Below are 167,502 nucleotides of genomic sequence, written 5' to 3'. Positions count from 1 at the left end.
GCGTGAGCTGACCGATTACAGCCAGCTGATGCCCTGGCATTACAAGGCCGCCAACGAGGCCCCGTCGCAAGGCAAGGCGGCCTGACCTCGCGCCCACCGCAGGGCCTCGCGTTCGAGGCGCACGCCGGTCGCGCTCATCTCCATCCCATTTTGTCCCCCGCAGGCAGGCCGACACGCCGTCCGGTCCGCAGGAACAGCGCCGCCATCGCCCCGTATGAGGGCTGGGGGGCGGCATCCGCACGGCGACAGCCAGCGACACCGGTCTCGAACCGACCGTAGCCGGTTCTCGCCCCCCAACTCCATCACATCCTGAGCGCCGCAGACGGTCCGGCATGCCGTCAGGTCCGCAGGAGCATCATTGCCATCGCCCCTTATGAGAGCTGGGCGCGGTATCCGCGACCCGCGGCAGCGGTCCCGAACCAAGCGTTCAGCCGGTCCGCGCCCACCTACACCACCGTTCCGATCATCGCTCGATTCGACCCCGGGCGCGGAATTGCGCCAAGAATCTTTCCCCTCAGGGGCCGAAAATCGGGGTTTATCGGGCCGATGCACCGCTTACCTTCATCTGGCTCGGGGATGCGAAGTTTCGATCCACGCCCCCGCGAAGGGGGCGACGGGCGGGGCTGGTCACAGCGAGCCGAGGATGAAGGTTTCGATCCACGCCCCCGCGAAGGGGGCGACCCCACCGTGAGGCTGCACATCTGGTCTTCCAGCACCGGGTTTCGATCCACGCCCCCGCGAAGGGGGCGACGGCCACGATCTGCGCAATCGGCGACGGGCCGACCTGTTTCGATCCACGCCCCCGCGAAGGGGGCGACCCAAGTCCGGCGGGGAGTGGGCGACGGCATCGCTGTTTCGATCCACGCCCCCGCGAAGGGGGCGACGTGCGCAGTCGTGACTTGCCAGACAGTTCGGCCTTGTTTCGATCCACGCCCCCGCGAAGGGGGCGACTTGCCGTCAAAGCGCAATTTGCGTGACACTCAACAAGTTTCGATCCACGCCCCCGCGAAGGGGGCGACACTATCGCCGCGTGATCCCATTCGATGCTTTCGGGTTTCGATCCACGCCCCCGCGAAGGGGGCGACGCCCGCCCGGCCCGGTCTATTCGCGGCGTGTTCAGCGTTTCGATCCACGCCCCCGCGAAGGGGGCGACTCCGCGCAGGGCATTGGCCGCGCAATGGCGCACGGCGTTTCGATCCACGCCCCCGCGAAGGGGGCGACGCAACTTGCGCCCAAGACGGGCAAGGGTGTCCGGTTTCGATCCACGCCCCCGCGAAGGGGGCGACTTGGCGTCGTCCACGCTCAGCGAAGTCTTGAAAGCGTTTCGATCCACGCCCCCGCGAAGGGGGCGACCATCGTCTATGTCTCGGCGTCGATGGGCGTCCTGATGTTTCGATCCACGCCCCCGCGAAGGGGGCGACTGCACAGCGTCTCCAGATGCCCGCCCCGCGCACATGTTTCGATCCACGCCCCCGCGAAGGGGGCGACGGTCGCTCTGCATGTAGCTGCGGACTAGCGCCGTGTTTCGATCCACGCCCCCGCGAAGGGGGCGACGTCACGCTCGACCTGCGCCTCGGTCAGGGCTGCGGTTTCGATCCACGCCCCCGCGAAGGGGGCGACTCCGCGCAGTTTAATTTTCACTTCACCCCCGCAGTTTCGATCCACGCCCCCGCGAAGGGGGCGACTCCTCGACGGTGACGCGCTCGGCGGTCAGGTGGCCGTTTCGATCCACGCCCCCGCGAAGGGGGCGACCATGCCTGCCCCACCGTGCCACACCCCCACCGCGGTTTCGATCCACGCCCCCGCGAAGGGGGCGACGAGTGTCGGAGGCAGGTGGCCACGACGCGGAAGCATGTTTCGATCCACGCCCCCGCGAAGGGGGCGACGACACGCCGCCGCAGAATCAGACGTTAACCATCCGTTTCGATCCACGCCCCCGCGAAGGGGGCGACCTCGGCATAGGCTGGCAGCGGGCAGGTCCACGGCACGTTTCGATCCACGCCCCCGCGAAGGGGGCGACCGTTTGTCTGATCTGCCCATTCCCCCCACTGCTTGTTTCGATCCACGCCCCCGCGAAGGGGGCGACCACTTCAAGCAGTGGGGTGAGTGGGGGCCGCTGGACACCACAGTTTCGATCCACGCCCCCGCGAAGGGGGCGACCCCTCGGTCAGCGATGCAGTCAGCGGCACCGCCCAGTTTCGATCCACGCCCCCGCGAAGGGGGCGACCATATCTGCATTCTTACTTTTCAACGCCTTAGCGGTTTCGATCCACGCCCCCGCGAAGGGGGCGACCGCCACCATTGAGGGTCCGGTGGCGAAGAAGAAGTTTCGATCCACGCCCCCGCGAAGGGGGCGACGGCCCGGCCGGAAAACCCCGAAACCGGCCGGGCCGTTTCGATCCACGCCCCCGCGAAGGGGGCGACCTCTATCCGTTGCTTGGCGCGCAGCCGGTCGAGTTTCGATCCACGCCCCCGCGAAGGGGGCGACAGTCCGGGCACGAATGGGTTGGGCATGTCGTAGCCGTTTCGATCCACGCCCCCGCGAAGGGGGCGACTGTTCCTGTTTGACGAGTTGACCCACTTTTCGGAGTTTCGATCCACGCCCCCGCGAAGGGGGCGACCTCTCCGAGACGGTCAACGCCCTCTCGGAACAACTGTTTCGATCCACGCCCCCGCGAAGGGGGCGACCGTGGCGGTTCGACGGTTCGAACCCGGTCGCGCAGGTTTCGATCCACGCCCCCGCGAAGGGGGCGACCTTCTTCGCCAAGGAGGATCGCGTCATGGTCGAGTTTCGATCCACGCCCCCGCGAAGGGGGCGACATCGTGATCGGGTTCAGGCGTTCCGTTTTGGCGGGTTTCGATCCACGCCCCCGCGAAGGGGGCGACCCGGTGGCAGCGGTCAAATTTATCGCGTCTGATGGTTTCGATCCACGCCCCCGCGAAGGGGGCGACGCCGAGACTTGGGACGCTCTGGGCTTGCAGGGGCAGGTTTCGATCCACGCCCCCGCGAAGGGGGCGACCGTTAACCATGAATTGCGCTTGCACCAATTAAACGTTTCGATCCACGCCCCCGCGAAGGGGGCGACCGGCCTTATGCCAGGCGTAGAGGATTGCCATGGTGGTTTCGATCCACGCCCCCGCGAAGGGGGCGACAATAAGGCGGTCCGGGTCAACGTGACCCGCCGCGTGTTTCGATCCACGCCCCCGCGAAGGGGGCGACGAATTGTAGCGATGGGCGCTACTTTGCTGACATGGTTTCGATCCACGCCCCCGCGAAGGGGGCGACTCCTGCAGAAAATCTACGCCCCCGGCACCGTGAAGTTTCGATCCACGCCCCCGCGAAGGGGGCGACAACGCGATCCTCGGCGGCATCCCGAAGGCGGTCTGTTTCGATCCACGCCCCCGCGAAGGGGGCGACAGCGGGCTGACAGCGCCGAACGTCTGACCGCCCATGTTTCGATCCACGCCCCCGCGAAGGGGGCGACTTGATGGCCTCGTCAAAGGCTTGGATAGACGCGATGTTTCGATCCACGCCCCCGCGAAGGGGGCGACAAGGCGGCGACGGTCTGACCGGCGCGGTAGTGCGAGTTTCGATCCACGCCCCCGCGAAGGGGGCGACCAGCCGCAAGGAGGATGGCACCTACGGGGTGACCGTTTCGATCCACGCCCCCGCGAAGGGGGCGACGCGCTGTCGGGCACGGCGCTGAACGCGTTCGAGCTGTTTCGATCCACGCCCCCGCGAAGGGGGCGACGCCGCGTCACCCCGAAACGTCTGCCTGACCTTTCGTTTCGATCCACGCCCCCGCGAAGGGGGCGACAGCGGGCGGCGCGGGCCGAACATGCCAAGCGGCAGTTTCGATCCACGCCCCCGCGAAGGGGGCGACGTGACGCTGCGCTCAACCCCGCCGGGGCCGGATCGGTTTCGATCCACGCCCCCGCGAAGGGGGCGACCGGATGGCTCGGCGTCGGGTTCGACCTCGTGCTGATGTTTCGATCCACGCCCCCGCGAAGGGGGCGACTCTGTATGGTTGAGCGCGCGTTCAACGGGCGCTGGTTTCGATCCACGCCCCCGCGAAGGGGGCGACAGCGTGCGGAAACGGCATCCTGCATCGCTCCGGTGTTTCGATCCACGCCCCCGCGAAGGGGGCGACGATAGGACGCGCATACGATGGCTGCACCAGCTCTTGTTTCGATCCACGCCCCCGCGAAGGGGGCGACGTGGGCGAGGTGGCGCGGTTGAGTTCCACCGTCCGTTTCGATCCACGCCCCCGCGAAGGGGGCGACTTCAACCCGTGGGATCGGCGCAGCTGCACCTACAAGTTTCGATCCACGCCCCCGCGAAGGGGGCGACCGGCCCAGACGGCGCCGGATTTGCGCCAGCGGATCGTTTCGATCCACGCCCCCGCGAAGGGGGCGACGACGCCGCGGCATCCGAGCTTGAGGTCGCCAAGATCGTTTCGATCCACGCCCCCGCGAAGGGGGCGACTGCAGCAGGTCGCGCGCATCGAAAGCCGCATGGCGTTTCGATCCACGCCCCCGCGAAGGGGGCGACCGATCAGTTTGAAAAGCGCCTTTGCGCCACCGAGGTTTCGATCCACGCCCCCGCGAAGGGGGCGACGTGTTCGCTGCGGTCACCGTGGCGCGGGCGGCAGGTTTCGATCCACGCCCCCGCGAAGGGGGCGACTATTTGCGGGCGTGGCGCGCTACGAAGTGCTGCACGTTTCGATCCACGCCCCCGCGAAGGGGGCGACGGCGGCGCGATCTTCTTCGCTGTCGAAGAACTGGTTTCGATCCACGCCCCCGCGAAGGGGGCGACGCCAAGAGCTGCACAAGCTGATCGATCCGATCTGGTTTCGATCCACGCCCCCGCGAAGGGGGCGACCAGCTACAAGCAGCTGCGCCGCGGCGAGATTGCGGTTTCGATCCACGCCCCCGCGAAGGGGGCGACGGGCCTGTACGCCGGGCCCCACCCCATGAGCCAGAGTTTCGATCCACGCCCCCGCGAAGGGGGCGACGGTCATGTTTACACCCAGTAAAGGTGCGATGCAACAGTTTCGATCCACGCCCCCGCGAAGGGGGCGACCGCAAGCCAGGCGTCGTCGAGGTGATCGGCGACATGTTTCGATCCACGCCCCCGCGAAGGGGGCGACGGCTGACGGATCACTTCATCGCCCTCAGCTCATAGTTTCGATCCACGCCCCCGCGAAGGGGGCGACTTGTAGACGTGGGCTGGCAGGTCGCGTTTCATCTGGTGTTTCGATCCACGCCCCCGCGAAGGGGGCGACGCGCACCGTGGCCGACATGTGGCGCGAGCTGGGCGTTTCGATCCACGCCCCCGCGAAGGGGGCGACTGGCAGCGCGGCGGGGCGAGCCTGCCAGACGACGAGTTTCGATCCACGCCCCCGCGAAGGGGGCGACAAGCCGCCGACGCCATCGAGGCGCTGGCCGCCGAGTTTCGATCCACGCCCCCGCGAAGGGGGCGACCGGCCGTCGATGGCTATCTCGATCGCGGCCTATATGTTTCGATCCACGCCCCCGCGAAGGGGGCGACGGGCGGCGGCGGCATCGCAGGCATCCGGCGCCGTTCGTTTCGATCCACGCCCCCGCGAAGGGGGCGACGGCGATCATCTCGACCGCGCCAGATCCCCAGATGTTTCGATCCACGCCCCCGCGAAGGGGGCGACGCTGTCGAGGGAGACACCATCGACGGCGAAAGCGAGGTTTCGATCCACGCCCCCGCGAAGGGGGCGACGCTGCGGCAAGGCGGGTGGCTATGGCTACCACAAGGTTTCGATCCACGCCCCCGCGAAGGGGGCGACATCTGGTGCTTGACGAGGTGCGGCGCGTCCAAACGGTTTCGATCCACGCCCCCGCGAAGGGGGCGACGAAGGCGAGGTGCAACGCCATGTCCAGCGCAAGGTTTCGATCCACGCCCCCGCGAAGGGGGCGACTCTCATTCGATAACCATTTGCGCAGATTGAGTAAATCCGACTCACCTTGCGAAAGACTCGTGAAAACCCGGCGTTCCCGCCTTGCCGACGCCTGAGGTCACATTTCTCTTAACGTTTTCAAAGAGCACCCAAGTTGCGAACCGCGCAGGAAACCGCTTCACGCTTGTGGTTCGCAGATCAGAGTACGAGCGGGCCGTTGAGATCCAGCGCGGGTTTTGCACCGACATGCTCGACTTTGCGTTCCCAGTTCGCACCGAGGTAGTAGAACCTCAGACTGTCGAACTCCGGCCGAATGATCCCCTCCAGCCGCGCCTTGAGTTTCACCCATTGGCCCGGATCGACCTCGATCTCGAACACCGAGAACTGCACCCGCTGGCCGAAATCCTCGCAGGCCTTCGCCACGCGGCGCAACCGTTTCTTGCCGCCCTCTTCGAGCGTGTTGACGTCATAGGTGACCAGAACCAGCATCTCAACTCCAGAACCAGGGCGGATAGGCGTCGATGTCGCCACGCAGATGGCGGGCCAGCATCTGCGCCTGCAGGAAGGGCACAAGGCCGAAGGGGGCCTTTTCCTGCAAGAAGGGATGCAGCCGCTCCTCGCGTTTGCGTTCCTGCCACGCGGTCAGAACGGTACGCCGCGCCTCATCGGTCAAGAGCACCGCGCCGCCCTCCATCTGCCGGAAATCCCCCGCACGTAACTGACGGCGATTGACCAGCGACAGCGCCAGCCGGTCGGCCAAGGGGGCGCGCAATTCCTCCATCAGATCAAGGGCAAGGCTGGGCCGGCCGGGACGGTCGCGGTGCAGGAACCCCACCGCCGGATCCAGCCCCACCGCCTCGCAGGCCGAGCGACAGTCATGCGTCAGCAGCGTATAAAGGAACGACAACAGCGCGTTCATCGGATCGAGCGGCGGGCGGCGGGAGCGGAGGGTCCAGCGCAGTTCTGCATCGGGCGACCGGATCAGATGATCGAAGACCGCGAAGTAAAGATTGGCCGCCTCGCCCTCGAAGCCGCGCATTTCCTCGACCGTGCTGTCGGCCAACTGCACCCGGCGCAGGATCTGCGCGAGGCGCTCGCAGGTGGCCTCAAGCGCCGCGCGCGCGGAGAACGCCATCTCCTCGCCGTAGTCGCGCAGGGCACGGCGCAGCACGGCGCGCTGGTTCGACACCTTGCCCAGCACGAAGGATCGGACGATCTCTTCGGGCGCGTCGGCGCGGTGGTATTGCTCGCGCCGAAGCAGCACATTGCCCGAGACCGGGCCTTCGACACGGGCCTGAAACCGGCCGTTGCGGCCCATCAGCGCGAGGGCGATGCCGCGTTCCGCGCAAGCAGCAATCAGTGCGGGCGTCAACAGGACCGGGCCGAACACCACGACCGAGGCGAGCATGTGCAACGGCACCCGAGTCTTGTCGGCGCCCTCGATCTCGGCCACGAGGGTCTCGCCCTCCAGCCGCAGCGCCGCGCCTTCGGTGGTAACGTAAACGGTGTTCAGAAGCTTCTTCATCGCGCCTCCAGCAACCGGGCAAGGGTCTGATCGCGCCAGCGTTTGACCGGGCGGGCGACGGTGTCGGGGCGGCAGAGGTCGAGCAAAGAACAGGCCCGGCAACGGCTGCGATGCGGCGTTGGCGGCGGGGTGGCACCCCTGGCGAAGACGGCGGCAAGATCGGCCACCGTGGCCTCGGTCAGGGCGCGCAGATCAGCATCGAAGGGCACGGTGACGCGGCGTTTCGTCTGCGCATAGGAAAGCGCGCCTTCGGGAACCGACTGGCCGGTCATCTCCTCGAGGCAGAGCGCCTGCGCGCAAAGCTGAGCCTCGTCGGCGCGGTGCAGCTTCGGCTTGCCGCGCTTGTATTCGACCGGAAACGGGCGCTCGCCGCCCTCAGGCAGGGGCTGGAACTCGACCAGATCGGCCACGCCCGAAAGGCCAAGCCGGACAGAGCCGAGCGGCAGCGACAGCACCCGCCGCCCTCCCCTGCCCTTTCGGCTGCCGCCCTTGTCGGCCACGGCATGAAGCACATCCCCTTGCGCGGTAAAGATATTCTCGTCCCAAAGCCGCTCGAGATGGATCAGCGCCGCCTGCCGCAGACAGTAAACCGCATGCTGCACCGCCGAGAGCGGGATCGTCTCAAAATCCATGATGCCTTCGATCCGCTAACCAGAATGAGGCCAGTCTAACAGACCGACCTCACTGGCTAAAGCCAAGATCAATCACAAGCAGAGTTTCTATCCACGTCTCGCTCGGGAGACGACAACGTCCGCGACACGGGTCGCGGACGCAAGGCTTCAGGGGGAAACGGAGGCGGCAAAACCTCCGAAGCCATCAAGTCCGATCATAGACCGGAGCGCCCGGAGCGATCCGCTTGACGGCGTCGATCCCATTCTGCGCGCCCTGCTTGGAGGCATACATTTCGGAGTGGCAAAGGACTTCAGCATTGCCGGCCTTGAGATGCCACCAGTAACCCCTTCCAACAGTGTAGAAAATCTCAAACATGTCGTTTTCCTTTCCGGGCAACTGCCCTGTTGTGAAAAGAGACAGGCTTGGATATGGTTGATGTGCTAGATCGCAAGCCAAGCCTGTCTTGCTTGCAGGGGCCGGGTGCATTCGCGTGCCCGGCCTTTTCTGTTTCGCAGATCAACCATGAGGCGAGAGCGTCATTGTGTCAACGGAAATTTTATGAGTTATCTGGCTAAGCCAGATAACTCACATGCAGAGAAGTTGACACATCCGCTTACACCATCCGAGAGCAGCGGCAGCGCCCCCGCCGAGAGCGGGATCGTCTCCCCCTCGGCGGGCAGCGCGGGCATCAGAGCAACTCGCGGATCTCGACGCCCGCGGGCAGGCCGTCGCGGTCGATCTCGACGCGGTAGTCGGCAAACTTCCGCGCGGGCGCGAGGTTGCCAAGGCCGCGGTCATCCAGATCGCGGAATTCGCCATCGACGGCGCGGCCGATGCGGACCCGGTCAAAGAGCACATGAGCAGGCGCATTGCCCAGCGCATTTTCATGCGCAAAGACGATCAGCTTGCGCGTCGTCATCTCGCCACGCGCCGCCGAGCGGTCATGCTCGAACATGTTCGCCAGCGCCTCGAAGAGCAGATCGAGATCGGCCTCGGAAAAGCCGGTGCGCTCGGCGAATTTCGCCGAGATGAAGCCATGCGCGACGTAAAGCCCGTAGGGCACGATATGCTTGCGGCCCATGGTGCGGTTGTCGGTGCGGGCCTCGCCCTCCTCGCCCTCGGCGCGTTTCTTCTGTTCCGCCTCGTTGGTGGCGGCCATGCGGGTGATCGAGATTTCGACCGGCAGGATCGGCTCGACCGAGCGGGCGAAGGTCATCTGCACCGGCCCTTTGACCTGACCGCAGTTGATGCCGGTCGACATCACCGCGCCAAAGGTCCGCACATCGAAGAAATTCGCGCACATCCAGTCGCGCAGCGCGCGGGCTTCGTCGTCACCTTTCGGGTTGAGCTTCTTGGCCTCTTTCGCCTCCTTGAGGGCCTTGGCGTCATCGGCCCGTTTGGCGACATAGGCTTCGCGGTGCTTCTCGTTCAGGATCGCGCCTTCCTGCACATAGATGTGGTGACCGGCTTCACCGGTGCGAGCCAGCTCGACATAGTTGCGCAACTTGCGCTTGAGGCTGACGTCGGACACCAGACCATGGTTCGTTTCGGGGTCAAGCCGCGGCAGGTTGCCCGCATCCGGGTCGCCGTTCGGGTTGCCGTTCGTGACATCGAAGATCAGCACGAAATCGTGGCGGCGGGAAAGCGGGATCATTGGTCGGCCTCCGTGATGGGCGTATCGTCATGCTTGCGGAAGAAATCACTGCGCTGGTGGTAATAGCCGATGCCGAACAGCGCCTGTTCTGCACTGGCCAAGCTGGCGGGGATCGGGTCATTGCCCGGCTCCATCAGATCGGTGATCGAGGTGAGCAGTTTTTCCAGATTCACCGCCCGGCCGGGGCTGAGCTTGCGCAGTTTGGCGAAATGGTTCTGCGCCCCTGCATCGAGCGTGCGGAACACCTTTTGCGGCGCAGCCGAGGCGGCGCCATAGAACTTGTCCTTGATGGTGGCATTGACATTGCCGCCCAGCGCCGCGCGCTGCACCTCTTCATAGACGGCGAAGAGCCGCCCGAGGATGTAACCTTTGTTGGTATTTCCGGGATCAAGCGCCACGGGAACCTCCTTGGCGAAATTGCGGATCAGAACGGATTTGAGCATGGCGGCGCGCAGGGCGTTGATCTCGCCATCGGCCCGGATGCGCATGAGCGTGGTCGAGAGCAGCGTCAGCGGATAGGCGGTGCCGGTCAGGATCGCGCGCATCCACTCGCCCGCGATCAGGGGGGGCACGTTCTCGCGCTTGCCCTGCGCGGCCAGCTCGACCAGATAGCGCCAGAGCGGCGGCCAGCCGTCGCGCGGCGGCGGATCAAGGCGCATGTCCTCAACGAAACGCTGGTAATGCCGCGTCAGCGTGCCAAAGCTGCTTTCCCACCAGAACCGCACCGAAAGCCGCGCCGCATTGGGGGCAAGACCAAGCACGCAGAAGGTCACGCCCTGATCGAGCTGCGGCGCAACCTCGGAGAGCGGCTCGCCGCGCCGGATCCGCTCCAGCTGCGCACCGATGCGGTCAGTGTTGATCTTTTCCGATGCGCTGGCATCGAAAAATTCGCCAAAGAATGCTTCGGCCAAGGCGGCGGCCTCGGCCTCGGCGGCATCGGCCCAGAACACCGTCGAAGCATCGCCGATCTGGATCCGGTGGCCGCTGTCCTTGTCCAGAAAGCGGTTGAGCGCCGTGGTATAGGCGAAGGCTGCGGCCTCTGACACCGGGGCATTGTCGCCCTGTTCGTGGCCGTAAGATTCATAGGCATCCGAGTTGAAGGTCACGATTGCCGCCCCGGCAACCTGCGCCCCCCAGACGCCCTTGATCGGCGGGTGGGTCCGCGCAATCGCCGAACGTCTGCCCGAGACGAGGCAGACCGCCTCAGCCGCGGCCTTGCCCTCGACGGCAGTCCAACGCTCGCGCTCGCTCAGCCAGACCGACCGCAAGGCGGGCGCATCGTGCAAGCAGTGATCGCGATAGCTACCCGCCATCGCAAAGACGATCCCCGCAGTAGGCAGTATTTCCAGATCGAAATGCTGCGACAGGGCTTCAGGGGACCAACTCCGAAGAAAGGCGCAGAAGCTTTGCACCTCGGCATCCTCCACGGCCTCAAGAAACTCCAGATGCTTGTCGCGGAAAGCCTCGAAGCGCTTGTCCTCGGGGTCGGTCAGCGTTCCGGCCCCAAGCGCGTAGTTGACATTGTCCCACAGGAAATTCGGGCGCGGCGTCACACCGGCACGCTTGGGACAGGCCGGGACAGCCATCTGGCGCGGGCTGCGCTTCTTGTCCGTATCGCGCAGGTCGACCACCTCGGCCACGGCGCCATCCGGGGTCAAGACGACGCAATAGCCGATGTTCTGCACCGCAAAACCATAGGGCGGCTTCCACGGCAGCCGGTCATAGGCCCGCACCAGCGAGGCAAGCATACTCATCGCAGCACCTCCGCCGATCCGGGCGCGGGCACCGCCATCACGCCATCGACCAGCCGGGCGCGAAAGAACATCGAGGGGCGGCCCGGCGCCGTGTGGTCGATGTCCCACAGCATCAGGCCCAGATCGCGCGGGGTGCCAAAGCCCAGATCCGCCGTCTCGGCCTGCGAGGCGCGCGGTGGCAAGGCCGCACCCGGGGCGATCAGCGCGAAATGCGCGGCAAACTCGCGGGTGCCAAGGCAGGGCTGGTGAAAGCACTGCCCCCGTTCGGCGCGGCGGTTGAAGATATCAAGGTGCTTGCCCTCGCTGTCCTCGGCCCCGGCTTTCGCGGTCAGGGTGAAATGCGCCTCGATCACATAGGCGGGCGCCACCAGCACGGTCGAGGCGCGTTGCTGGCGGTCCTCGTCGGCCAGAAGCTGCACCCCGCCCAGATCGCCCCGGTTCATCGCCTGCTTGATCGTGCCCGCAGGCGCCTTGTGCCCGACCTCGTTGCGGCGGATCTGCTGAAAGCGGATCGGCTCCAGCACATGAATCCGGTCGATCACCCAGGAAATCGCGGGCTTCCAATGGATCGCCTCAAGGATCCCACGCGCGGCAGAGGGCGTCATCACGTCATAGGTGACGCGCTCCACCTTGAGTTCGGGGCGGGTGAAAAGCCCATTGCGCCCCCAGACGTGCAAACGAATTCCATATGCCATAGGTCACCTCGAATTCGGGCCAGCTTATCCCTTGAGTTGAGTCGTGCAAGGGGAAGAATTCTCGGCCGCATCTCGGAAAACTGGACGGCGGTTATAACCGATGGTCGGATCGTTCGCCCGCAACTCCACAATCAGCCGCCTCTCCAGCGCCAGCACCTCAGCCTTGCTTGCCGTATTGGACTCCCACAGTATCTCGCGTGTCACGGTAATCCTCTGACGCGCCTCCCGAGTTGGAAAATCCTGCGAGATCAGGTGATCATCGGGGCTTCCAAAGTAGCTGATTGAATCCGTCAAATCGCTGCCAACATAGATTTTTCCGTTCGGCCATGTGACCTTGTAGATAACAGAATAGCCTGAGCGGCGGGCAGGAGAGAGCATCACACCACCGCCTGATCCGCGCTCAGATAGTCGGCCTGTTCCCACCAAAGCCCGGTCTCGTCGCGGTAAAGCTCGGGATCGCTCAGCACGAAAAACGCATCGCCGCGCAGGTCCGGGGCGATGAAGTCCCCCTTGCCGTTCGCCCGCAGCGTCTCGCGCGCCAGATGCGGGATCTGCACCGTGAAGGGTTGCAGCGCACGGGCGATCTTGCCGGACTTTTCCCAGGCGTCGGAAAGCTTCCGCACCCAGTCCTGCGCCTCCACGTCGCGGGCGATGATCACCGGCACCATCGGGCTTTCGATCATCCGGTAGCTCTCGGCCGCCGTGCGAAAGGCGAAATTCGTGGAAGGATAGCTGAAGTCAAATTTCTTCGTCAGTTGGTGTTCATCGAGTCTTTCAGGGCCCGCCCGCCAATAGACCTCCTCGAACCAGTCGCGGATCGCCTCGGGCGCCAGCAGGGTGTCAAAACCGCGCTCTCGGGCCACTTTGTGCATCGCCTTGGCCAGTTGCGCGACATCGGCAGGCGGCGGGTTCTCGGGCGCGGCGAAGACCGTCAGGACCGAGGCTTCGAGAGGCCTTTTCCCCTCGCGGTTCACCCTTCCTGCCGCCTGAATGACGGAATCGAGCCCCGCCTCGGCCCGCCAGCCACAGGGAAAATCAAGGTCCACCCCCGCCTCGATCAGGCTGGTGGCGATCAGCCGACAGGGCTGACCGTCCTTCAGACGCGTCTTGATCCCCTCGATGATCGCGCGCCGATGCGCAGGATACTGCCGCGTTGTCAGATGGATGAGCCCCTCCAGCCCCGCCGCCTTTGCCGCCTCGAACAGCGCCAGCGCATGTTTGCGGCTGTTGACGATGACGAAGCCCTGCCGCGTTGCTGTCAGCGCCGCCACCAGCGCGGCATCGTCCATCGTGCCGCCCTGCCCGATCCGGGCGCGTTCCAGCCGCCGCGCCAAGGCGTCAGGATCGGGCGCCAGTTCGCGCCCCGAAAGCGGCAGCCCGCCCGAGGGCAATTGCCCGCTGTCAAAGGCCGGTTGCGTCGCGGTGCAAAGCACGATCGTACAGCCATAGTGTGCGCAAAGCGTGTCGATCATCGCCAGTGTCGGCGCGAGAAGCCTGCGCGGCAGGCATTGCGCCTCGTCCAGCACGATCACCGATCCGGCGATGTTGTGCAGCTTGCGCACCCGCGACGGCCGCGCCGCGAACAGGCTTTCGAAGAGCTGCACATTCGTCGTGACGATGACCGGCGCCGCCCAGTCCTCCATCGCCTGCCGGATCTTGTCGCGGCTAAGCTCTTTCATACCCTCGATCTCGATGGCGCTGTGGTGTTCCAGCATGTTCTCGTGCCCCAGAACGTCGCCAAAGACTTTCGCCGTCTGGTCGATGATCGAGGTGTAGGGGATGGCATAGAGGATCCGCCGATGCCCGTGCCGCGCCGCGTGATCGAGCGCAAAGCCAAGCGAGGCAAGGGTTTTCCCGCCCCCCGTCGGCACCGAGAGGGTGAAGAGACCAGGGGGCATGTCGGCCTTGGCCCGGACATGGCAAAGGATGTCCGCGCGCAGCCGATTGAGGTCGGTCGTGGCCTCGAACTGCGCCATATGCGCCGCAAACCGCCGTTGCAAATCGGGCAAAAGATCTTGCAATGCGGGCCAGTCCCGGTCGCGGGCGCGCCCCTCCAGCGCGTCGTAAAACGCCTCGGTGTCGCGGTAATCGGCATCGACAAGGCAGGAAAACACCATCCGCACCGCGACCGAAAGATCGAACCCGGCCGTGTCCTTGCGCATATGGGCGCGAAATTCGGCGGAAACGGCGCTGAAATCAACGGGCAGATGCGATTTCCATTCCGGGTCGAGCGTCGCCCCGGGGGTGGCGATCCGGCTTTTCAGATCGCGGTTGTCCTTGCCGTTGTCCATGTCGGGCAGGCCCGCGTGATGACCAAGGATCGCCTGCGCCAGCCCCTCGGCCACCGGCTGCGGGCACCCGGAGTTCGGGGCGAGCAGCACCCTGCCCCCGGCGGTCGAGTGATCGACAACCGGGCCATTTTCACCGCGCAAAACCCGGTCAAAAGCCGGATCATATTTTCCCAGATCATGCAGCCGCCCGGCCAAAGCCGCCGCCGTGCCAAGGCCGAGCCTCTCCCCCCGCGCCCGCGCCAAACGTTCCACCGCCTCAAGATGGTCGGGCAGGCTCTGCCAGTCGGATCGGTCGTCCTTCGTTCCGGAATGCGCATAGTGGGTCATTGGAAATCTCGATTCAACCAAAAGGCGTTCCCCATCCCACCACCATCACACACTTCCGGCAAGCCCGCATCGACCCCACCAGAGATTTGGGTCGGCATCGGCTTCATGGGGCGATTGAGGAGGACCGCGCACGGACCGAAGCCGCGATCCCATCGGCGGTGACGCGCTGAACGCGCTGGAAATGATCGCGCGAGATGGTCCCCGGAATGTGCAGTCGATCCGAAGCCTCGTCTGGGTTCCGGCTCGGCGCATTTCACCCCGTCGCCCCTTGAGCGGTGCCGAGACGGGCGCAAGAAACGACAGGTCCGTGCCGATCGGCCCATCCAGAGGAAGCAACCGTGCATCATCGCGTGACAGCACGAAATCCGGAACGCTTTCCAGAGCAATCGGTGCGGACGAACTCTTGGGAATGACGGCATTGGCGCAAAGGTTCGCCAGCGCATGGATGTCGTCAAACAGACGCGCGGAAACGTCCTCGCCATCGATTTTGTCGGTCGTAGATCGCAAGGGCGTGCAGACGGGCTCCCGCGCTTTCAACCACCATCGTCTCGGCTCCGATAGAAAAACTCAAACAGACCGACGAAGATTCCCGGTCATTTTGAGAAAGTCAGGCGTTCGATTTTCCGCGATTGTGGAAAACCTCGAAATCCGGCGTGACCGATCGCACGCGGAATGACACCGACGAAACTCCTCGCAAAGCTTCGCTGCGTCGAACGTCAAGGGAATGAGTTGGTTTGCGGGCCATGTCGAACAGTCAAATAAATCAGGAAAACCCAATTCAGGAAAATGGGTCCGGGCCAGCAGCATGCTGGTCGCGGCACTTCCGGCTAGTCTGGGATTGCGAGAAGGGGTCTCGGGGGTATCCCCTGAGCAAACGGGTATTTTGAAATCCGCGCCAGCGGATTGCAAAATATCTACTGAGTAAACTCCATGAAAACTTCACGGAGCCGTGAATGAAAAGGATGCGGCGATTTTCGGGGCAGGTTGGACAATGTCCTTGCAGCAGATTTCCCGAGGAAATCATGTCCGTCCAGCCAAAATTTGAAAATGTATTTCCTGTTTCAGGAAAAGGGTTCCCTGTCGTCCTGCGGTTCAAAGGGATGCATCCGAGGAACATCTGCGCTTTGTCATGCACGATCATCGACGTGGCGGAGATCTGTCACACGTCGATCCAACGGCGACCCATTTCAATACCAGCTGCTTTGCCTCGGCGCTGGAGGGTTCGCGATCGAGGAAATCCGGATCAAGGACACGCCGATCACTGCATTTTCCGAGGTGGAGACCGAAATCATTCCGCCCGGCGGAACTGTCACCCTGTTCCCCACAGCCGTCGTGGCGTCCGATGAGGTCTCCGGGCAGGAACTGGGGGGGGGGGGCCAAGTCCGGGACCTACGTCAAACCCGGGACGACGATCACGGTCACAGAAACAGCGCATGGCCGCGCGACGGGGCAGCCAGTCCTGCTCTTGTTCCCTTATCCGCGCCCGCTGCTGGGATGCGCTTGGCGACACCGGCGGGCCCCGGAGGGGATCACCGTGACTGCGCCTGAGGGGGTCGGATCCGGAACCGTGACGGGATCATGGACCGAGTATGACGGCGAGCACACCTACTCTCAAAGTTTCACGGGAACTTGGGTCTGGTCCGTCACGTCGGCCACCTCAGGTTCCGCCTCGGGCAGCCTGACGCTCAAGTCTGTCCTCGGGGGCGGAGCTGTCGGATTTGTTGCTGCACCAGCAGATACGATCACAACCGTCATTGGCGTGGATTTGGTGTTGCCTTACGGTCTGTTCGCGGGCGGCAGTGGCTCGCTGGCGGCGAAATCGCTGTCGGTGACATTCGAGGCCAGACAGATCGATGATCTGGGCCAGCCGATCGGCGAATGGAATGTGCTCGGAACCAGATCGATCACCGACCGCACGAATACCTCGATCCGACGGTCTTACCGGTTCTCTGTTGTGCCTGGCCGGTATGCCGTTCGCGCGTATCGCAACGATGCCAAATCGACCAGCTCCGCTGACGGGCACGTCGTGCTCTTTGCTGGGCTACGTGCGTACCTGCGCAAGCCGCAGAACTTCGGCCCGGTTACCCTGATCGCCGTGCGGATGCGGGCGACGAACAACCTGTCGATGCAGGCGTCACGGCAGATTGCGGTTCTGGCGACGCGCAAGCTGCCGGTCTGGACTGGGGCAGGATGGACGGATCCCGTCGCGACCCGCTCGATCGCCTGGGCCATCGCCGATGCCGCCCGCAACTCCGACTACGGACCCGGCATGGCCGATGCCGAAATTGATCTGGACGCGCTGCTGGATCTCGCCGCGCTGTGGGATGCGCGTGGCGATCGCTTCGATGCGCGCTTTGACCAGCCGGGGACCTGGTGGGACCAGATCCAGAAGATCGCCCGGGCGGGCCGCGCGGCCTGTTTCGTCCAGGGCGGCGTCCTGCGCACCGTGCGCGATGGTCTGGCCTCGGTGCCGACGCTGCATTTTTCGGAGCGCAACATCCAGAGCGGATCTTTTTCGGTCGATTATCTGATGCCGACCGCGGACACCGCGGACACCATCCTGGTGAGCTATTTCGATGCGGTGTCGTGGTCTGAGCAGACGGTGCGCTGCCGCATCCCGGGCAGCCGGGCGCCGAAGGCGGCAAAGGCGCAACTCTTTGGCGTCACTGGCCGCGATCAGGCCGTGCGGGATGGCACTTATCTGGCAGCCGCGAACCAGCGCCGCCGACGCATCGTGCGCTTCGATACCGAGATGGAAGGGCGCATGCCGATGATCGGCGAGCTGATCTCGGTTCAGCATTCGATGCCCGCCTGGGGGGCGCAGGCCGAAGCTCTGGCATGGGATGGGCCGACCCGGCGGTTGACGCTTTCGGAGCCGATGACCTTCGAGGCATCAGGTGTGCATTACCTCGGCCTTCGCCGCCCGGACGGCTCTCTGTGCGGCCCCATCGCTGTCACGGCTGGAGCGGACGCCTATCATCTGATCTTGGCGACGGCGCCCGACTTCGCCCTTGCGACCGGGGCGGACATGGAACGAACGCATGTCTCTTTCGGGGTGGGCACGACCTGGGCGGCGCTGGCGAAGGTCGCCGACGTTTCGGCAAAATCGCTCACGCAATACACCATTCAAGCGGTCATTGAAGACCCGTCTGTACACACCGCCGAGGATGGGGTTGTCGCGCCGCCGGTCGTCTGGTCACAGCTGCCCGCACGGGCGACGCGGCCGGTAGTGCGCGGCCTCATCGGGCGCCGCTCGGCGGACAGCGCGACGAAAGCCGTCTTCGCGTGGCAGCCCGCCCCGGGCGCAGACAGCTACCAGCTCGAGATGGCTGAAGGCGATGACCCGAGCGACAGCGACGTCACCTGGACGCGGGTTGGAGATACGACCTCTGCCGCCTATGCCTGCGACATCCTCTATCCCAACCGCACCATGATCCGCGTTCGTGCCGTCGGGCTGACGGCGGGTCCGTGGGTCGCGACCACTCTCGGCACGCTGATCCCCGATTTCTGGATTGCCGATACCGCGCCCTTCTGGCTGGGCGATTCCACCCCGTTCTGGAGTACCTGACATGGCGACACCCTTGCCGACGACCGCAACTCTGACCACGCCCCCATCGAGCCACGCCGCGATGCGGGAGAATTTCGCCAACCTGCGGGCATTCCTCGCAGGGCTGCTTGGCGCCGATGGCCTGACCTCGACCGCGCTGGCGACGCTTGGCGCGCTGATGGCTGCCCATGTCGCCTGCGCTGCCGCCACGACCGTGGCCGTTGATGACCGCGGCAAGCTCATCGCCTGCAGCGGCACCTGGGCACTGACGCTCCCCAGCGCGGTGAGTGCGGCGGCCGGATGGTGCATCGTCGTGCGCAACTCCGGGACTGGCGCGATCACGGTGACGCCGGTGGCCCCGACCCTGATCGACGGTGCCGCAACGCTGCAGATCGCCGCTGGCCGCACTGTCATCGTGGTCTGCACCGGCACCGATTTTTTCTCGTTGCCGTTCTTCCCCCGGACGATCGCGGCCAAAAGGATCCTGGGCAACAGCACCGCCGCTGCTGGCGCGCCTCAGGAGCTGACGGCCACCCAATTGACGGCGATGCTCGGTGCTTTCAGCGATACCGCTGCAGGTGTGGTGCCCGCGACAGGAGGAGCCGCAGCCGCGTTCTTGCGGGGCGACGGGACGTGGACCACCGAAAATCTGATGCTGCTCGACGCCACCCAGACCGTTGCTGGCATCAAGCGGTTCAGTGGGTCGGGCGCGTTCGTGCTCTCGGGCCGCGCGGCCGACCCGACCACGCCCGAGGCGGGGCAGATCTGGCACGATGCGGCCACGGGCCACATCAAGGCGTTCGTCGGCAACGAGAGCCGGGTGCTGGATGGACAATCCGCGATTCCGATGCTCGTCCCGGTCTCCGGAGAATATGCGATGACGACTGTCGGGTGCGGCGGTGGCGCGCTGGGAGCGGCCGCCGGTTACGCCAACCGGATGGACCTGTTCCCCTATGTTCCGCGGGCGGACATGGCCGTCGCTGCGCTCGCCGTCAATTGCACTGCTGCCATGGGCGGAGCTTTGGGGAAATTCGTCATCTATGCGTCCGACGCTGCGGGGCGCCCCGCAGCGCTGCTGATCGAAACCGCGACCGTCGATCTGTCTGCAACGGGCGTCAAAGAAGCTGCTCATGGCGGTATGAGCTGCGAGCAGGACGCACCTACTGGATCGGTTTCCGCTACTCCGGCACAGCGTCGATTTCGACGTGGCCAATCACGGCGACACCCGACATCAACGGCGGTGCTCCTTCGACCAGCGCGCGGAAGACACTGCAGCGCCTCCGCACCTTCGCCACTGCCGCAGCAGCCAACTGGGGGTGGAGCGCGACCGAGATCACCGCCGCGGCGGCGCCCGCAATCTGGCTCAAGCTTTGAACAAGGAGACGCAGCAATGGCGACGGAACTAGACTTCGACACCGTGGATCTGAACAGCCCCGCGCTCTCGGCCTTTTCCGTCACGCCTTCCGACACGGTGGATCTGGCGGCCCCCGTGCGGGCGGTGACGATCGGCACGGCGGCGGGGGTGGTGAAATACACCCATGCGCGCACGGGGGCGGTTTGCACCACCGGGCCGCTGCCGGTGGGCACGCATTCGATCTGGGCGCGCCGGATCTGGGCCACGGGGACCACGGCAACCGGCCTGACGGGGTGGGAATGATGCTTGGCCTTGGTCTTGGAGGACTCGGCCTGGGAGTGATGGGCGTGGCGATGAGTGTGACTTCGGCACCGGCGTTCGCCCCTCATGCATTGAATGAAAGCGTGGTGAACGTTTCGGCGTCGATGGGGTCGGCTATCAACACCGAACTGCCAAAATTGATCACCTACCACGGAGGGACACCGAGCTACAAATTTGAGTTCATCGGAGCATCCGGTCTCGAACAGTTCTGGGAACTGCCGCAGGAAAGCGGCATCGACGCCCGCGCCGAACTGGCCCTCGGCAATACCAAAATCTTCGTCATGTCCGACATGTCTGGCGGCATCGGAGATCAGACCGTGATCAGCTACGGCGTCAAGTGGCTGGACCTCGCAAACCAATATGGCGCCGACCCGTATTTCTACAAAATCTGGAATAGCTCGATGCCCGGCAGCGCTGGGGCATCTTGGGCGGCCTGGTATCAGGAGAGCTTGTATCGGAGGCGGCTCTGGAATTGGGTGGTCAATGACATCAACGCGGGGCGCCGCCCTGGCACGCGGCCCATGAAAGTGATCCCGTTCAACGACGTGCACATCCGCGTCTACGAGGAAATTCTCAACGGAACTGCGCCCGCAGAACTGCTGACCGCCGCGGCCGCGAATGGCGCGATGATGCTCTTTCATGGGGCCGCGGGTACCTACACGGACGGTCACCCGTCAGAGGTCGGGCGCTTTGTGATTGCGACGACGGCTTTCTGCACCATCTACCAACGGCAATCGACAATGCCGTTCGCCTCGATGTTCACGGCTCCGGCAAAATCGATCACCGAAGCGACGGCCACATGGCTCCGCAACATCATCTGGGAAATCGTGCAGGCCGAGCCCTTGAATGGTTTCGGCGGCGACGGCTGGACGGCCCCAGAATATGGCGTGCGCGCCGATGCACTGGACAGCATCACCGTCTACAAAGCGCCCGCGGGAGCAACGTCTTTTGATCTGCGTAATCAGGCCGGGGTGGTGACAAACGTCGCCGCCGCGACGTTGCCGCAGACGATCCCGCTCGCTCTAGGCGGGCATGACAACGCAATCGAAATTAAAGCAAACAACTCCGCGAACTGGGCGACGCCGATAAATGTGCTGACGCAGGGCACGAGCCCCGTGCAGATCGTGGCGATGGACTGGTATGACACAGCCGGGGTGTCAACCGGCCTCACTGTTACGATGCCAACGGGCCTGCAAGACGGTGATATCGTCGCTTTTATCGGCGTTGTGCAAAACAACCTCGACGGCATTTGGGCAAACCCAGGAGACGCCACCAAGCCCGCCTACTACGCGCTCGTGCCGAACCGGATTATCTCCAAGATCGCTGCTACTGATAGCGCGCGCCGGGTCTCGATGAACTGCTCGTGGGGGGTCTACAACAGCGCGACGTGGCCGGCGAGTTTCGACAAAATGGGCCTCATCGCCTATTGCAGCTTCTGCGTGTTGGTCCTCCGCGGGGCATCGTCTTTCGCACTCGGGGCGACAGGGCAACGGTCTGTGGCTTCCCCGGGCCCAACCACGGTTACGAACATTTTCGACTATCCGGCGCTCACCGTTGCTGAGGGCTCTCTGCTCATCGACATGGCAACAGGGCGGCACGGCACTGGCGCGGTGATGGGTATGGGCAACCCGCAGTCCATGCTGACACTGCTTCAGCACGTCAACCCGACACGGCTGGACGAGACCGTGCTCAAGAAGTGGCGCTACAACACGCACATCCACACGACGACAATGCGCGTCGCGAAGACGACGAATATCCTCGCGGAGACGCGGGAGTTTCCCGGCTATAGCTATATTCAGACTGGCGTATTCCGTTTCGTGGCCGCGCCGTAAGGGGGAAATCATGCCGACACTTCCAAGCAACCAGTTCTACTGGCGCCCCAAGTGGTCTGATGACGCCGCATGGCCGTAACCATGACGACCATCGCCTCGATCCGCGCGAAACTGGACCGGCAGCGACAGCAAGTCCATCCGCTCGGCGCGCTGAGAGGGAGTGATGGGGATCGCTAAAACCCCATTAGACAACCCTTAACGATTTTCATCTGCTGCAAATATCTGTGGCACACACTGCAAAATTTCGTGGCGCGCTACACGCGCTACAGCGCAACTTTGCACTCAACGCTCCCGAATGCCTCCGAAGTGCAAAGTTCAGGCTGCTTCGCGTCCTCTCCAATGCGCCGTAAAATGCCGTAAAATCTGTGCTTTAGGCTGTTTTTCGGCAACGTGAGCCAAGGCGCCTGCGATCACTGTTTGGACGATTATCTGCGCCCTTGTCGCAACTCGTCATGCCGTCGAAGTGCAAAGTTCGAGCGATGCCAGACGCTTCGGCCGCCATCTAACACATTGTAATTGCGCGCGTTATCGCCTGTTACCGGCTATTCCCAGCTGTTCCCGGTTTTTGTCCGATGTACCGGGTGTTTTTGTCGGGTGACACAAAATTTCGTGGCGCGCTACACCCCACAGGTACGCCCGCGACGATTCGACGTTCAAACCAAGTCGTATCTGCAGATCACCTGTGTGGGGAACATGTGTGGAAGACATGTGTGGGAATCCCAAGACAGTCTGACCTATGCTTTTGATTTTTAAGGATTATATTATACCAGCAGGAAGTGGCGGAAGCGGTGGGATTCGAACCCACGGAGGGGTCTCCCCCTCGCTGGTTTTCAAGACCAGAGCCTTAAACCACTCGGCCACACTTCCGTTCCCCCTGCCCTAACCGCTCTCACGCGATTCTGAAAGCATCCGGGCGTCGGAATCCGCAGCCGCCCCCCGCGCCCGCTTTTCTTGCCGCGCCGAACCCGCTACAGTCGGCCCGACAGGCCGGAGCGGCGCGGGCTGCGCCCTCGGTCCAGAACGGTCCCGACAAGGGACTGCAGCAGAAACAGCCGGGTCCGGCGGGGCTGATCCCCGGCGTTTCGGAACGATTGAGCAGGGGCAGACGGGCATGAACGGATCAATGCGGTGGATCTTGGCGCTGAGCACGGCGCTGACGGTTGGGGGATGCCAGATGACGGGCAATGGCGCCGATCCGACCGACGCCCCGAAAGAGGGCGCGACGGCCCCTGCCTCGACCTCGGCCCGGATCGTCGAACGCGATGTCGAAGCCCCCGAAGTCTTTTCCGCAAATGACGAGGGCCTGTGGGACGGGCGCCCCTCGCTCGGCGGCGTCTGGGTCGCGCATCCGACCGTCAAGGACCCCGAACGCGTGATCATCCGCAACCCGGCCAATGGCAAGTTCGTCATCGGCGCGCTGTTCCGGCGCGAACGCGAAAACCCGGGCCCGAAGCTGCAGGTGTCTTCGGATGCCGCGGCGGCGCTCGACATGCTCGCCGGGGCGCCGACGAAGCTGTCGGTCGTGGCCCTGCGCCGCGAGGAACAGCCCGACCCGGATGCCGCCCCGGCCCCGGGGGCCAAGGGCGCCCTGCCCCCGGCCGAGGATATCGCCGCGACGCCGCTTGCAGCCCCGCCGGGCAAACCCGGAAAACCGGGCGAGAAACCTGCGCCGGGCAAGCCCGGGGCGCCGCCGCCGAAAGGCGGAAAGCCCGCGGCCGATATTGCCGCCACCGCCGGAGCCGCGATTGCCGCGGCCGATGCGAAGCCCGGCCAACCGCCGAAACCGCCCGCAGGCGCGGCCGCGAAACCTGCGGCCGGGGCCAAGGGCTTCGTGCAGATCGGCATCTTCTCGCAGGAAGCCAATGCCAAGCGCGCCGTTGACCAGCTGAAAAAAGCGGGCGTTCCCAGCACGATCCGCACCGAAAGCGCCAAGGGCAAGACCTTCTGGCGCGTCGTGGCGGGGCCGGCAGGCTCGGCTGGCGACAAGACCGCGCTGCTCGCCAAGATCAAGGGCCTCGGCTATCCCGACGCCTATGCCGTTTCGAGATGAGGACCACCGCGCCGATGCCGTTTTTTCGCCTGATCGCGCTTTGCGCCCTTGCCGTGCTGACCGCCCTGCCCGCGCAGGCCTTCGACACCCGCGCCCGCGCGGCCTGGGTCTATGATCTGTCGACGCAGACGGTGCTTCTGGAAAAGGACGCCGACATCTCGATCCCGCCCGCCTCGATGTCGAAGCTGATGACGCTGAACATGCTGTTCGAGGCGCTGTCGGAAAGCCGCGTCACGATGGACACGACCTTTGCCGTCTCGACCAAGGCCAAGCAGATGGGCGGCTCGACGATGTTCCTCAACGAGATGGACCGACCCTCGGTCCATGATCTGATGCAGGGGATCGCGATCAACTCGGGCAACGATGCCTGTGTCGTCGTCGCCGAGGGGCTGGCGGGCTCGGAAGAGGCCTTTGCCACCGCGATGACCGAGCGCGCGAAGATGATTGGCATGACGAAATCGACCTTTGCCAATGCCTCGGGCTGGCCGCATCCGAACCAGCGCATGTCGATGCATGACCTCGGCATTCTGGCGGTGCGGCTGATCACGCAATTCCCGCAATATTACCCGCTCTTCTCGGAGACGCAGTTCAACTACAAGAACCGCGCCCCGGCGAATTCGCACAACCGCAACCCGCTTCTGAAGATCGCCGCCGCCGATTGGCACGCCGACGGGCTGAAGACCGGCCATACCGAAGAGGCGGGCTACGGCCTTGTCGGCTCTGCGGTGATGGGCGATCGGCGCATCGTCTTCGTGATCTCGGGGCTGGCCTCCGAGGCGGACCGCGCGTCGGAGGCGGAAGCGGTGGCGAACTGGGCGTTTCGGCAATTCGTGATGAAGACCGTGGCGCCGAAGGGCACCCGGCTGGCCGAGGCGCCGGTCTGGCTCGGTTCGGAAGCGACCGTGGGGCTGGTGCCCGCGACGGATGTTTCGATGCTGATCCCGGCGGGCGCGGCCGAGGGCGTGAAGGCCGAGGCGGTCTTTTCCGGCCCGATCACCGCGCCGGTGAAGGCCGGGGCCGAGCTTGGTCGGCTGGAAATCACCGTGCCGGGGCTTGGCCTGCGCACCGTGCCGCTGCTGGCCGAAACCGACGTGGCCGCGGGCGGGTTTATGGTCCGCTTCACCTCGGCGGCCGGGCGGCTGATGGCGCAAGCGCGCCAGATGGTTGCCAGCTGAGCCGATGTTCATCACTTTCGAGGGCATCGACGGCTCGGGCAAATCCACGCAGGCCCGGCTTCTGGCCGAGGCGCTGACCGGACTTGGACGCGATGTGCTTCGCACCCGCGAGCCGGGCGGCAGCCCGGGGGCCGAGGAAATCCGCGCGCTGGTGCTGCAGGGCGATCCCGACCGCTGGTCGGCGAAGACCGAGATCCTGCTTTTTACCGCCGCGCGGCGCGACCATCTGGAACGCACGATCGAACCCGCGCTGGCGGCGGGCAAGGTCGTGGTCTGCGACCGCTTTGCCGACAGCACGCGGATGTATCAGGGCCTGTCGCGCGGCGATCTGCGGGCGTTGGTCGATGATCTGCACCGGCTGATGATCGGGCGCGAGCCGGACCTGACCTTTCTGATCGACATCGACCCCGCCGTGGGGCTGTCCCGCGCCAAGGGGCGACAGGGCCACGAGGAACGTTTCGAGGATATGGGGCTCGCCATGCAGGCCCGGATGCGCGACGGCTTCCTGACCCTCGCGCAGGAATTCTCCAACCGCTTCAAGGTGATCGAGGGCGATCGTGCGCCAGAGGCCGTCGCGGCCGAGGTGCTGGCGCTGACCCTTGCCGCGCTGCAGGCCCGCGCATGAGCCGCGACGAGCTTCCCGATCCAACGCAGATCGAGGGTGCGCCCCACCCGCGCCAGACCCTGCATCTTTACGGTCAGGACAAGGCCGAGGCGGATTTCCTGACCGCCTTCAACTCACATCGGCTGCATCACGCCTGGATGCTGACCGGCCCGCGCGGCGTCGGCAAGGCGACGCTCGCCTGGCGCATCGCGCGGTTTCTGCTGACGCAACCGCTGGAAGAGGGCGGCGGGCTCTTCGGTGCCCCCGAGCCGCCGCGCCACCTTGACGCCGACCCCGAGCATCCGGTCAGCCGTCGTCTGCTGGCCGGGGCCGAGCCGCGGCTGTTCCATCTCAAGCGCGGCCCGAACGACAAGGAAACCGCCCTTTCGGAAGACATCCGCGTGGTCGAGGTGCGCAAGCTGACCTCGTTCCTGCACCTTTCGGCGGCCGATGGCGGGCGGCGCGTGGTCATCGTCGATGCCGCCGATGAACTGGCGACCGCCGGGGCGAATGCGCTTTTGAAGCTGCTCGAAGAGCCGCCGCCCTTGGTCACCTTCCTGCTCGTCACGCACCAGCCCGCGCGGCTTTTGCCGACGATCCGCTCGCGCTGTCGCGAATTGCGGCTGGCGGCGCTGGCCCCCGAAGATCTGGCGCAGGCGCTTCAAGGCGCGGGCGCCGAGACCGAGGATACGCTGGCCCTCTCGGCCCTTGCCGGTGGTTCGGTCGGCGAGGCGATCCGGCTGATCAATCTCGACGGGCTCGACGCCTACCGGGCGCTGGTCGGGCTTCTGTCGGGCCTGCCCCGGATCGACCGGCAAAAGGCCTGGGCGCTGGCCGAGGGCATGACCGGCAAGGGCAACGAGGCGCGGTTTGATCTGATGCTCGGCCTGATGGACCTGTTTCTGGCCCGTCTGGCCCGCGCCGGTCTGACCGGCCCACCGCAACCCGAGGCCGCCCCGGGCGAGGCCGCTCTGCTGACCCGGCTCTGCCCCGATGGCGCGGCGGCGCAGAAATGGGCCGGGCTGCATCAGGATCTGGGCGCGCGGGCGCGGCATGGCAAGGCGGTCAACCTTGACCCGGCGACGCTGGTCATGGATATGGTTCTGGCAATCAACGCCGCGCCCTAGGCGCAGGAGAGTCCCTTGGCCGAGCCCCTTCCGCTTCTTGTCGACAGCCATTGTCACCTCGATTTCCCCGATTTCGCGGAAGAACTGCCCGAGGTCGTCGCCCGTGCCCGCGCGGCCGGGGTGACGCGGATGGTGACGATCTGCACCCGCCTGCGCAGCGTGCCGCAGGTGCGGGCGATCGCGGAAGCATACGAGGGCGTCTTCTGGGCCGCGGGAACCCATCCGATGAGCGCCGCCGAGGAACCGATGGCGACGGTCGAGGAACTGGTCGCCCTTGCCGCGCATCCGAAATTTGTCGGCATCGGCGAAACCGGGCTGGATTACCACTACACCGCGGAAAGCGCTGAAATTCAAAAGGTTTCCCTGCGCCTGCACATCGAGGCCGCGCAGGAAACCGGGCTGCCGCTGATCATCCACTCCCGCGCCGCCGATGACGACATGGCCGCGATCCTGACCGAGGGGATGGCCCGCAAACCCTTTGGCTGCGTCATGCATTGCTTCTCCTCGGGGCCGGAACTGGCGCGGGTGACGCTCGAACTCGGCTGCTATCTGTCGATGTCGGGCGTCGCCACCTTCCCGAAATCGCAAGAGATCCGCGACATCTTCAAGACCGCGCCGCTCGACCGGATCTTGCTGGAAACCGACGCGCCCTATCTGGCCCCGCCGCCCTTCCGCGGGCGCAGGAACGAGCCCGCCTATACCGCCCATACCGCGAAGATCGGCGCCGAGGTCTTCGGCCTGTCGCTCCCCGATTTCGCCGCCGCGACCAGCGCCAATTTCGACCGTCTTTTCGCAAAGGCCTGCCATGGCTGACCGGCTGCGCTTCACCATCCTTGGCTGCGGTTCCTCGGGCGGCGTGCCGCGCATCGGCGGTCATTGGGGCGAATGCGATCCGGCGAACCCGAAGAACCGCCGCACCCGCTGCTCGATGCTGATCGAGCGGATCGGCGCGGAGGGCATTACCCGCGTGCTGATCGATACCTCGCCTGACCTGCGCGAGCAGCTTTTGCGCGCCGAGGTGGCGACGCTCGATGCCGTGGCCTTCACCCATCCGCATGCCGATCACATGCACGGGCTCGATGACATCCGGCAGATCACTTTCAACATGCATGCGCGGCTGCCGGTCTGGGCCGATCCCCCCACGACCGAGGCGCTGCTTCTGCGTTTTGACTATGCCTTCGTGCAGCCCGCGGGCAGCGACTACCCGCCGATCTGCGATCTGAACCGGATCGAGGGCCCCTTCACCATCACCGGCGCCGGCGGGCCGGTGACGCTGGTCCCGTTCCGGGTCGAGCACGGCAACATCCCGGCGCTTGGCTTCCGCATCGGCGGGCTCGCCTATCTGCCCGATGTCTCGGCCATTCCCGAGCTGGTCTGGCCCGTGCTCGAAGGGCTCGACATCTGGGTGCTCGACGCGCTGCGGCGCAAACCGCATCCGAGCCACGCGCATCTGGCACTCTCGCTCGAATGGATCGCGCGGGCGGCGCCGCGCGAAGCCGTGCTGACGAACATGCATATCGACCTCGACCATTCGGATCTGGAGCGCGAGACCCCGGCCCATGTCCGCGCCGCCTATGACGGGATGGTGCTGGAACTTTCCGTCTGATGTCGGCGCTGATCGACGTCATCCTGCCGGTTTTTCTGGTGATCGGCTTTGGCTATCTGGTGGCGTGGAAAGGTCTTTTCAGCGCCCCCGCGGTCGAGGGGCTGATGCGCTTTGCGCAGAATTTCGCCGTGCCGGTGCTGCTGGCACGCTCGATCGCGAAGCTGGACCTGTCGGCCAGCTACGATCCCGGCCCGATGCTGTCCTTCTATGCCGGGGCGCTCGCCTGCTTTGCGATCGGCAGCCTTGCGGCGCGGATCTGGCTGAAGCGGACCGGCCCCGATGCGGTGGCGATCGGCTTTGCGGCGATGTTCTCGAACTCGCTGCTCCTTGGCGTGCCGATCACCGAGCGCGCCTATGGCCCGGACGCGCTGGCGGGCAACTTTGCAATCATCTCGTTTCACTCGCCCTTCTTCTACACGGTGGGCATCGTGGCGATGGAATGGGTGCGAAGCCACGGCACCGGTGCCGGGCTCTCGCGCGTCGGGCTGAACGCACTTGTCGGCATCCTGCGCACGCCGCTCGTCATCGGCATCCTGTGCGGTTTCGCCCTGCAGGCGTTTTCGGCGCTGACCGGTCAAGCCGTGCCCGGACCGCTGATGGCGGCGATGGACATGATCGCGCAGGCGGCGCTCCCCGCGGCGCTTTTCGGTCTGGGCGGGGTGCTGCTGCGCTACCGCCCCGAGGGCGACGGCCGCGCGATCGCGATGGTGACCGCGCTTTCGCTGATCGTGCACCCGGGCATCGCCTACAGCCTCGCGCATTTCGTCTTTCACACGCCAGTGGCCGGGCTACGCTCGGCGGTGCTGACGGCGGCGATGGCGCCCGGCGTCAACGCCTATCTGTTCGCGAACCTCTACGGAACGGCGCAGCGCGTGGCGGCGTCCAGCGTGCTGATCGCCACGGGCCTCTCGATCCTGTCGATCTGGGTCTGGCTCGCGATCCTGCCGTAAGCAAGAGGGGGGCGCTGCCCCCCGTCCCTGCGGGACTCCCCCCGAGATATTTTTGGCAAGATAAATCCCTGAAACCGGGGCAGTTTTATCTTGCCCGAAATATCCCGGGGGTGAATTTTGCAAAGAAAAAGAGGGGGCAGAGCCCCCTCTCTCCGGTTCCGAATGTCGCCCCGTCTCAGGTCGGGCTCATGCCACGCAGACGTTCCGAGCGGCGGCGCAGAAGCTCCACCACCGTCAGGAGCGCGACCGAGATGATCACGAGCAGCGTCGCCACGGCCAGGATCGCCGGGCTGATCTGCTCGCGGATGCCGTTCCACATCTGCCGCGGAATGGTCTGCTGGTCGTTCGCCGCGATGAAGAGCACGGCCACCACCTCGTCGAACGAGGTGGTGAAGGCGAAAAGCCCGCCCGACACCACGCCCGGCATGATCAGCGGCATCTGCACCCGGAAGAAGGCGGTGCGGGGATTGGCACCCAGCGAGGCGGCAGCGCGCACCAGCGATTGGTCGAAGCCCGAAAGCGTCGCCGTCACGGTGATGATCACGAAGGGAATGCCGAGCGCCGCATGGGCAAGGATGATCCCGGCATAGGTACCCGCAAGGCGTCCGAAGCCGATCCCGTCCTCGGTCAGCATCGGCATCCACTTCATCGAGTAGAAGAAGAACATGCCGGTGGCCGAGATGATGATCGGCACGATCATCGGCGAGATCAGCACCGCCATGATCGGCTTGCGCCAAGGCATCTCGGGGCGGGTCAGACCCAGCGCCGCGATGGTGCCAAGCCCGGCCGAGATCAGCGTGGCAAAGACGCCGATGATCACCGAATGCTTCGTCACCTGCACCCAGGTCGCATTCTGCCAGAAGTCCCACCAGAAGGCCGCATCCCGCGGCGCATCCGGGTTCTGCATCCCGAAGGTGATCAGGCTGTCATACCAGCGCAGCGAATAGCCGCTGGGATCGAGCGTCATCATCTTCTCGGTGAAGGTGAAATAGGGCTCTGCGTTGAAGCTGAGCGGGATCACGATGATCACCGGCGCGATCAGGAACAGGAAGATCAGCGCACAGATACCAAGGTAGGTATAGTGCCACAGCTTTTCGAGCGGGGTTGCGTAGACGGGAAGTGCCATGGGTTCGTCCTCTCAGCCCAGCTTCATCTTGTCGATGCCGACGAGGCGGTCGTAGATCCAGAAGAAGATCAGCACGACGGCGAGCAGTTGCGCGGCCAAGGCGGCGGCAAGCGACCAGTTGAGCGATTTCTGCATGTGGAAGGCGATCAGGTTGGAGATCATCTGCCCATCGGCGCCGCCCACGAGGGCCGGGGTGATGTAGTAGCCCATCGCCAGAATGAAGACCAGAAGCCCCCCTGCCCCGACACCCGGCAGCGTTTGCGGCACATAGACCCGGCGGAAAGCCGTCCACGAGGTCGCCCCGAGCGAGCGCGCGGCGCGGACATAGCTCGGCGGGATCGTCTTCATCACCGAATAGAGCGGCAGGATGGTGAAGGGCAGCAGGATATGGGTCATCGCGATGATCGTGCCCATCTGGTTGTAGATCATCTGCACGCGGCCATCGTCGCCGATGATGCCAAGCCAGACCATCAGATCGTTCAGCACGCCCTGTTGCTGCAGCAAAACCATCCAGGCGGTGGTGCGCACCAGAAGCGAGGTCCAGAACGGCAAGAGCACGAAGATCATCAAAAGCATCGCCTTGCGCATCGGCAGCGTCGCCAGAAGATGCGCGATCGGGAAGCCGATCAGCAGGCAGATCGCGGTGATTTCCAAAGATAGCACCAGCGTGCGCAGCATCAGCTTCTTGTAGACCGCCTGCCCCTCGCCCACCGAGACGATCTTGCCGTCCTCATTGCGCTTGAGGTCATTCGCAGCCAGATAGAAGTCCATGGTGAAGGGCGACGAGGCCGAGCGCATCGCGCGCCAGACATTGGGATCGCCCCATTTCTTGTCGAGCTTCAGGAAGGCGTCCATATAGGGCGGCTGCATCTTCTCGGCGCCGCGGGCAGCGGCGGTGAAGAGCGAGCGCGTCCCCGAGATGTCGTAGTTGATCCGCGTGCCCGCTTCGCCCGCGGTCTTGTCCTTCTTCATCGCCACCAGATCGTCGCGCAGCGCCACATAGGCGCTTTCGTCGATCGCAGAGCCTGCGGGATGCGCGTCAAACCAGGCGGCAAGCGCCGGGGCGTGGGACGAAAAGCCATCGTTGTAGATCGACTTGCCCAGCATCTGCCCGATCGGGATGATGAAGCTGATCAGGATGAACAGAAAGAGCGGTGCAACAAGCAGGAAGGCACGGCGGCGGCGGACAGCCAGCGAGGCGGCAAGGGCCTCTTTCAGCGGGCGGCCATCATTCGTGGTGATCGGCCCGGTGGCAAGGTCGGTGGTTGCGTCGGTCATTCGGTTCCCCGGACATGTGAGGAAGTGCCGCCGCAGGGGATGCGGCGGAGAGGCGGTCGGGCGGGGTTTCCCCCGCCCGTCGAAACTCGGGCGATCAGCCAGCCAGCCAGGCGTTGAACTTTTCGTTCAGCTCGGTGTCATGGTCGGCCCAGAAGGTCGGGTCGGTCCAGATCGGCGACTTCATGTTGTCCGGGTTGGTCGGCATGTAGGGCGCCATTTCGGTCTTGCCGTCCTGGTAAAGGCCGACAAGGGCGTTCGACGACTTGCGGGCCGGACCGTAGGAGATCCACTTGGCCTGATCGGCGAGACGCTGGGTGTCGGTCGAGAAGGCCAGGAATTTCTTCGCATCTTCCTTGTGCGGCGCATCTTTCGGGATCACCCACAGGTCATAGTCCATGTAGGAGCCGTCCCAGACGGTGCCGAAGGGCTTGCCTTCCCCGACTTCGGCGGCGAAGAAACGGCCGTTGTAGCCGTTCGTCATCACGACTTCGCCGTCGGCGAGCAGTTGCGGCGGTTGCGCGCCAGCTTCCCACCAGACGATGTCCGACTTGATGGTGTCGAGTTTCTTCAGGGCGCGGTCAACGCCTTCCGGGGTGCCGAGCACTTCATAGATCTGGTCGGCCGGAACGCCGTCCGCGTAAAGCGCCAGTTCCAGCGTGCGCTTGGCGGCTTTCAGCAGGCCGCGCTTGCCCGGGTATTTCTTGGTGTCGAAGAAATCGGCCACCGTGGTGGGCGGGGTGTCGCCAACCTTGGTCTTGTCATAGGCGATGACGGTCGCCCAGACGATGTTCGCAACGGCGCAATCCTGGATCGCGCCCGGCACGAAGTCTTCGGTGGCCGGGGTGCCATCGGGCGCGGCGGGCAGCGTCGCCGGATCGATCGGCTCGAGCAGGCCTTCGTCGCACATCTTGATCGCGTCGGAGAGTTCGACGTCGGCAAGGTCGATCGAGACGTTGCCGGCTTCGGACTGGGCTTTCACCGGAGCGGCCGGGTTGTCGGCGTCGATCGAGTTGATCTTGATGCCGGTCTGAGCGGTGAAGGGCTTGTGATAGGCCTCGACCTGCGAAACCGTGTAGGCGCCGCCCCACGAGACGACGTTGAGTTCCTGGGCCTGAGCGGCGGCAGAAACGCCAACCAGCGCCGTGGTGACGATCAGAAGTTTCTTCATGAGGTTACTCCCTTGTTGATTTGGCTGTTGGATGCCCGCCTGCGGATGTGCCCCCGCTTTGCGGATGATGCGGCGGCGACGCCGCATCTTGTCTTGGTTGGGCCGCATGGCGGCCGGATCTCATCCCTCGGTCCCGATCGTTCCGATCTTACATCGGATCGAGCGCCCGCGCGTCGGCCGGATGCCAGCCGATCTTCACGTGCTGGCCCGGGTGCAGCTTGGTCTGGCCGATCGTGTTGCGCGACTTCATCACGAAATCCGTGCTGCCTGCAACCTTCATGCGCGTGCGGAAGATATCGCCCATGTAGATCACTTCGAGCACTTCGGCGTCGATCATGTGGGCGCCCGGCGGCATCATCTCGGGTTTGAATTCCACCCGCTCGGGGCGGATCGAGACCAGCGTCTCCTGCCCCTTGTGGCGGATGTTCACCGGCGTCGCGTCGATGATCTCGCCCGTGGCCAGACGGACAAGGCATTTCTCGCCGTCCAGTTCTTCGACAATGCCCGGCAACTTGTTGTTCTCGCCGATGAATTGGGCGACGAAGCTGTTCTTCGGACGCTCGTAAAGTTCATCCGGCGGCGCCAGCTGCTGGATCCGGCCATCGTTGAACACGGCGACGCGGTCCGACATCGTCAGCGCTTCGCCCTGATCGTGGGTCACATAGACCACGGTCAGCCCAAGGCTGTCGTGCAGGTGCTTGATCTCGAACTGCATGTGTTCGCGCAGCTGCTTGTCGAGCGCGCCGAGCGGTTCGTCCATCAGAACGAGCGCCGGATCGAAGACCAGCGCCCGGGCGAGCGCCACGCGCTGTTGCTGACCGCCCGACATCTGCGCCGGACGGCGGTGGGCGAATTTGCCCATCTGCACCATGTCGAGCGCGCGCATCACCTTGGCTTCGCGTTCGGACTTGCCCATGCCGCGCACTTCAAGCGGGAAGGACAGGTTCTCGGCCACGGTCATGTGCGGGAACAGCGCGTAGTTCTGGAACACCATCCCGATGCCGCGCTTGTGCGGCGGCAATTCGTTAATGTTCGTCCCGTCCAGCAGGATGCGCCCGTTCGTTGCCGTTTCGAAGCCCGCAAGCATCATCAGGCAGGTGGTCTTGCCCGAGCCCGAGGGGCCGAGCATGGTCAGGAATTCGCCCTTCGCAATCGACAGGTTCAGATCTTTGACGACGAGAGTCTCGCCGTCATAGCTTTTCTGCACATGGTCGAAGACGACGAATCCTTCGTCGGTCGTTGTCGCAGTCAATGCGGGCTCCCCGTGGTTTTTTCTGGTTCGTTAGCTCCCGTGACGCAGACTAAAACAGCGCGGCCCAAGGATTTCAACCGAGATTTCCCAATCCCGTGAAAGCGGTGTGCGGCCTCGCCGCTTCGGTCATAAAACCGTCAGAATGCGTCAAATCGCAGGTGATGTGCGACCAGTTCGCACATGCAGCGCGATCAATTTGGCAGCGCCGCAAAAACCGTCCCACCGGGGGGCCATAGGCCTTTTGGACAGGTGCCCCCGCCCAGACCACCCCGGCCAGTGCCGGAATCGCCCGAATCAGTGTCGCTTTTGCCGCCAGATCCAGTGCAGCGATTCCCATGGGGCCAGGCCAGAAACTCTCGACCCAGAGGCCTTCGACCTGGATCAGCGCATGGCGGGGCAGCAGCAGATGGAGGTAAAGCACCCCCGCCGGATGGCGCGTGACGCCATTGAGCACCCGCGCGCCACCCCATCCCGTCGCGGCCAGATGCCCGGCGCGCGCCAGAACGCCGCCCGGAACCGCGATGCCATGCTGCGGCGACAGCCGCACCGGCGCGGCATTGCCCAACCGCCCCGCCTTGATCTCGACCGGGCGCAGCTTCGAATCGGCGGCCAGCTCCGGCCCGGTCACCCGGCGCGTGCCGATCCAGAGCACCGGCATGGGCGGCCCCTCGCGCACCGTGACCAGATCGCCCGGGCGCAGATCCTCGACCGGGACCGGGCCGCGCGGCGTGGCGATGCGGCTGCCCGCGACAAGACAGGGCACGCCCATCGCATGCAGCATGCCGGGGCTTTGCACCGTCGCAGGCGCAATGCCCAGAAGCGTCACCGCCGTGCCATCCGGGAAGGTCAGCAAGGCATTGCCAAGCCCGTCGTCGGTCACCGACACGTCCCAGACGTTGATCGGATTGCTGGAACCGTCATGCAGCCCCGCGACATTGAGCTGATCGGTCGTCAGCGCCCCGTTCGGCGAGACGTCGAAATCGGTGATGAAGTCATGGCCCGCGCCATCGGCCATGATGATCGTGTCGAGGCCAAGCCCGGTGGTGATGCGGTCATCCCCCGTCCCGCCGGTGATGCGGTCGCCCCCTGCCCCCTCCGCGATCGTGTCATTGCCCGCGCCACCATCGACCGTATCGGCGCCAGCGTCGGTCGAGCCGGTGATCAGATCGGCGCCATCGCCCCCCGCGATCCAGTTCGCGCCCGCTCCGGCCACGATCGTGTCGTCGCCCGCGCCGCCCCAGATCGAGTCGTTGCCCGCCCCGGCATCGATGGAATCGTTCGCAGCGCCCGCATCGATGAAATCATCGCCATTTCCGGCCGCGATCGTGTCGTTGCCGTCGCCCGCCTGCACCGTATCGGCGCCGTCGCCCGCTGTCAGACTGTCGGCATAGGCCGAGCCGAGGATCGTATCATTGCCCGCCCCGGCATCCAGCGTCACCCCGGTCAGCGCCACGGTGGCGTTGAAACTGTCGGCGTAATCGGAGCCGGTAAACTGCTCGATTTCCCAGAAATTGTGGGTGGCGGTGTCGCCCGCATAAGTGATCGTGCCATATTCCCAGCCCGACCATGTCACCTGCGCCGCGGCGCCATAAAGCTGCACGCGATCGGTGTCGGTGCCGCCTTCGCCGCCAAAGATCGATCCGGCCCCGGCACCGTAGTAGTAAAGGAAGGTGTCGGCATCATCGCCGCCCAGCAGCTGGTCCGACCCTGAGCCCCCCGAGATCGTGTCGTTGCCCGCCGCCCCCAAGAGCGTGTCGTTGCCGCCCTCGCCATAGATCAGGTCGTTGCCCGCGTCACCCCAGACCGAGTCGTTGTCCGCCCCCGCCCAGATCGTGTCATCGCCGGTGCCGCCATCGACCGTGTCGGCCCCCGCCCCCGCATCGATGCTGTCGTTGCCCGCCTCGCCATGCAGCTGGTCGTCGCCGCTGCCGCCCAGGATGGTGTCGGAACCCCCCCCGGTGAAGACGGTGTCATTGCCTGCACCGGCATCAACGTAATTCGTGTAGGTCTCGGCCCGGACGCCCGCCAGATCGTCGATCAGGTCGTTGCCGTCGCCCCCCGTCGCACTGTCGTTGCCGAGACCGGTGTAGATCGTGTCATCGCCGGTGCCGCCGCCGATCGTGTCATTGCCGCTGCCCCCCACAAGGCTGTCGTTGCCCGCGGCGCCATCCATCCACAGGCCCGAGCCATCGGCCGCCGCGTTGACCGTGTCGGCCTGCGCCGAGCCCTGAAACCCTTCGATATTGTCGAAGGTGATGGAGTCCGTGCCCTGCGTGGCGGTGCCGTCTTCCCAACCGGTATAGGTGACCGAGACCCCGGCCCCGACGAAATAGGTGAAGTCGAGCACATCAAGATCAATGCCGCCCGCCGTGGTGGTCGCGCCGCCGAAGACCGTGTCCGAGCCCCAGCCCGCCTCGAAATAGATGTGATCGCCATCGGCATCGCCATAGATCAGATCGTTGCCAGCATTGCCCGCCAGATGATCGGCGCCATCGCCGCCATAGATCGTGTCATTGCCGGCATCGCCGAGGATGATGTCGAGGCCCGCCCCGCCATCGATGCTGTCGTCACCATTGCCGCCGCCGATCGAATCGATGCCATTGCCGCCGAGGATGGTGTCATTGCCATCCTCGCCATAGATCGTGTCGTTGTCGTCGCCGCCCTCGACATGGTCGTTGCCCGCCCCGGCATAGATCGTGTCGTTGCCCGCGTCGCCATAGATCGTGTCGTTGTACACATAACCCGTCGAGCCGGTGTAATCGTCGATGTAATCGTCGCCGGTGCCGCCATGAACCGAATCGCCACCGGTGCCAAACTGGATCGAATCGTTGCCGGTGCCACCATCGATCGTGTCGGAGCCTGCACCGGTGTTGATCGTGTCATTGCCCGCCCCCGCCGCGATGCTGTCGTTGTAATCGCCCCCAAGGATCGTGTTGACCAGATCGGGGTCGAAGCTCATCGAGGTGAGCGTACTGTAAAGCGGGCCCGTCGATTCGTCCGGGGTGGCGCTGACCTGATAGGTGACGCCCGGCGTCAGTGCGCTTGTCGCCACCTCGCCGATGATCGTGCCGCCGATTTCCAGCGTATACATGTGCACGGTCGTGCCCGAAGGATCGGTGAAGGTCGAAGACCATTCGGCATAGACCTGCCCCGAATACAGCAGCGTGCCCGAGGCGTCATAGACATCGACATGCTGGTTCGAATCATTGCCGATCTCGTCGGCCATGAAGTTGCTGTCGCCCGACAGGTTCGCATCGTCGTCGGTGAAGACAAAGGTCCGCCGCGAGGTCGAATAGTCCCATGCCGGGTCAAGCTTGAAATGCGACCCGACAGAGAGCGTAGAGCCCCCGCCCTCGACCTGGATTTGTGATCCGTAAAAGCCCTGGACGGTCCAGGTGGTCATGTTCAGCTTGCCTCATCCCGCCCCGCTGTTGCCGCGGAGTTCCCCAAGGTGAGACTGACGTAAATTCCTCAACGCAGCCTTAACGCTTCTGAAAGAAGTAACCAGCATTTGCCGCACTCGGGCCGGGCCGAAAAAACGACGAAGCCCGGAGCTTGCGCTCCGGGCTTGCGGCCTTCAGGCCAGTGGTGCGGTTGAAAAGACTCGAACTTTCACGGGAGTTACCCCACAGCGACCTCAACGCTGCGCGTCTACCAATTCCGCCACAACCGCATGTTCTGGCTTGGTGAGGGGCGATTTAGCCGAGCCCGCGGGGAATGAAAAGCCCCATTTTGCAGGTTTCGAAAAAAGTCTTTCATCGCGGCACGAAAAAGGGGCGCAAGAGCGCCCCTTCCCGTCGTCTTTTCCGGGGCTTGGCCGGTCACGGCGCCGCGGTGGCGGTGCCCTTCGAGGGCAGCATCGAGGCCCCGCTCGAAACCAGCGAGGCCGCCGCCCCGGCAAAGCCCGCAAGCCCGCCGATCGAGGCCGATTTGGTCGAAACCGTCGCGCTCGGCGCCACCGGCGCGGGCGCAGTTTCAGCCACCACCGGCACCGGCAGCATCGGCAGCGCGTCGGCCCGGCCGTTGATCGCCAGCGCGGCTTTCTTGATCAGCGCGGCGCGGTCGGTCTGCTCGGGCAGGAACACCGGGGTCTGGCCGACGCTGAGCGCATTCAGGCCGACGTCATACCAGTCGAGCGCCAGCGCGGGATGTGCCTCAAGCCCGACGCCCGAGGCCAGATGGTGCCCGATCATCTCGGCATAGACCATGTTGCCGGTGCCGGTCAGCACCAGCGCCGAGGCCAGCGCCATTTCGGCATCATCGGTTTCATAGCCGACGCCAAGGCAGACCTTGGAGGTCGCGGCCAGCTGCGCTTCGGGCATGCCCGAGGTCTTCAGCCAGCCCTGGATCGAGGCGACCATGTCATCGCGCGGCGTCGTGGCGATCTTGGCGACCTGATCCTTGAGCGCGGCCGAGAAGCCCTTGCACTGTTCGGTGATCTGCGCCGGGGTGAAGCCCGGAATCTGCGCGGCCAGCGCCGCGCCATCGGCCTTGGCGGCCGCCGAGACGGCGCAGAACTGCTCGCCCAGCGCCTGCGCCGGATCGCTCATCGCGGCCACGGTCTGCGGCGTGCCATTCGCCCCGGATTTCGCGCCGACGGCGCTGCAATAGCTCGCCATCGTCAGTTTCGGCGGCGTCATCGCAGCGGCGAAATTCGGCATCACCGCCATCGGCGCAGGCGCCGCGGGCTGGGCCACCGTCACCGGCGCGGGCAAGGTGGGCATCATCGGCGCGGGCGCGACCGGCGCAGGCTGCGCCGCCATCGTCGTCGGCGCCCCGCCCGGTTTCACCTCGCAGGCGCCATGCGTGCAGGAGAACATCGCAGGCGTCGCCCCGGCAACCTGGAAGTCGTTGCGCTGATAGCCCTGCGGCGTCGAGGCAAAGATCTCGACCGTGCAGGCCGGACCATTGCACCAGAAGCCGGAGCCCGACACCGAGGTGTCGAGCATGTAATCGGTGCGCCCGTCATTGTTCAGATCGGTCATCGTCACGAAGCCCGCGCGCTGCATCAGCAGCATCGGATCGACGTTGGCGTTGCGGGCGATCTCGTAAACCGCCGAAGAGACATCGGGCGGCAGCCCGCCGATCGAGCCACCCGGCATCATCGCGGGCGCGGCCCCGGCGGTGGCGGTGCCCAGCGTCTGGTCGCGCTGCGCCAGCAGCACACCGCGGATGCCCTGCGGGCTGGAGGCGATGATCTGTTGCACCTGCGGCCCGCCGATCATTGCGCGATTGTAGCCGGTGACGAGGATCTGCCGCTCCATCTCGGCCAGCTGGCCGGTGGCGGGGAAGCCCAGAAGCGCCTGATATTGCGAGATCGCCGCGCGCGACTTCGGCCCGAGCGAGCCATCCGGCGTGCCGACCGGATAGCCGAAATAATTCAACGCCGTCTGCACTTCGCGATTCTGTTCGCGCTGCGCGCTCGAGACGCCGGATTTCGGTGCAACATAGCGATGGGTCGGTGCCCGGCGGTGGTTCTGATCGTTGGCAATCGCGGCCCCCAGCAGGCCGCCGACGATCAGCCCCCCGATCACGTCGCCGCCGTTGGCCAGAACGGGGTTGCCCGTACCGAGCCCGACTGCGCACATGACGAGCCCGGTGATGAGTTGACGACCTTTCATGACTTCCTCCAATTCGGGGCTTGGTGCCCCATGCGGCCCAATCCCGATGAGCCGAGATAAAACTGTCGTGAGTTTTCGCCCGAATCATCCTTGAGGCAAGGAATTTATTACTTTAGTTCGACACGACACCGGAGACCGACATGCCCGAATGGATCACCTCGGACACGCTTGTGCCCTATCCCGATGCCTTGGCCTTCATGGAGGCGCGGGTGGCCGCGATCTCGGCGGGCACGGCCGACGAGGCGATCTGGCTTCTGGAACATCCGCCGCTTTACACCGCAGGCACCTCGGCGCGGGCCGCCGACCTGACCGACCCGGATCGTTTCCCGGTCTTCGAGGCCGGTCGCGGCGGGCAATACACCTATCATGGCCCGGGTCAGCGCGTCGTCTATGTGATGCTGGATCTGAACAAGCGCGGCCGCGACGTGCGCTGTTTCGTGCAGGCGCTGGAAAACTGGGTGATCGGCGCGCTGGCCGAATTCAACGTGAAAGGCGAGATTCGCGACGGCCGCGTCGGCGTCTGGGTGACACGGCCCGACAAGCCGCCCATGGCGGATGGCACGATGCGCGAGGACAAGATCGCCGCGATCGGGGTGAAGCTGCGCCGCTGGGTCAGCTTTCACGGCATCTCGATCAATGTCGATCCCGACCTGAGCCATTTCTCCGGCATCGTGCCCTGTGGCATCCGCGAGCATGGCGTGACCTCGCTGGTCGATCTGGGCTTGCCGGTCACCATGGCCGATCTCGACCTGGCGTTGAAACACCGTTTCGAGACGGATTTTTCGCCGCAGTGCGGGCGCTGAAATCCCGACAAAAGAATGCATTAGCTTCATCTGGCATTCACTTTGCGCACGGAATCTTGCCCGGCACATCGTCGAATTGGAACAAAGTGATATGCGCGACCTTTTGCCTTGTGGTAAAGCGTCGGATGGGTAAGGAATCTGCCCCTTGGCCCCGGCGAGAGACCGGGCAAGCAAACAGACCAAGGATACAGCGATGAAGATCAGCCTCACTGCCGCCACTGTCGCCGCGCTCGTGCTCGCCGCCCCCGCTTTCGCGGGTGACCCGGCCGCCGGCGAAAAAGAATTCAACAAGTGCAAGACCTGCCACTCGATCACCGCTCCCGATGGGACCGCGATCGTGAAAGGCGCGAAAACCGGTCCGAACCTCTACGGCGTCGTCGGCCGCACCGCTGGCACCTACCCCGAGTTCAAATACAAGGACTCGATCGTCGCGCTCGGCGCCACCGGCTTCGCCTGGACCGAAGAAGACATCGCGACCTACGTGAAAGATCCGACCGCCTTCCTGAAGGAAAAGCTGGACGACAAGAAAGCCAAGTCGCAAATGGCGTTCAAACTCGCCAAGGGCGGCGAAGACGTTGCGGCCTACCTCGCTTCGGTCGTGAAATAAGATCCGGCTTCTGCTGGTTCCGGGCCCGGTCGGTTCTCCGACCGGGCCTTTTCATTTGGCACGACGCGCGCGCCGGGCTAGGCTGACCGACCCCCCGGAGGCCCCGATGCAGCTGCGTTATGTGATCCTCTACGTTCCCGACGTCCCCGCCACGATGGACTTCTACGCCCGCGCCTTCGGGCTGGAGCGCGCCGTCCTGCACGAAAGCGGCAGCTTTGGCGAAATGGTCACCGGAGCGACGAAGCTCTGTTTCAGCGCGATTGCGCTGATGGAGGCGATCGGCAAGCAGGTGGCAAAGACGCCGCCCGCCCTGCCCTCGTTCGAGCTGGCCTTCGAAACCGAGGACGTGGCCGCGGCGCTCGCCCGCGCCCTTGCGGCCGGGGCAACGCTGGTTCAGGGCGTCGAAGAAATGGACTGGGGCCAGACCACCGCTTACGTCCGCGCGCCAGAGGGCACGCTGGTCGAGATCTGCACCCCCGTCACCGGCTGAGCCCGGCAGCCCGGTCAGCTTGGCCCCAAATATCCCGCGCGGACCGAGGGCTGCGCCCCGCCGCCCGGCTGAGCCATGCCAAAGTATTGATTTTCAACAACATCTTATTCCTCCCCGCAGGCCTTGACCAAAACCGCCCCTCCCCGTAGGTTCGGCCGAATTTTGCCCCGGAGAGTCGCGCCATGCCCATGAGCCCCCAGTCGTCGGAAAAACCCACCGCGCTCATCGCCACCGCAGACGGACAACTCTTCTACGGCCGCGGCTTCGGGGCCACCGGCGAAACCGTCGCCGAGCTTGTCTTCAACACCGCGATGACCGGCTATCAGGAAATCATGACCGACCCGAGCTACGCCGGTCAGGTCGTCACCTTCACCTTCCCCCATGTCGGCAACGTCGGCGTCACCCCCGAGGATGACGAGACCGGCGATCCCGTCGCCGCGGGTCTGGTGGTGAAATGGGACCCGACCGAGCCCTCGAACTGGCGGTCGGTGGAAAATCTGGTCGGTTGGCTGGAGAAACGCGGCCGGATCGGCGTCGGCGGCATCGACACCCGTCGCCTGACCCGCGCGATCCGGCAACAGGGCGCGCCGCATGTGGCGATCGCCCACAACCCCGATGGTGTCTTCGACATCGAAGCGCTGGTGAAAAAGGCGCGCGACTGGAAGGGCCTCGTCGGCCTTGATCTCGCGAAAGACGTCACCTGCGCGCAAAGCTACACCTGGGACGAGCAACGCTGGTCCTGGCCCGAAGGCTACACCCGCCGCGAGGGTCCGGGCTTCAAGGTCGTCGCCATCGATTACGGTGCCAAGCGCAACATCCTGCGCTGCCTCGCCTCGGCGGGCTGCGACGTGACGGTTCTGCCCGCCACCGCCACCGCCGAAGAGGTGCTGGCGCTGAACCCCGAAGGCGTGTTCCTGTCGAACGGTCCGGGGGATCCGGCCGCGACGGGCGCCTATGCGGTGCCGATGATCCAGGGCGTGCTGAAGACCGACCTGCCGCTGTTCGGGATCTGCCTGGGTCACCAGATGCTGGCGCTGGCGCTTGGCGCGAAGACGATCAAGATGAACCACGGCCACCACGGCGCGAACCATCCGGTCAAGGACATGACCACCGGCAAGGTCGAGATCACCTCGATGAACCACGGCTTCGCCGTCGATGCGCAGACCCTGCCCGCAGGCGTGCAAGAGACGCATGTCAGCCTGTTCGACGGCTCGAACTGCGGCATCGCGGTCGAGAATCGCCCCGTGTTTTCGGTGCAATACCACCCCGAAGCCAGCCCCGGCCCGCAGGACAGCCTTTACCTTTTCGAGCGGTTTGCCGCCGCCATGGCCGCGCGTCGCGCGGCCTGATCGAAGTTATCCACAGATGTTCTCCACCTGTTCCAGCCGCCCCTTGGGCGGCCGAAAAAATGACTCGCGGAATCCGCATTCCGGAAAGCTTTGTTTAACCTCACATTAACTACGAAGGCGAAATTGTGGCCCCAGCAAATCTGCGCGGGGGCGAGATGCAACAGTCTGCTCAACTCAAGATGACATCCGTAGAGGTTGTGGAACGGCCAGCGGTCGTCGCAACGATTTCGCCCGCCCCGGTGGCGGCACAGGCCGCCGCGATCCTCGCGAAACCTGCGCTCGACAAACCTCCGTTCAAACGCCCGGCCCGGTCCGTGACGGCCGATCCGCAGCGCAGTGTTCGCCCCGGGCGGGACCGCGTGCCGCTTGGTCAGATCCTGCTCGAGATGGGCGCGGTGCAACCGGGCGACATGCTCAAGGCGCTTGCACTGCGCCAGCGCCAGGACGTGCGGCTCGGCGATATCCTTCTGACGCATGGCTGGGTGAGCGAGACCGATCTGATGGCGGCGCTGGCAAAGCAGTCGCAGGCGGCGGTGATCGATCTTGTGGCCGAGCCGCCGGACCCCCGGCTGATTGACACGCTCGGCCCCGAACTTTGCCTCAAGGAAGCGATGGTGCCCTGGCGGCGCATCGGCGGCATCACCCTGATCGCCACTGCCCGGCCCGAACAATTCACCCGTCTGAACGCGCAACTGCCGCCCGAGTTCGGCCCCTACCGGATGGCTCTGGCGCCAGAGCGCGACGTGCATGCGGCCCTGCTCGCGCGGCGCCAGACCGCCCTGATCCGCCGTGCCGAAATCAAGGTCGATCCCGCGGAGTCCTGCCGAACCCACAACGAACGGCTTGCCTCACGCCTTGTTCTGGCCACCACCGCGCTTGCCGTCGTCGGGTTGGTTGTCGCCCCCGAAGTCGTCTTCGCGCTGCTCTTTCTCTGGGCGATGGTGACGCTTTACGCCACGATGGGGCTCAAGCTGATCGCCTGGATCGCCGAGATCCGCGGCCGGGGGCAGGACCATCAGGCCGCGATCAAGGCGGCCACGACCCCGCATCCGCAGCATCGGCTGCCGCTGATCTCGATCATGGTGCCCCTGCACAAGGAGCGCGACATCGCCCCGCGGCTCGTCGCGCGCCTGTCCCGGCTGAACTGGCCGCGTGAATTGCTCGATATCCTGCTGGTGGTCGAGGAGACCGACCGCACCACCCGCGAGGCATTGCACGGCGCCGACTTGCCGCGCTGGATCCGCGTCGTGACCGTTCCTGCCGGGCCGATCCAGACGAAACCGCGGGCGCTGAACTATGCGCTGAACTTCTGCCGCGGCTCGGTGATCGGGGTCTATGACGCCGAGGACATGCCCGAGCCCGACCAACTGCACATCGTCGCCCGCCGCTTCGCCGACGCGGGCCCCGAGGTCGCCTGCCTTCAGGGCATTCTCGATTACTACAATCCGCGCACGAATTGGCTCGCGCGCTGCTTCACCATCGAATATGCGGCCTGGTTTCGCGCCATGCTGCCCGGTCTGGCCCGGCTCGGCCTTGTCGTCCCGCTGGGTGGAACCACGCTCTTTTTCCGCCGCGGCCCGCTCGAGGAGCTGGGCGGCTGGGATGCGCATAACGTGACCGAAGATGCCGATCTGGGCATTCGTCTGGCGCGCTATGGCTACCGCACCGAGCTGATCCCCGCCGTCACGCATGAGGAAGCAAATTGCCGCCCCCTGCCCTGGATCAAGCAGCGCTCGCGCTGGCTCAAGGGCTATGCGATGACCTGGGCCGTGCACATGCGCAACCCGGCGCAGCTTTGGCACGATCTTGGCCCGAAGCGCTTCTTCGGCCTGCAGATCCTGATCCTGGGGGCGCTGTCGCAATACCTCCTCGCGCCGCTCTTGTGGTCGTGCTGGCTGATCCTGTTCGGGGTCTGGCATCCGATCGAAGCGATCCTGTCGCGCGGAATGGAGACCTGGCTTCTGTTCACCTTCGTGCTGACCGAACTGATCAACATCACCGTCGGCGCCTGGGCCGTGCGCGGCAAGGACCACCGCCACCTGATCCCCTGGGTGCCGACGCTGAACTTCTACTTTCCGCTGGGGGCGCTCGCGGGCTGGAAGGCGATCTACGAGGTGATCAGCCGCCCGTTCTACTGGGACAAGACCGTGCATGGCGTCTTCGACGCCGAGCATCACATCTCGGCACCGGCGCTGCGCTCGGATCTTGTTGCCGAAATCGTCGCCGCCATGCCCGGCGTCGAAGTCGCTGAGCGCACGCCGCTCGCGCCGCTGATCGATTGAGAAAGACCGTCCTGCGCCCCCACGGAGCGGCAAGGATCAGGGATGCTCGGTCCGCGCCTCGGCATCCAGCTTCAGCCGGGTCTCGAAGGCCTGCGAAATGTGATGACGCAGCGCCGAGGCGGCCGCCTCGGCATCGCCCGCGCCGATCGCATCGACGATCGCCTGATGCTCGTCGAGCGCCATCGACCCCCGGCCCTCGGCCGCAAGCGAGGTCGTCGCCAGAAGCGCCATCGAGCGGTGCACAAGGTCGAGCTGCTGCACCAGATACCGGTTGTGCGAGGCCAGATGCAGCTGCCGGTGAAAGCGCTTGTTCGCCCGCGACAGCGCAATCGGATCATCCTGTTGCGCCCGGTCGCTGTCGATCATGTCCTGCAACACCCGGATTTCCTCGGGTGCGGCATGTTTCGCCGCCAGCCGCGCCGCCAGCGCCTCGAGTTCGGCGCGCACGACATAAAGCTCGGCCAGCTGGTTGTGATCGAGCGAGGCCACGATCAGCGAACGCCCGTCGCGCGCCAGCATCGCCTGGGTCTCGAGCCGCTGCATCGCCTCGCGCACCGGCGTGCGCGACACGCCGAAACGCTCCGCCAGCTCGGATTCCACAAGCCGATCGCCCGGCCGGTAAAGCCCGGCATCGATCGCCTCGAGAATGAGCGTATAGGCGTCCTTCTGCATCGAACTTCCGACCTTTCCCGTCACCTTCCCATTGTATGCCGCAGTATGCGGAATCGGGATATCGGGCACATTAGGCGCAGGTGTGCGCCGTGACAAGCCGCCACAGTTGCAAATCCGACGCCTTGCACTACCTCACCGACCTCTCTAGCCTGAGCCCATGCCCGCTTCCGCCTTTTCCCACGTCTGTCACTGGGTCTTCGACCTCGACCACACGCTCTATCCGCCCTCGGCGCGGCTCTTCGATCAGATCGAAGTGCGGATGACGGCCTATGTGATGCGCGCGCTCGACATCGGGCGGGACGAGGCCGATCACCTGCGCGATCACTACTGGCGCAGCCACGGCACGACGCTTGCCGGGCTGATGCAGGTGCATGGCGTCGATCCGACGCCCTATCTGGAAGACGTGCATGACATCGACTTTTCGGTGCTGACGCCCGATCCCGCGCTGCGCGCCGCCATCGCCGATCTGCCCGGCCACAAGATCGTCTTCACCAACGGCTCCGCCCCCTATGCGGAAAAGGTGCTGGCAGCCCGCGGGCTTAGCGGGCTTTTCGACGGCATCTTCGGGGTCGAGCACGCGGACTATCACCCCAAACCCGCTGCCCGCGCCTTTGCCACGATCTTCGGCCTTGCGGGCGTCGATCCCATCCGCGCCGCGATGTTCGAGGATGACCCGCGCAATCTGGCCGTACCCCATGCGCTTGGCATGCGCACCGTGCATGTGGCGCCCCAGCCCGAGCACGCGCCCCATATCCAGCATCACACAAACGACCTGCCGCGCTTCCTGCGCAGCCTGCGCGCGGCCCGGCATCGCTAGGCCAACCTGTCCCGCTTCCGAAACAGACGGGGTTAAAATAATTCTAACCTTTTATGGCGCGACAACTTGACGCGAATCTCTGCCTCGGCATACAAGCGTATGCAGAATTGGCCATCTTGGGAGATGGCTCTGGGAGACAGCAGAATGACCATGACCACTGCCGCCGGCGCTTTCTCGGGTTCCGATCACGGGCACACCGAGAAAAAGGATTACACCCTCGCCATGTATCTGATCGCGGCGGTGGTGATCGGGATCATCGCCTTCGCGGTGGCCACGATGGGTCTGGGCGGGCTGATCCTTTTCGGCGTCGGCGCGACCTGGTTCATGCTGGCGCTTCTCGTCGTGATGACCGCGGGTGGCTGAGCCCCTCCAACTCGCACCGCACCAAGGCCCGGGTCGCAGCCCGGGCCTTTTTGTCTCAGCGACCTTTTGCTGGCTCGTTTTTTGCTTGCATTGAGCAGATTTTCCCGGGGTTCGACTCGCAACCGCCCTTCCCCGGCGAAAGGAACCTTCATGACCACGACGCAATCGTCCAACGACAGCAATACCGCCCTCACCCTCTATCTGATCGCCTTCGCGATCTTTGCGGTGATCGTCGCCTCCTACATGATCGCGGGCCTCGGCGGCCTGATCACCTGCTTTGTCGGCCTGACCGCCGTCGTGATGGTGATGATGGCGGTCACCGCGCGGAACTGACGACCGACCCGGGGCCGGGTTTCCCGCGGCCCCGGCATGCCCCCCCCCGCCGCTGCGGCGAAATGCGATCTGGCCGATCCGGCCCGCGCCATGGCCTTCTTCCCCCGACATTCCGTCACAGCTGAGCAATCGGAAGGGATCGACCATGAGCACTGCGAACCCGACGTCCAATGTGGGGGCGACGCTTCTTATGTTTCTCATTGCGGCGCTGTTCATCGGCGGCGCGGCTGCGGGCTTCGTGCTTGGCGGCCTTGGCGGCGTGATCCTCTGGTTCGTCGTGATGACCTTCCTGATGCTCGGGATGCTCGTCGTCATCTCGATGGCCTGACGGATTTGGCTGCGGACGGTTGAAACCGGCCCCGGTTGTGCCATCTTGAGGGCAGACCTCAGGGGAGTGAGCCATGACCGAGACCGCCGCACCGCGTCTTTCGACCGATATCCTGATTTCCGGCGGCGGCGTCGCAGGCCTTGTCGCCGCGGCGGCCTTTGGCTCGGCCGGGTTCACGACGATCTGCGTCGACCCCGAGCCGCCGGTGACCGCCGAAAGCGACGCGCGCGCCGACATGCGCACGACCGCTTTCCTGCATCCCTCGCGCGCGGTGCTGGAACGCGCCGGGCTCTGGGCACGGCTTGCCCCGCATGCGGCGGCGCTGCAGGTGATGCGGATCATCGACGCCGGCGGCGCCCGCCCCGAAGCACGGATCGTGCGCGATTTCGATGCGGCCGATATCTCCGACGAACCCTTCGGCTGGAACTTCCCGAACTGGCTGTTGCGCCGCGAGATGGTCGCCCGTCTGGCCGAGATCCCGCTTGTCGATTTCCGCCCCGGCGTGGCAACGGTCGGACTTCTGACCCGCGAAAGCGGCGCCGAGGTGCGGCTGTCGGACGGCACGCTGGTGACCGCGAAGCTGGTGATCGGCGCCGACGGACGCAATTCCTTTGTCCGCGAGGCCTCGGGGATCGGCACGAAAACAACGCATTACGGGCAAAAGGCGCTTGTGTGCGCCGTCACCCACCCCTCGCCGCACGGCAATGTCTCGACCGAGGTGCACCGCTCGGGCGGCCCCTTCACGCTCGTCCCCCTGCCCGATCGCGACGGCAAGCCGTCGTCGGCGATCGTCTGGATGGAGCGCGGCCCGGAGGCCGAGCGTCTGGCGGCGCTTGAGCCCGCGGATTTCGAGCGCGAGATGACCGAACGCTCGACCGGGCTGCTGGGTCCGCTGACGCTCGTCACCCGACGCGCGCTCTGGCCGATGATCACCCAGATCGCCTGCACGTTCACCGGCGAACGCGTCGCGCTGATCGCCGAGGCCGCGCATGTGATCCCGCCGATCGGCGCGCAGGGGCTGAACATGAGCCTTGCCGATCTGCGTTGCCTGCTCGATCTGGCGGAAAAGGACCCGGCGCATCTGGGCAGTCCGGCAATGCTGACCGCTTACAACCGCCGCCGCTGGCCCGAGGTGAAGGCGCGCGAGGTCGGCATCGATCTTCTGAACCGCGCCTCGATGGTGGAACCGCGGCCGCTGCGCGATCTGCGCGCCGCGGCGCTCGGCGCGCTTTACGCGCTCAAACCGGTGCGCAAGACGCTGATGCGGGCGGGATTGGGGATGCGCTGAGGCGGTTGCGGGCCTGCGGCCCGCCCCGGACAGGGGGGCGCTGCCCCCCTCTTGGCCTTCGGCCAATTCACCCCCCGAGATATTTGGCGCAAGGTGAAAGAATGGACTTTCATCTTGCCTTAAATATCTCGGGGGTGAGGCGAAGCCGAGGGGGCAGAGCCCCCTTTCTCAGACGCTGACAACCGCGCGCAAGGCGTCACGGGAAAGGCTGTCCTTCGTGCCCTCCATCGCGACCGCCCCACGCTTGAGGACGTAAAAGCGATCGCCCAGGTCATGCGCGAAGTCGAAATACTGCTCGACCAAAATGATCGCCATCCCCTTGGTATCGCGCAGATATTTGATCACCCGGCCGATCTGCTGGATGATGTTGGGCTGAATGCCCTCGGTCGGCTCATCAAGCAGCAGCAGCTTTGGCTTCATCAGCATCGCCCGCGCGATGGCGAGTTGCTGTTGCTGCCCGCCCGACAGATCGCCACCGCGGCGATTGAGGAACTCTTTCAGGATCGGAAACAACTCGTAGATTTCATCGGGGATGAACCGCTCGGCCCGCGGCAGCACGGCAAAAGCGGTTTCCATGTTTTCCCGCACCGTCAGCAGCGGAAAGATCATCCGCCCTTGCGGCACATAAGCGAGCCCCCGCCGCGCCATCGCCTGCGGCGCGACGCGGCCGACCGCTTCCCCATCGAGCACCAGCCCCCCGCCCGAGCGCGGATGCGTGCCCGCAATCGCCTTCAAAAGCGAGGTCTTGCCAACCCCGTTCGTGCCCATGATGCAGGTGACCTCGCCCGCGCGGGCCGCGATATCGACGCCATGCAGGATCTGCGAGCCGCCGTAATGCAGCGTAAGTGCCTCTGTTTTCAGCATGTTCAGCGCCCCAGATAAACTTCGATGACCTGCTGGTTCGCCGTCACATGATCGAGCGAGCCTTCGGCCAGAACCGAGCCCTCGTGCAGCACGGTGACCTTGCAATTCAGCCTGCGCACGAACTCCATGTCATGCTCGACCACCACCACGGCATGGGTCTTCGCCAGCTCGACCAGCAGCGCGGTTGTCTGTTCGCGTTCGGCCAAGGTCATCCCCGCCGCCGGTTCGTCGACCAAGAGCAGCCGCGGCTCCTGTGCCAAGAGCATGCCGATTTCCAGCCATTGTTTCTGCCCGTGCGACAATTCTCCGGATTTGCGCGCAAGCGCTTCCCCCAGACCCACCTGCACCGCCAGCGCCTCGACCCTTGCGTGATCGGCGGCTTTCGGCTTCCAGACCAGAACCCGCCACGGGCTGCGATGCGCCTTCAGCGCCATCATCAGGTTTTCCGCCACGGTCTGATCCTCGAAGACCGTCGGGCGCTGGAACTTGCGACCCACCCCCTGCCGGGCGATCTGCGCCTCGTCGAGCTTCAGCAGGTCGATCGAGCGCTCGCCCCAAAGCACGCGGCCCTCGTCGGGCCGGGTCTTGCCGGTGACGATATCCATGAAGGTGGTTTTCCCCGCCCCGTTCGGGCCGATCACCGCGCGCAGCTCGGCCGGGCCGATGGAGAAGCTGAGGTTGTTGATCGCCCTGAACCCGTCGAAGGAGACGGAAATCCCCGAGACTTCAAGCAGTTCAGTCATTGCCGGGCCTCCTGTTCCATCAAGGCGCCGTCATCGGGGCCAAGGGGGGCACCGCGCCGCTGCGGCGGGCGCAGACCGGCCAGAAGATCGACGAGCCCGGACAGCCCCTTCGGCGCGAAAAGCGTGACCGAGACGAAGGAGAGCCCCAGAAGCACCTGCCACCAATCCACCCATTTCACCGTATAGATCGCGAGGTTCAGATCGGGCGCCCGTCCGCCGGTGAACCAGGTCGAGACCATCGAGACGAAAGCCGCGCCGATCACCGCGCCCCACAGCCGCCCCCTGCCCCCGATCGCCACCCAGACGGCGAGGTAGATCGAGGCGATGGGCGCAATCTCGGCCGGGTTGATGATCCCCGCCTGCGGGTAGTAAAGCGCCCCGGCGATGGCGGCGATCAGCGCGGTCAGGGTGAAGACGAAAAGCTTGTAGCCCTCGACCGGGTAGCCCAGAAACCGCACCCGGGCCTCGTCATCGCGGATCGCGCGCATCACCGAACCGAACTTGCCCGAGACGGTGAAAGCGCAGGCGAGATAGCCAAGGCCGAGCGCCAGCGCCGAGGCCCAGAGGAACCAGACCGAGAGCCGATCCTGCCCCGCCCAGTCAAGGCCGGGGATGTTCTGCAGCCCCGAAAGCCCGTTGTTGCCCCGCAAGCCGCTGTCGTTCTGGTAGAGATAAAGCGCCAGCGCCAGGGTCATCGCCTGCGTCAGGATCGAGAGATAAACCCCAGTCACGCGCGAGCGGAAGGCGAGCCAGCCAAAGCCGAGCGCCAGCAGACCGGGAACCAGCACGACAAGCGCCAGTTGCGCCGGAAGCGAGCCCGCGAAGGCCCAGATCGCGGGCATCTGCGACGTGCCGACCACGCCGAAGATCTGCGTTGCGATGGCGTCGTTCAGCTCCTGCGGCGTCATCGGCAGACCCGTGGCCGAGGCCAGCACGATCTCGCGGGTGCGTGCCACCATCAGCCACATGCCGATCATGTAGCCGCCCAGCCCGAAGAAGGCGAAATGGCCAAGGCTGAGAATGCCCATGTAGCCCCAGACCAGATCCATCGCCAGGGCGATCAGGCACAGACACAGCGTCTTGCCGAGCGTCTTCACCATCGAGGTCGAAATCACCTCGACCCCATAGGCGTTCGAGAGCAGCGTGACCGTCAGGGTAAAGAGCGCCAGAAGGCCAAGGAAAATCAGAACCGAAGGGTTCTTCGTCAGAAAACCGTGGGTCATGGCTCAATCTCCTGCGGCCCGGCCCTTCAGGGCGATGATGCCGCGCGGGCGGAACTGGATGAAGATGATGATGAAGAGGATCATGTAGGTCTGCGCCGCGAGCGTATTCGAGGGGTTGAGCGCCTCGATCCCCTTTTGCAGACCGCCGACGAGCGAGGCGCCCGCCAGCGTGCCCCAGATATTGCCGACGCCTCCGACGACCACGGTCATGAAGCTTTGCACGATGTAGTCGGCGCCCAGTTCGGACGTCACCTTGGCGAAGAGCCCGATGGCGACACCCGCGATCCCGGCGATGCCGGAGCCAAGCCCGAAGGTCAGCATGTTGATGCGGTCGGGGTTGATCCCCATCGAGGCCGCCATCGACGGGTTTTGCGTCACCGCGCGGACCTCGAGGCCCAGGCGGGTGCGCTTCATCACGACAAGGAACAGGCCAAGGAAGGTCAGCGCCAGTGCGAAGATCGCGATGCGGATGTAGCTGATCGAGACGATGTCGTTCAGCACCCAGGCGCCATCGAGCCATTCGGGCGCGGTCAGCGGCCGGGCCTGTGTGCCGAAGATGTTCTTGAAGAGCTGCTGCAGCGCGATCGAGATCCCGAAGGTGGCGAGCAGGGTTTCAAGCGGGCGGCGGGCCAGATGGCGGATCACCAGCCGCTCCATCGCCACCCCGGCGGCGAAGGTGACGGCAAAGGCGAGCGGCAGCGCGACGAGGATCGAGATCGTGTAATCCGAGATGAATTGCTGCACCACATAGCCGGTATAGGCGCCCATGGTGATGAACTCGCCATGCGCCATGTTGATCACCCGCATCACCCCGAAGGTGATCGCAAGGCCGATAGCGGCGAGGAAATAGATCGAGGCGAGCGAGAGCGCATCAAGCGTCAGGTCCGCCCCCTGCATCGCCGAGACCTTGAGCGACACCGCATCAAGCGCGGCTTTCGCGGCATCGGTCACGGTCGGGTCCGGCTCGGCATAGATGTCGGCGAAGCGGGTCTGCGCGACGGCGGCGCTGACCTCGGCATCGGTGGCCCCGGCAGGCACCTTGCCCGCCGCTTCCAGCGCCGCATAGGCAGCCTCGCGCTTGCCCGGATCAGCAAGCTCCGTCACAGGCACGCCGCCCACAGCGTTGTTTTCGATATGGGATTCGAGTGCGGCCCGCAGATCGGCCGAGGAGAGCCGTTTCGGCGCCAGCCCCTCGGTGACGAGCAGATCATAAGCCTCGGCCTCGGAGAAGCCGGGCTTGCCGGGGGTAAGGGTCAGCGCCACGTTTCCGCTCGGCGCCTCGTTGAAAACCTTGCGCGAGGTGGCGAGGATCGGGTTGAGCGCCGCGCGGAAATCCAGCCCCAGATCGGCGCCGAAGCCCTCGATCGCGGCCACGCGGGCTTCGGGCGTGGCGCCAAAGCGGATCGTCAGCAACCCCAGCAACCGCTCCTTCTGCGCCTTGATCGCCGGGTCGGCCTCGGTCTCGATCGAGGCCGCCAAAGGCGCCAGATGCTCGGCGGCACCGTCGCGGGCCAGTGCCGTCAGCGCGGCCAGCCGGGTCTTCGGATCGGGATCGGACAGCTGGAACTGAATGAGCGCCGAGGCGATCAGCCCCCGGACCCCGGCATTGGGCTTGATCTCGGCAATCTCCGCCTTCGCGGCCGTGCCCAGATCGGCGCCGGTCGCCGGATCGGCAAGCGCGTAGCCGTCCGCGGATTTCGTCACGCGAAAGATCGCGCCATCGGATTTGCGCGCGCCCAGTTTCTTGTCGGCCCAGGCCTGCAGGAAGTCGGGCGCGCCCGCCCCCGCCTGCCCCAGCGCCGCGATCACCGGGGCGATGGTCTGGCGCGACGGCTTGGCGATGGCACCCGCATTTTGCGCGATGACGGCGGCAAGGCCGGTCTGGACGGTGGCAACGGGAACGGGCGGGGCCGCGTCTTGGGCGGCCGCGGGCAAGGCGAGCGCAAGGCTCGTTGCGAAGGCCAGAAGAAGGCTGCGCATGAAAAAATCCGGGGTGCGGGAGGGGGCTTGTCGCCCCCTCGGTTTGCGTTTGAAATCAGATCAGTAGTTCGATTTCAGCTGCACGCAGGTCTTGGTTTCGGTGTTGTACATGCCGCATTTCAGATCTTTCCAATCCGAGGTCAGCACGGCGGATTCCGGCAGGAAGTCGGTCCAGGCATCGCCCGGCACCGGGTCGGTCTGGCTGATGATGTCGAACTGGCCGTCTTCCTTGATCTCGCCGATCAGCACCGGCTTCGTCAGATGGTGGTTCGGCAGCATCTCGGCCATCGAGCCGGTCAGGTTCGGGAATTTCTGCCCGATCATCGCCTCGGCGACCTTGTCGACCTCGGTCGTGCCCGCCGCCGTCACCGCGTTCACCCACATATTGAAACCGATATAGGTGGCCTCCATCGGGTCATTCGTGGTGCGCTTGTCATTGCCGATGAAGCTGTGCCAGGCCTCGATGAAGGCCTTGTTTTCCGGCGTATCGGCGCTTTCGAAGTAGTTCCAGGCGGCCAGCTGGCCGACGAGGTTCTTGAGATCCCCGGCACCAAGGCCCGAAAGCTCTTCCTCACCAACCGAGAAGGCGACAACCGGGATGTCATCCGCGGTGATGCCCGAGGCCGCCAGTTCCTTGTAGAAGCCGATGTTCGCATCGCCGTTGATCGTCGAAATCACGCCGACCTTCTTGCCATCCGCGCCAAGCGCCTTGACGTCGGCGACGATCTTCGACCAGTCCGACTGACCGAAGGGGGTGTAGTTGACGAAGATATCCTCGGCCGGGATGCCCTTCGACTTGAGATAGGCTTCCAGAATGTTGTTCGTGGTGCGCGGATAGACGTAGTCGGTGCCCAGAAGCGCGAATTTCTGCACCCCAAGCTCTTTCAGGAAATAGTCGGTCGCCGGGATCGCCTGCTGGTTCGGCGCCGCCCCGGTATAAAAGACGTTCTTCGAGCTTTCCTCGCCCTCGTATTGCACCGGATAGAACAGAAGGCCGTTCAGCTCCTCGATCACCGGCAGCACCGATTTGCGCGAGACCGAGGTCCAGCAGCCGAACATCACATCGACCTTGTCGACGGTCAGCAACTCGCGCGCCTTTTCGGCAAAGAGCGGCCAGTCCGAGGCCGGATCGACCACGACGGCTTCCAGCTGCTTGCCCAGCACGCCGCCCTTTTTATTCTGCGCCTCGATCAGCATCAGGACCGTGTCCTTCAGCGTCGTTTCCGAAATCGCCATCGTGCCAGAGAGCGAATGCAGCACGCCCACCTTGATGGTGTCGCCCGCCGCAAAGGCGATGCGCCCCGTCATCGACATGGCACCGGCCGCCGCAGCGGTCATCAGCAGATTGCGCCGAGTAATCATGAGTTCCCCTGTTCCTGTTCACGCAGCCCGGGAAGGTGGGCACGAGGTTGCTTTGTGGCGGGGCACGGCCCGCGAAACGAGCAAAACCGGGGCGCCGCAGTGCGGCAAGGACGCGCCTAGCAGGAAAAGGGCCAAGGCATAGAATTGTGCATCCGACAGGCAAACGCCCGGCCTTTGCGCAAGAACCGGGCGTTTTGGAAACGGGTTTGGCGCGAATCTTGCATGTCAGGCCGGATCGGCCGCTTGCTCAAGACCGCCTTCCCGGATCAGAAAAGCGACGATTTTATCGATACCCACCCCATGCCGCAGCCGCGCCATCACATAGGGACGGGCGCCGCGGGCGCGTTTCGTGTCTTCCTCGAGCAGCACCGGATCAACCCCCACATGCGGCGCAAGGTCGGTCTTGTTCACGACAAGCAGATCCGATCGCGTCACCCCCGGCCCCCGCTTGCGCGGAATGTCCTGCCCGGCGGCGGTGTCGATGACATAGATCGTCAGATCGGCCAGCTCCGGGCTGAACGTGGCGGCAAGGTTGTCGCCCCCCGACTCGATCAGGATCAGATCCAGATCGGGATGCAGCCGGCTCAGATCGGCAATGGCGGCAAGGTTGATCGAGGCATCCTCGCGGATCGCCGTATGCGGGCAACCCCCGGTCTCGACGCCGCGGATGCGGTCGACAGGCAGCACCTGCGCACGCATCAGCGCCTCGGCATCCTCGCGGGTGTAGATGTCATTCGTCACCACCGCCATCGAGAGCCGAGGCGCCAGCGCACGACAGAGCTGTTCGGTCAGCGTCGTCTTGCCCGCGCCGACCGGGCCGCCGATGCCGACGCGCAAAGGTCCGTGTGTCATGTCTTGAAGATCCTCACATCAAGCGTTTCATGGGCGGCCGACTGGATCTCGGCGCGAAAGGCGGATTGCGCCAGATCGGCGGTCGTGGCCGTCGCGGCGCGGGTGGCAAGCGCGGCGATCGTCGGGTGCAGGGCGGCCAGAACCCGCTGCCCTGCCGCCTGCCCAAGGGGGATGAACCGCACCCCGGCCGAGACAAGACTGGATGCGAAGGCATGTTGGAAAAGTGCAATAACCTGCTCGCAGGATATCGATAATTCCTTGGCTTGTTCAGCAATTGCCAAAGGCAGTGGCATCGCATTTGTGCAAGTGCCGGTCATCTCCGCCCGCGCCTTGGCAAAGGCGGCCCCCTGCTCCTCGGTCTCCTTCAGGCGCTCAGCCGTGCCCGCAAGCGCGCGCGCAAGATCGGCAAGCGCGCCCAGATCCTCGCCCCGCAAACCGCAGGCCAGCAGCACCGCATCGTTCCATCCGGCTCCGTGTTCCAGGATGTCCTGAAGCCACTCGCGCAGCTCCGGCTCCGAGCGCACATCGCCCGCCGCGACCGCCTGTTCCAATCCGTGCGAATAGGCGTAAGCCCCGGTCGGAAAGGCCGGAGAGAGCCACTGCACGAGGCTGAGCAGATCGTGCTCAGGCGTGGGCATGGAAGTGGCCGTGGTCATGTCCCATGGTCCGGCCGGTGCCATAAGCGCCGCTTTCGGGGCGGAAGGGCTCCATCCGCTTGTCCACCCGCGCCCCAAGGCCGCGCAGCATCGCCTCGAGCACATGATCATCGCGGATCACCAGCCGGTCGGTCTCGATCTGGCAGGGCGTGTGCCGGTTGCCGATGTGCCAGGCAAGCCGGGTCAGATCGCCCGTCACCACCAGCACGGGTTCAAGCCCGCAGCGCACCTCGATCAGCCGCCCGTCCTCCAGCGCGAAGGCCTCGCCGCCGCGCAGATTCGTCACCTCGGCCAGATCGACCAGAAACTCGGCACCCGAGGCCGCCACCAGCCGCTTGCGACGCAAGAACCGTGCCTCATAATCAAGCGCCACATGATCGGCGGCCGCACTCCAGCTGCCCGCAGGCACGATACGACTGGCCCGATTCAACAGCGACATGTTTTTTCCTCCGCCATTTAGAGCTTTGTTAAGAGTGACTTGGCAGCATAAGCGCACGTAACCCAGAACGGGAGCTAGGAATGCAGCTCAAACCCCCTGCCGACGAACTGGCCGAAATCCGCGCCGAAATCGCCCGATTGCGCGCCCGCGAAGGCGAGCTGCGCGCGTTGCTTTTGCACGATGCGGCGATGCCAAAAATCGGTCGTTTTCACAAGGTCGATCTGGTCACGAACCGACAGCGAGTCTTCGACCCCCGGCTCCTGCCCGAGGAGATCCGCCTCGATCCGGCCTACACCCGCGAAAAGGTGACCCGCGTGCTGCGCGCCACCCGCAAGGGTCCGACCACGCAGGCAGAGACGGTTGAACTGCCCGCGCTCGCCCCGCGCATTGCGTTGCGCGCGAGGCTTTTTGCCGGTCAACACCCGCATTGAGGCCTCAGAACAGAAAGTAACGCTGGGCAAGCGGCAGGCTCTCTGCCGGCTCGCAGGTCAGCACCTCGCCATCGGCCCGCACCTCGTAGGTTTCAGGATCCACCTCGATCTGCGGCGTCGCGGTGTTCAGTCGCATCGAGGCCTTCCCGATGGTGCGGGTGCCCTTGACCGCCAGCACCTGCTTCGACAGGCCCAGCTTCTCGGCCACACCTTCCGCCTCGGCCGCCGCCGAGACAAAGGTGACGGCCGCATTCGACAAGGCCTTGCCAAAAGCGCCAAACATCGGTCGGGTGTAAAAGGGCTGCGCCGGGATCGAGCCGTTCGGATCGCCCATCTGCGCCGCAACGATCATCCCGCCCATCAGCACCATCTCGGGCTTGGCACCAAAGAAAGCCGGATGCCAGAGCACCAGATCGGCACGCTTGCCAACCTCGACAGAGCCGACATGCTCCGCCAGACCATGCGTTATCGCCGGGTTGATCGTGTATTTCGCGATGTAGCGGCGGACCCGGAAATTGTCGTTCGCGCCTGTCTCTTCGGCCAGCCGCCCGCGCTGTTTTCTCATCTTGTCAGCGGTTTGCCAGCAGCGAATGATCACCTCGCCCACCCGCCCCATCGCCTGACTGTCGGACGAAATCACTGCCATCGCGCCCATGTCATGCAAGATATCCTCGGCGGCGATCGTCTCCTTGCGAATGCGACTTTCGGCAAAGGCCACATCCTCCGGCACCTTGTTGTCGAGGTGGTGACAGACCATCAGCATGTCGAGATGTTCCTCGACCGTGTTCTTGGTATAGGGCCGGGTCGGGTTCGTCGACGATGGGATAACATTCTGGGAAGAAACGACTTTCAGGATATCGGGCGCATGGCCTCCGCCCGCGCCCTCGGTGTGGAAGGCATGGATGGTGCGGCCCTTGAAGGCCGCCAGCGTGTTCTCGACAAAGCCCGATTCATTCAGCGTGTCGGTGTGGATCATCACCTGCACGTCCATGTCCTCGGCCACCGACAGACAACAATCGATCGCAGCCGGGGTCGTGCCCCAATCCTCATGCAATTTCAAGGCACAAGCGCCCGCTTTGACCTGTTCGACCAGCCCCTCGGGCAGGCTCGCGTTGCCCTTGCCCGCAAGGGCGAGGTTCATCGGGAAGGCCTCGAAGCTTTGCAGCATCCGCGAAATATGCCACGGCCCCGGCGTGCAGGTGGTGGCGAGCGTCCCATGCGCCGGGCCGGTACCGCCGCCGAGCATCGTGGTGATGCCCGAAGCCAGCGCATCCTCGATCTGCTGCGGGCAAATGAAGTGAATATGCGTGTCGATCCCGCCGGCAGTCAGGATTTTCCCCTCGCCAGCAATGATTTCCGTGCCGGGGCCGATGACCAGCGTCACCCCCGGCTGCGTGTCAGGGTTGCCCGCCTTGCCGATCCCCGCGATGCAGCCCTCGCGCAACCCGACATCGGCCTTGTAGATCCCGGTATGATCGACGATCAGCGCATTGGTGATGACGGTGTCCATGGCGCCCCCCGCGCGCGGGATCTGGCTTTGCCCCATGCCGTCGCGGATCACCTTGCCACCGCCGAATTTCACTTCTTCTCCATACGTTGTCAGGTCTTTCTCAACCTCGATGATCAGGTCGGTGTCGGCCAGACGCAGCTTGTCGCCGGTGGTCGGACCAAACATGTCGGCATAGGTCGCGCGGGAAATGAGACGCGGCATCAGAGTTCCCCCATCACTGTGGCATTGAACCCGAAGACACGGCGGGCCCCGGCAAACGGCACGAGACTCACTTCACGGGTCTGGCCCGGCTCGAAGCGCACGGCCGTTCCCGCTGCGATATCAAGACGATAGCCCCGCGCGGCGTTGCGATCAAAGGACAGATCCGGGTTCGTTTCGGCGAAATGGTAATGTGAGCCCACTTGCACCGGGCGATCTCCCGTATTGGCCACCATCAGCGTGATCGCGGTTGCCCCCGCGTTCAGTTCGATGTCCCCATCGGCGGGGAAGATTTCTCCGGGTATCATGGGCTTACCTCAACGGATCGGGTGATGGACGGTGACAAGTTTGGTGCCGTCGGGAAAGGTCGCCTCGACCTGGATCGAGTGGATCATCTCGGCGATCCCCTCCATGCACTGCTCGCGCGCGATGACATGGGCGCCCGCCTCCATGAGGTCAGCGACCGTGCGGCCCTCGCGCGCGCCTTCAACGACGAAATCTGAAATGATCGCAATGGCTTCCGGGTGGTTGAGCTTCACCCCCCGCTCCAGCCGGTTCCGCGCCACCATGGCGGCAAGGCTGACGAGCAGCTTTTCCTTTTCACGCGGGCTCAGGTTCATCTTGTCCCCTCAGGTTTGCCAGACGCGCGGCGGGGGACTGCCCCGCCGCAATGCGCCCATCAGTTGCAGGATCTGTTTGCGCAGCGGCCAACCATCCTCGGCCAGCAATCGCACCACGCATTTGCCGTCAAAGCCCGAAGCGGCGGCCTCGACACCGGGCACCGTCAAGGCTGCACGCGCTTGACCGACCGCGTCTTCCGCCCCCTGCGCACACAGAACAAGCGTCGCGAATGCGCGCGCAGAGCCAAGCAGCGCCGCACGCGGGCCCTTGGCTTGAATGTTCGAATTATGCAGCAGAGGTTCCAGAAATATTGTTTTTCCGGCCCTCGAAACGCAGCGAATGTCGCAAAAGTGCAAGTCTTGCACTGTCTCGCCCATCGCGGCACGACCCAGAACCACCGCCTCGAGCAGCAGGCACCCGGCATCAGGGGCCAGATCCACCGTGGTCTCGCGATGCAGCCGCGCCCGATCAAACAGGATCGTTTCCTGCGGCAGCCAGTCGAGCCACCCCCCCTGCCCGACCCGATGCGCGACCGTCACCCGCGCGGCGTCGCCCTCGGCCCGGTAGGCGCGCTCGGCCGCCTGCGTCGTCGCCACGACCTTGGCACCTCCGTCCAGATCAAGCCCGTAGCGCAGCGTATCCCCCGCCGTCAGACCGCCCGAGGTGTTCAGAAACACCACCTCCGGCACGCCACGCACATGGGGCAACAGGGCCTTCGCCGAGCCGCGTTGCGCGAGGGTTTTGAGACGTGCGCCGTCGAAGGCCACGGCGGCATGGCCGTGGCTGCGCTGAAAACGAGGCGGATGCGCAGAGTCGAACATGGCGACAGCAAACGCCCGGCGCGGGCGCGCGTCCATGTCAGGCACGGCAGAGGATCACAGCAAGAATGCGGCCAGACCTGAAGTGCACAAAATGACGCCGCATTGCTCACGCATTAATCGGTCCAAAAACTAGCCGAGCGGCCCCGGACGGCGCTCCTCTGACAGCATCACATTCGCCTCGATCTGCCCGACCCCGGGCAGGGTCATGATCCGGCGCCGCAGCACGCGCTCGAAATCGGCAATGTCGCGGGCGCCGACGCGCAGCCGATAGTCGAAGCGGCCAAGAACGTGCTGCACCACCTGCACCTCGGGGATCGCCTGCACGGCGCGCTCGAAATCTTCAAACGAAATCCGCCCCTTGGTCGCAAGTTTGATGCCCAGAAAGACGGTAACGCCAAAGCCGAGCGCCTGCCGATCCAGCACAAGGCGGCGCCCCGCGATCACCCCGGCCTCTTCGAGCCGCCTAACTCGTCGCCAGGCCGCAGGCTGCGAGAGCCCGAACCGACGGCCAAGCTCCCCTGCCCCCAGCGTCGCATCGTCAGAAAGCGCCCGCAGGATCGCGCGGTCGATGTCATCGAGCGCGATCACAGCGGCAACTCCGCCGTGTCCTTCAGCGTCGAAATCAGCATCAGCGCATCGGTGTCGGCGATATGCGGCAGCGCCAAGATGCGTTCGCGGTAAATCTCCTGATAATGCGCCATGTCGCGGGCAATCACGTTCAACCGCACATCGACCTGACCGAGAAAGGTCTGAATTTCCGTGACTTCCGGCACCTTGCGCGCGGCATGAAGAAATTCGTCAAAGAACCCGGGCTGGGTCTTGTCCAGCGTGAAGCGCACCGAGACCTCGATCTCCCAGCCGAGTTTGCGCCAGTCGATCACCGCCTCCTCGGCGCGGATGATGCCGCCCTCGCGCAGCCGCTCGATCCGCCGCCACAGGCTGGCGGAGGTCACCCCGGCACGCTCGGCCAATTCGGCGCGGGGCAGCCCCGGGTCGGCCTGCATCTGCCGCAGGATGCGTCGGTCGATATCGTCCACCTGCATGATTTTCTCGCCTATTGCCATTATGACGAATGATCTTTATTCATCTGATGCATATTCGATGAAGTTTGAATGCGCAATCGCCGCAAACCGCCTATTCTGCCTTCATCAAAAATGGAGGAACGCCATGCGCGTGTTTTATGATCGCGATTGCGATGTGAACCTGATCAAGGACAAAAAGGTCGCCATTCTGGGCTACGGCTCGCAAGGTCACGCCCACGCGCTGAACCTGCGCGACTCGGGCGCCAAGAACGTCGTCGTCGCGCTGCGCGAGGGTTCGCCCTCGGCGAAGAAAGCCGAAGGCGAAGGCCTGAAGGTGATGGGGATCGCCGAAGCCGCTGCCTGGTGCGACGTGATCATGTTCACCATGCCCGACGAACTTCAGGCCGAGACCTACAAGAAATACGTCCATGACAACCTGCGCGAAGGCGCGGCGATCGCTTTCGCCCACGGTCTGAACGTGCATTTCGGCCTGATCGAGCCGAAGCCGGGCATCGACGTGATCATGATGGCGCCGAAAGGCCCGGGCCACACCGTGCGCGGCGAATACACCAAGGGCGGCGGCGTGCCCTGCCTGTTCGCGGTGCACAATGACGCGACCGGCAAGGCGCAGGACATCGCGCTGTCCTATTGCTCGGCCATTGGTGGCGGCCGCTCGGGCATCATCGAGACGAACTTCCGTCAGGAATGCGAAACCGACCTGTTCGGCGAACAAGCCGTGCTCTGCGGCGGTCTGGTCGAGCTGATCCGCATGGGCTTCGAGACCCTCGTGGAAGCCGGTTACGAGCCGGAAATGGCCTATTTCGAGTGCCTGCACGAAGTGAAGCTGATCGTGGACCTGATCTACGAAGGCGGCATCGCGAACATGAACTACTCGATCTCGAACACCGCCGAATATGGCGAATATGTCTCGGGCCCGCGCATCCTGCCCTACGACGAGACCAAGGCCCGCATGAAAGCCGTGCTGACCGACATCCAGACCGGCAAATTCGTGCGCGATTTCATGCAGGAAAACGCCGTCGGCCAGCCGTTCTTCAAGGCCACCCGTCGCATCAACGACGAGCATCAGATCGAGCAAGTCGGCGCGAAACTGCGCGCGATGATGCCGTGGATCGCCAAGGGCAAGATGGTCGATCGTTCGCGCAACTGATCCGCGCGACAGGACTTCCGGGGGGCGCCTTGCGGGGCGCCCCTTTTTCGTTCAGGGTCGGCGCAAAGGAGAGACCGATGAGCGAATTGAACGAAAAGCAGCTTGAGGCGTTGGCGGTCGAGCGCGCCAAGATCTTCACCCCCGGCTGGTTTGCTGATCTTTTCGGCGCAAGGCTCGGATTTGGCGACACATTCTGGCTTGGACTGTTTGGCGTGATGCTCTTCGTCGTGCCCGCCGTGGTGCTGATTGCCGGGATGCTTTACGCCGAGGCGCCCGGGGCGATGATGCCCTTCCTGCGCGTCGTCGCCGGGCTTTATGCGCTCTGGACGCTCGGCGTGCTGCGGGCGCTCCTGCGCCTTGGCGTGCGCGGCGGCTATCCGATCGCCGGAGTGATCGTGACGGCGGGGATCGCCGTTTACGGGCTTTACGCCGCCGTCACGCTGTAACCCTCAGGCGGTGGCCTGCTCGACCGCCGCCACGATCCCCTCGACCGTTTCAGCCAGAAGAGCAGCATCTTCGCATTCGGCCATCACCCGGATGAGCGGTTCGGTACCCGATTTCCGGATCAGGATCCGGCCCTGACCGGCGATCTTGTCCTCCGCAGCGGCTATCACTTTTCGAACGTTTTCGTTCTCAAGCGGTAACTGCCCAGCCTTGAACTTTACGTTTTTCAACATCTGCGGCACGGTTTCGAATTGCCGGGTCAGTTCCGAGGCGCGTTGTCCGGTCTCGGCCATCGCGGCCAGAAATTGCAGCCCCGCCATCAGACCGTCGCCCGTCGTTGCGTAATCGGTCATCACGATATGGCCCGATTGCTCGCCGCCAAGGTTGAAACCGCCCGCGCGCATCCGCTCGACCACATAGCGATCGCCGACCGCCGTGCGTTCAAGCCCGACCCCGCGCCCGGTGAGAAAGCGTTCCAGACCAAGGTTCGACATCACCGTGGCAACGAGGGCGCCACCGCGCAAAAGCCCGGCCTCGGCCCAGCGCGAGGCAAAAAGCGCCATGATCTGATCGCCATCGGCCACCATGCCGTGCTCGTCGAGGATCATCACCCGGTCGGCATCGCCGTCGAGCGCAATCCCCAGATCCGCCCCATGCGTCACCACCGCCTCGGCCGCGGTCTGGGTGTAGGTCGAACCGCATTTCTCGTTGATGTTCAGGCCGTTCGGCTTCGTGCCAACCTCGATCACCTCGCAGCCCAGTTCCCACAACACCTGCGGCGCGGCCTTGTAGGCGGCGCCATTCGCGCAATCGACGACGACCTTCAGCCCCGAAAGAAGGTCGCGCGCCGGAAAGGTGGTCTTGGCATATTCGACATAGCGGCCGAGCCAGTCGTCGATCCGCTTCGCGCGCCCGATGTTCTGCGGCTGCGCCAGACGGACTTCCCCCGCAACGAGCGCCTCGATCTCCATCTCGGCCTCGTCCGAAAGCTTGAAGCCATCTGGACCGAAAAACTTGATTCCATTGTCTTTTGCAGGGTTATGGCTGGCCGAGATCATGATCCCCAGATCCGCCCGCATCGAACGGGTCAAATAGCCGACCGCAGGCGTCGGCACCGGACCAAGCAAAAGCACGTTCATCCCGGTCGACGTGAGGCCGGCGGTCAGCGCGTTTTCGAGCATGTAGCCCGACAGCCGCGTGTCCTTGCCGATCACCACGCGATGCCCGTTGCGCCCGTCGCGACGGAAATACCGACCCGCCGCCGCGCCCAGTTTCAGCGCCATTTCCGCCGTCATCGGCCAGGTATTGGCCTCGCCCCGAACCCCGTCGGTGCCGAACAGTTTCCGCGTCATGGCGCATAACCCCTTGTGATAGCGTCAAAAAGCCGGATGCCTTGGGCGATCTCGGCAACGTCGTGAACCCGGTGCATCTGCACCCCCTGCGCAAGCCCCGCCAGCGTCACGGCCAGCGTTCCGGGGGCGCGCGCATCGGCCTGATCGACCCCGGCGATGGTGCCGATGAAGCGCTTGCGCGAGACCCCGAGCAAGATCGGGCAGCCCAAGCCATGAAACAGCGACAGCCCCCGCAGCAGCGTCAGGTTATGCGCGACCGTCTTGCCAAAGCCGATGCCGGGATCAAGCAGCACGCGGGACCGGTCGATCCCCGCCGCTTCGGCGGCCAGCACCCGCGCCTCCAGATGCTCGTAAACATCCAGCAGCACATCGTCATAGCGCGGCTCGGCCTGCATCGTCGCGGGTGTGCCCTGGGCATGCATCAAGCACAGAGCGGCGTCCGATCCCGCCACCGTCGCCGCCATCGCCCCGTCAAAGAGCATCGCCGAAACGTCGTTCACCAGCCCCGCCCCCGCCGCCACCGCAGCCTCGGCCACCGCGGCCTTGCGGGTGTCGATCGAGATCGGCGGCGCGAAGCCCTGCGCACGCAAGGCGGCGATCACCGGGGCGGTGCGGGAAATCTCCTCCGCGACGGGCACTTCCGCCGCGCCGGGACGGGTCGACTCGCCGCCGATGTCGAGAATGTCGGCCCCGGCCGCGGCAAGCGCCAGCGCTTGCGCCAGCGCCGCATCGGGCGCGTCGAACCGGCCACCATCGGAAAAGCTGTCGGGCGTCACGTTCAGAATGCCCATGACCGAGGGCCGGTCAAAGGCGATCCCCGCCAGCGGCGCCCGCGGGGCGGTGAGCCGCGTCAACACCTCGGCCGGCAGGTCAGCGGCAGCGACAAGCCCTTGCGAGCCGGCGCGCGTCAAAACTTCGGCATGGGTGAACCAGCACCAGCCTCCGGCCAGCGGCAGGGCCGTGGCGGGCCGGACGACATCGGTCTGGGCGATGGGACGAAACCAGGTTTTCATGCGTCTCTCTTCGCCAAAGAGCCGCCGCTTGGCAAGGTGAAGCGGCGCTCAAGGCGCGATCGAAACCACCGGCACGCGACTTCCCGCCGGGGCTGAAACATCGCCGTGAAGCTCGAGCCGGGTCGCGGCCATCTGCTCGGCCAGCCACAGGATCAGCGTGCCGGTGTCGCGCACGGCGCCCTTCGGGCCGTCGACGGCATCCAGAACGATCTTTGAGGGCGCCCAGACCAGCATCTGACCGCGCCGCATCGCCCAGTCGATCTCGGTCCGCGTCGCCACCACGACGCAGCGCGGATCGCGCGCGGCCAGCACCCAGGCGTTCTGCTCGATCGCCAGCAGATCGATGCGCCGCTGCGTCGGCCGGTGGCCCGTCTCGGGCGGGGTCGCGGCAGGCATGCCCACGGCCAGAATCACCGGCACACCCGAGGCCGCCAGCCGGTCGAGCCGTTCGGCCAGATCCGGCGCCGCGATCACATCATTCGACAGATAGGCCACGACGGGGTGCAGCGTCGCATCCTCGTCGAGCGCCTTCACCGGCACCGAGGCCCGCGAGCGCACGATCTCGACGCCAAGCGCCCCCGGACCACGGTCGAGCTTCTCGATGCGCACGAAAACCCGCATCGCGCGGGGCTGCGCCAGGATCCGCTCGGCCACCCGCTCGGCAAGCGTTTCAAGCAGATTGAGCCGCTCGGCAGCCAGTTCCGCCGCAATCGCCTCGGTGATGCGGTCATAGGACAGGATGCGATCCACATCGTCTTCGAGCGGCCCCGTCTCGGGCGTCACCTCGACCACGACGTTGAAATTCAGCCGCTGGCCATGGCCGCGCTCTTGCTGGAAGGCGCCGATATCGGCCAGCACCACGTGGTCGCGCAGGCTGATCCGGTCGCGCGGATCGGCGGGCGCCGAGGCGAGCGCGCGCTCTTCGGGATGGGCGAAAGCAAGAGACGTGTCGGAGTGCATGAAGGCCACCTTTCGCCCCCAGATATAGAAACGGGGCGAACCGAAGCCCACCCCGAAACGTCATTCGCGACGGCGGTTGCGACCTACTGGAGCGCCGCTGTCTGCAAGGCGCGGCGATAGAAGGTATGCGCGCCGATCTGCGCCGTGCGCTCGAAGCTGCGCGTCCAGGTCGGACGCACGCCGCGTGTGTGGAAGAAGGTCGCCCCGGCGGTCAGATGCCGCGGCGCGCCATCGATCATCGCGCGGGCGATCTTGGCGGCCTGATCCCAGGCCTCTCGGTCGCTGGCCAGATCGGAACGGCCATCACAGGTCCAGCTGAAGGCACAGCCGCCGTGACCGCCCTGCCCGACCACGCCGCAGATCGTCTTCGGAAACCGCGGATCTTCGAGCCGGTTCAGCACCACCTCGGCCACCGCGACCTGCCCCTGCACGCTTTCGCCGCGGGCTTCGTGATAGATTGTCTGCGCAAGGCATTGAAATTGCGCATCTCCGCGGGCGCGGGGCTGCGCGGCAAGCCAAGCCTCGCTGATTTCGGCGGGCGTCTCGACGGCCTTTTCGCGGCTCCAGGGCCAACTCCGCTTCTCGGGAGCGGCAGTGATGGCGGCTACCCTGTCGGGGGGAACCGAACTCAATCCCACCCGTTCCTGGAACAGAAGCTGCACGAGCCCCTGTTCGGCAACCGCCGTCGGATCGTTCGACTGGCTTACCGTCGTTTCGGCACGCGAGCCTCCGGCGAGGGCCAGGAGGATCATCGCTCCCCCAGTCCAGCTTTTCAGCGCTGACATGATCTTCTTTCGATAAGGACAATCGCCCCGGCCCAAGGACCGCGACGGCATGGGCATAGCCCAGCAAAGATGAAGATGTCCACCAAGCGAAAGCGCGCGGTCACATTCCACCGCAAAAGCGGCGGAAATCCGCGCAAACGAAGGGCCCGACTCACCCCTCGGGTTACTGAATGCGACTAAAGGTAACGCAAGAAAAACACCAGAGGTTTTGTTCCGTTAACCTCGTTTTCACGCAACATTTTGCGTCAAAACCGATTCCTGGGGGCCAGAAGCGCGAAATGTGCGCCTGCAAGCCGGGCAACCGGCACCCGGAAGGGTGAACAGGACACGTAGTCGAATCCGGCGGCCCGACAGAAGGCGATTGATTCGGGGTTACCGCCGTGTTCACCACAGACCGAGATGGTCACATCCCGCCGCGCCGCCTTGCCGCGCGAGGCGCCCATGAGCAACAATTCCCCCACCCCTTCGACATCGAGGATGTGGAACGGATCCTCGGCATAGACGTGCTGGTTGACGTAAGCCGACATGAACCGGCCAGCATCGTCGCGCGAGAGGCCATAGGTCATCTGCGTCAGGTCGTTCGTCCCGAAGGACAGGAAATTCGCATGTTGCGCGATCTCGCCCGCCCGCAGCGCGGCGCGCGGCGTTTCCACCATCACCCCCAGACGATAGGCGAAATCCGCCTTCATCTCGGTGCGCACGGCGCTGGCCACGGCATCGATCCGGGTCTTGACGATCTCGACCTCGCGCGCGGCAGAGACGAGCGGGATCATCACCTCGGGCACCACCGGGGCGCCGCGGCGGCTGGCCTCGACGGTCGCCTCGAAGATCGCGCGGGCCTGCATGTCGTAGATTTCGGGCACGGTCACGCCCAGACGCACGCCGCGCATCCCCAGCATCGGGTTGAATTCCGACAAAGCCTCGACGCGCCGGGTCACTTCGGAGAGCGGCCGGTCGAGCGCCTCGGCCAGCTCGCGCAGCCCCTCGCGGTCATGCGGCAGGAATTCGTGCAGCGGCGGGTCAAACAGCCGGATGCAGACGGGCTGCCCCGCCATGATGTCGAAAAGCGCAATGAAGTCCGCGCGTTGCATCGGCAACAAACGATCAAGCGCCACCCGCCGATCATTCGGTGTATCGGCAAAGATCATCTCGCGCATCACCGTCAGGCGGTCTTCATCAAAGAACATATGCTCGGTCCGGCACAGCCCGATGCCATCGGCGTCGAACATCCGCGCGGTGCGGGCATCGTCGGGCGTGTCGGCATTGGCGCGAATGCCGATGTCGCAGACCGTCTCGGCCCAGCGCAAGAGCGTACGGAACCCGTCATCGAGCGCCGGTTCCAGCATCTCGGCCGCGCCCGCCAGCACTTCGCCATTGCTGCCGTCCACCGTGATCAGCTCGCCTTCAAGGAAGGTGCGACCATCGGGGCCGCGCAAGCTGCGGTCACGGGCGTTGATCTGCACCTCGGTGCAGCCGACGATGCAGGGCAGACCCAGACCGCGGGCGATCACCGCGGCGTGCGAGGTCATGCCGCCGCGTTCGGTCAGCACAGCAACGGCCGCATGCATCCCCCGGATATCCTCGGGGCCGGTTTCGCGCCGCACGAGGATACAGGGCTCGCCACGGGCGGCGCTGGCCTGCGCGGCGGTGGCGGTGAAGACGATCCGGCCCACGGCGGCGCCGGGGCTGGCCGCGATGCCACGGGCAAAGCGGTCACGCGGCGCGCGCGGATCCACTTGATAATGCAGCAGTTCCGTCAGCGCCCGGGGTTCGACACGCAAGAGCGCATCCTCGCGGGTGATGATCCCGTCCTCGGCCAAAGCCACCGCGATCTTCACCGTCGCCCGGGCAGACCGCGCGACGCGCACCGCGTCGATCACCGAAATCCGACCGCCCTCGACGGCGAATTCCAGCTGCATTTCCTCGCGCAGCCGCGCCCGGCAGGCGCTGCCATAGCCGCGCAGCACCGCAAACAGCTCGGGCGCCAGTTCTTCCAGCGACAGCCCGCGCGGATCGCGGGTCAGAAACAGCGTGTCATCGGAAATCGAGCGCCCCTGCGACTGGCCGCGAAACCGGCCCATGATCCGCGGCGCGCCGGTGACGCTGTCGACGAATTGCATCGTGCCCGAGCCGGAAATCCCCGGCCCGATCCCCAAGGCCATGCGCTGCACCAGAAGGCCGAGCACCGCATCGGGCGGCGCCCCCTTGGCCTGGCGAAGCAGCCGCGCCGTCGTGCCCTCCCAGGCCCGCGACATCGAGCGCAGCACCTCGGCCAGTTGCCGGGCGGGGTCTTGCGGGAAAGGCTCGTCGGTTTCGGCATGATAGGCCGAAAGCGCGGCCGCCAGCGCGCCTTCGCCGGGGCCCGCGTGGAACATGTCGGGGTCAAGCCGCGCGACATGGGTGGCGTAGCTTTGCACGAAGCGCAGGTAAAGAGCATCGGCGGCCTCGCGCCCGTGGCTGTCGGAAATCCGCGCATGCATCGCGTCGTTCATGCCGACATTCAACACCGTCCCCGGCCCGCCCCATTCGGGGTTTTCCGGGCTGGAGCGGACGGAAACAAGGAAATCACTGCCGAAAACCGCCGCGATGCGGGCGGTGTCGGGCAACTGTCCGGCGGCGATGGCGCGGACCGTTTCGACCGGCAGCGCAACCGTCGTCGGCACCGGCAGATCGAGCCGGATCAACCGTTGCAGACACTTCGCCCGCCAGCCGTGCCGGGTGGCTTGCACCGGCGCAGCGGGGGAGAGTTCCACGAACTCGGTGAAGTCGGCGATTTTCTGCATTGCGGCGAGCCCCTGACGGCTTGCAGGATAGGCCGAATTGTGACAGGCGCAAGAGTGACCTTGGGGCGCGACTGTCAGACCTTCGTGTTGTGTCCCGCCGAAGGAGCCTCCGGCGGAGGTATTTTTGGCAAGATGAAGCTCAGCCTTCGAGTTTCGTCAGATCGGCGACGCTTTGGCAGATCTGCCGGATGCGCGACAGCAGGTTGAGCCGGTTGCGCCGCACGATCGGGTTTTCGGCATTGATCTGCACCGCGGTGAAGAAGGCGTCGATGGGGGCACGCAGTTTCGCCATTTCGGCCATCGCCGTGGCGAAATCTTCGGCCTGCATCGCCGGGGCAAGCGCGGCTTCGGCGGCATCGAGCGCGGCGAAGAGGGTTTTCTCTTCCTCGGCTTCGGCGAATTTCACATCGGCGCCGAAGCTGTATTCGACGCCATCCTTCGCCTCGGCTTGCGTCAGGATGTTGTTCGCCCGCTTGAAGCCCAGGATCAGGTTCGGGCCATCCTCGGTCTTGAGGAAGGCACTCAGCGCCTCGGCCCGTTTCACGACAAGCGTCAGGTCGTCATTGCCGGGCATGGCGAGAACGGCGTCGATGACGTCGTGACGGATGCCCTCGTCCTTCAGGAAGACCTTGAGACGGTCATGGAAGAAGGAGAGGAGGTCAGAGGCAATCTGACCCACACTCGCGATCGGTTGAACGTTCGCCAAGTTGAGGTCGATATCCACCTCACGGGCTAAATCGCCATGTTCGGCCTTGATCGCAAACACTTCCTTGTCGAGCACAGGAACATACTTGTCTTCGTCATTGGGGTTCGCGCAATAGCCGCTCATCCAAAACGAAGACTGGTCTTCTTTATAAACTCGATAGCCGAGCATGAAAGGAACCTGATAGTGCGCCCAAAGCGCCGCAAGAGTTCCATTTCTCGCCAAGTCCGCCAGCCCCACCCGCAGCCCATTCCCCAGCACCAGCCGGATCACACCCAACGCGGCACGGCGGAGCGCAAAGGGGTCTTTCGAGCCCGTGGGTTTCTCGTCGATGGCCCAGAAGCCGGTCAGCGTGTCGATCTTGTCGGCGAGGGCCACCGCGACCGTCACCGGCTCCGAGGGCACGGCATCGGACGGACCCAGCGGCGAGTAATGGCCCTTGCAGGCCGTCGCCACCGCCTCGGGCAGGCCCGCGGCTTTCGCGTAATAGCTGCCCATCAGACCCTGAAGCTCCGGGAATTCCCCGACCATCGCCGAGCGCAGGTCGGATTTCACCACCCGCGCGGCCTCGGCCGCGAGGTCCGGTTGCGCGCCCACAAGCGGCGCAATCTCGCGCGCCAAGGCTTCGATCCGCGCGATCCGGGCGGCCTGCGAGCCCAGCTTGTTGTGGAAGGTCACGTTCGCAAGCCCCGCGCCCATGCCTTCGAGCCCCTCGGTCTTCACCACCCGCAGGTCGTGTTCCCAGAAGAACCGCGCATCGGAAAGCCGCGCCGACAGCACCTTCAGGTTGCCCTTGAGGATCGTCGCGCCATGATCCGCGGTCTCGCGGTTGGCGACGGTCACAAAGCCCTCGATCCGGCCGGTTTTCGGGTTCTTCACCGAGAAGAACTTCTGATGTTCCCGCATCGAGGTTTGAAGCACCTCGGGCGGCAGATGCAGGAAGTCTTCCGCAATCGCCCCCATCAGCGCGACCGGGAATTCGACAAGCCCCGCAACCTCGGTCAAAAGACCTTTGTCTTCAACGAGATCCAGCCCCTGCGCGAAGGCAAGCTGGGTCGCATCGTGCCAGATCATCGCCTCGCGTTCGGCGCTGTCCAGCACCACCTTGGCCGCTTTCAGCTTCGCGGCGTAATCGTCAAAGCCGGTGACGGCGAAACGATCCGGCGCCATGAAGCGATGCCCGGCGGTGGTGTTGCCCGATTGGATGCCATCCACATCCAGATCAACGACCGAAGCCCCGGTGTCGTCCGACAGAAGGCACAGGATCGAATGCAGCGGGCGCACCCATTTCAGCGTGCCATTGCCCCAGCGCATCGACTTCGGCCAAGGGAAAGTGCGGATCGTCTTTTCCAGCACCTCGGCCACGATCGCGGGCGCGGCACGGCCGGGCTTTTCGATCACCGCGAAATAGACCTGCCCCTTCTTGTCGTCGCGCTTTTCCAGCTGATCGAGCGTCAGCCCGGTCGAGCGCAGGAAGCCCTGCACCGCGGCCTCGGGCGCGGTCGTCGCCGGGCCCTTGCGTTCTTCGCGCAGGGTCGGGCTTTCGGTCGAGAGCCCGTCGAGCGCCAGCACCAGACGGCGCGGCGTCGAGAAGGCCTGCGCATGGCCATAGGTCAGACCGGCCTCGACCAGACCATCGGTCACCATCTTGCGCAGCGTCTCGCGGGCCATCGCCTGCATGCGCGCCGGGATTTCTTCCGAGAAAAGTTCGATCAGCAGTTCGGGCATGTCAGTTTTTCCCCGCAAGGTCATTCGGTTGCTGCCAGACATAGGCCCGGCCATCGGGATAGACGGCGACGACACGATCGACGCCGGGGGCGATATTGCGCGCGCCAAGGAAGGCGATCGCGGTGGCCGAGGCCAGATCGGCCCCGATCTGCGCGGCGTCAAAACAGGGCGGCGCCTGCGGCACGGGCCGGGGCTCGGCCGCATCATAGACGGCGAAGGTCTCGGTCAGGAGCGCAAGCGACAGCGGCGTGTGAAAACAGCCCAGCGACCCCTCGCCCGCCTGCCACGCGTCGGTCAGGATCGGCTCGGGCTGGCCGGTTTCGATCGCCGTCAGCGCCACCTCGGTCGGCGCCGAGGCGACGGCACCGGACACGAGCGCCAGCGTGGCCGCGACAGGCAGAAGCGGTGTCACGCCTGCGCCTCCGGCGTCCAGCCCCCCGCCGTGGTGGTGACGAAGGCATCTGCGCATTTCTTCGCCAGCGCGCGGACGCGGCCGATATAGGCCTGCCGTTCGGTGACCGAAATCACGCCGCGCGCATCGAGCAGGTTGAAGAGATGCGAAGCCTTGATGCACTGGTCATAGGCCGGATGGGCCATGACGATGCGCTTGCCGGAATTCGGATCCTCGGCCGGGAAGGACAGGAGCCGCTCGCATTCCGCCTCGGCATCGAGGAAGTGCTGCAGCAGCACCTCGGTATTCGCGCCGTCGAAGTTGTGGCGGGAATATTCTTCCTCGGTCTGCCGGAAGATATCGCCATATTTCAACGGGATCGGCGAGGAAGGATCGTTGAAGGGCATGTCCATGACGTGATCGATGCCAAGGACATACATCGCCAGACGTTCGAGACCATAGGTCAGCTCGCCCGAGACCGGGCGGCAGTCATGCCCGCCGACCTGCTGGAAATAGGTGAACTGGCTGACTTCCATGCCGTCGCACCAGACCTCCCAGCCCAGACCCCAAGCGCCGAGCGTCGGGCTTTCCCAGTCATCCTCGACGAAGCGGATGTCATGCAGGCCCAGATCGATCCCGATCGCCTCGAGCGAACCGAGGTAAAGCGCCTGCAGATCGGGCGGGCTCGGTTTGATCAGCACCTGATATTGATAATAGTGCTGCAGCCGGTTCGGGTTCTCGCCGTAGCGGCCATCGGTCGGCCGACGCGAGGGCTGCACATAGGCCGCGGCCCAGGGCTGGCTGCCAAGGCTGCGCAGCGTGGTCGCCGGGTGGAAGGTGCCCGCCCCCACTTCCATGTCATAGGGCTGGAGCACCGCGCAGCCCTTCGAGGACCAATAGGTCATCAGCCGCAGGATGATCTCCTGAAACGAGCGGGGCGCAGCAGGTTTTTCCATAGTCACCGACCTTGAGAGGGAAACGCCCTCTCTCTAGGCAAGGGGCGGCACAGGGTCAACCGGGCCCGGCACCGGATGCGGCCTCGGGCTGTGGAAAATGCGGCGATTTGGGGGGTGACGCGGGCGCGCATCCTGTTAATTTGCCGCGAACGCAAGACGGAATGGATGCAGGGGGCATTATGGGGTCGGGTATACGGCGGTCGCTGGCGGCGAACGTGCTGAGGGCGGGCGCGCTGGGTCTGACGTTGACGGTCTGGGCGACGACCGCGATGGCCGAGACCTCCTGGGTGCAGATCGAGGCGCTTCCGACCCGCGATCAGGCCGAACAGCGGCTGCGAGAGCTGTCGACCACCTTCCCCGATGCGGCCGGTTTTGCGATGCAGGGCGGCTGGTATGGTCTGGCGCTTGGCCCCTATGACACGCCCGAAGTCGCCGCCGAGGCGCTGCGCCAGCTGCGCAACGCGGGCTCGATTCCGGCCGACAGCTATGTGTCGGACGGGGCGCGCCATCAAAGCCAGTTCTGGCCGGTGGGCACGACGACGGCGCAGCCTGCCCCGGCCGTGACCGTTCCGGCCGCGCCTGCAGCGCCCGCCCCGGTCGCCGAGCCTGCGCCCCCCCCGGCCGAAACGCTCGAAGACGCGCGCCGCGCCGAAGAGGCGATGGGCCGCGAGGGACGGATGCAGATCCAGGAAGCGCTCGAATGGGTCGGCGTCTATTCCGGCGGCGTCGATGGCGCTTTCGGCAAGGGCACCCGCGCCTCGATCGCGGCCTGGCAGGACAGCCATGGGTACGAGCCGACCGGCGTGCTGAAATCGACGGAACTGAAGAGCCTTCTCGACACCGTGGCGGGCGAGAAATCCGCCCTTGGCATCACGTCAGTCGAGGAAACCAAGGCGGGCATCGGCATCGACCTGCCGCTCGGGCTGATCGAATTCGACCATTACGACCCGCCCTTCGTGCATTACCGCGCCAAGGGGAATTCCGGGGTCAAGGTGCTGCTGATCTCGGAACCGGGCGATCAGAACACGCTTTACGGGCTTTACGATGCGATGGCCTCGCTCGAGATCGTGCCGACGACCGGCCCGCGCGAGCGCGGCAAGGCCGGGTTCTCGCTGGTGGGCGAGAATGCGCAGATCCATTCGGTGACCGAGGTCACGCTCTCGAAAGGGCTGATCAAGGGCTTCACGCTGGTCTATCCGGCAGCGGATGCGCCGCGGATGGCGCGGGTGCTGGCGGCTATGAAGGCGAGCTTCAAGCCCTTGGGCGACACCGCTTTGGACCCGACGCTGGGTCAGCCGATGGCGGTGGGCCGAAGCGATCTGATTGCCGGGCTTGACGTGCGCCACCCGGAATTTGCCCGCTCGGGGCTGTTCCTTGACGCGAAAGGCGCGGTGCTGACCGCGGCCGGGGGGCTGGAGCGCTGTGGCAAGGTCACGATCGAGGATGTTGCGGCCAAGATCGCCTTCACCGATCCGCGCCTTGGCGTGGCGGTGCTGCTGCCGCAAGACCCGATTGCCCCGCCCGCCGTCGCTCGGTTCGAGACCGTCGCGGCGGGTCCCGGCGCGCCTCTGGCGGTCGCGGGCTTCTCCTATCCCGAGGCGATGTCGGCCCCGGTGGTCAGCTTCGGCACGCTCTCGGATCTGACCGGGTTGGCGGGCGAGCCCGACCGCGCGCGGCTGGCGGTGCACACCCTGCCCGGCGATGTCGGCGGGCCGGTGCTCGATGGTGCGGGGGCGGTTCTGGGCGTCGTGCTGCCGCGCGGCGGGGCGGATACGAAGCTGCTGCCGCCCGACATGACGGTCGCGGTGCAGACCGCGGCGCTGGTGCCGGTGCTGGCCGAGAAGGGCTTTGCGCCGCTTGCGGCCGATGCCGAAGGAACGCTGGCGGCCGAAGATATCTCGGCTTTGGCGCAGGGGATCACCACGCAGATCGCCTGCTGGAAATAGCGCCGCGACCGAAGCGGCAAACGGAAGATCGGAAACGACAGAGGCTTTGCAAACCCCGCGAAATTGGCCAGTTAATTTGCCCGATTTCGCAATTTTGCCTTGCGCCGCGTTGCGGCGCCGTTAGGTTTCGCCGTGACCGCCCGCACTGCGGGGTGCGTTTTCGGGGAGACCTCACATGTTCGAAAAGATTCTGGTCGCGAACCGCGGCGAGATTGCCATCCGCGTGCTGCGCGCGGCCAACGAACTCGGCAAGAAGACGGTCGCCGTCTATGCCGAAGAAGACAAGCTCAGCCTGCACCGTTTCAAATCCGACGAGGCCTACCGCATCGGCGCGGGGCTCTCGCCCGTCGGCGCCTATCTGTCGATCGACGAGATCATCCGCGTGGCCAAGGAGTCGGGCGCCGACGCGATCCATCCGGGCTATGGCCTCCTGTCGGAAAACCCCGAATTCGTCGAAGCCTGTGACAAGGCGGGCATCACCTTCATCGGCCCGAAAGCGGCGACGATGCGCGCGCTTGGCGACAAGGCCTCGGCGCGCAAGGTCGCGATGGCGGCGGGCGTGCCGGTCATTCCGGCGACCGAGGTGCTGGGCGATGATTTCGACGCGATCAAGCGCGAAGCCGCCGAGATCGGCTATCCCCTGATGCTGAAAGCCAGCTGGGGCGGCGGCGGGCGCGGCATGCGTCCGATCCTTGGGCCTGACGAGCTTGTCGAAAAGGTCCGCGAGGGCCGCCGCGAGGCCGAAGCCGCCTTCGGCAATGGCGAGGGCTATCTGGAAAAGATGATCCTGCGCGCCCGGCACGTCGAAGTGCAGTTGCTTGGCGACAGCCACGGCGGGCTTTACCACCTCTATGAGCGCGACTGCACCGTGCAGCGCCGCAACCAGAAGGTCGTCGAACGCGCGCCCGCCCCCTATCTGTCCGAAGAGCAACGCGCCGAGGTCTGCGCGCTGGCGCTGAAGATCGGCAATGCGGTCGGCTATCAGAACGCCGGCACCGTCGAATTCCTGATGGATATGGACAGCCAGAAGTTCTACTTCATCGAGGTGAACCCGCGCGTCCAGGTCGAGCATACCGTGACCGAGCAGGTCACCGGCATCGACATCGTGCAAAGCCAGATCCGCATCGCCGAAGGCGAGACGCTGGCCGAGGCGACCGGGGTGAAATCGCAGGCCGATGTCAAGCTGATGGGCCATGCGCTGCAATGCCGGGTCACCACCGAAGATCCCCAGAACAACTTCATCCCCGACTACGGCCGCCTGACCGCCTACCGCTCGGCCACCGGCATGGGCATTCGTCTGGATGGCGGCACGGCCTATGCGGGCGGCGTGATAACCCGCTATTATGACTCTCTGCTCGTCAAGGTCACCGCCTGGGCACAGACCCCCGATCAGGCGATCAAGCGGATGGACCGCGCTTTGCGCGAATTCCGCATCCGCGGCGTCTCGACGAACATCGACTTCGTCATCAACCTGCTCAAGCATCCGACCTTCCTCGACATGAGCTACACGACGAAGTTCATCGACACGACGCCGGATCTGTTCGCCTTCAAGAAGCGCCGCGACCGGGCGACAAAGATCCTGACCTATATCGCCGATATCTCGGTGAACGGTCACCCCGAGACCGCGGGCCGTCCGAAACCCCATGCCGAGGCGAAGCCGCCGCGCCTGCCCGCCCTGCGCGGCGCGGTCGTGCCCGGCACCCGCGACATGCTCGACGCGCAAGGCCCGAAAGCCGTGGCCGAGTGGATGAAGGATCAGAAAAAGCTCCTGATCACCGACACGACAATGCGCGACGGCCATCAAAGCTTGCTCGCCACCCGGATGCGCTCGATCGACATGATCAAGGCGGCGCCGGTCTATGCCTCGAACCTGTCCGGCCTTTTCTCGGTCGAATGCTGGGGCGGCGCGACCTTCGACGTCGCCTATCGCTTCTTGCAGGAATGCCCGTGGCAGCGGCTGCGCGACATCCGCACCCGGATGCCCAACATCCTGACACAGATGCTGTTGCGCGCCTCGAACGGGGTCGGCTACACGAATTACCCCGACAATGTGGTGCAGTTCTTCGTGCGTCAGGCCGCGACCTCGGGCGTGGACGTCTTCCGCGTCTTCGACAGCCTGAACTGGGTCGAGAACATGCGCGTCGCGATGGATGCGGTCGTTGAAGCCAACAAGATCTGCGAAGGCACGATCTGCTACACCGGCGACATCCTGAACCCCGACAGGGCGAAATACGACCTGAAATACTATGTCGGCATGGCGAAGGAGCTGGAGGCCGCGGGCGCCCATGTGCTGGGCCTCAAGGACATGGCGGGCTTGCTGAAACCCGCCGCCGCCCGCGCTCTGGTGACGGCACTGAAGCAAGAGGTCGGCCTGCCGATCCACTTCCACACCCATGACACCAGCGGCATCGCAGGCGCCACCGTTCTGGCCGCGGCCGATGCCGGGGTGGATGCGATCGACGCGGCGATGGATGCCTTCTCGGGCGGCACCTCGCAGCCCTGCCTTGGCTCGATCGTCGAGGCGATGGCCCATACCGAGCGCGACACCGGGCTTGATATCGCAGCCATCCGCGAGATGTCGAACTACTGGGAAGGCGTGCGCCACCAATATGCGGCGTTCGAAAGCGGTCTCGAAGCCCCGGCGTCCGAAGTCTATCTGCACGAAATGCCCGGCGGCCAGTTCACCAACCTCAAGGCGCAGGCGCGCTCGCTTGGCCTTGAAGAACGCTGGCACGAGGTCGCGCAGGCCTATGCCGATGCGAACCAGATCTTCGGCGATATCGTCAAGGTCACGCCGTCCTCGAAAGTCGTGGGCGACATGGCGCTGATGATGGTGGCGCAGAACCTGACCAAGGACGACGTGCTGAACCCCGCCAAGGACATGGCCTTCCCCGATTCGGTGGTGGACATGCTGAAGGGCAACCTTGGCCAACCGCCCGGTGGCTGGCCCGAGGCGATCGTGGCGAAGGTGCTGAAGGGCGAGACTGCCTCGACCGAACGTCCGGGCAAGCATCTGCCCCCGGTCGATCTTGAAGCCGTGCGGGCGAAGCTTTCGGCCGAGATGGAGGGCCGCTCCGTCGATGACGAGGATCTGGCGGGGTACCTGATGTATCCCAAGGTCTTCCTCGACTATATGGGCCGCCATCGCACCTACGGCCCGGTCCGCACGCTGCCGACGCCGGTCTTCTTCTACGGCATGGCCCCGGGCTCGGAAATCTCGGCCGAGATCGACCCCGGCAAGACGCTGGAAATCCGGCTGCAGACCGTGGGCGAGACCGACGAGACGGGCGACGCCAAGGTCTTCTTTGAACTGAACGGCCAGCCGCGCGCGGTGCGGGTGCCGAACCGTCAGGTCAAGGCCGCGACGAAGGCGAAGCCCAAGGCCGATCCGGCGAATGCGGGCCATATCGGCGCGCCGATGCCGGGCTCGATCGCGGCGGTGGCGGTGACGGTCGGCCAGAAGGTCCGTCCGGGCGATCTGATGCTGACGATCGAGGCGATGAAGATGGAAACCGGCCTGCATGCCGACCGCGAAGCGACGGTGAAGGCGCTGCATGTGGCTCCGGGCGCGCAGATCGACGCGAAAGATCTGCTGATCGAGCTGGAATGATCTGGAGGGGGGGCTTGCCCCCCTTCCGCCCTTGCTGGGGAACGTCCAGAAACACCTGGGAGAAACGATACTTCGGAGGCGCAATGTCGAGCTGGAACGGCGCGCCGATCACGACATCTTCGAAGACCCAACAAGCGCCATCCGGATTGGTTTCCGACATTGCGGGTTGTCCGACCATGAGCCCACCCTTGATCCAGCTCTCCTTCAGCCCTTTGCGCAAGCCGGGCGTGATCCGGTCGCACCGGAAGACCTGCACTCTGTCGATCACAAGCAGATAGGAGCCTTTCGGCGCAGCGGAAAGCCCCCCGTCGGCGCGCTCGTCATGGTAAAGCGCATAGTGCCCGAAGGTCATTCTCTGGGTAAAAACATAGCTCTCGCCCGGATTGAATTGCAGCGCAGGATCAAGTGGGCGGTCCGCGAACCGGGCTGCAAGCTGATGCTCCAAGGGGGACCGCCGCTCGCGGAGCACCATCTCGACGACCGCGGCAGAGGACGCGAAATCCCGCGGCCCCTCGTCACCGGAGATGACGTGATGTTCACCGTCGTTGGTCACCGGACGCATCATGTCGATGATGCCGGGGGAGATGCAGATCTGCTCCGCTGTCGGATTGCGGATCGTCAGCGTCATCTCGATTGTGGAGGAGCCGATCTGACGCGCTGTCGCGCCGCCGATGGAATCCGCAGCCCTGAGGGTCACATTGGCTCGCTCGGCCATCGCCATCGACGCGGCAAGGCTACAGCCGGACAGAACGGCGGCAGGCGCAAACAGGGCATGGCAATCTCTCGGCGAAAAGGATGCGAAATCATCGCACCGGCGCGGCAAGCCGAGACCCTGATCGCGGACTGCGGCACAGGGGCTCTGCGCGCGGCCTTGGCGGCACGGTCACACCAACGCCGCGATGCCCTTTACCTTGCCTCAAATATCCCGGGGGGAGTCCCGCAGGGACGGGGGGCAGCGCCCCCCTCCCCCGGCCGGACCGAAACCGGGGGCCCATGGCCCCCGGCTCCGGTTCGGCAGTCCCGGGTCAGAGTTTCGACAGGAAATCATCGACTTCCTTCTGCGCCGCCTCCTTCGTGCGGCCGTATTTCTGCTGCACGAGCCCTTCCAGACGCTCGCGCTCGCCCGCGACCTGTTCGACCTCGTCATCGGTCAGATCGCCCCATTTGGCACGCACCGCACCCTTGATCTCTTTCCACTTGCCTTCGATGATGTCCGTATTCATGGCAGACTCCTCCTGGTTCGACGCGCGCGGCCCTTTCGCCGCACCCGACTTTCCAACGTCGCAAGGGCGCTTTCGGTTCCGGCATCAGTTTTTCGTCCGCCCGTGCATTTTCCTCTTGCAGCCCCCGGCGCGATTTCATAAATCCCCCCTCACCGAAAGGCAGCGCGGGCGTAGCTCAGGGGTAGAGCATAACCTTGCCAAGGTTAGGGTCGTGAGTTCGAATCTCATCGCCCGCTCCAATCGGAACCGGTCGCAAGACCACACTCCAGGTCGCAAGACCGAAGACCATCGGCCGCAAGGCCATCGCCAAGGATGCGGGCGTAGCTCAGGGGTAGAGCATAACCTTGCCAAGGTTAGGGTCGTGAGTTCGAATCTCATCGCCCGCTCCAGACGAAAAACCCTCCCCTCGGGGAGGGTTTCGTCTTTTCCGCTTCCTGCTTAACATCCGCGCCCGCCCGCCCTATAAGGCCCTGAAACCAGCAGGAGCAGCCGATGCGGACAGCCACGATCACGCGCAAGACCGCCGAGACCGACATCTCGGTGACGGTGAACCTTGACGGCACCGGGGTGTATCAAAATCACACCGGCGTGGGCTTCTTCGATCACATGCTCGACCAGTTGTCGCGGCATTCGCTGATCGACCTGACGATCTCGGCGACGGGCGATCTGCATATCGACGATCACCACACGGTCGAGGATACGGGCATTGCGCTTGGCCAAGCGCTGACCGCGGCGCTTGGCGACAAGCGCGGCATCCGCCGCTACGGGCACTTCGTTCTGGCGATGGACGATGCGCAGGTGGCCTGCGCGCTCGATCTGTCGGCGCGGCCGTTCCTTGTTTGGAACTGCGATCTGCCGACGCAGAAGATCGGCACCTTCGACACGGAACTGGTGCGCGAGTTCTTTCAGGCGCTGTCGACGCATGGCGGGATCACGCTGCATGTCGACCGCGTGCATGGGGTGAACAGCCACCACATCGCAGAGGCCGCCTTCAAGGCCGTTGCCCGCGCGCTGCGCATGGCCGTCGAAACCGATCCGCGCATGGGCACCGCCCTGCCCTCGACGAAAGGGGCGCTTTGATGAGCCTGACGGTTCTGGTCGATTACGACAGCGGCAACCTGCATTCCGCGCAGAAGGCCTTCGAACGGATGGCGCGCGAGGCGGGCCATGGCACGGTTGTCGTCACCTCGGAACCCGATGTGGTGGCGCGCGCCGACCGGATCGTGCTGCCGGGCGACGGGGCGTTTCCGTCCTGCCGCGCGGCGCTCATTCGCCACACCGGGCTTTTCGAGGCGGTGGACGAGGCGGTGACCCGCCGCGCCGTGCCCTTCATGGGGATCTGCATCGGCATGCAGATGCTGGCGACGCGCGGGCTGGAATTCGAGCCCACACCCGGGTTCGGCTGGATCGGCGGCGAGGTGGTGCGGATCGCGCCGACCGATGCCACGCTGAAGGTGCCGCATATGGGCTGGAACGATCTGGTGCTGGATCACGCCCATCCGGTGCTCGACGGCATCGCGACCGGCGATCACGCCTATTTCGTGCATTCCTATCATTTCGTCGTGGAAAACCCCGCGCACCGGCTGGCGCATGCGGATTACGCGGGCGCGATCACCGCGATCGTCGGGCGCGACAACATCGTGGGCACGCAGTTCCACCCGGAAAAATCGCAGCGCACCGGGCTGCGCATCATCTCGAATTTTCTGAGCTGGAAGCCGTGAGAGATTTCGCCTCGGCTTTGGCCGAGGCGACCCGGGCGGGGGCTCCGCCCCCGCACCCCCGGCGTATTTGATCCAAGAAAAAGCCGAGCGGCGGGCCTTGGGGTTATTTCGCCTCGAAGGCGCAGCCGGCCGGAAAGCCGAGTTTGCCAAGCACGATGGCGGCGGGGCAGAAGCCGGTGAAGGCCGACTGAATCAGGTTCACGCCGATGAAAACGGTGAACCACAGGAAATAGACCGACACGGTCCAGGTCAGCACGACGCTGAGCAGAACCATGATCCCGGCAAAGACAAGAACGGCACGGTCGAGGGTCATCGGGGAACTCCGGTTGCGGTGGATTTCCCCACAGATAGCATCGCCACGCATCAAATTCAAGTTCTCGAATATTTCAGCGCTTGACCTTGCCGCGCGGCGGCGCAACTGAAGGGCAAAGGGAGAGCGCCATGGCCAGCACCAGCTTCATCGTCGAGGGGATGCATTGCGGCGCCTGCACCGGCCGGGTCGAGCGTGCGTTGCTGGCCGAGGCGGGCGTCACCGCGGCGGCGGCCAATCTGATGGCCCGCGCGGTCCGGGTCGACTTCGAGGCCCCGGCGCGGGCGGACAGTCTCGCCGAGGCGCTGGCGCGGGCGGGCTATCCGATTGCGAGTGCCGAGACCTGTCTGGGCTTCGAGGCGTCGGCGGATGCCGAGACCGTCGCAGCGGCCCTGCAGGCGACGCCCGGCGTGCTCTCGGTCGAAATCGCCCCCGAGAGCATGGCCCGCGTCAGCTATGCGCAAGGCACGGTGGCGCCGTCGGAACTGGTGCGAATCCTCGGCGGCCTTGGGGTGCAAGCCCGGGTGATCAGCGCGACGGCCGCGCCGAAGCCGGTGGCCGAACGGCAGGCGGCCGAGGCCGCGCGGCTGAAGCGTCAGGTCCTCGTCTCGGCCCTGCTCACCGCCCCGGTGTTCTTTCTGGCGATGGGGCCGCATCTTTATCCGCCGCTGCACCACATCCTGGCCATGCGCGTTGGCGAAGACGTCACGCGGGCGGTGCAATTCGTCTTCACCACGCTCGTGCTGGCCTTCCCGGGCCGGGTCTTCCTGCGCCTTGGCCTGCCCGCACTGGTCCGCCTTGCGCCCGAGATGAACTCGCTCGTCGCCCTTGGCGCCTTGGCCGCCTGGGGCTATTCGGCGCTGGTCGTGCTCGCCCCGCAGATCCTGCCCCCCGGCACGGACGAGGTCTATTTCGAAGCGGCGGCGGTGATCGTGACGCTGATCCTGCTCGGCCGCTGGCTCGAAGCGCGGGCGAAGGGACAGGCGGGCGAGGCGATCTCGCGCCTTGTCGCGCTGCGGCCCGCCACGGCGCGGGTGCAGCGGCCGGGCGGCGTGGTCGAGCTGGCGGTCGAGGAACTCGCCCCCGGCGATCTGGTCGAACTGACCCCGGGCGGGCGCGTTGCCGTGGATGGGATCGTCACCGAAGGCCATGGTTTCGTGGACGAAAGCATGCTGACCGGCGAGCCCGTGCCGGTCGAGAAAACCCCGGGCCAGCCGGTCACCGGGGGCACGGTGAACGGCACCTCGGCGCTGGTTTACCGCGTCACGGCGACCGGGGCGGATACGGTGCTCTCGCGCATCATCGCGCTGGTCGAGGCGGCGCAGGGGCAGAAACTGCCGGTGCAGGCGCTCGTCGATCGCGTCACCCGGGTCTTCGTGCCGGTGGTGATGGCGCTTTCCACCCTGACCTTTGCGCTGTGGTTCGCGCTGGGACAGGGGTTGGCACCGTCGCTCGTCGCCGCGATTTCGGTGATGATCATCGCTTGCCCCTGCGCGATGGGGCTGGCGACGCCGGTCTCGATCCTTGTGGGCACCGGGCGCGGGGCCGAGCTTGGCCTGCTCTTCCGGCGCGGCGATGCGCTGCAACGCCTGGCCGAGGTGAAGACACTCGCCTTCGACAAGACCGGCACGCTGACCGAGGGGCGCCCGGCGCTAACCGATCTGTTCCTTGTCCCGGGTCCCACCGAGGCCGACCTCTTGCGCCTTGCCGCCGGGGCCGAGGCGCGGTCCGAACACCCCCTTGCCCGCGCCGTCGTGCAAGCGGCCGAGGCGCAGGGCTTGCCGCCCGCCCGCGCCCGCAAGGTGGTGGCAACGCCCGGCCGTGGGCTTTCGGCCGAGGTCGAGGGACGCCAGATCCTTTTGGGCAATGCCGCGGCGCTCGCCGAGGCCGGTATCAACCCCGCCCCGCTCGCCGCTCAGGCCGAGGCCTTTGCGCAAGACGGCAAGACCCCGGTTCTGGTCGCGCTTGATGGCACCCCGGTTGCGGTTCTGGCGCTGGCCGATCCGCCGAAACCCCATGCCGCCGAGGCCGTTGCCGCCTTGGAGCGTGAAGGCATCGCCGTCGCGATGATCTCGGGCGATGTCGCCGCCACGGCCGAGGCGGTCGGTCGGCAACTGGGCATCTCGCGCGTCATCGCAGGCGTGCTGCCCGCGGGCAAGGTCGCGGCGCTGAGCGCGATGAAGAACACCGGCGCCGTGGCCTTCGTCGGCGATGGCATCAACGACGCCCCTGCCCTTGCGGCGGCCGATGTCGGGTTGGCGCTCGGCTCCGGCACCGATGTCGCGATCGAGGCGGCCGATGTGGTGATCGTCGGCGCCGATCCGCGCGGCGCGGCACGCGCGGTTCAGCTTTCCCGCGCGGTGATGCGCAACATTCGGCAGAACCTGTTCTGGGCTTTTGCCTACAACACGGCACTGATCCCGGTCGCGATGGGCGTGCTTGTGCCCTTCGGCGGACCCGGCCTTTCGCCCATGCTCGCCGCCGCCGCAATGTCGCTTTCTTCGGTCTTCGTCGTCACCAACGCACTCAGGTTGCGCCGCGCCGCAGCCTGAGCATCGGCAAGGCTCCGCCCATTGTCGCCGCGGCGTGGAAAATTCCTTTGCCGCAGGGATCACGCCCCGGTATCAGGGCTGAAATGAATCCGTGAGCGACTGGAGGCCACATGCTGTCCCGCCGATCCCTGCTTCTGAGCCTGGGTGCCACTTTGGCGCTGTCTGCCTGCGGTGCAGGCCGTCAATCCTCGAAGAACCCGCCCGAAGGGCTTCTGAAACCGGGCGAAAGCCCCGAGATGCGGGCGAAGATCAACCATTGGGCTGATCACTACGAGGTGCCGCGCAGCCTTGTGCACCGCATCGTTCAGCGCGAAAGCGGCTACAATCCGCGGGCGCGCAACCGCAGCTATTACGGTCTGATGCAGATCGATCCGCGCACCGCAAGCACGATGGGCTTTGCGGGCGCCCCCTCGGATCTGCTCGATGCGGATACGAACCTGAAATACGGCGTGAAATATCTGCGCGGCGCCTGGATGTGCGCCGATGGCAGCGAAAGCCGCGCGGTGTCGTGGTATTCGAAGGGCTATTACTACGAAGCCAAGCGCCGCGGCATTCTGGACGAAGCTGGCCTGACCGCCTGATCTTCGATCCTCAGATTGAAAAACCTCGCCGCTGATCCCGGCGGGGTTTTCCTTTCATTCAAGCGCCCGCAGCACGCGCGCGGGGCGCAGGGACAGCGGGCGAAGCGCGAAAAGCGTGCCTGCCGCCAGAACCGCCGCCATGCCGCCCGCAACGATCAGCGCGGCCGAGAGCGGGTCGAAGCGGAAGCTGGCCTCCATCACGAAGCGCAGCACCGCCCAACCGGCAAGCGCCCCCACGCCCACCGCAATCGCACCCGAGGCCGCGCCCAGAAGCGCCGCCCGCAGCGCGAAGGAGCGCAGGATCATCCCCCGCGTGGCGCCAAGGGTTTTCAGAAGCGCCGCCTCGCGCGCGCGGGCTTCTTCGCCCGCGGCGGCCGCGCCCAGAAGCACGGTGAAGCCCGTCACCAGCGTGACCGAGGCCGCCAGCGCCACCGCCTGCGCGATCGAGGCCAGCGCATCGCTCACCCGCCCCATCGCCTCGCGCACGGGAACGGCGGTCACGGTCGGGAAATCATGCGCCAGCGCGCGCAGGATCGGCGCCTCGTCGGTTGGCGGCGCGTAGATCGTCGCCAGTTCGGTATGGGGTGCCCCCGCCAGCGCATTGGGCGAAAAGGTCAGCACGAAGCCGATCCCCATCGTCGAGAAATCCACATCGCGGAACGAGGCGATGTCCGCTTCGATATCGCGGCCAAGGATGTTGACGGTGAGCTTGTCGCCAAGCTTCAGCCCCAGTTCCGCCCCCTCCTTGGCAGAAACCGAGACCAACGGCGGCCCGGCATAATCCTTTGGCCACCACTGCCCGGCGGTCAGCTTTTCGCGCGGGCTCTCGGCAAAGGTGACGCCGCGATCGCCGCGCACGACCCAATGATCGCCCGCGACCTTGCGCGCGTCTTGCCCGTTGATCTTCGTCAGGACGCCGCGCAGCATCGGCACGGTATCGACGCGGGAAACGCCCGCAAAATCGTGCATCCGGGCGACCAGCGCGTCGCGTTCGGGCGGGGGAATGTCCATCAGGAAGAAGGCCGGGGCCAGCTTCGGCAGGTCTTTCGCAATCGCCCCGCGCAGCCCGCTTTCGACCTGACCGACAGCCGCCAGCACCGAAAGCCCAAGCCCCAGCGCCAGAATGACTGCCGTCGCCTCGGAGCGCGCGGCGCCGATCGCGGCCAGCGCCGCATGCAGCGCCGGGAACCGGGCCGTGCGCGGCCCGATGCGGCACGCAAGACGCCGGATGCCCGCCGCCGCCAAGGCAAGCAGGACGAGCGCCCCCACCACACCGCCCAAAGTGCCAAGCGTCAGCGCGGGCAGACCCGAAAAGGCCACCGCCGCGCCCAGAAGCGCCGCCGTCAGCCCACCGATCACCGCGAGCATCCGCCAGCCGGGCAGACCGCGGCGCGGCCCCTGCGCCTCGCGGTACAGGGTGGCAGCGCGCAACTCGGACAGCTGCGCGAGCGGCCAAAGCGCGAAGATCGCGGCCGTCAGCGCGCCGTAAACGGCAGCCTCGATCAGCGGGCGAGCAGAGAGGGTGACCTCGACCGGCACCGGCATCGCGGCGGCAATCGGGCCTTGCGCGGCCAGAACCAGCGCCGAGGCGAGGAGAAGCCCCGCCGTAACGCCCAGCGTCGTCAGCGCCGCGAGCTGGATCAGGAACGCGCCGCGGATCGTCGCTCCCGAGGCGCCAAGCGCGCGCAGCGTCGCGATCGTCGCGGCCTTGCGCGCGATCCAGGCCTGCACCGTCGCAAAAATGCCGACGCCCCCCACCGCGAGCCCCGCGAGCCCCACCAGCACCAGGAAAGATCCGAGCTGATCGGTGAACCGCTCGATCGAGGGCGAGGCCTTGCGTTCATCCTTCCAGCGCATCCCCGCGCCCTCGAACCGCTGCAATGCCGCGGATTTGAGCACGGGCAGGGTTTGCCCCTCGGGCAGGGTCAGGCGGTATCGCGTTTCGTAAAGCGAACCGGGGTCAAGAAGCGGCGTGCGCTCGAGCGCCGAAAGTGCCACGATCGAGCGCGCACCGAAAGCCATGCCCGCGCTGCCCGCGTCAGGCTCGCTCACAAGCCGCGCCATCAGCACGAAGTCCTGCCCGCCGAGCCGGAACCGGTCGCCCGGTTTCAAGGCCAGTCGGTCAGCCAACACCGGGTCAAGGAACGCGCCCGGCAGCCCGCCCTGCCCCGCCAGCGCCTGCACGCCCACCGGCGGATCGAGCGTGACCTGCCCGACCAAAGGCCAATTCGCATCAACCCCCTTCAATTGCGTCAGCGCGGTCTCGGTGCCATCGCCCGTGCTCGCCATCGAGCGCAGCTCGACCACCTCCGAGAGCTTGGCCGCCCGCGCGACGATCCAGTCACGCTCGGGCGCGGTGGCGCGACGATAGGTGAACTCGAGCTGCGCCTGCCCGCCCAGAAGCACCGCGCCCTGATCGGACAGGCCCTGCCGGATCGCCTCGCGCACCAGACCGACGGCGGCAATGGCCGCGACACCGAGCATCAGGCATAGAAGAAAGATCCGAAACCCCTTGATCCCGCTACGCAATTCCGCCCGGGCGATGGAGAGCGCGAGCCTCATGCGAGCCGCCCGTCCGCGAGCCGCACCAGCCGCGCACAGCGCGCCGCCAGATCGGGGGCATGGGTCACCAGCACCAGCGTCGCCCCGGTCTCGGCCTGCAGGTTGAACAGAAGCTCGATGATCGCCGCCCCATTCGCAGCATCCAGATTGCCCGTCGGCTCATCGGCCAGCAGGATCGCCGGACGCGGGGCCACGGCGCGGGCCAGCGCCACGCGCTGCTGCTCGCCGCCCGACATTTCCGACGGATAATGGCCGCGCCGATGGCCGAGACCGACACGGGCCAGTTCCGCCTCGGCGCGCGGGATCGCGTCTTTCACGCCCGCGATCTGCAAGGGCAGTGCGACGTTTTCAAGCGCGGTCATCGTCGGCACGAGGTGGAAAGACTGGAACACGATCCCCATATTGCCCCTGCGGAAGCGGGCCAGATCATCCTCGCCCATCGCGGTCAGATCGCGGCCAAGCGCCATGACCTTGCCCCCGGAGGCGCGTTCGAGCCCGCCCATCAGCATCAGGAGCGACGACTTGCCGGACCCCGACGGCCCCACGAGCCCCACGCTTTCCCCGCGCGCGATGTCGAGCGTGATCGAATGCAGGATCTCGACGGGACCGGCATTTCCGGCCAGGGTCAGTCGCGCGTCGGAAAGGGAGAGAACGATGTCGGTCATGCGGGCCTGTTTTCAAAAGCGTTCAAGCGGATATGGGGTGCGGGGGCGCCTGGGCAAGGCGGGGCTTGCCGGGATTTTCGCGCTTGTGATCGGCGGTTCGGCCTCGGCCGAGCCGGTGACGCTGCTCGCCGTGGGCGACAGTCTGACCCAGGGTTACGGGCTCGAGCAGGGTCAGGGGCTGGTGCCGCAGCTTGAAACCTGGCTCAAGGCGCGGGGCGCCGAGGTGACGGTGATCAATGCCGGGGTGTCGGGCGACACCACCTCGGGCGGGCGGGCGCGGCTGGGCTGGTCGCTGACGCCCGAGGTCGATGCGGTGATGATCGCGCTTGGCGGCAATGACATGCTGCGCGGTCAGCCGCCGGCGCAGGCGCGGGACAATCTCGACGCGATGCTCGCCGAGGTGAAAGCGCGGGGGCTACCGGTGGCTTTGGTCGGGCTGAAGGCACCGGGCAATTACGGGCCGGACTGGCAGGCGGGCTATGAGGCGATCTGGCCCGAGCTTGGGGCGAAATATGGCGCGGTCGTCGTGCCCGATCTGCTCGCGCCCATCGCCGCGAAGACGCCCGAGGAACGCGCGGCGCAAGGGTTGATGCAGGGCGACAACATCCACCCCTCGGCCAAAGGGGTGGGGCTGGTCGTGGGCGCCTTGGGGCCGAAGGTTCTGGAGTTGCTTGACCGGGTGAAACCTGCGCCCTGAGCCTTCGGCGGCAAGGGCGTATTTGCGCCAAGAAGAAATCAGCGGCGGCGGTCGAGGGCGATCAGGAGCGTCGCGCCGATGAGCGAGAGTGCGGCGCCGAGGAAGGCGGCAAGACCGTAGCCGCCGATTGCGGTGCCAAGGGCGAAGCAGGCGGCGGAAAAGGCGTCTCCGGCGAGTTTTTGCAGCGCCATGAGCGAGGCGCCCGCGCCCGGGCGCTCGGCCATCAGCTCTTGCAGATAGGCCATCGGCTGGGTCAGCACGATGGCGCCGCCGATCGCGCCGGAAAGGGTCAGGGCCCAGACGGCGGGGGTCTCGGCCAGAAGCGGGATGCCCGCAAGGTGGATCGCGTAGAGAAGCGTGCCCAGTGCGATCAGCCATGTCTGGCGGATCTTGCCGATGACGAAGGGCAGCGCCAGCATGAAGGGCACTTCGAGCCCCGCCATGATGCCTGCATAAAGCGCCGTGTCGGAGGCGCCGCGAAAGGGGATCGCGGCGAAGACCAGACCGACGACGACCATGTAAAGCATCACCGCGCCGTTGATCGTGCCAAGCGCCAGCACGCGGATCAGCACCTGCGGATGGGCGATTTCGGAGAGAGCCTCGCGGAACGACAGGCCCGAAGGCACGTCTTCCCAATGGGTTGCGCCATCGCGAGGCCAGAGCCGGAGGGTGAGCGCCAGCATCAGAACTGCGAGCACGAGGCAGACCGGATAGACCGCAGTGAGCGGCGTCGCGCCCTGAAACACCACCGACCAGATCGGCAGCACGATGACCCAGGGCAGCGCGAAAAGCGCGCGCAGGGTGGAGAGGACGGCGGGGCGGTCGGCCTCGGGCTGCATCGAGGCGGCAAGGCGGGCCAGCGCGAAGATCTGTCCGAAGATCGCCCCCGAGATCGGCAGCAACAGCGCATGGGCCAGCACGAAGACAGGCGTCGCCGGGGCGAACGCCATCAGCGCGGTGCCGACCGTGAGCGCGGTCACCGTGGCAAGGGCAATGACGCGGCGGTTGGCGCGTTGATCGGCAAGGATGCCAAACCCGACCGAAGTGGCGACGGCGACGAGCGAGGCCGCGATCAGCAAGCCCGAGAAGGCCCGGTCCGAGAGGCCGAAGACCTTGACGGCGAGCGAAGACACATAGGGCGCGATCGTCGCCGCATGGGCGCCGAAAAGAACAAGCAGGCAGGCGGCCAGCATCAGCGTGCGGTCGCGCAGGATCGGGCGGAAAGGGGCGGCAAGGGACATGGCCGCCTGATGCGCCCGGCAGACGCGATTCTCAAGCCCTTACGGCAGCACCTTGCCGGGGTTCAGGATGCCCTTGGGGTCCAGCGCCGCCTTGATCGCGGCCATCATCGCCAGCGCCACCGGGTCCTTGTGCGCGGCCATCGTCGCGCGTTTCGAAATGCCGACGCCATGCTCGGCTGAGAAACTGCCGCCCAAATTGACCGCCTCGGCACTCACCTTCGCGCGGATCGCCTGCGCCAAGTCGGGGTCCGAGCGCGAGGGATAGGCCGTGTAATGGATGTTGCCGTCGCCCAGATGCGCGATCACCAGCTCCTCGGCGCCGGGGTCCAGCGCGGCCAGCGCGGGCGTCATCCGGGCAAGGAAGGTCTCAAGACGGTCGAGCGGCAGGGCAATATCGCAATCGACGATATCGGGCGTGGTGAAGGTGATCTCGGCCGCCGATTCGCGCATCTCCCACAGCTTGCGGCGCTGCGCGGCGGATTGGGCGATCACCGCCTCGGTCACATGATTGGCGTCCATCGCGCCCGCGAGCAGTTCTTCGAGCGCCCCGATCGGATCGGCGCCGGGCACGGTCGTGCCGGTCTCGATCAGCACATTGACCGGGCGGGGGGCATAGGGGCAGGCGAGCGCCGGTTTCAGCCGCGCAAGCCGCGCCATGTAACGGTCGGGCATGAATTCGAAGGCCTCGACCGCGCCGCCGGTGCCCGCCTGCACGGTGTTGAGAAGCTTCAGCGCCTCGGAAAGGCTGTCGAGCCCGACCAGCGCCGTCGCATGAGCCGTGGCCGCGGGCACCAGTTTCAGAACGGCGGCGGTGATGATGCCCAAGGTCCCCTCGGCCCCGATCATCAGATCGCGCAGGTCGTAGCCGGTGTTGTCCTTGTGCAGCCCGGTCAGGCCGTTCCAGATCCGGCCGTCGGCCAGCACCACCTCAAGCCCAAGACACAAAGCCCGGGCCGAGCCGTAGCGCAGCACATTCGAGCCGCCTGCATTGGTCGAAAGAAAGCCCCCCACCATCGCCGAGCCCTTGGCGCCAAAGGTCAGCGGAAAGGCCAGCCCTTGCAGCGCGGCCAGCGTGTGCAGGGTTTCGAGCACCACCCCGGCTTCCACCACCACCGTGCGCGCAGCGGGATTGAGATCGCGAATCCGGGTCATCCGCGCCAAGGACAGCATCAGCGCGCCCTGCGCGCAGGTGCCGCCGTTCAGCCCGGTGTTGCCGCCAAGGGGCACGACCGGCGTGCCGGTTTCCTGCGCGAGCCGCAGCACCGCCGCCACCTCCTCGGTCGTGCCGGGGCGGACCACAGCCATCGGCTCCCAGGCATAATGCCCGGTCCAGTCGCGGCCATGCGCCAAAGCATCTGCCCCGCGCAGAACCTGCGCAGGGCCAAGAATTTCACTCAGACGGTCAAGAAGATCCATCGGATCCCCCGGCTCAGGCCGCGCTTTTGCGTATTTGCACCAAGAAGAAACGCGATGGGTTTCTTCTTGGCCCAAAATACGCCCTTTGCGCGGGCGCGACAGGCTCAGCGCCAGCAGAAGAAATCCGCAGGAGCCTTGGCCAGCAGTTGCTTGGCCAGTTCCGCGCCAAGCGCCACGCCATCAACGGCGGCGCCGCGGATCTCGCCCGAGATCATTTCCGAGCCATCGGGACGCAGGATCTCGCCGCGCAGCCAGATCTGATCGCCCTCGAGCACCGAAAGACCGGCGATCGGGGTTTCGCACGACCCGTCGAGCGTCAGAAGGAAGCTGCGTTCGCAGGCGAGACGCAGCCCCGAGGGCGCGTGGTGGATCGCGTCGAGCAGCATCTTCGCGCGGGTGTCGGCCTCGCGGCGTTCGATCCCGATGCAGCCCTGCGCCACGGCGGGCAGCATGTCATCGGGCTCGATCGCCGATTTCGCGACCTCGGACATGCCCAGACGGTTCAGACCGGCGAGCGCGAGGAAGGTGGCATCGGCCACGCCTTCACCGAGTTTCTTCATACGCGTCTGCACGTTGCCGCGGAATTCGACCATTTTCAGGTCAGGGCGACGGGCGGCAAGTTGCGCGCGACGGCGCAAGCTGGAGGTGCCCACCACCGCGCCCTCGGGCAGCTCGGCGAGCGAGTTGTATTTCATCGAAACGAAGGCGTCGCGGGTGTCTTCCCGCGGCAGGTAGCAGTCGAGGATCAGCCCCTCGGGCTGAAGCGTCGGCATGTCCTTCATCGAATGCACGGCGATGTCGATCGAACCGGCCAGCATCGCCTCTTCGATTTCCTTGGTGAAAAGGCCTTTGCCCCCCACCTCTTTCAAAGGCTTGTCGGCGGCGATCAGCGCCGCATTGTCGCCCGAGGTCTTGATCACGACGATCTCGAAGGCATCTTCGGGCAGATCGAACGCGGCCATGAGCCGCGAGCGGGTCTCAAAGGCTTGCGCGAGCGCCAGAGGGCTGCCGCGGGTGCCGATCTTCAGCGGGGCGTTGGGCGAGGGCATCTGTTCCATGCGATTGGCATAACCGCGTCAGATTGCCCGCGCAAGCTTTACAAGTGTCAACAACGCTTGACATTCAGCCGCAGGGGACGCTGTTAAGGGATCAAGAAGGAGGCCCTCCAATGACCGACAAGACGATCCTGCGCGCCCTCAAGGGTGAAACTCTTCCCACGCCGCCGGTGTGGCTGATGCGGCAGGCGGGCCGCTACCTGCCGGAATACCGCGCGACCCGCGCGCAGGCGGGCGATTTCCTGAGCCTGTGCTATACGCCGGACCTTGCGGCCGAAGTGACGCTGCAGCCGATCCGCCGCTATGGCTTTGACGCCGCGATCCTGTTTGCCGACATCCTGCTGCTGCCGCAGGCGCTTGGCCTCGATCTGTGGTTCGAAACCGGGGAAGGCCCCCGGATGTCGACCGTGACGAGCATGGATGGCGTCAAGGGCCTGAAGGGCAAGGACGATATCCACGACAAGCTGGCCCCGGTCTACGAGACCTGCAAGATCCTGTCGCGCGAGCTGCCGAAGGAAACCACCTTCATCGGCTTTGCGGGTATGCCCTGGACCGTGGCCACCTACATGATCGCGGGCCGCGGCTCGAAGGATCAGGCCGCCGCGCACAAGTTCAAGGACACCGACCGCGCGGCGTTTTCGGCGCTGATCGACGCGGTGACCGTGGCGACGATCGAATACCTGTCGAAACAGGTCGAAGCGGGCTGCGAAGTGATCAAGCTGTTCGACTCGTGGGCCGGTTCGCTCAAGGGGCAGGATTTCGAGGATTTCGCGGTTGAACCCGCCCGGATCATCACCGCCGAGATGAAGCGCCGCTTCCCCGGCCTGCCGGTCATCGCCTTCCCGCGCGAGGCGGGCAATGGCTACATCGGCTTTGCCGACAAGACCGGCGCGGATTGCGTCGCCATCGACAACTCGGTCTCGCCCGACTGGGCGGCGGCGAATGTGCAGAAGGGCAAGACCTGCGTGCAGGGCAACCTTGACCCGTCCTACATGGTGACCGGCGGCCAAGCCCTTGTCGAAGCGACGCAAAAGGTCGTCGCCGCGTTCAAGAACGGGCCGCATATCTTCAACCTCGGCCATGGCATCACGCCCGAGGCCGATCCGGAAAACGTCACCTTGCTGATGGAAACCATCCGCAAGGGCTGATCCGGTCAGAACGACCGAAAAAGGGGGCCGCGAGGCCCCCTTTTGCTTGTCCGGAGATCTGATCTCAGAAGCTGCGCGGCTTCTTCGGACCGGGCTTGCCCGCAGGCTTCGCACCGGGTTTGCCAAAGCTTTTCGCACCGTATTTCGGCGCCGGTTTGCCCTCTTTCGCGGCGGCGCCATGGCCACCTTCGCGCGCCCAGGGGGCGGCCTTGCGGGGTTTCGGCGCCGCGGCGGCGGCGTCCCCGGCAGGTTTGCGCGCCGGATGGGCCGGACGCTCGGCGCGCTCGGCGCGCTCGGCCTTTTCGAAGCGCGGCGCGCGCTCGGTGCGCTCAGCGCCCTCTTCACGCGGCGGACCCTTGCGATGCGGCTTCGGCGCCGGCTTGTCGCCATAGCTGCCGCGCGGCGCATAGGGTTTCTTTTCGTAGGGCTTGCGATCGCCATCCTTCGACCAGCGCGCGGGACGCGGCGCCGGACGGTCGAGCCCCTCGGGCATGCCCGGCAGATTCTGGACCGTGCACTTGCCTTCCATCACCCGATCGGCGCCCAGACCCGCCTCGAAGCGGTCGGCCATCGATTCATGGATCTGCACGAAGGTCTCTTCCTGCATCACCCGGATCATCCCGATGTCACGCCGGGTCAGATCGCCCGCGCGGCACAGCATCGGCAACAGCCATTTCGGATCGACCCATTGGTCGTGCCCCATCGAGAGCCGATACCAGCGCGCGGCCCCGAACTCCTCGCGCGCGCGGGGTTTCGGCCCCTCGCCCACGCTGACCGGGATCACATCCTCGGGCGCGGTGCGGGCGGCGCGGAAATGGCGCAGCACGGCGGCGGCGAGTTGCTTCGGCTCGTGGGTTTCCAGAAGTCGGGCGATGGCGTCGAATTCCTCGGCGGTCGCGGGCTCGGTCAGCGCCGGTTCGGTCAGAAGACGTTCCTGATCGCGGGCCAGAATATCCTCGGGCGTCGGCGCCCCTTCCCAGGTCACGGCCACCTGCGCCTCGCGCAGCAGACGCTCGGCCTTGGCGCGGACATTCAGCGGCACGACGATCGCCGAAAGCCCCTTGCGCCCGGCCCGGCCGGTGCGGCCCGAGCGGTGCAGCAGCCCCTCGCGGTTCATCGGCAGATCGGCGTGAATCACCAATTCCAGCCCCGGCAGGTCGATGCCGCGCGCGGCCACATCGGTCGCGATGCAGACCCGCGCCCGGCCATCGCGCATCATCTGCAGCGCGCGCGAGCGTTCGTCCTGCGTCAGTTCCCCCGACAGCGCCACGACCGAGAAGCCCCGGTTCAGCAGCTTGCCGGTCAGGTGCGTCACCGCCGCCCGGGTCGAGCAGAACACGATGGCGCGTTCGGCCTCATGCAGACGCAGCAGGTTGACGATGGCGTTTTCGCGGTCGGACCGGTCCACCAGCACGCCGCGGTATTCGATATCGGCATGGCTTTCGCGCGCCGACACGGTGGAGATCCGCTCCGCATCGCGCTGGAAGGTCTGCGCCAGCCGCTCGATCTCGCGCGGCACGGTCGCCGAGAACATCAGCGTGCGACGGGTTTCGGGTGCGGATTCCAGAATGAATTCCAGATCCTCGCGGAAGCCCATGTCGAGCATCTCGTCGGCTTCATCGAGCACGACCGCCGACAGCGCCGACAGATCGAGCGCGCCGCGACGGATGTGATCGCAGATCCGCCCCGGCGTGCCGACAACGATATGCGCGCCGCGTTCCAGCGCCCGACGCTCGGCCCGCGCATCCATGCCGCCGACGGCGCCGGTGATCACCGCCCCCGCCTTTTCGTAAAGCCAGCTCAGCTCGCGGCTCACCTGCACGGCAAGCTCGCGCGTCGGCGCCACGACCAGCGCCCGCGGCAGATCGGGGAAAGGCGAAATGCCGTTCGCGCCCAGAAGTTCTGCCGAGATCGCCAGACCGAAGGCCACGGTCTTGCCCGAGCCCGTCTGCGCCGACACCAGCAGGTCCCGCCCGGCCAGCTCGGGGCGCGTCACCGCGTCCTGAACGGGCGTCAGGGCTTCATAGCCCCGCGCGGCAAGGGCCTCGGCAAGTGCCGTGGGAAGATGGGGGAACTCGGTCATGGGGGGGCTTTCGCTGGGAAGAAAGCGCAGCCCATACGCCCAATCCCCTTAAAAGGAAAGCCCCGTTCTGGGGTCATGACAAATATCCACCCCATTTTGCCTTGCCACAAATATCTCGGGGGGCGGCGCAGCCGGGGGGCAGAGCCCCCCTGCCCCGGTTGCGTTTTCGCCCCGGCGGCGCAAGAATGCCCGAAAGCGGAGGGTTCCATGCGCAAGCTGATCGTATTCGGTGTTCTGGCTCTGGCCGCCTGCGGCACGCCGCAGGAGCAATGCATCAACCGTGAAACCCGCGAGATCCGCCACCTGCAACGGTTGCTCGAAGAGGTTCAGGGGAATCTTGACCGCGGCTATGCCTATGAAGAATACGAAGTGCCGATGACGCGGTGGGAGCAATGCGGCTCGGACGTGATCACCCGCCCGAACGGCACGGTGATCCAGAAGCCGCGCATGTGCCTTGAGGATTACACCGTCACCCGCACCCGCGAAGTGCCGATCGATCCGCAATCGGAACGCCGCAAGCGCGACGGGCTGCGGGCGAAGATCAAATCTCTGACCCCCGCCGCCAATGCCGCGATCCGCGCCTGCAAGGCGGCCTATCCCGAAGAATAGGCCTCAGCGCCGCGTGCGCACCACCCGACGCCCGGCGGGCTCGGGCGCGGCTTTCGCGGGCTTCGTCGCATGGGCAATCGGACGCTCGGCCCGGAAGATGCGGAAGGCGCCATCGCGGCCGGTGGGCGGGGTGATTTCCTCGACCTCGTGGAAGCACTCGCGCAGCACCGCCTCATAGGGCAGATGCCGGTTCGCCACCATCCAGAGCGTCCCCGACAGCGACAAAAGCCCCGCAGCCGCGCGGATGAAGGCGATGCCAAGCGCCGGATCGGCGTTCCGCGTGGTGTGGAAAGGCGGGTTCATCACCGCGGCCAAAGGTCGATTTTCGAACTTCACCTTCGTCGCATCGGCCCAAAGGAAGCGGGCACGCGGGTCGGAAATGTTCATTTTCGAACATTCGAGCGCAGAATGCTCGGCCTCGACCAGATCGACCTGCTCGACCCCCTTGCGCGCCAGAACCTGCGCCGCAAGCCAGCCCCAGCCCGCGCCCAGATCGACCACCCGTGCGGGCAGGGTCTCGGGCAGACAGGCGGCCAAAAGCGCCGAACCGCGATCGATGCCATCGGCCGAGAACACGCCCGGCGCCGTGGTGAAGCCGGGGGCGGGCTGTTGCGGTTTCGCGGCCCAGGCGTCCAGCGCCCCGGGTGCCGCGGCAAAGCCGAAGATCTTGCCATGCGCCTTGGCGATCGGGTCCGAGATCGGCACCAGCGCGCGCAGATCCTTCAGCAGGGAATCGATGCCATCGGTCTTCAGCCCGTCGACCCAGATCGGCCCGCCGGGCACGACCCGCGCCGAGGCCTCGGCCAGAAGCGCCCGCGCCTCGGCCTTGGCGCGCGGCACGAAGACCACGGCAGCGGCAAAACTGCCCTCGGCCGCGGGCGCGACGGCGTAGCCGCGCGCCGCCAGCGCCTCGTAATCGGGCCGGAAGCCCTGCACCAGCTGCAGCCGGGCTTTCGGCAGATCGCTCAGATCGGTGTCGGCGGTGGGGCGATAAACGACGATCCGCCCGTCGGACGGCAGCGCATCGGGCGCGTCAAGCGCCAGCGTAAGACGAGGATGGCTCATCAGATCGGAGGGGCGCGCCCCTCACTCCTTTTCCATGGTGCATTGCAGCGGATGCTGGTGACGGCGCGAAAAATCCATCACCTGCGAGACTTTGGTCTCGGCCACCTCGAAGGAATAGACGCCGACGACGGCGAGCCCCTTCTTGTGCACGGTCAACATGATCTCGAACGCCTGCGCATGGTTCATGCCGAAGAAGCGCTCGAGGATATGCACGACGAATTCCATCGGCGTGTAATCGTCGTTCAACAGCAGGACCTTGTACATCGGCGGCCGGGCCGTCTTCGGCGCGGTCTTGACGGCGATGCCGGCTTCGCCCTCGCCATCACCCTCGCCGTCTCCGGCGCGGTGGGCGCTGAGGTAAAGGGGGTGAAGCACGGGCAGTCCTCCGGTCTCGAATCGACATCAAGCGTCCATGATCGCAGGGAATCGTGAACGCAAGGATCAATATAGGAACATTGCGCGCCAAGAAAAGCCAGTGCGGATGCTCTTGCCAATCGGTCGCCCCCGCGGCAGGTTGCCCCCGAGGAGAGACCCGATGACGCTGACCACGATCGGCTTCGATGCCGATGACACGCTCTGGCACAACGAGCGGTTCTTTCGCATGACCCAGGCGCGGTTCCACGACCTGCTCGCCGCTCATGCCGAGACCGCGCATCTGGAGGAGCGGCTACTGGCCGCCGAACGTCGCAACGTCGGCAGTTATGGCTTTGGCGTCAAGGGCTTCACCCTCTCGATGATCGAAACCGCAATCGAGGTTTCCGAGGGCCGCGTGCCCGCCTCGGTGATCGGCGAGATCCTCGCCGCCGGGCGCGAGATGCTGGCGCATCCGATCGAGATCCTGCCCCATGCCCGCGAGGCGGTCGAGGCGCTGGCGGGCCGCTATCGGCTGGTGCTGGTGACCAAGGGCGATCTGCTCGATCAGGAACGCAAGCTGGCGCAATCGGGGCTTGGCGATCTTTTCGACGCGATCGAGATCGTGTCGGACAAGCGCGCCGAGACCTATCGCACGGTCTTTGCCCGCCACGGCAGCGGCGCCGATCAGGCGCTGATGGTCGGAAATTCGCTGAAATCCGACGTGCTGCCGATGCTCGAGGCCGGGGGCTGGGGCGTGCATGTGCCGCATGAGATGACCTGGGCGCTTGAACAGGCCACCGCCCCACTGGGCCATCCGCGCTTCGCCGAATTGCCCGATCTGGCACAACTCGCAGAACTGGTGGCGCGGATCGATCCATCCTCCTTTGGTTGAAATTCGCCTCGCAACCACAAGCCGTGGCAAGGCACCCCAGGCGCAACACAACATCTTGATGCGGAATCGCTTCCCGTGGCACGAAGGCCGCAGTAAAAGCCTTTGAATCTTCGCGGTTTTCACCGTCGCAGAGGCGTGCTAGTCTTGTGCCAAGCCCCTGAACACAACGGGGCAAATAGAGGCAGTGTAAGGGCAGTGATCGTGACCAGGCTGACGCACTGGGGCCGCTCGGGGCTTTTGGCGATATTCGTGATGCTTATGCCGGTGGCGCTTTGGGCGGCACCGTTTGCGGCATATGTGATGGATGCCCGCACCGGAGAGGTTCTTTACGAAAAGAACGCGGATACGCGACTGCACCCGGCTTCGCTGACGAAGATGATGACGCTCTACATCACCTTCCAGGCGATCGAGTCGGGTGAAGTCAGCCTTGATACGATGGTGACGGTTTCGGCCAATGCCGCCGGCCAGCCGCCGTCGCGTCTGGGTCTGCGCACGGGGCAGAAGATCGCCCTGCGCTATCTGATCCGCGCCGCCGCGATCAAATCGGCCAACGACGCCGCCGCCGCCATCGGCGATTTCCTCGGCGGCGACGAGGCGCATTTCGCGGCGCGGATGAACCGCACCGCCAAGGCGCTTGGCATGAAAAACACCACCTTCAAGAACGCCAACGGCCTGACCCGCGCGGGGCACATGTCGACCGCGCATGACATGTCGCTGCTTGGCCGCCATCTGCTTTACGATTTCCCGCAATATTACAGCCTGTTCTCGCGCCGGACGGCGGATGCGGGGATCGCCCATGTGGCGAACACCAACCGCCGCTTCCTCGACGCCTACGAGGGCGCCGACGGCATCAAGACCGGCTACACCGTGCCCGCAGGCTTCAACCTTGTCGCCTCGGCGCAGCGGGGCAACAAGCGCATCATCGCCACGGTTTTCGGCGGCACCTCGCCCGCCGCGCGCAACTCGAAGATCGCGGAACTGCTTGATCTTGGGTTCGAGCGTGTGCCCGAAAACGTGAACGGCAAGAAACCGACGCCACCGCAATTGCTGGCGAATGCCGACGGCGATCTTGCGGGGCCGCAGGTCGATGCCGCACCGGATGCAAACGAAGATGACGATGAAGCCGCGGTGAAAGCCGCGACGGCCGCCGCCGCCGCTGCCGCGGTTTCGGGCCGCGCCGCCGCCCCCGATCTGATCGCCGATGCTTCGGAGGCCGGGCTCAAGCGCAGCCCGCGCCCGATGGCCCGTCCCGCGGCCGCCGCCCCTGCCCCGGAGCCGGAGCCCGCCCCGGTGCAAGTGGCCGAAGCCGAACCGGCGCGCAAACCCGCCGAAAAGCCCGCGACCGATGCCGCAGCGGATCTCGTGCAGGTCGCCGCGCCGCAGCCCGAAACGCTGGCGATGATGGAGCCCGCGCCGGTCGACGAAACCGTCGAAGCGCAGGGCGACACCGATCCCTCGGGCCCGGTCTTCATCCAGACCGCGACCGCGCAGCCGGAAACGCTGGCGATGGGCACCGCGGCCCCCGCGCCGCGCAATGACACGATGATCCTTGCCGCGCTGACGCCCCCCGCCCCGATGCCGGAAGGCAAGCGCGAGGTGGTTGCCCGCGCGTCGTCGTCGGGCGGGCGCAATTGGGGCATCAGCCTTGGCAAGTATCCGTCGCAATATGCCGCCGAACAGGCGCTGCTGAAGACCGCGCTGATGGAAAGCACCGCGCTGGCCGAGGGCCTGCGCAAGGTCGCGACCCGCAAGGCCGGGTATGACGCGCTCTTCGTCGGCCTGACCCGCGGCGATGCCGATCTGGCCTGCGCCCGTCTCGCCGCCCGCTCGGTCGATTGCTCGGTAATCGGGCAGTAAGCCCGACCCAGCCCGGGGCAAGGGCGTATTTGGACCAAGAAAAAGCCCGGACCCCTCGCAAGGTCCGGGCTTTTTCTTGGTCCAAATACGCCCCTTTGCGCGGCGTCAGCGTTTCGGACGGTCGTCGTATTTGCCCGACAGGATCCGCTCGGCATCGCCCTTCGGATCGTCATACTGACGCTCTTTCAGCGCCCAGAGGAAAGCGACAAGGCCGAAGCCGCCCAGAAAGAGCGAGATCGGGATCAGATAGCTCAGGATCGACATGGTGGCCCTCGCGCAGGGGGGGGATGCGCCTATTTCAGGCGCATCGAGTTCAGCGAGACTGTAATCGAAGAGGTGGACATCGCCAAGGCCGCTGCGAGGGGCGTCGCAAGGCCGACAAGCGCCAGAGGCACCGCGACGACGTTGTAGCCCGCCGAGATCGCGAAATTCTCCTTGATGCGGCGCCGCGCCTGCCCCGCGATGCGCAGGGCATCGCCCACCGGCGCCAGATCGGCGCCCAAGAGCACGATATCCGAGGCCGTGCGCGCCGCATCGAGCGCCGAGGCGGGCGAGATCGAGACATGCGCCGCGGCAAGCGCCGCCGTGTCGTTGAGCCCGTCACCCACCATCAGCACGCGCTTGCCCTGCCCCATCAGATCGGCGATCAGCGCCGCCTTTTCGGCGGGCAGCGCCCCCGAATACCATTCGGTGATGCCGAGCTTGCCCGCCAGCGCCGAAACCGCGGTCTCGACATCGCCCGACACCATCAGCACCCGCTTGCCCTGTGCGGTGAGCAGCGCCACCGCCTCGGCCGCGCCGGTGCGCAGATGGTCGGAGAAGCGGAAGGTGACCGGCGGCGCCTCGCCCAGACGCAGATGCGTGGCGGTCGCGGCGCAGGGCTCGGCTCCCACCCAGTCGGCACGCCCCAGACGCAGGGAAAGACGGCCCAGACGCCCCTCGATGCCGAAGCCGGGCACCTCGCGCAGATCGTCAAGCGTGACGGGCCGGATCTCGCGTGCCTCGGCCGCGGCAAGGATCGCCTTGGCGAGCGGATGCGACGAGGCGACGGCCAGCGCCGCCGCGACGGAGAGGGTTTCCTCGTCGATCGTGTCGCTCTCTTCCAGCACCGGCGTGCCCATGGTCAGCGTGCCGGTCTTGTCGAACACCACCGTGTCGACCTCGGCCAGACGTTCGAGCGCGGTGCCGTCCTTGATCAGCAGGCCCTTGCGGAAGAGCTTTCCGCTCGCCGCGGTGATCACGGCGGGAACCGCGAGACCCAGCGCGCAGGGGCAGGTGATGATCAGCACGGCGGCCGAGATATTGACGGCAAAGCGCACATCGCCGCCCGTGGCATACATCCAGTAGCCAAAGGCGGAAAACGACAGCGCATGCACCATCGGCGAGTAAAACCGCGCGGCGCGTTCGGCCAAGGTCGTGTAGCGGGTCTTGGCGCTTTCGGCCATCGCCACCAGATCGGCCATGCGGTGCAGCGAACTGTCCTTGCCCGCCGCGGTGACGCGCAGCGTGAGCGGCCCGGTCAGGTTCACCTCGCCCGCCGACAGCATCGTGCCGGGGCCGACATAGACCGGCAGGGTTTCCCCGGTCAAAAGCGAGCGGTCGGTTTCCGACGTGCCCTCCGTCACCTCGCCATCGGCCGGGATGCGGCCGCCCGGGCGCACCCGGATCAGATCGCCCGGTTTCAGATCGGCCACCGCCACGATCATCTCGACGCCATCGCGCAGAAGGTTCGCGCGCGGCACTTCGAGCGCGGCCAGTTCCTCGGCAGCCGAGCGGGCAACGGCGCGGGTGCGGTAATCAAGGTAGCGGCCGACCAGCAGGAAGAAGGACAGCATCACGGCGGCGTCGAAATAGGCGTGATGGCCGTGGTGCATCGTTTCGAAGATCGAGATCGACGAGGCCAGAATCAACGCCAGCGAGATCGGCACATCCATGTTGACGCGGCCATGTTTCAGCCCGCCCCAGGCGGAGCTGAAGAAGGGTTGGCCGACAAAGACCACGGTCGGCAGCGCGATGGCGGCGGAAATCCAGTGGAACATGTCGCGCGTCGCGGCCTCGGCCCCCGACCAGACCGCGATCGACAGGAGCATGATGTTCATCATCGCGAAACCGGCAACGCCGATCCGCATCAGAAGGTCCCGGCCGCGCTTGTCGGTCTCGGTCGCCGAGAGCATGCCGGGGTCAAGCTCGTAGGCCTCGTAGCCGATCTTGCCCAAGGCTTCGACCAGCGCATCGGCGGCGACATTGGCCTCGGCATCGATCGAAACGCGCTTCAGCGTCAGGTTGACCCGCGCCGAGCGGACGCCCGGATAAGCCTCCATCTCGCGTTCCACATCGGTGATGCAGACCGCGCAATGGGCGGTGGGCAGCGACAGCATGATCCGCGCCCCCTTGATATCGCCCGATTTCGCCAGCTCTTCCGCCGAGGGGGCGGCGAGGCAGGCCGGGCAGGCCGAAGCCTGAAGGTGATCTTCGGCGGCCTCCGCAGAGGAGGCCACCGACGCGAGAGGGGCAGCAGTCATCAGGCTCAGCCTTCGATGAGGAAGTCGAGGCGCTGCTGGAACAGCACCCCGTCAGCAGATTTGGCAGAGAGGTGGATCAGCCAGGCCCCGGGGGCAAGGCTGAGGGCCGCGGTATAGACGCCGTTGGTCAGCGTCATCACCGGCGTCTTGTCCTCGGCGGCCATGGTGGTGCGGCCGACCAGAACCTCGAGCTGGCCGAGGGGGGCGGGTTGGCCCGCCCGGTCACGGATGTCGAGCGTCAGCACGCCATTGGCGTAGGACGGTTTCACCGTCCAGCCCAGCCGTTCCTGCGCGGCGCGATCGGCGTCGAAGGTCTGCGAGGCGACATAGGAATTCGCCACCTCGAGCCCGGGGAAGGTCTTCACCGCCTGCACCGCCATCGTCACGTTGACGGCGATGATCAGCCCGAAGAAGGCCACGAACATCAGCAAGACCTTGCGCCCGGTCAGCGGTTTCGCCATCTCAGTTCCCCTTGCCGTTGAAGACGGTGTCGGCCGAGTCGCGAACCGGCTCCTCGACGCCCACTTGTTCGACCCAGATCTTGATATCCGACCGCTTCGCATCGGCGAAGTTCGAACCGGGCGCCGCTTCCAGATAGAGACGCTGGTTGTAAAGCTGGTCAGCCGGGACAGTGACGGTGTCGCCCTCCTGCCCTTCCAGCGTCAGTTTCAGCGCCTTGGCCTGGGCTTCATCCTCGGAGCTGACCGAGATCCGGAAGCTTTCCTCGGAGCCGTGCTTGTTGCGGATGCGCAGGGTGTAGATATTGCGGATCGTGCCGTCGGATTGCGTCACGAACAACGGATCGCGGTTCGGCGTGACGTTGAAGTCCAAGGGCGAGCGCAGGAACAGCGCGACGACCAGCGCGACGCCGAAGCCCGCCCAGAGGGTGAAATACAGGAGCGTGCGCGGACGCAGCACGTGTTTCCAGATATTCGTGACCTTGTTGCCGGCGCGCTCGTTCGCCTCGTCCTTCAGCGCCATGTAGCCCACAAGGCCGCGCGGCTTGCCGATCTTGTCCATCATCTCGTTGCAGGCGTCGATGCAAAGACCGCAGGTGATGCATTCGAGCTGCTGGCCGTTGCGGATGTCGATGCCCATCGGGCAGACGTTGACGCAGGCCATGCAGTCGATGCAGTCGCCCTGCCCCTCGGCCAGCTTCTCGTTCTTCTGCAGCTTGCCGCGCGGCTCGCCACGCCATTCGCGGTAGGCGATGGTGATCGTGTCCTCGTCCATCATCGCGGCCTGAATGCGCGGCCACGGGCAGGCGTAGATGCACATCTGTTCGCGGGCGAAGCCGCCAAAGGCAAAGGTCGTCGCGGTGGCAATGGCGATGGTGGTATAGGCGATCGGCGAAGCGTCTCCGGTGAGGAGATCAGAAAGCAGCGTCGGCGCATCGGTGAAATAGAACACCCATGCCCCCCCGGTGGCGAGACCGATGAACAGCCAGAGCCCCCATTTGATCAGCCGCTTGCGGATCTTCTCGGCATTCCACGCCTGACGGTGCAGGCGGATGCGGTTGTTGCGGTCGCCCTCGACCCAGCGCTCGACCAGGATGTACAGGTCGGTCCAGACCGTCTGCGGGCAGGCATAGCCGCACCAGATCCGGCCCAGCGCCGAGGTGAAAAGGAAAAGACCAAGCCCCGCCATGATCAGAAGGCCCGCGACGAAGTAGAATTCGTGCGGCCAGATCTCGAGCCCGAAAAAGAAGAAGCGCCGGTTCGCCAGATCGAGCAGAACCGCCTGATCGGGCAAGGCTGCGCCCCGGTCCCAACGGATCCAGGGCGTGATGTAGTAGATGCCGAGCATGATCGCCATCAGCACCCATTTGAGCGAACGGAACTTGCCGGAAATGCGTCTGGGGAAAATCGGCTCGCGCGCGAAATAAAGCGGCGCGTCGTTGGGACTTGGTTCGTTGGCGCTCACGGGTAACTCCGTTGGCTGGGCTCTGTCCTGACGGGATTGAACAGGAACGGGCCGGGTTTGCAACTGCACCTTAAAGCTATATTGCCGATGCAGCTTTTTGGACGTGCTTTCCCCCGGAAACGGGCATTTCGACCATTGTGTCCCCTTGATCGGAGGAGCCAAGGGGCAGATATGTTGAAACGCACCGACGCCCCAGGAAACGCGCGAACAGGACGGGGCGTCGGTGCTACCCGGGGGGTCAGGCACCCCCCCGGGATCAGGTTTCCAGCTTATTGACCGCCACCAAGGCTGTGGACGTAGGAGGCCACGGCCCGGATCTGCGCTTCGCTCAGACGCGGTTTCGCACCCGGCTCGGCCCAGCTCCACGACGGCATGACACCGCCACGTCCATGCTGGATCGTGGTGGTGATCGTCGCCGCATCGCCGCCATAGAGCCAGATCCCGTCGGTCAGGTTCGGCGCGCCGGTTTCCACGTTGCCCTTGGCGTCTTCGCCATGGCAGACGACGCAGTTGTCGGCAAAGAGCTGCTGACCGGCGGTCGCCTTGGCTTCGTCGGCAGTCTGCCCCGAGATCTTCAGGACATATTGCACCACATCGTCGATCTGCGCCGGTTCGAGCAGCTGGTCGTCAAGATGCGCGGGCATGTTGGCGACCGGCAGCGTGTCCGGATCCTTCGGATCGCGGATGCCGTGCAGCACGTCGTTGTAGATCGTCTCGAGCGAGCCGCCATGCAGCCAGTCGCCGTCGAGCAGGCTCGGGAAGCCCTTGTTGCCGCCCGCGCCCGCCCCGTGGCACTGCGCGCACCAGGTCCGGAACACCGCCGCGCCCGCGTTGCGGGTATAGGTCACGAGTTCCGGATCATTGGCGATCGCATTGAGGTCGGTCGCAACCAGCTTGTCCTCGATCGGCTTGTTCATTTCGGCGAACTTGGCGATCTCCTTGTCGACATCGGCACGGGTCGAAGACCCGAGCACGCCCGGCGTCGCCCCCGATGCGAAGATCGGCCAGGCCGGCATCGCGATCGAATAGGCCACACCCCAGACGATGGTGGCGTAGAAGGTCCACAGCCACCAGCGCGGCAGCGGTGTATTCAGTTCTTCGATGCCGTCCCACTGGTGTCCAGTGGTCTGCACCTCTTTCTTGGTCGTCGGTTTTTTGCTCATCTCCACGCCTCCTTACCGCGTGGCGCCGTCGTCGTAGCCGAGGCTCTCGCCTCAGCCGCGATCGGCGGGTTTGTCTTCATGCCGGAAAGGGATGTTCGCGATATCGTCGTGAACCTTGGTGGAACCGGGCCGGAAAGCCCAGATCACGGCCCCGATGAAGGTGAGCAAGAGCGCAAGCGCTGCCCAGCTGTCGGCGAATTCACGCAAGATATGATAGTCCATCCCCAGCTCCTTTAGCGACTTGCCACGGGTTGGAAGGTCGAGAAGTCGACCATCGTACCGAGCACCTGCAGATAGGCGATCAGCGCATCCATCTCCGTCAGGCCGGGTTTGCCATCGAAGTTGCGGATGTTGACCTTCTCGCCGTAGTTCGCCACCAGCGTGGTGCTGTCAGCGTCCGGATCCGCCTGACCGACGAAGTCGGCCTTGGCGGCGGCGATCATTTCAGGTGTGTAGGGCACACCCACGAGGGCGTCCGTGGACAGACGGTCCTCGATATAGGTGTTATCCAGCGGCACGTTGGCCAGATAGCTGTAGCTCGGCATCACCGATTCCGGCACCACCGACTGCGGGTTCGACAGGTGCTCGACATGCCAGGCATCCGAGTAACGGCCGCCCACGCGGGCGAGGTCGGGCCCCGTCCGTTTCGAGCCCCACTGGAACGGGTGGTCGTACATCGACTCCGCCGCCAGCGAGTAGTGACCGTAACGCTCCACCTCGTCGCGCATCGGGCGGATCATCTGCGAGTGGCAGACATAGCAGCCCTCGCGGATGTAGATGTCCCGACCCGTGAGTTCGAGGGGGGTGTAGGGACGCATCCCGTCCACCTTCTCGATGGTGTTCTCGAGGTAGAACAGCGGCGCGATTTCCACGATGCCACCGATGGTGACGACGAGGAAGGCGAAGATCAGGAGCAGCGTCGCGTTCTTTTCCAGAACGTGGTGTTTGTCCATGATTGACATGTGCGTTGCTCCTTATTCCGCCGGAACCGCAACGGCGATCTCGGCCGTCTTCGGTTGTTTCGCGACCGTGGCCCAGAGGTTGTAGGCCATGATCAGACCGCCGGTCAGATAGAGGACGCCGCCGGTGCCGCGCACCACGTACATCGGGAACTTCGCAGCCACGGTGTCGGCGAAGGCGTTCACGAGGAAGCCCTGCGCGTCGACTTCACGCCACATCAGGCCTTCCATGATGCCGGTGACCCACATCGACGAGGCGTAGAGCACGATGCCGATCGTGGCGAGCCAGAAGTGCCAGCTGACGAGTTTGAGCGAGTAGAGACCCGAACGGCCCCACAGGCGCGGCGTCAGGAAGTAGAGCATGCCGAAGGTGATCATGCCGTTCCAGCCGAGCGCACCGGAGTGCACGTGACCGATGGTCCAGTCCGTGTAGTGCGAGAGCGAGTTCACCGCCTTGATCGACATCATCGGGCCTTCGAAGGTCGACATGCCGTAAAAGCCGATCGAGACCACCATCATCCGGATGACCGGATCGGTGCGCAGCTTGTCCCAGGCGCCCGAGAGCGTCATCAGACCGTTGATCATGCCACCCCAGGACGGCATCCACAGGATCACCGACATCACCATGCCGAGCGTCGAAGCCCAATCCGGCAGGGCGGTGTAGTGCAGATGGTGCGGACCGGCCCAGATGTAGAGGAAGATCAGCGCCCAGAAGTGGACGATCGAGAGCTTGTAGGAATAGACGGGACGTTCGGCTTGTTTCGGCACGAAGTAGTACATCATGCCCAGGAAGCCCGCGGTGAGGAAGAAGCCCACGGCGTTGTGGCCGTACCACCATTGCGTCATCGCATCCTGCACGCCGGCCATCAGCTGCACCGATTTGGTGCCGAAGATCGAAACCGGAATGGCCAGGTTGTTGACGATGTGCAGCATGGCGATCGTCACGATGAACGACAGGTAGAACCAGTTCGCCACGTAGATGTGGGGTTCCTTGCGCTTGAAGATCGTGCCGAGGAAGGCGATCAGATAGGCCACCCAGACGACCGCGACGAGGATGTCGAGGTGCCAGTTCAGCTCGGCATATTCCTTGCCCTGCGAGCCGCCGAGCAGATAGGACGAGGCCGCCGTCACGATGATCAGCTGCCAGCCCCAGAACACGAACCAGCCCAGCGCGGTGCCACCGAAGAGACGAGCTGCCGAGGTGCGTTGCACAACGTAGAAAGCCGAAGCGATCAGGGCGTTGCCGCCGAAAGCGAAGATCACGGCCGAGGTGTGCAGCGGACGCATGCGCCCGAAGTTGAACATCCCGTTACCGAGTTCGATGTTCAGTTGCGGGAAGGCCAGCTGGAAGGCAATGATGACGGCCACGAGAAAGCCGACAATGCCCCAGAAGGTGGTTGCGATCACGCCGGCGCGGATCACGCCGTCGAAATATTCGTCTTTGGAGGGCTTGGGGTCCCCCATGGTGCGCAGCACCCAGATGAACGCGATCACGGCCGCAAGTGCGACCTCGACCATGTTCACCATGTATGCCAGATCTCGCGCCTGACTGGCGGCGTAAGCGGCCAAAGCCGCTACGACGCCAAGCGCGATCAGCTTGACGTAATCCCACATGTTTTTTGCGTCCCTTCGCGTTTTTTCAATCCCGTCCCGACGATTCGGCCGGAGCGGGAAGTCTCTCTCTTGTGCTTTGTGACCGCAGGATATGACACCCGCTTTGACCTTGATCAAACTCTTGACAAGAGGGTGCGGCGGTTCGTCGCACGGTGGCACAGTGTCCACTTGAAACCTTGATCCGCGTCAAGGCGTAACCCTCTTGAAACCGTTAATTTAAGGGCAGAATCGGCACGCGGAGGGGTCTCATGGCCTATAAAACAGTTTTGACGATTGTGACGGATGTCTCACAGGCCCGACTTCAGCTTGAGTCGGCAGTGGCAGTTGCCCGCGCCGAAGATGCCCATCTGGAAGTGCTCTGCATGGGCGTCGACCGGACCCAGACGGGCTATTATTACGCGGGGGCCACGGCCTTCGTGCAACAGGAGGTTCTCGACCGGGCGCAAGACGAAGCACGCGAGTTGGAACGGTCCATGCGCGAGCGTCTCGCCTCCGAACAGATCCGCTGGAGCAGCGAAGCCGTGGTGGCCCAGATCGGCGCGATCGCGACGGTCGTGGGGCTGCGCGCCCGCTTTGCCGACCTTGTCGTGATGGGGCATCCCTATGGCAAGGGGCGTGGTCAGGAACTCGAAGCGGCGGTCGAAGCCGCGCTGTTCGAGGGGCAGTCGCCCGTGATGATCATGCCCGATGCGCCCGTGCCCTCGCTCGCGCCGCGGCGCGTGGTGGTGGCGTGGAACCAGTCGAACGAGGCGATGAATGCGATCCGCAAGGCGCTGCCGCTTCTGAAGGCGGCGTCGCTCGTGGACATTACGGTGATCGATCCGCCCGCACACGGACCCGAACGGTCCGATCCGGGCGGGCAGCTGAGCCAATGGTTGGCGCGGCATGGCGTGAAGGTCGAAGTGTCGGTTCTGGCCAAGACGCTGCCGCGGATCTCGGATGTGATCAACCGCCATGTCCGCGACACGTCGTCGGAAATGGTGGTGATGGGCGCCTATGGTCACTCGCGCTTCCGCGAGGCGATCCTGGGCGGGGCGACGCGCAACATGCTCGAGATGGCCGAAGTGCCCGTGCTGATGGCGCATTGAGACAAGAGACGACGAGACTACCACTCCGGCAACAAGAAACGGCGCCCCGCGGGGCGCCGTTCCACGTTCGGGCAAAGGCTCAGTCGACCTTGGTCCAGGTCTGCGACTTGCAGATCAGCCCACCGACGACGCAGCCCGAGAGCTTCATCGACCCGCCCGAAAGCGCGATCTTGCCGATGTAGATCTTGTCGTTCGACGGCCGCCAGACCTTGCCCGCATAGGCCCCCTCCCCCGCAGGCACCATGTCGATCACGATCTCCTTGCCGACATTGGGCGAGTCGTAAGGCCCGCTGTCCTTGAACGACTGCACGATCGTGCCGCAGAAGGCCGGACCGCAGGGCGCGATCTTCACATGCGCATAGGCGCCGTCATCGGGCTGCGTCTGCCACAGCCCCTCGATCGGATCCGCCGCAGCCATGCCCGCCACAAGGCTCAGGCAAGCCGCCATCAGGGTCGTCTTCATCGGTGTCTCCTCCCGGTTTCCCTGCGCGTCATTGCGCCACGGGCGCCGATTCCCGGCAAGCCCGACGTGGCGTCGCACACAGTCTTGGCAAGCGCCCCCCCCGCGTGGCAAGAGGCGGGCAGCGACAAGGAGCCAGCCCATGATCCTCTACCCGGCAATCGACCTCAAGGACGGCAACTGCGTGCGGCTTCTGCACGGCGAGATGGACAAGGCCACGGTCTTCGGCACCGATCCCGCGGCGCAGGCCGCGAAATTCGAGGCCGCGGGCTGCGAATGGGTCCATCTGGTGGACCTCAACGGCGCCTTTGCGGGCGAGCCGGTGAACGGCGCCGCGGTCGAGGCGATCCTCGCCCGCATCACCGTGCCCGCACAGCTGGGCGGCGGCATCCGCGACATGGCCACGATCGAGCGCTGGCTCTCGAAGGGCCTCGCGCGCGTCATCCTCGGCACCGTGGCGGTGGAAAACCCCGACCTCGTGCGCGCGGCCGCGAAGGCCTTCCCCGGTCAGGTGGCCGTGGGCATCGACGCCCGGAACGGCAAGGTTGCGACCAAGGGCTGGGCGACCGAGACCGATGTGATGGTCACCGATCTGGCGAAAAGCTTCGAGGACGCGGGCGTGGCCGCGATCATCTACACCGACATCATGCGCGACGGCGCGATGACCGGCCCGAACATCGAGGCGACCGAGGCCCTCGCGCGGGCGGTCTCGATCCCGGTGATCGCCTCGGGCGGTGTGTCCTCGCTGCCCGACCTGATCGCGCTGCGCGACACCGGCGTGATCGCCGGGGCGATCTCGGGCCGCGCGATCTATGACGGCGCGCTCGATCTGACGGCGGCGCTTGCGGCGCTGAAGGCGTAAGGGGGCGCTGCCCCCGTCCCTGCGGGACTCCCCCGGGATATTTGCGGCAAGATAAAAGCCGATCCCCTTTATCTTGCGACAAATATCCCGGGGTGCGGGGCAGAGCCCCGCTGCGCGCTTTCCAAGCCGCGCCGCGCCCGCTAGAAAGGCGCCAAAGGAGTGCCCCATGCTCAAGACGCGCATCATTCCCTGCCTCGACGTGGCCGACGGTCGCGTGGTGAAAGGCGTGAACTTCGTCAACCTGATCGACGCGGGCGACCCGGTCGAGGCCGCCAAGGCCTATGACGCGGCGGGCGCGGACGAGCTGTGCTTTCTCGACATCCACGCCACACATGAAAACCGCGGCACGATGTTCGATCTGGTCACCCGCACCGCCGAGCAATGTTTCATGCCGCTGACCGTGGGCGGCGGGGTGCGCACCCACAATGACGTGCGCGCGCTGCTGCTCGCGGGCGCCGACAAGGTCAGCTTCAACTCGGCCGCCGTCGCGAACCCGGATGTTGTGGCGGAAGCCGCGGATCGCTTCGGCAGCCAGTGCATCGTCGTCGCCATCGACGCGAAGACGGTCGAACCGGGCCGCTGGGAGATCTTCACCCATGGCGGACGCAAGTCCACCGGCATCGACGCGGTCGAATTCGCCCGCACCGTCGAGGCGAAAGGCGCGGGGGAAATCCTGCTCACCTCGATGGACCGCGACGGCACGAAAGCCGGGTTCAACCTGCCGCTGACCCGTGCCATTGCCGATGCGGTGAAGATCCCGGTGATCGCCTCGGGCGGCGTCGGCACGCTTGATCACCTTGTCGAGGGCGTGACCGAGGGCCATGCCTCGGCCGTGCTTGCCGCCTCGATCTTCCACTTCGGCACCTACACGATCGGCGAGGCCAAGGCCCATATGGCCGCCGCCGGCATCCCGATGAGGCTTGCATGACCGCCCTTTCCCGCCTTGCCGCCACCGTCGAAGCTCGCAAGGGCGCGGACCCCGACAGCTCCTGGACCGCGAAGCTCTTCGCCAAGGGCCCGGAAAAATGCGCCGAGAAATTCGGCGAGGAAGCGGTCGAAGCGATCATCGCCGCGGTGAAGAACGACCGCGAAAACCTCGTCTATGAAGCCGCCGACGTGCTTTACCACCTGACCGTGATGCTCGCCGCCCGCGATGTGAGCATGGACGAGGTGCTGGCGGAACTCGACCGCCGCGCGGGCACGTCGGGCATTGCCGAAAAGGCATCGCGCGGCTGAAAGGTCGCGGCCAAGCCCCTTGCCGAATCCCCCGCCCCGCCCGCAGGCTGATCGCAAGGGGGAAGGAAAATGAGTGCAACACCCAAGGGTTACTGGGTCGGCCATGTGACGGTGGACGATCCGCAGGCCTATCAGGCCTATCGCGAAGCGAATGCCGTAGCCTTCGCGAAATACGGGGCGCGCTTCCTTGTCCGCGGCGGCGAGATGGAAGTGGTGGAGGGCGATCTGCGGCACCGCACCATCGTCATCGAATTTCCAAGCCTTGCCATCGCCCGCGCCTGCTATCTGAGCCCGGAATACCAGCACGCCATGGCGCTGCGCACCCCGGTCTCGGACGCGGACATCTGTATCGTCGAGGGCTGGATCGGTTAGCCGATCTGCCCGCGGACCCCGCCGGTCTGGGCGCGATCCAGCAGCAGGTGATCGAGGATCACGCAGGCCATCATCGCCTCGGCCACCGGCACGGCGCGGATACCGACGCAGGGATCGTGGCGGCCCTTCGTGACCACCTCGACCGCTTCGCCCGCGGTGTTGATCGAGCGGCGCGACGTCAGGATCGAAGAGGTCGGCTTGACCGACATCCGCACCACGATCGGTTGCCCGGTGGTGATGCCGCCCAGAATACCGCCCGCGTGGTTCGACAGATATTCCGGCCCATTCGGCCCCATCACGATCTCGTCGGCATTCTCGGTGCCCAGAAGCGCCGCCGCCGCCATGCCTTCGCCGATCTCGACGCCCTTGACGGCGTTGATCGTCATCATCGCGGCCGCCAGATCGCTGTCCATCTTCGCATAAATCGGCGCACCAAGGCCCACGGGGCAGCCCGTTGCCACCACCTCGACCGCCGCCCCGACCGAGTTCTGATCCTTGCGGATCGCGGCCAGATAGTCGGTCCATTCCTCGACGGCCGAAGCATCGGGCAGGAAGAACGGGTTGCGCAGGATCTCTGCGGCATCGAAATGCGCCCGGTTCAGATGCTTTTCGCCCATCTGCACCATGTAGCCGGTGATCGTCAGGCCCGGCACCAGCGCCTTCAGCACCGCCTGCGCGACACCGCCCGCCGCCACCCGCGCCGCGGTTTCCCGCGCCGAGGAGCGCCCGCCGCCGCGGTGATCGCGGATGCCGTATTTCTGATGATAGGTGATGTCGGCATGGCCCGGGCGGAACTGCCGCGAAATCTCGCCGTAATCCTTGCTGCGCTGATCGGTGTTCTCGATCATCAGCTGGATCGGCGTGCCGGTCGTGCGCCCCTCGAAGGTGCCCGAGAGGATCCGCACCCGGTCGGGCTCCTGCCGCTGCGTCGTCATCGCCGACTGGCCCGGACGACGGCGGTCCAGAAAGACCTGAATGAACTCCTCCGAAATCTCGATGCCGGGCGGGCAGCCATCGACCGTGGCGCCCAGCGCCGGCCCGTGGCTTTCGCCCCAGGTGGTGACGCGGAAGATGTGACCGAAGCTGTTGAACGACATGGGCGCCTCCGTTTGCATCTGCCTTAAGCCAAGGCCGCGCGGCGATAAAGCGGGAATTGACCGCAAGCGCGGTCGCCCGTTTGCCGCTGCGACAGCGCAAATACCGGATTTATCCCCGGAAATCGTCCGCGTTTACGACTTATCCACGATAATCTGCTTTACACAAAGGCCAGCAGGCCCCACGATATCTAGTAGAGACGGCTGGGATAACTGCCGCTCATAGTAGCCCTTGCGAATCCTTGCGGGGCTTTGAACGGGGCATACAGGCGAGCAGGGGGACGCATGGCACTGAGCGAAGATTTCCTCGACGGTTCCGATCTTCACCCGATCGACGTGGTCGAGAACGTGGCCCTCGCTTACGAATGGGAATTTGACCGCGTCGCGCATGATCAGATCGCGATGACGGTGGAGGGGCAGTGGCGGTCCTATGCGATCACGCTGGCCTGGTCGGATGGCGAAGAGACGCTGCGGCTGATCTCGACCTTCGAGATCGACCCGCCGAAAGAGCGCGAAGCCGCGCTGTTCGAACTGCTGAATGCGATCAACGATCAGTGCTGGACCGGGGCCTTCACCTATTGGTGCGAGCAACGGCTGATGGTCTGGCGCTATGGGCTGGTGCTGGCGGGCGGCCAGTTCGCCGCGCATGAGCAGATCGACCGGATGATCCGGTCGGCGCTGACGGTGTCGGAACGTTTCTACCCGGCGATGCAGCTGGCGACATGGGGCAATGAAACCCCGGAAGCGGCGATGAAAGTCGCCATTGCCGAGGCTTACGGGCGCGCCTAATCTCCCGTCCAAAAGGGAGATGCGAATGGATTTCACCGACATCGAGGCGCGGGGGCTGGTGCTTCTGGGCTGTGGCAAGATGGGCTCGGCACTCTTGTCGGGCTGGCTGCGGCAGGGGTTGAAGCCCGCCGCCGTGCATGTGGTCGAACCGTTTCCGAGCGATTGGCTGAAAGCCTCGGGCGTGGCGCTGAATGGTGCCCTGCCCGCGGCGCCTGCGGTGGTTCTGGTGGCCGTGAAGCCGCAGATGATGGCCGAGGCCCTACCCGGTCTGCAGGCGATGGGAGGCGGCAAGACGCTTTTCGTCACCGTCGCCGCGGGTACGACGCTTTCGAAATATGCTGCGATTCTGGGGACTTCCACCCCGGTCGTGCGGGCGATGCCGAACACGCCCGCCGCCATTGGCCGCGGCATCACCGCGATCTGCGGCAATGGGGTGGCGACGCAAGCGCATCTGGACCTTGCCGAGGGGCTGCTTTCGGCCGTGGGTCAGGTCGTGCGGCTTGAGGGTGAGCATCAGATGGATGCGGTCACCGCCCTTTCCGGCTCCGGCCCGGCCTATGTCTTTCATCTGATCGAGACGCTGGCGGCGGCGGGCGAGGCCGAGGGGCTTCCCGCCGATCTGGCGATGAAGCTGGCCAAGGCAACCGTCGGCGGCGCCGGGCAACTGGCCGAAGACGCTGCGGAAAGCCCTGCGCAATTGCGCATCAATGTCACCTCGCCGGGCGGCACGACGGCAGCGGCGCTCGCGCATCTGATGGAGCCTGAGACCGGCTTTCCGGGGCTTTTGAAGCGCGCGGTCAAGGCCGCGGCCGACCGCGGGCGGGAACTGGGCAAATGAGCGAGATCACTTACGACGACTTCGCCAAGGTCGACATCCGCGTTGGCCGCGTCATCGACGTGCAGCCCTTCCCCGAGGCGCGCAAGCCCGCCTTCAAGGTCTGGGTCGATTACGGCCCCGAGATCGGCGTGAAGAAATCCTCGGTGCAGATCACCGTCCACTACACCCCGGAAACGCTGCTCGGCCGTCAGGTTCTGGGCGTCGTGAACTTCCCGCCGCGCCAGATCGGGCCGTTCCGCTCCGAAGCTCTGGTGCTGGGCCTGCCCGATGAAACCGGCGCCGTGGTGCTGATCGGCCCGGGCCATGACGTACCGCTGGGCGGAAAGCTCTTTTGATGCGGGTTCTGGTGACGCGGGCGCTGACGCGGCGGGTCGAGACGATCCTGCGTGAGGAGTTCGATGCCGAGTTCCGCACCCACGACGCGCCGATGGCGCTGTCCGAGGCGCAGGACGCCCTTGCCACTTATGACGCGATCCTGCCGACGCTCGGCGATGCGCTGCGGGCCGAGGCCTTCAGCGGCCCCATCCGCGCGAAATTGCTCGCGAATTTCGGTGTTGGCGTGAACCATATCGACGTCGCGGCCGCGAAGGCCGCGGGGCTTGCCGTCACCAACACGCCGGGCGCCGTCACCGATGCGACGGCCGATATTGCAATGACGCTGCTGCTGATGTCAGCCCGCCGCGCCTCGGAAGGCGAGCGGATGCTGCGCCGCGGCGATTGGACTGGTTGGGCACCAACGCAGATGCTGGGGGCGCATGTCACCGGCAAGCGGCTGGGGGTCATCGGCATGGGCCGGATCGGGCAAGCGGTGGCGAAACGCGCCCATTACGGCTTCGGGATGCAGGTCATCTATGCCTCGCGCAGCCCGAAAACCCTGGATTTCCCGGCCCGGCCCGCGGCACTGCGCGATCTGCTCGCCTCGGTCGATTTCGTCGTTCTGGCGGTGCCCGCAACGCCCGAGACGCGGCACATGATCGGCGCGGCGGAACTGGCGCTGATGGCGCCACATGCCCATCTGATCAATGTCGCGCGCGGCGATGTGGTGGACGAGGCCGCGCTGATCGAGGCCCTGACCGCGGGTCGCATCGGTGGCGCCGGGCTTGATGTCTATGAACGCGAGCCAAGCGTCCCCCCTGCCCTGATCGCGCTTGAAAATGTCACGCTCCTGCCGCATCTGGGCACCGCGACCGAGGAGGTCCGCGACGCGATGGGGATGATGGCGGTCGCCAATCTGCGTGCTTTCCGTGACGGCATCCCGCTGCCAAACCCCGTTTGAAGGCTTGACGACGGCGCCGCGCAGTCGGAATTTGACCCCGACCCTGGGGGAGCTTTCATGTATCAGCCAGCCATCACCGCAACCGGCGTCTTCGTGCCGCCCGATGCGATTTCGAACGACGACCTTGTGGCCGCCTTCAACGCCTTCGCCGATCGGTTCAACGCCGAGCATGCCGACCGGATCGCCGAAGGCGAGTTGAGCCCGATCGAGCATTCCTCCTCCGAGTTCATCCTCAAGGCCTCGGGGATCGAGAACCGCTATGTGATGGATCGCAAAGGCGTTCTCGACCCCGACCGGATGTATCCGGCGCTGCGGCAGCGCTCGGATGACGAGCCCGGGATCATGGCGGAAATGGCCGTCGATGCCTGCCAAAAGGCGCTGGCGAAAGCCGGGCGCACGGGGGCGGAGGTCGATCTGGTGATCTGTGCGGCCTCCAACATGGAGCGCGCCTATCCGGCTGTTGCCATCGAGATCCAGAAGCTTCTGGGCGCGACCGGCTTCGCCTTCGACATGAACGTCGCCTGTTCTTCGGCCACCTTCGGGATTCAGGCCGCCGCCGATATGATCCGCGCGGGCTCGGTGCGCCGGGCGCTGGTGGTGAACCCCGAGATCACCTCGGGGCATCTCGAGTGGCGCGACCGCGATTGCCATTTCATCTTCGGCGATGTGGCGACGGCGGTGCTGATCGAACGGCAGGAAGATGCGCGCCACGGATTTGCAATCCGCTCCGTGAAATGCGCGACCGAGTTTTCCAACAACATCCGCAACAACAACGGGTTTCTGCGCCGGACCCGGCCTGATGGGCTGAGCGATCGGCGCGACATGCAGTTCATGCAGGAGGGCCGCAAGGTCTTCAAGGAAGTGCTGCCGCTGGTGTCGGCGCATATCCTGCATCATCTGGAAACCGAGGGCGTGGCGGCCAGCGATCTGAAACGGCTCTGGCTGCATCAGGCGAACAAGACGATGAACGATTTCATCGGCCGCAAGGTGCTGGGGCGCGACCCCTTGCCCGGGGAACAGCCGAACATCCTGCAAGAGTTTGCGAATACATCCTCGGCCGGGTCGATCATCGCCTTTGACCGGTTCTCGGACGACATGGCCCCGGGCGAGCGGGGGCTGATCTGCTCCTTCGGCGCGGGCTATTCGGTCGGCTCGGTGATCGTCGAGCGGTTCTGAAACGGCGTCGTCGGGCGGATCAGGACAGGCACGACCTTTCCTTTTCCGCCCGAACCGGCCGTTTTACTCTGCCGCCCAAGCCTCCACCGGCGGGCAGGTGCAGACCAGATTGCGGTCGCCATAGACGTTGTCGACGCGCCCCACCGGCGGCCAGTATTTGTCAACCCGGAAGGCGCCCGGCGGGAAGCAGCCCTGCTCGCGGCTGTATTTCCGGTCCCACTCGGCCACCAGATCCTCGACCGTATGCGGGGCGTGATGCAGCGGGCTGTCCTCTGCCGAAATCCGGCCCTCGGCCACGTCGCGGACCTCTTCGCGAATGGCCAGCATCGCGGTGATGAAGCGGTCGATCTCGGCCTTGGTCTCGCTTTCCGTGGGCTCGACCATCAGAGTGCCCGCCACCGGCCAGGACATCGTTGGCGCATGGAACCCGTTGTCGATCAACCGCTTGGCGATATCATCGACACTGACGCCGACCTCGGCAAAGGGCCGGGTGTCCAGAATGCATTCATGCGCCACCCGCCCCCGGTTACCCATGAACAGGATCGGATATTCGGATTTCAGCCGCGCCGCGATGTAGTTGGCATTGAGGATCGCCACCCGCGTCGCCTGCGCCAGCCCCTCGCCCCCCATCATCAGGCAATAGGCCCAGGAAATCAGCAGGATCGACGCCGAGCCATAGGGCGCGGCCGAGACCGCCCCCTCGCGTCCGTCGGTCTCGACATGGCCCGGCAGATAGGGCGCCAGATGCGCCTTGACGCCGATCGGCCCCATGCCGGGGCCGCCACCGCCATGCGGAATGGCAAAGGTCTTGTGCAGGTTGAGGTGGCTCACGTCCGAGCCGCATTCACCCGGCTTCACCAGCCCGACCAGCGCGTTCATATTCGCGCCGTCCATGTAGACCTGCCCGCCATGGCGATGGGTGATCGCGCAGATCTCCTTCACCGTCTCTTCGAACACGCCGTGGGTCGAGGGATAGGTGATCATGCAGGCCGCGAGCCGATCGCCCGCCGCGGCCGCCTTGTCTGCGAAATCTTCCAGATCCACATCGCCATTCGGCGCGGATTTGACCACGACCACCTTCATCCCCGCCATCGCCGCCGAGGCCGGGTTGGTGCCATGCGCCGAGACCGGGATCAGACAGATATCGCGCTCCCCCTGCCCCCGCGCGCGGTGATAGGCGGCGATCGTCATCAGCCCGGCATATTCGCCCTGCGCCCCGGAATTGGGCTGCATCGAAAACGCATCATAGCCGGTGATTTCGCACAGCTTCGCCGTCAGATCCTCGATCATCTCGGCATAGCCGCCCGCCTGATCGGCGGGAACGAAGGGGTGCAGCGAGTTGTAGCGATGCCAGGTCAGCGGCGCCATTTCCGCCGCGGCATTCAGCTTCATCGTGCACGACCCCAAGGGGATCATCGCCCGATCCAGCGCCAGATCGCGGTCAGACAGGCGACGCATGTAGCGCATCATCTCCGACTCGGCGCGGTTCATGTGAAAGACCGGATGCGTCAGATAGTCGGTTTCGCGCGCCATTTCCGCCGGGAACCCAAGGGCGTCGCCCATCGGCGGCACGGATTTGATGCCGAAACTGTCGAGCAGACGCACCAGCACATCCTCGTCCGTCAGTTCGTCAATCGAGATGCCGACACGCCCTTCGCCCACCTTGCGCAGGTTGATGCCATGCTGGCGCGCGGCGGCCATGATGCCCTGCTGCCCCACGCCCACCCGCACGGTGATCGTGTCGAAAAACGCCTGCGGCGCCACATCGGCCCCGGCGGCGACCAGCGCATCGCGCACGCGGACCGCATTCAGATGCACCCGCTCGGCAATCGCGCGCAGCCCCTTCGGCCCGTGGAAGACGGCATAGAAACTGGCGATCACCGCCAAAAGCGCCTGCGCCGTGCAGACGTTCGACGTGGCCTTTTCGCGGCGGATATGCTGTTCGCGCGTTTGCAGCGACAGCCGGTAGGCCTTGTTGCCCCGCGCATCGATCGAGACACCGACGATCCGCCCCGGCATCGTGCGCTTGAGACTGTCGCGGCAGGACATGAAGGCGGCATGCGGGCCACCAAAGCCCATCGGCACGCCAAAGCGCTGCGCCGAGCCGACCGCAATATCGGCCCCCATCGCGCCCGGTTCCTTCAGCAGACACAGCGCCAGCAGATCCGTCGCCACCACCGCAATCGCCCCCGCCGCATGCAGCATCGCGATGTAATCGGTGAAGTCGCGGACATGGCCATAGGTGCCCGGATACTGGAAAATCGCCCCGAAAACCGCATCGGGCACCAGCTCGTCGGGCTGGCCCTTGACGATCTCGATGCCGAACGGCGCGGCCCGGGTTTCGAGCACCGCCACCGTCTGCGGATGCAGGTTCAGGTCCACAAAGAACGCCCGCGCCTTCGACTTGGCCGAGCGTTCCGCCATCATCATCGCCTCGGCCGCTGCGGTGGCCTCATCCAGAAGCGAGGCATTCGCCACCGGCAGTCCGGTCAGATCGGCGACCATGGTCTGATAGTTCAGCAGCGCTTCCAAGCGGCCCTGCGCGATTTCCGGCTGATAGGGGGTGTAGGCGGTATACCAGGCCGGGTTTTCCAGCACGTTGCGCTGGATCGCGGGCGGCGTCGCGGTGCCGTAATAGCCCTGCCCGATCAGCGAGGTCATCACCGCATTCTTCTTTTGCACCTCGCGCAGCTTGTCGTGCAGCTCGTGCTCGGTCATCGGCGGCCAGCTGAGCGGCTTGGCCTGCCGGATCGCCTGCGGCACCGTCTCGTCGATCAGCGCGTCGAGGCTGGGCACCCCCACCACCTTGAGCATCTCCGCCATCTCGGACGGGCTCGGCCCGATGTGGCGGCGGTTGGCGAAATCGTAAGGGTCGTAATCGGTGGGGGTGAAGCTCATGATCTTGCTCGATTTATCCGATGAAATCCTCGTAGGCGCCTTCCGACATGTAGTCGTCGACCGCCGCCAGGTTCGCCACCTTCATCTTGAAGAACCAGGCCTGCATCGGCTTTTCATTCACCAGCGCCGGGGTCTCCGGCAGGGCCTCGTTCACTTCGACAATCTCGCCCGCGAGCGGCGCCAGAATGTCGGAGGCGGCCTTGACCGATTCGATCACCGAGACCTCGTCGCCCTTTTCGACCTTGCGGCCGACCTCGGGCAGTTCGACAAAGACGACATCGCCCAGCTGTTCGCTGGCATGTTCGGTGATGCCGACAACGACAAGGTCGCCCTCGACGCGCAGCCATTCGTGTTCGGGGGTGTAACGGATCGGCATCGTTGGCTCCTATCGTTTGTAGCTGGTGGGGTGGAAAGGCAGGTCGGTAATGCGGGCGGGCAGCCGCTTGCCGCGGACCTCGCCGTAGACGGTGGCACCGGGGGCGAGGGTCGCGGGCAGATAGGCCATCGCCATCGGGCCGTCGATCGAGGGGCCAAAGCCACCCGAGGTGACCCGGCCAATCGGGCTGCCGCCCGTCGCTTCGGCATAAATTTCAACACCTTCGCGCATCGGCGCCCGGCCCTCGGGGCGCAGGCCGATGCGTTTGCGGGCGGGGCCTTCGGTCAGCTCGCGCAGGATGCGCGCGGCGCCCGGAAAACCGCCTTCGCGGCCGCCACCGCTGCGGCGGGCCTTCTGGATCGCCCAGGCCAGCCCCGCCTCGACCGGCGTGGTTTCGGTGTCGATGTCATGGCCGTAAAGCGGCATCCCGGCCTCGAGCCGCAGGCTGTCGCGCGCGCCAAGACCGATCGGCGCCACCTCGGGCATCGCCAGAAGCGCGCGGGCGAACCCCTCGATCACGCCTTCGGGCACCGAGATTTCAAAGCCATCCTCGCCGGTATAGCCAGAGCGCGAGACCCAGAGATCGGCCCCCTCCCACAGGAAGGTCGCGGTGTCCATGAACCGCATCGCGGTGACACCGGGCAGAAGCCGCGCCAAAGCCGCCTCGGCCTGCGGCCCCTGCAGCGCCAGAAGCCCGCGGCACGCGACCACGGTCACCCCCGGCACATGCGCGCGCAAATGCGCGATGTCGGCCTCGGCGCAGGCGGCATTGACGACCAGAAACAGATGATCGCCGCGGTTCGCCACCATCAGATCGTCCAGGATGCCCCCCGCGTCATTGGTGAACATCGCATAACGCTGCCGGTTCAGCCCGAGCCCGGCGATATCGACCGGCACCAGCGCCTCAAGCGCCGCAATCGCGGCCACCGGCAGGATCACCTGCCCCATGTGGCTGACGTCAAACAGCCCCGCCGCGGCGCGGGTGTGCAGATGCTCCTTGAGCACCCCCATCGGATATTGCACGGGCATATCCCAGCCCGCAAAGGGGACCATCTTCGCCCCCAATTCCACATGCAGATTGCAAAGCGCCGTGCGCTTCAAGCCCGTATCCCCGGCCATCGCATCCCCCAAGCCGGAAACCCGGCACCGAATCCCTGGGCTTTCGCCCGCTCGATGCCCCCCCTGTCCCTGCCTGTCGGCGCCTGAGATCGTTATCCCTTCGGCGGACCCGTTTCGGGGTCACTCTCCAGAGTTCTTTGTCAGAACGGTCCTTTTGCCTGAGAGTTTACCGGGGCGGTTGCTCCTTCGGCCCTGACCTTGCGGCCAGTGTCTCCCGATCCTGACACCCCTGATCTAGCCCGTCCTGCGACAGTCTGGCAAGAGGGAAAAACAAATCCGACGCTTTCGCGCGAAAATCCGACACCCTCACACCCGGGCAACAAAAAAGGGCCGGAAAACCGGCCCCTCGTTTATCTTGCCACAAATATCTCGGGGGTCTGGGGGCAGCGCCCCCAGCGCTCAGCCCTTGGCGCGGACCTTCTGCATCAGCGGCATCAGATCGGCCATCTCCGGCCCATGCGCCTGACCGGTCAAGGCCTTGCGCAGCGGCATGAAGAGCCCCTTGCCCTTGCGGCCGGTGGCGTCCTTCACCGCGGCGGTCCAGGTGGACCAGGTATCCTTGGCAAAAGGCATGTCGGGCAGAAGCGCCAGCGCGACGGCGATGAACTCGGCATCTTCCGGGTCGATCACCGCCTCGGCGCCCTCGATCACCAACTCGGCCCAATGCGCCAGATCCGAGAGCTTGTCGATGTTCTTCGAGGCCACCGCCCAGAAATCGCGTGCCAGATGCGGCGGGATGCCCAGATGACGGATCTCGTCCTCCACCTTTTCGAACGGCAGATGCTGGTTGCGCGCGCGGGTCAACGGGATCAGATCTTCGGGGTCGAATTTCGTCGGCGCCGCGCCGAACTGGCTCAGATCGAAGCCCTCGGCGATCTCGTCGAGGCTCATCCGCAACTCGACCGGCTGGCTCGAGCCAAGCCGCGCCATCAGGCTCAGCAGCGCCTCCGGGGCGATGCCATTCGCCCGCAGATCGCGGATCGACAGCGTACCCAGACGCTTCGACAGCTCCTCGCCCTTCGCGCCGGTCAGCAGCGAATGGTGCGCGAAGCTCGGCGGCGTGCCCCCCAGCGCTTCCATGATCTGGATCTGCGTCGCGGTGTTCGTGACGTGGTCGGCGCCGCGCACGATGTGCGTCACGCCCATCTGGATGTCGTCCACCGACGAGGCAAAGGTGTACAGCACCTGCCCATCGGCCTTGATCAGCACCGGGTCCGAGACCGAAGCCGCGTCGATCGAAATGTCGCCAATGATGCCATCGTGCCATTCGATCCGGGTCTGGTTCAGCAGGAAGCGCCAGTAGCCGTCGCGGCCTTCCTCGCGGAAGCGCTCCTTGTCGGCGGCGGTCAGCTTCAGCGCCGCGCGGTCATAGACCGGGGGCTTGTGCATGTTCAGCAATTTCTTGCGCTTCAGGTCCAGTTCGGTCGGGCTTTCGAAGCATTCGTAGAACCGCCCCACCCCGCGCAGGCTCTCCGCCGCGGCCTCATAGCGGTCGAAACGCAGCGACTGGCGTTCCTCGCGGTCCCAGGTCAGGCCGAGCCATTCCAGATCCGCCTTCAGCGCATCCACATATTCCTGCTTCGAGCGTTCCTGATCGGTATCGTCGATGCGCAGAATGAAGGTGCCGCCAGCCTTGCGGGCGACGAGGTAGTTCATCAGCGCGGTGCGCAGGTTGCCGACATGGATGTAGCCGGTCGGCGAGGGGGCGAAGCGGGTAACGACGGTCATCGGGCTCTCCTGTAGGTCTTCTGCTCTTTCACAGGCGGGAGCTTTTGTCCATATCTGGCAGGGCAAACCCTGCGCCGACAGGGATGAAGGAGCCGTGACCATGACCCTCTGGAAAGGCCGCGAGGCGCCGAGCCTTGCCGAAATCGAAGCGATGGCCGAGGCCGCCCGCGCTGCCCTGCCGGTGCAATTCCGCGGCCCGGCGGCCGAGGTGGTGCTGCGGGTCGAGGATTTCGCCCCCGATGCGGTGCTTGACGAGATGGAGATCGAGGATCCGTTCGAGCTGACCGGGCTTTACGAGGGCGTGCCGCTGACGCAGAAATCGGTCTTCGACCCGTCCGGGCCCGATGTGATCTGGCTCTTCCGCCGCGCGATCCTGGACGAATGGGTCGGTCGCGGGGATGTGGCGCTCGATGCGCTTGTCGCGCATGTCTTCGTGCACGAACTTGCGCATCATTTCGGCTGGTCCGACGACGACATCGCCAGCATCGACCGCTGGTGGGAGTGACCCCCGCGACAGAAAAGCGAACCCGGCCCGGAGAGACGAACCGGGCTATCCGCGAAGCGACAAATCATCCGGGGCGGGGTACCCACCCCGGGAGTGCTTGCGACCTGCTCAGGCGGCGTCGGTGATATCCATGCGCACCAGAGTCTGGTTGAGCAGGATATAGGCGATTTCGCCGAAGGTGACCGGACCGGTAAAGCCGCCAGTGCGCTGGCCTTCCAGCTCGCCATAAAGGTAGTTCAGGATGCAGTTGCAGGAATATTGCCCCGCGCCCGCATCGCCTGCGCCCTGCGCGAAGGCCTGCGAATAGGAGCCCAGCGCATTCGCCATGCGATACTCCACCCCGGCCACGACCGGCGCGTAGAACTTCACCTCGCCCGCCGCGACATCGACCGACTGGATCGAGACGTTGACCAGCGCGCCCGCGTAGTTCGCAACCAGCGGCAGACGGGTGTCGATGCCGTTTTCGGTGATGTAGCTGGCCAGATCGACCTCGGCGCCGTTCACCGTCGCAGTCTTCGCCGTGAAGCCGCCGTCGTGGAAGGTGAAGGTCAGCTTCGCGTCATCGCCCTGCGCGAAGATGTTGAGGATGTCGAGATCGATCGACACGCCCTCGGGCAGCGCGACATGCAGCAGAACCGCGCCCTCGTCATGACCCTTGCCGGTGGCGCCGTCGTAGACCTTCGGGGATTTCTTGCCGATGTCATCGAGATGCACGCCGGTGATCCAGCCCGCGAGCGGCTGATCGAAAAGGCCCGGATAGGTCTGCCCGTCGACCGCGAATTGCGAATGCGCGACCGAAAAGGCCGGGATCATGATCATGGTGATGCCGCCGGACTTGTAGCCTTCGGCGATGCGGGGCAGTTCGTCCACCCACAGATGGCGCGGGCTGGCGCCCGTGGCCTTCGAGATGGTGGTGCAAAAGAGCCGGTCGCGCACGACGGCCCCGCCGGTTTCGGTGACGAAATAGACGGTGGTGCCGCCGATCCACGACCCGCGCGGCAGTTGCGCCAAAAGCGTTTCGTCACCGGCGATGACCATCACGTCACCCGCTTCGATCCGTTTGGCCGCTTCCGCGACCGTGAGCATTTCGTTCTTCATCGGTCGTCTCCGTTCAGAATTTGGCAGCGTCAGCAAGGGCGAAGGGATTCTTCGACACGAAGTCCCGCAACTCCCCGATCTTGCCGGTCAGCGCCGCCGGCGCCTCCGCAACTTCGCGGCGCAGCCGCGAGATCAGGATGCGTGTCGCAAGCGAAGCCGCCGACAGATCGGAATTGCTGGTGAGCACCCGCTTCCAGCGAGGGTCGGATAGATCCGGAATCATGATTCTCCTCCTCAGGATTTCGCAGAGATCACACCAGCAATGCGTTAAAGTCCGGTTTCCACCCTTCCACCCTGCTCACGAACCTGCGATGTTAGCGCCGAAGACCCAGAACCGGCCGCAATCTGGCCGCAGGAAAGGCCCGGAATGACTGCCATTTTGACCGTCACCCTGAACCCCACCGTCGATCTGTCGATCCATGCCGATCAGGTCGCGCCCGAGCGCAAGTTGCGCTGCTCGCGCCCCGAGACCGATCCGGGCGGCGGCGGGCTGAACGTCAGCCGCGCGATCTCGGCCTTGGGCGGGCATTCCACCGCCTTCGTGGCGCTTGGCGGGCCGACCGGCGACAAGGTCATGCATCTTCTGGCCGAACAGGGGATCGGCCTTGCCCCCTTCCCCGCGCCGGGCGAGACGCGGCAAAGCCTGACCGTCACCGATGCGGCGACGGGCGAGCAATACCGCTTCGTCATGCCCGGGCCGACCTGGTCGACGAGCGACGTGACGAAGGTGCTGGACCGGATCGCGAAAGCGGCGCCGGAAAACGGCATCGTCGTGCTTTCGGGCAGTCAGCCGCCGGGCGTGCCCGATGATTTCCCGGCACGACTGGCGACGAAGATCTCGCGCACGCGGGCGCGGTTCTTTCTGGACACCTCGGGCAAGGCGCTGCACCAACTGCTGACCGCGGGGGCGAAGCCGGTCGACGTGCTGCGCATGGATGACCTCGAGGCCGAGGATCTGGCAGGCCGCGCCCTGCCCACCCGCGTCGACAGCGCCGATTTTGCGCAGGAATTGGTGAAACGCGGCATCGCGCGGGCGGTCGTCGTGGCCCGCGGTGCCGATGGCAACGTGCTCGCAACCGAGAGCGAACGCTGGGTGGCGCAGGCCATTCCCGACAAGGTGGTGTCGAAAGTCGGCGCGGGCGACAGTTTCGTGGCCGCTTTCACGCTGAGCCTTGGTCGCGGGCTTACCCTGCCCGAGGCGCTGCGCTGGGGCGCGGCGGCGGCGGCGGCGGCCGTGATGACGCCCGCCACCGACCTTTGCACGCGCGCCGATGTGAAACGGCTGCTGCGCGCGTCGAGCCTCGAAAAGATCTGAAACGGGGGGGCACGGCCCCCCTTTCCAACCTAGGCCCTGCGCCGCAAGACGAGCGACAGCGCAAAGATCGCCGCCGCCACCGCCACGATCGACGGGCCTGCGGGCGTGTCCCAGGTGAGCGAGGCCTGCAACCCGCCCAGCACCGCCAAGGCGCCGATCGCGGTGGCGCCGAGCGCCATCGTCTCGGGGCCGCGGGCCAGTTGCCGGGCCGCCGCGGCAGGCACGATCAGCAGCGCCGCGATCAGCAGCGCGCCGACGATCTTGATCGCCACCGCCACCGTCAGCGCCAGCGAGACCGTCAGCACCAGCCGCTCGGCCCGCGGGTTCAGACCCGAGGCCTGCGCCAGTTCCTCGTTCACCGTGGCGGTCAAAAGCCCCTGCCAGCGCCAGATCAGAACCGCGGCGACCAGCCCCGCGCCGCCCCAGATCACGGCAAGATCGGCCCGGCTGACCGCCAGAATGTCGCCAAAGAGAAAGGCCGAGAGATCGACCCTGAGCCCCGAAAAGAACGAGGCCGCGACGAGCCCGAAGGCGAGCGCCGAATGGGCGAGCACACCCAGAACCGTATCCATCGCATGGCCACGGCCCGAAAGGCTCGCCACCGTCAGCGCCATGGCGAGCGCCACCGTGAGCGTGCCAAGATAGACCGAGACGCCAAAGCCATAGGCGAGCGCGACGCCAAGGATCGCCGCATGCGCCGTCGCATCGCCGAAATAGGCCATGCGCCGCCAGATCACGAAAGACCCCAGGGGGCCGGTGGCCAGCGTCAGCCCCACCCCCGCAAGCGCCGCGCGGATCAGGAAATCGTCAAGCATCGTGGCGGCACTCCGGTCCATGCACATGCGCGTGCGTGCCATGCGGATGTGCCCTGTGCGGCGCGGCGGGATCGTGGCCGTGGCCCTCGTCGCCTTCGTGGTCATGGTCGTGGACATGGCGGTAAAGCGCAAAGGCCCCGCCGGTGCCCAGCCCGAAAAGCGCGCGATATTCCGGCGCGGCGGACACCACCTTGGGCGTGCCCTCGCAGCAGACATGGCCATTGAGGCAGACCACCCGATCCGAGGCCGCCATCACCACATGCAGATCGTGGCTGACCATCAGCACCGCGGCGCCGGTCTCGGCCCGGACCTCGTCGATCAGTCGGTAAAAGGCGGCGGTGCCGGGTTGATCCAGCCCCTGCGTCGGCTCGTCAAGGATCAGCACCTGCGGAGCGCCCAAGAGCGCGCGGGCCAGCAGAACGCGCTGGAACTGCCCGCCCGACAGCCTAGCGAGCGGGCGCGGCCCAAGCCCCGGCACGCCGACCCGGGCCAGCGCCGCCTCGGCCTGCGCATCGCTGACGCGCTTGGGTAGCGACAGGAACCGGCGCACACTCATCGGCAGACCTGCATCGATGTGAAGCTTCTGCGGCACGTAGCCGATGCGCAGCCCGGGCGCGCGGGTCACAGTGCCCGTCGCGGCGGGCTCGAGCCCGATCAGCGCGCGGATCAGCGTCGATTTCCCCGAACCATTCGGCCCGACAACAGTGACGATCTCGCCCGGGGCAAGGGTGAAATCCACCCCCGCCAGCACCACCGCTTCGCCATGGCGCACCGAAAGATTTTCAGCCCTAATCAGCATGTTCAGGCCCGACCTTCAGAACGCGCATGGCAGGCGGGGCACAGGCCCACCGCCTCGAAGCTGGCGCGTTCGATGGCAAAGCCAAGCGCCCCCGCGACCTCGTCCAGGGCCACCCGCACCGGCGCGGCCGCCGCCTCTGCCACGGCATCGCAGTCACGGCAGATCAGGAAGACCGGCGCATGGACCTCGCCCGGATGCATGCAGGCGGCAAAGGCATTCAGCCCCTGCACCCGATGCGCCAGACCCGCCTCGACCAGAAATTCCAGCGCGCGATAGGCCACGGGCGGCTGATTGCCAAAGCCCTCGGCCGCAAGGCGATCGAGCACCTCATAGGCCCCCATCGCCCGATGCGCCTCGAGCAGGATCTGCAGCACCCGCTTGCGCACCGGGGTGAAGCGCAGCCCGCGCCGCACCGTCTCCGCCTCGGCCCGCGCCAGCGTATCGCCCGCACAATGCGCATGGTCATGATGCGCAAAGGCGCAGCCCGGATCTTTTTCGCCACTCATGTTACTCTATCACATTTCGCTTGACTTGTTATCTCATAACATAGAGAACCGCCTCCCGACCCGCAAGCCTTGCCGAGGACATGATGAAGACACCCGCGAACCGATCCGCTCTGGCCGCCCTGCTGCTGCTGCTCCCCCTGCCCGCCCTGGCCGAGGTGCCGACGGTGGTGACCGACATTCCGCCAGTGCAATCGCTCGCGGCAATGGTGATGGGCGATCTGGGCGCCCCCTCGGTCCTGCTCGAACAGGGCGGGAATGCGCATTCCTATCAGCTCAAGCCCAGTCAGGCGGCGGCGCTGCAGGACGCCGATCTGGTGCTTTGGGTCGGCCCCGAGATGACGCCCTGGCTTGATCGCGCGATCGACGGGCTGCAGGGGCGCGGCACGGCGGTGACGCTGCTCGATGCGCCCGGCACCTGGGTGCAGGACTTTGGCGGCAGACCGCATGTCGGCGGGCATGACCATGAGCACGAGGACCATGACGCGGCCGAAGGCGACGAGCATCACCACGAGGGCCTCGACCCGCACGCCTGGCTCGCGCCGGTGAATGCCGAGACCTGGCTGACGCTGATCGGCTCGGAACTGGCGCGGCGCGACCCGGAACATGCCGCCACCTATATCGCCAACGCAGCGCAGGCGCGGATGCGGATCGCGATGCTCGATGCGAAGCTGATGGCGGATCTGGCGCCGCTGAAGGGCCGCCCCTTCGTCACCTTCCACGACGCCTATGGCTATTTCACCGCCCATTACGGGCTGAGCGCGGCCGGTGCCGTGTCGATGGGCGATGCCGCCGATCCGGGCGCGGCGCATCTGGCCGAGCTGCGGGGCGGGCTGGCCGCGCAATCCATCGTCTGCGCCTTCCCCGAGGCGAACCACGATCCGAAGCAGATCGACATCCTGCTTGAAGGGACCGGGGTGAAACGCGGCGCGCCGCTCGACCCCGAGGGGTCGAGCCTGACCTACGGGCCTGCGCTTTATGAAGACGTGCTGGCGGGCCTTGCCCGCGCGATGCACGACTGTCTGGCGCCGTAATCCCTTGTTCTTTTGGGCCTTCCGTGCTGGAGTATCGCCACGCGGGAGGCCCCATGACATCGACGATCCGCCGCTTCGGCACCACTTCCCTTGGCCAGACGGTCGAGGTGATCACGCTCCGCGCGGGCGAAGTCACCGCGCGTGTTCTGACCCTTGGCGCGACCTTGCAGGATCTGCGGCTGGCCGGCACGCCCTGGCCGCTGGTGCTGGGCTCGGACCTGCTCGGCGCTTACGAACAGCGCCTGCATTGGTGCGGCGCGGTGGTCGGGCCGGTGGCGAACAGGCTCTTCCGCGCGCAGGTGACGCTTGAGGGCCAGCTGTGGCAGGCAGAGCCGAATGACGGCGCGAACCTGCTGCATTCGGGCGCCGAGGGGATCTCGCAGCAGGTCTGGACGATCGAAGACGCCTCCGAAGCGGCGGTGGTGCTGCGCCTCGCTCTGCCGCATGGCGCGGCGGCGCTGCCCGGCAATCGGGTGATCCGCGCCCGGTTTGCGCTACGCCCGCCGGCGACGCTCGAGATCACGCTTTCGGCCGAAAGTGATGCGCTGACGCTGATGAACCTCGCCCATCACCCCTATTGGAATCTGGATGGCACGGCAACGACGGCGGGGCACCGGTTGTCGGTCGCGGCCGATCATGTCCTGCCGACCGATGCCGAGAACCTGCCGCTGCCGCCGGTGCCGGTCGAGGACCTTGACCTTGATCTGCGCCGCCCCCGCGCGCTGCCCGATCTGCCGCCCGTCGATCACAACTTCTGCCTGAGCGGCACCGGGATGCGCCCGGCGGCGCGGCTGAGTGGCGCGAAAGGCGTGACGCTCGATCTGCACACCGACGCGCCGGGACTGCAGGTCTATGATGGGCGGGCGCTCAACTCCGGCCCCTTCCCCGGGCTGATGGGAGCGCCTTATGCCGCCCATGCGGGCGTGGCGCTCGAGCCGCAGCTTTGGCCCGATGCGCCGCGGCACGATGATTTCCCGTCGATCCTGCTTGCACCCGCAACCCCTTGGCGCCAACGTAATCTTGTGCATCTGACGCGCGCGCCAGCTGAGTGAACGAGGCCCCATGACCGCACCCGCCCCTTCGGAGCTGACGCAGCTCTTTGCCGATCTGGCCACCGCCTTCGGCCTGAGCCGCGCCGCCGGGCAATGCCTGGCCGTGATCTGGCGCGCGACCGACACCCCCTCGGCCGAGGATCTGGCGACGGGGCTGGGCCTCTCGCGCTCGAATGTCTCGGTGGCGCTGAAGGAATTGCGGCAGGCGGGGCTGGTGCAGGTCAGCCGCAAACCCGGGCTGCGGCGCGATTTCTTCGTGGCAGATCCGAACCCCTGGGCGCTGTTGCGCGCGGGTCTCGCGGAACGGCACCGGCGCGAGATCGCGCCCCTCGTCGATCGGATGACGACGCTCGCCAATGCCGAGGACGACGCGCGGATGCAGGATCTGGCCGAGATGGCCGGGGCGGCCTCGCAGTGGTTTTCCAAGCTGATGCGCCGCGATCCGGCCGAGCTGATGCAGCTGATGGGCGCCGACCGGATCGAGAAGAAGGCGAAGAAAAAGCACAACCGCGAGAAGTGAGCCCCCTCAGCGCCGCTCGCGCAGCCGCTCGGCGCGGTCGGCAAAAGGGATCGGCGGCTCGGCCGGGCTGCGCTCCGGCCCCGGCAGACCGACCAGCAATTCGTCGATGAACAGCGACAGCAGCTGCGAGCGTCCCATCACCTCTGCCTTGCGATAGATCGCGGCCGTCTGCGCCTTCACCGTGCCTTCCGAAGTCTTGCGCAACCCGGCAATCTCGCACGTGGTGAAGCCCTTTATCACGAACAGCGCCACGTCGCGCTCGGCCGCGGTCAGGCCCCATTCGGTGAAACGCTCCTGCAGAAGCGCGCCGAAATCGCCCGCGACGCGGCGCAGCCGATCCTCCGCCAGATGCCGCGAACGCACCGCATCGGCCAGAAGCCAGGCCGCGAGGCCAAGCCCGCCCAGAAGCCCGCAGGCCGCGCCCAGTTCAAGCATTTCGCGCGCCGACCAGCTGATCGGGGTCGCGCGGAAATCAAAGAGCGACGACAGCATGTCGGTCAGAAAGACCGCGGCACAGACGAGCTGGAACAGAAACAGGGCCAAGGTCCAGACCCAGCGCAGCCGGACCCGCGCAGGCGGCCGGGCTCGGTCGAAATTCGCGCCGGGAGCGCCGCGCAGAGGGGGGATCACTCGCTTCCTCCCGGAGAGGCCGTTGCATCGCCCACGCCGACGCCCCCCACCGCGCCGGAAGAGATCCCGGCACCGACCGCGCTTGCCGTCCCGACATCGGTCGCGCCCGTCAGGCCACTGCCCGCCGTCGTGCTCCCGAGGGCCGTGGAGCGGTCCGACCCGGCGTAGCGGTTGTCGCTGTCATGTGCATCCGTGTAGTCGCGCAAGATCTCGCCCGTCTTCGGGTTCAGAACGATTTCCCGATGCACTGCGGGGGCTTGCGCCTCGATCTTCACGCGCCCAAGAAAGGTGCGACTGACGTTGATCTGCTTGAAGCCCTGCGCACGCAACTGCGCCACGACATCATCGGCCTCGACGGCCAGCGCGGGCAACGGCTTCAGCACCGGCAGCGGCGCCAGCAAGGCCGCGATCAGCATGAGGGATCGGACGTGTCCCATGGGTTCCTCCCGCCCCGATCGGGGCTCGGTCGACAGGGAGCCCGGACGGCCCCCTGTCCAGTTTGACAGGATCAATCGCAATTGCCACGATCGAAGAACGATTTGCAGCCGTCGCGGCCCCAGTCAGCGCCAGACCCGTTGGGATTGGCATGGGCTTCGACACCCGAGGTCGCCCCGGAGGTTGCATCCGTCGCGCTCATGTCCGTCGTGCTCATGTCCGTCGTGGTCATGTCGATTTGCCCCCCGCCGGTCATCGTCTGGATATCGCCCAGATCCGGATCGAAGACACCGCCCGGCATCGGATCGCCAGTGACGACATCGGGCGGGGTGGGATCATCGACGATCGGGCCATCGTTCGGGAAGTCGATCGGATCATCGATCGTGATGACACCGTCGTCGGGATAAGAGCCATCATCGGGGGGCGTATTGCCATCGTCGGTCGCGCCGCCATCGTCGGACGGGCCGCCATCGTCCGTCGCGCCGTCATCGGTGGAGCCGCCGTCGTCCGTCGGGCCGCCATCGTCGCCCGGGCCGTCATCGGTCGAGCCATCATCGCCAGTGCCACCGTCGTCCATACCACCGTCGGAGCCATCATCCGAGCCACCGTCGGAGCCGTCATCCGAACCACCGTCGGACCCGTCATCCGAGCCACCGTCGGACCCGTCATCCGAACCACCGTCGGAGCCGTCGTCCGAACCACCGTCGGAGCCGTCATCCGAGCCACCCTCGGAGCCGTCATCCGAACCACCGTCGGAGCCGTCGTCCGAACCACCGTCGGAGCCGTCATCCGAGCCACCCTCGGAGCCGTCATCCGAGCCACCCTCGGACCCGTCGCCCAAACCGTCAGAGCCGTCGCCGGACGCATCTCCGGCATCGGCAAGAAGCAACAGCCCTCCCCCGGCCTGCGCGAGCGTCGCACGGGCGGGTTCGGACCAGTTCGGCACGTCAAGCGCACGGGCCTCGGCCCGCGCCCCGAGCGCAACCAGCGCAAGGCCGATCGCAACGCTCGTCAGGTAGTCTCTGCGCATGAAACTCTCCGCTTCCTATGATTGGTTTACGCCCGAACTCCGACACATGCCGCCGGGCATGGTGCAGTGGGACCCAACCAAAGCAGGATAGCCATTTGCCTGCGGTTTAGCCCCCTAAACTTCGTGCGAAGCGGGGGCATAAACCGGAGTTTAGGCGGTCTCCCCGGGGATTCCGCGAAAGTGTGCCCCCAAGAGCGGGCAGATCGGCTCAGCGCCCGCCCTGCGCGACGCGCTTGGGGTTTTGCGCTTCGAGTGCGCGGATCTCGGTAAACCGGCTTGTCGGCTCGTCCATCAGATCCTCGATGAAGATCGACACCAGCTGGCTGCGCGTCGACACCCCGGCCTTGCGGTAGATCGAGGCCGTCTGCGCCTTCACCGTGCCTTCGGAGGTCGAGCGCAACCCGGCGATCTCGGCCAGCGTCAGCCCCTTGATCGCGAAAAGCGCCACCTCGCGCTCGGCCGCGGTCAGGCGCCATTCGGCAAAGCGCTCGGCCAGAAGCTCGGCAAAGGCGGTCGAAGCCCGACGCAGCTTCTCGGTCGCCACATGCGCTTCGTGGCGGGCCGACAAAAGTGCCTGCGCGCCGAAGCCAAGGCCCAGTACCAGCCCGAGCGCGGCAGAGATTTCGAGCGCCTCGCGCAGCTTCCAGTTGATCGGCGTGACTTCGATGCCCAGCACCGAAAACACGATGTCGGAGACGAAGAAGAGCGCCGCCACCGCCTGCACGAGGAAGAGCGGAACCAGCGCGACGCGCAGCGTCAGCCAACGCGGGCGAAACAGTCGGGAGGCGGATTGCGGCAGGTTCGGCGTGTCGGTCGGATCGGTCAGGGCCATGCGCGTCAATTCCCACCCGGCGCGGAATGCCCGGGGCCATCGCCGGGACCACCCGGACCTCCGGGGCCACCGCCCCGTCCACCGGGGCCATCGGGATGATCATGCCCAGCCGGGCCACCGGGATGATCGTGTCCTGCGGGTCCGCCCGGAGGCGGGGCACGATCCTGCCCGCCCGGAAAGCCCGGCCCCGGCCCGGCGGGGGGCGGCGGGTGATCGGGCGGGTTCGGCATGTCTGCGGGCGGGGTCGGATCGGTGAAATCGCGCAACACCTCGCCGTTGCGGGGGTCGATCACCACTTCGCGCGCGCCGGGCATGCCCTCGCCGACGATCCGGACCCGGTTCAGCCAGGTGGTCGAGACTTCGATCGAACTGTAGCCCTCGGCCTGCATCTGCGACACGATTTCGTCCTGCGTCTCGGCAAGGCTGGCCGAAGCGGAACAGACGACAGCCCCAAGCGCGAGCGGTGCAACACGGACAAGGCGGGGGAACGGGGATCGCATGATCTGTCTCCGGAAAAGGCGCCCCCGACCTTCCACACGCGGTCAGGGGCGCACACAGTACCGCCGTGACGCAGGCGCGCCGTCGGCGAAGCAGTACAACGGTCCGACAAGCTCGACAACGGGACAGATCGCATCGTGAGTGGCGGCTCGGTCCGGGCCCGTTTTCGACATCAGTCCAATGTGGCCATCCGGGCAGGGCGAGACGCCCGACACCGGAAGGCCTGCCACGCCTGGGGGACGTGACAAGAGCGATTTCGCGCCGAAAAGCCGGAAAAACAATTGAGCGAAAGACATAAACCGGGACGTTTGTGGACGAATTTTCGCGCCTAAACTTTGGTGTATGCGGGATTTAGGCCGCATTTCGCCCGAAATGCGAAGGCGGCACCGTGACCGGCGCCGCCCTGTTTTCGTCTTGCGTCACGACGCGCCGTTGCGGCGTCAGACCTTCATCGTCACGCCCAGGTGCTTGGCCACGGTGAAGATGTCCTTGTCGCCCCGGCCCGAGAGGTTGACCACGATGATGTGGTCCTTGGGAAGCGTCGGCGCGATCTTCATCACATGGGCGAGCGCATGGCTGCTTTCCAAGGCCGGAATGATGCCTTCGGTCCGGCAGCAGAACTGGAAGGCGTCGAGCGCCTCCATGTCGGTGATCGACACATATTCCGCGCGCTTGATGTCGTGCAGCCAGCTGTGCTCCGGCCCGATGCCCGGATAATCGAGCCCGGCCGAGATCGAGTGACCTTCGAGGATCTGCCCGTCTTCGTCCTGCAGCAGATAGGTCCGGTTGCCATGCAGCACGCCGGGACGCCCGCCAGTGAGCGAAGCGCAATGCTGCATCCGGTCGTCAACGCCAAGGCCCCCGGCCTCGACCCCGATGATGCGGACGGAGGGGTCGTCGAGGAACGGATGGAAGAGCCCCATCGCATTCGAGCCGCCGCCCACGGCCGCGATGATCGTGTCGGGCAGACGGCCCTCGCCTTCCTGCTCTTCCAGCTGCCAGCGGGTTTCCTTGCCGATGATCGACTGGAAATCGCGCACCATCGCCGGATAGGGCGCAGGCCCAGCGACGGTGCCGATGCAATAGAACGTGTCGCGGACATTGGTCACCCAGTCGCGCAGCGCGTCGTTCATCGCGTCCTTCAGCGTGCCCCTACCGCTCGTCACCGGCACCACTTCGGCGCCGAGCAACTTCATCCGGAACACGTTCGGCGCCTGCCGTTCAACGTCGGTGGCGCCCATGTAAACAATGCATTGCAGCCCGAACTTCGCGCAGACCGTGGCCGTGGCGACGCCGTGCTGACCCGCGCCCGTCTCGGCGATGATCCGGGTCTTGCCCATGCGCCGCGCCAGCAGGATCTGCCCCAGCACGTTGTTGATCTTGTGCGCACCGGTGTGGTTCAGCTCTTCGCGCTTGAGATAGACCTTCGCGCCCCCCAGCTCCTCGGTCATCCGCGGCGCGAAATACAGAGGCGAGGGACGGCCGACATAATGCTTCCAGAGCGCGTCCATCTCGGCCCAGAAACTCGGGTCGGTCTTGGCATGCTCATACTGCGCCTCGAGCTCGAGGATCAGCGGCATCAGCGTCTCGGACACGAAGCGCCCGCCGTGAATGCCGAACCGGCCGTTGTCATCCGGGGCCGTCATGAAACTGTTGAGCCGATCGTCCGCCATCGCCATCCCTTTTGTCCGTCGCGCGCCACCAGCAGATAGCGCGCCCCCCCCTCGGGGTAAAGTTCCTGTTTTTTCTTGGCACAAATACGCTCGGGGTGTGGGGGTGAAACCCCCACCCTACCCCTGCGCCGCCGCGACAAAGGCGGCAATCCGGGCCGCGTCCTTGACACCGGGCGCCGATTCCACCCCCGAGGACACATCGACCTGACGCGCCCCGGTCAGCCGCACCGCCTCGGCCACGTTTTCGGGCGTCAGCCCCCCGGCCAGCATCCAGGGCCGGCGCCATGGACGCCCGGCAATCAGCCGCCAGTCGAAGGCAAGCCCATTGCCACCCGGCAGCGCCGCGCCCTTCGGCGCCTTCGCATCGACCAGGATCTGATCCGCCACGGCTTCATAGTCCGCAATCGCCGCCAGATCCGCGGCCTCGGCCACGCCCACGGCCTTCATCACCGGCAGGCCGAAGCGGGCCTTCACCTCGGCCACGCGGTCCGGGCTTTCGCGCCCATGGAGTTGCAGCAGATCGAGCGGCACGGCGTCAGTGATCGCCTGCAGGGTCGCATCGTCGGCATCGACGACCAGCGCCACCTTGGCCAGGCCGACCGGCGCCAGCAGCGCCAATTCGCGGGCCTGAGCGATGTCCAGATGCCGGGGCGAGCGCGGAAAAAAGACAAGGCCGATGTAGCCCGCCCCCGCTTGCGCGGCAGCCTCCACATCGGCCGGGGTCTTCAGCCCGCAGATCTTGCAGCGCACCCCGCCGGGGCGGCCGCGATTGACGGCGACAGTGACCACGACGCCCTCAGGCGCGGGGCTTGTCGAGCAGCGCCAGGACCTCGTCCTTCGGGCCCTGCGTCTTTTCCTTCAGACGCCCCAGCTCGCGCTCCAGCGTCGCGGCCTGCTTGGTCGCCTTGCGGGCGGTCTTGCGGAAACGATGCTCGCGCAGATATTCCCACACGAAGCCCACCGCGAGCCCCAGCACCATGCCGCCGAAGAAGACGAAGAACAGCGGCACCTTCACGGCCAGATTGAAGCCGACGAAGGCCTCGACCTCGGCGGTGAGCAGGCTCAGCGTCACGACCTCGCGGTTGGACATCGCCAGCGTCACCAGAACGATGATCAGGCAGAGCAGGAACAGGTAGCGGATCGCGCGGAACATTGGGTCTTACTCCTCTACCCCGTTCAGCCGGTCACGCAGAAGCTTGCCGGTCTTGAAAAAGGGCACGTGTTTTTCATCCACCGCGACCGAAGTGCCGGTACGCGGGTTGCGCCCGGTTCTAGCGTCCCGTTTCTTCACCGAAAAGGCGCCAAAGCCGCGCAGCTCGACCCGATCACCGCGGGCCATCGCCTCGATGATCTCGTCGAAGATCGTGTTCACGATCTTCTCCACGTCGCGCTGAAACAGATGCGGATTCTCTTCGGCGATCTTGGCGATCAATTCAGAGCGGATCATGCGTCATCTCCCCCGTCATCCGGCTCGACCCGGACTGGTTCTTGCACCGACTATAGGGGCAAATCGCCACGACACAAACAGCAATGGCTTGGAAAGGCGGGAAATTATCGCGTGCCGTCGCGGTTTCGGGGCGGTTCTGCGGCGCTCGGACGCAGTCCCCCATCGGCTTACCCTGCGGAAAGACCCTTGCCCGCCCTGAAAACACCTCTGCGGCGAATCGCAAAACCGAAAAGGCCCCGCAAACGCGGGGCCTTTCGCATCCCTTGCGGGAGGAATTATTCGCGGCCCTTGAGGGCGGCGCCGAGGATATCGCCGAGCGACGCGCCCGAGTCGGACGAACCGTATTGTTCCACGGCTTCTTTCTCTTCGGCGATTTCGCGCGCCTTGATCGACACGCCCAGCTTGCGGGTCTTGCTGTCGATGTTGACGACGCGGACGTCGACGTGATCGCCAACCTGGAAGCGCTCGGGGCGCTGGTCGGCGCGGTCACGGGCCAGATCCGAACGGCGGATGAAGGACTTCATGCCATTGTATTCGACCTCGATGCCGCCGTCTTCGATCGCGGTGACGTTCACGGTGATGACCGAGCCACGTTTCACGCCATCAACCGCATCCGAGAAGGTGTCGGCATCGAGCGCCTTGATCGAGAGCGAGATGCGTTCCTTGTCGGTGTCGACTTCGGTGACCGCAGCGCGCACGACGTCGCCCTTGCGGTATTCCTGGATCGCTTCTTCGCCGCGCTTGTCCCACGACAGGTCGGACAGGTGCACCATGCCGTCGATGTCGTTTTCGAGGCCGATGAACAGACCGAATTCGGTGATGTTCTTGACTTCACCCTCGATCACGCTGCCGACCGGATGGGCATCCGCAAAGGCTTCCCACGGGTTGCGCAGGCACTGCTTGAGGCCGAGCGACACGCGGCGTTTCGCGGTGTCGATCTCGAGCACCATGACGTCGACTTCTTGCGAGGTCGAAACGATCTTGCCGGGGTGCACGTTCTTCTTGGTCCAGGACATTTCCGAGACGTGAACCAGACCCTCGACACCGGCTTCCAGCTCCACGAAGGCGCCGTAATCGGTGATGTTGGTGACGCGGCCCTTGTGCACCGACCCGAGCGAGAACTTGGTCTCGACCGAATCCCACGGGTCGTTCAGCAGTTGTTTCATGCCGAGCGAGATGCGGTGGGTGTCCTTGTTGATCTTGACGACCTGGACCTTGACGGTCTCGCCGATCGTGAGGATCTCCGACGGGTGGTTGACGCGGCGCCAGGCCATGTCGGTGACATGGAGCAGGCCGTCCACGCCGCCGAGGTCGACGAAGGCACCGTATTCGGTGATGTTCTTCACGACGCCGTCGACGATCTGACCTTCGGTCAGGTTGCCGATCACTTCGGCGCGCTGTTCGGCACGCGATTCTTCAAGGATGGCACGACGCGACACGACGATGTTGCCACGACGACGGTCCATCTTGAGGATCTGGAACGGCTGCTTGAGACCCATGAGCGGGCCAGCGTCGCGGACCGGACGGACGTCGACTTGCGAGCCCGGCAGGAAGGCCACGGCGCCGCCGAGGTCGACGGTGAAGCCGCCCTTGACGCGACCGAAGATGGCGCCATCGACGCGCTCTTCCGAGGCATAGGCTTTTTCGAGACGATCCCAGGCTTCTTCGCGACGGGCTTTCTCACGCGAGATGACGGCTTCGCCACGGGCGTTTTCGACGCGATCGAGGTAAACTTCGACCTCGTCGCCAACGGCGATCGAGGGAGCTTCACCGGGATTCGCGAATTCTTTCAGATCAACGCGGCCTTCCATCTTGTAGCCGACGTCGATGATGGCCTGGCCCGCCTCGATGGCGATGACCTTGCCCTTGACGACAGACCCTTCCTGGGGGGTGTCGATCTCGAAGCTTTCCTTCAGAAGGGCTTCGAATTCTTCCATGCTAGCTTTGGCGCACATGCGGTCTAGTTTCCTTTATGTGGGTTTTCTGGCCATGCGGTTGGCTCCGCCGGTCTTTCGTTGCGTATGTCGAAAGGGGCAGACCTGCGTCTGCCCCCTCTGGACGTGGCCCCTATAGGCGGGAATCGCCTGTGGGGCAAGGCTTTTCGGCCAAAGACCTCAGTCGATGCGGGTCACCAGCTCCGAAAGCGGCTTGCGCACCTTCTTCATGCCGGCGAGCCAGTCGCCCTCGTTGGCGCGGTAGCCCAGCGGCATCAGCGTGACCGAACGCAGGCCCTTGGCGCGCAGGCCGAGGATTTCGTCGACTTGCGCCGGATCGAAGCCTTCCATCGGGGTGGCGTCGACTTCCAGCTCGGCGGCCTGGGCCAGCGCGATGCCAAACGCGATATAGGCCTGGTGCGCGGCGTGGGCGGCGTTCACCTCCTCGCTGCGGGCGAGGTAGTTGGCTTTCAGATTGTCATAATAGGCGGCGAGCATTTCGCGCGGAATGCCGCGTTCCTTGACGTGCAGATCCACCACGGCGTCGATGCGCTCGGCGGTGTAATTGTCCCAGGCGGCAAAGACGATCAGATGCGAGCCGTCGGTGATCTGGGTCTGGCCCCAGGCGGCGGCCGAGATCTTGGCGCGCAGGTCCTTGTTGGTGATGACCAGAATCTCGAAGGGCTGCAGCCCCGAGGAGGTCGGCGCCATCTGCGCCGCGGTCACGATCTTTTCGACCTTGTCTTCGGACACGGTCTTGGCCGGGTCCATCTTCTTCGTCGCATAGCGCCAGTTCAGCGTATCGAGCAGCATCGGAGGTATCCTTTCGCGGTTGAGCGTATGGCCTCAAAATATGCGCACAGCCGATCGACGCAACGAAAGCTTCTGCGCGCGGATGCGCAGGTCTTCCCGCATCACTGCGCAGTCTTGTCGCAGGTCTGCTGCACCTCGGGCATGGCCTCGACCTCGATCCAGCCGCCTTGCGCGTAGCTCCAGATAAAGCTGCGCCGCCCCTCACAGGCGATGCCATGCGGCAGGGTTCCGGGGTGGTGCCCCAGCCACAGACGCAGGTTGCGCACCAGATCCGGTGCTTCGATCACCAGAAGACCCTGCGCCTCGCCGCGCTCGATCGCGGCGGCGCGGGTGACCGTCCCCTGCTCGGAAAGCGCGATCGGCAGCAGGATCATGCCCAGGACCACGCGGGTCGCAAAGGTCCGGGGGCGCGGCGCGAGGGCCAGACCCGCCGCGCCGATCAGCGCCGCAAGCAAGACCCAAAGCCGCCCGGCCACAGACTGCCAAAGCAGCGCCGGACCGATGACCGGCACGGAAAGGGCTGCAAATCCGAAGGCATAGCCCGGCTTCATGCCGACCTGCGCCCAGGCGATCATCGCCACCGCCGCCGCCAGCCCCGCCGACCAGAGCAGATAGCCTAGCAGTCTGCCGCCCCACAGCGCCCGACGATACCGCAGCGCAAGCCCCCAGAACCCCAGATCAAGGAGCAGCACCAGACCGGCGAGCAGCGCATAGGAAAGAGGAAAGATCATCGGCTCAGGCTAACCCCGCCCCTGCCGCCCGTCCAGCCCGGCTCAGCGCAGCCGCGCCGCCACCTCGGCACAGGCCGCGGCCACGGCTGCTTCGACGCTCAGCGTCGAGGTGTCGATCACCACCGCATCGGCCGCGGGTTTCAGCGGCGCATCGGCCCGGTTCATGTCGCGCTCGTCGCGCTCCTTCACCTCGGCCAGCACCTGCGCCGCGTCGCCGCCGACCTCGAGCCAGCGCCGATGCGCCCGCACCTCGGGGCTCGCGGTGACGAAAAGCTTCACCTCGGCCGCCGGGCAAATGACCGTTCCGATGTCGCGGCCATCCAGCACCGCGCCGCCCTCGCGCCGGGCAAATTCGCGCTGAAACTCCAGCAGAGCCTGCCGGACCTCGGGGATCACCGCGACTTTCGAGGCCGCCTGCCCCGCTTCGAGCGTGCGCAGATCGTCCCGCGCCAGATCCTCGGGCGAGAGGCTCCGCGCGGCCGCAACCGGATCGCCGCCCTTCACGCCGACGGCCCGGTAAAGCGCCCCGGTATCGAGATGCGCAAAGCCGAACCGCGCGGCCACGGCGCGGGAAATCGTGCCCTTGCCAGCGGCAGCAGGCCCATCGATTGCCACGGTGAACATCATCTTGCACCTCGCGCGGGGGGTCAGCGTTGCAGTTGCGTATTTGGACCAAGAAAAAACGGCGGGCTTTTTCTTGGCTTAAATACGCTCTTTCGTCCTCAGTCCCGGGTGATGGTGGCGCCAAGCTGGCGCATCAGATCTTCGAAAACCGGGAAAGAGGTGGCGATGGGCGAGCCGTCATCGACCGAGATCGGCTGTTGCGACACGAGGCCAAGGATCAGGAAGCTCATCGCGATGCGGTGGTCGATATGGGTGGCGACGGTGGCGCCGCCCGGCACCCCATCGGCGCCAAGCCCGTGCACGATCAGCGTGTCGTCATCTTCCTCGACGCGGACGCCGCAGGCTTCAAGGCCGCGCGCCATCGCGGCGATGCGGTCGCTTTCCTTGACGCGAAGCTCGTGCACGCCGCGCATCACGGTGGTGCCGGTGGCGCAGGCGGCCAAAGCGGCCAGCACCGGATATTCGTCGATCTGGGACGCCGCGCGTTCGGGCGGAACCTCGATGCCGGTCAGGGCCGAATGACGCACGCGCAGATCGGCGACGGGTTCGCCGCCCTCTTCGCGTTCGTTCAGGAATTCGATATCCGCGCCCATTTCGCGGAGCGTCAGGAACAGCCCGTTGCGGGTCGGGTTCTGGCTGACACCGGGCACAAGGATGTCCGAGCCCGGCACCAGCAGCGCCGCACAGACCGGAAAAGCCGCCGAGGACGGATCGCGCGGCACCGCCACCTTTTGCGCCTTCAGTTCCGGCTGGCCCGTCAGGGTGATCCGGTTACCCTCGGGCGTGGCTTCCACCGTCACTTCGGCGCCAAAGCCGCGCAGCATCCGCTCAGTATGATCCCGGGTGGGCGTCTTCTCGATCACCACGGTCTGGCCCGGCGCGTTGAGGCCCGCCAGCAGCACCGCCGATTTCACCTGCGCCGAGGCCATTGGCGTCGTGTAGGTCACCGGCACCGGCTCGGCCGCGCCGATCACCGTCATCGGCAGCCGCCCCCCGGCCCGGCCATAGGAGCGCGCCCCGAAAAGGGACAGCGGATCGGTCACCCGCCCCATCGGCCGCTTGCGCAGCGAGGCATCGCCGGTGAAGGTCGCGGTGATCGGGCTCGTCGCCATGCAGCCCATGATCAGCCGCACGCCGGTGCCCGAGTTGCCGCAATCGATCACATCGGCGGGTTCGGCGAAACCGCCGACGCCGACGCCCTCGACCGTCCATTCGCCCTCGTCGGTGCGGGTCACGGTCGCGCCAAAGGCCCGCATCGCCTTGGCGGTATCGAGCACGTCCTGCCCCTCGAGCAGCCCCGAGATCTGGGTTTGGCCCACCGACAGCGCGCCAAGGATCAGCGCGCGATGCGAGATCGACTTGTCGCCCGGCACCTCGGCCCGGCCCGAAAGCGGGCCGCCCTTGCGCGACGTCATGCGGATGGGGGAACCGTGACCGGACATGATAGCCTCCCTGAATGTCAGCGCCCTGTTAGCGCACCGCGGCCAAAGCGAAAAGCCCCGCGTTTCTTCTTGGCACAAATACGCCCTTGTGCCTTCAGGGTTTGCGGAAGGTGGCGTAATCGGGCACCCGCCCCTCGCGAAGGGCCTTTTGCTCGTAACGCGTCGACAGCCAGTCGTCCCAAGGCGTGCCGCTGTGCGAGAGCAGGGTGAAGCCCGCTTTCGGCGCCTCGATCAGCGCCTGCTCCATGTAATTCGGAATGTCGGTGGCGACGCGGAATTCGGCGCCCGGCGACAGGATGCGGTGCAGCGCCTGCAGATAGCCCGGCGTGACGAAGCGGCGACGATGATGGCGGCGCTTGTGCCAGGGGTCGGGGTAATTCAGGAAGGCCTTGGCGATGCAGCCGTCGGGCAGCACCTCCATCACCTCGCGCACATCGCCGGGCCAGATCGCGACATTCGAAACGCCCGCGGTGCGGATCTTGCCCAGCAGCATCGCGACGCCATTGATGAAGGGCTCGCAGCCAAGGATATTCACCCCCGGATTGCGGGCGGCCATATGCACCATATGCTCGCCACCACCAAAGCCGACCTCGAGCCACAGGGGCGCGTCATTGCCGAAGATCGTGCCGGGATCGATGATCTCGCGGCCCGGGTTTTCCTCTTTCGAGATGCCACCCGGCGTGAGTGAGCCCAGATCCTCGCTGATATAGGTCTTTTGCGAGGCCCGCATCGTCTTGCCCGAGCGGCGGCCATAGAAATTGCGCCACTCCGGTTGCGGGGCGGGCACGGTGGTCTCGGGGGTGTCGGGGCTCTCGGTCATGGGGCCGCGGATTAGGGCGCAAAGGGGCCCCCGGTCAAGGGGGGATGGGCTGCGATGATGTCGCCAAGGCGACCCGCCGGGGCTCTGACCGAGCCCCCTCCCTGCCTTGTGCTTTTCCTTGGCAAAATACGCCGGGGGGTGCGGGGGGCGGAGCCCCCCGCGGGTCGCCTCGGGCTTGCCCGAGGCGAAATACCCTGCAACGCATTGAAAAAGGGGGCCCGAAGGCCCCCTTCCCCGTGATCTTTCGAAACCGGTTCAGACCGCTTTCTTGATCGCTTCGACCAGATCGGTACGCTCCCACGAGAAGCCGCCATCGGCTTCCGGGGCGCGGCCGAAATGGCCATAGGCCGAGGTGCGCGCATAGATCGGGCGGTTCAGATCCAGCTGCGTGCGGATGCCGCGCGGCGTCAGATCCATGCATTCGGCCACGATGCGTTCGATTTCCGCATCCGGAACCTCGCCCGTGCCATAGGTGTCAGCATAGATCGACAGCGGTTTCGCCACGCCGATCGCATAGGACACCTGGATGAGGCAGCGCTTCGCGAGACCCGCAGCCACCACGTTCTTCGCCAGATAGCGCGCGGCATAAGCGGCCGAGCGGTCCACCTTGGTCGGGTCCTTGCCCGAGAACGCCCCGCCGCCGTGCGGCGCCGCGCCACCATAGGTGTCGACGATGATCTTGCGGCCGGTCAGACCCGCGTCCCCATCCGGGCCGCCAATGACGAACGTCCCCGTCGGGTTCACCCACCATTCGGTCTTTTCGTCGATCCAGCCCGCCGGCAGCACCGCGCGGATATGCGGTTCGACGATCGCGCGGATGTCATCCGAGGTCTGGCTTTCATACTTGTGCTGCGTCGAAAGCACGATCGAGGTGACGCCGACCGGCTTGCCATCCTCATAGCGCACCGAAAGCTGCGATTTCGCATCCGGGCCGAGCGTCGGCTCGGCGCCCGATTTGCGCACCTCGGCCAGACGGCGCAGGATCGCATGGGCATATTGGATCGGCGCGGGCATGAGTTCCGGCGTCTCGTCGGTCGCATAACCGAACATGATCCCCTGATCGCCAGCCCCGTCCTTGTCGACGCCTTGCGAGATATGCGCCGATTGCGGGTGCAGGTAGTTGGCGAAGTTCAGCGTCGCCCAGTGGAAGGCGTCCTGCTCGTAGCCGATATCCTTGACGCAATCGCGGACGATCCCGTCGATACGGCCCATGAACTCGGCCAGTTTGGCTTTGTCGGAAAGACCCACTTCCCCGCCGACGACCACTTGGTTCGTGGTGGCAAAGGTCTCGCAGGCGACGCGGGCATTCGGCTCTTCGGCAAGGAAGGCATCCAGAACGGCATCGGAGATGCGGTCGCAGACCTTGTCGGGGTGACCCTCCGAGACGGACTCGGAAGTGAAGACATAGTTAGAACGTGACATGGGGAAGTGCTCCATTGATGTGTTCCCACCCCGCCAGGAAGCCGTTGGAGTGGTGAGCGGACGCTAGCCCCCGATTCTATGGCGGTCAACGCGCGATTTGCGCCCAAGCCCCCAAACGAGGGCAACTGCGGCGATAAGACCTGCCAGAAGCGGTCCATCGCCCATGCGGGCGTAAAGCGGCGCGGCAAGCGATCCGGGAAGTCGCACGTCGATCACGCCCTGCTGGCCCATACCAAGACTTTCAAGCACTTGCCCATGCGCATCGACGAGCGCCGAAATCCCGGTATTGGCAGACCGGGCGAGCGGCAGGCCGAATTCGATGGCGCGGAACCGCGCCTGCACCAGATGCTGCACCGGGCCCGACATCTCGCCGAACCAGGCATCGTTGGTGATCTGCAGCAGCCAGTCGGGGCGACGATCGGCGTGCATGTCCTGCGGGAAAACCGCCTCGTAGCAAATGAGCGGCTGCACGAGACCCGCCGTGCCGAGATCCAGAAGCTTGCGCGTCTCGCCCGCGGAATAGCCATTGCCCTCGCGCGCGGCAAAGGCGGTGATGCCGAACCGCGCCAGCGCATCGCCAAAGGGGATGTATTCGCCAAAGGGCACCAGATGAACCTTGTCATAGACCGGGCCGATCTTGCCCCCGGCCCCGATCATCGCCAGCGAATTGAAATAGCGCGGGCCGTCCTCGCGCTGGATGCCGACGGCGACCGGCACGTCATGGGCCGCCTCGGCGATCATCGTCAGACCATCGCCGGGGCGGTCGAGCAGGAACGGCACCGCGGTTTCGGGCCAGAGGATCAGATCGGGCGCGGGCTTGCCCGGCGCAGGCGGCTGGGCGGTCAGATCGAGGTGGCGGAAGAAGAATTCCTCGGCATATTCGGGGCGCCATTTCAGATCCTGCGGTGCGTTCGGTTGCACGATACGCAGATTGACCGGCGTGGCCCGCGGCGGGACCGGCTCGGCCAGCCGCAGCGCGCCGCCGACCCAAAGGCTCGCGACGATCGCGACGGAAACGCCCGCCGCAGGCAGGCGCCATTTCGCCCGCGGCATCAGCCAGGGCAGCACGGCGAGAAACAGCGTCAGCGCACTCAGCCCCATCGCGCCGACGAAAGCCGCGCCCTGCGCCAGCGGCGTGTCGATCCAGATATGACCGAACAGAACCCAGGGCAGCCCGGTGAAGATGTAGCTGCGCAGAAGATCGGCGCCGAAAAGCCCCACCGCCACGCCCGCCGCGCGCGAGATCACGGCCCCGCCCAGACGCGCGCCAAGGCTCATGCCCAAGGCCCAGAAAAGCCCCATGCCCAAAGCCATGAAAACAAGCGCGAAAGGCGCCATCCAGCCGTAGACCTCGGGCTCGACAAAGAAGGGCTCGACGATCCAGAACATCGCAAGCGCCGCATAGCCGGTGCCCGCCGCCAGACCGACGCGGAAAGGCGAGGTCGCTTGACCCAGCACGATCAGAAGCGAGAGCGCGACCAGCGCCAACCACCACAGCCCGAACGGCGCCTGTCCCAGCGCCACCCCCACCCCCAGAAGCGCGGCCAGACCCCAGACAAGGAATTTGACCGCAGGATTGTAAAGCGGGGGCACGCGCATGAAGTTTCCGTTCTGTTTATTCGGCGGCGACGCCCGGCAGCCGCACCCGCAGCCGCTTGACCCGGCGCGGATCGGCATCGACGACCTCGAATTCGACGCCGTTTTCCGCCACGATCACCTCGCCCCGGGTGGGCACGCGGTCGATCTGCATGAAGACCAGACCGCCCAAAGTGTCAATCTCGGCGCCTTCCTCGGCATCGGCCAGTTTCACGCCGATCTCGGCCTCGAAATCGGTCAGCGGCGTGCGGGCCTGCACCAGCCATTGGCCGGGCTTTTCAAGCTTCCAGAGGCCGTCTTCTTCCTCGTCATGCTCGTCCTCGATCTCGCCGATCACCTGTTCGATCAGGTCTTCGAGCGTCACAAGGCCATCAACCCCGCCATATTCGTCGATCACCAGCGCCATATGGATGCGCTGCACCTGCATCTTCTGCAACAGCACGCCGATCGGCATCGAGGGCGGCACATAAAGCAGCGGGCGCAACAGTTTGCGCAGCGAGAACCGGCCCGCGGCAGAGCCGAACCCATGCGCCAGCGCCAGATCCTTGAGCAGGACCAGCCCCATCGGGCTGTCGAGCGTGTCCTTGAACACCGGCAGGCGGGAATAGCCCTGGGTGCGGAAGACCTCGACCAGCTCATCGCGGGTGGTGGTGACCGGAACGGCGACGATCTCGGCCTTCGGCACGGCGACATCGCCCACCCGCATCTTGCGCAGGTTGCCCAGCCCCGGCAGGCCCGCGGGGGCTGCGGCAGCGCCGGCGGATTGCGCCTCGGCGGGATCGGCCTCGCCCGGAGAAGCGCCGAGCGCGCCAAAAATGCGCCCGAAAAAGCCTCTAGGCTGAGGTTCGTTGCTACTCTCGCCGGCTTCGGGGTCCGAAGCGGGCGCGGCGGCGGCGGAATTGCTTCCGTCTGCGACTTGTCCCATCTGTCCTTTCCAAATGTACCCGTGCGGGGCTAGACCTCGTAGGGATTTGCGATCCCCAGAGCGGCCAAGATACGCACTTCAATGCTTTCCATCAACTGCGCGTCAGCGTCGCGCACATGGTCATAGCCCAGAAGATGCAAAACGCCATGTATCACCAGATGTGTGACATGATCGTGAATCGATTTGCCTGCGGTTTCAGCTTCGCGCGCACAGGTCTGGAAGGAAATCGCGATATCGCCGAGGGAATCGCGCTCGCCCGGCACGAAGGGCTCGGGGAAATAGGGTTCCTCGCCGTCGTCCTCGGCGGCCAGATCCTGCGCGGGCCAGCTGAGCACATTCGTCGGCGTGGGCTTGCCGCGGAAATCGGCGTTCAGTTCGGCGATGCGGGCATCGTCACAGCCCATCAGACTGATTTCCCAGTCTTTCGCCTCCATCTCCTGATCGGCGAGCACAGCCCGCGCCGCGCGTTCCGAAAGCCCGGCAAGGTCGATCCCCTGCCAGGCCGCTTCCTCGATCAGACAATCAACCAGCGGTTCCTTCATCCGCCCGTTCATAAGCCCCAATGATCCGCGCCACAAGCGGGTGACGCACCACATCCTCGGCGGTGAAATAGTTGAAGGAAATCCCCTTCACCCCGGCGAGGATGCGTTCCGCATCGGCCAGACCCGAGGCGGTGCCGCGCGGCAGGTCGACCTGCGTGCGATCGCCGGTGATGACCATCCGGCTCCCCTGCCCCAGACGCGTCAGGAACATCTTCATCTGCATCGTCGTGGCGTTCTGCGCCTCGTCCAGCACGACGAAGGCATTCGAGAGCGTCCGCCCGCGCATGAAGGCCAGGGGCGCGATCTCGATGCGCTTTTCCTCCATCAGCTTCGCCATCTGCTTGGCGGGCAGGAAATCGTTCAGTGCGTCGTACAGCGGCTGCATGTAGGGATCGACCTTGTCCTTCATGTCGCCGGGCAGAAAGCCCAGACGCTCGCCCGCCTCGACGGCCGGACGGCTCAGGATGATCTTGTCGACCAGCCCGCCGATCAGCATCGTCACGCCGACCGCGACCGCGAGATAGGTTTTCCCCGTGCCCGCCGGACCGATGCCGAAGGCCATCTCGTTTTCAAACAGCGCGCGCACATAGGCCTTTTGCGCATCCGTCCGCGGCTCGACCTGCTTCTTGCGGGTGCGGATTTCGTACTTGCCTGCCGCGAACATCTCCAGCTGTTCATCGACCGAGACCCCGTCGTGGCCCAGATCCGACATCCGGATCGCCGCGTCGATCTCGCCCGCGTCGATCGCCTTTCCCGCCTCGAGCCGCGCATAAAGCGCGTTCAGAACCGAGGCCGCCTGCCCCTGCGCCTCGGCCGTGCCCACCACCGCCAGCTGATTGCCGCGGCGGAGGATATGGACCGACAGCTTGTGCTCGATCTGGGCGAGGTTACGGTCGAATTCTCCGCAAAGATCGATCAGCAACCGGTTGTCGGGATACTCGAGAAGCGTCTCGTAAGCGTCCTGAGTGCGGGGCGGGGGTGTGATCGCGCTGAAGCCCAATAACGTCTCCCTTGGCTGGCGTGGTAAAGATATGGTGCACCCCACCCCCGGGCGACGCAAGCGCTGGTTTGCGCGAAACCACTGGTGCGCGAAAAAATTCATCTCAGCGACATGAAAGCGGCCGCGCAAGGCGTTGCGCGGCCGGATTGCCCGAATTTTGGGCGAATGCTGATTTCCCGATCAGAGGTAGTCAGGAACCGGCGAGCCTTCCTTGAACGGCCCGACGACGGTGTTCGGCGGCGCAGCGCCCGAGCAGATCGGCTTGCCGTAATCATCGACGCGCTCGGACATGTAGCCCTCGACGCCGTCATCGATGATCCAGTGATCGCAGCCCTCGGGGTCGACCCAGACACCGGCCTTGAGCGTGCTCAGATGGTGGGCGTTGATGCCGCGGTCGATCGACTTGTCGGGACCATAGCTATTGTCGCAGCCCGCCATCGCCAGCGCGGCCGCACCCAGAAGCAGGAGTTTCGTTGCGTTCATCGTCTCGCCCCTCACTTCACACAGATCACTTCGACGCGGCGGTTCTGCGCCATGCCCGCGGCGGTGGCGTTCGTCGCTTTCGGCATCCGCTCGCCATACCAGTTCACCGCCAGCACCGGCGCGCCGACCTGTTGCGCCACCCCGGCGACGGCCTCGGCGCGGCCTTTCGACAGGCGCATGTTGTATTCGTCCGAGGCGCGGCTGTCAGTGTGGCCGGTGATGATGAAGCTGCGCGCTTGCGCGGATTGGAAGAACTGCTGCAGATACCCGCGGCCCGAGGCGGTCAGTTTCGCGCTGTCGGTGGCAAAAAGCGTGTCGGTCTGCAGCACGCCACAGACGTTGCGGTGGCACACCGGGCGACCGTCGCGGGTCTTGCGCGCGTCCATGTAGCCCTCGGTGCCGTCATCCATCGCCCAGTGTTCGCAGCCATCCGGGTCAATCCAGATCGCCGGAATATAGGTTTCGGCCTTTTGCTGTGCGGCAACCGGGCCCATCGAAGCTGCCAGCGCAAGGGCCGCAGCCCCAAGGCCCGCCGCAACCGGTTTCAATCCTCGGGTCAATCTTGTCATCCCCACACAAGCCTCCTCGAATGGAACAACCCCGGCAAAACCGGCGTGTTAACGAATTTGGCTCACAGTAACAAAACCTTGAGACAAGGAAAGGGCTTTCGCCCCGTTATTGTGGCAGAAAAGGGAACAAACCGGTTGATAATTCGCAAGAATTGCTCCGCCCCGGTGTCATTTCCCCGAGGCCCGGAACAATCGGAAGGCGTTTTGGCCCTACCCCAACGGGTCAGAGCAATTCGCCCGCCAGCGAGTTCGGCGCCGAGGCGGTGATTCTCACCTGCGCAAGCGTACCCGGCCCGATCCCCTCGCCCTTCACGTGCACGGCATGCAAGTGATCGGACTTGCCGACCCATTGCCCGGGCAGACGGCCGGGTTTCTCGAACAGCACGCCGACGGTGCGACCGACCATCGAGAGCTGGGTGGCCTTCTGCTGCGCGGTGATCAGCGCCTGCAATTCCTGCAGCCGGGCATCGGCCACTTCGGACGCGACGCCCTCGCGACCGGCCGCAGGCGTGCCCGGACGCGGCGAATATTTGAACGAAAACGCCGCGCCAAAGCCCACGGCCCGGATCAGATCGAGGCTCGCCTGATGATCGGCATCGGTTTCACCGGGGAAACCGACGATGAAATCCGAAGAAATCAGGATGTCGGGCCGCGCGGCGCGGATGCGCTCGATCAGCCGCAGATAGTCCTCGGCGGTATGCTTGCGGTTCATCGCCTTCAGCACCGGATCGGCGCCCGATTGCACCGGCAGATGCAGATAGGGCATCAGCTTCGGCTCTTCGCCATGCGCGGCAATCAGGTCGTCGGCCATGTCGTTGGGGTGGCTCGTGGTGTAGCGGATGCGCTCGAGCCCGTCGATCCGGGCGAGGTCGCGCACCAGACGGCCAAGGCCCCAAGTGCCGCCCTGCCCGTCCCCGTGGTAGGCGTTCACATTCTGCCCGAGCAGCGTGATCTCCTTCACGCCTTTCGCAACCAGCTTTTCGGCTTCCGTCAGGATGCGCGCGACGGGGCGCGAGATTTCGGCGCCGCGCGTATAAGGCACGACGCAGAAGGCACAGAACTTGTCGCAGCCCTCCTGCACGGTCAGAAAGGCCGTGGGTCGCGCCTGCACCGGGCGCTCGGGCAGCTTGTCGAACTTGTCCTCGGCGGGGAATTCGGTATCGACCGGACGCTCGCCGCGCGCCACCGCCGCCACCATCTCGGGCAGGCGGTGGTAATTCTGCGAGCCGACGACCAGATCGACGAGCGGCATCCGCCGCATGATTTCCTCGCCCTCGGCCTGCGCGACGCAGCCCGCGACGCCAATGGTCAGACCGGGCTTCGCCTCCTTGAGGGGGCGCAGACGGCCAAGGTCGGAGTAGACCTTTTCGGCAGCCTTTTCGCGGATGTGGCAGGTGTTGAGCAGCACCATGTCCGCCTCGGCCGGATCATCGGTCAGGGTATAGCCCTGCACGCCCATCGCCTCGGCCATGCGCTCGCTGTCATAGACGTTCATCTGACAGCCATAGGTCTTGATATGCAGCTTTTTCGGCGCGTCGGACATGGGGGCCTCCCGGGGTTGGCGCCCGATACCGCAAACGCGCTGCGCAAGCAACCGCGCGAGAGGCTTGCATTCCCCAGCCCCTTCCGCGACGTTGCGCAAAAAGGGGCAGACAGGCATGGATTACGCTTCCCAGACCGCGTTCCTGAGCGTCGCGAAAAAGGTGCTGGCCAAGGCGCCGGTGGCGGTGATCCTGGTCGAGGATCTGACCGAGGTCGACAGTACGATCCGCCATCACCTGAAGCTCGGCTTTCGCACCGTTCTGGTCTGCGCCCCCCCGACGCTTGCGCTGCCCGAGGATCTTGCAGCGCAGATCCACCGCATTCCCTGGATCTCGAGCGGGCCCGAGGCCTTCCTTGAGGCCATGAACCCGCTGATCGCCGCCGCGCCCGCCGGGACCTGGATGTATTACGGTTTCAACGCGGAATATCTCTTCTATCCCTTCTGCGAGAGCCGCTCGGTGCGCGAGTTGCTGGCCTTCCACAGCGAAGAACGCCGCTTCGGGATGCTGAGCTACGTGATCGACCTTTACGCCGCAGATCTGGACAAGAACCCCGACGGTGTGAACCTCGCCGAGGCGATGCTTGACCGCGCGGGCTATTACGCGCTTGGTCGGCCCGATCCCGCGAACCGCAACCACCCGCGCGATCGGCAGCTGGATTTCTTCGGCGGGCTGCGCTGGCGCTTTGACGAGCACATCCCGGCGGCGCGGCGCAAGATCGACCGGATCGCCCTTTTTCGCACCGCGCCGGGTCTGGTGCTGCGGGCCGATCACACGCTCTCGGATGAGGAGCTGAACACCTATGCCTGTCCGTGGCACCACAATCTGACCGCGGCGATCGCCTCGTTCCGCGTCGCCAAGGCGCTCAAGCGCAACCCCGGCTCGACCTATGACATCTCGACCTTCCGCTGGCACAATTCGGTGCCCTTCGACTGGTCAAGCCGCCAGCTGCTGGATCTGGGCCTGATGGAACCGGGGCAGTGGTTCTGAAACGCCGCGCAGGGTGTGTATGGTTTGCCACTCAAACTTGCCGCAATGACAACGAAACGCCGCAAAATTGACACTTGCAGCTTCCGCAATGGCGATTCGGGACTTCCTCGAGCGGCATCCCCCGGTTTTGAAGCGGTTTTGGCAAGATTGCCCCCCTAATCCTCAGGGATTGAGGACCCGGCGGTTTCAGGGCAAAGCAAGGAAGCCAGAATTGCCAGCCGGATCATGACCTCAGCGCTTCCCCGCCTCACACTCAGGTTCGACCCCGCGCCCGGCGAAGCGCCGGCCTCATATCTGTCGCGCCTCGCCATGCGGAATGGCGCCAACCTGGAGAGCTTTGCCGTCCTGATCGGGATCGACCTTTCCGATCTGATCGACGGCGCGCCCCACGCGATCGAGGGGCTTGCGCAGATCGCGGACACGGATCCTCGCCCCCTCCGATCTGCCAGTTTTTCGCGCGTGAGCACCCGCAGCTTCGAGCGCAACGGCAATGTCTTTCCGCGCCAAGCCGTGCGCAGCCCCACCACGCGGATCTGCCCCGATTGCCTGCGTGAAGATGCCCGAGGTTCTGGCCTGCCGCATCAGATCGGCATGGCCTTTCGCTCGAATTGGCAGGTTCCCTTCCTCCGAGCCTGCCCCCGCCACAACCGCGCTCTTGTCGAGGTCTGGACCGACAGCGACCGGACCAAGCGCCACGATTTCGCAACGCGGATCGGCCTCTTCATGCCGCAGGTGATAACCGGCGCCCTGGACACGCCCTCCCTGCCAGTCTCGCCGTTCGAACAATGGCTCGTGCGGCGCCTTGATGGAGAAACCACCGGACTCTGGCTAGACAGGTTCGAGCTGACCGCCGCCGCGACCTTCACCGAGCTTCTCGGGCGCTCCCTTCTGCTGGAGAAATTCCCACGCTCGCTGAAGCTCAGTCCGGTGCGATGGCGCATGGCGGCCGATGTCGGCTTTTTCTCGGCCTCTCAGGGCGAGGCGCAGATCCGCGAGGCGCTCCTCCATCTTCAGGCACGCGACGGGTCGCCGAACGATGGCCTGCATGCGCGCCTCGGCCCCCTTTACGACCGTTTTTCGCGTGATCTCGAGGGCCCGGAATTCACCCCGTTTCGCACCCTCCTGCGCGAGCACATTCTTGCGACATGGCCGCTCGCCCCCGACGACGACGTGCTGGGCCACCGGGTCGAGAAGCGCCGCCTCCATTCCATCCGCTCGCTGTCGAACGCGACGGGCATGGGCACGGACCGTCTGCGCAAGGCCCTCGTCGATGCCGGACTGGTTCCTGAAACTTCGGCAAGGCGCGCAGCGTGGGACCTGTTCGACGCCGATGCCGCAGAGGCGCTGGTGCGCCCGATGCTCGAAGGCCTTGGCTGGACCGATGTGATCGAGCGCTTCAACTTCCCGCGCGACCAGCTTGAGATCATGGTCAAGGCGGGGTTCATCTGTCCGCTTCCGACCGGCGCGGACACCTATCCAAGCTTTCATCCCGCCGAAATCCAGAGCTTCCTTGATCGCCTCTTGCTCGGGGGTGTGGCGACATCTCAGGCCATGCACGACTTTCACGACATCCCCTCGGCCTGCCGTCGGCTCGTCTGTTCCGCAAGGGAAATCGTGGGGCTGATCTTCGACGGGAAGCTGAAAAAGATCAGTCGGCACACCGGACGCGAGGGCTATCTCGCGGTGCTCGTCAATGTCCGGGAAATTCGCCCGCTCCTGCTGCGAGCCAAGGCGACGGGTCTTACCGTGGAGCAGGCGGCGGAGCGCTTGGGCGTAACCCAGGTTCAGATGCGCGCGATGATCCGAGATGGCGTGATGAAGGCAGACTTCGCCCCGAACCCAGTGACCGCAAAGCCGCAATACTATGTGACCGAGGCGCATATAAGCGATTTTCGCACGGAGTTCATGACCTGCAAGGAACTCGCCGACTGGCTTCGCCTCGATCGGGACGCGACCAGGAAACAGCTGAAAGAGGTTGGAGTTCATCCGATCGGTCCGCCGGAGAAGCCCTACGGGTTCACCTACCGTCGATTGCGGATCCACGAGCGCTTCGTTCAAGCCCTGCAGCGCGGTGCGGGTCAGGCTGTCATCGACATGGACGCAGGCTCCTGAAGCATGCGTCAACTTTGTCATCCACCCTCGGGGAAGCGCGTGCGATCAGTGATCTGCTTGCCAAGATGCGCTGTCGCCTGCGGTCGGTCATGGCTCACGCGAGCATGACGCGCGGCGCCTTCGAAGAGGGCGGAAAGCGGACGGTGGCCGCGCCGTGCGGTTCCGCGATCGCGTCCCGAAAGCAGTCATTCGATGGAGGGGGTGGGCCTGCCGTCGAACGTTCTCCAGCCTGGCTCAGCCTTCGAATTCGGGATAAGGTCCGTTCAAAAAAAGAAAATCACGCAGCGCCTCGACGTACGCAAACAGCGCTTCGTCGTTTTCGAATTCGATGTCCGTTCTGCGCGCGTAATCGTCAGCGGTCAGAGACCGGTTTTCCAAGACATAATCGAAATTCCAACGCAGGTGCTCAGACCATTCGCTCGACCACCCGAGTTCTTCTTTCAATTTGTCCGGGCCATACACGTTCGCCCCGCAATAGAGGAACATGTCATCCAGCCAAGCCTGGGTCCGCAGGTCGAGAGATTTCATTGTCGCGCTTCCATCGGATACATCGTGACCAGCACAGGCTCGTCGCCAATCCCGGCCAATGCCGCCAAAAAAGTCATTCCGGAAATGGTCCGCGTTGGAAAAGAAAGTCGAACATCGCCCGAAGGTAGCCGTACATCTCTTCGTCATTGTCAAAATGGAACCCGATATCCTTTTCGTATTCGTCGGCAGTCAACGGCCTGTACCGCAAGACCGCCTCGAAGCGTTCCCGGAATCGGCGCGAGTCATCAGGGTCAATCTCAAGACCCGCCTTCAAGGCGTCGGGATCGTAGGTCTCCGGCCCACAAAGCAGGAACATAGTCCTTTTCCAACTGTCTAGGCTGACCATTTTCTACCTCGTGATCGGGTACATGGTGACGAGCGCAGGTTCACTGCCCTGCACATGGCGGAATACAGCCAGCAGGTTGCCACGATCGAAATCTGCGCTGATGGCGCCTCCGCCGGCAGTCCTGACTCCCTCTACGAGGCGCAGGTAGTCCGGGCCAAGCGCGTCCTCCAAAGGAAGAACGACGAGGAAGCTGCCGCGCTGATATGCCGGTTCGAATTGCGCAGCGTCTCGAGCCGCGCGATATTCGGGCGTTCGCCGCACGAAGCGCTCGGCGGCAACGAATGCCTCAGGCGACGTGATACGGCTGGCAATCGGTGGCGCGCGGTGCGGTCTCCCGGTCACGCCGTCTCTCGAAGTCCCGGTCATCGGATCTATGCCGAGCAACACGCGGTCGATCAGCATCTGTCGAGTGACCGCGCCTTCGTGACGCTGCGGGCCGTGTCCCTGCGTTGCCAACTCGGCAAATCTGCGCGCGACGAAGCTGTCGACCGTGGCGCTCCGCATGGCGATCATGCCGTCGATGCGCAGGGCAGCCGAGCGCAAGCCGACGATTGCTGCCCGCGGCGAGAGCCGTGCTACCCCTACCCCAAGCCGTGCGAGCGTCGTCGTAAGGGCCACGCCCCCGAGCGTTGTCGCTGCGTCCAGATAGGCGACGTCGCGATAGGCCTTGAGCAATGCGTCTTCCGAGGCGAGCCCGAGACGGAATTCGAGGTCGAGCAGACGCAGGTCCGCGTGTCTGGCGTCGAAATAGTCGACGAAGGCTTCGCTCAGTTGGCGGACGGTCTCGGCGTCGAGATCGGCGAGCGCTCGAATGGCGCTGGCCAGGCTTTCGCGCATGGCGAGGCGCTCGGCCTCCTCCTCAGGCGTGATCACACCGAACAGGCGCCGGTAACCAAGCCACGAAAAGCGGAACAGATTGTAGACCGAAATCGCACCGCCTGCTGCTGCATCTGCCGCTGCGTCGGTGAGCCCGTCGGCTTGCGCCTGGGCTATCCTCTCGCTGAGGTCTGGAGATGTCGGGAAATCTGTGAGCAGGATCGTTCCGTCGACGATCGCCGGTTCGGCGACGCATCGGCAGTTGTAGCCGTGACCGGGCGGACCATCGGGGAATTCGTCTTGCCAGGAATAGACCCTGTCATCGCGTTCGGCGTGCGCCGCGCGGACCTTCTCATCGTCCTGCGTCCGCCAGACAAAATGGGTCACGCCCAACCGTCGCTGGCGCCATTCGTTGATCTGGGTCAGAAATCGACGCGCGAGCCAATCGGAAAGTGTCGAAACATCGGCGTCAGCAACGCTCGGGTCAGTGGTTGCCATGATCGCTGAAGCCTGTTCCGAAAAGTCAGCCCGCTCGCGGGAAATCTCGGTCTCTACGTCTTCGACAGTCGGATCAGCGACGATGCCTGCACGCGCGAACGCTCCCGTCAAGGCGGACCAATTCTCTGCCGCAAGCTCGCGCAGCCGCTGTTCAAATGCATCCGTAACGGTACTGTCCAGTCGCGCGTGCTTTAGCTCCATCGCAAGTTCAATCGCACGAAGGCCGAGGACAATGGTCGCGTGGCCGCCGTGTCGTACGAACTGGTTGAAGCTGACAAATGAACTCATGGTTCCCCCTGCAGATGTCGGGGAACCTACCTCACTTTGGGCCTAGAAGCGTTAACGAACCGTTCGGTCCCAGAGAAGGTTGGATTTGGGTGGCGTTCGGTCGTGCTTGGCGGAGTGAGGTGCCCCTAGTTTATTGACACTGACCTGCCCCCAGCGATAGCCGGCTCGGGATTTTTCTGCACCACACCATAAACGGCCGCTTCGGGGCAACCGCACCGCCGCATGAAGCCCGTTTCGACCGACCGCAATGGGCCGAACTCGTCACTCGGACCGATCTCGCAAGGTCTCGGGAGTGAATACGCCCAAAATTTACAATTGGATACCTAGTATTTCTTCGAAGTTGCGCCCCATCCGCTGCTCCGCCAGAAGCACCACCATCGCCGCAGCACGCGCGTCTTCCGCGGCGTCGTGATGCGCGAAGTCGAGTCCGAGACGGTCCTTCAGATGCGCGAGGCCATGCCCCCCGTCGCCGCGGAATTCGGGCGAAGCGCAACGGGCGATCTTGACACTGTCTTGCCACAGCCATGAGGGAGCCCGCAGTCCTGCGAGTGCGAAGGCTCCCGCAATCGCGCGCGGATCGAAACCGCTGTGCTGAAAGATCACGTGACGGTTCAGCAGCGGCTCAAGCACTGCGATGACATCGAGAAACCTCGGCGCACCGCACACTTCTACCGGCCCGATCCCGTGCAGGCGCGTGTTGAAAGGGGAAAAGGGAACTTCCGGATCGATATAACTCGACCAGCTGTCGATCAGTCCGTCGTGGCGCACACAGGCAAGGCCGATCTGACAGATGCTCGCGCAATCTCCGTTTGCGGTTTCGACATCCAGCGCGAGAAAACGATACTCAGCGCCCGGAAGCGGCGGAATTTCGCGCGATGTCGCACGGGCAGGCGCGGCCTTGGCGTGAGATGTGGCGCAGCCCTCAAGCAACCGGGCACATATCCCGGGCAAAACCCCTGCCTCCAACCGTGAGCTGCATGCGTCTGCGCGCAGCAGACCATCACCGAGATAGGGGTGATACGGTTCGAATATGAGGTTGGGCGAAGCCGCGAACAAATCCACCTCCGCCCCCTCGGCCCACTGCGCGAGCGTCTTTTCAAGGGGCTGTGCATCGGTGCCGGAAGCGAGCTCAAGAAACCCGTCATGGCGATCAACCTGATACCCGACGCCTTGCAAAGCCAGCGCAAGCGTCGCGGTCTTCACGGTGCCGCACCCCGTCGCAAGAAACCAGTTTCCCGGCCCGATATTCACGATGGCGGATTGCGCAAAGCCGGCGGCATGGTAATGGCAGCGCGCCTCGGCGAGGAGGTCAACCGCGGTCCGATCCATGTAGACCGGGGTCTGATTACCCGCATAGATATCGCGCATCTTTTCGATCACCCGGTCGTGGATCAGCCCGGGCTCGCCCCCGAACCGGGGCGGCACTCCCCCCTTCGCGGGCTCGACCATGATGACCTTCGCGTCGGTGTCGATTTCTCGAACACTCCAGCGACGTCCCGAGAAGATCAGCATCATTCCGGGGGCAAGGATATTGTCGAGCGGGATTGTTCCGAGGTCGCGGCCCGCCGAAATCAGCCGGTATTCCTCGGGCGTCGGGAAAACGGCATAGAACCCATAGTGCTCGACCAGTTTTTCACCGCGCAGGCCGAGCAACAGGAGCCCGTTGGCGGCCTGTTCGATCAGCCCGGCCTCGGCGCGTCCGATCGCCCGCAATACGTCCGTGAAGAGCAGCGGAGAGACCTGACGGAAAGGACCTTCCCTGCACAGCAGCCGATACAGCTGTGAAGCCGAAGCGCCGCCCTGGCCCGCAATCACCGAGAGAACCTGATGCACAAGCGTCGATAGATGCAGCTGATCAGCGCGCGGAGGCTCGCACCAACCCTCAAGCAAAAGCTCGATCATCGCCACCGCTCGCACAAGGCCGAGACGAAGCCTGTCGACAAGCCCGCTTTGCGGCGTCAACCGCGTCTCGACAGAATACTGCCGCAAGATCGCTGGTTGGCCCGCGCGGCGACCCGAACGGCCAAGCCGCTGGCGCAAGGCGGCCACGCTGAACGGCGCGCCGATCTGCGCCACGCAGGTGACATCCCCGATGTCGATGCCCAGTTCGAGCGTCGATGTGCAGATCGCGGTTGTAGGTTGGGTCCGGTCCTTCAGCCGCTTTTCGACGAAATCGCGATGTTCGCGCGACAAGGAGGCATGGTGAGGATAGAATTCCTGCGGCAGGCGGGCCTCTTCGCAGCGCGCACGCAGCCGGTCGGCATAGATTTCAACGGACTGCCGCGCCCCGGCAAAGACCAGATTGTCACTTCCGCGCAGATGATCGAAGAGATGCGCGGCAATCGCATCGGTGGCCGAGGGGCCGCTTTCGTTATCCTCACCCGAGAGGTAACCGCGCAGTTGCAAGCGCAACTCTGCCTCGCCCCCCGACGCCTCGATCAGCGCGACCGTTTCGGGGGCGTCGGGGCGCAGATAGCGCCGTGCAAGGCCCATGTCGCCCAGCGTCGCCGAAAGGCCGATCCGCCGCAAGGAATGGCCCGTGGCCTGTTCCAGCCGGGTGAGAAGCGAGCGCACCTGCACGCCGCGCTCGCTGTCGAGGATGGAATGGAGTTCATCAAGCACCACGCTGCGCGTCGCGCCGAACAGGCGCGGGATTTCAAGCCCGCGCCGCACGAACAGCGCCTCGAGCGATTCCGGCGTGATCAAAAGGATGCCGCGCGGGGCCTTGAGGGCGCGCGCTTTCACCGAGGCCGCGACATCGCCATGCCACGGCACAACGGGCAAGCCGCTCTCGGCACAGATATCCTCAAGCCGTCGCGCCTGATCGGTGATCAAGGCCTTGAGCGGACCGATATAAAGCAGATCAAAGCCAGGCTCGGCGGCGGGTTCCTCCAGCACCTGCGAAATCAGCGGCAGGAAGGCCGCCTCGGTCTTGCCCCCTGCCGTGGCGGCGGCGAGGATCAAATCGCCTTGCCCGTCGCAAATCGCGCAAATCGCGCGGCTCTGAATGTCGCGCAACTCGCGCCACCCCTGCGCGCGGATCCATTTCTGAACCGGGCGGGCGAGTTTCTCGAAAGCGCCGCTCACGCCCTTCCCCTACAGCCGGAAACTGACAAGCTCGTCGTCACCTTGCGGCGGCGTTGCCCCGATCGTTTCGTCGACATCGCTCATGTCATCGCCCTGATCGGGGCGCACCTCGATGCCGGTGATCAGATCGGACCAGGCGACGCCGGGATTTTGTTGCAGCACGGCCAGAAGGTTGACGAAGGCGGTGACCGTGTTGCGCGGGGTGCGGAAATAAGCCTCGCCGATGCGTTCCGAACAATGCGCCATGAAGGCTTCAAGCGCGGCATCGGGAACCATGTCGTCTTCGTGCTGCATGACCGCGCGGATGTTGTGCAAGAGCACGAACAGATCCTCGGGCGTCAGGCTGGCAAGCCGCATCACTGGCCCGGACAGATCAACCAGCCCGTCGCGCGCGAAGCTGTTTTCCGCAAGCCGCGATTGCAGCGCCTCGTAGCTGTAAAGACCGCGCCGGGTGTTCATCAGGAATTCCGGTGTGCCCCCCATCAGGAACCCCAGATTTTCGGCGCTGCCTTGCAGCACATCATTGAGAATGCGCAGAATCTGCTCGTAATTCGCGTTACGGGCCTGCGCCGAGGTCAACTTGAACAAGTTCACCATCTCGTCGAGCCCGACGAGCAGCCCCTTGTAGCCCGCAGCGCGCACGAAGGCCGACATCAGCTTGAGATGATCATAAACGCTCGCATCGTCGACGATCGTGCGCACGCCGAGCGCCTTGCGCGCATCGGTGCGGGTGGAGAATTCTGCGCGGAGCCAACGCAGCGCCGCTGATTTCAACTCTTCATCGCCCGCCTCGTGCCCTTCCCAGTAGCGGCGGATAACCTCGGCAAAATCGAAACCGCCGGTCAACTCCTCGAAATGCGCCAGTCGCGAACGGATCACCATGGACGTCGGCGTATCGGTCTGTTCCGCCTCGCGTTGCGCTTGCGAGACGAAGCGTTCGACGACACTGGCCAGCGCCCCGCCATCCGACTTAGTGCGGGTCGAAAGATTGCGCGCCATCTCGGCGTAGAGCCCTCGGGCCTGCCCACCGGAGGCATGCAGACGTCGATCCGGGGCCAGATCGGCATACATCACCACGAGTCCCTTTTCCAACGCCACCAGCCGGATCAGGTTCATGAAGAACGTCTTGCCCGACCCGTATTCGCCGATCACGAAGCGGATTGCTGCACCGCCATCGGCGATGCGTTCGATATCCCGAACCAGTTCCTCGATTTCGCGCACACGGCCAACCTGAAGGTGCCGAAGCCCCTGCTTTGGGACGACACCAGCGCGCAGCGCCTGCACGATCGCATCCCGCTCACGGGGTTTAAGCGTCGACATTCTCTTCCTCCTTGGCAAATTGCCCCCGCACCGCAGCGGCAATCTGCGGCGACACGTCATATCCGTCGTAAGCGTCCAGAAGCGCCTCGCCGTGCGTCTCGAAAGCCCATTCGTTGATCGCCTCCAGCGCACCGGCGGGCATCAGCCCGTGCCGTTTGCAGGCGGCATCGAACGCCTCTTCGGTCAAATGGGTGCAGTTGATAATTTCGAGCACCAGCGCGGAAGCGGCCGGGTCCAGCCCCTTGATGACCGGATCTTTGCCGCCGGAAGCGGCAGACTCGGGCTGCGATGCCTCCTCCTGCTCCTCGCCAGGCGCGCCGAAAATCTCGCCCAAGACCGAGGAAACGCGGGCCGTATCCGAGCGGATCACCGCGATAAGCGCCGGATCGAGCGCGCGCCGGGGTGCCGATGCCTGATCCGGGATCGGCTCGCCCGGGGCTCCGGCGCTGGAGGGCCTGACCCGAACCGGGACATCATCGCCAGCATGGATATCGGAGTAGACAAGCCCCGGATCGAGGCCAAGCGTACGATAGAGCTTCTCGATCTGCGCGACTTCCTCTGGCTGAATCAAGCCATCGGCGTGGGCGGCGGCCACCAGCGCGGCACGCAGGGCGCTTTGCATGTCGGGGCCGGCCTCCTTGAGCTTGCGGCGCAAAAGCGCGATGTCGGGCGGCACGGCAAGGTGCCATTCCATGTTGGCTTTCAGCTGTAACCGCTCAGGTTCAGAGATTTGGTCTGCCCGCGCGATCCGCGCCAGAAGCGCCTGCCGCTCCGGTTCGGACACCACACCATCGGCCAGCGCGACCACGGCGCCAAGCGCCAGTTCGAGCAGCGCCAGCCGGTAGGCCGCAGACACATCCTCCAGATTCTCGACCGGTGCCTCGAGCGCAAAAATCACCAGCGGCTCGTCGATTTTCGGGGCGCGCAAGGCAAAGCGCGGATCGGGCGCAAGCCCGAAGCCGATGCGGGCCAGCGTGTCGGCAGCACCCGTCAGCTGAGCCTTGGTAAGTTTATCGGGCCGCTTGTCCTCGAGCCTGGCGATCATCTCCACTGCTGGAACAATCCCTCCCGCGGCCACGCGCTCCGATGCCCAGGCCCTCAGCGCTTCCAGCTGCTTCGAGGGGAACAGTTCACGCAATTCAGGTGGCAGCAAGGCATGGGCCTCAAGACTCCCACGACCTTCCGGGTTGCGCCCAAGATAGCGGCTGAACCTTTCAAGCGCTTCCGTAACCTCATCGGCGATTTCCTGGGCGATCTCGACTGGCTTCCGGACGCCCGAAATATCGGGCAAAGGCTTGCCGTCGAGCCTGGGCGATAGATCGGCATGAAACTCCTGCGACGCGGCCTGATACCGGGCGTCGAGGGTCTTGCGGGGCTTGGTGACCTTCAGGCCCTCGGGAAATCGCTCTTCGAAACGCAGCCGAAAAAGCGCGCGAAATTCCTCGGCGCAGCGTTTCGATGCGGTTCGCATCGGATGCTCGGGATGGCAGATCAGCCAGCTGAGCGTCCAATCCCAGCCAAGCGGTTCCCCCTGCGCAATTTTTGTTCCGATCGCGGCCTTCACGCCGAAAGGCAGTTCCCAGCCTTGAAAATCGAACACAGGCTCCGACGCGGCGGGATCACGAACCGCGATCTGCGCGATCTGAATGAACTCGCCCAAATAGAACTGGGCTGAACCGTCTCGCGCATAAATCGCGGCGAGGCGCCGAACCTCCTCGAGAATTTCAATCTTTTCCTCTTCGGGCGCCTGATCGATGAAGAAACGACGTTCCAGTCCGTAGAAATACAGGAACATGTAGCCCGGGTTATAGCTGGCATCCTGACGCCCATCCGCGAGCCAGTCGAGATAGGTGGCTCGACAAATCGGCGAGATCTCCGAATAGCTCGGCCAGTAGGGAATTGGGCGGCTTTCCTTGTCAGCTCCAACAGTGGCAACCGGAAGCGCAGGGTCAATGAACGGACGGCTCTTGGTGTAATATCCGTCACCGCCGAGGCGCAGCGGAGTGCCAAAATAGATCATTCCGCCGATGCTTCGTCCGGCCAGATCGACTTGTTCACCGCGTGGTACCCATCCCTGTCGCGCCTCCGCCGAGCGTGTGCAATTTTCCTGCGCGTCAACATGCTCATCTCCCCGAGGCTTCAACCGCTCCAGATTCCGCTCAACCTGAGCCTGCCTGAGCTCTTCGATCCTCTTGAGACGCGCACGGCGGGCTTCGGAGATTGGTTCGTCCTCGAAAATGGCAGGGCCTGCAGCGGCAACCGGTCGCGAACCCGTTTCGTCCGCACGCGCGCAACTGTCCTGCGCGGTCCAGCGGTCATCACCCCGCAAGTTTGGATATCCCAGATTTCGTTGTTTCTGTGCCTGTCGGAGCTCTTCGATCCGCTTGAGGCGCGCACGGCGAGCCTCGGAGATTGGCGCGTCTATCAAGGTCGTGGGTCCAATGACTTCGCCCGCGTTCGAAGCCTGATCGGTCTCGCGCCTCGCCTCCAGTTCCGCCTGACCTTGCATTTTCGGCGCCGTTGCGCCGACCACATGCCATTCGGAACGCGCATATGGTGCGCCCTCGCCATCTCGCTCGACTCGGCCCACCTGCATTTCGTCCCATTGAGGCTCCGCGGCCTGTGGCGAAGAATTTGCGAATCTTGTGACCGGAATCGGCGGCAGGATCCTAGGTCCAACCTGGGAGTTTTCCGCCAGAGGCTGGTATTGAGCGGCTTGCAAGTGTTCCCTCATGCGCCGCCGTTTGCGGCGCCGTCTCTCTTGCGCCGAAACCAGAAGCACTGGGGCTCCGAAGGCCAGCGCCATCTGCGCGCCGACGGGCCAATCTTGCAGCGCCAGCACGACCACGAACATGCAAACCACAAAATACAGTGCGAAAAAGAAGATGACCCGAAGGACAGTGACAAGGGCGGCGAGCATTGCGGATCTCAAATGTCTGCGGTGGATATCGCATCAGTCTGAGCGATCGCTGAAATTTAAGCAACAAGCCTAAGCGATCCGACAACACGGATTGGCTTCGAAACAGATCCGGGGAACCGTTTGGAGAACGTCGGGTCCACCTCCATCTTCTCGGTGATCGGCTCTCATCTACCAGCACGAAAATGCTCGAATCGTCGTCCGCCTGCTTGCTGTTCTTCAGCGCCGCATCGAACTTGTTGATGATCGTGGTGACCAGCCGCGCCTTGTTCCGAACGAGTTCCAACAGTGAGAGCCGCTCGTCGCCCGGATCGGCTTGAGGTCGCAGGATTTGAAAGTATCCTTGATCTGGTTGTCGAGATCATCGCGGTCCGTCACGATGAGGATCCGCGGGTTGCGGCTGTCGGGGCTGCGGGCATGGCAACCGCCACGGTGCAGCATGGTGTTCTCGCCGTCCGTCTTTTCGGTGATTATCAGACCTTGCGTTGTGAAAACACCTTCTCTCACCTCGCCCGATGCTGAACATGGCGGCGGGAGGCGGCGTTGTCACCTGTTTCGGCGCCGGGCGGGGGCGCCGCCGGGCAGGTTCCCGGCCAGAAGCCACTCACGACGGCTCTTTTCGCATCGCGGATGTCCCGGGCATGAATCGCGCCGCCACATTTTCGCATTGCCGGGATCGGAGCGGGGAAGGCGGTGCCCGGCATTGGACGCTGCCACCCCACAGCGAGATAAACGCCACGCAGTTCAGTTTTTCGC

The 167,502-nt window shown here is 65.4% G+C and carries 149 protein-coding genes, 4 tRNA genes, 1 CRISPR repeat array and 2 riboswitches; of the genes, 53 read left to right on the top strand and 100 right to left on the bottom strand.

Features of this window, described 5'->3' with window-relative positions:
- Positions 1-583: 583 nt before the first annotated feature.
- Positions 584-5,951: a CRISPR direct-repeat array (repeat unit 32 nt; unit sequence GTTTCGATCCACGCCCCCGCGAAGGGGGCGAC).
- Between the two features lie 177 nt (positions 5,952-6,128).
- From cas2 to C8J30_RS18330, 10 genes are all read right to left on the bottom strand, one after another.
- The gene (cas2, locus tag C8J30_RS11830; protein WP_110806049.1) at positions 6,129-6,419 is read right to left on the bottom strand and encodes a CRISPR-associated endonuclease Cas2; all 291 of its coding nucleotides are present in this window, start codon (positions 6,417-6,419) and stop codon (positions 6,129-6,131) included.
- Position 6,420: 1 nt separating this feature from the next.
- Positions 6,421-7,455, bottom strand: a complete 1,035-nt coding sequence (cas1c, locus tag C8J30_RS11825; RefSeq protein WP_110806048.1) for a type I-C CRISPR-associated endonuclease Cas1c — start codon at positions 7,453-7,455, stop codon at positions 6,421-6,423.
- Positions 7,452-8,087 (bottom strand): CRISPR-associated protein Cas4, encoded by a 636-nt coding sequence (cas4, locus tag C8J30_RS11820; RefSeq protein ID WP_110806047.1) that lies wholly within the window; start codon positions 8,085-8,087, stop codon positions 7,452-7,454. The genes cas1c and cas4 overlap by 4 nt, the downstream gene beginning before the upstream one ends.
- A gap of 184 nt (positions 8,088-8,271) precedes the next feature.
- Positions 8,272-8,442 (bottom strand): YegP family protein, encoded by a 171-nt coding sequence (locus C8J30_RS11815; protein ID WP_110806046.1) that lies wholly within the window; start codon positions 8,440-8,442, stop codon positions 8,272-8,274.
- A gap of 313 nt (positions 8,443-8,755) precedes the next feature.
- Positions 8,756-9,721 (bottom strand): type I-C CRISPR-associated protein Cas7/Csd2, encoded by a 966-nt coding sequence (gene cas7c / locus C8J30_RS11810; RefSeq protein WP_110806045.1) that lies wholly within the window; start codon positions 9,719-9,721, stop codon positions 8,756-8,758.
- Positions 9,718-11,475: a type I-C CRISPR-associated protein Cas8c/Csd1 gene (gene cas8c, locus C8J30_RS11805; protein ID WP_110806044.1), complete on the bottom strand. Its 1,758-nt coding sequence runs from the start codon at positions 11,473-11,475 to the stop codon at positions 9,718-9,720. Before cas8c ends, cas7c begins: the two co-directional genes overlap by 4 nt.
- Positions 11,472-12,170 carry a type I-C CRISPR-associated protein Cas5c gene (gene cas5c, locus C8J30_RS11800; protein ID WP_110806043.1) on the bottom strand — a complete coding sequence of 233 codons (699 nt, stop codon included), beginning with the start codon at positions 12,168-12,170 and terminating at the stop codon, positions 11,472-11,474. The genes cas8c and cas5c overlap by 4 nt, the downstream gene beginning before the upstream one ends.
- A 24-nt stretch (positions 12,171-12,194) precedes the next feature.
- Entirely contained in the window at positions 12,195-12,548 is a 354-nt protein-coding gene (locus C8J30_RS11795; RefSeq protein WP_110806042.1) for a GIY-YIG nuclease family protein, read from the bottom strand.
- A complete protein-coding gene (locus C8J30_RS11790) occupies positions 12,548-14,788 on the bottom strand; it encodes a CRISPR-associated endonuclease Cas3'' (RefSeq protein WP_110806041.1) in 2,241 nt (746 codons plus the stop codon). Before C8J30_RS11790 ends, C8J30_RS11795 begins: the two co-directional genes overlap by 1 nt.
- 45 nt (positions 14,789-14,833) lie before the next feature.
- Positions 14,834-15,295 (bottom strand): hypothetical protein, encoded by a 462-nt coding sequence (locus tag C8J30_RS18330; RefSeq protein WP_220033721.1) that lies wholly within the window; start codon positions 15,293-15,295, stop codon positions 14,834-14,836.
- A 1,027-nt stretch (positions 15,296-16,322) separates the two neighbouring features.
- On the opposite strand from C8J30_RS18330, the gene C8J30_RS11785 reads away from it, so the two are divergent.
- From C8J30_RS11785 to C8J30_RS11775, 3 genes are read left to right on the top strand one after another with little or no spacing between them, the layout of a single operon-like run.
- Positions 16,323-18,356: a host specificity factor TipJ family phage tail protein gene (locus tag C8J30_RS11785; RefSeq protein WP_181420857.1), complete on the top strand. Its 2,034-nt coding sequence runs from the start codon at positions 16,323-16,325 to the stop codon at positions 18,354-18,356.
- Between the two features lies 1 nt (position 18,357).
- Complete coding sequence (locus C8J30_RS19055; RefSeq protein ID WP_245909794.1) at positions 18,358-19,992, top strand: spike base protein, RCAP_Rcc01079 family; 1,635 nt, start codon at positions 18,358-18,360, stop codon at positions 19,990-19,992.
- Positions 19,989-21,842 (top strand): hypothetical protein, encoded by a 1,854-nt coding sequence (locus C8J30_RS11775; protein ID WP_146227901.1) that lies wholly within the window; start codon positions 19,989-19,991, stop codon positions 21,840-21,842. The genes C8J30_RS19055 and C8J30_RS11775 overlap by 4 nt, the downstream gene beginning before the upstream one ends.
- 777 nt (positions 21,843-22,619) lie before the next feature.
- Here C8J30_RS11775 and C8J30_RS11770 read toward each other — a convergent pair.
- Positions 22,620-22,709, bottom strand: a tRNA-Ser gene (locus C8J30_RS11770).
- Positions 22,710-22,965: 256 nt separating this feature from the next.
- Between C8J30_RS11770 and C8J30_RS11765 the strand changes: the two genes are divergently transcribed.
- From C8J30_RS11765 to C8J30_RS11735, 7 genes are read left to right on the top strand one after another with little or no spacing between them, the layout of a single operon-like run.
- Positions 22,966-23,892 carry an SPOR domain-containing protein gene (locus C8J30_RS11765; protein ID WP_245909792.1) on the top strand — a complete coding sequence of 309 codons (927 nt, stop codon included), beginning with the start codon at positions 22,966-22,968 and terminating at the stop codon, positions 23,890-23,892.
- Between the two features lie 14 nt (positions 23,893-23,906).
- Entirely contained in the window at positions 23,907-25,067 is a 1,161-nt protein-coding gene (locus C8J30_RS11760; RefSeq protein WP_110806064.1) for a D-alanyl-D-alanine carboxypeptidase family protein, read from the top strand.
- Between the two features lie 4 nt (positions 25,068-25,071).
- Positions 25,072-25,692, top strand: coding sequence for a dTMP kinase (gene tmk, locus C8J30_RS11755; RefSeq protein WP_110806037.1), 621 nt, complete (start codon positions 25,072-25,074; stop codon positions 25,690-25,692).
- A complete protein-coding gene (locus C8J30_RS11750; protein WP_110806036.1) occupies positions 25,689-26,798 on the top strand; it encodes a DNA polymerase III subunit delta' in 1,110 nt (369 codons plus the stop codon). Before tmk ends, C8J30_RS11750 begins: the two co-directional genes overlap by 4 nt.
- Before the next feature lie 15 nt (positions 26,799-26,813).
- Positions 26,814-27,611, top strand: coding sequence for a TatD family hydrolase (locus C8J30_RS11745; RefSeq protein ID WP_110806035.1), 798 nt, complete (start codon positions 26,814-26,816; stop codon positions 27,609-27,611).
- Complete coding sequence (locus C8J30_RS11740; protein WP_110806034.1) at positions 27,604-28,404, top strand: MBL fold metallo-hydrolase; 801 nt, start codon at positions 27,604-27,606, stop codon at positions 28,402-28,404. The genes C8J30_RS11745 and C8J30_RS11740 overlap by 8 nt, the downstream gene beginning before the upstream one ends.
- Positions 28,404-29,354, top strand: coding sequence for an AEC family transporter (locus C8J30_RS11735; protein WP_110806033.1), 951 nt, complete (start codon positions 28,404-28,406; stop codon positions 29,352-29,354). Before C8J30_RS11740 ends, C8J30_RS11735 begins: the two co-directional genes overlap by 1 nt.
- Positions 29,355-29,529: 175 nt before the next feature.
- On the opposite strand, the gene C8J30_RS11730 is transcribed toward C8J30_RS11735, so the two are convergent.
- The 7 genes from C8J30_RS11730 to C8J30_RS11700 all read right to left on the bottom strand — a co-directional run bounded on the left by C8J30_RS11730 (position 29,530) and on the right by C8J30_RS11700 (position 39,799).
- A complete protein-coding gene (locus tag C8J30_RS11730; protein ID WP_110806032.1) occupies positions 29,530-30,480 on the bottom strand; it encodes an ABC transporter permease in 951 nt (316 codons plus the stop codon).
- A 12-nt stretch (positions 30,481-30,492) separates the two neighbouring features.
- The gene (locus C8J30_RS11725; protein ID WP_110806031.1) at positions 30,493-31,758 is read right to left on the bottom strand and encodes an ABC transporter permease; all 1,266 of its coding nucleotides are present in this window, start codon (positions 31,756-31,758) and stop codon (positions 30,493-30,495) included.
- Between the two features lie 94 nt (positions 31,759-31,852).
- Positions 31,853-32,926: an ABC transporter substrate-binding protein gene (locus C8J30_RS11720; protein ID WP_110806030.1), complete on the bottom strand. Its 1,074-nt coding sequence runs from the start codon at positions 32,924-32,926 to the stop codon at positions 31,853-31,855.
- 148 nt (positions 32,927-33,074) lie between these two features.
- On the bottom strand, positions 33,075-34,178 hold the full coding sequence (locus tag C8J30_RS11715) for an ABC transporter ATP-binding protein (RefSeq protein ID WP_110806029.1): 1,104 nt from the start codon (positions 34,176-34,178) through the stop codon (positions 33,075-33,077).
- A gap of 73 nt (positions 34,179-34,251) precedes the next feature.
- Positions 34,252-37,581, bottom strand: a complete 3,330-nt coding sequence (locus C8J30_RS11710; RefSeq protein WP_110806028.1) for a Hint domain-containing protein — start codon at positions 37,579-37,581, stop codon at positions 34,252-34,254.
- A gap of 183 nt (positions 37,582-37,764) precedes the next feature.
- Positions 37,765-37,851 (bottom strand) — tRNA-Leu (locus tag C8J30_RS11705).
- A 148-nt stretch (positions 37,852-37,999) separates the two neighbouring features.
- Positions 38,000-39,799 (bottom strand): peptidoglycan-binding domain-containing protein, encoded by a 1,800-nt coding sequence (locus C8J30_RS11700; RefSeq protein ID WP_110806027.1) that lies wholly within the window; start codon positions 39,797-39,799, stop codon positions 38,000-38,002.
- Between the two features lie 140 nt (positions 39,800-39,939).
- On the opposite strand from C8J30_RS11700, the gene lipB reads away from it, so the two are divergent.
- The 5 genes from lipB to C8J30_RS11675 all read left to right on the top strand — a co-directional run bounded on the left by lipB (position 39,940) and on the right by C8J30_RS11675 (position 45,330).
- Entirely contained in the window at positions 39,940-40,602 is a 663-nt protein-coding gene (lipB, locus tag C8J30_RS11695) for a lipoyl(octanoyl) transferase LipB (RefSeq protein WP_110806026.1), read from the top strand.
- 193 nt (positions 40,603-40,795) lie between these two features.
- A complete protein-coding gene (locus C8J30_RS11690; protein ID WP_110806025.1) occupies positions 40,796-41,209 on the top strand; it encodes a c-type cytochrome in 414 nt (137 codons plus the stop codon).
- 106 nt (positions 41,210-41,315) lie between these two features.
- Positions 41,316-41,699: a VOC family protein gene (locus C8J30_RS11685; RefSeq protein WP_110806024.1), complete on the top strand. Its 384-nt coding sequence runs from the start codon at positions 41,316-41,318 to the stop codon at positions 41,697-41,699.
- A 182-nt stretch (positions 41,700-41,881) separates the two neighbouring features.
- The gene (gene carA, locus C8J30_RS11680) at positions 41,882-43,048 is read left to right on the top strand and encodes a glutamine-hydrolyzing carbamoyl-phosphate synthase small subunit (protein ID WP_394341935.1); all 1,167 of its coding nucleotides are present in this window, start codon (positions 41,882-41,884) and stop codon (positions 43,046-43,048) included.
- A gap of 179 nt (positions 43,049-43,227) precedes the next feature.
- On the top strand, positions 43,228-45,330 hold the full coding sequence (locus tag C8J30_RS11675; protein ID WP_181420856.1) for a glycosyltransferase family 2 protein: 2,103 nt from the start codon (positions 43,228-43,230) through the stop codon (positions 45,328-45,330).
- A 36-nt stretch (positions 45,331-45,366) separates the two neighbouring features.
- Here the strand turns inward: C8J30_RS11675 and C8J30_RS11670 are convergent, their stop codons facing one another.
- Entirely contained in the window at positions 45,367-46,002 is a 636-nt protein-coding gene (locus tag C8J30_RS11670) for a GntR family transcriptional regulator (RefSeq protein ID WP_110806022.1), read from the bottom strand.
- Positions 46,003-46,159: 157 nt separating this feature from the next.
- Here C8J30_RS11670 and C8J30_RS11665 point away from each other — a divergent pair, with 157 nt between their 5' ends.
- The 5 genes from C8J30_RS11665 (at position 46,160) to C8J30_RS11650 (ending at position 49,131) form a co-directional block, all read left to right on the top strand.
- Positions 46,160-46,819, top strand: coding sequence for a pyrimidine 5'-nucleotidase (locus C8J30_RS11665; protein WP_110806021.1), 660 nt, complete (start codon positions 46,160-46,162; stop codon positions 46,817-46,819).
- A gap of 144 nt (positions 46,820-46,963) precedes the next feature.
- A complete protein-coding gene (locus C8J30_RS11660; RefSeq protein ID WP_110806020.1) occupies positions 46,964-47,182 on the top strand; it encodes a hypothetical protein in 219 nt (72 codons plus the stop codon).
- A 150-nt stretch (positions 47,183-47,332) separates the two neighbouring features.
- Positions 47,333-47,515 carry a hypothetical protein gene (locus tag C8J30_RS11655; RefSeq protein WP_110806019.1) on the top strand — a complete coding sequence of 61 codons (183 nt, stop codon included), beginning with the start codon at positions 47,333-47,335 and terminating at the stop codon, positions 47,513-47,515.
- Positions 47,516-47,660: 145 nt separating this feature from the next.
- Positions 47,661-47,843 (top strand): hypothetical protein, encoded by a 183-nt coding sequence (locus C8J30_RS18325; RefSeq protein ID WP_146227900.1) that lies wholly within the window; start codon positions 47,661-47,663, stop codon positions 47,841-47,843.
- Positions 47,844-47,916: 73 nt separating this feature from the next.
- Positions 47,917-49,131, top strand: coding sequence for a UbiH/UbiF family hydroxylase (locus C8J30_RS11650; protein WP_110806018.1), 1,215 nt, complete (start codon positions 47,917-47,919; stop codon positions 49,129-49,131).
- Positions 49,132-49,299: 168 nt separating this feature from the next.
- On the opposite strand, the gene urtE is transcribed toward C8J30_RS11650, so the two are convergent.
- From urtE to C8J30_RS11610, 8 genes are all read right to left on the bottom strand, one after another.
- The gene (urtE, locus tag C8J30_RS11645; protein ID WP_110806017.1) at positions 49,300-49,995 is read right to left on the bottom strand and encodes an urea ABC transporter ATP-binding subunit UrtE; all 696 of its coding nucleotides are present in this window, start codon (positions 49,993-49,995) and stop codon (positions 49,300-49,302) included.
- Positions 49,996-49,997: 2 nt separating this feature from the next.
- Positions 49,998-50,738, bottom strand: coding sequence for an urea ABC transporter ATP-binding protein UrtD (gene urtD / locus C8J30_RS11640; protein WP_110806016.1), 741 nt, complete (start codon positions 50,736-50,738; stop codon positions 49,998-50,000).
- The gene (gene urtC / locus C8J30_RS11635; RefSeq protein ID WP_110806015.1) at positions 50,735-51,961 is read right to left on the bottom strand and encodes an urea ABC transporter permease subunit UrtC; all 1,227 of its coding nucleotides are present in this window, start codon (positions 51,959-51,961) and stop codon (positions 50,735-50,737) included. Before urtC ends, urtD begins: the two co-directional genes overlap by 4 nt.
- 3 nt (positions 51,962-51,964) lie before the next feature.
- Positions 51,965-53,941, bottom strand: a complete 1,977-nt coding sequence (gene urtB / locus C8J30_RS11630; RefSeq protein WP_110806014.1) for an urea ABC transporter permease subunit UrtB — start codon at positions 53,939-53,941, stop codon at positions 51,965-51,967.
- Between the two features lie 60 nt (positions 53,942-54,001).
- Positions 54,002-55,279, bottom strand: a complete 1,278-nt coding sequence (gene urtA / locus C8J30_RS11625; RefSeq protein WP_394341936.1) for an urea ABC transporter substrate-binding protein — start codon at positions 55,277-55,279, stop codon at positions 54,002-54,004.
- Positions 55,280-55,528: 249 nt separating this feature from the next.
- Entirely contained in the window at positions 55,529-56,155 is a 627-nt protein-coding gene (ureG, locus tag C8J30_RS11620) for an urease accessory protein UreG (protein WP_110806012.1), read from the bottom strand.
- Entirely contained in the window at positions 56,152-56,793 is a 642-nt protein-coding gene (locus tag C8J30_RS11615) for an urease accessory protein UreF (protein WP_110806011.1), read from the bottom strand. Before C8J30_RS11615 ends, ureG begins: the two co-directional genes overlap by 4 nt.
- Positions 56,780-57,250 carry an urease accessory protein UreE gene (locus C8J30_RS11610; RefSeq protein ID WP_110806010.1) on the bottom strand — a complete coding sequence of 157 codons (471 nt, stop codon included), beginning with the start codon at positions 57,248-57,250 and terminating at the stop codon, positions 56,780-56,782. Before C8J30_RS11610 ends, C8J30_RS11615 begins: the two co-directional genes overlap by 14 nt.
- 80 nt (positions 57,251-57,330) lie before the next feature.
- Here C8J30_RS11610 and C8J30_RS18320 point away from each other — a divergent pair, with 80 nt between their 5' ends.
- Complete coding sequence (locus C8J30_RS18320; protein ID WP_146227899.1) at positions 57,331-57,681, top strand: hypothetical protein; 351 nt, start codon at positions 57,331-57,333, stop codon at positions 57,679-57,681.
- Between the two features lie 4 nt (positions 57,682-57,685).
- On the opposite strand, the gene ureC is transcribed toward C8J30_RS18320, so the two are convergent.
- The 6 genes from ureC to C8J30_RS11575 all read right to left on the bottom strand — a co-directional run bounded on the left by ureC (position 57,686) and on the right by C8J30_RS11575 (position 61,874).
- Entirely contained in the window at positions 57,686-59,392 is a 1,707-nt protein-coding gene (gene ureC / locus C8J30_RS11600; RefSeq protein ID WP_110806008.1) for an urease subunit alpha, read from the bottom strand.
- The gene (locus C8J30_RS11595) at positions 59,392-59,697 is read right to left on the bottom strand and encodes an urease subunit beta (RefSeq protein ID WP_110806007.1); all 306 of its coding nucleotides are present in this window, start codon (positions 59,695-59,697) and stop codon (positions 59,392-59,394) included. The genes ureC and C8J30_RS11595 overlap by 1 nt, the downstream gene beginning before the upstream one ends.
- A 9-nt stretch (positions 59,698-59,706) precedes the next feature.
- The gene (locus tag C8J30_RS11590) at positions 59,707-60,009 is read right to left on the bottom strand and encodes an urease subunit gamma (protein WP_110806006.1); all 303 of its coding nucleotides are present in this window, start codon (positions 60,007-60,009) and stop codon (positions 59,707-59,709) included.
- 9 nt (positions 60,010-60,018) lie between these two features.
- A complete protein-coding gene (locus tag C8J30_RS11585; protein ID WP_110806062.1) occupies positions 60,019-60,831 on the bottom strand; it encodes an urease accessory protein UreD in 813 nt (270 codons plus the stop codon).
- 129 nt (positions 60,832-60,960) lie between these two features.
- A complete protein-coding gene (locus C8J30_RS11580; RefSeq protein WP_110806005.1) occupies positions 60,961-61,419 on the bottom strand; it encodes an Lrp/AsnC family transcriptional regulator in 459 nt (152 codons plus the stop codon).
- The gene (locus tag C8J30_RS11575; RefSeq protein ID WP_110806061.1) at positions 61,416-61,874 is read right to left on the bottom strand and encodes an Lrp/AsnC family transcriptional regulator; all 459 of its coding nucleotides are present in this window, start codon (positions 61,872-61,874) and stop codon (positions 61,416-61,418) included. The genes C8J30_RS11580 and C8J30_RS11575 overlap by 4 nt, the downstream gene beginning before the upstream one ends.
- Here C8J30_RS11575 and ilvC point away from each other — a divergent pair.
- Complete coding sequence (gene ilvC / locus C8J30_RS11570) at positions 61,846-63,021, top strand: ketol-acid reductoisomerase (protein ID WP_394341934.1); 1,176 nt, start codon at positions 61,846-61,848, stop codon at positions 63,019-63,021. The genes C8J30_RS11575 and ilvC overlap by 29 nt on opposite strands.
- A 77-nt stretch (positions 63,022-63,098) precedes the next feature.
- Entirely contained in the window at positions 63,099-63,467 is a 369-nt protein-coding gene (locus C8J30_RS11565; RefSeq protein WP_110806004.1) for a hypothetical protein, read from the top strand.
- Between the two features lie 3 nt (positions 63,468-63,470).
- On the opposite strand, the gene glmM is transcribed toward C8J30_RS11565, so the two are convergent.
- From glmM to C8J30_RS11525, 8 genes are all read right to left on the bottom strand, one after another.
- Complete coding sequence (gene glmM, locus C8J30_RS11560) at positions 63,471-64,817, bottom strand: phosphoglucosamine mutase (RefSeq protein ID WP_110806003.1); 1,347 nt, start codon at positions 64,815-64,817, stop codon at positions 63,471-63,473.
- Positions 64,814-65,830 (bottom strand): dihydropteroate synthase, encoded by a 1,017-nt coding sequence (folP, locus tag C8J30_RS11555; RefSeq protein ID WP_110806002.1) that lies wholly within the window; start codon positions 65,828-65,830, stop codon positions 64,814-64,816. Before folP ends, glmM begins: the two co-directional genes overlap by 4 nt.
- 48 nt (positions 65,831-65,878) lie before the next feature.
- Complete coding sequence (locus C8J30_RS11550; RefSeq protein ID WP_110806060.1) at positions 65,879-66,790, bottom strand: dihydroneopterin aldolase; 912 nt, start codon at positions 66,788-66,790, stop codon at positions 65,879-65,881.
- Between the two features lie 83 nt (positions 66,791-66,873).
- Complete coding sequence (locus C8J30_RS11545) at positions 66,874-67,542, bottom strand: cell wall hydrolase (RefSeq protein ID WP_245909790.1); 669 nt, start codon at positions 67,540-67,542, stop codon at positions 66,874-66,876.
- A gap of 278 nt (positions 67,543-67,820) precedes the next feature.
- The gene (locus C8J30_RS11540; RefSeq protein ID WP_110806001.1) at positions 67,821-70,358 is read right to left on the bottom strand and encodes a putative PEP-binding protein; all 2,538 of its coding nucleotides are present in this window, start codon (positions 70,356-70,358) and stop codon (positions 67,821-67,823) included.
- A 139-nt stretch (positions 70,359-70,497) separates the two neighbouring features.
- Entirely contained in the window at positions 70,498-72,789 is a 2,292-nt protein-coding gene (gene glyS, locus C8J30_RS11535) for a glycine--tRNA ligase subunit beta (protein ID WP_110806000.1), read from the bottom strand.
- Between the two features lies 1 nt (position 72,790).
- Positions 72,791-73,201, bottom strand: a complete 411-nt coding sequence (locus C8J30_RS11530) for a DUF6446 family protein (RefSeq protein WP_110805999.1) — start codon at positions 73,199-73,201, stop codon at positions 72,791-72,793.
- Positions 73,198-74,136: a glycine--tRNA ligase subunit alpha gene (locus C8J30_RS11525; protein ID WP_110805998.1), complete on the bottom strand. Its 939-nt coding sequence runs from the start codon at positions 74,134-74,136 to the stop codon at positions 73,198-73,200. Before C8J30_RS11525 ends, C8J30_RS11530 begins: the two co-directional genes overlap by 4 nt.
- Positions 74,137-74,315: 179 nt before the next feature.
- Between C8J30_RS11525 and C8J30_RS11520 the strand changes: the two genes are divergently transcribed.
- Positions 74,316-76,082, top strand: a complete 1,767-nt coding sequence (locus C8J30_RS11520; RefSeq protein WP_181420855.1) for a peptidoglycan-binding protein — start codon at positions 74,316-74,318, stop codon at positions 76,080-76,082.
- Positions 76,083-76,257: 175 nt separating this feature from the next.
- Positions 76,258-79,692 carry a pyruvate carboxylase gene (locus tag C8J30_RS11515; protein ID WP_110805996.1) on the top strand — a complete coding sequence of 1,145 codons (3,435 nt, stop codon included), beginning with the start codon at positions 76,258-76,260 and terminating at the stop codon, positions 79,690-79,692.
- A 1,025-nt stretch (positions 79,693-80,717) separates the two neighbouring features.
- Here the strand turns inward: C8J30_RS11515 and C8J30_RS11510 are convergent.
- Positions 80,718-80,915: a CsbD family protein gene (locus C8J30_RS11510; RefSeq protein ID WP_110805995.1), complete on the bottom strand. Its 198-nt coding sequence runs from the start codon at positions 80,913-80,915 to the stop codon at positions 80,718-80,720.
- A 164-nt stretch (positions 80,916-81,079) separates the two neighbouring features.
- Here C8J30_RS11510 and C8J30_RS11505 point away from each other — a divergent pair.
- The 4 genes from C8J30_RS11505 to hisH all read left to right on the top strand — a co-directional run bounded on the left by C8J30_RS11505 (position 81,080) and on the right by hisH (position 82,636).
- A tRNA-Gly gene (locus C8J30_RS11505) sits at positions 81,080-81,154 on the top strand.
- 75 nt (positions 81,155-81,229) lie between these two features.
- Positions 81,230-81,304: transfer RNA gene (locus C8J30_RS11500), tRNA-Gly, on the top strand.
- 103 nt (positions 81,305-81,407) lie between these two features.
- The gene (gene hisB, locus C8J30_RS11495; RefSeq protein WP_110805994.1) at positions 81,408-81,995 is read left to right on the top strand and encodes an imidazoleglycerol-phosphate dehydratase HisB; all 588 of its coding nucleotides are present in this window, start codon (positions 81,408-81,410) and stop codon (positions 81,993-81,995) included.
- Positions 81,995-82,636, top strand: a complete 642-nt coding sequence (gene hisH / locus C8J30_RS11490; RefSeq protein WP_110805993.1) for an imidazole glycerol phosphate synthase subunit HisH — start codon at positions 81,995-81,997, stop codon at positions 82,634-82,636. The genes hisB and hisH overlap by 1 nt, the downstream gene beginning before the upstream one ends.
- A gap of 103 nt (positions 82,637-82,739) precedes the next feature.
- Here the strand turns inward: hisH and C8J30_RS11485 are convergent, their stop codons facing one another.
- On the bottom strand, positions 82,740-82,949 hold the full coding sequence (locus C8J30_RS11485; RefSeq protein WP_110805992.1) for a YgaP family membrane protein: 210 nt from the start codon (positions 82,947-82,949) through the stop codon (positions 82,740-82,742).
- 128 nt (positions 82,950-83,077) lie between these two features.
- Between C8J30_RS11485 and C8J30_RS11480 the strand changes: the two genes are divergently transcribed.
- Positions 83,078-85,498: a heavy metal translocating P-type ATPase gene (locus C8J30_RS11480; RefSeq protein ID WP_110805991.1), complete on the top strand. Its 2,421-nt coding sequence runs from the start codon at positions 83,078-83,080 to the stop codon at positions 85,496-85,498.
- 110 nt (positions 85,499-85,608) lie between these two features.
- A complete protein-coding gene (locus C8J30_RS11475; RefSeq protein WP_110805990.1) occupies positions 85,609-86,079 on the top strand; it encodes a lytic transglycosylase domain-containing protein in 471 nt (156 codons plus the stop codon).
- Between the two features lie 54 nt (positions 86,080-86,133).
- Here C8J30_RS11475 and C8J30_RS11470 read toward each other — a convergent pair whose 3' ends face one another.
- Both C8J30_RS11470 and C8J30_RS11465 read right to left on the bottom strand, forming a co-directional pair.
- On the bottom strand, positions 86,134-88,641 hold the full coding sequence (locus tag C8J30_RS11470; protein WP_110805989.1) for an ABC transporter permease: 2,508 nt from the start codon (positions 88,639-88,641) through the stop codon (positions 86,134-86,136).
- On the bottom strand, positions 88,638-89,306 hold the full coding sequence (locus C8J30_RS11465; RefSeq protein WP_110805988.1) for an ABC transporter ATP-binding protein: 669 nt from the start codon (positions 89,304-89,306) through the stop codon (positions 88,638-88,640). Before C8J30_RS11465 ends, C8J30_RS11470 begins: the two co-directional genes overlap by 4 nt.
- Before the next feature lie 37 nt (positions 89,307-89,343).
- Between C8J30_RS11465 and C8J30_RS11460 the strand changes: the two genes are divergently transcribed.
- Positions 89,344-90,003, top strand: coding sequence for an arylesterase (locus tag C8J30_RS11460; protein WP_110805987.1), 660 nt, complete (start codon positions 89,344-89,346; stop codon positions 90,001-90,003).
- A gap of 38 nt (positions 90,004-90,041) precedes the next feature.
- Here C8J30_RS11460 and C8J30_RS11455 read toward each other — a convergent pair whose 3' ends face one another.
- From C8J30_RS11455 to hemC, 3 genes are all read right to left on the bottom strand, one after another.
- Complete coding sequence (locus C8J30_RS11455; protein ID WP_110805986.1) at positions 90,042-91,244, bottom strand: MFS transporter; 1,203 nt, start codon at positions 91,242-91,244, stop codon at positions 90,042-90,044.
- Between the two features lie 39 nt (positions 91,245-91,283).
- Positions 91,284-92,660 (bottom strand): FAD-binding oxidoreductase, encoded by a 1,377-nt coding sequence (locus C8J30_RS11450; RefSeq protein ID WP_110805985.1) that lies wholly within the window; start codon positions 92,658-92,660, stop codon positions 91,284-91,286.
- Positions 92,661-92,764: 104 nt separating this feature from the next.
- Entirely contained in the window at positions 92,765-93,709 is a 945-nt protein-coding gene (gene hemC / locus C8J30_RS11445; protein ID WP_181420861.1) for a hydroxymethylbilane synthase, read from the bottom strand.
- A 119-nt stretch (positions 93,710-93,828) separates the two neighbouring features.
- On the opposite strand from hemC, the gene hemE reads away from it, so the two are divergent.
- Entirely contained in the window at positions 93,829-94,863 is a 1,035-nt protein-coding gene (gene hemE / locus C8J30_RS11440) for a uroporphyrinogen decarboxylase (RefSeq protein WP_110805983.1), read from the top strand.
- 64 nt (positions 94,864-94,927) lie between these two features.
- On the opposite strand, the gene C8J30_RS11435 is transcribed toward hemE, so the two are convergent.
- The gene (locus C8J30_RS11435; RefSeq protein ID WP_110805982.1) at positions 94,928-96,946 is read right to left on the bottom strand and encodes a DEAD/DEAH box helicase; all 2,019 of its coding nucleotides are present in this window, start codon (positions 96,944-96,946) and stop codon (positions 94,928-94,930) included.
- Between the two features lie 207 nt (positions 96,947-97,153).
- Here C8J30_RS11435 and C8J30_RS11430 point away from each other — a divergent pair, with 207 nt between their 5' ends.
- On the top strand, positions 97,154-97,555 hold the full coding sequence (locus tag C8J30_RS11430; protein WP_110805981.1) for a hypothetical protein: 402 nt from the start codon (positions 97,154-97,156) through the stop codon (positions 97,553-97,555).
- Positions 97,556-97,558: 3 nt separating this feature from the next.
- On the opposite strand, the gene C8J30_RS11425 is transcribed toward C8J30_RS11430, so the two are convergent.
- Positions 97,559-98,620 (bottom strand): class I SAM-dependent methyltransferase, encoded by a 1,062-nt coding sequence (locus tag C8J30_RS11425; protein ID WP_110805980.1) that lies wholly within the window; start codon positions 98,618-98,620, stop codon positions 97,559-97,561.
- A gap of 21 nt (positions 98,621-98,641) precedes the next feature.
- Positions 98,642-98,995, bottom strand: a complete 354-nt coding sequence (gene clpS, locus C8J30_RS11420; protein ID WP_110805979.1) for an ATP-dependent Clp protease adapter ClpS — start codon at positions 98,993-98,995, stop codon at positions 98,642-98,644.
- 160 nt (positions 98,996-99,155) lie between these two features.
- Between clpS and C8J30_RS11415 the strand changes: the two genes are divergently transcribed.
- Both C8J30_RS11415 and C8J30_RS11410 read left to right on the top strand, forming a co-directional pair.
- Positions 99,156-99,866, top strand: a complete 711-nt coding sequence (locus tag C8J30_RS11415; protein ID WP_110805978.1) for an HAD family hydrolase — start codon at positions 99,156-99,158, stop codon at positions 99,864-99,866.
- A gap of 252 nt (positions 99,867-100,118) precedes the next feature.
- The gene (locus C8J30_RS11410; RefSeq protein ID WP_181420860.1) at positions 100,119-101,723 is read left to right on the top strand and encodes a D-alanyl-D-alanine carboxypeptidase family protein; all 1,605 of its coding nucleotides are present in this window, start codon (positions 100,119-100,121) and stop codon (positions 101,721-101,723) included.
- Positions 101,724-101,828: 105 nt separating this feature from the next.
- Here the strand turns inward: C8J30_RS11410 and ccoS are convergent, their stop codons facing one another.
- The 8 genes from ccoS to ccoN all read right to left on the bottom strand — a co-directional run bounded on the left by ccoS (position 101,829) and on the right by ccoN (position 109,904).
- A complete protein-coding gene (gene ccoS, locus C8J30_RS11405; protein WP_110805977.1) occupies positions 101,829-101,987 on the bottom strand; it encodes a cbb3-type cytochrome oxidase assembly protein CcoS in 159 nt (52 codons plus the stop codon).
- A gap of 29 nt (positions 101,988-102,016) precedes the next feature.
- Positions 102,017-104,245, bottom strand: a complete 2,229-nt coding sequence (locus tag C8J30_RS11400; protein ID WP_110805976.1) for a cation-translocating P-type ATPase — start codon at positions 104,243-104,245, stop codon at positions 102,017-102,019.
- Between the two features lie 5 nt (positions 104,246-104,250).
- Positions 104,251-104,706: a FixH family protein gene (locus C8J30_RS11395; RefSeq protein WP_110805975.1), complete on the bottom strand. Its 456-nt coding sequence runs from the start codon at positions 104,704-104,706 to the stop codon at positions 104,251-104,253.
- Position 104,707: 1 nt separating this feature from the next.
- The gene (gene ccoG, locus C8J30_RS11390; protein WP_110805974.1) at positions 104,708-106,168 is read right to left on the bottom strand and encodes a cytochrome c oxidase accessory protein CcoG; all 1,461 of its coding nucleotides are present in this window, start codon (positions 106,166-106,168) and stop codon (positions 104,708-104,710) included.
- 269 nt (positions 106,169-106,437) lie between these two features.
- Positions 106,438-107,331, bottom strand: coding sequence for a cytochrome-c oxidase, cbb3-type subunit III (ccoP, locus tag C8J30_RS11385; protein ID WP_110805973.1), 894 nt, complete (start codon positions 107,329-107,331; stop codon positions 106,438-106,440).
- A 51-nt stretch (positions 107,332-107,382) separates the two neighbouring features.
- A complete protein-coding gene (locus tag C8J30_RS11380) occupies positions 107,383-107,553 on the bottom strand; it encodes a cbb3-type cytochrome oxidase subunit 3 (protein WP_110805972.1) in 171 nt (56 codons plus the stop codon).
- 11 nt (positions 107,554-107,564) lie between these two features.
- Positions 107,565-108,293, bottom strand: coding sequence for a cytochrome-c oxidase, cbb3-type subunit II (gene ccoO, locus C8J30_RS11375; RefSeq protein ID WP_110805971.1), 729 nt, complete (start codon positions 108,291-108,293; stop codon positions 107,565-107,567).
- 12 nt (positions 108,294-108,305) lie between these two features.
- Positions 108,306-109,904, bottom strand: a complete 1,599-nt coding sequence (gene ccoN, locus C8J30_RS11370; protein WP_110805970.1) for a cytochrome-c oxidase, cbb3-type subunit I — start codon at positions 109,902-109,904, stop codon at positions 108,306-108,308.
- Positions 109,905-110,152: 248 nt separating this feature from the next.
- On the opposite strand from ccoN, the gene C8J30_RS11365 reads away from it, so the two are divergent.
- The gene (locus C8J30_RS11365; protein WP_110805969.1) at positions 110,153-110,992 is read left to right on the top strand and encodes a universal stress protein; all 840 of its coding nucleotides are present in this window, start codon (positions 110,153-110,155) and stop codon (positions 110,990-110,992) included.
- A 79-nt stretch (positions 110,993-111,071) separates the two neighbouring features.
- On the opposite strand, the gene C8J30_RS11360 is transcribed toward C8J30_RS11365, so the two are convergent.
- Positions 111,072-111,455, bottom strand: a complete 384-nt coding sequence (locus C8J30_RS11360) for a DUF2147 domain-containing protein (protein ID WP_110805968.1) — start codon at positions 111,453-111,455, stop codon at positions 111,072-111,074.
- 139 nt (positions 111,456-111,594) lie between these two features.
- Between C8J30_RS11360 and hisA the strand changes: the two genes are divergently transcribed.
- The 4 genes from hisA (at position 111,595) to C8J30_RS11340 (ending at position 113,922) form a co-directional block, all read left to right on the top strand.
- Positions 111,595-112,314, top strand: coding sequence for a 1-(5-phosphoribosyl)-5-[(5-phosphoribosylamino)methylideneamino]imidazole-4-carboxamide isomerase (gene hisA, locus C8J30_RS11355; RefSeq protein WP_110805967.1), 720 nt, complete (start codon positions 111,595-111,597; stop codon positions 112,312-112,314).
- Between the two features lie 166 nt (positions 112,315-112,480).
- Entirely contained in the window at positions 112,481-113,242 is a 762-nt protein-coding gene (hisF, locus tag C8J30_RS11350) for an imidazole glycerol phosphate synthase subunit HisF (protein WP_110805966.1), read from the top strand.
- A complete protein-coding gene (locus tag C8J30_RS11345) occupies positions 113,239-113,550 on the top strand; it encodes a phosphoribosyl-ATP diphosphatase (protein WP_110805965.1) in 312 nt (103 codons plus the stop codon). The genes hisF and C8J30_RS11345 overlap by 4 nt, the downstream gene beginning before the upstream one ends.
- A gap of 69 nt (positions 113,551-113,619) precedes the next feature.
- Positions 113,620-113,922 (top strand): DUF1330 domain-containing protein, encoded by a 303-nt coding sequence (locus C8J30_RS11340; RefSeq protein WP_110805964.1) that lies wholly within the window; start codon positions 113,620-113,622, stop codon positions 113,920-113,922.
- Here the strand turns inward: C8J30_RS11340 and aroC are convergent.
- A complete protein-coding gene (aroC, locus tag C8J30_RS11335; protein WP_110806057.1) occupies positions 113,919-115,019 on the bottom strand; it encodes a chorismate synthase in 1,101 nt (366 codons plus the stop codon). The two genes, C8J30_RS11340 and aroC, sit on opposite strands and share 4 nt — an antisense overlap.
- A 282-nt stretch (positions 115,020-115,301) precedes the next feature.
- Between aroC and C8J30_RS11330 the strand changes: the two genes are divergently transcribed.
- Genes C8J30_RS11330 through C8J30_RS11310 form a run of 5 tightly spaced genes read left to right on the top strand, consistent with a single transcriptional unit; the run spans position 115,302 to position 119,095 of the window.
- Positions 115,302-115,805 (top strand): type III secretion system chaperone family protein, encoded by a 504-nt coding sequence (locus C8J30_RS11330; RefSeq protein WP_110805963.1) that lies wholly within the window; start codon positions 115,302-115,304, stop codon positions 115,803-115,805.
- A 25-nt stretch (positions 115,806-115,830) separates the two neighbouring features.
- Complete coding sequence (proC, locus tag C8J30_RS11325) at positions 115,831-116,643, top strand: pyrroline-5-carboxylate reductase (protein ID WP_110805962.1); 813 nt, start codon at positions 115,831-115,833, stop codon at positions 116,641-116,643.
- Entirely contained in the window at positions 116,640-116,978 is a 339-nt protein-coding gene (locus tag C8J30_RS11320) for a tRNA-binding protein (protein WP_110805961.1), read from the top strand. Before proC ends, C8J30_RS11320 begins: the two co-directional genes overlap by 4 nt.
- Positions 116,978-117,919, top strand: coding sequence for a 2-hydroxyacid dehydrogenase (locus C8J30_RS11315; protein ID WP_110805960.1), 942 nt, complete (start codon positions 116,978-116,980; stop codon positions 117,917-117,919). The genes C8J30_RS11320 and C8J30_RS11315 overlap by 1 nt, the downstream gene beginning before the upstream one ends.
- A gap of 57 nt (positions 117,920-117,976) precedes the next feature.
- A complete protein-coding gene (locus C8J30_RS11310; RefSeq protein ID WP_110805959.1) occupies positions 117,977-119,095 on the top strand; it encodes a beta-ketoacyl-ACP synthase III in 1,119 nt (372 codons plus the stop codon).
- Positions 119,096-119,158: 63 nt separating this feature from the next.
- Here C8J30_RS11310 and gcvP read toward each other — a convergent pair whose 3' ends face one another.
- From gcvP to gltX, 4 genes are all read right to left on the bottom strand, one after another.
- Positions 119,159-121,993 (bottom strand): aminomethyl-transferring glycine dehydrogenase, encoded by a 2,835-nt coding sequence (gene gcvP / locus C8J30_RS11305; protein WP_110805958.1) that lies wholly within the window; start codon positions 121,991-121,993, stop codon positions 119,159-119,161.
- Between the two features lie 13 nt (positions 121,994-122,006).
- Entirely contained in the window at positions 122,007-122,363 is a 357-nt protein-coding gene (gene gcvH / locus C8J30_RS11300; protein WP_181420858.1) for a glycine cleavage system protein GcvH, read from the bottom strand.
- Positions 122,364-122,378: 15 nt separating this feature from the next.
- Positions 122,379-123,488, bottom strand: coding sequence for a glycine cleavage system aminomethyltransferase GcvT (gene gcvT / locus C8J30_RS11295; protein ID WP_110805956.1), 1,110 nt, complete (start codon positions 123,486-123,488; stop codon positions 122,379-122,381).
- Between the two features lie 136 nt (positions 123,489-123,624).
- Positions 123,625-123,715: riboswitch (glycine riboswitch) on the bottom strand.
- Between the two features lie 172 nt (positions 123,716-123,887).
- Entirely contained in the window at positions 123,888-125,216 is a 1,329-nt protein-coding gene (gltX, locus tag C8J30_RS11290) for a glutamate--tRNA ligase (RefSeq protein WP_110805955.1), read from the bottom strand.
- Positions 125,217-125,316: 100 nt separating this feature from the next.
- Here gltX and C8J30_RS11285 point away from each other — a divergent pair, with 100 nt between their 5' ends.
- Positions 125,317-125,721, top strand: coding sequence for a metallopeptidase family protein (locus tag C8J30_RS11285; protein ID WP_110805954.1), 405 nt, complete (start codon positions 125,317-125,319; stop codon positions 125,719-125,721).
- A 108-nt stretch (positions 125,722-125,829) separates the two neighbouring features.
- Here C8J30_RS11285 and C8J30_RS11280 read toward each other — a convergent pair whose 3' ends face one another.
- Both C8J30_RS11280 and C8J30_RS11275 read right to left on the bottom strand, forming a co-directional pair.
- A complete protein-coding gene (locus tag C8J30_RS11280) occupies positions 125,830-126,819 on the bottom strand; it encodes a DUF6976 family protein (protein WP_110805953.1) in 990 nt (329 codons plus the stop codon).
- Between the two features lie 13 nt (positions 126,820-126,832).
- Positions 126,833-127,042, bottom strand: coding sequence for a hypothetical protein (locus tag C8J30_RS11275; RefSeq protein ID WP_110805952.1), 210 nt, complete (start codon positions 127,040-127,042; stop codon positions 126,833-126,835).
- Positions 127,043-127,186: 144 nt separating this feature from the next.
- On the opposite strand from C8J30_RS11275, the gene C8J30_RS11270 reads away from it, so the two are divergent.
- Positions 127,187-128,134 carry a 1-phosphofructokinase family hexose kinase gene (locus C8J30_RS11270; RefSeq protein ID WP_110805951.1) on the top strand — a complete coding sequence of 316 codons (948 nt, stop codon included), beginning with the start codon at positions 127,187-127,189 and terminating at the stop codon, positions 128,132-128,134.
- Positions 128,135-128,163: 29 nt separating this feature from the next.
- Here C8J30_RS11270 and C8J30_RS11265 read toward each other — a convergent pair whose 3' ends face one another.
- Genes C8J30_RS11265 through C8J30_RS11255 form a run of 3 tightly spaced genes read right to left on the bottom strand, consistent with a single transcriptional unit; the run spans position 128,164 to position 130,254 of the window.
- Entirely contained in the window at positions 128,164-128,949 is a 786-nt protein-coding gene (locus C8J30_RS11265; RefSeq protein WP_110806056.1) for a metal ABC transporter permease, read from the bottom strand.
- Positions 128,942-129,748, bottom strand: a complete 807-nt coding sequence (locus C8J30_RS11260; RefSeq protein WP_110805950.1) for a metal ABC transporter ATP-binding protein — start codon at positions 129,746-129,748, stop codon at positions 128,942-128,944. Before C8J30_RS11260 ends, C8J30_RS11265 begins: the two co-directional genes overlap by 8 nt.
- A 2-nt stretch (positions 129,749-129,750) precedes the next feature.
- Entirely contained in the window at positions 129,751-130,254 is a 504-nt protein-coding gene (locus C8J30_RS11255) for a Fur family transcriptional regulator (protein WP_110805949.1), read from the bottom strand.
- An 80-nt stretch (positions 130,255-130,334) separates the two neighbouring features.
- Between C8J30_RS11255 and C8J30_RS11250 the strand changes: the two genes are divergently transcribed.
- The 3 genes from C8J30_RS11250 to C8J30_RS11240 are packed head-to-tail and all read left to right on the top strand — an operon-like array spanning position 130,335 to position 132,857.
- On the top strand, positions 130,335-131,285 hold the full coding sequence (locus tag C8J30_RS11250) for a zinc ABC transporter substrate-binding protein (protein ID WP_394341933.1): 951 nt from the start codon (positions 130,335-130,337) through the stop codon (positions 131,283-131,285).
- A 53-nt stretch (positions 131,286-131,338) separates the two neighbouring features.
- Positions 131,339-132,337 carry an aldose epimerase family protein gene (locus C8J30_RS11245; protein WP_245909788.1) on the top strand — a complete coding sequence of 333 codons (999 nt, stop codon included), beginning with the start codon at positions 131,339-131,341 and terminating at the stop codon, positions 132,335-132,337.
- 10 nt (positions 132,338-132,347) lie between these two features.
- Positions 132,348-132,857: a GbsR/MarR family transcriptional regulator gene (locus C8J30_RS11240; protein WP_110805948.1), complete on the top strand. Its 510-nt coding sequence runs from the start codon at positions 132,348-132,350 to the stop codon at positions 132,855-132,857.
- Between the two features lie 6 nt (positions 132,858-132,863).
- Here the strand turns inward: C8J30_RS11240 and C8J30_RS11235 are convergent, their stop codons facing one another.
- The 23 genes from C8J30_RS11235 to miaB all read right to left on the bottom strand — a co-directional run bounded on the left by C8J30_RS11235 (position 132,864) and on the right by miaB (position 153,846).
- Complete coding sequence (locus tag C8J30_RS11235) at positions 132,864-133,487, bottom strand: helix-turn-helix transcriptional regulator (protein ID WP_245909786.1); 624 nt, start codon at positions 133,485-133,487, stop codon at positions 132,864-132,866.
- Positions 133,484-133,924 (bottom strand): hypothetical protein, encoded by a 441-nt coding sequence (locus tag C8J30_RS11230; RefSeq protein WP_146227898.1) that lies wholly within the window; start codon positions 133,922-133,924, stop codon positions 133,484-133,486. The genes C8J30_RS11235 and C8J30_RS11230 overlap by 4 nt, the downstream gene beginning before the upstream one ends.
- 71 nt (positions 133,925-133,995) lie before the next feature.
- A complete protein-coding gene (locus C8J30_RS19050) occupies positions 133,996-134,952 on the bottom strand; it encodes a hypothetical protein (RefSeq protein ID WP_245909784.1) in 957 nt (318 codons plus the stop codon).
- 208 nt (positions 134,953-135,160) lie between these two features.
- The gene (locus C8J30_RS11220; protein WP_110805946.1) at positions 135,161-135,784 is read right to left on the bottom strand and encodes a helix-turn-helix transcriptional regulator; all 624 of its coding nucleotides are present in this window, start codon (positions 135,782-135,784) and stop codon (positions 135,161-135,163) included.
- A 5-nt stretch (positions 135,785-135,789) separates the two neighbouring features.
- On the bottom strand, positions 135,790-136,284 hold the full coding sequence (locus C8J30_RS18645; protein ID WP_181420854.1) for a hypothetical protein: 495 nt from the start codon (positions 136,282-136,284) through the stop codon (positions 135,790-135,792).
- 438 nt (positions 136,285-136,722) lie between these two features.
- Positions 136,723-137,955, bottom strand: a complete 1,233-nt coding sequence (gene trpB, locus C8J30_RS11210; protein WP_110806052.1) for a tryptophan synthase subunit beta — start codon at positions 137,953-137,955, stop codon at positions 136,723-136,725.
- A gap of 117 nt (positions 137,956-138,072) precedes the next feature.
- Positions 138,073-138,744, bottom strand: a complete 672-nt coding sequence (locus C8J30_RS11205; RefSeq protein ID WP_110805945.1) for a phosphoribosylanthranilate isomerase — start codon at positions 138,742-138,744, stop codon at positions 138,073-138,075.
- A gap of 7 nt (positions 138,745-138,751) precedes the next feature.
- Positions 138,752-139,108 carry a lipopolysaccharide assembly protein LapA domain-containing protein gene (locus C8J30_RS11200; RefSeq protein ID WP_110805944.1) on the bottom strand — a complete coding sequence of 119 codons (357 nt, stop codon included), beginning with the start codon at positions 139,106-139,108 and terminating at the stop codon, positions 138,752-138,754.
- A 6-nt stretch (positions 139,109-139,114) separates the two neighbouring features.
- Complete coding sequence (ihfB, locus tag C8J30_RS11195) at positions 139,115-139,402, bottom strand: integration host factor subunit beta (RefSeq protein WP_110805943.1); 288 nt, start codon at positions 139,400-139,402, stop codon at positions 139,115-139,117.
- A 275-nt stretch (positions 139,403-139,677) separates the two neighbouring features.
- Complete coding sequence (rpsA, locus tag C8J30_RS11190) at positions 139,678-141,357, bottom strand: 30S ribosomal protein S1 (RefSeq protein WP_110805942.1); 1,680 nt, start codon at positions 141,355-141,357, stop codon at positions 139,678-139,680.
- A gap of 159 nt (positions 141,358-141,516) precedes the next feature.
- Positions 141,517-142,149, bottom strand: a complete 633-nt coding sequence (locus C8J30_RS11185) for an NAD(P)H-dependent oxidoreductase (RefSeq protein ID WP_110805941.1) — start codon at positions 142,147-142,149, stop codon at positions 141,517-141,519.
- A gap of 101 nt (positions 142,150-142,250) precedes the next feature.
- A complete protein-coding gene (locus tag C8J30_RS11180; protein WP_110805940.1) occupies positions 142,251-142,880 on the bottom strand; it encodes a hypothetical protein in 630 nt (209 codons plus the stop codon).
- 42 nt (positions 142,881-142,922) lie between these two features.
- Positions 142,923-143,507, bottom strand: coding sequence for a (d)CMP kinase (locus tag C8J30_RS11175; RefSeq protein WP_110805939.1), 585 nt, complete (start codon positions 143,505-143,507; stop codon positions 142,923-142,925).
- A 95-nt stretch (positions 143,508-143,602) separates the two neighbouring features.
- On the bottom strand, positions 143,603-144,946 hold the full coding sequence (gene aroA, locus C8J30_RS11170; RefSeq protein WP_110805938.1) for a 3-phosphoshikimate 1-carboxyvinyltransferase: 1,344 nt from the start codon (positions 144,944-144,946) through the stop codon (positions 143,603-143,605).
- A 94-nt stretch (positions 144,947-145,040) separates the two neighbouring features.
- Positions 145,041-145,766, bottom strand: a complete 726-nt coding sequence (gene trmB / locus C8J30_RS11165; protein WP_110805937.1) for a tRNA (guanosine(46)-N7)-methyltransferase TrmB — start codon at positions 145,764-145,766, stop codon at positions 145,041-145,043.
- 255 nt (positions 145,767-146,021) lie between these two features.
- Complete coding sequence (gene metK / locus C8J30_RS11160; protein WP_110805936.1) at positions 146,022-147,188, bottom strand: methionine adenosyltransferase; 1,167 nt, start codon at positions 147,186-147,188, stop codon at positions 146,022-146,024.
- Between the two features lie 7 nt (positions 147,189-147,195).
- Positions 147,196-147,244, bottom strand: a riboswitch (SAM-SAH riboswitch).
- Positions 147,245-147,251: 7 nt separating this feature from the next.
- Entirely contained in the window at positions 147,252-148,787 is a 1,536-nt protein-coding gene (gene lnt / locus C8J30_RS11155; protein WP_110806051.1) for an apolipoprotein N-acyltransferase, read from the bottom strand.
- 16 nt (positions 148,788-148,803) lie between these two features.
- Entirely contained in the window at positions 148,804-149,709 is a 906-nt protein-coding gene (locus C8J30_RS11150) for a transporter associated domain-containing protein (RefSeq protein WP_110805935.1), read from the bottom strand.
- 29 nt (positions 149,710-149,738) lie between these two features.
- Positions 149,739-150,251 (bottom strand): rRNA maturation RNase YbeY, encoded by a 513-nt coding sequence (gene ybeY / locus C8J30_RS11145; protein ID WP_110805934.1) that lies wholly within the window; start codon positions 150,249-150,251, stop codon positions 149,739-149,741.
- Complete coding sequence (locus C8J30_RS11140; RefSeq protein ID WP_110805933.1) at positions 150,232-151,251, bottom strand: PhoH family protein; 1,020 nt, start codon at positions 151,249-151,251, stop codon at positions 150,232-150,234. Before C8J30_RS11140 ends, ybeY begins: the two co-directional genes overlap by 20 nt.
- Positions 151,252-151,431: 180 nt before the next feature.
- Positions 151,432-151,734, bottom strand: a complete 303-nt coding sequence (locus C8J30_RS11135) for a hypothetical protein (protein ID WP_110805932.1) — start codon at positions 151,732-151,734, stop codon at positions 151,432-151,434.
- A gap of 11 nt (positions 151,735-151,745) precedes the next feature.
- The gene (locus C8J30_RS11130) at positions 151,746-152,303 is read right to left on the bottom strand and encodes an OmpA family protein (RefSeq protein ID WP_110805931.1); all 558 of its coding nucleotides are present in this window, start codon (positions 152,301-152,303) and stop codon (positions 151,746-151,748) included.
- A 223-nt stretch (positions 152,304-152,526) separates the two neighbouring features.
- Positions 152,527-153,846: a tRNA (N6-isopentenyl adenosine(37)-C2)-methylthiotransferase MiaB gene (miaB, locus tag C8J30_RS11125; protein WP_110805930.1), complete on the bottom strand. Its 1,320-nt coding sequence runs from the start codon at positions 153,844-153,846 to the stop codon at positions 152,527-152,529.
- A gap of 115 nt (positions 153,847-153,961) precedes the next feature.
- Here miaB and C8J30_RS11120 point away from each other — a divergent pair, with 115 nt between their 5' ends.
- Positions 153,962-154,834, top strand: a complete 873-nt coding sequence (locus tag C8J30_RS11120; protein WP_110805929.1) for a glycosyltransferase family protein — start codon at positions 153,962-153,964, stop codon at positions 154,832-154,834.
- Between the two features lie 225 nt (positions 154,835-155,059).
- A complete protein-coding gene (locus tag C8J30_RS11115; protein ID WP_110805928.1) occupies positions 155,060-156,946 on the top strand; it encodes a TniQ family protein in 1,887 nt (628 codons plus the stop codon).
- Between the two features lie 234 nt (positions 156,947-157,180).
- Here the strand turns inward: C8J30_RS11115 and C8J30_RS11110 are convergent, their stop codons facing one another.
- The 7 genes from C8J30_RS11110 to C8J30_RS18865 all read right to left on the bottom strand — a co-directional run bounded on the left by C8J30_RS11110 (position 157,181) and on the right by C8J30_RS18865 (position 167,187).
- The gene (locus C8J30_RS11110; RefSeq protein ID WP_110805927.1) at positions 157,181-157,474 is read right to left on the bottom strand and encodes a hypothetical protein; all 294 of its coding nucleotides are present in this window, start codon (positions 157,472-157,474) and stop codon (positions 157,181-157,183) included.
- 73 nt (positions 157,475-157,547) lie between these two features.
- A complete protein-coding gene (locus tag C8J30_RS11105) occupies positions 157,548-157,790 on the bottom strand; it encodes a hypothetical protein (protein ID WP_074555898.1) in 243 nt (80 codons plus the stop codon).
- 33 nt (positions 157,791-157,823) lie between these two features.
- Positions 157,824-159,422, bottom strand: a complete 1,599-nt coding sequence (locus C8J30_RS11100) for a phage minor head protein (RefSeq protein WP_110805926.1) — start codon at positions 159,420-159,422, stop codon at positions 157,824-157,826.
- A 309-nt stretch (positions 159,423-159,731) separates the two neighbouring features.
- Complete coding sequence (locus C8J30_RS11095) at positions 159,732-162,509, bottom strand: DEAD/DEAH box helicase (protein WP_181420853.1); 2,778 nt, start codon at positions 162,507-162,509, stop codon at positions 159,732-159,734.
- A gap of 9 nt (positions 162,510-162,518) precedes the next feature.
- Positions 162,519-163,829 (bottom strand): ATP-binding protein, encoded by a 1,311-nt coding sequence (locus C8J30_RS11090; protein ID WP_110805925.1) that lies wholly within the window; start codon positions 163,827-163,829, stop codon positions 162,519-162,521.
- Positions 163,816-166,749, bottom strand: a complete 2,934-nt coding sequence (locus C8J30_RS11085; RefSeq protein ID WP_245909782.1) for a tellurite resistance TerB family protein — start codon at positions 166,747-166,749, stop codon at positions 163,816-163,818. Before C8J30_RS11085 ends, C8J30_RS11090 begins: the two co-directional genes overlap by 14 nt.
- Before the next feature lie 216 nt (positions 166,750-166,965).
- Positions 166,966-167,187 (bottom strand): hypothetical protein, encoded by a 222-nt coding sequence (locus C8J30_RS18865; RefSeq protein WP_220033719.1) that lies wholly within the window; start codon positions 167,185-167,187, stop codon positions 166,966-166,968.
- Positions 167,188-167,502: the final 315 nt, after the last annotated feature.

Origin of the sequence: Rhodobacter viridis (assembly GCF_003217355.1) — a bacterium.
GTDB lineage: Bacteria > Pseudomonadota > Alphaproteobacteria > Rhodobacterales > Rhodobacteraceae > Rhodobacter > Rhodobacter viridis.
This window is presented reverse-complemented; position numbering and strand designations above follow the sequence as displayed.

Excerpts from the sequence above, each read along its gene's own strand:
- C8J30_RS11450 (WP_110805985.1), bottom strand. The coding sequence starts at position 92,660 with ATGGATCTTCTTGACCGTCTGAGTGAAATTCTTGGCCCTGCGCAGGTT.
- C8J30_RS11685 (WP_110806024.1), top strand. The coding sequence starts at position 41,316 with ATGCAGCTGCGTTATGTGATCCTCTACGTTCCCGACGTCCCCGCCACG.
- C8J30_RS19050 (WP_245909784.1), bottom strand. The coding sequence starts at position 134,952 with ATGCGCAGAGACTACCTGACGAGCGTTGCGATCGGCCTTGCGCTGGTT.
- lipB (WP_110806026.1), top strand. The coding sequence starts at position 39,940 with ATGCCCGAATGGATCACCTCGGACACGCTTGTGCCCTATCCCGATGCC.
- C8J30_RS11175 (WP_110805939.1), bottom strand. The coding sequence starts at position 143,507 with ATGATGTTCACCGTGGCAATCGATGGGCCTGCTGCCGCTGGCAAGGGC.
- C8J30_RS11690 (WP_110806025.1), top strand. The coding sequence starts at position 40,796 with ATGAAGATCAGCCTCACTGCCGCCACTGTCGCCGCGCTCGTGCTCGCC.
- C8J30_RS11775 (WP_146227901.1), top strand. The coding sequence starts at position 19,989 with ATGATGCTTGGCCTTGGTCTTGGAGGACTCGGCCTGGGAGTGATGGGC.
- C8J30_RS11710 (WP_110806028.1), bottom strand. The coding sequence starts at position 37,581 with ATGACCACCTGGACCGTCCAGGGCTTTTACGGATCACAAATCCAGGTC.
- C8J30_RS11735 (WP_110806033.1), top strand. The coding sequence starts at position 28,404 with ATGTCGGCGCTGATCGACGTCATCCTGCCGGTTTTTCTGGTGATCGGC.
- ccoN (WP_110805970.1), bottom strand. The coding sequence starts at position 109,904 with ATGTGGGATTACGTCAAGCTGATCGCGCTTGGCGTCGTAGCGGCTTTG.
- C8J30_RS11585 (WP_110806062.1), bottom strand. The coding sequence starts at position 60,831 with ATGTTCGACTCTGCGCATCCGCCTCGTTTTCAGCGCAGCCACGGCCAT.
- C8J30_RS11150 (WP_110805935.1), bottom strand. The coding sequence starts at position 149,709 with ATGGGACAAGTCGCAGACGGAAGCAATTCCGCCGCCGCCGCGCCCGCT.
- cas8c (WP_110806044.1), bottom strand. The coding sequence starts at position 11,475 with ATGAGTATGCTTGCCTCGCTGGTGCGGGCCTATGACCGGCTGCCGTGG.
- miaB (WP_110805930.1), bottom strand. The coding sequence starts at position 153,846 with ATGTCCGACGCGCCGAAAAAGCTGCATATCAAGACCTATGGCTGTCAG.
- C8J30_RS11675 (WP_181420856.1), top strand. The coding sequence starts at position 43,228 with ATGACATCCGTAGAGGTTGTGGAACGGCCAGCGGTCGTCGCAACGATT.
- ybeY (WP_110805934.1), bottom strand. The coding sequence starts at position 150,251 with ATGAAGGAACCGCTGGTTGATTGTCTGATCGAGGAAGCGGCCTGGCAG.
- urtE (WP_110806017.1), bottom strand. The coding sequence starts at position 49,995 with ATGCTGAAAACAGAGGCACTTACGCTGCATTACGGCGGCTCGCAGATC.
- C8J30_RS11360 (WP_110805968.1), bottom strand. The coding sequence starts at position 111,455 with ATGAAGACGACCCTGATGGCGGCTTGCCTGAGCCTTGTGGCGGGCATG.
- gcvP (WP_110805958.1), bottom strand. The coding sequence starts at position 121,993 with ATGAGCTTCACCCCCACCGATTACGACCCTTACGATTTCGCCAACCGC.
- C8J30_RS11595 (WP_110806007.1), bottom strand. The coding sequence starts at position 59,697 with ATGATACCCGGAGAAATCTTCCCCGCCGATGGGGACATCGAACTGAAC.
- C8J30_RS11660 (WP_110806020.1), top strand. The coding sequence starts at position 46,964 with ATGACCATGACCACTGCCGCCGGCGCTTTCTCGGGTTCCGATCACGGG.
- hemC (WP_181420861.1), bottom strand. The coding sequence starts at position 93,709 with ATGCCCTCGCCCAACGCCCCGCTGAAGATCGGCACCCGCGGCAGCCCT.
- C8J30_RS11245 (WP_245909788.1), top strand. The coding sequence starts at position 131,339 with ATGACATCGACGATCCGCCGCTTCGGCACCACTTCCCTTGGCCAGACG.
- C8J30_RS11815 (WP_110806046.1), bottom strand. The coding sequence starts at position 8,442 with ATGTTTGAGATTTTCTACACTGTTGGAAGGGGTTACTGGTGGCATCTC.
- C8J30_RS11115 (WP_110805928.1), top strand. The coding sequence starts at position 155,060 with ATGACCTCAGCGCTTCCCCGCCTCACACTCAGGTTCGACCCCGCGCCC.
- C8J30_RS11760 (WP_110806064.1), top strand. The coding sequence starts at position 23,907 with ATGCCGTTTTTTCGCCTGATCGCGCTTTGCGCCCTTGCCGTGCTGACC.
- C8J30_RS11105 (WP_074555898.1), bottom strand. The coding sequence starts at position 157,790 with ATGTTCCTGCTTTGTGGGCCGGAGACCTACGATCCCGACGCCTTGAAG.
- hemE (WP_110805983.1), top strand. The coding sequence starts at position 93,829 with ATGACCGACAAGACGATCCTGCGCGCCCTCAAGGGTGAAACTCTTCCC.
- C8J30_RS11260 (WP_110805950.1), bottom strand. The coding sequence starts at position 129,748 with ATGCTGATTAGGGCTGAAAATCTTTCGGTGCGCCATGGCGAAGCGGTG.
- aroA (WP_110805938.1), bottom strand. The coding sequence starts at position 144,946 with ATGTCCGGTCACGGTTCCCCCATCCGCATGACGTCGCGCAAGGGCGGC.
- C8J30_RS11790 (WP_110806041.1), bottom strand. The coding sequence starts at position 14,788 with ATGACCCACTATGCGCATTCCGGAACGAAGGACGACCGATCCGACTGG.
- hisB (WP_110805994.1), top strand. The coding sequence starts at position 81,408 with ATGCGGACAGCCACGATCACGCGCAAGACCGCCGAGACCGACATCTCG.
- C8J30_RS11240 (WP_110805948.1), top strand. The coding sequence starts at position 132,348 with ATGACCGCACCCGCCCCTTCGGAGCTGACGCAGCTCTTTGCCGATCTG.
- C8J30_RS11480 (WP_110805991.1), top strand. The coding sequence starts at position 83,078 with ATGGCCAGCACCAGCTTCATCGTCGAGGGGATGCATTGCGGCGCCTGC.
- ilvC (WP_394341934.1), top strand. The coding sequence starts at position 61,846 with ATGCGTCGGTCGATATCGTCCACCTGCATGATTTTCTCGCCTATTGCC.
- C8J30_RS11315 (WP_110805960.1), top strand. The coding sequence starts at position 116,978 with ATGCGGGTTCTGGTGACGCGGGCGCTGACGCGGCGGGTCGAGACGATC.
- C8J30_RS11310 (WP_110805959.1), top strand. The coding sequence starts at position 117,977 with ATGTATCAGCCAGCCATCACCGCAACCGGCGTCTTCGTGCCGCCCGAT.
- hisA (WP_110805967.1), top strand. The coding sequence starts at position 111,595 with ATGATCCTCTACCCGGCAATCGACCTCAAGGACGGCAACTGCGTGCGG.
- C8J30_RS18865 (WP_220033719.1), bottom strand. The coding sequence starts at position 167,187 with ATGCTGCACCGTGGCGGTTGCCATGCCCGCAGCCCCGACAGCCGCAAC.
- C8J30_RS11525 (WP_110805998.1), bottom strand. The coding sequence starts at position 74,136 with ATGGAAAAACCTGCTGCGCCCCGCTCGTTTCAGGAGATCATCCTGCGG.
- C8J30_RS11285 (WP_110805954.1), top strand. The coding sequence starts at position 125,317 with ATGACCCTCTGGAAAGGCCGCGAGGCGCCGAGCCTTGCCGAAATCGAA.
- C8J30_RS18645 (WP_181420854.1), bottom strand. The coding sequence starts at position 136,284 with ATGCGATCCCCGTTCCCCCGCCTTGTCCGTGTTGCACCGCTCGCGCTT.
- C8J30_RS11270 (WP_110805951.1), top strand. The coding sequence starts at position 127,187 with ATGACTGCCATTTTGACCGTCACCCTGAACCCCACCGTCGATCTGTCG.
- ureG (WP_110806012.1), bottom strand. The coding sequence starts at position 56,155 with ATGACACACGGACCTTTGCGCGTCGGCATCGGCGGCCCGGTCGGCGCG.
- urtC (WP_110806015.1), bottom strand. The coding sequence starts at position 51,961 with ATGACCCACGGTTTTCTGACGAAGAACCCTTCGGTTCTGATTTTCCTT.
- proC (WP_110805962.1), top strand. The coding sequence starts at position 115,831 with ATGGATTTCACCGACATCGAGGCGCGGGGGCTGGTGCTTCTGGGCTGT.
- C8J30_RS11545 (WP_245909790.1), bottom strand. The coding sequence starts at position 67,542 with ATGATCCTCCTGGCCCTCGCCGGAGGCTCGCGTGCCGAAACGACGGTA.
- C8J30_RS11255 (WP_110805949.1), bottom strand. The coding sequence starts at position 130,254 with ATGAGTGGCGAAAAAGATCCGGGCTGCGCCTTTGCGCATCATGACCAT.
- ccoS (WP_110805977.1), bottom strand. The coding sequence starts at position 101,987 with ATGTCGATCCTGAGCTATCTGATCCCGATCTCGCTCTTTCTGGGCGGC.
- C8J30_RS11750 (WP_110806036.1), top strand. The coding sequence starts at position 25,689 with ATGAGCCGCGACGAGCTTCCCGATCCAACGCAGATCGAGGGTGCGCCC.
- urtB (WP_110806014.1), bottom strand. The coding sequence starts at position 53,941 with ATGCGCAGCCTTCTTCTGGCCTTCGCAACGAGCCTTGCGCTCGCCTTG.
- cas1c (WP_110806048.1), bottom strand. The coding sequence starts at position 7,455 with ATGAAGAAGCTTCTGAACACCGTTTACGTTACCACCGAAGGCGCGGCG.
- trpB (WP_110806052.1), bottom strand. The coding sequence starts at position 137,955 with ATGGCGGACGATCGGCTCAACAGTTTCATGACGGCCCCGGATGACAAC.
- C8J30_RS11475 (WP_110805990.1), top strand. The coding sequence starts at position 85,609 with ATGCTGTCCCGCCGATCCCTGCTTCTGAGCCTGGGTGCCACTTTGGCG.
- C8J30_RS19055 (WP_245909794.1), top strand. The coding sequence starts at position 18,358 with ATGGCGACACCCTTGCCGACGACCGCAACTCTGACCACGCCCCCATCG.
- ccoO (WP_110805971.1), bottom strand. The coding sequence starts at position 108,293 with ATGTCAATCATGGACAAACACCACGTTCTGGAAAAGAACGCGACGCTG.
- lnt (WP_110806051.1), bottom strand. The coding sequence starts at position 148,787 with ATGCGCGTGCCCCCGCTTTACAATCCTGCGGTCAAATTCCTTGTCTGG.
- C8J30_RS11520 (WP_181420855.1), top strand. The coding sequence starts at position 74,316 with ATGGGGTCGGGTATACGGCGGTCGCTGGCGGCGAACGTGCTGAGGGCG.
- gcvT (WP_110805956.1), bottom strand. The coding sequence starts at position 123,488 with ATGGCCGGGGATACGGGCTTGAAGCGCACGGCGCTTTGCAATCTGCAT.
- C8J30_RS11275 (WP_110805952.1), bottom strand. The coding sequence starts at position 127,042 with ATGATTCCGGATCTATCCGACCCTCGCTGGAAGCGGGTGCTCACCAGC.
- C8J30_RS11740 (WP_110806034.1), top strand. The coding sequence starts at position 27,604 with ATGGCTGACCGGCTGCGCTTCACCATCCTTGGCTGCGGTTCCTCGGGC.
- aroC (WP_110806057.1), bottom strand. The coding sequence starts at position 115,019 with ATGTCGTTCAACAGCTTCGGTCACATCTTCCGCGTCACCACCTGGGGC.
- folP (WP_110806002.1), bottom strand. The coding sequence starts at position 65,830 with ATGAAAACCTGGTTTCGTCCCATCGCCCAGACCGATGTCGTCCGGCCC.
- C8J30_RS11265 (WP_110806056.1), bottom strand. The coding sequence starts at position 128,949 with ATGCTTGACGATTTCCTGATCCGCGCGGCGCTTGCGGGGGTGGGGCTG.
- C8J30_RS11135 (WP_110805932.1), bottom strand. The coding sequence starts at position 151,734 with ATGAACGCAACGAAACTCCTGCTTCTGGGTGCGGCCGCGCTGGCGATG.
- ihfB (WP_110805943.1), bottom strand. The coding sequence starts at position 139,402 with ATGATCCGCTCTGAATTGATCGCCAAGATCGCCGAAGAGAATCCGCAT.
- C8J30_RS11575 (WP_110806061.1), bottom strand. The coding sequence starts at position 61,874 with ATGCAGGTGGACGATATCGACCGACGCATCCTGCGGCAGATGCAGGCC.
- C8J30_RS11565 (WP_110806004.1), top strand. The coding sequence starts at position 63,099 with ATGAGCGAATTGAACGAAAAGCAGCTTGAGGCGTTGGCGGTCGAGCGC.
- C8J30_RS11345 (WP_110805965.1), top strand. The coding sequence starts at position 113,239 with ATGACCGCCCTTTCCCGCCTTGCCGCCACCGTCGAAGCTCGCAAGGGC.
- C8J30_RS11700 (WP_110806027.1), bottom strand. The coding sequence starts at position 39,799 with ATGAAAGGTCGTCAACTCATCACCGGGCTCGTCATGTGCGCAGTCGGG.
- C8J30_RS11230 (WP_146227898.1), bottom strand. The coding sequence starts at position 133,924 with ATGGGACACGTCCGATCCCTCATGCTGATCGCGGCCTTGCTGGCGCCG.
- C8J30_RS18320 (WP_146227899.1), top strand. The coding sequence starts at position 57,331 with ATGCAGCTCAAACCCCCTGCCGACGAACTGGCCGAAATCCGCGCCGAA.
- cas2 (WP_110806049.1), bottom strand. The coding sequence starts at position 6,419 with ATGCTGGTTCTGGTCACCTATGACGTCAACACGCTCGAAGAGGGCGGC.
- ccoP (WP_110805973.1), bottom strand. The coding sequence starts at position 107,331 with ATGAGCAAAAAACCGACGACCAAGAAAGAGGTGCAGACCACTGGACAC.
- C8J30_RS11200 (WP_110805944.1), bottom strand. The coding sequence starts at position 139,108 with ATGTTCCGCGCGATCCGCTACCTGTTCCTGCTCTGCCTGATCATCGTT.
- urtD (WP_110806016.1), bottom strand. The coding sequence starts at position 50,738 with ATGACTGAACTGCTTGAAGTCTCGGGGATTTCCGTCTCCTTCGACGGG.
- C8J30_RS11100 (WP_110805926.1), bottom strand. The coding sequence starts at position 159,422 with ATGAGTTCATTTGTCAGCTTCAACCAGTTCGTACGACACGGCGGCCAC.
- C8J30_RS11425 (WP_110805980.1), bottom strand. The coding sequence starts at position 98,620 with ATGAGCCATCCTCGTCTTACGCTGGCGCTTGACGCGCCCGATGCGCTG.
- C8J30_RS11435 (WP_110805982.1), bottom strand. The coding sequence starts at position 96,946 with ATGACCGAGTTCCCCCATCTTCCCACGGCACTTGCCGAGGCCCTTGCC.
- cas5c (WP_110806043.1), bottom strand. The coding sequence starts at position 12,170 with ATGGCATATGGAATTCGTTTGCACGTCTGGGGGCGCAATGGGCTTTTC.
- cas7c (WP_110806045.1), bottom strand. The coding sequence starts at position 9,721 with ATGATCCCGCTTTCCCGCCGCCACGATTTCGTGCTGATCTTCGATGTC.
- C8J30_RS11515 (WP_110805996.1), top strand. The coding sequence starts at position 76,258 with ATGTTCGAAAAGATTCTGGTCGCGAACCGCGGCGAGATTGCCATCCGC.
- C8J30_RS11730 (WP_110806032.1), bottom strand. The coding sequence starts at position 30,480 with ATGGCACTTCCCGTCTACGCAACCCCGCTCGAAAAGCTGTGGCACTAT.
- C8J30_RS11130 (WP_110805931.1), bottom strand. The coding sequence starts at position 152,303 with ATGACAAGATTGACCCGAGGATTGAAACCGGTTGCGGCGGGCCTTGGG.
- rpsA (WP_110805942.1), bottom strand. The coding sequence starts at position 141,357 with ATGTGCGCCAAAGCTAGCATGGAAGAATTCGAAGCCCTTCTGAAGGAA.
- hisF (WP_110805966.1), top strand. The coding sequence starts at position 112,481 with ATGCTCAAGACGCGCATCATTCCCTGCCTCGACGTGGCCGACGGTCGC.
- C8J30_RS11650 (WP_110806018.1), top strand. The coding sequence starts at position 47,917 with ATGACCGAGACCGCCGCACCGCGTCTTTCGACCGATATCCTGATTTCC.
- C8J30_RS11540 (WP_110806001.1), bottom strand. The coding sequence starts at position 70,358 with ATGCAGAAAATCGCCGACTTCACCGAGTTCGTGGAACTCTCCCCCGCT.
- C8J30_RS11110 (WP_110805927.1), bottom strand. The coding sequence starts at position 157,474 with ATGAAATCTCTCGACCTGCGGACCCAGGCTTGGCTGGATGACATGTTC.
- C8J30_RS11280 (WP_110805953.1), bottom strand. The coding sequence starts at position 126,819 with ATGAAGAACGAAATGCTCACGGTCGCGGAAGCGGCCAAACGGATCGAA.
- C8J30_RS11410 (WP_181420860.1), top strand. The coding sequence starts at position 100,119 with ATGCTTATGCCGGTGGCGCTTTGGGCGGCACCGTTTGCGGCATATGTG.
- C8J30_RS11550 (WP_110806060.1), bottom strand. The coding sequence starts at position 66,790 with ATGCACTCCGACACGTCTCTTGCTTTCGCCCATCCCGAAGAGCGCGCG.
- C8J30_RS11090 (WP_110805925.1), bottom strand. The coding sequence starts at position 163,829 with ATGTCGACGCTTAAACCCCGTGAGCGGGATGCGATCGTGCAGGCGCTG.
- C8J30_RS11455 (WP_110805986.1), bottom strand. The coding sequence starts at position 91,244 with ATGTCCCTTGCCGCCCCTTTCCGCCCGATCCTGCGCGACCGCACGCTG.
- C8J30_RS11340 (WP_110805964.1), top strand. The coding sequence starts at position 113,620 with ATGAGTGCAACACCCAAGGGTTACTGGGTCGGCCATGTGACGGTGGAC.
- C8J30_RS11465 (WP_110805988.1), bottom strand. The coding sequence starts at position 89,306 with ATGACCGACATCGTTCTCTCCCTTTCCGACGCGCGACTGACCCTGGCC.
- tmk (WP_110806037.1), top strand. The coding sequence starts at position 25,072 with ATGTTCATCACTTTCGAGGGCATCGACGGCTCGGGCAAATCCACGCAG.
- hisH (WP_110805993.1), top strand. The coding sequence starts at position 81,995 with ATGAGCCTGACGGTTCTGGTCGATTACGACAGCGGCAACCTGCATTCC.
- C8J30_RS11720 (WP_110806030.1), bottom strand. The coding sequence starts at position 32,926 with ATGAAGAAACTTCTGATCGTCACCACGGCGCTGGTTGGCGTTTCTGCC.
- C8J30_RS11085 (WP_245909782.1), bottom strand. The coding sequence starts at position 166,749 with ATGCTCGCCGCCCTTGTCACTGTCCTTCGGGTCATCTTCTTTTTCGCA.
- C8J30_RS11400 (WP_110805976.1), bottom strand. The coding sequence starts at position 104,245 with ATGACTGCTGCCCCTCTCGCGTCGGTGGCCTCCTCTGCGGAGGCCGCC.
- C8J30_RS11415 (WP_110805978.1), top strand. The coding sequence starts at position 99,156 with ATGACGCTGACCACGATCGGCTTCGATGCCGATGACACGCTCTGGCAC.
- C8J30_RS11795 (WP_110806042.1), bottom strand. The coding sequence starts at position 12,548 with ATGCTCTCTCCTGCCCGCCGCTCAGGCTATTCTGTTATCTACAAGGTC.
- C8J30_RS18325 (WP_146227900.1), top strand. The coding sequence starts at position 47,661 with ATGAGCACTGCGAACCCGACGTCCAATGTGGGGGCGACGCTTCTTATG.
- C8J30_RS11380 (WP_110805972.1), bottom strand. The coding sequence starts at position 107,553 with ATGGACTATCATATCTTGCGTGAATTCGCCGACAGCTGGGCAGCGCTT.
- C8J30_RS11665 (WP_110806021.1), top strand. The coding sequence starts at position 46,160 with ATGCCCGCTTCCGCCTTTTCCCACGTCTGTCACTGGGTCTTCGACCTC.
- C8J30_RS11590 (WP_110806006.1), bottom strand. The coding sequence starts at position 60,009 with ATGAACCTGAGCCCGCGTGAAAAGGAAAAGCTGCTCGTCAGCCTTGCC.
- C8J30_RS11765 (WP_245909792.1), top strand. The coding sequence starts at position 22,966 with ATGCGGTGGATCTTGGCGCTGAGCACGGCGCTGACGGTTGGGGGATGC.
- C8J30_RS11615 (WP_110806011.1), bottom strand. The coding sequence starts at position 56,793 with ATGCCCACGCCTGAGCACGATCTGCTCAGCCTCGTGCAGTGGCTCTCT.
- C8J30_RS11485 (WP_110805992.1), bottom strand. The coding sequence starts at position 82,949 with ATGACCCTCGACCGTGCCGTTCTTGTCTTTGCCGGGATCATGGTTCTG.
- C8J30_RS11470 (WP_110805989.1), bottom strand. The coding sequence starts at position 88,641 with ATGAGGCTCGCGCTCTCCATCGCCCGGGCGGAATTGCGTAGCGGGATC.
- trmB (WP_110805937.1), bottom strand. The coding sequence starts at position 145,766 with ATGACCGAGAGCCCCGACACCCCCGAGACCACCGTGCCCGCCCCGCAA.
- ureC (WP_110806008.1), bottom strand. The coding sequence starts at position 59,392 with ATGCCGCGTCTCATTTCCCGCGCGACCTATGCCGACATGTTTGGTCCG.
- C8J30_RS11180 (WP_110805940.1), bottom strand. The coding sequence starts at position 142,880 with ATGATCTTTCCTCTTTCCTATGCGCTGCTCGCCGGTCTGGTGCTGCTC.
- C8J30_RS11185 (WP_110805941.1), bottom strand. The coding sequence starts at position 142,149 with ATGCTGCTCGATACGCTGAACTGGCGCTATGCGACGAAGAAGATGGAC.
- C8J30_RS11320 (WP_110805961.1), top strand. The coding sequence starts at position 116,640 with ATGAGCGAGATCACTTACGACGACTTCGCCAAGGTCGACATCCGCGTT.
- C8J30_RS11120 (WP_110805929.1), top strand. The coding sequence starts at position 153,962 with ATGGATTACGCTTCCCAGACCGCGTTCCTGAGCGTCGCGAAAAAGGTG.
- cas4 (WP_110806047.1), bottom strand. The coding sequence starts at position 8,087 with ATGGATTTTGAGACGATCCCGCTCTCGGCGGTGCAGCATGCGGTTTAC.
- gltX (WP_110805955.1), bottom strand. The coding sequence starts at position 125,216 with ATGACCGTCGTTACCCGCTTCGCCCCCTCGCCGACCGGCTACATCCAT.
- glmM (WP_110806003.1), bottom strand. The coding sequence starts at position 64,817 with ATGACGCGGAAACTGTTCGGCACCGACGGGGTTCGGGGCGAGGCCAAT.
- C8J30_RS11330 (WP_110805963.1), top strand. The coding sequence starts at position 115,302 with ATGGCACTGAGCGAAGATTTCCTCGACGGTTCCGATCTTCACCCGATC.
- metK (WP_110805936.1), bottom strand. The coding sequence starts at position 147,188 with ATGTCACGTTCTAACTATGTCTTCACTTCCGAGTCCGTCTCGGAGGGT.
- C8J30_RS11250 (WP_394341933.1), top strand. The coding sequence starts at position 130,335 with ATGATGAAGACACCCGCGAACCGATCCGCTCTGGCCGCCCTGCTGCTG.
- C8J30_RS11670 (WP_110806022.1), bottom strand. The coding sequence starts at position 46,002 with ATGCAGAAGGACGCCTATACGCTCATTCTCGAGGCGATCGATGCCGGG.
- C8J30_RS11365 (WP_110805969.1), top strand. The coding sequence starts at position 110,153 with ATGGCCTATAAAACAGTTTTGACGATTGTGACGGATGTCTCACAGGCC.
- C8J30_RS11655 (WP_110806019.1), top strand. The coding sequence starts at position 47,333 with ATGACCACGACGCAATCGTCCAACGACAGCAATACCGCCCTCACCCTC.
- C8J30_RS11510 (WP_110805995.1), bottom strand. The coding sequence starts at position 80,915 with ATGAATACGGACATCATCGAAGGCAAGTGGAAAGAGATCAAGGGTGCG.
- C8J30_RS11725 (WP_110806031.1), bottom strand. The coding sequence starts at position 31,758 with ATGACCGACGCAACCACCGACCTTGCCACCGGGCCGATCACCACGAAT.
- urtA (WP_394341936.1), bottom strand. The coding sequence starts at position 55,279 with ATGACCGCTGCGGCGGCCGGTGCCATGTCGATGACGGGGCGCATCGCC.
- C8J30_RS11610 (WP_110806010.1), bottom strand. The coding sequence starts at position 57,250 with ATGTCGCTGTTGAATCGGGCCAGTCGTATCGTGCCTGCGGGCAGCTGG.
- C8J30_RS11395 (WP_110805975.1), bottom strand. The coding sequence starts at position 104,706 with ATGGCGAAACCGCTGACCGGGCGCAAGGTCTTGCTGATGTTCGTGGCC.
- C8J30_RS11430 (WP_110805981.1), top strand. The coding sequence starts at position 97,154 with ATGCGCAAGCTGATCGTATTCGGTGTTCTGGCTCTGGCCGCCTGCGGC.
- C8J30_RS11220 (WP_110805946.1), bottom strand. The coding sequence starts at position 135,784 with ATGGCCCTGACCGATCCGACCGACACGCCGAACCTGCCGCAATCCGCC.
- glyS (WP_110806000.1), bottom strand. The coding sequence starts at position 72,789 with ATGCCCGAACTGCTGATCGAACTTTTCTCGGAAGAAATCCCGGCGCGC.
- carA (WP_394341935.1), top strand. The coding sequence starts at position 41,882 with ATGCCCATGAGCCCCCAGTCGTCGGAAAAACCCACCGCGCTCATCGCC.